192 protein-coding genes, 3 tRNA genes, 4 pseudogenes and 2 riboswitches (2 of these 201 cut by a window edge) are annotated in these 230,686 nt (G+C 39.4%); of the genes and pseudogenes, 94 read left to right on the top strand and 105 right to left on the bottom strand.

Going from position 1 to position 230,686, the window contains the following annotated elements:
- Positions 1-353, top strand: partial view of an NADP-dependent isocitrate dehydrogenase gene (locus H5122_RS02665; protein WP_182672153.1) — the end only. 1,870 nt of this gene lie to the left of the window's left edge; only the last 353 of its 2,223 coding nucleotides appear in the window; the start codon falls outside the window, past its left edge; it ends in the stop codon at positions 351-353.
- A gap of 441 nt (positions 354-794) precedes the next feature.
- Here H5122_RS02665 and H5122_RS02660 read toward each other — a convergent pair whose 3' ends face one another.
- From H5122_RS02660 to H5122_RS02645, 4 genes are all read right to left on the bottom strand, one after another.
- The gene (locus H5122_RS02660; protein ID WP_182681215.1) at positions 795-2,042 is read right to left on the bottom strand and encodes an amidohydrolase family protein; all 1,248 of its coding nucleotides are present in this window, start codon (positions 2,040-2,042) and stop codon (positions 795-797) included.
- A 12-nt stretch (positions 2,043-2,054) separates the two neighbouring features.
- Positions 2,055-3,437, bottom strand: coding sequence for an amidohydrolase (locus H5122_RS02655; protein WP_182672155.1), 1,383 nt, complete (start codon positions 3,435-3,437; stop codon positions 2,055-2,057).
- A gap of 100 nt (positions 3,438-3,537) precedes the next feature.
- A complete protein-coding gene (locus tag H5122_RS02650) occupies positions 3,538-4,323 on the bottom strand; it encodes a hypothetical protein (protein WP_002962505.1) in 786 nt (261 codons plus the stop codon).
- Positions 4,324-4,548: 225 nt separating this feature from the next.
- Positions 4,549-5,241, bottom strand: coding sequence for a hypothetical protein (locus H5122_RS02645; RefSeq protein WP_024603971.1), 693 nt, complete (start codon positions 5,239-5,241; stop codon positions 4,549-4,551).
- Between the two features lie 124 nt (positions 5,242-5,365).
- Here H5122_RS02645 and H5122_RS02640 point away from each other — a divergent pair, with 124 nt between their 5' ends.
- Positions 5,366-6,238, top strand: a complete 873-nt coding sequence (locus tag H5122_RS02640) for a fructosamine kinase family protein (RefSeq protein ID WP_149602540.1) — start codon at positions 5,366-5,368, stop codon at positions 6,236-6,238.
- A 103-nt stretch (positions 6,239-6,341) separates the two neighbouring features.
- A complete protein-coding gene (locus H5122_RS02635) occupies positions 6,342-6,545 on the top strand; it encodes a CPXCG motif-containing cysteine-rich protein (RefSeq protein WP_002962509.1) in 204 nt (67 codons plus the stop codon).
- A gap of 1 nt (position 6,546) precedes the next feature.
- On the opposite strand, the gene H5122_RS02630 is transcribed toward H5122_RS02635, so the two are convergent.
- Complete coding sequence (locus H5122_RS02630; RefSeq protein ID WP_182681214.1) at positions 6,547-7,173, bottom strand: riboflavin synthase subunit alpha; 627 nt, start codon at positions 7,171-7,173, stop codon at positions 6,547-6,549.
- Positions 7,174-7,301: 128 nt separating this feature from the next.
- On the opposite strand from H5122_RS02630, the gene H5122_RS02625 reads away from it, so the two are divergent.
- The 5 genes from H5122_RS02625 to H5122_RS02605 all read left to right on the top strand — a co-directional run bounded on the left by H5122_RS02625 (position 7,302) and on the right by H5122_RS02605 (position 10,282).
- Positions 7,302-8,672, top strand: coding sequence for an MATE family efflux transporter (locus H5122_RS02625; RefSeq protein WP_182681213.1), 1,371 nt, complete (start codon positions 7,302-7,304; stop codon positions 8,670-8,672).
- Positions 8,635-9,699: a DUF3080 family protein gene (locus H5122_RS02620; RefSeq protein WP_182681212.1), complete on the top strand. Its 1,065-nt coding sequence runs from the start codon at positions 8,635-8,637 to the stop codon at positions 9,697-9,699. Before H5122_RS02625 ends, H5122_RS02620 begins: the two co-directional genes overlap by 38 nt.
- Before the next feature lie 113 nt (positions 9,700-9,812).
- Positions 9,813-9,889: transfer RNA gene (locus tag H5122_RS02615), tRNA-Val, on the top strand.
- Positions 9,890-10,009: 120 nt separating this feature from the next.
- Positions 10,010-10,086 (top strand) — tRNA-Val (locus H5122_RS02610).
- Positions 10,087-10,205: 119 nt separating this feature from the next.
- Positions 10,206-10,282: transfer RNA gene (locus H5122_RS02605), tRNA-Val, on the top strand.
- Positions 10,283-10,721: 439 nt separating this feature from the next.
- On the opposite strand, the gene H5122_RS02600 is transcribed toward H5122_RS02605, so the two are convergent.
- Both H5122_RS02600 and H5122_RS02595 read right to left on the bottom strand, forming a co-directional pair.
- Entirely contained in the window at positions 10,722-12,446 is a 1,725-nt protein-coding gene (locus tag H5122_RS02600) for a glycoside hydrolase family 9 protein (RefSeq protein ID WP_182681211.1), read from the bottom strand.
- A gap of 73 nt (positions 12,447-12,519) precedes the next feature.
- Positions 12,520-15,033, bottom strand: coding sequence for a glycoside hydrolase family 3 protein (locus H5122_RS02595; RefSeq protein WP_182681210.1), 2,514 nt, complete (start codon positions 15,031-15,033; stop codon positions 12,520-12,522).
- A gap of 219 nt (positions 15,034-15,252) precedes the next feature.
- On the opposite strand from H5122_RS02595, the gene H5122_RS02590 reads away from it, so the two are divergent.
- Positions 15,253-16,428, top strand: a complete 1,176-nt coding sequence (locus H5122_RS02590; protein ID WP_182681209.1) for an AraC family transcriptional regulator — start codon at positions 15,253-15,255, stop codon at positions 16,426-16,428.
- Positions 16,429-16,460: 32 nt separating this feature from the next.
- On the opposite strand, the gene H5122_RS02585 is transcribed toward H5122_RS02590, so the two are convergent.
- Both H5122_RS02585 and H5122_RS02580 read right to left on the bottom strand, forming a co-directional pair.
- Entirely contained in the window at positions 16,461-17,972 is a 1,512-nt protein-coding gene (locus tag H5122_RS02585; protein ID WP_182681208.1) for a tryptophan halogenase family protein, read from the bottom strand.
- 84 nt (positions 17,973-18,056) lie between these two features.
- A complete protein-coding gene (locus tag H5122_RS02580; protein WP_182681207.1) occupies positions 18,057-21,065 on the bottom strand; it encodes a TonB-dependent receptor in 3,009 nt (1,002 codons plus the stop codon).
- A gap of 414 nt (positions 21,066-21,479) precedes the next feature.
- Here H5122_RS02580 and H5122_RS02575 point away from each other — a divergent pair, with 414 nt between their 5' ends.
- Complete coding sequence (locus tag H5122_RS02575; protein WP_182681206.1) at positions 21,480-24,092, top strand: glycoside hydrolase family 3 C-terminal domain-containing protein; 2,613 nt, start codon at positions 21,480-21,482, stop codon at positions 24,090-24,092.
- Positions 24,093-24,119: 27 nt separating this feature from the next.
- Entirely contained in the window at positions 24,120-25,562 is a 1,443-nt protein-coding gene (locus H5122_RS02570; protein ID WP_182672164.1) for a sugar porter family MFS transporter, read from the top strand.
- A gap of 47 nt (positions 25,563-25,609) precedes the next feature.
- Here the strand turns inward: H5122_RS02570 and H5122_RS02565 are convergent, their stop codons facing one another.
- Together H5122_RS02565 and H5122_RS02560 are read right to left on the bottom strand one after the other, a co-directional pair.
- Entirely contained in the window at positions 25,610-26,278 is a 669-nt protein-coding gene (locus tag H5122_RS02565; RefSeq protein ID WP_182672165.1) for a response regulator, read from the bottom strand.
- Complete coding sequence (locus H5122_RS02560) at positions 26,271-27,575, bottom strand: DUF4118 domain-containing protein (RefSeq protein WP_182672166.1); 1,305 nt, start codon at positions 27,573-27,575, stop codon at positions 26,271-26,273. The genes H5122_RS02565 and H5122_RS02560 overlap by 8 nt, the downstream gene beginning before the upstream one ends.
- 182 nt (positions 27,576-27,757) lie before the next feature.
- Between H5122_RS02560 and H5122_RS02555 the strand changes: the two genes are divergently transcribed.
- Both H5122_RS02555 and H5122_RS02550 read left to right on the top strand, forming a co-directional pair.
- Entirely contained in the window at positions 27,758-28,417 is a 660-nt protein-coding gene (locus tag H5122_RS02555) for a TrkA family potassium uptake protein (protein ID WP_182672167.1), read from the top strand.
- Positions 28,414-29,781: a TrkH family potassium uptake protein gene (locus tag H5122_RS02550; protein ID WP_182672168.1), complete on the top strand. Its 1,368-nt coding sequence runs from the start codon at positions 28,414-28,416 to the stop codon at positions 29,779-29,781. The genes H5122_RS02555 and H5122_RS02550 overlap by 4 nt, the downstream gene beginning before the upstream one ends.
- 220 nt (positions 29,782-30,001) lie before the next feature.
- Here H5122_RS02550 and H5122_RS02545 read toward each other — a convergent pair whose 3' ends face one another.
- Complete coding sequence (locus H5122_RS02545; protein ID WP_404936274.1) at positions 30,002-31,405, bottom strand: sugar porter family MFS transporter; 1,404 nt, start codon at positions 31,403-31,405, stop codon at positions 30,002-30,004.
- 59 nt (positions 31,406-31,464) lie between these two features.
- Positions 31,465-32,505, bottom strand: a complete 1,041-nt coding sequence (locus H5122_RS02540; protein WP_007585144.1) for a LacI family DNA-binding transcriptional regulator — start codon at positions 32,503-32,505, stop codon at positions 31,465-31,467.
- Positions 32,506-32,716: 211 nt separating this feature from the next.
- Between H5122_RS02540 and H5122_RS02535 the strand changes: the two genes are divergently transcribed.
- Positions 32,717-34,327 carry a glycoside hydrolase family 43 protein gene (locus H5122_RS02535; RefSeq protein ID WP_182681204.1) on the top strand — a complete coding sequence of 537 codons (1,611 nt, stop codon included), beginning with the start codon at positions 32,717-32,719 and terminating at the stop codon, positions 34,325-34,327.
- A gap of 73 nt (positions 34,328-34,400) precedes the next feature.
- On the opposite strand, the gene H5122_RS02530 is transcribed toward H5122_RS02535, so the two are convergent.
- A complete protein-coding gene (locus tag H5122_RS02530; RefSeq protein ID WP_182681203.1) occupies positions 34,401-35,357 on the bottom strand; it encodes a Gfo/Idh/MocA family protein in 957 nt (318 codons plus the stop codon).
- A 162-nt stretch (positions 35,358-35,519) separates the two neighbouring features.
- Here H5122_RS02530 and xylB point away from each other — a divergent pair, with 162 nt between their 5' ends.
- From xylB to H5122_RS02500, 6 genes are all read left to right on the top strand, one after another.
- Positions 35,520-36,977 (top strand): xylulokinase, encoded by a 1,458-nt coding sequence (gene xylB / locus H5122_RS02525; RefSeq protein WP_182681202.1) that lies wholly within the window; start codon positions 35,520-35,522, stop codon positions 36,975-36,977.
- A gap of 30 nt (positions 36,978-37,007) precedes the next feature.
- Positions 37,008-38,327 (top strand): xylose isomerase, encoded by a 1,320-nt coding sequence (gene xylA, locus H5122_RS02520; protein ID WP_182681201.1) that lies wholly within the window; start codon positions 37,008-37,010, stop codon positions 38,325-38,327.
- 36 nt (positions 38,328-38,363) lie between these two features.
- Positions 38,364-39,305: a transaldolase gene (tal, locus tag H5122_RS02515; protein WP_404936273.1), complete on the top strand. Its 942-nt coding sequence runs from the start codon at positions 38,364-38,366 to the stop codon at positions 39,303-39,305.
- Between the two features lie 58 nt (positions 39,306-39,363).
- Complete coding sequence (gene tkt / locus H5122_RS02510; RefSeq protein WP_182681199.1) at positions 39,364-41,382, top strand: transketolase; 2,019 nt, start codon at positions 39,364-39,366, stop codon at positions 41,380-41,382.
- Positions 41,383-41,487: 105 nt separating this feature from the next.
- The gene (locus H5122_RS02505) at positions 41,488-41,871 is read left to right on the top strand and encodes a hypothetical protein (RefSeq protein ID WP_182681198.1); all 384 of its coding nucleotides are present in this window, start codon (positions 41,488-41,490) and stop codon (positions 41,869-41,871) included.
- A 13-nt stretch (positions 41,872-41,884) separates the two neighbouring features.
- Positions 41,885-42,862 (top strand): aldose epimerase family protein, encoded by a 978-nt coding sequence (locus tag H5122_RS02500; protein ID WP_182681197.1) that lies wholly within the window; start codon positions 41,885-41,887, stop codon positions 42,860-42,862.
- A 68-nt stretch (positions 42,863-42,930) separates the two neighbouring features.
- Here H5122_RS02500 and H5122_RS02495 read toward each other — a convergent pair whose 3' ends face one another.
- Complete coding sequence (locus tag H5122_RS02495; RefSeq protein ID WP_182681196.1) at positions 42,931-44,070, bottom strand: endo-1,4-beta-xylanase; 1,140 nt, start codon at positions 44,068-44,070, stop codon at positions 42,931-42,933.
- Positions 44,071-44,227: 157 nt separating this feature from the next.
- On the opposite strand from H5122_RS02495, the gene H5122_RS02490 reads away from it, so the two are divergent.
- Entirely contained in the window at positions 44,228-46,075 is a 1,848-nt protein-coding gene (locus tag H5122_RS02490; RefSeq protein ID WP_182681195.1) for a DUF5060 domain-containing protein, read from the top strand.
- A gap of 14 nt (positions 46,076-46,089) precedes the next feature.
- On the top strand, positions 46,090-46,455 hold the full coding sequence (locus tag H5122_RS02485; protein WP_182681194.1) for a cupin domain-containing protein: 366 nt from the start codon (positions 46,090-46,092) through the stop codon (positions 46,453-46,455).
- A 129-nt stretch (positions 46,456-46,584) separates the two neighbouring features.
- On the opposite strand, the gene H5122_RS02480 is transcribed toward H5122_RS02485, so the two are convergent.
- Together H5122_RS02480 and H5122_RS02475 are read right to left on the bottom strand one after the other, a co-directional pair.
- Entirely contained in the window at positions 46,585-47,841 is a 1,257-nt protein-coding gene (locus H5122_RS02480; protein WP_182681193.1) for a hypothetical protein, read from the bottom strand.
- Positions 47,842-48,105: 264 nt separating this feature from the next.
- Complete coding sequence (locus H5122_RS02475; protein ID WP_182681192.1) at positions 48,106-49,239, bottom strand: endo-1,4-beta-xylanase; 1,134 nt, start codon at positions 49,237-49,239, stop codon at positions 48,106-48,108.
- Positions 49,240-49,354: 115 nt separating this feature from the next.
- Here H5122_RS02475 and H5122_RS02470 point away from each other — a divergent pair, with 115 nt between their 5' ends.
- The gene (locus H5122_RS02470) at positions 49,355-50,329 is read left to right on the top strand and encodes an SMP-30/gluconolactonase/LRE family protein (protein ID WP_182681191.1); all 975 of its coding nucleotides are present in this window, start codon (positions 49,355-49,357) and stop codon (positions 50,327-50,329) included.
- 123 nt (positions 50,330-50,452) lie between these two features.
- On the opposite strand, the gene H5122_RS02465 is transcribed toward H5122_RS02470, so the two are convergent.
- The 9 genes from H5122_RS02465 to H5122_RS02425 form a co-directional block, all read right to left on the bottom strand.
- Positions 50,453-51,733 (bottom strand): glycosyl hydrolase family 8, encoded by a 1,281-nt coding sequence (locus H5122_RS02465; protein WP_182681190.1) that lies wholly within the window; start codon positions 51,731-51,733, stop codon positions 50,453-50,455.
- 219 nt (positions 51,734-51,952) lie between these two features.
- On the bottom strand, positions 51,953-52,774 hold the full coding sequence (locus tag H5122_RS02460; protein WP_182672185.1) for a ThuA domain-containing protein: 822 nt from the start codon (positions 52,772-52,774) through the stop codon (positions 51,953-51,955).
- A gap of 7 nt (positions 52,775-52,781) precedes the next feature.
- Positions 52,782-53,492 carry a DUF6445 family protein gene (locus tag H5122_RS02455; protein ID WP_182681189.1) on the bottom strand — a complete coding sequence of 237 codons (711 nt, stop codon included), beginning with the start codon at positions 53,490-53,492 and terminating at the stop codon, positions 52,782-52,784.
- A 5-nt stretch (positions 53,493-53,497) separates the two neighbouring features.
- Positions 53,498-54,982 carry a tryptophan halogenase family protein gene (locus H5122_RS02450; protein ID WP_182681188.1) on the bottom strand — a complete coding sequence of 495 codons (1,485 nt, stop codon included), beginning with the start codon at positions 54,980-54,982 and terminating at the stop codon, positions 53,498-53,500.
- Positions 54,983-55,004: 22 nt separating this feature from the next.
- Positions 55,005-56,015: a cupin-like domain-containing protein gene (locus H5122_RS02445; protein WP_182681187.1), complete on the bottom strand. Its 1,011-nt coding sequence runs from the start codon at positions 56,013-56,015 to the stop codon at positions 55,005-55,007.
- Positions 56,016-56,025: 10 nt separating this feature from the next.
- Positions 56,026-56,769: a SapC family protein gene (locus H5122_RS02440; RefSeq protein ID WP_182681186.1), complete on the bottom strand. Its 744-nt coding sequence runs from the start codon at positions 56,767-56,769 to the stop codon at positions 56,026-56,028.
- Positions 56,770-56,946: 177 nt separating this feature from the next.
- Positions 56,947-59,976 (bottom strand): TonB-dependent receptor, encoded by a 3,030-nt coding sequence (locus H5122_RS02435; RefSeq protein ID WP_182681185.1) that lies wholly within the window; start codon positions 59,974-59,976, stop codon positions 56,947-56,949.
- Between the two features lie 387 nt (positions 59,977-60,363).
- Complete coding sequence (locus H5122_RS02430; RefSeq protein WP_182681184.1) at positions 60,364-61,431, bottom strand: glycoside hydrolase family 43 protein; 1,068 nt, start codon at positions 61,429-61,431, stop codon at positions 60,364-60,366.
- Between the two features lie 63 nt (positions 61,432-61,494).
- Entirely contained in the window at positions 61,495-62,850 is a 1,356-nt protein-coding gene (locus tag H5122_RS02425) for an MFS transporter (RefSeq protein ID WP_182672191.1), read from the bottom strand.
- A gap of 364 nt (positions 62,851-63,214) precedes the next feature.
- Between H5122_RS02425 and H5122_RS02420 the strand changes: the two genes are divergently transcribed.
- Positions 63,215-63,943, top strand: coding sequence for an NrtR DNA-binding winged helix domain-containing protein (locus H5122_RS02420; RefSeq protein WP_182672192.1), 729 nt, complete (start codon positions 63,215-63,217; stop codon positions 63,941-63,943).
- 82 nt (positions 63,944-64,025) lie between these two features.
- Positions 64,026-65,000 (top strand): annotated as a pseudogene (locus H5122_RS02415) (IS3 family transposase).
- A 422-nt stretch (positions 65,001-65,422) separates the two neighbouring features.
- Here the strand turns inward: H5122_RS02415 and H5122_RS02410 are convergent.
- Positions 65,423-65,914 carry a MarR family winged helix-turn-helix transcriptional regulator gene (locus tag H5122_RS02410; RefSeq protein ID WP_182681183.1) on the bottom strand — a complete coding sequence of 164 codons (492 nt, stop codon included), beginning with the start codon at positions 65,912-65,914 and terminating at the stop codon, positions 65,423-65,425.
- A 202-nt stretch (positions 65,915-66,116) separates the two neighbouring features.
- Here H5122_RS02410 and H5122_RS02405 point away from each other — a divergent pair, with 202 nt between their 5' ends.
- From H5122_RS02405 to H5122_RS02395, 3 genes are all read left to right on the top strand, one after another.
- Complete coding sequence (locus tag H5122_RS02405) at positions 66,117-67,064, top strand: PDR/VanB family oxidoreductase (protein WP_182681182.1); 948 nt, start codon at positions 66,117-66,119, stop codon at positions 67,062-67,064.
- Between the two features lie 36 nt (positions 67,065-67,100).
- Positions 67,101-68,153, top strand: a complete 1,053-nt coding sequence (locus H5122_RS02400) for an aromatic ring-hydroxylating dioxygenase subunit alpha (RefSeq protein ID WP_182681181.1) — start codon at positions 67,101-67,103, stop codon at positions 68,151-68,153.
- Positions 68,154-68,396: 243 nt separating this feature from the next.
- Positions 68,397-69,749 carry an MFS transporter gene (locus H5122_RS02395; protein ID WP_404936272.1) on the top strand — a complete coding sequence of 451 codons (1,353 nt, stop codon included), beginning with the start codon at positions 68,397-68,399 and terminating at the stop codon, positions 69,747-69,749.
- A gap of 69 nt (positions 69,750-69,818) precedes the next feature.
- Here the strand turns inward: H5122_RS02395 and H5122_RS02390 are convergent, their stop codons facing one another.
- Both H5122_RS02390 and H5122_RS02385 read right to left on the bottom strand, forming a co-directional pair.
- Entirely contained in the window at positions 69,819-70,775 is a 957-nt protein-coding gene (locus H5122_RS02390; RefSeq protein ID WP_182681179.1) for a PDR/VanB family oxidoreductase, read from the bottom strand.
- A 14-nt stretch (positions 70,776-70,789) separates the two neighbouring features.
- Positions 70,790-71,974: an aromatic ring-hydroxylating dioxygenase subunit alpha gene (locus H5122_RS02385; RefSeq protein ID WP_259395734.1), complete on the bottom strand. Its 1,185-nt coding sequence runs from the start codon at positions 71,972-71,974 to the stop codon at positions 70,790-70,792.
- Between the two features lie 121 nt (positions 71,975-72,095).
- Between H5122_RS02385 and H5122_RS02380 the strand changes: the two genes are divergently transcribed.
- A complete protein-coding gene (locus H5122_RS02380) occupies positions 72,096-72,812 on the top strand; it encodes a GntR family transcriptional regulator (protein ID WP_182681178.1) in 717 nt (238 codons plus the stop codon).
- A 99-nt stretch (positions 72,813-72,911) separates the two neighbouring features.
- On the opposite strand, the gene H5122_RS02375 is transcribed toward H5122_RS02380, so the two are convergent.
- From H5122_RS02375 to H5122_RS02365, 3 genes are read right to left on the bottom strand one after another with little or no spacing between them, the layout of a single operon-like run.
- Entirely contained in the window at positions 72,912-74,102 is a 1,191-nt protein-coding gene (locus H5122_RS02375; protein ID WP_182681177.1) for an acetyl-CoA C-acetyltransferase, read from the bottom strand.
- Complete coding sequence (locus H5122_RS02370) at positions 74,099-74,770, bottom strand: 3-oxoacid CoA-transferase subunit B (protein WP_182681176.1); 672 nt, start codon at positions 74,768-74,770, stop codon at positions 74,099-74,101. Before H5122_RS02370 ends, H5122_RS02375 begins: the two co-directional genes overlap by 4 nt.
- A gap of 2 nt (positions 74,771-74,772) precedes the next feature.
- Positions 74,773-75,489, bottom strand: a complete 717-nt coding sequence (locus H5122_RS02365; RefSeq protein WP_182681175.1) for a CoA transferase subunit A — start codon at positions 75,487-75,489, stop codon at positions 74,773-74,775.
- Between the two features lie 98 nt (positions 75,490-75,587).
- On the opposite strand from H5122_RS02365, the gene H5122_RS02360 reads away from it, so the two are divergent.
- Positions 75,588-76,481 (top strand): LysR family transcriptional regulator, encoded by an 894-nt coding sequence (locus H5122_RS02360; protein WP_182681174.1) that lies wholly within the window; start codon positions 75,588-75,590, stop codon positions 76,479-76,481.
- Positions 76,482-76,500: 19 nt separating this feature from the next.
- On the opposite strand, the gene H5122_RS02355 is transcribed toward H5122_RS02360, so the two are convergent.
- On the bottom strand, positions 76,501-77,703 hold the full coding sequence (locus tag H5122_RS02355; protein WP_154902995.1) for an MFS transporter: 1,203 nt from the start codon (positions 77,701-77,703) through the stop codon (positions 76,501-76,503).
- Between the two features lie 361 nt (positions 77,704-78,064).
- On the opposite strand from H5122_RS02355, the gene H5122_RS02350 reads away from it, so the two are divergent.
- The gene (locus H5122_RS02350) at positions 78,065-80,581 is read left to right on the top strand and encodes a TonB-dependent receptor (protein WP_182681173.1); all 2,517 of its coding nucleotides are present in this window, start codon (positions 78,065-78,067) and stop codon (positions 80,579-80,581) included.
- 13 nt (positions 80,582-80,594) lie between these two features.
- Entirely contained in the window at positions 80,595-81,584 is a 990-nt protein-coding gene (locus H5122_RS02345) for an MBL fold metallo-hydrolase (RefSeq protein ID WP_182681172.1), read from the top strand.
- A 43-nt stretch (positions 81,585-81,627) separates the two neighbouring features.
- Here H5122_RS02345 and H5122_RS02340 read toward each other — a convergent pair whose 3' ends face one another.
- The gene (locus tag H5122_RS02340; RefSeq protein WP_182681171.1) at positions 81,628-82,536 is read right to left on the bottom strand and encodes a LysR family transcriptional regulator; all 909 of its coding nucleotides are present in this window, start codon (positions 82,534-82,536) and stop codon (positions 81,628-81,630) included.
- A 149-nt stretch (positions 82,537-82,685) separates the two neighbouring features.
- Between H5122_RS02340 and H5122_RS02335 the strand changes: the two genes are divergently transcribed.
- The 6 genes from H5122_RS02335 to H5122_RS02310 are packed head-to-tail and all read left to right on the top strand — an operon-like array spanning position 82,686 to position 88,089.
- Complete coding sequence (locus H5122_RS02335; RefSeq protein WP_182681170.1) at positions 82,686-83,675, top strand: fumarylacetoacetate hydrolase family protein; 990 nt, start codon at positions 82,686-82,688, stop codon at positions 83,673-83,675.
- Complete coding sequence (locus H5122_RS02330; protein ID WP_154902990.1) at positions 83,668-84,456, top strand: cyclase family protein; 789 nt, start codon at positions 83,668-83,670, stop codon at positions 84,454-84,456. The genes H5122_RS02335 and H5122_RS02330 overlap by 8 nt, the downstream gene beginning before the upstream one ends.
- Before the next feature lie 35 nt (positions 84,457-84,491).
- Entirely contained in the window at positions 84,492-85,652 is a 1,161-nt protein-coding gene (locus H5122_RS02325; protein ID WP_154902989.1) for a S9 family peptidase, read from the top strand.
- Between the two features lie 10 nt (positions 85,653-85,662).
- Complete coding sequence (locus H5122_RS02320) at positions 85,663-86,598, top strand: VOC family protein (RefSeq protein ID WP_182681169.1); 936 nt, start codon at positions 85,663-85,665, stop codon at positions 86,596-86,598.
- A gap of 2 nt (positions 86,599-86,600) precedes the next feature.
- Positions 86,601-86,957: a Rieske (2Fe-2S) protein gene (locus H5122_RS02315; protein WP_182681168.1), complete on the top strand. Its 357-nt coding sequence runs from the start codon at positions 86,601-86,603 to the stop codon at positions 86,955-86,957.
- Position 86,958: 1 nt separating this feature from the next.
- A complete protein-coding gene (locus H5122_RS02310) occupies positions 86,959-88,089 on the top strand; it encodes an FAD-dependent oxidoreductase (RefSeq protein ID WP_182681167.1) in 1,131 nt (376 codons plus the stop codon).
- 87 nt (positions 88,090-88,176) lie between these two features.
- Here H5122_RS02310 and H5122_RS02305 read toward each other — a convergent pair whose 3' ends face one another.
- From H5122_RS02305 to H5122_RS02265, 9 genes are read right to left on the bottom strand one after another with little or no spacing between them, the layout of a single operon-like run.
- Positions 88,177-88,935: a sulfite exporter TauE/SafE family protein gene (locus H5122_RS02305; RefSeq protein ID WP_182681166.1), complete on the bottom strand. Its 759-nt coding sequence runs from the start codon at positions 88,933-88,935 to the stop codon at positions 88,177-88,179.
- A gap of 24 nt (positions 88,936-88,959) precedes the next feature.
- A complete protein-coding gene (locus H5122_RS02300; protein ID WP_182681165.1) occupies positions 88,960-89,946 on the bottom strand; it encodes an aldo/keto reductase in 987 nt (328 codons plus the stop codon).
- A gap of 20 nt (positions 89,947-89,966) precedes the next feature.
- The gene (locus H5122_RS02295) at positions 89,967-90,911 is read right to left on the bottom strand and encodes a Gfo/Idh/MocA family oxidoreductase (RefSeq protein WP_182681164.1); all 945 of its coding nucleotides are present in this window, start codon (positions 90,909-90,911) and stop codon (positions 89,967-89,969) included.
- Between the two features lie 14 nt (positions 90,912-90,925).
- Entirely contained in the window at positions 90,926-91,765 is an 840-nt protein-coding gene (locus H5122_RS02290; RefSeq protein ID WP_154903788.1) for a class III extradiol dioxygenase subunit beta, read from the bottom strand.
- Between the two features lie 2 nt (positions 91,766-91,767).
- Positions 91,768-92,157: a protocatechuate 4,5-dioxygenase subunit alpha gene (gene ligA / locus H5122_RS02285; protein ID WP_182681163.1), complete on the bottom strand. Its 390-nt coding sequence runs from the start codon at positions 92,155-92,157 to the stop codon at positions 91,768-91,770.
- Positions 92,158-92,166: 9 nt separating this feature from the next.
- Positions 92,167-93,060 (bottom strand): amidohydrolase family protein, encoded by an 894-nt coding sequence (locus tag H5122_RS02280; RefSeq protein WP_310736064.1) that lies wholly within the window; start codon positions 93,058-93,060, stop codon positions 92,167-92,169.
- Complete coding sequence (locus H5122_RS02275) at positions 93,057-94,076, bottom strand: amidohydrolase family protein (protein ID WP_182681162.1); 1,020 nt, start codon at positions 94,074-94,076, stop codon at positions 93,057-93,059. Before H5122_RS02275 ends, H5122_RS02280 begins: the two co-directional genes overlap by 4 nt.
- Before the next feature lie 49 nt (positions 94,077-94,125).
- Positions 94,126-95,199, bottom strand: a complete 1,074-nt coding sequence (locus tag H5122_RS02270) for a 4-oxalomesaconate tautomerase (RefSeq protein ID WP_182681161.1) — start codon at positions 95,197-95,199, stop codon at positions 94,126-94,128.
- A complete protein-coding gene (locus H5122_RS02265; RefSeq protein ID WP_182681160.1) occupies positions 95,200-95,889 on the bottom strand; it encodes a 4-carboxy-4-hydroxy-2-oxoadipate aldolase/oxaloacetate decarboxylase in 690 nt (229 codons plus the stop codon).
- 197 nt (positions 95,890-96,086) lie between these two features.
- On the opposite strand from H5122_RS02265, the gene H5122_RS02260 reads away from it, so the two are divergent.
- Entirely contained in the window at positions 96,087-97,226 is a 1,140-nt protein-coding gene (locus tag H5122_RS02260; protein WP_259395096.1) for a LysR family transcriptional regulator, read from the top strand.
- A 5-nt stretch (positions 97,227-97,231) separates the two neighbouring features.
- Here the strand turns inward: H5122_RS02260 and H5122_RS20320 are convergent, their stop codons facing one another.
- A complete protein-coding gene (locus H5122_RS20320; RefSeq protein WP_366500200.1) occupies positions 97,232-97,495 on the bottom strand; it encodes a helix-turn-helix domain-containing protein in 264 nt (87 codons plus the stop codon).
- A gap of 346 nt (positions 97,496-97,841) precedes the next feature.
- Between H5122_RS20320 and H5122_RS02250 the strand changes: the two genes are divergently transcribed.
- Positions 97,842-98,795, top strand: a complete 954-nt coding sequence (locus H5122_RS02250) for an MBL fold metallo-hydrolase (protein ID WP_182681158.1) — start codon at positions 97,842-97,844, stop codon at positions 98,793-98,795.
- Between the two features lie 184 nt (positions 98,796-98,979).
- On the opposite strand, the gene H5122_RS02245 is transcribed toward H5122_RS02250, so the two are convergent.
- On the bottom strand, positions 98,980-99,435 hold the full coding sequence (locus H5122_RS02245; RefSeq protein WP_259395746.1) for a carbohydrate binding domain-containing protein: 456 nt from the start codon (positions 99,433-99,435) through the stop codon (positions 98,980-98,982).
- Positions 99,436-99,581: 146 nt separating this feature from the next.
- On the opposite strand from H5122_RS02245, the gene H5122_RS20145 reads away from it, so the two are divergent.
- The 4 genes from H5122_RS20145 to H5122_RS02230 all read left to right on the top strand — a co-directional run bounded on the left by H5122_RS20145 (position 99,582) and on the right by H5122_RS02230 (position 102,573).
- The gene (locus H5122_RS20145) at positions 99,582-99,779 is read left to right on the top strand and encodes an NrtR DNA-binding winged helix domain-containing protein (protein ID WP_259395735.1); all 198 of its coding nucleotides are present in this window, start codon (positions 99,582-99,584) and stop codon (positions 99,777-99,779) included.
- Between the two features lie 44 nt (positions 99,780-99,823).
- Positions 99,824-99,949: a hypothetical protein gene (locus H5122_RS20140; RefSeq protein WP_259395736.1), complete on the top strand. Its 126-nt coding sequence runs from the start codon at positions 99,824-99,826 to the stop codon at positions 99,947-99,949.
- A gap of 271 nt (positions 99,950-100,220) precedes the next feature.
- Complete coding sequence (locus H5122_RS02235; RefSeq protein WP_182672193.1) at positions 100,221-101,711, top strand: SulP family inorganic anion transporter; 1,491 nt, start codon at positions 100,221-100,223, stop codon at positions 101,709-101,711.
- A 10-nt stretch (positions 101,712-101,721) separates the two neighbouring features.
- A complete protein-coding gene (locus H5122_RS02230; RefSeq protein ID WP_182681157.1) occupies positions 101,722-102,573 on the top strand; it encodes a universal stress protein in 852 nt (283 codons plus the stop codon).
- A gap of 44 nt (positions 102,574-102,617) precedes the next feature.
- Here H5122_RS02230 and H5122_RS02225 read toward each other — a convergent pair whose 3' ends face one another.
- The gene (locus tag H5122_RS02225; RefSeq protein ID WP_182681440.1) at positions 102,618-102,851 is read right to left on the bottom strand and encodes a hypothetical protein; all 234 of its coding nucleotides are present in this window, start codon (positions 102,849-102,851) and stop codon (positions 102,618-102,620) included.
- 394 nt (positions 102,852-103,245) lie between these two features.
- Between H5122_RS02225 and nirB the strand changes: the two genes are divergently transcribed.
- From nirB to H5122_RS02200, 5 genes are all read left to right on the top strand, one after another.
- Entirely contained in the window at positions 103,246-105,819 is a 2,574-nt protein-coding gene (nirB, locus tag H5122_RS02220; RefSeq protein ID WP_182681156.1) for a nitrite reductase large subunit NirB, read from the top strand.
- Positions 105,806-106,159, top strand: a complete 354-nt coding sequence (gene nirD, locus H5122_RS02215; protein ID WP_182681155.1) for a nitrite reductase small subunit NirD — start codon at positions 105,806-105,808, stop codon at positions 106,157-106,159. The genes nirB and nirD overlap by 14 nt, the downstream gene beginning before the upstream one ends.
- A gap of 9 nt (positions 106,160-106,168) precedes the next feature.
- Entirely contained in the window at positions 106,169-107,032 is an 864-nt protein-coding gene (cobA, locus tag H5122_RS02210) for a uroporphyrinogen-III C-methyltransferase (protein ID WP_182681154.1), read from the top strand.
- 274 nt (positions 107,033-107,306) lie between these two features.
- Positions 107,307-108,569: a nitrate- and nitrite sensing domain-containing protein gene (locus H5122_RS02205; RefSeq protein ID WP_182681153.1), complete on the top strand. Its 1,263-nt coding sequence runs from the start codon at positions 107,307-107,309 to the stop codon at positions 108,567-108,569.
- A gap of 275 nt (positions 108,570-108,844) precedes the next feature.
- Positions 108,845-109,339, top strand: a complete 495-nt coding sequence (locus tag H5122_RS02200; RefSeq protein WP_259395737.1) for a hypothetical protein — start codon at positions 108,845-108,847, stop codon at positions 109,337-109,339.
- On the opposite strand, the pseudogene H5122_RS20315 reads toward H5122_RS02200, so the two are convergent.
- From H5122_RS20315 to H5122_RS02140, 13 genes and pseudogenes are all read right to left on the bottom strand, one after another.
- Positions 109,276-109,603: pseudogene (locus H5122_RS20315) on the bottom strand (sensor histidine kinase); the annotation flags it as partial. The gene H5122_RS02200 and the pseudogene H5122_RS20315 sit on opposite strands and share 64 nt — an antisense overlap.
- A 129-nt stretch (positions 109,604-109,732) precedes the next feature.
- Positions 109,733-110,392 (bottom strand): MOSC domain-containing protein, encoded by a 660-nt coding sequence (locus tag H5122_RS02195; protein ID WP_182681152.1) that lies wholly within the window; start codon positions 110,390-110,392, stop codon positions 109,733-109,735.
- Complete coding sequence (gene moaE / locus H5122_RS02190) at positions 110,392-110,850, bottom strand: molybdopterin synthase catalytic subunit MoaE (RefSeq protein ID WP_182672198.1); 459 nt, start codon at positions 110,848-110,850, stop codon at positions 110,392-110,394. The genes H5122_RS02195 and moaE overlap by 1 nt, the downstream gene beginning before the upstream one ends.
- The gene (locus H5122_RS02185) at positions 110,850-111,149 is read right to left on the bottom strand and encodes a MoaD/ThiS family protein (RefSeq protein WP_182681151.1); all 300 of its coding nucleotides are present in this window, start codon (positions 111,147-111,149) and stop codon (positions 110,850-110,852) included. The genes moaE and H5122_RS02185 overlap by 1 nt, the downstream gene beginning before the upstream one ends.
- Positions 111,127-111,597 carry a cyclic pyranopterin monophosphate synthase MoaC gene (moaC, locus tag H5122_RS02180; RefSeq protein ID WP_182681432.1) on the bottom strand — a complete coding sequence of 157 codons (471 nt, stop codon included), beginning with the start codon at positions 111,595-111,597 and terminating at the stop codon, positions 111,127-111,129. The genes H5122_RS02185 and moaC overlap by 23 nt, the downstream gene beginning before the upstream one ends.
- 1 nt (position 111,598) lies before the next feature.
- The gene (moaB, locus tag H5122_RS02175) at positions 111,599-112,138 is read right to left on the bottom strand and encodes a molybdenum cofactor biosynthesis protein B (RefSeq protein WP_007585240.1); all 540 of its coding nucleotides are present in this window, start codon (positions 112,136-112,138) and stop codon (positions 111,599-111,601) included.
- Positions 112,135-112,809, bottom strand: coding sequence for a molybdenum cofactor guanylyltransferase (locus H5122_RS02170; RefSeq protein ID WP_404936271.1), 675 nt, complete (start codon positions 112,807-112,809; stop codon positions 112,135-112,137). Before H5122_RS02170 ends, moaB begins: the two co-directional genes overlap by 4 nt.
- A gap of 25 nt (positions 112,810-112,834) precedes the next feature.
- On the bottom strand, positions 112,835-113,806 hold the full coding sequence (gene moaA, locus H5122_RS02165; protein ID WP_182681149.1) for a GTP 3',8-cyclase MoaA: 972 nt from the start codon (positions 113,804-113,806) through the stop codon (positions 112,835-112,837).
- A gap of 16 nt (positions 113,807-113,822) precedes the next feature.
- Complete coding sequence (locus H5122_RS02160) at positions 113,823-116,519, bottom strand: nitrate reductase (RefSeq protein ID WP_182681148.1); 2,697 nt, start codon at positions 116,517-116,519, stop codon at positions 113,823-113,825.
- Positions 116,520-116,545: 26 nt separating this feature from the next.
- Complete coding sequence (locus tag H5122_RS02155) at positions 116,546-118,069, bottom strand: FAD-dependent oxidoreductase (protein ID WP_182681147.1); 1,524 nt, start codon at positions 118,067-118,069, stop codon at positions 116,546-116,548.
- Between the two features lie 227 nt (positions 118,070-118,296).
- On the bottom strand, positions 118,297-119,490 hold the full coding sequence (locus tag H5122_RS02150; RefSeq protein WP_182681146.1) for an alginate export family protein: 1,194 nt from the start codon (positions 119,488-119,490) through the stop codon (positions 118,297-118,299).
- Between the two features lie 9 nt (positions 119,491-119,499).
- Positions 119,500-121,242 (bottom strand): bifunctional protein-serine/threonine kinase/phosphatase, encoded by a 1,743-nt coding sequence (locus H5122_RS02145; protein ID WP_182681145.1) that lies wholly within the window; start codon positions 121,240-121,242, stop codon positions 119,500-119,502.
- Between the two features lie 13 nt (positions 121,243-121,255).
- Positions 121,256-122,725: a NarK family nitrate/nitrite MFS transporter gene (locus H5122_RS02140; protein ID WP_182681144.1), complete on the bottom strand. Its 1,470-nt coding sequence runs from the start codon at positions 122,723-122,725 to the stop codon at positions 121,256-121,258.
- A gap of 288 nt (positions 122,726-123,013) precedes the next feature.
- Between H5122_RS02140 and moeB the strand changes: the two genes are divergently transcribed.
- Entirely contained in the window at positions 123,014-123,772 is a 759-nt protein-coding gene (gene moeB / locus H5122_RS02135; RefSeq protein WP_182681143.1) for a molybdopterin-synthase adenylyltransferase MoeB, read from the top strand.
- On the opposite strand, the gene H5122_RS02130 is transcribed toward moeB, so the two are convergent.
- The 3 genes from H5122_RS02130 to modA are packed head-to-tail and all read right to left on the bottom strand — an operon-like array spanning position 123,773 to position 126,168.
- Positions 123,773-124,801 (bottom strand): ATP-binding cassette domain-containing protein, encoded by a 1,029-nt coding sequence (locus H5122_RS02130; RefSeq protein ID WP_182681142.1) that lies wholly within the window; start codon positions 124,799-124,801, stop codon positions 123,773-123,775.
- 1 nt (position 124,802) lies between these two features.
- The gene (gene modB / locus H5122_RS02125; protein ID WP_007375247.1) at positions 124,803-125,480 is read right to left on the bottom strand and encodes a molybdate ABC transporter permease subunit; all 678 of its coding nucleotides are present in this window, start codon (positions 125,478-125,480) and stop codon (positions 124,803-124,805) included.
- Positions 125,467-126,168 (bottom strand): molybdate ABC transporter substrate-binding protein, encoded by a 702-nt coding sequence (gene modA, locus H5122_RS02120; RefSeq protein WP_259395738.1) that lies wholly within the window; start codon positions 126,166-126,168, stop codon positions 125,467-125,469. Before modA ends, modB begins: the two co-directional genes overlap by 14 nt.
- 96 nt (positions 126,169-126,264) lie before the next feature.
- Here modA and glp point away from each other — a divergent pair, with 96 nt between their 5' ends.
- Positions 126,265-127,482: a gephyrin-like molybdotransferase Glp gene (gene glp, locus H5122_RS02115; protein WP_182681140.1), complete on the top strand. Its 1,218-nt coding sequence runs from the start codon at positions 126,265-126,267 to the stop codon at positions 127,480-127,482.
- A gap of 72 nt (positions 127,483-127,554) precedes the next feature.
- Here the strand turns inward: glp and H5122_RS02110 are convergent, their stop codons facing one another.
- Complete coding sequence (locus H5122_RS02110) at positions 127,555-128,007, bottom strand: hypothetical protein (protein WP_182681139.1); 453 nt, start codon at positions 128,005-128,007, stop codon at positions 127,555-127,557.
- Between the two features lie 112 nt (positions 128,008-128,119).
- Entirely contained in the window at positions 128,120-129,544 is a 1,425-nt protein-coding gene (locus tag H5122_RS02105) for a sodium-dependent transporter (RefSeq protein WP_165744344.1), read from the bottom strand.
- A 189-nt stretch (positions 129,545-129,733) separates the two neighbouring features.
- On the opposite strand from H5122_RS02105, the gene H5122_RS02100 reads away from it, so the two are divergent.
- The 6 genes from H5122_RS02100 (at position 129,734) to H5122_RS02075 (ending at position 134,061) form a co-directional block, all read left to right on the top strand.
- Positions 129,734-130,036, top strand: coding sequence for a YciI family protein (locus tag H5122_RS02100; RefSeq protein ID WP_182673448.1), 303 nt, complete (start codon positions 129,734-129,736; stop codon positions 130,034-130,036).
- A 162-nt stretch (positions 130,037-130,198) separates the two neighbouring features.
- A complete protein-coding gene (locus H5122_RS02095) occupies positions 130,199-130,456 on the top strand; it encodes a PepSY domain-containing protein (RefSeq protein ID WP_002959808.1) in 258 nt (85 codons plus the stop codon).
- 3 nt (positions 130,457-130,459) lie between these two features.
- The gene (locus tag H5122_RS02090) at positions 130,460-131,134 is read left to right on the top strand and encodes a response regulator transcription factor (protein ID WP_002959806.1); all 675 of its coding nucleotides are present in this window, start codon (positions 130,460-130,462) and stop codon (positions 131,132-131,134) included.
- Positions 131,128-132,465 carry an ATP-binding protein gene (locus H5122_RS02085; protein ID WP_182681138.1) on the top strand — a complete coding sequence of 446 codons (1,338 nt, stop codon included), beginning with the start codon at positions 131,128-131,130 and terminating at the stop codon, positions 132,463-132,465. Before H5122_RS02090 ends, H5122_RS02085 begins: the two co-directional genes overlap by 7 nt.
- A complete protein-coding gene (locus H5122_RS02080) occupies positions 132,452-132,862 on the top strand; it encodes a hypothetical protein (protein ID WP_182681137.1) in 411 nt (136 codons plus the stop codon). The genes H5122_RS02085 and H5122_RS02080 overlap by 14 nt, the downstream gene beginning before the upstream one ends.
- Positions 132,863-132,981: 119 nt before the next feature.
- Positions 132,982-134,061: an FAD-dependent oxidoreductase gene (locus H5122_RS02075; RefSeq protein ID WP_182681136.1), complete on the top strand. Its 1,080-nt coding sequence runs from the start codon at positions 132,982-132,984 to the stop codon at positions 134,059-134,061.
- 69 nt (positions 134,062-134,130) lie between these two features.
- On the opposite strand, the gene H5122_RS02070 is transcribed toward H5122_RS02075, so the two are convergent.
- Positions 134,131-135,168 carry an AI-2E family transporter gene (locus tag H5122_RS02070; RefSeq protein WP_182672216.1) on the bottom strand — a complete coding sequence of 346 codons (1,038 nt, stop codon included), beginning with the start codon at positions 135,166-135,168 and terminating at the stop codon, positions 134,131-134,133.
- 170 nt (positions 135,169-135,338) lie between these two features.
- On the opposite strand from H5122_RS02070, the gene H5122_RS02065 reads away from it, so the two are divergent.
- Positions 135,339-136,229, top strand: a complete 891-nt coding sequence (locus H5122_RS02065) for a TIGR01777 family oxidoreductase (RefSeq protein WP_182672217.1) — start codon at positions 135,339-135,341, stop codon at positions 136,227-136,229.
- Between the two features lie 154 nt (positions 136,230-136,383).
- The gene (locus tag H5122_RS02060; RefSeq protein WP_182681135.1) at positions 136,384-137,547 is read left to right on the top strand and encodes a GGDEF domain-containing protein; all 1,164 of its coding nucleotides are present in this window, start codon (positions 136,384-136,386) and stop codon (positions 137,545-137,547) included.
- 134 nt (positions 137,548-137,681) lie between these two features.
- Here H5122_RS02060 and H5122_RS02055 read toward each other — a convergent pair whose 3' ends face one another.
- A complete protein-coding gene (locus H5122_RS02055) occupies positions 137,682-140,234 on the bottom strand; it encodes an exo 1,3/1,4-beta-D-glucan glucohydrolase (protein WP_182681134.1) in 2,553 nt (850 codons plus the stop codon).
- Positions 140,234-141,508 (bottom strand): sugar MFS transporter, encoded by a 1,275-nt coding sequence (locus H5122_RS02050; RefSeq protein ID WP_182681133.1) that lies wholly within the window; start codon positions 141,506-141,508, stop codon positions 140,234-140,236. The genes H5122_RS02055 and H5122_RS02050 overlap by 1 nt, the downstream gene beginning before the upstream one ends.
- A 267-nt stretch (positions 141,509-141,775) precedes the next feature.
- On the opposite strand from H5122_RS02050, the gene H5122_RS02045 reads away from it, so the two are divergent.
- The 3 genes from H5122_RS02045 to H5122_RS02035 all read left to right on the top strand — a co-directional run bounded on the left by H5122_RS02045 (position 141,776) and on the right by H5122_RS02035 (position 145,540).
- Positions 141,776-143,104 carry a GH1 family beta-glucosidase gene (locus H5122_RS02045; protein ID WP_138489230.1) on the top strand — a complete coding sequence of 443 codons (1,329 nt, stop codon included), beginning with the start codon at positions 141,776-141,778 and terminating at the stop codon, positions 143,102-143,104.
- 46 nt (positions 143,105-143,150) lie between these two features.
- On the top strand, positions 143,151-144,473 hold the full coding sequence (locus tag H5122_RS02040; protein ID WP_182681132.1) for a glycoside-pentoside-hexuronide (GPH):cation symporter: 1,323 nt from the start codon (positions 143,151-143,153) through the stop codon (positions 144,471-144,473).
- 62 nt (positions 144,474-144,535) lie between these two features.
- Entirely contained in the window at positions 144,536-145,540 is a 1,005-nt protein-coding gene (locus H5122_RS02035; RefSeq protein ID WP_182673459.1) for a LacI family DNA-binding transcriptional regulator, read from the top strand.
- Positions 145,541-145,604: 64 nt separating this feature from the next.
- On the opposite strand, the gene H5122_RS02030 is transcribed toward H5122_RS02035, so the two are convergent.
- Entirely contained in the window at positions 145,605-146,273 is a 669-nt protein-coding gene (locus H5122_RS02030) for a DUF2987 domain-containing protein (protein ID WP_404936270.1), read from the bottom strand.
- Positions 146,266-147,072, bottom strand: a complete 807-nt coding sequence (locus H5122_RS02025; RefSeq protein WP_182681131.1) for a glucosaminidase domain-containing protein — start codon at positions 147,070-147,072, stop codon at positions 146,266-146,268. Before H5122_RS02025 ends, H5122_RS02030 begins: the two co-directional genes overlap by 8 nt.
- A gap of 248 nt (positions 147,073-147,320) precedes the next feature.
- On the opposite strand from H5122_RS02025, the gene H5122_RS02020 reads away from it, so the two are divergent.
- The gene (locus H5122_RS02020; RefSeq protein WP_182681130.1) at positions 147,321-148,613 is read left to right on the top strand and encodes an anti-phage deoxyguanosine triphosphatase; all 1,293 of its coding nucleotides are present in this window, start codon (positions 147,321-147,323) and stop codon (positions 148,611-148,613) included.
- A gap of 97 nt (positions 148,614-148,710) precedes the next feature.
- On the opposite strand, the gene H5122_RS02015 is transcribed toward H5122_RS02020, so the two are convergent.
- Complete coding sequence (locus H5122_RS02015; protein WP_182681129.1) at positions 148,711-150,867, bottom strand: prolyl oligopeptidase family protein; 2,157 nt, start codon at positions 150,865-150,867, stop codon at positions 148,711-148,713.
- Positions 150,868-151,030: 163 nt separating this feature from the next.
- On the opposite strand from H5122_RS02015, the gene H5122_RS02010 reads away from it, so the two are divergent.
- Both H5122_RS02010 and H5122_RS02005 read left to right on the top strand, forming a co-directional pair.
- Positions 151,031-151,345, top strand: coding sequence for a DUF962 domain-containing protein (locus tag H5122_RS02010; RefSeq protein ID WP_182681128.1), 315 nt, complete (start codon positions 151,031-151,033; stop codon positions 151,343-151,345).
- Between the two features lie 512 nt (positions 151,346-151,857).
- Positions 151,858-154,428, top strand: a complete 2,571-nt coding sequence (locus tag H5122_RS02005; protein ID WP_182681127.1) for a TonB-dependent siderophore receptor — start codon at positions 151,858-151,860, stop codon at positions 154,426-154,428.
- An 81-nt stretch (positions 154,429-154,509) separates the two neighbouring features.
- On the opposite strand, the gene H5122_RS02000 is transcribed toward H5122_RS02005, so the two are convergent.
- The 3 genes from H5122_RS02000 to H5122_RS01990 all read right to left on the bottom strand — a co-directional run bounded on the left by H5122_RS02000 (position 154,510) and on the right by H5122_RS01990 (position 157,795).
- Positions 154,510-155,511 carry a branched-chain amino acid aminotransferase gene (locus tag H5122_RS02000; RefSeq protein WP_262501086.1) on the bottom strand — a complete coding sequence of 334 codons (1,002 nt, stop codon included), beginning with the start codon at positions 155,509-155,511 and terminating at the stop codon, positions 154,510-154,512.
- A gap of 191 nt (positions 155,512-155,702) precedes the next feature.
- Positions 155,703-156,755 (bottom strand): acyl-CoA desaturase, encoded by a 1,053-nt coding sequence (locus H5122_RS01995; RefSeq protein ID WP_182681126.1) that lies wholly within the window; start codon positions 156,753-156,755, stop codon positions 155,703-155,705.
- Complete coding sequence (locus H5122_RS01990; protein WP_182681430.1) at positions 156,752-157,795, bottom strand: flavin reductase family protein; 1,044 nt, start codon at positions 157,793-157,795, stop codon at positions 156,752-156,754. The genes H5122_RS01995 and H5122_RS01990 overlap by 4 nt, the downstream gene beginning before the upstream one ends.
- A 273-nt stretch (positions 157,796-158,068) precedes the next feature.
- Here H5122_RS01990 and H5122_RS01985 point away from each other — a divergent pair, with 273 nt between their 5' ends.
- The 5 genes from H5122_RS01985 (at position 158,069) to H5122_RS01965 (ending at position 162,420) form a co-directional block, all read left to right on the top strand.
- Positions 158,069-159,280: a PQQ-dependent sugar dehydrogenase gene (locus H5122_RS01985; RefSeq protein ID WP_182681125.1), complete on the top strand. Its 1,212-nt coding sequence runs from the start codon at positions 158,069-158,071 to the stop codon at positions 159,278-159,280.
- A gap of 54 nt (positions 159,281-159,334) precedes the next feature.
- Positions 159,335-159,514, top strand: coding sequence for a DUF6435 family protein (locus H5122_RS01980; RefSeq protein WP_182681124.1), 180 nt, complete (start codon positions 159,335-159,337; stop codon positions 159,512-159,514).
- Between the two features lie 463 nt (positions 159,515-159,977).
- Positions 159,978-160,994 carry a hypothetical protein gene (locus H5122_RS01975; RefSeq protein WP_182681123.1) on the top strand — a complete coding sequence of 339 codons (1,017 nt, stop codon included), beginning with the start codon at positions 159,978-159,980 and terminating at the stop codon, positions 160,992-160,994.
- A gap of 113 nt (positions 160,995-161,107) precedes the next feature.
- Positions 161,108-161,545 carry a GNAT family N-acetyltransferase gene (locus tag H5122_RS01970; protein WP_182681122.1) on the top strand — a complete coding sequence of 146 codons (438 nt, stop codon included), beginning with the start codon at positions 161,108-161,110 and terminating at the stop codon, positions 161,543-161,545.
- Positions 161,546-161,946: 401 nt separating this feature from the next.
- Complete coding sequence (locus H5122_RS01965) at positions 161,947-162,420, top strand: N-acetyltransferase (RefSeq protein WP_182681121.1); 474 nt, start codon at positions 161,947-161,949, stop codon at positions 162,418-162,420.
- 37 nt (positions 162,421-162,457) lie between these two features.
- Here H5122_RS01965 and H5122_RS01960 read toward each other — a convergent pair.
- From H5122_RS01960 to H5122_RS01925, 8 genes and pseudogenes are all read right to left on the bottom strand, one after another.
- A pseudogene (locus H5122_RS01960) lies at positions 162,458-162,910 on the bottom strand (GNAT family N-acetyltransferase).
- Positions 162,911-162,974: 64 nt separating this feature from the next.
- On the bottom strand, positions 162,975-163,568 hold the full coding sequence (locus H5122_RS01955; RefSeq protein WP_154903762.1) for a DUF2238 domain-containing protein: 594 nt from the start codon (positions 163,566-163,568) through the stop codon (positions 162,975-162,977).
- A gap of 61 nt (positions 163,569-163,629) precedes the next feature.
- Positions 163,630-164,421 carry an SDR family oxidoreductase gene (locus H5122_RS01950; protein WP_182681120.1) on the bottom strand — a complete coding sequence of 264 codons (792 nt, stop codon included), beginning with the start codon at positions 164,419-164,421 and terminating at the stop codon, positions 163,630-163,632.
- Positions 164,422-164,480: 59 nt separating this feature from the next.
- Positions 164,481-164,984 (bottom strand): DUF962 domain-containing protein, encoded by a 504-nt coding sequence (locus tag H5122_RS01945; protein WP_182681119.1) that lies wholly within the window; start codon positions 164,982-164,984, stop codon positions 164,481-164,483.
- An 84-nt stretch (positions 164,985-165,068) separates the two neighbouring features.
- Positions 165,069-165,476: a hypothetical protein gene (locus H5122_RS01940; protein ID WP_182681118.1), complete on the bottom strand. Its 408-nt coding sequence runs from the start codon at positions 165,474-165,476 to the stop codon at positions 165,069-165,071.
- Positions 165,477-165,547: 71 nt separating this feature from the next.
- The gene (locus H5122_RS01935) at positions 165,548-166,222 is read right to left on the bottom strand and encodes a Crp/Fnr family transcriptional regulator (protein WP_182681117.1); all 675 of its coding nucleotides are present in this window, start codon (positions 166,220-166,222) and stop codon (positions 165,548-165,550) included.
- A gap of 3 nt (positions 166,223-166,225) precedes the next feature.
- The gene (locus H5122_RS01930; RefSeq protein WP_259395739.1) at positions 166,226-166,885 is read right to left on the bottom strand and encodes a hypothetical protein; all 660 of its coding nucleotides are present in this window, start codon (positions 166,883-166,885) and stop codon (positions 166,226-166,228) included.
- Between the two features lie 75 nt (positions 166,886-166,960).
- Complete coding sequence (locus tag H5122_RS01925) at positions 166,961-167,116, bottom strand: hypothetical protein (RefSeq protein ID WP_259395740.1); 156 nt, start codon at positions 167,114-167,116, stop codon at positions 166,961-166,963.
- A gap of 457 nt (positions 167,117-167,573) precedes the next feature.
- On the opposite strand from H5122_RS01925, the gene H5122_RS01920 reads away from it, so the two are divergent.
- From H5122_RS01920 to H5122_RS01910, 3 genes are all read left to right on the top strand, one after another.
- Positions 167,574-170,540, top strand: coding sequence for a TonB-dependent receptor (locus H5122_RS01920; RefSeq protein ID WP_149602463.1), 2,967 nt, complete (start codon positions 167,574-167,576; stop codon positions 170,538-170,540).
- A 102-nt stretch (positions 170,541-170,642) separates the two neighbouring features.
- Entirely contained in the window at positions 170,643-172,193 is a 1,551-nt protein-coding gene (locus H5122_RS01915) for a tryptophan halogenase family protein (protein WP_182681115.1), read from the top strand.
- Complete coding sequence (locus H5122_RS01910) at positions 172,186-173,673, top strand: tryptophan halogenase family protein (protein WP_182681114.1); 1,488 nt, start codon at positions 172,186-172,188, stop codon at positions 173,671-173,673. The genes H5122_RS01915 and H5122_RS01910 overlap by 8 nt, the downstream gene beginning before the upstream one ends.
- Positions 173,674-173,722: 49 nt before the next feature.
- On the opposite strand, the gene H5122_RS01905 is transcribed toward H5122_RS01910, so the two are convergent.
- The gene (locus H5122_RS01905; protein ID WP_182681113.1) at positions 173,723-176,302 is read right to left on the bottom strand and encodes an exo 1,3/1,4-beta-D-glucan glucohydrolase; all 2,580 of its coding nucleotides are present in this window, start codon (positions 176,300-176,302) and stop codon (positions 173,723-173,725) included.
- 239 nt (positions 176,303-176,541) lie between these two features.
- Here H5122_RS01905 and H5122_RS01900 point away from each other — a divergent pair, with 239 nt between their 5' ends.
- The 3 genes from H5122_RS01900 (at position 176,542) to H5122_RS01890 (ending at position 180,506) form a co-directional block, all read left to right on the top strand.
- Positions 176,542-177,870: a GH1 family beta-glucosidase gene (locus tag H5122_RS01900; protein ID WP_182681112.1), complete on the top strand. Its 1,329-nt coding sequence runs from the start codon at positions 176,542-176,544 to the stop codon at positions 177,868-177,870.
- A 32-nt stretch (positions 177,871-177,902) separates the two neighbouring features.
- The gene (locus tag H5122_RS01895; protein ID WP_182681111.1) at positions 177,903-179,429 is read left to right on the top strand and encodes an MFS transporter; all 1,527 of its coding nucleotides are present in this window, start codon (positions 177,903-177,905) and stop codon (positions 179,427-179,429) included.
- Between the two features lie 75 nt (positions 179,430-179,504).
- A complete protein-coding gene (locus H5122_RS01890; protein WP_002961833.1) occupies positions 179,505-180,506 on the top strand; it encodes a LacI family DNA-binding transcriptional regulator in 1,002 nt (333 codons plus the stop codon).
- 19 nt (positions 180,507-180,525) lie between these two features.
- Here H5122_RS01890 and H5122_RS20135 read toward each other — a convergent pair.
- Positions 180,526-180,659: pseudogene (locus H5122_RS20135) on the bottom strand (LysR family transcriptional regulator); the annotation flags it as partial.
- Between the two features lie 243 nt (positions 180,660-180,902).
- Between H5122_RS20135 and H5122_RS01885 the strand changes: the two are divergent.
- A complete protein-coding gene (locus H5122_RS01885; protein ID WP_182681110.1) occupies positions 180,903-182,072 on the top strand; it encodes an MFS transporter in 1,170 nt (389 codons plus the stop codon).
- 74 nt (positions 182,073-182,146) lie between these two features.
- Here H5122_RS01885 and H5122_RS01880 read toward each other — a convergent pair whose 3' ends face one another.
- From H5122_RS01880 to H5122_RS01850, 7 genes are all read right to left on the bottom strand, one after another.
- Positions 182,147-182,662, bottom strand: coding sequence for a M23 family metallopeptidase (locus H5122_RS01880; protein ID WP_182681109.1), 516 nt, complete (start codon positions 182,660-182,662; stop codon positions 182,147-182,149).
- Positions 182,663-182,751: 89 nt separating this feature from the next.
- Positions 182,752-183,018, bottom strand: coding sequence for a YrhK family protein (locus H5122_RS01875; RefSeq protein WP_182673482.1), 267 nt, complete (start codon positions 183,016-183,018; stop codon positions 182,752-182,754).
- Positions 183,019-183,170: 152 nt separating this feature from the next.
- Entirely contained in the window at positions 183,171-184,511 is a 1,341-nt protein-coding gene (locus H5122_RS01870; RefSeq protein WP_182681108.1) for an SPFH domain-containing protein, read from the bottom strand.
- On the bottom strand, positions 184,504-184,842 hold the full coding sequence (locus H5122_RS01865; RefSeq protein WP_182673484.1) for a methanolan biosynthesis protein EpsI: 339 nt from the start codon (positions 184,840-184,842) through the stop codon (positions 184,504-184,506). Before H5122_RS01865 ends, H5122_RS01870 begins: the two co-directional genes overlap by 8 nt.
- Before the next feature lie 250 nt (positions 184,843-185,092).
- Entirely contained in the window at positions 185,093-188,182 is a 3,090-nt protein-coding gene (locus H5122_RS01860) for a PilC/PilY family type IV pilus protein (protein ID WP_182681107.1), read from the bottom strand.
- 556 nt (positions 188,183-188,738) lie between these two features.
- On the bottom strand, positions 188,739-189,149 hold the full coding sequence (locus H5122_RS01855; RefSeq protein ID WP_182681106.1) for a hypothetical protein: 411 nt from the start codon (positions 189,147-189,149) through the stop codon (positions 188,739-188,741).
- Between the two features lie 512 nt (positions 189,150-189,661).
- The gene (locus tag H5122_RS01850) at positions 189,662-190,069 is read right to left on the bottom strand and encodes a hypothetical protein (protein WP_002963253.1); all 408 of its coding nucleotides are present in this window, start codon (positions 190,067-190,069) and stop codon (positions 189,662-189,664) included.
- Between the two features lie 378 nt (positions 190,070-190,447).
- Between H5122_RS01850 and H5122_RS01845 the strand changes: the two genes are divergently transcribed.
- Positions 190,448-190,996, top strand: coding sequence for a hypothetical protein (locus H5122_RS01845; RefSeq protein ID WP_182681105.1), 549 nt, complete (start codon positions 190,448-190,450; stop codon positions 190,994-190,996).
- A gap of 75 nt (positions 190,997-191,071) precedes the next feature.
- On the opposite strand, the gene H5122_RS01840 is transcribed toward H5122_RS01845, so the two are convergent.
- The 4 genes from H5122_RS01840 to H5122_RS01825 all read right to left on the bottom strand — a co-directional run bounded on the left by H5122_RS01840 (position 191,072) and on the right by H5122_RS01825 (position 194,699).
- Positions 191,072-192,322 (bottom strand): sodium:proton antiporter, encoded by a 1,251-nt coding sequence (locus H5122_RS01840; protein ID WP_024600634.1) that lies wholly within the window; start codon positions 192,320-192,322, stop codon positions 191,072-191,074.
- Positions 192,323-192,615: 293 nt separating this feature from the next.
- On the bottom strand, positions 192,616-193,023 hold the full coding sequence (locus H5122_RS01835) for a hypothetical protein (RefSeq protein ID WP_101162764.1): 408 nt from the start codon (positions 193,021-193,023) through the stop codon (positions 192,616-192,618).
- Positions 193,024-193,211: 188 nt separating this feature from the next.
- Positions 193,212-194,024, bottom strand: a complete 813-nt coding sequence (locus H5122_RS01830) for an alpha/beta fold hydrolase (RefSeq protein ID WP_182681104.1) — start codon at positions 194,022-194,024, stop codon at positions 193,212-193,214.
- A 42-nt stretch (positions 194,025-194,066) separates the two neighbouring features.
- Positions 194,067-194,699, bottom strand: coding sequence for a hypothetical protein (locus tag H5122_RS01825; protein ID WP_182681103.1), 633 nt, complete (start codon positions 194,697-194,699; stop codon positions 194,067-194,069).
- A gap of 290 nt (positions 194,700-194,989) precedes the next feature.
- On the opposite strand from H5122_RS01825, the gene sbcB reads away from it, so the two are divergent.
- Together sbcB and H5122_RS01815 are read left to right on the top strand one after the other, a co-directional pair.
- A complete protein-coding gene (sbcB, locus tag H5122_RS01820; RefSeq protein WP_182681102.1) occupies positions 194,990-196,435 on the top strand; it encodes an exodeoxyribonuclease I in 1,446 nt (481 codons plus the stop codon).
- Between the two features lie 653 nt (positions 196,436-197,088).
- Positions 197,089-198,072: an IS110 family transposase gene (locus H5122_RS01815; RefSeq protein ID WP_182681101.1), complete on the top strand. Its 984-nt coding sequence runs from the start codon at positions 197,089-197,091 to the stop codon at positions 198,070-198,072.
- A gap of 175 nt (positions 198,073-198,247) precedes the next feature.
- On the opposite strand, the gene H5122_RS01810 is transcribed toward H5122_RS01815, so the two are convergent.
- Positions 198,248-199,129 carry an NAD(P)-dependent oxidoreductase gene (locus H5122_RS01810; RefSeq protein ID WP_182681100.1) on the bottom strand — a complete coding sequence of 294 codons (882 nt, stop codon included), beginning with the start codon at positions 199,127-199,129 and terminating at the stop codon, positions 198,248-198,250.
- Between the two features lie 121 nt (positions 199,130-199,250).
- Here H5122_RS01810 and H5122_RS01805 point away from each other — a divergent pair, with 121 nt between their 5' ends.
- Together H5122_RS01805 and H5122_RS01800 are read left to right on the top strand one after the other, a co-directional pair.
- The gene (locus tag H5122_RS01805; RefSeq protein WP_182681099.1) at positions 199,251-199,811 is read left to right on the top strand and encodes a glutathione peroxidase; all 561 of its coding nucleotides are present in this window, start codon (positions 199,251-199,253) and stop codon (positions 199,809-199,811) included.
- Between the two features lie 88 nt (positions 199,812-199,899).
- On the top strand, positions 199,900-200,880 hold the full coding sequence (locus H5122_RS01800) for a 2-hydroxyacid dehydrogenase (RefSeq protein ID WP_182681098.1): 981 nt from the start codon (positions 199,900-199,902) through the stop codon (positions 200,878-200,880).
- Between the two features lie 93 nt (positions 200,881-200,973).
- On the opposite strand, the gene H5122_RS01795 is transcribed toward H5122_RS01800, so the two are convergent.
- Entirely contained in the window at positions 200,974-202,296 is a 1,323-nt protein-coding gene (locus H5122_RS01795) for a sodium-dependent transporter (protein WP_007375800.1), read from the bottom strand.
- 141 nt (positions 202,297-202,437) lie between these two features.
- Here H5122_RS01795 and H5122_RS01790 point away from each other — a divergent pair, with 141 nt between their 5' ends.
- Positions 202,438-203,196 (top strand): 4'-phosphopantetheinyl transferase superfamily protein, encoded by a 759-nt coding sequence (locus H5122_RS01790; protein ID WP_182681097.1) that lies wholly within the window; start codon positions 202,438-202,440, stop codon positions 203,194-203,196.
- Positions 203,197-203,229: 33 nt separating this feature from the next.
- On the opposite strand, the gene lysC is transcribed toward H5122_RS01790, so the two are convergent.
- Together lysC and nhaD are read right to left on the bottom strand one after the other, a co-directional pair.
- Positions 203,230-204,633 carry a lysine-sensitive aspartokinase 3 gene (lysC, locus tag H5122_RS01785; protein ID WP_182681096.1) on the bottom strand — a complete coding sequence of 468 codons (1,404 nt, stop codon included), beginning with the start codon at positions 204,631-204,633 and terminating at the stop codon, positions 203,230-203,232.
- Between the two features lie 75 nt (positions 204,634-204,708).
- A riboswitch (Lysine riboswitch) is annotated at positions 204,709-204,881 on the bottom strand.
- Between the two features lie 101 nt (positions 204,882-204,982).
- The gene (gene nhaD / locus H5122_RS01780) at positions 204,983-206,230 is read right to left on the bottom strand and encodes a sodium:proton antiporter NhaD (RefSeq protein ID WP_101217585.1); all 1,248 of its coding nucleotides are present in this window, start codon (positions 206,228-206,230) and stop codon (positions 204,983-204,985) included.
- Between the two features lie 222 nt (positions 206,231-206,452).
- Here nhaD and H5122_RS01775 point away from each other — a divergent pair, with 222 nt between their 5' ends.
- The 4 genes from H5122_RS01775 (at position 206,453) to H5122_RS01760 (ending at position 211,710) form a co-directional block, all read left to right on the top strand.
- Positions 206,453-207,724: a hypothetical protein gene (locus H5122_RS01775; RefSeq protein WP_182681095.1), complete on the top strand. Its 1,272-nt coding sequence runs from the start codon at positions 206,453-206,455 to the stop codon at positions 207,722-207,724.
- 3 nt (positions 207,725-207,727) lie between these two features.
- Positions 207,728-208,276, top strand: a complete 549-nt coding sequence (locus H5122_RS01770; protein WP_024605891.1) for a condensin complex protein MksE — start codon at positions 207,728-207,730, stop codon at positions 208,274-208,276.
- On the top strand, positions 208,273-211,050 hold the full coding sequence (locus H5122_RS01765) for an ATPase (RefSeq protein WP_182673496.1): 2,778 nt from the start codon (positions 208,273-208,275) through the stop codon (positions 211,048-211,050). Before H5122_RS01770 ends, H5122_RS01765 begins: the two co-directional genes overlap by 4 nt.
- Before the next feature lie 108 nt (positions 211,051-211,158).
- Positions 211,159-211,710, top strand: a complete 552-nt coding sequence (locus H5122_RS01760) for a DUF4136 domain-containing protein (RefSeq protein ID WP_182681094.1) — start codon at positions 211,159-211,161, stop codon at positions 211,708-211,710.
- 153 nt (positions 211,711-211,863) lie between these two features.
- On the opposite strand, the gene H5122_RS01755 is transcribed toward H5122_RS01760, so the two are convergent.
- Positions 211,864-212,352: a peptide-methionine (S)-S-oxide reductase gene (locus tag H5122_RS01755; RefSeq protein ID WP_182681093.1), complete on the bottom strand. Its 489-nt coding sequence runs from the start codon at positions 212,350-212,352 to the stop codon at positions 211,864-211,866.
- A gap of 340 nt (positions 212,353-212,692) precedes the next feature.
- Between H5122_RS01755 and H5122_RS01750 the strand changes: the two genes are divergently transcribed.
- Positions 212,693-214,546 carry a TonB-dependent siderophore receptor gene (locus H5122_RS01750; RefSeq protein ID WP_182671692.1) on the top strand — a complete coding sequence of 618 codons (1,854 nt, stop codon included), beginning with the start codon at positions 212,693-212,695 and terminating at the stop codon, positions 214,544-214,546.
- A 374-nt stretch (positions 214,547-214,920) separates the two neighbouring features.
- On the opposite strand, the gene H5122_RS01745 is transcribed toward H5122_RS01750, so the two are convergent.
- A complete protein-coding gene (locus tag H5122_RS01745; RefSeq protein WP_007375812.1) occupies positions 214,921-215,184 on the bottom strand; it encodes a YkgJ family cysteine cluster protein in 264 nt (87 codons plus the stop codon).
- Positions 215,185-215,353: 169 nt separating this feature from the next.
- On the opposite strand from H5122_RS01745, the gene H5122_RS01740 reads away from it, so the two are divergent.
- From H5122_RS01740 to H5122_RS01725, 4 genes are all read left to right on the top strand, one after another.
- Positions 215,354-216,532, top strand: a complete 1,179-nt coding sequence (locus H5122_RS01740; protein ID WP_182671691.1) for an efflux RND transporter periplasmic adaptor subunit — start codon at positions 215,354-215,356, stop codon at positions 216,530-216,532.
- Between the two features lie 2 nt (positions 216,533-216,534).
- Positions 216,535-219,684 (top strand): efflux RND transporter permease subunit, encoded by a 3,150-nt coding sequence (locus tag H5122_RS01735; RefSeq protein ID WP_182681092.1) that lies wholly within the window; start codon positions 216,535-216,537, stop codon positions 219,682-219,684.
- A gap of 114 nt (positions 219,685-219,798) precedes the next feature.
- Positions 219,799-220,215: a hypothetical protein gene (locus tag H5122_RS01730; RefSeq protein WP_007581892.1), complete on the top strand. Its 417-nt coding sequence runs from the start codon at positions 219,799-219,801 to the stop codon at positions 220,213-220,215.
- Positions 220,216-220,330: 115 nt separating this feature from the next.
- Positions 220,331-221,221: a dienelactone hydrolase family protein gene (locus H5122_RS01725; RefSeq protein ID WP_182681091.1), complete on the top strand. Its 891-nt coding sequence runs from the start codon at positions 220,331-220,333 to the stop codon at positions 221,219-221,221.
- Positions 221,222-221,233: 12 nt separating this feature from the next.
- On the opposite strand, the gene H5122_RS01720 is transcribed toward H5122_RS01725, so the two are convergent.
- Positions 221,234-222,172, bottom strand: a complete 939-nt coding sequence (locus tag H5122_RS01720; RefSeq protein WP_121955092.1) for a LysR family transcriptional regulator — start codon at positions 222,170-222,172, stop codon at positions 221,234-221,236.
- A gap of 133 nt (positions 222,173-222,305) precedes the next feature.
- On the opposite strand from H5122_RS01720, the gene H5122_RS01715 reads away from it, so the two are divergent.
- A complete protein-coding gene (locus H5122_RS01715; RefSeq protein ID WP_182681090.1) occupies positions 222,306-223,331 on the top strand; it encodes a zinc-binding alcohol dehydrogenase family protein in 1,026 nt (341 codons plus the stop codon).
- 362 nt (positions 223,332-223,693) lie between these two features.
- Entirely contained in the window at positions 223,694-224,350 is a 657-nt protein-coding gene (locus H5122_RS01710) for a nitroreductase family protein (RefSeq protein ID WP_004335410.1), read from the top strand.
- An 80-nt stretch (positions 224,351-224,430) separates the two neighbouring features.
- On the opposite strand, the gene ribB is transcribed toward H5122_RS01710, so the two are convergent.
- From ribB to carB, 4 genes are all read right to left on the bottom strand, one after another.
- Positions 224,431-225,084, bottom strand: a complete 654-nt coding sequence (ribB, locus tag H5122_RS01705; protein WP_182681429.1) for a 3,4-dihydroxy-2-butanone-4-phosphate synthase — start codon at positions 225,082-225,084, stop codon at positions 224,431-224,433.
- Between the two features lie 245 nt (positions 225,085-225,329).
- A riboswitch (FMN riboswitch) is annotated at positions 225,330-225,501 on the bottom strand.
- 76 nt (positions 225,502-225,577) lie between these two features.
- Complete coding sequence (locus tag H5122_RS01700) at positions 225,578-226,636, bottom strand: S66 peptidase family protein (protein WP_182681089.1); 1,059 nt, start codon at positions 226,634-226,636, stop codon at positions 225,578-225,580.
- 321 nt (positions 226,637-226,957) lie between these two features.
- Positions 226,958-227,434: a transcription elongation factor GreA gene (gene greA / locus H5122_RS01695; protein ID WP_004335404.1), complete on the bottom strand. Its 477-nt coding sequence runs from the start codon at positions 227,432-227,434 to the stop codon at positions 226,958-226,960.
- Positions 227,435-227,482: 48 nt separating this feature from the next.
- Positions 227,483-230,686: the 3' portion of a carbamoyl-phosphate synthase large subunit gene (carB, locus tag H5122_RS01690; RefSeq protein ID WP_182681088.1), read on the bottom strand. It continues 15 nt past the right edge of the window; the window shows 3,204 of its 3,219 coding nt (coding positions 16-3,219); its start codon lies off the right edge, out of view — the gene reads right to left on this strand; it ends in the stop codon at positions 227,483-227,485.

Below are 230,686 nucleotides of genomic sequence, written 5' to 3'. Positions count from 1 at the left end.
AGGCACAAGTACTTGCTGATACCCTAGATAAAGCAACAGGTACGTTCCTTGCTGAAAACAAATCGCCGTCACGTAAAGTGAAAGAAATTGATAACCGTGGTTCTCATTTCTTCCTATCTTTATTCTGGGCACAAGAACTTGCTAAGCAAAATGATGACAGTGAACTTAAAGCGCAGTTTACTCAAATCGCTAGCGACCTTGAGTCTAATAAAGAACAAATCGTAAGTGAGCTTAACGATGCGCAAGGCCCTGCAGTTGATTTAGGCGGTTACTTCCAGCCTAACGATGATGCAGCCTTTAAAGCAATGCGTCCAAGCACTACATTTAACGATATTCTTGCTAAATTAGTATAAATATCGGTTTAAATTTAAAAGCCGCTTACTTGCAAAAGTAAGCGGCTTTTTTATGTCTAATACCAATCTGCTTATATATGGGGTCTATTTAACGCTAAGAAAATTGCGCTAAAACTAGGCAAAAATTTTTGTATCTAGTTGTTCTAAATAAAAAATTTTTAACGACGTTATAGTGCAATTTAATTCGTTAAATTGATCAAAGATTTATGCAGGTTGGTATAAACTTTACAAAAAAAGGCCGCTATTTATAAAATAGCGGCCTTTGAATAATTAAATTTATTTATTTAATTAATATCATACCAATTCGCTTAATTAAGTGATCAACTTTGAGGCAAGAAAATCTTGTCGATAACAAGGCAAAAATTTCGTTATTTAGTTGCTCTATATCAGAAATTTTTAACGCAGTTACCGTCAGATTTAATCCCTCAAATCGATTAAGTATTATTGCGGGTTAGTATAAGCACGTGGCATTTTTGAATCTGTCGTATAGCGGTCACGCAGTTTATCTTGACGAGATTGTGTAGAAACCTCAACGCCATTAATAAACATTTTGCTCACATGGCTGCTTAACTCAAACGGGTCATTACTCCATATTACTACATCAGCAGCTTTGCCTACTTCAAGGCTACCTGCATTAATGCCAAATACATCAGCAACGTTTGATGTAAGCGCTTTTAACGCACCTTCTTGGCTCATACCATACGACACAGCATTACCAGCATCAAAACGCAGCTGATAAATATTGTGACTTGCATCACCACCTACCGTTAATAATACTTTAACGCCTGCTTTTTCAAGCACACTTGCATTATCTAAACTCGCATGAAGCGAATCAAAGCTTCCTGGTAAGCTATCCATTGCACTAATAATCACTGGAATATTTGCTTTAGCAACGCGCTCTTTTACTACAACAGCGTCTTGTGCGCCGTTAAGTACTAAGTTAATACCAAATTGCTCTTTTACTTTAATTAGCTCAATAATATCAGCCGCACGCGAAACGCCAACCACTAATGGCATTTCACCACTGAGTACTTTAGCCATTACTTTATCTTCAGTACTTGGCTTGTCGTCATCTTTTTTCGCTTTTTTACCGGCTTTAGTTTTGTGCTCATCAAGCTTATTAATCAGTGTTTGCAAAGTAAAAGCACGTGAGCCTTTACTACGCTCACCTAAGTAAACAATTAAAGCCGCTTGTTTTTGCATGTCGCTGTCAAAACTACCACTTAAATCAACAACACTCGCAAGGCCTGAAAAAATGCTATCGCCGCCATGAGGAGTAATTACATCGCGTGTTACGCCGCCTTTACGAGCGTAAGGAATTAAGCTTGAATGTGCGTTGTAAGCAAGGCTTACATCAAAATCAATACCAGCTTTTTCTTCACCTGCATCGCGTGAGCCTGCAACTGCACTTACTTCAACTAAACCAAGTTGATTAATACTTGCTATAAAGCCAGGGGTTACAATTTGCCCCTTTGCATCAATAATTTGATCTACTTTAATTTCAGTTGGGTTAATCGCTGTGATTTTACCATCTGTCATTACAATGCTTGACGCTTCTAATACACCTTGATCAGAAGACGTATGCAATGTTGCATTAATAATTGCTAGTGATTGTGCGCTTACAGCACCAGATGCTAATAATCCTGCAGCAACCAGAGAAAGCGAAAACGAACGTGATAAATTTTTCATTCTGGGTGCTCCTTATTGTTGACCTAACATAAAATCACTTGTTGCTTGGTACGCGCTGTCGTTTCTATCGTAAACCTTTGCACCATCAACAAACACTTGTTCAGCTTTAGCATAGACACTAAATGGGCTTTGATTCCAAATAACAACATCGCCCTGCTTACCCGCTTCTAGTGAACCTGTTTTGTCATCAATACCTAGCGATTTAGCAGCGTTAGACGTGATCCATTTAATAGCGTGTTGCTCAGAAATATCAAAACCATTTTCGTTAGCTCGGTACATCACCTTGCCCGCTTCTTGGTTTAAACGCTGAATAGTAGTATCTGAATCTGAGTGAACAACTGCACACGAGTTTTTAACCGCATCAACAATAGCAACGTTTTCTTGAACCATGTCGTAGGCTTCCATTTTAAAGCCCCACCAGTCTGGCCAAAGTGCAGCACACGAACCATTTTGCGCAAGTAAGTCAGCAATTTTATATGCTTCTACACCGTGATGAAAAGTACCTGCGTGGTAACCAAATTCTTTTGACAGGTCAATCATCATTGCCATTTCTTCAGCTTTATAACAATGATTATGAATACGTACTTCGCCTTCAAGCACACCGCGAAGCGTATCGTGTTTAATATCACGTACTGGCGCTTCTGGGTTTAAACCGGCTTCATAATCGGCATCGTATTTATCCCATGCACGTTTGTACTCAGCGGCTTCAGCCCATGCCATACGGTAACCAGCCATATTACCCATACGGGTTGAAGGCAATACACCTTGACGACCATAAACACGTTTAGGGTTTTCACCACACGCCATTTTTAAACCATACGGCGCCTCTGGAAATTTCATCCCTTGCATAGTGTGCGCTGGTACGTTTTTAAGCGTAACGCCGCGTCCACCAAATAAGTTAGCTGAGCCTGGTAAAATTTGTAGAGAAGTAATGCCGCCTTCGCGTGCACGATTAAAGCCTGGGTCTTGTGGCCAAACAGAATGCTCAACCCACACTTCTGCAGTGTTAGGGCTGGTCATTTCGTTACCATCTTGATGCGACTCGACCGAAGGACTTGGGTATGCGCCTAAATGTGAATGTACGTCAATAATACCCGGTGTTACCCATTTTCCTTGTGCATCAATTGTTATATCAGCAGTGGCTGTTAAGTCTTTACCTACTTGTTGTACTTTACCATCAACAAGTAATACATCAGCCTCATCTAAACGCTCACCAGTACCGGTAAGTACTGTTGCATTTGTAATAAGAGTGCTTGATGTAGAAATTGGCTGATAAGTACTTGGGTAAGGATTTTTGTTAATTGTTATTTTATCGTCTTGTGGGCCGTTTTCTTGGCAGCCTACAAGTGCAGCAGCTAAGCCAACCGCTAATAAAGAAGGTGCAAATTTTTGCATGTTGTTTGGATCTCCTGTTTTTTTGCTACTTTAGCGAAACCTAAAGAATAAAGCCAAAAAAACAGGTGAAAACGCAGTTAATTAAGATGAATTTCTGTAATTATTTCTTTATATAATTGTTATATAGCTTTTCAAGCGCACCTTCGGTGGTAAGCGAGGGATCTTTACTAATAAAGTGCTTAACCGTACGCGTTACAAAATCAGAGTTTTGCTTATGTAGCTTAGAAAAATCTTTAATAAGTGTATTACCATCTTTAGCCGCCGTTACTTTGTCATGACGATGACGATACTGGCTCAATGCTTTATTAAAATCGCCTTGATAGTCTTCAACCAAAATTTTATAAAAGTCGCTTTTTTGAACATTTAAATCGTTAATGCAGTAATTTAGCGCCTCTTTAAAGTCGGTAAATATCATGCCTTCTACATCAAACTCTTTTGTTTTTTCGCGCACTGCTACTTTGGCATCTTCTGTGGCATAGCTAAAACCCGTAAAGGCTAAACGCTCAGCGGCTTCTTTTCCTAATTTCATACCCGCTTGAATACTATGGGCAAACTCGTCGCTCATGTCGCCAAGTTCGCTTTCTTCCCACATGTTATAAACGCGCAGTGGTTTAGCATATTTATTTGAGAGCTTTTTTTTAAGCTTGGTAAAGCGCTCATCAATCGTCATCAGTCTTTCGTTATGTAAAAGTGCATGGCACTCATAACACGCTGGAATAGAGATAAAGTCAGCCTCTTCACCTAAATCAACGATACTTTGTAGCATATGCAGTGGCGGACAATGATCGCGCTCTGTCGCTTCACAGCCACAATAAAAACACTGATTAAAATGCTGCTGATCGCACGCGTATGCTTGCTGATAATAACTGGCTAACGTTTTGCTCACCGTTGCTCCTAAAAAAACACGACTAAATTATGGGGGCGATAATAACAGCCTGAAAAAATAAGTTATACCAATTGCATTAAATTAGTGCTCTATTATTTCGCTAAAAAGTAGTGCAATAACAGGCACAAATAACAACGTGTAGTTATTCTATACAAATAATTTTTAACGCAGTAAGTACACTATTTAATGCAATAGAATGATTATGTTTTTTATTAGTCGCTAGATTTAAATAACGGCCGCTATTAAACCAAATAAACCACCAAACACACCGCCCCATACTACAAGCCAACCTAGGTGCTCGCGGATCATGGTCTGAATAATCTCTTTAACCATTTTAGGAGTAAGCTCATCTAAGCGCTCATCAACTAGTTTAAGCACCGTTTTATGTAGGCTTTCTGCGCTATTACCCTGTGAAAGTGTTTGGCTTACTAATGCTTTAAAGTCGTCCGTTTGAGAAATCTCACTAAGAGACAATTGCATTTTTTCAATAAACTTTTCACGCATCGGCTCTATTGCCGCTGTACCGCCAAACATTCCTAGCATACTACCAAACTGAGACTGCTCTATTACCTCTAACAAATTGTCGAATGCAGGGTTTAAATCAACATTGCTAATTATTGGCTCAAAGTCGATATTGGGCTGCGCTTTATTGAGTAAATTATTAATTTTTTGCTCTGAAAAAAACTCCGTTAATATCAGGTTTCGTATAGCTACTTTAAAGCTTTCAAACTTAAGCGCTATAACACCAGAACCATATAAAAACGGGACTTTTTCGAATAACATATGAATAGCTAATAAATTAGTTACCGCGCCAGAAAGTGCAAATAAACCAACAGACAACACAATTGCTTGGTTAAACATAAAACCTACAACAACACATAAACCCGCTAGCAAATTGGTTATTAAACTTTTGTTCATTTTAACTCCACTACAGTAAGTGTAATTTTATTCAATATGGCCGTTAATTTTACAACGTTTAGATTGTTAAATTAATACCTTTTTGCCATAGTTTAAGTATCTGTTTAAAAGGCGAGCAATTGTTATGTGGAAAACAGTAAATGAGCACATCAGCCAAGCCATTAATTTTGACTTTAAGCACACCTACAAACGCCAATTACAAAGTACAAACACCGACAAACTATTTCATATTACCAATGGTACGCATAACTACTTCGTTAAAATAGCACTAAAAAGCGAGCTCGAACGTTTAGAAAGTGAATTTATTGGCTTAAAGCTTTTGGCTCAAAATAGTAATTTTAAAGTACCAGAATGTATTACAACTGGTGCAAATATAGAGTTTTCGTTTATTGTTTTACAATGGCTTGTTTTAGATAAACAACCCCACGACACGTGGACTAATATGGGGCGTAACCTCGCTAAAATGCATCAAAAACATGACCAAGCTATGTTTGGTTTTGATGTAGATAATTATCTAGCCACAACCATACAGCCAAACCGCTGGCACAAAAAGTGGGATGTATTTTACGCCGAAGAGCGTATAGGGTGGCAATTACAACTACTCGCTGAAAAAGGCATTAACTTTATTGAGCCCGAACGCTTAATTAATACCGTAAAAGAGCAACTACATAGCCATCAAGTACAACCTTCATTACTGCATGGCGATTTTTGGCGTGGCAATATGGGATTTTTAAAAGCAGAACCAACAATATTTAACCCGGCTTGTTATTATGGTGATCGGGAAGTGGATATTGCAATGAGCGAACTATTTGCCCCCCTGCCTAAAGACTTTTATAGCGCCTATAACGCGCACTACCCGCTTTCTCAAAATTACGAAAAACGTAAGTTAATATACCAGCTATACCCCATTTTAAATCATGCCAACATCTTTGCCGGTCACTATCTTACTGAAGCTAAACAACATATAGAAAAGCTGGTATTTGAAGGTATAAAATAAATGTCATAAGCTGCATTTGAGCACTATATTTAATGAGTAAGTAGACGTTCATCTGTAAGCGATTAAGTTGAACCTAACTTAATTATTTATAACTGGAGTGATTATGAAAGATTTTTTATCACAACGAATAACGTGCCCACACTGCGGACACCACATACATTTAGACTTAGACGCAAGCAGCGGCGATCAAGACTATATAGAAGATTGCACTGCCTGCTGTAACCCAATTCATTTAAATATGCATATAGACCATGCTAATAATAAATTGGAGCTACACGTAGACAGTGACGACGAACAAATATTTTAACTTAAGCCTGATGGCGTAAGTAGTTCTCTACCGTATTTACAATAGTGTAAGTTTGCTGATCAACTTCAATATTAAACTTGTCACCCACTTGCGCTGCACCAATGTTTGTAATGGCGAGCGTTTCCGGAATTAGGTGTATCCAAAAACCTTGTTCATCAACTTCGCCTACGGTTAAGCTTGCGCCATTTATAGCAACAAAGCCTTTATATAACACATACTTTTTCCACTCTTTTGGCAAGCTTAATAGTATTTTACAGTTATTCTCAAGTTTCACTATTTGAGAGATTTGTGACGTACAATGAATATGCCCAGACACTATATGCCCACCTAGCTCAGTACCAAACGTAACAGAGCGTTCGTAATTTACTAAACTACCTAGCTCAAGCAAGCCTAAATTAGTTAACTTTAGAGTTTCGTCAATCACATCAAAATGCACTTGCGCCACCACATCATGATTACTTAGCTCAACTTGCACAACCGTTAAACAACAGCCATTAATAGCAATACTTGCGCCTAAATCTAAATGTTTAACGTACTCATCGCTCACCGATACAACTAAGCGTAACACACCATCAGCTTGAGTTTTAGAGACCACTGTTGCTTGTGTTTGCACTATTCCTGTAAACATAAAATCACTTAAAATTATTACAAAGTGCTAGTTTAACGTATCAACTCATAAAATCATTCACTACTGTGATTTTTATTTGAAACGCAATAGATTACAATTGCCGCCTGTTTTATTTAATAGCTTTTTTTATGACCTTTTGCAATTGGGAAGCCAAGCGTTTACTTTCCCTAGCCTTACCTGTTTTTTTAGCACAAGTTACACTTATCTTAATGTCGGTAGTCGACACAATTATGGCCGGCCAAGTTAGCCCTACTGACTTAGCTGCACTTTCTATTGCAACAGGAATATGGAACCCATTATTACTTGCTCTGCAAGGTATTTTATTAGCGCTTACTGGTATTATTGCGCAGTTTTCGGGCAGCGATGATCGCAAAGGCATTAGCCACTATTTTCAACAAGCGCTTTATTTAACCGCTATTTTAAGCTTTACAGGTTTTGGTATTGCCCATTTAGCAGATGCCATTATTTTAAAGCTCGATACAACGCCTTCTATTGCAAACCTTGCCATTGACTACATCCATTTTGTGAAATGGGGTGTGTTTGGATTTTTAATTTTTACAGTATACAGAAACGTTACCGAGGGCATGGGGATGACCAAACCCGCCTTTTATATAAGCCTATTAGGTTTAGCCGTTAATATTCCAGTAAATTATATTTTCATAAATGGCTTATTTGGTTTTTCTGCTTATGGCGGCGCAGGCTGTGGCATTGCCACAGCAATTGTTTTAACTGTTATGGCAATAGCACAAGTCACTTACTGCCAAATGAGTAAAAAGGTAGATGCTAAAGGCCTGCTTTCATCATTCGAAAAACCTAATTTTACTACCATTGGTATTATTACTAAGCTAGGTATACCAATTTCACTTGCCACCTTTTTTGAAGTCACTTTATTTGCGTGTATACCGCTATTTATTGCGCATTTAGGTGCAGTGGCTGTATCGGGGCATCAAATAGCAGCGAGTGTAACTACATTGCTGTTTATGATGCCACTGAGCCTATCTATCGCTATAAGTATTCGTATTGGTAATCTATATGGTCAAAATAATTTACAGCAGTTAAAAGTTGCCGTATCGACTAGTTACATATTAGCTATTGTAATTGCACTATTTTTGGCACTTATGACTTTTACAGGTCGTGATTTAATTAGCCAACTGTATACCGACAGCCCTGCGGTTATGGCTCTGGCTTCATCAATTATGATATTAGCGTGTGTCTACCAATTACCCGATGCATTACAGGTTGCTGCAAATGGCATGCTTCGCGGGTTAAAATACACCACGCCTATATCGTATATTACGTTTATATCGTATTGGTTAATCGGCTTTTGTTTAGGTTACGTATTGGCAAGAACAGACATAATTGTGCCAGCTATGGGGCCGCATGGCTTTTGGGTTGGAATAATAGTAGGCCTTAGTGTCGCTGCTATTTTATTAATACTAACAGTAAGAAAGCGTCTAAAATATGAATTTGTTAACAGTGATTCACTCAATCAAAACTAATAAACTCAGCCTTAAATCATTACCAGCTGCTTTGCTGGTAATGTGTTTTTTAATGCTTACAGGCTGCAACAAACCACAAAGTACTGTAAACGCTACTTATATTGAACGCTTAAGTAGCACAGTTAATGCAAGCCCAACACAGCCTAAGCCGCTCAAGCAACTCCCTTTACTGCAGCCTCCCCCAATAGCACAAAGTGACTTAACACTGAGTATTGTTGAGCTTGCAGGCATTAGCCAATGTAAGCTTAACGTACTTATAAGTGAGCACAACAACCAATTAGGAAAAACAGCCAGCGCTGCTGGGCAATTAAAATATCAAATAAACTTTATTAAAAGTGCGCAGGTTTGCTTAAATACGCTTGATAAAAATAGCCCTAGTTACACAAAAATACTCGCAGCCAAAAACTATAAAGAAACACACCTAATGTACTTTTTTAATACCATGTTATTTAAAGAACCTGAGTTAAATCGTACCTGGCAACTCACCTCAAACGAGCTCACTACTGAACCCGCTGGTTTTAGCGATACCGTATTTGCGCTAAAGCAACTTGTACTCATTAAGCAGCAAATTAAGGCTAAAGAGTTTAGTACAATTAATAGCGATTCTATTTTTAGCGCACTCGAGCAGCTTAATAAATTTCAATTTAACCAAGCACTCATTCAATCAGTCCGTATGCAGGTCGTGTTAAATAACAACGCCACACAGTTTGTAAAAACACTAAACTTTAATACGCTGTGCCCAGAGGATAAAAATAATAAAAACGCAAAAATCATAAGCAACGTATTTCAAAAGTTTTACCTAAAAGAAATTCAGCCCTATCAAGCGCAATTAACTGGTTATCTAGAGGTACTGCAACCGCTTTATAACGAGCTTTGGTTTAACGAAAGTATCTCAAGCCCTCAAATTAATAACTTAGTAAAAACGGGCTCGACAAGTAACTTACTGAACTTACTTAAAAGCTCAGCTAAAAAACATGTGGTTTGGTGGCAAGGTTTTTATAAAACGTGTGAAATAAGCCCAATATGAATAAAAAAACGGCAAATAAACTCAAAAACAACAAACTTGCTTGATTCACCAACCGCCACGCTATATATTAGCCGCCGTTGTTAAGCAATTAACACTTACTTAAATAAAGTAATACGACTGTAGCTCAGTTGGTTAGAGCACTACCTTGACATGGTAGGGGTCGGTGGTTCGAATCCACTCAGTCGTACCAACATTTAAAAAAGTATAATTGAAAGAAAAAGCACTACCTACTCTTGATCACCCGGTCCAAAGGTCAGTAGTTCTAATCCACTCAGTCGTACCAACATTTAAGTAAAACCTCAAAAATTGTACGACTGTAGCTCAGTTGGTTAGAGCACTACCTTGACATGGTAGGGGTCGGTGGTTCGAATCCACTCAGTCGTACCAACATTTAAAAAAGTATAATTGAAAGAAAAAGCACTACCTACTCTTGATCACCCGGTCCAAAGGTCAGTAGTTCGAATCCACTCAGTCGTACCAACATTTAAGAACCCTAAAAAAATTGTACGACCGTAGCTCAGCTGGTTAGAGCGCTACCTTGACATGGTAGAGGTCGGTGGTTCGAATCCACTCGGTCGTACCAATTAAACTCTATATTTCAAACAGTTAAAAAACCCTATTCAATATACCCATTAATTTTTTGTTGAAAATTAAATTCTTAGCTTTTTATTATTTTGTATTCAAAATTTAAAAATAACGAGAGTCAAGCCTTAAAAGATCATCCTAAAAATTACAGTTATTATCGATTTGTGCCCAAACTAGTGCCCAAGCGCCCAAAGCACATTTTTAGCTCTTTAATCCACCTCAAAATTAGACCCCCACCCCTGATAATTACAAGTCAAATTATAAGATTGAATGGCAATGTATAAATACAGCACAACAGGGAATGACAGCTCTAGGCTATCTGCTCTACTTCTACTAGCGTAAAGTAAGGAAACACACCGCATACTATTGAACACAACTGGTAAGCTAAAGCTTTATACCAGTGATTTATAGCTATAATAAAAAGATTCAAGTAAGTATCACCGGCTAACAAACGCTCCTAGCACATATACAAGAGGCGCATTCCAATTAATTGCCACTTCGTTCGTTGAATAACTACACCAGCTATCGCTGTATGATTTTGCAGGTTCGTTGGAATCATAGTTACACTCATCCTGCTGCCCAGCTTGGGGACCGCCAACTAACATACCTGGTACTGGAGCTGTAATGCCATCACTTTGTGAAATTCGATGATGCGGGTGTTGTGGTGTTTTATCACCAAAACCAGTAACAAACGAATATCCTGTTGGGTTGCGTCCTAGAATGTAATCAACAAGCCCTTGCGCAGCCTTTAAGTACTGCGAATTATTATTTAACTCAGCGGCTTGTAGCAAAATTATCGCTTTATTTAACGCTGCTGAATTACTTCCCCACACAAAGTCAGACTTTTCCATCGCAACAATATATGGGCTATTTTTATGTTGTTTTAAATACACATCAGCTAAGTGTTTTTGCTTTATTTTAAGATCTTCGTATTCTTGTTCACTCAATAAATCTTTTGCTTTAAACAGTAAACTGCTTAAAGAAAGATACGATACATTTCTCCATGAAGGAGCTGAATAATGAATATTTATCTCTTTGTAAGTATTATAAAAACCTTTATCTCTAGTTGTTATAAATAACTCTGCAGCGGCCCAAGCAAACTCATCTTTTAGCTGATTATCACCATACTCTCCACTTTTAATATCATCAGGTTGCTCATAATATTGGGTTTGATTTTCAAGCGAGTACTTCCATGCGTTAATTGCAGCCGCTAAATATTGCTTACTTTTATTGGGATAATAGGGAGCAATTACTCTACTGGCCACCGATAACGTCGCGGCAAAATCAAGGCTAGCCGCTGTGCTTTTTCCTATCATGTAGCGCGCTCTTTTATCTTCATGCGGCATTTCATAGCCTGGCCATTCACGCGTTGTGAGTTTATGATAAACACCCCCATCATCGCTTTGCATAGTGATCAGCCATTCAAGGTTCCATAGTGCTTCGTTTATAATATCGGGGACGTCATCTGACGATTCAGGGATGTTTAATATTTGCTTTTGATACACTTCAGGGTAGTGCTCAAACGCCGCAAGTAATGTGTACGTGGTAATACCAGAATTAACAACATACTTGCCATAATCGCCCGCATCGTACCAGCCTTTTTGAGATTGCACCTCTTTCGCTTTAAAGTCATCGCCTTGCTCTGCTGATGAGTGATAAAGCACGTCGTCGTCTTTATGCCCTAAAGGCCGCGCATAAATACCTGCATACTTTTTCTCTATTACAATACTTGAACGATTTAAGTAATAGTATTTTAACGCCGCTGTATGAATCGAGTCATATACATGATTATTAATTGAGAATACGGCAGAATCTCTCACTCCTTTTACACGTAAAAGGTAATCTCCTGGCGTTACAATATCTGTAAATACAGCGCGTTTAAAGGTGTCATTTCCTGAGTTGTCCCACATTTTAGCGTGTGATAACTGGCCGCTACGTATTATTTTATTAGTATTTACATCCACTAAATCATAAGTAGTCGCGGTTACATTTGGCACTATTGCTATTTTTTCGCTATTAACTAAATAACCAAGCTGATTAACTGCTATTTTTTGATTAGATGACTCTGTGCTCAGTTTACTAAAATCATCTTTTACTACCGCCGTGCATGCACTCAAGAAAAGCACAGCGATTAACGTTAATTTTAAAACAACATTTTTCATAATGCCCTTTCCGTATGTGCATAAATTCAAGCGAAAATACAACAAGGGTGCACTAATATGCACCCTTTGCCATTTATTCACCGCATTTTATATTAGCTGTTTCCTTTGCTTTAGGTTCAAATTGAACATTAGCAACGCGTACTTTAGCTGCGCCTTCACTTGATAAAACAAATGGCGCACTAGAGCGTTCAAATTCAACTCCCTTATTAGCAAAACACAATAGGTCTATCGATACTTTATGCCATGTACTTAATTTAAATTCTTTAATAATAGGCGCTATGTCAAACGAACCACACTTGCTTTTACCACAGCCCATTTGAACATTTAACGTTTTTTCTGGGTAGGCTTCTACACGCACATCGAATGTCAAGGCACTTTTATTGATTAAGTACTGCGATAAATCCTCTCTGTACCATGTTGAGCTAATTAATGCAGATGCATGATTACTGCCAGTCCAAGTGAATTCTTTTGCGTCTCCTTGAATTTCCTTGTCAGCTTCAATCATACTTAAGCCTTGAATTTTACCGACCGGAGTTTGAATATCCTTTGTTTCTTGCTCTGTTTGCAATTGATAGTTCCAATCACCTTTTGCCCTCCCCTGCATAATTACATAGGGTGTATTAGTGGGTACTTCAAATACAAAATCATTGTGAGTATTTAACTTACCAAGATTTACATTATCCTTGTAAGTTAAACCAAATCCATAAGCAAATAATGGGTCGTAAGGTTTATCGAATCTATTTAATACAACTTGCGACGCGTATTTAGGCCATGAAAAAGAAAGCTTACCTTTGAAGTCATACTCGATATTTCCTTTTTTATTGGTAAATAACACGTCAGCTACACCTACGCCTTCACTACCTGGAAGCCAAGCAGCAACAAACGAATCAGATGCGTTGATTTCTCTATTAACCCAAAGTGGCCGGCCAGATAAAAATACAGATACCACTTTTATGCCCTTTGATTTTAATGACTCGATTAATTTAGCGTCACGATGAGAGTGAGCCTGATAAGCTATTGATTTCAAGTCACCAATCCACTCTGCGTATGGGTTTTCACCAAATACAACAATAGCTACATCGGGTTTTTCATCAAAGCTTCCATCAGGGCTTAATACAGCCTTACCACCGGCTTTGTTTACCACCTGCTCAATACCATCAAAAATTGACGTTCCCCCAGGAAAATCAGACTTTACATTACCCTCACCAGTCCAATTAATCGTCCAACCGCCAGTTTGCTTACTCATATTATCAGCGCCGTCACCAGCAACTAAAACTTTACTATTTGGGCTAAGCGGTAACAAATTATTATTGTTTTTCAGCAGCACTAAAGATTCTCGTACAGCTTGCCTTGCAATCGCCTTGTGTTCAGGAGCACCTAATAATTGTTTTTGGTTTGCGTATTTACGCTTTGATGGAAGTCCTTTATTGAATAGCCCCGAACGCATTTTTACGCGCAAAATACGCCTAACAGCATCGTCAATACGTTCAATGGGAATAATGCCATTTTCAACTTGCTCTATAGTATTACCTATAAAAGCTTTCCAGTCTTCGACTACCATAAACATATCAAGCCCAGCATTTACAGCCTGTGGACAGCTATCATTAGTACAGCCAGGTATTTTACTATGCGAATTCCAATCGCCTACAATAAAGCCATCAAAACCGAGTCGAGTTTTTAACACATCCGTAAGCAGATATTTACTGCCATGTAAACGCAGTCCATTCCACATATTATGCGAGGCCATAATACTTTGTACACCCGCTTTTATAGCCGGAAAATAAGCCGCAGCATGATTTTTAATTAAATCTTTTTCAGTTTCTCTATTATCGCCTTGATCAATCCCTTGATAAGTACCACCATCGCCTACCCAATGCTTAGCGGTAGAATAGATATGGTCGTCATCTAAAAAGTTAGATGTGTTTACTTTACCTTGCAGTCCTTCAATCATTTCTTTTGAATACAAAGCAACTATCTCTGAATCTTCAGAGTAGCTTTCATAGGTTCGCCCCCACCGATCATCTCTGGCAACTGCCAATGTAGGTGCAAAGGTCCAATCGATTCCTGCAAGGAGGACTTCTTTTGCTGTTGCTTCACCAATTTTATAAATTAACGCGGGGTTATGGGCTGCACCCAAACCAATATTATGAGGATATAAAGTAGCGCCAATAAATTTATTATTTCCATGTACGGCATCAATACCATACGTAACAGGAATAGCTAAACCACCAGCGGATGTATCCATTGAGGCTAAGTACAACTCATCCATAAACGACACCCAATCAGACACACTTGCATTGCGGTCATTATGCAAAAATGTACCTCCTCCATTTAAAACCGATCCTAAATGGTATTTTTTAACATCTTGTGGGGTGACCCATGTTATTTCTGCTTGAACCATTTGACCGACTTTTTGTTCAAGCGACATTTTATTTATTAAGCGTGTAATGTCAGCTTCTAGCGCTGCATTTTTTTCTATTGCGGGTTTTTGTTTTGGCCATAGCGTTATATCATTTTTAGCAAATGCAGCTGAGCATGAAATGCTCAAAAATGAGCCTAAAACAAATGAAGAATAAATATTTTTCATTAAATTGATAACCTGATACTTTGTTAGTGTGGCGAATAGTTTTATTACAAATACACTATAATGTCGTTCAAATAGAGGTTTTAGGCGTTCTAATACGTGTAATACACTTTATTTGAACGCTAAAACTGTTTTAAATATTTAAACTTGTTCGATAATACATACCCACACGAATGACATAGATGTGCCAAATAACAATTTTAATAAAAGGTGTATTAAATTGTGAAAGAAGTACTTTTTAACACTCACGATCTCGCTTTAATTTTTACCATGTTTATATGCTTATCGTTTAGCGTATTTTTAATCACATTGAAAAAAGGGAATAAATTAAGTAACTGCCTACTTGCCTGCTTTTTATTAGCTCAAGCCGCTATCCCTATGGATAATCTTATAAACTTTGGTGAAGCATTTAGACCTTTTGCATTAAATTTATCGCCAAATTTGTTTTATACATTCGGCTTAGCATTTTGGTTAGAAGTCCCGCTACTTTTGCTCTATATAAAATCGTTAGTTAATAAAAATTATGAAGTTAAAAAAATTGACGCACTGTATTTTATTCCTTTTATACTTTATGCCATCTATTTCACACTAGATTGGCTTATGCTCGACAACAGCGTTAAATTAGATGCACTCCAGAACGGTACCATTGAAACTACACCTATCGTTGATCGTATAATTTATTTTTCTCGGGAATGTTTTCGTTTTTCTATCAGTGTTTTATGCTTTTTAGAACTACAAAAATATCAAAAAAATATCAAAAATGAATTTGCAGAACTAGAAAGTGTCGATCTGACTTGGTTAAAAGTCTTAGTTATTGGCTTTTTAGTAGTTCATTTAAACGCAATATTTGTCTCGCTTGGTATTATTATGTCTTATGACATTGGAATAATTGTCGATCACGAACTATTGGGGCTTACCTCTAACTACGCGGTACTTTTATTAATAACAAGCCTAATATTTTTTAGTGCAGGTCATTCAAGAATATTCCAAGGTATTGACGACACACTCACTACCGAACAAAGTAAATTGCCAGAGGTCTTTGAACCCGAAAAAATACAAAAAATTGAAAGCTACTTGCTACAAAACAAGCCTTATTTAAACCATTTACTCACACTAGATAACCTAGCAAGCCAATTAGGAATGGGGTCAAGAAGCCTTTCATCAATAATTAATAGGCACTTTGGTAAAAACTTTTTTGAGTTTATAAATCACTACAGAATTGCAGAAAGTAAACGGCTGCTACTTTTAGAAGAAAATAAAACAGTGACCATGTTGGACATTATGGATAAAGCAGGGTTTAACAGCAAAGCGACTTTTAATACATTTTTTAAAAAACTAGTGGGTATAACACCCACTCAATTTAGAAAAGAGCATTGGGAACGCCAAGCAAAAGCTTAGATTGTCCACTTACAACTCTCTACAACAATGTATTATGGCGTATAATTTTTTAAAATATACGCCTGATGATCGGGCATTACATTTGCTGAGCGACTAATTACTGATTCAATATTTTTTAGTCTGCGTTTTATCTCATCACGGCTTAGCCTGTCAACTAATGGGTGGTAGCTTTTAGGTTTAATGCCTTGTCCGTGCATAACAGCAAGCCAAGATGTTTCGTTAAATAACTCGTTGTCATGTCTAAATATACGACCGTTTTCACTAAACATATCTATTTTTTGTTTTAATGAATCTGGCATTTCTATGTTTTTACAATAACGCCAAAACTCACTATCATCGCGATTTGTTAACTTATAATGCAAAATAATAAAATCTCGAATACGATGATACTCTGTTTCAGTTTGCTGATTAAACAAATCAATATCGCACTGCGTAAAAGCTTTACTTGGGAACAACGTCATCAGTTTTGCAATAGCCGACTGAATTAAATGTAACCCTGTAGATTCAAGTGGTTCAACAAAGCCTGCCGATAAACCAATAGCAATACAGTTTTTATTCCAACTTTTTTTACGCATACCTGTAACCCACTGTAAGCTATTTATATCATTTAAAGGGCTTGATTCCAGTGTGTTTAATAATAAACTCTGCGCTTTATCGTCATCCATAAACTCGCTTGAATACACAAACCCATTACCTACTCTGTTTTGTAGCGGTATTCGCCAAGTCCAGCCAACTCTCTGCGCCGTAGACTGTGTATAAGGGTTTAGTGATTTTGTAGATAAACAAGGCGCTGCAACCGCTTTATTACAAGGAAGTAGATGTGTCCAATCTTCGTAGCCCGTTTTAAGTGCTTGCTCAATTAGCAGTCCTTTAAAACCTGAACAATCAATAAATAAATCACCGCTGAGTACCGTGTTATCGTTTAACACTAACGACTCTATCATTCCTGTTACAGAGTTGGTTTTTACTTCATCAACCTTACCTTCAATACGCTTAACACCTTTATTTATAGCGTATTTACTTAAAAATTTAGCATAAAGGGTTGCATCAAAGTGGTAGGCATAATTAATACCTGCTAGCGGTGTATTTTGCTGGGTAGACGGGTGCATAAATTTGTTGGCGTAAGCACCTACCGATGCCAGTGAGTAGTTAGATAAGTTGGAAGTTTTTTCAAATTTTGGGTCATCTTGCATTTTCAACCAAAAATGATGAAAAGGCAGCGCCTCCATATTAGTACCGTAATTTCCAAAAGGATGAAAATAGCGATGCCCCTTTTCCTTCCAATCTATAAATTCGATACCTAGTTTAAACGTTGCATTTGTAAAACGAATAAACTCAGATTCATCGATGTCGAGTATTGTATTAAATAGCTGAATTTGCGGAATAGTTGCCTCACCTACCGACACAGTCCCTATCTCGCTCGATTCAACAAGTGTAATGCTACAATTATCGCAACCAATAACTTTTGCAAGTGCCGAGGCGCTCATCCAACCTGCCGAACCGCCACCCACAATTACAATCGACTTAATGTGTGTATCGCTCATTTTGTATAACCTTTTTAACTAAAAAATACGCTACTACTGCAACTTAGCCAGTAATAGCGTATATTTATGTGCCAGTGGTATTTATTAAAAGTTACCTTTTAAAATAATGCTAAATCGACGTTCGCTGGCAAACCAAGAGCGTGATATACGATTATTATCGTTGTCTATTTGCATAGAAGTACGCGCCACTTCGTTAGTTAAATTGGTACCTTGTAAGCCAATTTGAAATGAATCCGTTAGATTATAAAATACAGAACCATCAAGCTGCCCACCAGCTTCGTTATAAATAGGTAATTGGGTTATAACATCTTTACTGGTTAGCAAATATTCAGAGCGCCAGTTGTAAGCTAAGCGTGCATTTATGCCGTACTTTTCGTACATCGCTACAATATTTACGTTGTCTTTAGAAAGCCCTTCAAGAGGCAATCCATCAAATGCAACATCGGCGCCTTCTGTTGAATCAGGCTTATCTGGTGATAATCCTGCATTTGGTGATCCTTCTTCTTCAATATAGGTGTAGTTAAACTGCATCCCGATACCACTAAAGGCACCAGGTAAAAAGTCATAAAACTGCTGGTAAGCCAGCTCAAAACCCTGCACAGAGCCTTCATCACCATTTGTGGCACCGTTTACTTGTACTACCTGAGTAGCACCATTATTAGTAAACTCTCTATCTACTGAGCCATTAATAAAATAATTACTCATATCTTTATAAAAGAATGATGATGTAAGTGAACCCACTCCTTCAGAAAAATACCACTCAAGTGCTAAATCGTAGTTGTATGACTCCATTGGTTTTAAAAATGGATTCCCCGAGTTAGCTGTATAGCGTGAATAGCGTGCGTCTTGAATTTGTCTTTCATCTGAGCTTTCATCGTAGGTGATCACTAAGTCTTCAGGCGTGATTTTTACAAAGTTTCTTAGGTTTCCTAGAGCCGGTAGTGCTATAGCTTCTGAAAAGCCAAAGCGTAAAATTAAATCATCCTTTAAATTTAATTTTATATTTAAGCTAGGCAGTATATTTGTGTATTCGCTGTTTGCAGTTTGCTCTGTAAATCCTGCATTGCCAAAGGCCGCTTGATCCGAGGGTAAAAAATTATCGGGATCGGATGCATCGTTAATATCGCCAACGGTATCTGGGAATGTTAAAAAGCCATCTGTTTCATTTTTTATTTTTACATAGCGAAGACCCACATTGCCGCTATAAAACATGTCACCTAATTCACCTTCAAAATTACCTTTAATATAAAACGCATTATTTACTTCAGACGTTTCATTAATTTCATTATTTAAAAAATCTCCAACCGCGCCGTCTCTGCTCGACAAACGTTGCCAATTTGGTGATAAAGACGCAAAGGCAGATTCTGCATTATTGTAGTCTTTTACAAACGACTCTTTAGGAAACAAAAATGCTCCCTCTGAGGCAACATTTAATACCCCGCCTCTGGCGAAGTTATCAAAAGTTACTTCCTCATAGCTATCGCCTAAACTAGCACCTAGCTCGTCGCCTTGCGCATCAAACCATGCACTGCCATTACCTGCCCACGCCTCAGACAGCCATCCCCAATTAAAAGTAGACTGACGTGTAGTTTGCTCTCGCTTAGCATAACGAGCACCAACTTTTACGCTAGTAAAAAAGCCACTATCAAATGTGTATTGTGTATCACCTGCAAAGGCAACTTCTTTACCATCATTATCAGATATGTGATCCATTGCACTGCGCCAAAAATAGTTATGAGGATCGGTAAAAAATCCTGCATCGCCGCTATTTGCAGGGTCAAGTAAAGTAATATCAGGTAACTCTGAGCCGTTTTGTTCAATACCAATTACAGCGCGAGTTGCGCCCATCACAGAAAAATCAAAAATCTCTGATGTAGACTCTACATATTGAGCGTCAAAATTAAATGACCATGTATCGTTAGGGCGATACTTAAGATTAAAGCCGTAATCGTCCACTACGTTATCTTGATCTCTAAAACGTGTGATCATCGCATGTTGTGCACCAAATTCACCTGATGGTTGACGCTGCGCATCATTACCACGCCAACCTGCATTTGATGTAATAAAACCCGATTCAAAAAGCCCTTGGTCAGTAATGTCAAATTCAGTACCTTCAAGAGCTACTAAATCATTAATAACAGCATCATCGGCCATTTCAATAGCGTGTTCGGTCCACGCTAGTGACGAATCAGAGCGAATAAATTGGGCTGTAGCTAAAAGCGTTTTACTTTCATTTTCAAACTGTAGTGCTCCTGCAAAACCTTCTCTGTCTCTGTCATCTTCTTTTCGGGTTAAACGCGTAGTACGAGGCACAAATACAGCTTGCCCATTAACAAGTTCATTTTGCTCTTCGTAACGTCCTATTTGTGTACCGTCTGACTGCGCTTTTAGTTTAGAGTTTGAATAATTTACTAATACGCCAAGCCTGCCATTATCTAAATCAAATATATCGCTATATAGGCCAGAAAATGACGGTGTTGTTTCATCTGCAAATTCGCTATATGTTCCATCTAAAGTAAAAGCGATTACTCGGCCGTCGGCATCAAAAGGTTTACGTGTAACCAAATTGACAGTACCAGCTATACCGCCTTCAATCATATCTGCCGATTGGTTTTTAAATAATTCAACAGACCCCATTAATTCTGGCGGTACGTCTTGAAAGCTTAACCCTCGCCCTGAATCTGCAGTAAAAGTGTCACGGCCGTTAAATTCACTGCGAGTATGTGTTAATCCACGAACAACAACACCGCTGCCTTCAACACCATAATGATCTGGATCGTTTGCAGCTGCAAAGCGTTCAATAGACACTCCCGGTAAACGGGTAATTGCCTCAAGTACACTTCGATCAGGTAAAGACCCAATATCTTTTGCTGAGATAGCATCGAGTACTGTTTCGCCTTCTCTCTTCATATTTTGGGCATTAATGAGATTTGAGCGTGTCCCTTCTACAATCACAATTTCTATATTATCTTCATCAGCTTTTGCTACGGCTTCTTCTTGTGCTGCAAATACATTACAAGAAAATGGTGATGCCATAATTGCAGAGGCAATTATCGACAACTTAAATTTACGGCTCTGTTTTATTTTCTTCATTCTTATTTCCCCAATCAGAATTTAAAGACTACTCACGTAGCACTTAAAATTCTTATCCTGTCTTTTTTGTGTATGTGGTTATCGTGCAGGTATAGGTTTAATAAAATTAAAGGCAAAAATCGCCTAACTAACCACACATACCGCTATTTGAACGCTTTATTAAGCCACTTTGGTTATATATACATACCTCGTTTTTATAAGTGGATTAATACATAGGGACTGAAAATCATACTGTTAAATAGTAATTAACACGTATTTGCAGCGTAATGCCCATTATTTAGGGGACTAAAGTATGAACTTACGTAAATACGTCCATTTAAACGTTCAAATTTATATTAATCTTACCCTTAGACGACTCTAATAATAACCTCTGTTAATTTATTTTTATCACACACCCATAAAGAGTTGGTAATAATGGTTAACAAAAATATAAAAGATTTTATTGCACTTACAGCAATCGCTACTTTAGTTAGTTGTGCGCCCCATAAACAATCAAATACAGATATTCCACTTTATCTAAATGAATCGGCAACAACTGACGAGCGTGTAAATGACTTAGTAAATCGCTTAACATTAGAAGAAAAAGTAGCTCAGCTATTTGATAAATCCCCCGCAATTGAGCGCTTAAATATACCAAAATATAATTGGTGGAACGAAGCGCTTCACGGTGTAGCAAGAGCCGGTAAAGCAACTGTTTTTCCTCAGGCGATTGGTCTTGCTGCTACATTTGATGAAGACTTAATGTTAAAAGTTGGTACGGCTATTTCTGACGAAGGCAGAGCAAAGCATCATGCCTTTTTAAATGAAAATAACCACTCAATGTATACAGGGCTGACGTATTGGTCGCCAAACATAAATATTTTTAGAGATCCACGCTGGGGCCGTGGCCAAGAAACCTACGGTGAAGACCCTTATTTAACAACCCGTATTGCGGTTAATTTTATTAACGGCTTACAAGGTGATAACTCTAAGTATTTAAAATCTGTAGCGACACTTAAGCATTATGCAGTACATAGCGGCCCGGAGGTTTCAAGGCACAGTGACGACTACACTGCTTCTAAAAAAGATTTAGCAGAAACCTATTTACCTGCATTTAAAGATGTAATAGCACAAACGGATGTAGCATCAGTGATGTGTGCATATAACAGCGTAAATGGCACGCCGGCTTGTGGTAACAACGAGTTAATTCAAAATAAATTACGCGATGAATTTAATTTTAAAGGTTACATCGTATCTGACTGTGGTGCTATAGCCGATTTTTACGACATAAAATCCCACAATATAGTCAGTACAGAAGCACAAGCTGCAGCTATGGCGCTTAGAACAGGAACCGATTTAAACTGCGGTGATCATCATGGTAATACCTATAGTTATTTAACTCAGGCAGTACAAGAAGGATTAGTTGAAGAAAATGATATAGATATAGCATTAAAACGCCTTATGTATGCGCGCTTTAAATTAGGAATGTTTGATGATGCTAACAATGTGCCTTTTTCTAAAAAACCGATGACGTTAGTTGGATCTACAGAGCATTTAAAACTCACCGAAGAAGCAGCTCAAAAATCATTAGTATTACTTAAAAATAAACAATTGCTGCCTTTAAAAGGTAACGAAAAAATAGCATTAATCGGCCCGAATGCAAATAACACCGCTATTTTATTAGGAAATTACAACGGCACACCTATCAAACCTATTACTCCTAAATACGCATTAGAAAAACGCCTAGGTAAAAATAAACTTACATATTCTGCAGGCTCAAGCATTACCGGTGAGGTTTATACACATTACCAACCTATTGAGGCAAAGCATTTTTTTCATCTAGATCATAATAATCAAATGCAGCCAGGGTTAATTGCCCAGTATTACCCAGCGAGTAATTTTGACCGTCAACCAGCTAAACGACAAATAGATAAAAATATCGATTTTAGCTGGGAACGCTCCCCTATCGACAACTCTATTGAGCAAGAATTTGCTGTTAAATGGGACGGAATAATTAAACCTGAGCAAACAGCACAATACTATTTTAAAGCCACCAATATAAGTTTTACACTTAATGGTAAAACTGTTAATGGCGCTATAACGCTTAATAAAAATGAAGAATATATATTAACTGCACAAGCTAAATTCAATCATTTTTGGCATAGCAACGTTATTAACCCAACAGCGAGTTTAGGCTGGTTAAAAAACCCTCAAAACCTTACTCAACAAGCGCTAGATAATGCCAATGAAGCGGATGTTATTGTATTTGTAGGCGGTATTAGTGCCAATCTTGAAGGTGAAGAAATGCCACTGCAAATTGAAGGATTTTCTCACGGAGATCGAACCAATATTAATTTACCTAAAAGCCAACTTAATTTACTTAAAAAGCTAAAGCAGACCGGTAAACCTATCGTACTTGTAAATATGAGCGGTAGTGCAATGGCATTAAATTGGGAGAACGAAAATATAGATGCCATTGTTCAGGGCTTCTATCCAGGTGAGGCAGCAGGAAGCGCGCTAGCTGGTTTACTTTACGGCGACTTTAGCCCATCAGGTAAATTGCCTATCACCTTTTATAAATCAGTTTCAGATTTACCTGACTTTAAGAACTACTCAATGCAAAACCGTACATACAAATATTATGAAGGTGAAGTACTTTACCCATTTGGTTACGGCTTAAGTTACGCAGACTTTAAATACAAAAACACACGTCATTCAATAAACGCAGACACTGGCGATTTAAACCTAACAACAATAATCGCTAACCAAAGCAGTTTTACAGCTGACGATGTTGTTCAAGTTTATATTTCTATGCCCGACGCGCCAATTAAAACACCTAATAAACAATTAGTGAGTTTTAAACACGTTACCCTTAAAAACAAAACGCAAAACGAGGTTGAATTCACAGTTCCTAAAAACCAACTCACTTATATCAATGAGCAAGGTAATGCCGTGGCTTACAAAGGACGCTTAATTGTTACGGTGGGCTCTGGGCAAGGTATTAAAATACCAAAAGATAAATTTACGGTGTCTAACATTGTTTTATAAAAATAATAAAAATCTAGGAATTAAAAAATGGAAAATACAGCAACAGATCCCACGCTCAGTGGTACATCTATTCAATTAAAGAGTATCGAAAATGAGAACTTGCTACGTATATTTTTTATCGCTTGCGTAGCTGCGATTGGTGGATTCTTATTTGGTTTTGATAGCGGTGTAATTAATGGCACAGTTGATGGACTCAAAGGTGCCTTTAACTCAGACAGCGTAGTAACCGGCTTTAATGTAGCAAGTATGCTGCTAGGCTGCGCTATTGGTGCATTAATAGCAGGTAAAAGCGCCGATCACTTTGGTCGAAAAAAGGTATTACTTGCAACTGCTGTTCTTTTTATTATCAGTGCCTGGGGTTCAGGCATTGCAGGGTCGTCGGGGGAATTTATAATTTATCGCTTAATTGGCGGCTTAGCGGTAGGTGCAGCTTCAATACTAACGCCCGCTTATATAAGTGAAATAGCCCCGGCACGTTTACGTGGTACGCTTACTTCTATTCAGCAAATTGCTATTATTTTAGGATTATTTTGCTCTTTTTTAAGTAACTATTCATTAGTACAAATATCAGGGAACTCAACCGAAGTACTTTGGTCAGGCTTTGATACGTGGCGATGGATGTTTTGGATAGAATTAGTCCCTGCAACTATTTTTTTGGTCACTTTATTTTTTATTCCAGAAAGCCCGCGTTATTTAGCAATGAAAAATAAACAACAAGCAGGAATGAAAATTCTATCGCAGTTATTCGGTGCTAAAAACGCCAAACCAATGTGGGAAGAAATAAGGCAGTCATTAGGTAATAGCGAAAAAACAAAGATAAGTAACTTATTTCAAGCACACTCATTCAAGCTAAAACCAGTCGTTTATATTGCAATTGGGCTTGCAACATTACAGCAACTAGTCGGTATTAACGTGGTATTTTATTATGGCGCTATATTATGGCAGGCTGTTGGTTTTTCAGAATCAGATGCGCTTTTAATCAATATTATTAGTGGCGTAATTAGCTTAGTTGCCTGCTTTATTACTTTATCGCTTATTGATAAATTAGGCCGAAAGCCATTTTTATTAATCGGTTCAATAGGCATGACCTTCTCACTCATTGGTTTGGTTGTCGCATTTTCTAACGGCACTATAGACCCTCAAGGACAATTACAACTTGGCGACTGGGGCTTTACTGCACTCGTACAGGCCAACTTATATGTATTCTTTTTTAACCTTTCATGGGGTCCTGTAATGTGGGTAATGCTCGGCGAGATATTTCCAAATAACATGAGAGGATTAGGCTTAGGGCTTGCAGGGCTTGCTCAATGGCTGGCTAACTTTTTAGTTACTATGACCTTTCCAATATTGCTAGCCGGTGGAGGGCTTGCACTCGCGTATTCGCTCTATGCTTTTTTTGCTTTTATATCGGTACTTTTTGTTATTTACTTAGTAACTGAAACCAAAGGAACGAAACTAGAAAACGTATAACTTTATCGTCCTAAATAGCTAAATTTAGGACGATAATTTTTTAGTGCCTACCCAACTAATCTATAACCTACCGCTGGCTCAGTTAAGATATGAATAGGGCTTGCAGGGTTTACCTCAAGCTTTTGTCTTAGTTGCGCTACATGTACACGAATATACTCAGGTCTATTAATGTATTGCTCCCCCCATACCTGACTTAAAATAGCATTATGAGTAAGCACTTTATCTTTATTTTGAAATAACATAAGCAAAATTTTATATTCTTTATTAGTGAGCTTTACATCGCTGCTGTTAAGCGTAACTGTGTGCTTATGCGGATCTATAATGATGTTACCGCATTGCAGTGCCAAACTGGGCTGTGTATTTACTCTTAGTAGCACACGCATTCTTGCCAGAAGTTCGTTTGCACTAAAAGGTTTGGTTATATAATCGTTTGCCCCATTATCAAGGGCTGTAACCTTTTCCACCTCGCCATCGCGAGCCGAAAGCACTAATATTGGTATTTGGCTCCATTGTCGTACTTCAAGTAACCAAGTCTGTCCATCCATATCAAGCAATCCCAAATCAAGTAACACTAAGTCAAAGCTTTGCTCACTCATTAATGAAAAACCATCAAGCCCTTTCGCACTAATTGATACGTTATAGCCACTGGCACCTAGTAATGTTTTTAAAAAACTTTGCAGTGCAGGTGAGTCTTCTAGCACCAATACATTAATCATTCTTTGCACTCCAGCTAAGTATTGCTGTGGCTACTTGGGTCAGCTCATCAATAGCTAATACAAATTCGCCTTGATGAAATTGAGCAACTACATCGCAAATTACGCTACCAAGCCCAACTCCTTCATCCGAACTGCTTGGATGAGTAACTATGAGATTGCTTACGGCTATTTTATAGTGTGTTATATTAGCAATTCGTTCAGTATTAAAGTCCACTGTCGCCACTCCATCACCGTAACGTGCCGCGTTTTCGAATATATTCGCAAGCGCGATTTCTAAAAGTGTTATATCACCTATACAACAAGTAGCTTTATCAAAGACTAACGCTAAGTTAAAACCGCTTAATTGCTGCTGCCTGCGTGCTTTAGCCTCAGTAACCAGTGTATGTACGTTGATAGCTTGCCATGCTAGCTGCTCTCCTATTTTATTTACCCGGCTAAGCTCCATCACTTTATTAAAATGCTGATTTAAGATTTCACTTTGCTCATAAATATTTTTTGCTTGTTCTGTAATTGATGCCTTACTTAGCTCAATATTTTCGTCAGCTAACATGCTTGATGAGCCCATAATAGTAGCCAAAGGCGTGCGTAGATCATGAGATAAACTACGCAGCAATGCGTTTTTAGCACGTTCTAACTCTGCTTGTACTTTCATCGATGCCGACTGGTTTCTAAGATTTGAGTTTTCGTGAACCTGAAACAACAAAGACAGTGCCGTGTCTATAAATGCACGGTTATCAGGACTAAGTTCGGCATCTGAAATAAAGCCGCCCCATTGTGTGTTTTGTTCGATATTGAAGTACTCTCCATTATCCATTGTATTATTGTTCCAACGAAGCGTAATACCTAGATGGTTTTTAATCGATGTTGTAAATACTTGGCGCTGAGCGTTTATATCATCAAGCCCATTAAGCGCCTTAGCTAACTCATATAAACATCGTGTATTACTGGCATGTAACTGGGTATCACGAACGTTTTTACTTAGCTCGCCCGCCAATTTGCTTATCATCAAGCCAACTATAAGCATGACAGTAAAAGTGACTAAGTATTCAATTTTTTCGATATGAAATGTAAAGTACGGCAGTACAAAAAACCAGTCGGTACATGCCACACTAACTAACGTTGTAATCCCCGCTAAGGCGGCATTTTGACGCACCGCAACCCATGCCACCCAAAGTAATTGCAACATCACAATGTCGGTGGTCGTTAGCCACTCTCGAACTGGAAAAATAGCCAGCACAATAAAAATAGGCGCAATTGTTGTTAATAAAAGCGGCTTAAGCCATTTATTAATACCCATTTGTGCACTCCCATAAAATTCTCTTTTTATAGGTTACTGCTTTTTAATACGTTGTGTATAAAGTTTTTATAAAGATTTTTGGCTGTAGTGTTAAATGTTTATAAAGCTTAATTGATATGGGGTGACTCTTTTTTAAAATTCCATAGTCTTTGCTATGTAGTATTTTTTAAATAGGAACGCACATGGCACAGTTTGCAGTAATTGGATTAGGTAGTTTTGGTGTTACCGCCTCGCTTGAGCTTGCTAATCAGGGGCATCACGTTTGCGCAGCCGATATAAGCGAAAGCACCATTAACACGTTTGCTAATCAGTTAAATTACACTGTCATTTTAGATGCTAGTGATGAAACACAGCTTGCTCGACTCGACTTAACCAGCTGCCAAGCTGTATTAGTTGCAATTGGTGAAAATATAGAAGCGAGTATTTTATGCGTGCTGCATTTAAAAAACCTTGGTGTTAAACAAATATGGGTTAAGGCGTGCTCTAAAAGTCACCATCAAATTTTAAGTAAACTTGGCGTATCCCGTATTATTCACCCCGAAGAAGAAATGGGTATCAGAGTAGCACATGCACTTAACTACCCTATGGTTAACCAGTACTTTGCGCTTACACAATCTACATTTATTGTTGAGCTTGCCATAGATTTACATTTATCAGGGCGCAATATTGGCTGGCTTTTAAAAGACCGTAACTCAGATATAAAACCGCTCACCTTACGCCGAGATGATAATTTTAATACAGACCTAACACTCGACACCGAGTTACGCCATGGTGATAGCCTTGTATTACTGGGCTCTAAACATTACCTAACAAAACTCACCAAACGGTTTAAAGCTTTATGATCAACTGGCAAGCACACGTACTTCCAAAGCAATTTAATCGCCGTTTAAAAAATTTGAAAAGGCCTGTTAACCCCCCTTTAATTTTAACTGCTGGTTTTTTTGTTCTCATTATTTTAGGCACTTGCTTATTACTATTACCTTTTGCAAGTGTTGAATCGCTTAGCTTTATTCAAGCTTTTTTTACTGCATCCTCTGCGGTTACAGTTACAGGCTTAGTTGTTATTGATACAGGCACTGCGCTAACCACATTTGGGCAATGTGTTGTTATGGTACTTATTCAAATTGGAGGAATCGGCTTTATGACCGTGGCCGTTATTTCATTTTTAAGTATTGGTAAAAACTTAGGATTAAAACAACGTTTACTTGCAAGCCAAGCATTCGATACAAGCGATTTAAATGGAGTGATCCATGTAGCTAGATGTGTAATAACTTACTCGCTAATAATTCAGACTATAGCATTTTGCTTACTTTTTATTAGCTGGGTAGATGACTATGGTATTGCGGGTAGCGCCTATCAAAGTCTATTTTATACTATTTCGGCTTTTAACAATGCCGGGTTTGCACTCGATAGTAATAGCTTAATGGCTTTTAAAAGTGATGTATCTGTTAATCTTATTATCAGTGCATTATTTATAATCGGTGGCTTAGGGTTTACCGTTTTAATAGATATATATCAACAACGTCGCTGGCATAAATTAGCAACTAATACACGTATTGTATTAATTGCAAGTGCTGTAATTAATTGCTGTGCATTTTTGCTTATTTTTTTATTTGAATATTCAAATCCAGCCACACTTGCCAACCTACCTATTAACGAGCAAGTAATTGCTGCTTGGTTTCAAGCAGTTACACCACGTACTGCAGGCTTTAATACTTTACCTATTAGCCAGCTCAGTTCCGACTCGACATTGCTTACATTGTTATTAATGGTAATAGGTGGCGGTTCGGTAAGTACAGCAAGCGGCATTAAAATAGGAACTTTTGTTATTTTACTACTTGCTATGTATAGCTATTTACGCCAAAAACCACAGGTAACCATATTTAACAGAGAGCTAAGCGACAAACTTGTGATAAAAGCATTGAGTGTTGTAATTTTATACTTATTTACGGCTTTTTTAAGCATCATGATTATGAGTAAAATCGAGCAAGCGTCTCTTTTAGATATTACTTTTGAAGTAATTTCGGCATTGAGCACTGTAGGGCTATCTCGTGATTTTACTAGTAATTTAAGTATGCCAAGCCAGCTAATAATAATTTTACTTATGCTGATTGGCAGAGTAGGTCCACTGACATTTGCTTATTGTTTTGCAAAACCTAAATTACAACCTCTTAAATTTGCTAAAACAACCATACAAATAGGGTAACTATTATTAAGGCCACTTAGCCAGCATAATTTATGTAAGGTTTTTGGCAGTGTAAGCAAGGAAATTAGCGACTCCTAAATATGGCTTTATCAATTGAGAGACTTTTATAGAAAAAAACAAAGGTAACTATAACCTCACTTTATTATTGCAGATATGAAAATTAATAAAATAAGCGCCAAAACCATTACAATAGTTTTGGCGCTTATTAAAGGGGTAATATTTATCCTTTCATTTGTTCAAGCTCTTTGCCTTTGGTTTCGCGTAAAAACTTAAATACAAATATGACTGAAACAAACGCACAAAATGCGTAAAAACCATAAGCCCCAGCTAAACCAATGCCTGTGAGCATAACAGGGAACGACCAGGTAATTAAAAAGTTAGCTATCCACTGGGCAAAGCCGGTAACTGCAAGGCCAGAGCCGCGAATTTGGTTAGGGAACATTTCGCCTAACATAACCCACATTACAGGGCCCCACGATAAGTTAAAAAAGAAAACATACGCATTAGCGGCTATTAAAGCAACTATGCCCTGCTCTCCTAGTTCTAAGTTACCTGTTGAGCCAATATCTGCGTTTAAAAAGGCATAAACAATAACAGAAAGCGTAACCGTCATACCAATTGAGCCGGTTAACAAAAAAGGTTTTCTGCCAATTTTGTCTATAAAATACATGGTAATAAACACTGCTAAAATACTTACAAAGCCGCTTATTATATTAATAAGTAACGCGTCAGATTCAGTAAAACCGGCTGCTTGCCAAAGTACCGCGCCGTAGTAAAAAACAACGTTAATGCCGACTAATTGCTGAAATGTAGCTAAGCCAATTCCTATCCAAACAATGGGGCGTAAACGTTTTTTAGGTTTATCAATAAGATCAGATAATTTAGGTTGGTGTTTATCGCCAGCAAGAGACTCTGCTATTTCATTTAATTTCAGAGAGGCAGTTTCAGCACCATATAATGACGATAAAACACGTGCAGCAGCGTCTTTTTTACCAGCCATAATTAAGTATCGAGGGCTTTCAGGGATAAAAAATAAAGCGATTAAAAACAAGCATGCAGGTAATAACTCAACCCAAAACATCCAACGCCATGTTTCAAAGTCGAGCCAAAATATAGCCGTAGAGCCGCCAGCCGTATTTGCTAAAAAATAGTTACTCACAAATGCGCTAAACAAACCAAATATAATAGCCACTTGTTGAAGTGTAGAGAGCGTGCCTCTGTATCGTGCGGGGGCAATTTCGCTAATATAAGCTGGGGTCATAACCGATGCAGCCCCTACAGCTAAGCCGCCTAAAATACGATAAATCACAAATTCAAACGATGTGACTGACACACCCGAGCCCCAAGCACTTATAATAAATAAAGCAGCGGCAAAAAGTAAAATTGGACGCCGACCAAATTTATCAGCCAATCGACCTGCGCAAAACGCACCAATGGCACAACCAATTAGCATGCTCGATACGTTAAATCCCGTACCCGCACTACTGGAGCCAAACGCCGTTTGTAATCCATCAACAGTGCCGTTAATTACGCCGCTGTCAAAACCAAATAAAAAACCGCCAATGGTCGCAACAAAGCAAACCAGTACGATTAAAAGTACATTTTCTTTCTCGTTCATAAGTATCCATATTGTGTGTTGTTGTTATTTTATATAGATTTTGAAGCTCAAAAGGGTGTGCTTATTTAGTTGTTTTTATTGGTTGAGCTTGATTCTCTTTCTATTAATTCAAAATCTAAAATATGTCTTAAGTCTAAGCTTTTTACATTGCTTAAATCGTTATACTGACCCGATGCAAGTAAAGTAATCGCAAGCTCAGCCATTTCATTAATGGGCTGTTTTACCGTAGAAATATTTGGCCAAACTATGGTTGCAAGTTGCGTGTCATCAAAGCCAACAACCGACAGTTCGCTTGGAATATTAATACCTTGTTTTTGAGCTATTGAGATTACAGCGGCTGCCATATCATCGTTAGCTGCAAAAATAGCCGTTGGTTTATCATCAAGCGAAAGCAATTTTATTGCCGCTTCCATACCCGATTGATAGGTAAAACTGCCCTGCTCTATATACTCAGGTGGCGTTATTATTTTATTAGAGCGCAGCGCATCTAAATAACCTTGGTAACGCAAACGGCTTACACCTTGTTTAGTGTCGCCAATAATATGTGCAATTTTGCTATGCCCTTGATTTATTAAATGCTCTGTAACATCAAACGCTGCTTGGTAATCGTCCATGCATATATAAGGGGAGCGATTTAATTTTGTATCTGGCGTTATTCTTACAAATGGCACTTGTGCTTTAGTAAGCACATCTAAAACCTGTTCGTTGTCGCACATAGGTGGCAGTAAAATCATGCCATCAACCTGTGTAACATCTATAAGTTGCTTTACCGATTCAATTGTTTTGTCAATATCGGTATGCGCTTCGTCAACAACAAGGTGGTAGCCCAGTGCGCGGCATTTTTTAAGCGCTGCCAATAAAAACTGGCTTATGTAAGAGTCACTTGGGTTATCGTATAAAAGCCCTAAAAAGAATGACTTAGTACTAGCAAGGCGCCTAGCAGACACATTTGGCCGGTAGTTTAATTGCTCAACAACAGCCATTACTTTTTCGCGGGTTTTGTCGCTTACTTTTTTGTCTTGGTTGAGAACACGCGAAACCGTCATCATTGATACACCAGCCTGCTCGGCTACATCTTGTATTCTTGCTCTTTTAGGATCGGCCATTACTGTTATTACCTACTCACAATCAGTGGATTGTTATAATTAACTTTCTTAATTTTCATTATACATAATTGTAAAGCTTGATATTGTTTACAGCGCGTTTTAAATGATTACTTATTGACAAAGTCTTATACTACACTGAAAATGTTAGCGCTAACAACAAATTTATAATATTCACACCCAATAATATAAAAAACTTAAAAAGGCCTATATTATGAGCATGCTGCAAAACCCAATTCTAAGAGGCTTTAACCCAGACCCAAACATTGTCAGAGTTAATAACGACTACTACATAGCCACTTCAACATTTGAATGGTTTGGCGGTGTGCAAATTCACCACTCTACCGATTTAGTAAATTGGCGAGTTATAGGCCAAGCACTTAACACCGTAGAGCAACTCGATATGCGAGGAGTGCCCGACTCTTGCGGCGTATGGGCACCGCAACTTAGTTACAATAATGGCCGTTTTTATTTGGTATATACCAATGTAAAAAGCTTTGATGGCCCTTACAAAGACACACCAAACTATTTTGTATCAACCACTGATATCACCGGTAACTGGTCACAAGCGACTTACTTAAATTCTAGCGGTTTTGATCCGTCTATTTTTCACGATGATGACGGTAAAAGCTATTTGTTAAACATGCTGGTTGATCACCGTAATAACGCACTATTTGGTGGTATAGTAATGCAAGAGCTTTGCCTAAAAACCAATAAATTAATAGGCGATGTTAAACCTATATTTTCAGGCACAGAACTTGGTTGCACTGAAGGCCCGCATATTTTAAAACGCGGCGATTACTACTATTTAATTACCGCTGAAGGTGGCACTGGGTATGAACACTGCATTAGAGTAGCGCGTGCTAAAAACGTATTTGGCCCTTACCAAGTACACCCGCACAACCCCGTTATTACAGCAGCCCACGAGCCGAGTAATACGCTACAAAAATGTGGCCATGGAGATTTTTTTCAAACACAAACCGGTGATTGGTACACGGTATTTTTAACATCAAGACCGCTGTCTGAGCGTGGCCGCTGCATTACAGGGCGTGAAACAGGGATTGAGCAAATAATCTGGAAAGAAGATGGCTGGCCTTATGCAAAACACACAAATAAAGCCCCCAGAGTACACGTACCCGTTGAAGGTTTAACACTAAACCCACAGCCGCAACCCACAACACATATTGATTTTAGTAAAGATGATCTGACTGTTGATTTTCAGTCATTGCGTATGCCCATGTGCAAAAGCTGGGTGTATAAAAATACTCAAAAAGCATCGCTCACCCTAGTAGGTAAAGAGTCTTTAAGCTCATTGCATCAGCAAAGTTTTATTGCCAGGCGTGTACAGGCTCATCATACTGTTAGCAGCACATGCGTTGATTTTGCGCCGAGCAGTTTTCAGCAAATGGCGGGGCTAGTATGTTATTACAACACCGCTCATTACTACTATTTGCATATAAGCGGCGGCGATGTAGGCGATGAAACCACACCACGTTATTTAAATATAATAAGCTGCGATAAATACCAAACAAGCACGCCTGTTGCACCGCTTTTGCTTAAAACAAACAAACCTGTTTACTTAAAAGCTGATTTTAATGGCGCTCAGCTGCAGTTTTACTACGCAACCGAGGAAAACTGCTGGATAAAGTTTGGTCCAGTGCTCGATGGCAGTATTTTATCTGATGATTACGTGCAGCAATCACCGCAAGGGTATCGCCCGTGTTTTACCGGTGCTTTTGTGGGGATGGCGTGCCAAGACTTATCGGGGAGAAATAAAGAAGCTCACTATTCATTTTTTAATTATGACGAACCTAGCGGCGAATAAATCGCCGCCAGTTAAGTTTATTAGTTGATTTAGAGATGATATAAAACCATTTAAAAGCTCATTCAAAGCTCTATTAAAACAGGGCTTTAATACGCTCCATTTGCGATTGTAAAAGTAAACTTTGAGAGTGGCTCATAATGTCACTCTCACGTTTGTTTTCGCTCAGTAAGCGCCCTACTTCTTGCGCTTCAAAGCTATAACCTTGTGACTGCCTGCCATCTTCAAAATGCTCAATTAAATCATCAAGCTCATACAAAGAGCACTCATAAGCCCTAAATGCATCGGGTATTTTTATATAGCCTTTGTCGCCAATAATATACGCGCCATTCCCTAACCGGCATTGAAATGACGTTGCTAAGCTCACCATTACATCACCACAATTAGCAGTAATAAGTACATCGTCTTCCACGCCCTTGTAGCGAATATTTGCTCTTACGTATAAGTTTTCAAGGTCGTTATTTAAAAAGTAATTGGCAATGGCAAGCGGATAAATTCCCATATCAAGTAAACAACCGCCCGCTAAATCGGGGTTGTATTCACGCCCATCGGGATTAAAAGGCACAGGATAGCCAAAGTCAGCTTTAACATGTTTAATAGTGCCAATTCGCCCTTGCTCTACCCATTGTTTTGCTTTTTGTATTGCAGGTAAAAAGTACGTCCACATGGCTTCCATTAAAAATACGTCGTGCTTTTTAGCCAGTAAAGACAACTGCTTGCACTCTTCAGCCGAAACCGTAATGGGCTTTTCGCACAATACATGCTTACCTGCTTTAATAGCATCGCTGGCATTTTTAAAGTGAAAGTTATGCGGGGTCGCAATGTAAACTACATCAACGTTTTTATCGTCAAATAATGCTTGGTACCCTTCGTAGGCATTGGCCGCACCATACTTGCTCGCAAAAGCGGTTGCATCATCCCCATTTCTTGCTGCAACTGCGTACGCAACACCATTGTTTGTATGTGCTAAGTCTTCACAAAATTGTGCGGCAATTCGGCCACAACCAACAATACCCCAGTTTATTTTTTTCATAGTGTTTCCTTATGATCTTAAAAAGAAATTTAAGTGAACTCCAACAACCAAGCAATAAACTTGCAAATTAATTGTTAAACATAGTTTAAAACTAGCTTGACTTAACAATATCAAATCATTAATGTTAGCGCTAACACTAAAACAACATTAAGTATCACATTTATGTTCCTTGGTATCGATTTAGGCACTTCAGGTGTAAAAGTAATTATTTTAGACGAGCAAGACCAATTGCTTGCTCAAGCAAGTGGCTCTTTAAGCGTTTCACGCCCAGCACCACTTTTTTCTGAGCAAAACCCTTCAGATTGGTGGCTTGCTACCTGTAGTGCAATCGAGGATCTTAAAAAGACTCACCCTGCATTACTAAAATCGGTAAAAGCTGTGGGCCTTTCTGGGCAAATGCATGGCGCAACGCTGCTTGATAAAAACAATAATATTATTCGTCCAGCCATTTTATGGAACGACGGGCGCAGTGCAGCGCAATGTGTAGAGCTTGAAAAACGCGAACCAAATTCTCGTAATATTACCGGCAACATAGCAATGCCTGGTTTTACTGCACCTAAATTGGTGTGGTTAAAAGAGTTTGAACCAGAAAACTTTGCAAAAGTAGCCAAAGTATTATTACCAAAAGACTACCTACGCTTTTTAATGACCGGTGATTTTGCATCAGACATGTCTGACTCAGCAGGCACACTGTGGCTAGACGTAGAAAAAAGAGCATGGTCGCAAAAAATGCTTAGCGCCTGCGACTTAACAGAGCAGCACATGCCTACCCTTTTTGAGGGCACACAAATTACTGGCAAATTAACAGCCCAAGTTGCTGCTAAATGGGGTATGGAACAAGTGCCTGTTGTTGCAGGTGGTGGCGATAATGCTGCAGGCGCTGCAGGTGTTGGTGTAGTAAAGCCAAAACAAGCATTTTTATCGTTAGGTACTTCGGGTGTTTACTTTGTTGCCAACGAAAAATACCTGCCTAACCCAGAAGGTGCAGTACATACTTTTTGTCATTGTATTGAAAACACCTGGCACCAAATGTCAGTGGTGTTAAGCGCAGCAAGCTGTTTAACCTGGGTCACTCAATTAACCGGTTTTGAAAACGAAGGCGCACTCCTTGAACAAGTAAGTAAATCCGACTTTAGCAAACCAAGCTCAGTGATATTTTTGCCTTATTTAACCGGTGAGCGCACGCCGCATAATAACCCCGATGCCAAAGGCGTATTTTTTGGTTTAGATAGCGATACCGATGCAGCAGCCCTTGGCCGCGCAGTACTCGAGGGCGTTGCTTTTGCCTTTGCCGATGGCCAACAAGTACTGCTTGATGCTGGCGCACAAATTGACGATGTAACCGTTATTGGTGGTGGCGCTAAAAGCTCACTGTGGGGAGAAATCCTCGCAAGTGTACTTAATCGCCCTCTAATTTACCGAGAAGGATCAGAAGTTGGCCCTGCATTTGGCGCAGCACGATTGGCCAGAGTAGCCACAGAGCAATGCCCAGCACAACAGGTATGTGTTAAGGGTAAAGTTACGCAAACCATTGAACCAAATCAAGTTATGCAAGATTTTTACGCACAGCAATACACAACATACAAAGCACTTTATCAAAGTGTAAAAACATACTTTTAAAACACTATTATAAAATTAATGGAGCACAATATGAGCGAGCAATTTTTCACAAACGTTGAAAAAATTAAATTTGAGGGTGAAAACTCTAAAAACCCATTTGCATTTCGTTATTACGACGAAAACCAAGTAGTGCTTGGCAAAACAATGAAAGAACATTTACGTTTTGCAGCCTGTTACTGGCATAACTTTTGTTCTACAGGGTTTGATATTTTTGGTGAAGGTACGTTTGACCGCCCTTGGATCCAACCTGTAGGCAACCAATTAGAACTTGCTGAACAAAAAGTAAAAGTGGCTTTTGAGTTTTTCGAAAAACTAGGCGTACCTTACTTTTGTTTTCATGATGTTGATATTGCTCCAGAAGGCAAAACACTACAAGAAAGCCACGATAACGTAACGCACATAGCTAACATTATCGAAAAAGAAATGCAGCGCACAGGCGTAAAACTACTGTGGGGTACTGCTAACTTGTTCTCAAACAAACGTTTTTGTGCCGGTGGTGCAACAAACCCTAATCCTAATACGTATGCATATGCAGCAGCGCAAGTTAAACATGCAATGGAAATTACGCATCGTTTAGGCGGCGAAAACTACGTACTTTGGGGTGGTCGTGAAGGTTATGACACACTACTAAATACAGACCTTGCGCAAGAAAGCGAGCAGTACGCACGCTTTTTGAAAATGGTTGTAGAGCACAAGAAAAAAATTGGTTTTAAAGGCACATTATTAATTGAGCCAAAACCACAAGAGCCAACTAAGCACCAGTACGATTACGATACAGCAACGGTTGCAGGCTTTTTACACAAGCACGGCTTACAAGACGAAATTAAAGTAAACATTGAAGCAAACCACGCAACACTTGCAGGTCATAGCTTCCACCACGAAATTGCCGTTGCTTGCGCAGAAGGCATTATGGGTAGTATTGATGCTAACCGTGGTGATATGCAAAACGGATGGGATACAGATCAATTCCCTAACGATGTAGCTGAGTGCACACTTGTCGTTTACGAAATTTTAAAGAATGGCGGTTTTACAACCGGTGGCTTCAACTTTGATACTAAACTTCGTCGTCAATCGTGTGAACGCGATGATTTATTCATCGGTCACATTGGCGGTATGGATACGATGGCTAAAGCATTACTCAATGCAGCAGCAATGATTGAAGGTGGCGAGCTGACTGATTTTGTTAAAAAACGTTACGCTGGTTGGAAAGAAGACCTAGGCCAAAGCATTTTAAAAGGTGAACAATCACTTGAGAGCCTTGCTGCGTTAGTACACGAAAACAACATCGATCCTAAGCAAGTTTCGGGCCGACAAGAGCTGCTTGAGAATATTGTTAACCGCTACGTATAAGGACATCGCCTCGGTTTTAAAGCCGAGGCGTACATCATTATGAACTTGTTAGAACAACTCAAAAAAGTAACCACGGTCGTTGCCGACAGTGGCGATGTAGAGTCAATCAAGGCCCTACAACCGGTTGATGCAACAACCAACCCCTCATTAATTTTACAAGCTGCAAAATTACCTCAATATAAACATTTAATTGAAGACGCTATAAGTAAAGCAGGAAGCGACGTTGATGCTGTTTGCGACCAACTTATTGTTAACTTTGGCTGTGAAATACTAAAAGTAATACCTGGGCGTATATCGAGCGAAGTAGATGCGCGTTTATCGTTTGATACCCAATCAAGTATTGCCAAAGGGCGTAAGCTTATTTCACTTTACGAGCAAGCGGGTATTTCAAAAGACCGCGTACTTATTAAACTTGCTTCAACATGGGAAGGCATTAAAGCCGCCGAACAATTAGAAAAAGAAGGCATTAAGTGTAATCTAACACTGCTTTTTTCGATGGCTCAAGCCGTTGCGTGCGCACAAGCTAACGTAACGCTTATATCTCCGTTTGTTGGTCGTATTCTTGATTGGTACAAAGCCCGCGATAATAAAGAATACACCCCAAGCGAAGATCCTGGTGTGCAGTCGGTTACAGGTATTTATCAGTACTATAAAAAGTACGATTATAAAACCGTGGTAATGGGCGCAAGCTTTAGAAACATTCAGGAAATAATCGAACTTGCTGGCTGCGATTTACTGACTATCTCGCCATCATTACTCAATGATTTACAAAGCCAAGAAGGTGAACTGGTTACAAAGCTTAACGCTGCAAACATTGCCAAAGCACCGCAAAGCGACATAACCCCACTCACCCACGAGCAATTTTTATGGCAGCACAACGAAGATCCAATGGCCAGCGAAAAGCTCGGTGAAGGTATTCGTAACTTTGCCAAAGATCAGCGTATTTTGGCTAAATTGGTTGAAGACTTACTAAACTAATTTCCCTCAAGCCTGCCACATAACGTGCGGGCTTTTTTAATTTTATTTGAGGTAATACATGACGCAACTTTCTTCTCGTGCGCCTTTTGCTAATGCCATTCGTGCACTCAGTATGGATGCGGTACAGCAAGCAAACTCAGGGCATCCGGGCGCACCTATGGGTATGGCCGATATAGCCGAAGTACTGTGGAACGATTTTTTAAACCACAATCCAACCGATCCAAATTGGCCAAACCGAGACCGCTTTGTACTTAGTAACGGTCACGGCTCTATGCTTATTTATTCTTTATTGCATTTAAGCGGGTACGAGTTACCACTTAGTGAGCTTAAACAATTTAGGCAAATGCATTCAAAAACCCCAGGTCACCCTGAATACGGTTATACCCCAGGTGTTGAAACAACCACAGGTCCGCTTGGCGCAGGTTTATCAAATGCCGTAGGTATGGCTATTGCCGAAAAAGCCCTAGCATCGCAATTTAACAAAGAGAGTTTTGATCTTGTAGATCATTACACTTACTGTTTTATGGGTGATGGCTGTTTAATGGAAGGCATATCGCACGAAGCATGTTCGCTTGCAGGCACATTAGGCCTGGGTAAACTTATTGCTTTTTGGGACGATAACGGCATATCTATCGACGGACACGTTGAGGGCTGGTTTACCGACGACACAGCTAAACGCTTTGACGCTTACGGCTGGCATGTAATAAAAGATATAGACGGCCACGACCCAGAGCAAATTGCAAGCGCCATTGCACAAGCCAAACAAGTGAGCGATAAACCTACCCTACTTTGTTGTAAAACCGTGATTGGTTTTGGCTCGCCAAATAAATCAGGCTCGCACGACTGCCATGGCTCACCATTAGGTAATGATGAAATAACTGCGGCGCGCAAATTTTTAAACATACCAAATGAAGCATTTAGTATCAGTGATGATATTTACGCCCATTGGGACGCTAAACAAAGCGGTGATAAAAAACAAAAACAATGGCAGCAACTGTTTAGCGACTACACCAAAAGCCACCCAGAGCTTGGCAAAGAATTTGAGCGACGCGTAATTAAACGCACCCTTCCTGACAACTTCGAAGCTATTGCAAACAACTATATTGCACAGTGCAACAAAGACGCCGCTAATATTGCCAGCCGAAAAGCCTCGCAAAACACCATTGAAGCCTTTGCCCCGCATTTACCAGAGTTACTGGGTGGCTCTGCCGATTTAGCCGGTTCTAACTTAACGCTGTGGTCTGGCTCTAAAGGCATAAGCGCAGATGACGCCAGCGGTAATTACCTGTTTTATGGCGTGCGCGAGTTTGGTATGAGCGGCATTATGAATGGCATATCACTGCACAGTGGTTTTATTAATTACGGTGCTACATTTTTAATGTTTATGGAATACGCCCGTAACGCAGTAAGAATGTCGGCACTTATGGGTATTCAAAATATATTTGTGTATACCCACGACTCTATTGGTCAAGGTGAAGACGGTCCAACTCACCAACCTATTGAGCAACTAGCCAACCTACGTATGACGCCAAACCTAGTCACATGGCGCCCATGTGACGCAGTAGAAACTGCCGTTTCGTGGAAAAACGCGATACAAAATCAGCAGCAACCTACAGCGCTTATTTTTAGTCGCCAAGGGCTAAACCACCAGCCACGCAGCGCTCAGCAAATTAGCGACATAGAAAAAGGCGGCTATATTCTTAGCGAAAGCAATAAAGCGCCTGAGCTTATTTTAATTGCAACAGGCTCTGAGGTTGATTTAGCAATGCAAGCCGCAAAAGAGCTGATAGCACAAGGCGTTGCAGTGCGTGTGGTATCAATGCCAAGCACCACATTGTTTGATCTACAATCAGACGATTACAAGCAAAGTGTATTGCCAAACTCGGTAGCAAACCGTATTGCAATTGAAACATCACACCAAGATTACTGGCTTAAATATGTTGGCTTACAAGGCAAAGTAATTGGTATGAGCACTTTTGGTGAGTCGGCGCCAGGTAATGTGTTATTAGAGCATTTTGGCTTTACCACCAAAAATGTAGTGAGCACCGCGCAAGCGTTAATTAAAGCGAACGCTTAATATTTAGTACGCGTAATGCGCTAAATAATCCAAACTTTATCCAATTAATGCGCTAAGCCTTTCAAAGCTCGGCGCATTTTTATAATTAACTAACAAAGGTGAACTATGAAATATTTACTATTAATTATACTTTTTAGTGCAAGTACTAGTTTTAACGCATGGGCAAGTGACGAGCAAAATGATGAACTAATGCTAACGATTTTTTTAAAGCACGACCAATCAAAAAACCTCTCTGAAATAAAAGAAATACTCAACAACGCTAACTTTTACAAACACTTCCCGCCAGAAGGCGCAACAGTAGAATCTTGGAAAGTAATGATGGGCATAGGGCAAGTTGTTACCTTGCGCTTTCCAGCAGCGTTATTACCAAAAGTAAATTTATCGATTGAACGTTATGGCTGGAGAGCCTACAGCACTGAGTTTTATCCAACATACGATCTGTACCCAATCGTAAAAGAAGAAATTAAAAAAGCCAGAACGAACAATTAAAAGAGTAACCAACATGACAACTTCAATTGTTCAATACACACTAAGTAATGAAGCAAACGACACTATTTCTATTATTAACTACGGTGCCCGGCTTACCAGCTGGATTACCCATGTTGATAATAAAAAACGAAATATTATACTTGGCTATTCTAATATTAATGACTATTTAAACGACACGTTTTACTTAGGCGCTGTAGCCGGCCCTTATGCAAACAGGCTAAGTAACGCCCAAATAAACATTGATGATAAAACCTATGTACTTAATAAAAACGAAGGCGTAAACCAACTTCACGGCGGCCAAAAAGCATTAAGCGACTTATTTTGGCAGCTCGATTATCATCAAAAAAATGCATTAAGTTTAAGTATTACCCTGCCTGATGGTTACAACGGCTACCCCGGTAAAACTATATTTAACGTGCTGTATACCTTTACCACTAACAGTAAAAACCAAAGTAATCTTGATATTAAATTTACGATTACCAGTAATAAAAAAACCATTGCAGGGCCAACAGCGCACCCATATTTTAATTTAAATGGCATTACTAACAGCGCACAAGGGCATACATTAAAACTGGCCGCCGCGCATTATACCCCCGTAGATACAAACGCCATTCCCACAGGTTTAATAGCCCCTGTAGCAAATACAACTTTTGACTACACAAATGCGCGGGTGCTTAATAAAACCGATAAACTCGATCATAACTTTGTAACCGAGCAAGTACTTAATCTGCAAACCAATAAGCAACACGCAACGCTTACAAGCGCTGATAAAAAAGTAATGCTGAGTGTGCTTTCTAACTACCCTGCTATTCAGGTTTATACAGGGCAGCATTTAAAAAGCCCGTTTAACCAATTTGACGGTATTTGCCTAGAGCCGCAATTTTGCCCTGACAGCCCCAATAACCCACATTTTCCTTTTAGCTATTTAACACCTCAAGTGCCTTTGCAAACGCATATTAGTTACTGCTTAACTAAAACCAATAAAAAATAGCTATTTTATAAACCAAAAAAGGATCGCTATTAAGCGATCCTTTGCGGGAGGTTAAATGTTTAGTGCGATTATAAATCGCTTACAAAGCTTTTAAGTTTTAGCTCACGGTCAATTAATAATGGGTAATCGGTGCGCCCTTGCATTGGCCAATCGTTGCGCCAAGTGCGTGCATCGCTTATGCCCCAAAAAGTAACGCGGCTTACTTTGTCGTCATGTTTTTTAAGTATGTCGAACACGGCTTTATAGCGCTCGCCTAACTGGGTGTTTACTTCACTAGGCAAACCATTCGGGTATGGGTTAAATCGCTCTTGCAGCGCAATATCTAACGAAATATCAGCCCCTTGTTCTTCACCTTCTGGGAATGGCAATACCGAAATATCAAGCTCGGTTATCATCACATCAATACCTGTGGCAGCGTATGCCACAATAGAGTCTTCCATTAACGAAAGCTCTGGGTTATCAAGGGAATAATGCGCTTGCATACCAATTCCATCAATTTGAATACCTTTATTTTGCAAGTTTTTAATAAGCGCAATTGCACCAGCTCTTTTTTCTGACTTAAACAAGTTATAGTCGTTGTAATATAACTTGGCATTAGGCGCTGCCTGCTTAGCGTATTTAAACGCATATTCTATAAAGTCGTCACCAATAATGGTGCTCCATTTAGATTCACGCAGTGTGCCGTCTTCGTTAAGTGCTTCGTTTACCACGTCCCATGCAAAAATACGGTTTTTATAGCGCCCTGCAACTGCATTAATATGGTTTTGCATACGCTTAAGTAATGCATCGCGGGTTAGCGGCTCGCCTTGTTCGTCTTCAAAAACCCAGTCAGGCGTTTGCGAATGCCACACTAATGTGTGCCCAACTAATTCTTGGTTGTTCTCTTGTGCGTACTGAACTAACGCATCAGCGGCTTCAAAATCGTAGGTTTCAAGCTCTGGGTGTATACGCTCCCACTTCATTGAGTTCTCTGGCGTAAAGGTATTAAATTGCGTTTTAGCCACATTTAAATCTTCAGGCAAAGCCCCTAATACTTGGTCGCGGCTAATCGCTGTGCCAATTTTAAAGTGCTCTTTAAATTGCGCTTTAAGCGTTAATTGCTCCGGCGCTTTTAATGTTGGTTTGCTTTGCTCTGCTGAGCTATTACAGCCAAGTGCAAGGCTAGACATTCCTAATAAGATAGCAATTGTAAGTTTATTTTTATGCATGGTTTACCTGTTGTTTATTTTTTAGTGTGCAACGTAAACCTAACACCATATAGTCCTTTTGACAACAACGTTTTATTGAAATAGACTGAACAAAAATGACACAGTACATATTCCTTAATCACACACTTTACTAGCAATAAAATTAGCAAGGATACACATGAAAAAAATAACAATAAAACGGCTTCTGTTAATTAGCGCATTTTTCGCCTCATTTATATTCAGCGCCCTAATTCGCGCGGAGCAAACCAGCACTCACGTGCCTATCTGGTATAAATTAAGCTTAACCCTTGAAGGCCCGCACACCAGCGAGCTTGCCACGCCTAACCCTTTTACCGATTACCGCTTAGACGCCACATTTACCAGCCCCACTAATAAGCAATATACAGTACCTGGATATTATGCAGCCGATGCAAACACTGCTCAAACACATGCAACAGCAGGCAACAAATGGCAGGTTTTGTTTTCGCCCAACGAGCTTGGCAAATGGCGCTATACACTCTCATTTGTTAAAGGCCGTAATATCGCAAGCGTGCCATTAAATACTGTTACAAATGAGCAATCAGCCGGATTTTTTGATAAACAAACAGGCGAGTTTAATGTTACCGCCGCCACTAAGTCATCCAGCAGTAAAGACTTTAAAAGCAAAGGTAAGCTTGAATACGTTAATAAACCTTATTTGCAGTTTAATGGCTCAAAAAAGTACTTTTTAAAAGCAGGGGCTAACAGCCCTGAAGTGCTGCTTGGCTTTTCAGGGTTTGATGCCACTCCCACAAAGCGTAACTACCAAGCGCATATAAAGCATTGGCAAAATAGCGACCCTACATGGCAAACAATCAATACAGAGACTGATAACAGTAGTCATCAATCTTCAAAAGGCATTATTGGGCTAATAAATTATTTAGCGTCGCTTAACATTAACGCGTATTACTTTTTAACCATGAACGCCTACGGCGATGGCGACCAAGTTTGGCCATGGCTTAGCAAAACCCAAACCACACGCTACGATGTATCTAAATTAGCTCAGTGGGATATTGTATTTAGCCACATGCAGCAAAAAGGCATAATGACTCACTTTGTAATGAGCGAAACCGAAAACGAATCACTGTTTGAATGGAACGAAAGCCAGCTTAAAAACGACTTTGCTGTTAGTCGTAAAATTTACTATCGCGAGTTATTTGCCCGCTTTGGCTATCATTTAGCAACCACGTGGAATATAGGCGAAGAAAACGGCTGGCAAGATCCAAGCGGCGACGATAAACAACAAAAAGCCAATACCACCAAACAAAGAAAGCAATTTGCCGATTACTTTCAATCACTCACCTACTATCCTGAGCATATTGTTGTACATAACGGTCCGTCGCTCGACTACCACATTTACGATAAACCAAACGACAACATTTTGGGCTACCCCGCCTACACAGGGGCAAGCTTACAAGGTGAACTTAAAACTAACACCACTTACAGCGATGTTTTAAAGTACCGCCAGCTTACTCAAAGCAACCCTCACCCGTGGGTGATCACCATGGACGAAGCCTATATTTACGAGTATGCAAACAATGTAGATACGTGGCGTAAAAGTAGCGTGTGGGCCACATTTATGGCAGGTGGCGCAGGTATTGAGTTTTATTTAGGCGGAGGCGGCGACCTTGTTGAACAAGATTTAACGCCTTACAAAGATTACTATTTAGCGATGACCAACGCCGTTGCGTTTTTTCAAAAATACGTGCCTTTTACAAAGCTTACACCCACCCCAGATCTTACAAAAACAGGCTGGGCGTTAAGTGATAACTCAACGTTTTACTTATTTTATTTTAGTAATGCAAGCCAAGCTCAGGTCACATTACCAAACGCGTGTTACACCCTCGACTGGTTTAATCCACGAACTAACAACTACGTAAACGGCAAACGCTTTTGTGTAAATACCGCAACGAGTACACAACTGGCAACACCACCCAACACACCTAACAACGACTGGGTTTATTTAATTAACCTAAGCGCTAAATAATAAGGATAACAACCATGAATCATTTAACAGTTAAACATTGTGTAACCGGCGTATTACTTACAACCGCAGCCACCATTGCATTGCCTGTAAACGCAGCAGATAAACCCACACAACTTACATCAGCTATTGTGAGTCAAAAAGACGCTATTACGGGCGTTGCGGTTATTAAACCTAATAACGAAATACACCCAGCCCACCAGCATCCTGATGAAGAATACTTAATGATTCTCGAGGGCTCTGGCACGTGGACGCTTAATGGCAAAAGCCAGCCAGCACGCACTGGAGATATTTTATTTGCAGCCCCTAATGACGTACACGGCATTTATAACAACGGCGATGTGCCGCTTAAATTTGTGGTAGTGAGGTATCAGGCTAAGTAGTTTTGAATGGCTTTTTGAGTTTTTTAGTGAAATAGACTAAGTGAATTATGCACAAAGAGGTTAAGAGGCGCTTCGCTTTTAGAGGAGAGGAAAACAAAACAGCCTGATATGAGAACAGGCTGTTTTGGGTTATTCATTATGAAATTTAATAAAAGAATTTTTCCCTTCATTAATATCATTTAGCCAAGCATGTGCGGTATCAGGATTTAAATGTGACTTCTTTTTATTTATGTTTTGAAGTAATTTCGTCAATTGATCTGCAGCATCCGAGTATTTGATAAAATGCTGTTCCATATTAAACTTTATTGGGTTCTTAGATTTAATAAAAGTGCCAGTGACTAACCCAACTTCTGGAAGTGCCGCTGTTATATGATTAAACTTATTCCAAGAATAACCTTTATTTAATATTGCCAACTTATTAACTAGTTCAAATCCTTTTTCATCAAGTAATTTACATCCTAAATCATATTCTACCTCCCATAATGACAGAAGTGACTTCTTACACTGTTGCAACGTTTGCTCTCCTCGTCGAAAGATATCAAAAACTCTATCTTCAACCTGATTTCCAAACGTATCTTCTTCATTTATTTGTATTTCATCAAATGAGTATTTGAGAACAATTAAAATAAGACATAACAGTGAAGAGCGATTCATCCCCCTACTTAATTCCATCTTTAAACAACTGACCCAGTTTGCATTAGAGCTTCTAAATAGCCCATCAATATAATCACTGGGAAAAGGGAATCCAATGCTTGGCATATTGAGACAAAAGCGACATGTAAAGTCCAAAATAATCAGCTTTTCTTTAAAAGTTTTACTTGGATAAATCTGCTCAGAGAAAGCTAATAGGCATGTATATTCAGTTCTAAGAGGATTATGTAATGTATTTAAATATGCTCTTTCTAATAATTTTAACGAGACAATATCATTTTTATTTTCATATATTTCAATTTCTTTTAATTGTTCAACAGCAAAAGCATGACCCTCTAATACTGACAACATGCTCACAGGCGTTTTATGAGAAACAATATTTTTATTATTGTAATAATAAAACTGTAAGTGAACACCATGACTAGTATCATAAGAAAGAACCGAACGCATTTCTCTATATTCGAAATACTCTCTTTCGTTAGACAATAGCAAATCGGTATGTAATTCTATCTCTGAGTGGTTAGTTGCAAATACCTCTATAGATTTTGTATTGCTCATATCATCAAGGCAGTTAATGAGCCTGATACTATACTCAAGTCCCCATATTGAGGCAGATGAATCAAGTAGATGTGTCGCCTCATGCAGGTATGTCTTCAAGAATAATATTTCTGTTTCGCTTAAGTTATTTGTTTGTTGTAATACAACCTGGCTAGCTCGTTGAGCTGGAATCATCATCACTTCATCATTTAACTCGATATAATGCAAAAAAAGTAATAATCACCTAAATTTTTGCTATTAAATACATTTTTACTCACTTAAATATCCATATTTATTTTTATAAAATCGAAACGATAGTACCAAATAAAAGCAAACCCGTTTCTAATTAAAAACAGCCCTATGACATAATTATAATACTTATGAATACAAGTTTTAGCTTTTATGGCTGTTCATTAATAAATTTCCCAAAAAAAATACTCGGCTTTGACTACACAATTCAGTTTACTGAACTACTTCAGCAATGGTTTTAATAACTGGCTTAGGGTTTAAATTGCGATCCCATAATAATGGGTAGTTTGTTCTATTTGGGATTGGGTAGTCGTTTTTCCACGACATACCATCGTGTAATCCCCAAAAGGTTACGCGGTCTATTTTATCCCGTTTTGCGTAAAACAGTTCAAACAAGGCTTTATAACGAGCGTTTAGTTGCGCTTCTACGTCGCTTGGCAAGCCATTTTTGTATGGGTCGAGGTAGGTTTCAAACTCTTCTAGCTGAAACTGCGGTTTCATCATATCGGTGCCGGTAATCTGCCCCTCTTTTGTTAACGGCAGCACGTCTATATCAAGCTCGGTGATCATCACTTTTATACCCAGCGCGGCGTAGGCGTCAATGGCTTGTTCAATATATTGCATTTTAGGAAAGTTAAGCCCCCAGTGCGCTTGTATGCCAATGCCATCGATTCGAATACCTTCTTTTTGCAGCATTTTGATCATACGTATAATGCCGTCTCTTTTTTCTGGTCGCCATGCATTAAAGTCATTGTAGTAAAGCTCGGTATTAGGTGAATACTGCTGGGCGTATTTAAACGCAGCTTTTACCATGGTATCGCCATCACCTACGCGGTTAACCCACACAGTTGGGCGATAAGAGCCGTCATCAGCAATTACTTCGTTAACTACATCCCACGCATCTACTTTGTTTTTATAGCGCCCTGCTACCAGCTCTATGTGTTTGCGCATTTGCTCAAGCTGCTCTGCTGGGGTATTTGGCTCATTTTTGCTATTTGTAAAAAACCAGTCGGGCGTTTGGTTATGCCACACTAAGGTGTGGGCTACGGTAAACATATTATTTTGCTTGGCAAAATCTATAAACGCATCTGCACCACTAAAATCGACCTTACCTTGCTGTGGGTAAATTACTTCTGCTTTCATGGCGTTTTCTAGTGTGACTGTATTAAATTGCTTAGCAATAATTGACTGCGCGGCGGCGTTTTTGCCTGTCACTATATCTTGATTTACAGCAACCCCCATTTTAAATGAGTCTACAAAGGTGTTTTTAAGGCCTTGGTCTTGTGCAGCGTTTACGCTTAATGATCCTGCAAGTAAAAGCAGGCTGAGTGTGTGTTTTTTATGCATGTGTGTGCTCCGTTGAATCGTTATTATTTTCGATAAATATCATACAACGAAAAAAATAAATGATATAGTCAAAATGACCATTAATTATAAATTAAACAAACCTGAGTAAACGTCTATGCTAAAAACACACAAAAAAACGCTAAGCTTAGTTGTATTAATGCTCTGTTTTAATAAAGCAGCGCTGGCACAACAACCCGAAAATACACCTTTGTTAAACACTGTAAACAGCCAAAGCAATGAGCAGTCGCCATTAATAAAGGGCGTAACACCCACACTTGTTAGTGACAATTTATTATTTTTAGAAGGCCCAACGTGGTCAAGCCAAGACAATGCGTTTTATTTTTCAGAAATGAACTTTGCTAGCTCGCAAGCACTTGGCCCTGATTCGACCATTTATAAATTAGTGCTGCCCAATACCCTCACCACTTATTTAAAACACAGTGGTACAAACGGCTTGTATGCCAAAGGAGAGAGCCTCTATACGCTTAACCATAGTACGCAATCGCTTTCTAAAATTAATATAAAAAGTAAGACCAATACCGTAATAGTCAATAAATTTGATGGGCTAAGCTTTAGCTCGCCAAACGATATGACTATGCATAAAAATGGCGATATATTTTTTACCGATCCTAATTGGCAACTAGGCGAACGCACTCAGCAAATGTCTTATACCGGTGTATATAAGTTAAGCAATACAGGCATACTTAGTTTAATTGACGCTACTCTTGAAAAGCCCAACGGTGTTGCGCTCTCGCCTGATCAACATACCCTTTATGTTGGCGACTTTAGTAACCGCGTAAGCAAATACACTATCGATGAAAACGGTGATATTTTACCGCGCGAAGACTTTATTAAAGTAACCTCACCCGATGGTATAAAAGTAGACTCTGCTGGCAATATTTACGTAAGCAGTCACAAAAAAGGCGTTATTAATATTTACACGCCACGCGGCTCACTTATCGATAAAATTGAACTTGGCCCTAATGTAACTAACCTTGCGTTTGGTGGTAAAAATCGCAAAACGTTATTAATAACCACCGCTAAGGGGTTATTTACGCTTGATGTAAAAGTAGCGGGTTTGGCTAATTAGCTAAATTAGTTAAGCAACGTATTAAAGAGAAAGTTAAGCTCACTCGTTAAGCACAAAAACCGGTGTAACTTAGTTACACCGGTTTTTTATTATCTAAGTTTTTTCTACTTAGGTAGCGTTATTTTAATTAAACGTGTTGTTATAAAACTTAAAATTGCCCGATACATGCAGCATAGCTAACATATATAACGAACCATTATAGTAACGGTAGTCACCCGTTGGTTGCGATAAAGACCAAAATTCGTTAAAAAATTCATTTGCTTGCCCAGCGTTTGTTGAAGCAAGTAACGCTACTGCATTCGCGGCTTTTTGACCTTCGCCTGCACAGCCTTTGTTTTGCGCTCCACCGTACGAATACACTTGCTCGTAACAGTTATTACTGTTGTTAGTTTTTGCATAACTTAAAAAGCCCAGTGCTTTATTTACTGCGCTTTTATGCCACGCTTGAGCACCCATTAAATGCGCGTCTAAACCCACATTCATAATTACGCGCCATGCATCAAATTCATACCATTGACCTGGGTTTGCTTGGTCGTTAAAAATGTAGCCAATAACAGGGCTGCCATCTAAGCGCGATAAAAATGTAGGTAAGTTCCAATGCGGGCTACCACTTGCTTTTGTAAAATGGTTTTTAAGTAAGGTTCTACTTTTTGTGGCTACTTGTCGCCAGTAATTTTTATCGGCTTGATTAGTTACGTTATTTGCAAAGTAGTCATAAAACGCAGGTATGTGATAAGAAGGGTCTGTTAGGTTATCAATGTAAGGTGAAAAGCGGATTATTTGGTTTTGCATCAGCTTGTTTTTAATTGTGTTTAACATGGTAATGGCATCGTTGTAGTAGTTAAACTCACCCGAATTTCCCCAACGAGCGGAGGCATTAAGTAGTGCAAACGCAAAGTACTCTTCACCATCGGGGGCGGGGCCCTCATCCACTTTATAAACAAAGCCGTTTTGATTAAGCTTTAGTTTCCACGCGTAAACGCCTTGTTTTTTTACATCAGGGTGATTGTCTGGATTTTTTTGATACGCTTTTGCAAAGCGCCATAGGTTATCAAATTCTTCTTGTTTATAAAGCATGACAGCGGCGGTCATTCCCCACGATTGCCCTTCTGTTCTTATATCGTCGCCTTCGTCTGGGTTAATTGCTTTTATGTAGTGTGCTTTATAAACACCGTTTTCGGTGTACGGGTAGTAAAGTTGTTGTGTGTTGTTATAGCCAAACATATTGTCAAAAGTACTATTCACTTTTTGCTGTATATTTGTTTTACCCATTTCTTGTGCGAGGTTACGGTATGCTCCTGAACTGTCGGCGCCTACACTCGATGGGTTATTATTAAATGCAGCAAGTGATTGATAGCTTATTAGCGTTAACAATAAAGTTGTTATTTTAAAAAGTACTTTCATGTTTATCCTCTTTATTTGAATTATATCAGCGTGCAAATTTAATATAGTCTTTTTGACCATTTGATCAAGAAATTCTCAAAATTATTTGTTTATTTTATAAACTAAGTGAGATATGTGAGGTGTTTAAGAAGTGTTTAAAATATAAAAAGCCGCTTAAAAAAGCAGCCTAAATCGACATAAATAGTGTTAAAAGCGTATTTATTGGTTATTTATTAATTGCTACTTTTTTAACCCTTTACCCGTTGCAGCCCAATAAATTCCGCCATAAATATGCTCTGTTAAAAACTCACTTTTATACACAGCATTAGTATGTCCAAGGGCTGTATAAAACGAGCGTCCGCCATCGTAATTGTGATACCACGAAATAGGATGAAACGCCCCCATACCTGAGCCTGTTTTGTTATTACCCCAATCGGCAGTTGGATTGTAACTTTGCTCATCAACTGTGAGTAAGTAGTTTAACTTAGTTAGCTCAGGCCCAAATTCGTACCACTCGTCTGTCCAAAGCATTTCCTGCGGCATATGGTTTAAGCCAATAAAGCGAGTATTAGGTACTTTACTTAGTACGCCAGTTTGAATAACAGGATGAATGTTAAAGGTGCGCCCCACCAGCTTTTGATACCACGCCCAGTCGTATTCGGTATCTGATGCGCTATGAATACCAACAAAGCCTTTACCTGCTTTTACAAATCGCTCAAGCGCGGCTTGCTCTTTTGGGTTTAAAATATCGCCTGTGGTTGATAAAAATACCACTACATCAACATTTTTTAAGTAATCGTCGTTAAAATAATGGCTTTCTTCGTGCCAAATTAAGTTAAAAAAGTGCTTATCGGCTAAGCCTTCTAGTGCTTTAACGCCTTCGGTTTGCGACTTATGGTGCCACCCTGCGGTTTTTGTAAATAGCAGCACATTAAATTGCTTTTTAGGGAGGGTATCAAACCCTGTAGCATTACTTTTTTGCACTGTTGCCATACTCAGTGCCAATACAACAAAGCTTAATAGCCAACCCTTATATGCGAATCTAGATAAAGAAAAAGACATAGTATTCCTATTTAAAATGAACAAACATATTAGCCGTTAGCCGCCCTGTTTGTGGACACGACGAAATATCGGTAGAGGTGTTAAGTAAACTGGTGTGCAGCAAATACCCAGGAAACACAATAAGCCTATTTGGCTTATATTCTATGTGCTTGTAGCACTCAAACTCACTGTGCTGCGTGGTGCAGTAACTAGGCTTTGTATTATCTAATTCAAGGTATTGCTGAGCATGTGTTAAATACGTGTTTTTGCGCTTTGTGCTGATTGTTTCAAACCCTGTTTTTTTATGCCTAAAAAACCCAGTGCCGCCATGCTCGCCTTCGCCAAGGTAATGAATAATGGCAATTAAGTTAGGATCGTTGGTATCAAAGTGTGGCAAGGTTTGTATTGGTGATAGCTGCTGCTCGGTTTTGGTAATTAACGATAAGGTATTATCTTTTGGGTATGGGGTAAGTGTTTGCCCAATATTAAATACGTTATAAAACCCCTGTATAAGCGGCTTTAAGTAATCAACCACACATTGCTTTGGCAGCGGCATGCGTAAACCAGGGTATTGAGTGAGTTCGTCAGGCTTAAACTCGCCACTGTTGTTCTCAGCACTTTTAGCTAAGTTTATAAGTTTTTGCGGCACACTCAGGTAGTCGTCAATTATAATAATTGGCGTTTGCTCTTGCCCTATCAACTCATACTGCGGCTGTAAATTATTGCAAAGTGTTAGCATAGTGCTTAGTTAGCCTTGCAATAATGATTAATAAAATCGATGTGGCTCGGTAAACTATTTGCTTTTTTAGCCACATGGTTTTTTATTGATTCTAAAAAGCGCTTTAACTCATCATCGCTCATACAATCAACAATTGGGTGATAATTTTGCGGCACTAGCCCTTGCCCTAACATCACTTGTAACCACGAGGCTTCGCCAAATAACTCTTGCTCTGCTTTATAAACATGCCCACTTTGCTTAAATAGCTCAATGCGTTTGGCAAGCGACTCTGGAATTGGCATGTTTTTACAGTAACGCCAAAAGTCGCTGTCGGTGCGCTGCGTCACATGGTAATGCAGCACAATAAAGTCGCGAATGTTTTCGGCCTCAAAGCGCATTTTGTTATTAAAGTCATCTTGATAGCACGACTCGATTGCTTTGGTTGGCATGTTTTGCATTAATCTTATAATGCTTTGCTGAATTAAATGAATACTGGTTGATTCCAGCGGCTCAATAAAACCACTTGCTAAGCCAATAGCAACACAGTTTTTGTTCCAATGTTTACGCCGTGTACCGGTGCGGTATTTAATAACGCGCGGCTCATTAATAGGTTTGCCTTCTACGTTATTGAGTAGCGCTGTTTTGGCCTCATCATCGCTCATGTATTTACTACAAAACACTAAACCATTACCACGGCGGCTTTGCAGCGGTATTTGCCACTGCCAACCACATTTATGTGCCATTGCACGCGTATATGGCACTATTGGGCTTACTAATTCGGTTTGTACTGCTACTGCGCTGTCGCACGGGAGCCAATGGCTCCAATCTTCGTATCCGGTGTGTAGCGCTTGCTCTATTAATAAACCTTTAAAGCCGGTGCAATCTATAAATAAATCACCCTCAATAATTTGCCCGTCACCTAAAGTAAGCGATTTTATAAAGCCATTGGTGGGCTCTAAATTAACTTTGCTTATCATGCCTTCTATACGTTTAGCGCCGTTTTGCTGTGCAAAATTTCGTAAAAACTTAGCGTACAAACCGGCATCTAACTGATAAGCATGGTTACGGTCTTGATTCGGCACTACGGCAAATTTACCCAAGCGACTTGCTACGTGCTCTGTGCAATAATCACCAATATCGGCTGCTACACCATGTTGCATCCCTTTTAGCCAAAAGTGCTGAAAACCTGCAGCCCAACAACCTTGCCCCACATAACCAAATGAGTGAAAGTAGCTTTGCTGGTTTTGTTTCCAGCCCTCAAACGATATGCCTAATTTAAACGTGGCATTAGTGGCTGCCATAAATTCTGATTCGCTAATTTTTAGTAAATCGTGAAATATATGCAGCGTAGGAATAGTTGACTCCCCGACCCCTACGGTAGGTATTAAATCAGATTCAACCAAGCATATTTCAATATTTTTACCTAGCAGCTTTGCCATTGCAGCGCTGCACATCCAACCAGCGGTGCCGCCACCTGCTATTACTATTTTTTTAATTGCATTTTGATTCATAATTCAAACCTTACAAGTACGCTTAGCGTCTTAATTTATTTTGTAATTCGGCTCTTAATTTACGCGCTGTTAGCTTATCCATTGGCTTTGTTAAAATAGCCTGTGCGGGCTCTGGTATGTGGGTAAATTCGTTATCAGCAAATACATAGTAATTAAACAAGCGTTGCCATGCTGCGCGCTCATGCTTTGGTAAATTACGTATGTTTAAAATAGCAAGGTGCAACGCATTAGTAGGCTGCCCATACACCGCAGGCGTATTTTTAAACCAATAATTAAACAGTATATTTAAACTGCCAAGCCCCTCTACTTGGTGCCACCACATGCTGGGTAATATAAGGGCATCGCCGGCTTCAAGATCAACGGTAATTGCCGCTTTTATTGCCTGCTCAAACTTAGGGTATTGCGTGAAGTTGGGCGCAGTTGTGGTGGTTAAGCTTATTGGCTGACCACCGGGTGCTTTATCAAGCGGGCCTATGTATAAATTATCTATTTGATCGGGGGTAAATAAAGTAAAACGCCTTTTACCTGCAACACAACATGCTAAATTTTGCGCTACGTCGTAATGTGCTGGTACGGTAACTTTTCCGCCTGCCCATACATTAAATAAACAGCCTTCGCTTAATGCGTTAACGTGGCAGTATTTAACCAAAGCAGGTAAGCACTGTGCAATGCTAGTAGAGCCAATGTATAAAGTGTCGGCTTGCGGGTTATTTGCACTTTGCGCTATTTGCTCAAGCGCATTAATAAATGCCGCTTGCTGATTAGTAAAATTAAAACCGCTCATATCGCTGTTATACCCTACAACCCCGCTTTGACTGGCAGGTATTGTACAAGTATTAACTAAAAAACCTTCGTAAAACGGCGTTAAATAATCAATCGCTGCACTGTCTGACTTTTTAGCAGCAATAACTAAGGGCCAATCGGTCACAAACCCTTTTAGTACAATAGGCACAGACGAGTTTAAAAGCTCATTGGGCAACGTACTGGGAGTTAAGCCACTCAGCGTTTGAATATTATTTGCTAAATTTTCCATAGCTAAGTACTTACACAGCGTGCTTTTGTAGCATAAGTTGCTCGTTTTTAAGCGCCACTAAATCACGCACATGTACTTGCGATGCAATGATCATGTATATACACGCTAAATACCCTTGTGAATACAGCTCTGCAATTGCCTCGCTACTTAGCTGGTTAAGCGAGTCTTCGTTTATGGTGTAAAAACCGAGTAAGTTATGTTTAAGCCCGTTTACTAAATCAAGCTCTAGCGATACCGATTCAAGCAAACCATGTTTAATCAAAGTTTTAATAAATGGCTGATTTTCTTGCAAACCATGATGCAGGTTGTCGAGCACGTTTATGATGTTTTCGAGGTAATCGCTATTCCCGCCGTGTTCTAAAAATAAGTTAATACCCTGCTTTGTTGACACTTTTGGCGAGTCTAAATCAATGCTAAGCATGCGCTCTTGCGTTGCCACACCGTTTTGCATTGTATTTTGAGTCGCTATAGCAAAAGGCAGTCGCTGCATACTCAGTGGAATATAGTGTGCTTGCCATTGCTGGTTTACTAAAAATAAGTTTTCGTCTTTATTTATGCCGTACAAACACACCGGCGAAAATGTATTTGTTGTATCGTCTTTGGTAAAAAATATTGGGTAATGTGCTTGAGCGACTCTAAATTCGCTCACAAATGTTTCGCTATACCAAACCCCGTCACCTAGGTGTGTGCTGCGTGCAGGGTTTATTTTTAAATGCTGATGTTCAACATTATTTAATAATGCATGATTGGCCATGGATTGTGTGCTCCAATTGTTGTTGTGTGCCTTTACCTATTGCTACACATTAAATGTAACTAATAAGTTAAATTCACATTGACTATAACAGCTGGGTATTACTATTGCTAGGCTAATTTAGGCAAATAAAAAAGCCGCAAAATGCGGCTTTTATAAGGTTGCTACAAGAGTAATTTATTAAAAATTATAACGAACACCTAAACCGTAACGAGAGCCAGTTTGAGTGATGTTATAAATCAACTGTTGCTTACGCCCGTACGATGTTACGTACTCGTCAGTAATGTTTATACCTTCAATAAATACAGTAAGTCCCTCTACTGCGGGTACTTCATAACTTACGTTAAAGTCTATTTGGTAATACTCATCGGTGTAAATTGGTGCGGTTAAATCGCCATTTACACGACGTTCATTTAAAAACGAGTCGCGCCAGTTATACGCAATACGTGCTTGTAAGCCTTCTTTATCGTAAAAGAACACCACGTTTGCTGTATCACTTAACCCTACGAGTGCTTCTGTATCCTCTAGCGAATCGTTGTCGTATTCAAGACCCGAGTCAACCATGGTGTAGTTAAAAATACCACCAAAGCCTGACTCACCAAATAAATGCTGAATATTAAATTCAAAGCCATCAATGGTGTATTCTTGGTCGCCATTTACAGGCACGTTTATTCTAAAGTTAATTGGATCGTCTGAGTCTGGGTCACCAACAATTGTGCCGCCGTCTAATTCGCCATCTTCATCAAATTTAGGTTGTACATTTGGATCATCAGCAAAGTTTTCAAATATATAGGTTCTGATATCTTCGTTAGATGCATTAGCGCCAAGTGCCGCTGTAGCAGCCCTAAATTTTTCACCATTTAATGGATCCGCTAAGTTAAATATATTTGAGTCGATAGTACCTGTAGTGATCCAATTTGTTACGTCTTTTTTAAAGTAACCAAACGAAATATAGCTACCTTCGCCGTAATACCATTCACTTGATAAGTCATAGTTAATTGATTCAAGCGGTTTAAGTCCTGGGTTACCAGAGCCACCCGAATAACCACTTAAGCTACCGCCGGTATTAATAGTTGTACCGCCTTGCAGTTGACCATAACCCGCTCTTGAAATAGTTTTGCTCGCTGCTGCGCGAATCATTACATCTTCAACAACTTCAATATTAAAGTTAATATTTGGCAGGAACTGGCTGTAATCTGCCGACTGGCTTAGCGTTTCAATACCGGTAACACCGGTTACTGATGTAGCTGTATCTTCGTTCCACTCTACGCGACTGTAACCGGGTGCGGTTGCTTTAGAAAATACGTCTGTTTTTTCGTAGCGTAAGCCAATTTGCAGGTCGAAAAACATGCCACTCAATTCGCCTTTGTAATTTACTTGTGCAAAAGCAGACTGCGTTTTTTCTTCAGTAAAGCGGTTTGTTGCTGCATCCCAGTTGGTTGAGGCACAAAATTGTCCTTCGCCGTTTGGTCCTGCCGCTGCGCCGTCGGCTGCTTTACAATCACCGTAAAGGTTATCTACGTTGGCAATCGGATCTGCGTACTCTGCTGCATTTACAATCGTGTCAAAGTCGGCAAAAAAGATTGTATTAAATAAATCATATTCGCCTTGTGTTGCAGTGCCTTCAAAATTACCCGCCTTAGCTTGAAACTTATCTAAAATAGTATCTTGGCGCCAATCGATATCAGCGAAGTCGCCCTCAACACCAACACCACCCCAATCTGGGCGCTGTACTTGCGTATGACGATAATGGTTATTTACTTTATTAACCGCAACACCAAAATCAATGCTTAGGTTGTCGTCAATGTAGTAGTCGCCCGAAATTTGCGTTTGATCGATTTCTGAATCGTATTTATCGTTTGCAAACCAGCTACCCGATAAACGCATGGTTTCTGGCGTGAAATTTTCAATATTACCAATAGCAATACCTGGTAAATCACCGGTTAAATCAAGCCCTGAGCGCGAACGTGTGTACGACGGTAACTGAATATTATTACGTGTACCGTGGCGTGGATCAGTTGCTTTCATTGACGCTTTTGAACTGTGGTGATCAAATTCTAGGTTAAGCTGATCCGATACTGCCCATTCTAGGTTAAAGCCTAATGAATCTGTTTTTTCTTCGCGACCCCAAGAACCCACCGTAAGCGACGTATCGCGGTAATCGGCATCACTTTGAATGTCATAAATTTCTGAGTAAATAAGTGGATACGCGTTAGGCTCGCCCGCCCAAACAGATTCACTTCTATCGCCAGCGTAGTTAAACCAAACTGACGCATCAGTGTGCTGCTCTTCAACGGTTGTTCTAAACGTAGTGTAGTCAAGGGTTGCTGTAATGTTTTCAACAGGTTGATATTGAAAAACTAGCTGGCCATTTACACGTTCACGTTGGCGTTCTTCAAACACATAACGTGGTTGTTGCGGGTTTGAATAAATACCTGATGTAGGTCTGTTTGCTCCGCCCTCTGCGCCTGCAGGTACACCGCCCCACCCTGTATTTGTGTAATCAGATGCTCTGTAGCCTTGATCTTGAATAAACTGTTGCATACCGCTTTCACGGTCTTGGTAGCTACCTGAAATAGATATACCAAATTTATCGTCACCAAATGTTTGCGAATATAAACCACTTACCTCCGGTGTAATACTGCCCTCATCGGTTGATTGATCGTCTACAGCTTTTACGCCAAACGATGCTTTTATACCTGGGCTATTTAAAGGCCTGTTTGTTGTTAAGTTTATAGTTGCGCCAATGCCACCTGAGGTAACACTTGCGTCTGATGTTTTATAAACTTGCACGCCCGATACGCTTTCAGATGCCACATTTGCAAAATCAAATGTACGGTCACCTGTTGTATTTGGAAGTTGGCGGCCATTAATAGTAATTAAGTTATTAGCAGGTCCAAATCCACGAACTGTTACGCGGCTACCTTCACCGCCCGCTCTATCAATTGATACGCCGGTAATACGTTGTAGCGATTCAGCAAGATTAGTATCAGGAAATTTCCCCATATCCTCAGCCGAAATAGCATCGACAATACCAGAAGAGTCGCGTTTAACATCCATAGAGCGCTGCAATGAACCTCTAATGCCTGTTACTTGTATTATTTCTACATCTTCGTCAACAATGGTTTCTGCAGCGTAGCTTTGGTGAGGAAGCGTAACGGTACCCATTGCAGCGAGTATGGCTGTTGAAATTATCTTTTTCTTAAACATCATGATGCCTTTTTCTTATTTAATTATTATTGACGTACTGCAAGACTTTAAGAATTACTCGAAACATAATTGTAAACTATTTGTTTCATTTTACGGTCAATAAATAATTATTGTGTGTGTATGTTTTAAACGTTTTACAAAGACCACAACCAGTTTTAAACATGTGCTACTCAACTAAAAACCATTAAGTAACAGGATGTTTATGCTAATTCTTTGTGCTAATTTTTTGCTTTAAAATATTTTCATTTTGTCATATGTCCTCAGCTTCCTCTTATTTAGACCATTAACAAAATAAATTAATGGTCATATTGACTATATCTTTTTTGTGCAAATAAAAGCTTAAGCTTTGCTTACGCAGATAAATTGCGTTGTTTGTAACTATTTATATTAAGCGTGTTCATATGGGCTTATTGTTTGGATTTTTCCGTTTGAGTCGTGCTCAAGCTTAGCCATTTTCATACTGCGTAAATGGGTTTGTCCGCCCGACAACGTACTGTCGTGATAAAATAAAAACCAACCATCATTGTGCTTAACAATTGAGTGATGTGTGGTCCAACCAAGTACTGGGTTTAAAATAACGCCCTGATAGGTAAATGGTCCGTATGGGTTATCGCCCGTTGCGTATACAATTTTGTGCGTATCGCCCGTTGAGTACGAAAAGTAATAAATACCGTTATGTTTGTGTACCCAAGGACCTTCAAAAAACCGGCGGTTGTTATCGCACACTGTAATTGGCGAGCCGCTCTCATCTAGTACAACAACCTCTTTTACGTCTTCGCTTAGGCTGATCATATCTTCCGATAATTTTGCAACGCGCGCAGGAATTGCAGGTTCACCATTTTTTGGATACGTGCTTTGTTCATTAAATTCGCTGGTTTGCCAATTTTGTAATTGGCCGCCCCACAAGCCACCAAAATATAAATAATGGCTTGAGTCGTCATCTTCAAATACAGCAGGGTCAATACTAAACGTCCCTTGAATGTAATCATCTTCGGCTTTAAATGGACCTGTTGGACTGTCACTTTTTGCAACGCCAATTCTAAAAATACCTTGCTGATCGCGCGCCGGAAAATAAAGGTAATACTGACCAAGTTTATGCGCAGCATCGGGTGCCCACATTTGCTTACTTGCCCATTTTACGTCGTCTACACAAAGTGCTACGCCATGGTCTATGGCTTTGCCTGATCTTTCGTCAAGCGAAAAAACATGGTAGTCGCGCATTGCAAAGTGGTCGCCGTTATCATTAATTTCATTTTTTGATTCAATGTCGTGCGATGGATAAATATACACTTTGCCGTTAAACACATGCGCAGACGGATCGGCGGTATACATGTGATCAACTAATACATTATGATTTTGTATTAACGAGTTGGCTCGTTGTAAGTCTTTTAACTGTTTAAGTTCAGCGTCACTTAACCCATTAGATGGGGGTGCTGCTTGCGCTGTATTTTGCATTTTTACTCCTAGTATTGCCTGCCCACTTTGCGCTTTTAAAAAGGCGCAAAGTGGGCTGCTAAATTAGTTTATGGTTTTGTTATCAGCCAGCTGCGTTTGAATGCGCTTTACTTCAGGCTCGGTAAGTTTGTAACGTGTTATAAAAATTAAGCATGCCACGGTACAAATTACTGGAATGCCGGCAAAGGCGAGTAAAATGCCTGATAACGTGTGTTCTGATTGTTCTTGATTAGGCACGTATGCATAGCCTGATAATATCCACCCTGCAATAGCACCGCCGATTGCAAAGCCTAGTTTTATTGCTAATAAATGGCCCGAAAACGTAACAGCGGTTAATCTGCGACCAATTTTTAAGGCGCCGTAGTCAACCGTATCTGCCACCATTGAAAACATAATTGGGGTAATTATCATGTGGGCAAAGTTAGCAATAAAGTAGACGATAAAAATGGTAACTATGGCGTCGCTCTCAAGTACGTAGAACATGCTATGAGAAACAATCACCACCACTAACGCGGCGATAAAAAGTGTTTTCTTTTCAATAAATTTGGTTAAAAAGTTAGTAGACACAGCGCCTAGTACTGAGCCAATTGCTGAGAGTGTTAAAAAATTAGAAGTAAGTGAGGCTTCTCCTACGTAGTACTTAATATAATGCGGTGCTACAGAGGCTCTAACGCCAATTAAGATTAATGTTGCTAGGCTTATAACGGCTATAACAACCCATTGATCGTTTTTAAATAAGCTTAAAAACTCAAGAAAGGCATTCTTTTTAGTTTGCGCGGGTTTAACTTGTTTGGTTTCTTTAGTCATTTTAAAACATAGTAAAAAACAAGCCGCAGCAAGTCCGCCTAAAAACACCATTGCTAGCGGGTAACCTACTACATCGTCGCCGTCGCCAAAAAAAGCAACCAGCTTTGGCAGTGCCCATACAATTACAAGCAGAGCTGACATTGCCATTGCAAATCGGTATGACTGAAGCGATGCACGCTCTTTAGGGTCGTTTGTCATTACTGCGCCAAGTGCGCCATAAGGTATATTAATAGCGGTATAACACGTCATTAATAGCCCGTAAGTAAAGTAGGCATATATAAGCTTGCCCGTAGAATCAAAATCTGGGGTTATAAATGCTAAGCAAGCAAACACACCGTAAGGCACGGCTAAAAATAATATATATGGGCGGTAAGAGCCCCAACGGCTGCGCGTTCTATCGGCAATGCTGCCCATTATAGGGTCGGTAATACCATCAAATAAACGAACCGCTAATAATAAGGTACCCGCAGCGGCTGCAGATAAACCGTAAACATCGGTATAAAATATCAACATAAAGTTAGCGACCATTTGAAATACAATATTACTGGCTGTATCACCAAGGCCGTACCCTATTTTTTCTTTAATTGTGAGTGTGTGTTTTGTGTTGTTCATGTGTGCTCAATTTTCAATGCAAATCGATATAGTCAAAAATACTATATGCATTTTTGGCGCATGTAAACATTTATGTTACATTTTTAATCAGCCAGTAATTTATTTAATACATGGCGCTAATTAAGCGCTAAATTTACTAACATACAAAGGTATTATTCGTTCAATAAAAAACCAATACCAAACCAAAGCCGAATATCGGCGTTAACGCGTAAAAACAGGTACAGTGTATAAAGTGATTAATTAAATAGATGTGATTGTTTTAAATAGGAATTATAAAAGCTTTTTATTTGCGCTTTACCCACCTTTTATATACCCTTAATAGTCTTTATAACAATATCTTCGTATAGCTTTGGCTGAGTAATTTATGCACTATAAAACATCAAACATTTCTAACAACATCGACGAAGAATCGATTCCTGATGACTGCATTAGTAATCTAACCGTAGATAATATTGTATTTGCTATTCATGAAGGTAAGTTAAAGGTGTTGCTGGTTAAATATAATCGAGGCCTTGCAACAAGCCAATGGGGTTTAATTGGTCATTGGGTTCGTAAAGATGAAAACTTAGACCTTGCAGCTTTACGTGTTGTTAAAAGTACGACCGGTGTTGAAAACCTTTATTTAGATCAGTTAGGCGCGTTTGGTAACGTTGACCGCTACCCTGCTAGACGTATTATAACCATTGTTTACTATTCGCTCGTACGCTTTGAAGAAACCAATCTTGTGAGCGGCGACAATGCTTTAGAATGTGAATGGTTTGATGTAAATAACGTTCCCCCTTTAATATTTGACCACGCCGACATTTTAAAAAGTGGCTTAGATTACTTACGCTATAAAGTAAGGCACGAGCCGATTGGTTTTAGCCTGCTCCCTGAAAAGTTTACATTGCTTGAGCTACAAGGAATTTACGAGTCAATTTTAAATAAATCACTCGATAAACCTAACTTTAGACGTAAGTTCCAAAAAATGAACTTGCTAATAAACTGCAAAGAAAAACAAACCAACGTAGCTCACCGAGCTGCTACTTTGTACCGTTTTGATATAAACGTATACGAAAAATTAAGAGAGTTTGGTTTTACATTTGAGTTTTGAATACTGTAGTGGCATAGTTAATTTGGCCACCCATTAAGAAAGAAATGTTATGCTAATAAGCATACAAATTTGGGTGAAAAAAATGACGAAATTAAAACGCGCAACGTATTCTGCTGCAATCAAATTAGAAACAGCTCAGCTTGTAGTTGATCAGGGCTACACGCAAGAAGATGCAGCTAAAGCTATGGGGGTTGGTAAATCAACTGTAAGTAAGTGGGTAACTCAATTAAAGCAAGAACGGAATGGCCAGTCCCCATTGGCTTCACCAATGACGCCTGAACAAATTGAAATCCGCGAACTTAAAAAGCAAATCCAACGCATCGAATTAGAAAAGGATATATTAAAAAAGGCTACCGCTCTCTTGATGTCCGACTCCCTGAGCAATTCTCGTTAATTGAGAAATTAAATCAACGAGAGCGTTACCCAATCAGCGTGTTGTGTAGCGTATTCAGAGAGCTGCCAAGTACCACAACATCAATATAAACGCGGTGGTAATGAGCACCTTGAAATCCCGAATTTTCTAGATAGGCAGTTTGATGTTGTTGAGCCGGATACGGTGTGGTGCGGTGATGTGACGTATATTTGGACAGGTAATCGCTGGGCTTATTTAGCGGTCGTTGTTGATTTATTTGCACGCAAAGTCGTTGGTTGGGCAATGTCATTGTCGCCAGATACTAACTTAACGCTAAAAGCGCTTGAACTCGCGTATGAAAGCAGAGGAAAACCCACAGGACTGATGTTTCACTCAGACCAAGGAAGCCACTATACAAGCTTGAAGTATCGCCAACGTTTATGGCGCTATAAAATCACACATAGCATGAGTCGGCGCGGAAATTATTGGGATAATGCGCCAATGGAACGATTTTTTAGAAGCTTTAAAACGGAGTGGATGACAAAAGTTGGATATGAAAACTTTGAAGAAGCTAAATATAGTGTGAGTGATTATATCAACGGATATTACAACAATGTTAGACCACATTATTATAATGCAGGTTTAGCACCAAATGAATCTGAGGTTAGATACCAAGATTCTAAAACTGTGGCCAAAATTAGTTGACCACTACATACCAACATTTAAGTAAAATAAATAAAAGTACATCTGAAGGAAAAAGCACTACCTACTCTTGACCACCCGGTCCAAGGGGCAGTAACTCGAATCCTCTCAGCCGTACCAATTAAACTATACATTTCAAACGGTTAAAACCCTAAATAATCTATCTATATAATTTTTACGCTGAATTTAAATTCTAAGTTTTTATTATTTTGTATTCAAAATTTAGAACTGACTAAAGCCAAATCCAAAAAACCGTCCTAAATATTATGCTTTTCATCGAGTTGTTCCTAAAACAATATCTGAACGCCTAAAGCTATTTTCAGTTAAAATAGACCACTTCTTAGCAAGTGTATAACTTTACAGTAGTTTAGATTGAGCAACAAAAAATTTAAACAATTACCTTTCAACAGTTTGAGGAAGAATCCCTATGTGGTATTACTTACCTTAAACTCATTTACTTGCTTAATGTTTTTATTTAGTTTTAACAATACCTCAATAAGTGTATCAAGCTCTTTTTGTGAAACCCCTTGTAATAACAATCTTTCTCGCTCTAAAGCTACATAGAGAATTTTATCATGTAACTTTTCACCTTTTTCCGTCAGCTTTGCTAATGATGAACGACCATCTTTAGCATTTTTTATAAAGCTAATATGGCCTAACGTTTGTAATTGTTTTAAAGCTCGACTAACAGCTGCTTTATCTAGGCCAATCACCTGACAAATACGATTTGCAGAAATGTTAGTTTCTACTTTCAGCATCGCTAATACACGCCACTCAATAACGCCTACATTAAAGTTTTTTCGATAGCATACAGATGCACCACTTGAGAGTTTATTAGAAAGAAAATTTACAAGCGCAGGTATATAACGTTCAAGATCTAGCTGCTTAGCACTAGGTTCTTTGGGTTTAGAAGGCATTAGTTTTTCCAATTTTTAGGTATAAATAAATTTTACTAGGTAAATCTTGAGATTAAAACTATTTATGATCATTGCTTATTACGATCTAAGAGTTTTACATTCATAACGTTAACACTAAGTTAATCTCTACACCCAAATTATAGTTGACACCTCAACTATAATTCAACATTATAAACATAAAGTAACAAACATTAGGAACTTTATGTTTTCAGTAAACGTACGCAGTAAAAAGGTTGAAACACCTAATATTGTCAGTTTTGAGCTAGTACCTATAAATGGGCAAGCTTTACCTAAATTTGATGCGGGTAGCCACATTGATGTGGTGCTTAATGATAAAATAACTCGTCAGTACTCACTTATCAGCCATCCTCAATCCGAAGAGTTTTATAAAATAGCGGTATTAAAAGATGCCAATTCACGAGGAGGCTCAATTGCACTTCACTCTGATGTGCAAGTCGGTGATACATTATCAATTTCTGATCCTCGCAACCTCTTTGCACTCAATTCAACTCATAATAAAGCACTATTATTCGCAGGCGGTATAGGCATTACTCCGATAATCTCAATGGCAAGACAACTTGATCTTGAGTGCATTGACTTTGAGCTTCATTATCATGCTAAATCCCCCGTAGAGGCTGCTTTTTATCAAGAATTGCTAGAGTGTTCATTTTCTGAAAAGGTATTTTTTCACTTTTCAACCCAACCAAAAAAAGATGCCAAAGCACTTATTGGTGAATTTAAAACGAATACGCATTTATACACTTGTGGCCCAGCAGCTTATATGGAATATATTTTTGACAGTGCAAAGTCAAACCACTGGAAAGACGAGTACTTACACAAAGAAAATTTTAAAGCTGAACCTAAAGCAGAAGGTTCTGAAGATATTCCGTTTAAGCTCATTTTGAGCCGTTCAGGCTTAGAAATTGATGTTTCTGCAGAGCAAACCGCATTAGAAGCAATGGAAGATGCGGGTATTGAGTTAGACGTATCATGCGAAATGGGAATTTGCGGTACATGCGTTACCTCTGTGACATGCGGTATACCCGACCACAGAGATGAATTTTTTACTGTTGATGAAAAGGCAAAAAACGATAGGTTCACCCCCTGTTGTTCAAGAGCGTTAAGCGACTCTCTAACGCTAGATTTATAGAGAAAATTTTAACACTAGACTTTACACGAGACACTTATGACCACACATACACAAACTAATTCGGACGCTAAAACACCCTTTCCTCTTAATATGTGGTATTTAGCAGCACTAAGCAAAGAGTTAACAGATAAGCCACTAGCGCGCACTTTATTAAACACCCCTATCGTTTTGTTTAGAGATGCACAAGGCCATGCTAGCGCACTTGAAGATCGTTGTTGCCATCGCCAACTGCCTTTATCGATGGGAACACTTGAAAAAGAAGGATTAAGATGCGGTTATCATGGTCTATTATTTAATGGCCAAGGCCAATGTCTTGAAGTACCAGGGCAAAAAAAAGTTCCAAGAAAAGCAAAAGTAATGCCTTTTACACTTAAAGAGCAAGATGATTTAATTTGGATTTGGTTTGGTTCAGAGCAAGGCTCAACCCCTGTTCAAGACCCACCTCGCTATCTTTATCATTCTGACGAAAAATATGTTTACGATGGTGATGTATATCACTACAAAGCACCATTTCAACTCATACATGACAACTTACTCGATCTTAGCCACCTAGGTTACGTGCACCTTAAAACTATTGGTGGTGACGCTAAAACGCATATGCATGCACAAATGGATGTAGAAGCTATAGGTGATAAAGTGACCGTAAAACGTTACATGCCAAATTCAACCCCGCCACCAACATATACAGCTGCTTATCCATTTAAAGATAAAATAGATCGCTGGCAAGAAATTGAATTCTATCCATCACATTTAAGGATATGGACTGGCGGTATTGACGCAAACAGTGAATCGGTAACTAACCCTAACCGTGGCGGATTTCATATGCGTGGCTTACATTGCATAACTCCAGAGACAGAAGAAACATGTCATTATTTTTGGACTATATCAACAAACCCAACAACTGATATTGAAAACGTAAAACAAAAAGTAGTAGAGCAAACTCGTTACACGTTTAATGAAGACAAAGTGGTTATTGAAGCGCAACACAAATCAATGAAGCACTTTAAAGGGCAACCTATGATTGATATCCATGTTGATACCGGTGCAAATCACGCTAGGCGAATAATTAAGCGCTTATGTGAAGCTTAAAGGCTTGTTTTATTTATATTAAAAAATACGGTATTACTTTTTCAATGGCCTACAAAGTAATACCTCATCATATTGGACCAAAAATACGCTAATTAAAAATTACGTAGATACTTAGTAGACCAGCTTGCTACCTCTGTTGCTATTGGCAATAATAAACACATTAAAAAACCCATGTTCTCAAACACCACCTTTTATTATTTTTATAGTCTATGCGTTTAAGGATCATATTTGTTTAAACTCCCTATTACTACCATCGCGCTTATAATTGTATGCAGCGGATCTATTATCGGACCTCTCGGCATGGCCGGCGTCAACATAGCTATTCCAAATCTTGCAGAGGATTTACAAGCAAGCGCTAAAATGATTGGTTGGATGCCGACCCTTTACTTACTTAGTAGCGTGATATTTATGCTGCCTTGCGGGAAAATAGCCGATAACTATGGTCGAAAACGAGTATATGCATTTGGTTTAGGCCTAAATGCACTAGCATCACTGATGTGTGCTATTGCGCCATCAATTGAATGGGTACTTTTTTGGCGTTTTGTACAAGGCGCTGCAGGTGCCATGATTTTTGGTATTGGTGTTGCAATTATTACTTCTATTACGCCAAATAATAAAAGGGGTATGGCACTGGGCACCTCTGCAGCGTGTGTGTATATAGGCTTAAGTGCAGCCCCTGCAATAGGCGGTTGGCTCACCGAAATATGGGGATGGCGGTCTGTATTTTACTCTCAGATTCCGCTTGTACTTCTGCTACTACTTGCTATTAAACTTTTTTTACATGGTGAGTGGAAAAACGATAAAAAATCCTCGTTTGACTGGTGGGGTACTGCGCTTTTCTCACTCTTTGCAATATGTTTAGTATTAGGACTCAGTGATTTACCCACTATGACTGGATGGGGTTTAACATTACTTTCGGTAATAAGCTTAGGATTATTTATTATTCACCAAAGTAAAAGCAGGCGACCACTAATCAGAGTACAAATGTTCTTAGAAAGCAAAGTATTTAGCTTATCGCTGTCTACATCGTTTTTAATGTACGCCAGTAATTTTTCATTGGCTTTTTTGTTAAGCTTATATCTGCAATATATTAAAGGGTTAAGTCCTTCTCATGCTGGCCAAATCGTGTTACTGCAAGCGGTTTCTATGGCCATTATGGCACCATTGTCTGGTAAACTTTCAGATAAATTACAGCCACGCATAATAGCTACATTTGGCTGTATAATTGTTATGGTCAGCTTTTTTTTACTATCACTGTTATCTATGGACTCAAGTATCACATACATAAGTGGCTCACTGTTATTGTTAGGTATTGGCTTTGGCTTATTCTCAACGCCTAACAATAATGCAATTATGGGTGCTGTAGATAAGAATGAGTTAGGCGTAGCCTCCTCTTCCATGAATTTATCAAGAACAATTGGTAATTTATTTGGAATGAGCTTGGTAAATTTAATTGTGCATTATTACTTAGGGGACAGCACTTTTTCAGCGCAACATAGTCATGCTTTAATGAGTACAATTTCACTCGCGTTTAACGTGTCTTTAGGCTTTGTAATTCTAGCAAGCTGTATCTCGGCATTTCGTGGGAAAGCCTAAATTATGCGTTGCTGATACGGGTTACACGTATAAAAGTAATTATAAATCGTTTTATACGTGTAAGTGTATTTATAAATCGAGTGTTATGGACCCTGTTTTTGCTCTTGAACAACACGGCATAATCAACTTGCCTTGTGCTTTTTCTTTGTCTGTTAAAAAAACATCGCGATGTTCCGGATTGCCTTCCACTACACCAGTTTGGCAAGTGCCACAAACTCCTGATTCACATGCAACTGGTATAAATATCCCATTAACTTCTAGCACTTGAGAGATAGACTGCCCTTCGCCTACAGTAAACTGTTTACCTGAGCTAGCAATTTTTATAGTGAATGACGTGTCTTCTGAAATATTTTCAGCAACCACTGGTGCGGCGAAGTACTCTCGATGCAATCTCTCCTCAGACCAACCTAGCAAACGAGCTTGATTTAATACATATGTTATAAACTCAGCAGGGCCACATATATACAAGTCAGTATCATGAATATGCTCACCTAGCACCTGTTCTACATCCATACGACCCGATTGCAATTCTTGGCTAAAATGAAATGCTACTTTATCGCTAAACGACCCTAATTTTAATGCTTCAACAAATGCTGCAGTTTCAGAAGATTTAGCGCAATAGTGAAATGCGAAAGGTGTGCCTAAACTATGTAATGTTTGAGCCATCGTTAATAATGGCGTAACCCCTATTCCACCCGCAATCAATAGTGTATTTTTCTTTGGCTTCAGCAATGGAAAGTGATTTTTAGGTTTACTTACTTCGACTCTATCGCCTATTTGTAGGTTATGTACCTCTACTGATCCACCACGAGATTGAGGATCTTTTAATACTGCAATTTCGTAGTAACGTGGGTCGCACTGTAACCGACATAGAGAATATTGACGAAGCAAACCATTTGGTAGCTTTATATCAATATGTGCACCTGCCTCAAATGGTGGCAAATCCTCATTGTCAGCGCGTCCAAGTACGAGCCTAACAACCGCCTTTGCTTCAACGACCACATTTTTAACAATAACTGAAATCATCCTAATTCCCTTTGTTAAAATGTTACTGATTGGAGCGGTAGCTCATCTGTAGATATATTTTTCGCATTTATTTCTTTATCAATTAAACGCTCAATAATACGTCGCGACTGAACACCACCGGCATCTATATCAAGCTTTAAAAGATCAAATTGCGGGAAATTCTTCAGATTTTGCTGCTGGCGCTCTAATACCTCTAAATCTTCTTGGAAAATACTGCCTTGCCCTTCTCTAATTTTATTAGTTAATGTAGCGTCTCGGGCATTAAAGTTACGTGCCATCCCCCAAAAGTACCACATCGTATTTTCAGTCTCAGGAGTAATAAAATCAACCACTGTACTGCTCGCTTTTTTATTTTTTGGTGCATCAAAACCACCATAACCAGCATGTGCTACACCCACATCAATCATTACATGTGATGGCGGCATAAAGCGACAAATTTGCCAACGGTCTACTAGTGTATCCGATGCAAGCCCATTTCCCTCCAGAGCAGTTCGCCAAAATGGCGGTGCCATAATATTCTCCATATAACGGCGACAAAAAACTTTATCGCCTTCTACTTTAGTTTGCACCGGAGACTCATCAATTTCTTTTTGACCTATACTACTAGCATGAACGTAGGTTTCGTGAGTTAAGTCCATTAGATTATCGATCATTAAACGATAGTCGCATTTTATATGATACACCCCGCCCCCATAGGCCCAAGCATCATCTTCAGCCCAAGGTAAATATGGGATAAGATCTGTATTTGCAGCTTCTTTATCACCAGGCCAAACCCAGATAAAACCAAAGCGCTCCTCAACTGCAAATGACTTCATACACGGAAATTTCTGCACTCGTTGCAGCGGCATTTCTTTTGTTTTACCGTCCTCACCCATTTTTAGACCATGATAGCCGCATACAAGCAAGCCGTCCTCAACATATCCTAAAGATAAAGCTGCTCCACGGTGTGGACAAAAATCTAGCACCGCAGCTACTTTTCCATCCGCCTGACGATAAAAAGCAATACTTTGATCACACACTTTTCGGCCGAGTGGTTTATTGTGATTGATTTCATCACTCATTGCCGCCACATACCATGTATTTTTAATAAAGGTCTGCTTAGCCATACCTTGATCTCCTGTTGTGTTTTTGTTGTCATTGGATCCAATATAAACTAATAACCCAGATAAATGAAACAAATACGCACGCATTGGATCCATATAATTTTCTTTTTTGTACTTTTAGTCACGCTTTAGTTGTAAATTCACACTATTTCAATGACTATATGCAGTGTAGATTCCTAATTGGATCCAGTTTAAAAAGTAATTAAGGTAATTTTTTATGACTAAGTCAGGCCAAAATGCAGTAACCACATTGCGACAAATGATTTTAACTGGAGCACTAAAAACCGGAGAAAGGCTAGTTGAAATTGCTACTTCTGAACGTCTAGGTGTTTCAAGAACGCCTGTAAGAATTGCATTTAGAACACTTGAACAAGAAGGTTTGTTAACCAAACTTCCTAGGCGTGGCTACGAAGTCCGCTCAGTGTCACCAATTGAAATTGAAGGCGCTATTGAAGTAAGAGGAGTATTAGAGGGCCTAGCTGCTCGACAAGCTGCTGAAAACGGCCTTAACGAAGAACAAAAACATGAAATGCAATGCCTGCTTGCTTGTGGTGATTTATTATTTGAAGGGGCCGAACTAACTGAAGATGACTTAGCAACCTACCATGATATGAACCGTCGTTTTCATCTACTAATTATTGAAGCGTCGGGTAACTTGGCTATCCAGGCTGCATTATCTAAGAATGAGCACCTACCATTTGCTTCGGTAAGCGCGCTTGCCATCGACAAAAATAATATGCAAAAAGAGTTTAAACGCTTTGCATTTGCACATCAGCAACATCACCACGTATTTCATGCAATGCTTTCTCGCCAAGGTGCTCGTGCTGAAGGAATTATGCGTGAGCATGCACAAGCAACACTCGGTTACGATCGAAACTATCACCGAACAGAGCTTAAAAACATACTCACTGTTATTTCGCACGCAAATAAATAACCTGCGCAGGAGTGTTACTCACTCTTACACATTGAATGAGCCATATTCTGTAAGGTATGAAGCTTGCTAATGAAGGAGGCCTTTAAATATTAAAACTTATTAAGCATTTGTGCGCTCACGCGAGACCAACATAGCAATGCCCATACCACCACCAATACAAAGTGTTGCTAACCCTTTTGTTTTATTAGCTCGCTGCATTTGATATATCAGCGAGACTAAAATACGACAACCTGAAGCACCTATGGGGTGGCCTAAAGCTACCGCCCCCCCATTTACATTTAATTTTTTAGGATCAAGCCCTAATTCATTAGTTACATGCAGCGCTTGGGCTGAAAATGCCTCATTAGCCTCAATTAAATCAATATCATGCACTTGCCAATCCGCTTTTTTACACACGGCTTGCGTAGCGGCTATAGGCCCCACCCCCATATAAAGCGGATCAACGCCTTCACAAGCGGTAGCTTCAATCACAGCTAAAATAGGTAAACCTAGCTCTTTGGCATGGTCATCTGTGGTTACCACAACCATCGCTGCACCATCATTTATAGTAGAACTATTTCCGGCAGTAACTGAGCCACCTTTTTTGAACGCAGGCCTAAGCTTACTAAGGTTTATAATTTGTGTATCAGCTTTTACTGATTCATCAACATCAAAACTCTGGATATCGCCTCCACGTTTTACAATATGAATAGGGGCAATTTCATCTTTGAATAAACCACTACTAATAGCATGTGCTGCTTTTTGCTGTGAATGAACTGCAAATTTATCTTGTGCTTCTCGTGAAACCGAAAATTTTTCGGCAATATTTTCGGCGGTTACTCCCATATGAATATTTTCACGACTATCCCACAGCCCATCTTTTATTAAGCTATCAACCAGTGATAAATCACCTAATTTTTTAGGTACTCTATTATTGGGTAATACGTGCGCCGCCTGAGACATACTTTCTTGCCCACCTGCAACCACCATCTTAGTATCGCCGCAAAGAACTGATTGCGCAGCCAATTGCACCGCTTTTAGTCCTGAGCCACATACGTGATTAATAGTAAAAGCAGACACACTAATAGGTAGTCCAGCATTAAGTGCTGTTTGCCTTGCTGGATTTTGACCACAACCTGCTGTTAGCACCTGCCCTAAAATTACCTCCTCAATGTGTGGCTTTACTTGAGGTGTTTCATCAAGAACGGTTTTAAGTAACTGACTGCCTATTTCAATGGCTGACAGACTTGCCAAACTTTGTCCAAAACCGCCAATTGCAGTTCTTTTGGCTGCCACAATAACAGCCTTCATGCTACCACCTCGGGCAAGTCCATTTCTGGTACATACTCAGGAATAACAAGCTCACCTGCTGTTAACCGTTGAATATCTTCTACCGAGACATTCGGCGCCCTTTCTAACAAATGAAATTTACCGTCTTTAATTTCTATAAAAGCTAAATCAGTTAATACTTTTTTAATACAACCTTTACCTGTTAATGGCAATGTACAATTTGCTAATAACTTTGATTCACCATGCTTTGATGCATGAGTCATTGTGACAATAATATTATCAGCACCCGCCACTAAATCCATAGCGCCTCCCATCCCTTTAATTAACTTACCAGGGATCATGTAAGAAGCAATATTACCATTCACATCTACTTCAAAGGCACCTAATACGGTTAAATCAACATGCCCGCCACGGATCATGGCAAACGACTCTGCACTATCAAAAACAGAGGCGCCGGTTGCCATAGTCACCGTTTGTTTGCCGGCATTAATTAAATCAGCATCAATTTCTTGCTCTGTTGGAAATTGACCCATGCCTAATAAGCCATTTTCAGATTGAAGCATTACTTCAATACCTTCAGGGACATAGTTAGCAACAAGCGTCGGAATACCAATGCCTAAGTTAACGTAATATCCATCTTGTAATTCTTGCGCAACACGCATTGCTAATTGTTCACGAGATAAAGCCATTGTTACACTCCTTCAGCTTGCGAAGCACGAATAGTGCGTTGTTCTATACGTTTTTCAAATGAACCTTTAATAATACGATCCACGTAAATGCCAGGAGTATGAATTTCATCTGAATTTAATTGTCCTGCCTCTACAATCTCTTCAACCTCTGCCACCGTAATTTTTCCCGCTGTAGCCGCCAAAGGGTTAAAGTTACGTGCTGTCTTTCGATAAACTAAATTACCATACGTATCGGCTTTCCACGCTTTTACAATGGCAAAGTCACCTTTTATCGATTCTTCTAAAATGTAGGTTTTACCTTTAAAGTTACGTTCTTCTTTTCCTTGTGCAACCTGAGTTCCATAACCCGTTGCGGTGAAAAAGGCAGGAATACCGGCACCACCGGCACGCATTTTTTCGGCTAATGTACCTTGAGGTGTCAATTCAACATCCAGTTCACCAGACATCATTTGTCGCTCAAACTCTGCATTTTCACCAACATAAGACGCAATGATCTTTTTGATTTGTCGTTTTGCTAGCAGCAATCCTAAACCAAAGTCATCAACACCACAGTTATTCGACACAAGCGTTAACCCCTTAGTACCTTTTTTTTGTATTTCCTTAATTAAATTCTCTGGTATACCGCATAAGCCAAAGCCACCAGCTAAAACGGTCATACCGTCTTCAAGTCCTTCAAGCGCTTGAGAATACGTAATTACTACTTTATTAAATCCAGCCATTGTTTAAGTCCAAATTAAGAATGTGTTTATTAGTTTGACAACAAAGCAAGATATAGTTAATTTTATAATTATGTTTTATTAATTAGTTTTTCTTATAAATGAATATAAGACAATTGAAGGCATTTACCCAGGTGGCTTCCAGCCTAAGCTTTGTGGAAGCCGCAGCTAAATTACACTTATCGCAACCCGCGCTTAGTTTAAGTATCAAAAATTTAGAAGAGAGCTTGGGCGGTAAATTATTAACTCGCACAACACGTACATTAGTACTCACCCAAGAAGGTAAAGCATTTTTACCTGTCGCTAAAAACTTATTAAACCAAATAGACGCAGCAGAACGAGAGATGAATAAGCGATTTGCACTGGATCTTGGGCATACATCTATCGCAGCCATGCCCTCTTTTGCCAGTTCAATTTTGCCAAAAATAATTAAGCGTTTTCATACAAAGTACCCAAACATAAAACTCTCAGTGGACGATGTGTTATCTGATACGGTTATTGACTTGGTAAATGCTGACTTGGTGGAACTCGGTATTTCATTTGAGCCTAAACATAATGGTGACTTAGTATTTCATCCGCTGTATAACGATCAATTTATTGTGGTTTTACCTCAATTTCATCCGCTTGCTAAGTGCCATAGTATTAGTTGGTCGGAGCTACTAAAGTTTGAGTTAATTACTCTGCAAAGTCCCTCTTCTGTCAGAGGGCTAATTGAAGACACTCTCTCGCAGCATAACATTGCACTCAACCCTGCATTTGATGCGCACCAGTTAGCGACAGTTATAAGGATGGTGAGTAATGATTTAGGAGTGGCTGTTGTACCTGCACTTTGCAAAGAGCAAGCATTAGAAGCAGGCGTAATATGCAGAGAAATAAATTCCCCTATTATTGCAAGACGTGTAGGCGTTATTTCTAAACCTATCACGTCTTTATCTATCGCGGCTAAATCAATGCTTGAAACAATTAAGCTCTATTCATTGGAGTTAAGAGATTGAATTTAGGCCCATTGAATGTTCAAACAGGTGCCTTATTTGTATCATCACACTTTAAATCTCTTGCACCTTTACTTTTTAGTGCAGCGACCAGCGATGCAATTGCACAACAAATAGCAATTAGCACAAGCACAGCACTCAAAGAGTCCAATGTTTTTTGAAGTAAAGTTACAACAATAGGTGCTGTAAACTGACCTAAAAAGAACATACCCGTCCACATCCCAGTTCCTTTACCACGTACATTTTCAGGGAGTAGCTTTAATACCCATGTTAAAGTCGTTGGTAATAAAGAGCCAAAACCCAAGCAACCAATAAAAATAGCTATTGATGAAATTACAATTGAAGAAGACACTGCTGTTGCAAAGTAACCAAAGGCACTTAAACCAAAACCAACACATAATAAAAGTGGCCCTGAGATATGCTTAATTTTTCCGTAACAAAATGCACCTAATGCAACACCTATATTTGCTAAAGCTCCTATTCCGCCAATAATAGCGGGCGTCACTGCCTGACTAATCGACAGTACTTCACCTAGTTTTACAATCATAGAATAAAAAATAATACCAACAAATAGTGTTATAAATAATAGAGGCAGTACTTTTTTTACAGGGAATCCCGTGAGTTGTTTGTCTTCATTTGCTCTTACTTTAGGTTCAAATAAGTTTAAAGCAACCAGCAAAGCAACAGGCAAGGCAAGTAAGTATAAAACAAATGGGCCTCTTGAACCCAATACTTCACCCAACATACCGCCAAGTGCAATGAGAAAAATAGCACTTAAGCTCACTGACGCTATTTGTATAGAAATCCATTTTTGTCTTTCTTTTCCTATGAAGTAGTCAGCAATTAATGCGGTAGCAATTGTCATAATAACCGCTTCTGTAATACCTAAAAAAATACGAGATACTATTATATGAGATAAACTTTCCAAGAAATAAGGTAATACCCCAACAGCGCTGTATATTAACAGAGCAAAAATAAGGAGCGACTTCCTGCCAAACTTATCAGAAAGAGACCCCGCAATTGGAGAGAAGACAGCAACACAGAGTGCAGGAATAGTCATAGCAATAGGCACTAAAACCTCATAACCACTAATATGCTTAAACTCTTCAAGTAACATAGGCAGCACAGGAACAAGGGAGATGACTGCCATAACAGGCATAATAGCCGCTAAAATTAAAATAATACCGTGTTTAGTAGAAGCCACAGTGGGCGAGATAGTATTCATAAAAACTTCCTTTAATTATTGTGTGTTTTGCTTAGTGTGTTGTCGGGTCATTAAATACAAACCCGTAGGCTCCACTATGTGTTGAAAGTTTCCAATTGTAGAATTTAATATTTAGATAGAATGTATCACGTAAATAAATAGTTAATTGCAATTACCTTTTTTATCACCTTTCCTCGCTAGAGTGCCTAGCTCTCTCATGTATCTATGAAATAGGTAACTTCAATCATAAAAATCAATTAACTTGATATGCAGTTTTTACTTTATCTTTACTTTTGCGTTGCACACACATCGCAATCTCGTCACTTGTATTAACAAGTTATTAGTAAAACGCTTTTACACACACAATTATAAGGATAGAACTATGAACAAATCGTATTTACGTTCATGTATTCTGACTGCATGTTTAGCACCTTTAGCTATTTCGGCTCAAACTGCCGAAAAAACTACAGAACCTAAAGCAGATAGTGGTATTGAGTTAATAACGGTTACAGCACTTAGAAAAACAGAAAGTTTACAAGATGTGGCTGTACCTATTGATGCCGCAACAGGTAAAGAACTATCACGCATCGGTGTTACCGATGCAACAGGGCTTAATAAAATATCACCTGCACTCAATGTTGTCTCTGGTGGCGGCTCTAATACTGTATTTTTTGTCAGAGGCGTTGGTAACTTTGCTGTAAATGCATACACAGATGCTGCTTTAGCATTTAACGTAGACGGTGTATTTTTAGGGCGCCCAACAGCCACAACGGCATCATTTTTAGATGTAGAACGTATAGAGGTTTTAAAGGGACCTCAGGGCACTCTTTATGGCCGAAATGCAACAGCGGGTGCGATCAATGTTATTTCAACAAAACCTGAACTTGGTGAGACATTTGGCAATATTTCTATTGGTGCTGCTAACTATGGAACAATAACAGCTTCTGGTGCTGTCAATTTACCAATAAGCGATGACTGGGCAGCTCGTTTTGCGATTGGCAAAACTAAAAATGACGGCTACAACGATGATGGTACAGCGGCAACAGATGATACTGCATTCCGCGCACGTTTATTTGGTGAGTTTTCAGAAGATGTAAACCTTACCGTCACTGCAGATTACTCAACAACAAAAGGCAATGGTAATTCACCTTCATTTGAAGGTAGTTACGGATTCCCACTCCAAGGAAGTAATAACCACCCAAAAAATATTCCAGGTTACAACTTTAATCCTGCTCCAGATAACGTATCAGCTCCTCATACAGGTCCAGGTACACCAGCTGCAGTTGAATACTACACAGGCCAAATAACCTCGCCAGCATTTACTTCTATCACTCCCCTATATGACCCTTATATAGACAACGAGTATATGGGGGTATCGGCAGAGTTAAACGTTGCAACATCATTGGGTGATCTAACAATTATTCCGGCTTATAGAGAGAATACGGTTGACGTTTTATTTAATAATCCCGCTTTCCAAGCAGCTATTAATCAAGAAAATCACCAGCAATCTAGTTTAGAAGCTCGTTTCTCTACAACCGTAGGGGCGCTTGATTTAATTATGGGTGGCTTTTACTTTGATGAAAAAGTTGATGGTCTAGCCTCATTTAACCAATACAGCCTGCAATCAACGCAAGATATTGAAAACTCCAGTACAAAGTCAACCGCGTTTTTTGTTCATGGTAAATATCACATCTCTGAAGATCTTAGACTCGTTGGTGCTGTGCGTTGGACCAAAGATAAAAAAGAATTCCAGGGACAAGCGGATGTATTTCTAAATTTATGTATTAGAGATTTACCAGCCTACCCTGGCGGACCAGAAATCCCTAATTGTGACGGTGCGCCAGTTATTCCTGTTGGTGCAACTGTTGCAGAAACAATTGCATCTATTGATCCAGCTGATTTGCCAGAAGGAGCTCCTATAGCTAACCGAGGTCCTGTTCCGTATGGCCAAATTCCGTTGTTTCCTGGTGCGCCAGATAACCTGCGTGCAAACTTGCTTTTCATTAACCAAACACAAATTGACCGTGTTCAAGAAAATGACGAAATAACGTATCGAGCAGCAATAGAATACGATATTGCTGATAGTAATTTACTCTACACTAGTTACGAAACAGGCTATCGTTCAGGAGGGTTTAGTCCAACAGCAGGTCGTGAAGAGTTTTTACCTGAGTATATAAATGCATGGACATTTGGTTCTAAAAATAGATTTTTAGATAATTATTTACAAATCAATGCTGAGGCATTTATTTGGGATTATGAAGATCAACAGGCAAGTCACTTTGGTATTGATGGTAATGGTAATTCCGCGTTCTTTACTGAAAATATAGGTCAATCAAGTATTAAAGGCGTTGAAGTTGATATTCTTTATCAACTGACTGAAGCAACACGAATCAAAGGTAATATTCAATACCTAAAAAATGAGATTGAAGAGTTTAGTTACCTTCAAAAAACGCCAGACGAAGCTGTAAATGTTGTGACTGGTTGTGACACAACGGTAATAAGCATGACTGATGGGGAGCCCACATATAATGTCAACTGTTCAGGTAAGGAAGGCAGAAACTCGCCATCACTTTCTTTAACTGCAAGTATTAACCATTACTTAGAGTTTAATAATGGTTATTCGGCATCGGTGTCTTTTGATGCTCGTTACCGCGACGAACGTTGGGTTGGCTTTGACTTCTTACCATCACAGCGTGCTGAAGATGTTATTACCTTAGACACTTCTATGCAATTATTTTCAGCAAATGATAAGTGGTCAATTCTCGCATATGTGAGAAACATAACTGACGAAGAGATAAAAGCAACATCACAGTTATTTGCAAATGGTGGCAATACCATGGTATCAACCTATGAAAAACCAAGAACATACGGCATTACATTTAAATATGACTTCTATTAAGAGAGCACACACAATGAAAAAAAGTAGTATTTTATTTAATTTATTTCTATCTCTAGGCTGTTTAGCATTTACGTTTAACGGTAACGCAAGCGAAACAAAAAATGAGTGGATAACTCTAGGTACGATGGCAGGCCCTATTCCTAATGCAAAACACTCTCAACCAGCTAATGCGATGCTTGTTAATGGTAATACCTATTTAGTAGATGCGGGTGATGGAACTGCAGGGCAATTAGCAAAAGCAGGCCTTAATATAAAGGATGTGGATGCTATATTTTTAAGTCACCTTCACTTTGATCACACAGGTGGTTTGCCTGCAATTATTAGCTTAAGGTGGCAAACAAGTGCTAATAATGAGCTTGTTATATATGGCCCGCCAGGTACTCAGCAAACCGTTGATGGTATTTTTAAATACATGACTTACGGTGCATTAGGTCATTATGGTGTTCCTGGTCAAGTTCCAGCTCCTGCAAATAACAATATTAAAGTAATTGAGGTTCAAGATGGCTCAGATATTAAATTTGATGACTTTACTCTAAATGTAATTAGAAACACTCATTATAGCTGGCCAAAAGGCAGTGACGAATGGAACAAGTTTCAAGCTTTATCGTTTAAGTTTACACTGGATGATGGTTATACTGCTGTTTACACTGGTGACACGGGCCCTAGTAAGGCCGTAGAAAAACTCGCAAACGGCGTTGATTTATTAGTTAGTGAGATGATGGATATTGATCATACCGTTAATCAAATTAAGAAAACGAATCCTCGTATGCCAGAGAAAAAATTTAAAGGTATTCATAGGCACCTTTCAAAGCATCACTTATCTCCTCAGCAGGTCGGTGAGCTGGCTAAAGCAGCAGACGTAAAAAAACTCGTCATTACTCATATGGCGCCAGGGTTAGATACTTCAGAGGAAATCGACTTTTATACCAAGCAAGTGCAAGGTGAATACAAAGGGACGATATCAATAGCTCAAGATTTGAATCGGTATGAATTAAAGCACTGACCTAATTATATAAAACTATAAGTCGCCTATTAAGGCGACTTTTTTATAAGTTTTGTGCAGTAGAAATTACTTTTTCTCTTAACCACCGGTGTATAGGGTCGTTATCAAGTGTAGGGTGCCACATCATTGATTCAACTAAAAGGGGTGTATCAAAGGGAAATGAAACTACCTTTAAACCATGCTTTTGTGCGTGTATATTGGCAAACTTTTTGGGTAAAATAGCTACGCGTTGAGTCCCCTTCAAAGTATAAATCATAGTAGAAAAGTCATTTGTAATAATATCAACTTTTCGACTTCCTCCCATCGTCTCCGTTAACCATGTTTCAATACTTAAATGACTTGTTCGTGCAAAACCTACCGACACATGCCCCATACTGCCAACTTGTTCAGCTGAAATTACATCACCAGCAACTAACTTGTTATCCATATCGACTACACATGCAAGTTCATCAACCATAAGTAATGAACTAGGGTAACCATCAAGCATTACCGCTTCCGGTGCTATAAATAAATCGGCTCCTCCTTTGGTAAGTATATTAACTTCATGCGAAAACGGCGATAAAAACTCAAACGTCAATAATGGAGCTAACGTAGCAAGCTCGGTTAAAATACTAGAAAACAGAACTTGAATAACATAATCCGATGCAACAATTTTGAAATGACGTTCACTTTTTAATGGATCATTAAATCGCTTACCAATAATCCCGCCTCTAATGGTTGTCAGTACTTCAGTAATTGGTACTTGAACTTCAAGCGCAAAAGGGGTCGGTTGCATAGTTTTACCAACTTGCACCAACAAGTCATCCTCGAAAAAGGCACGTGCTCTACCCAAAATACTGCTCATAGCAGACTGGGATAAATGCAGTCTCTTAGCGCTTTTGGTTATGTTTTTTTCTTCTAGTAAAACATCTAATGCAACCAGTAAATTTAAATCTAAATGCTCAAATCTCATAACATTGGTCCACTGCTGATTTTTAAATTTTGGTTATTTTTAAGTATTAAAATTATTGATACAACCTATCTAAACATTCAATTTCATCAATTGCAAATGAAGTATTAATATAACTTAAACCAAAGTTTAACAACATCTGCGGACACACAATGAAATTTGCAACAATTAATAATTCAAAACCAGATGGTCAGCTTGTATTAGTCTCTAAGGATCTAACTGACTACGTAGACATTAGCGACCTAGCCGGCACGCTCCAAGAGGCACTAGATTTATGGCCTGCTATACAAGATAAGCTTTTACTTCGCTACGAGGCACTTAACGCACTTGAGCTAACAGGCATTAATAAAGTGTGTAACACTCAATTAATGGCCCCTTTACCACGTAGTTGGCAATGGTTAGACGGTTCACTTTTTTTAAATCATGGCGTGTTGATGCAGCAAGCATTTCATCTGGACCCAATCGAAGATGCTGATATTTATCCACTTGTTTATCAAGGTGCTGGCGATAGCTTTCTTAGCGCTAATGATAAAATTGCAGCTCCAAGTAACGAAGTTGGTCTTGATTTTGAGGGCGAATTTGGCGTGATGGTCGGTGACATCCCAATGGGGAGTAGTCCAGAGTTTGCACTTGGGAAAATACGTCTAATAGTCATGCTTAACGACATCAGCTATCGCGCACTCGGGCCAAGAGAAATGAAAACAGGTTTTGGCTTTGTACAAGCTAAAGGCCCTACCAGCTTCGCACCATTTGCTATTACCCCTGATGAGCTTGGTGAAAACTGGCGCAATGGTCGTATTTCACTGCCACTAGAAGTTTACCGTAACGACAAATGGTTTGGTGCGCCTGATGGCACAGAGATGTTTTTTGGTTTTCATGAATTAATTGCCCATGTCGCTAAAACTCGCCCTATTAAAGCGGGCACCGTGTTTGGCTCAGGTACTGTTTCTAACGCAGATATTAGTAAAGGACAAGCCTGTATCTCAGAGCTACGTGCTAAGGAAATGATTGCCACAGGCAAACCACAAACAGACTTTTTACAATCTGGCGAAACAGTTCATATGCGAGTACTAGATTCGCAGGGCAAGTCAATATTTGGAGATATAAAACAAGAAGCCATAATGGAGAATACACATGTTTAATCCATCACAATACACATTAATCGATTTATCGGTAACGCTTGAGAATAACCCCTATACCGATCCACCGCCATTATTACCAAAAATCGAGTATACCGACCACCAACAAGGTTGGCCAGAAATGTCATCAATGTTCCCTGGTTTAAAAAAAGATCAACTCCCAGGAAATGAATCGTGGGCGGCTGAACGTTTAGAGATCACCACTCATAGTGGCACTCACATGGACGCACCATGGCACTATGCCTCTACCACAGATGGTGGAAAACCAGCCTTTGGTATTGATGAGTTGCCCTTGGAGTGGTGTTTTCAACGCGGTGTTAAATTAGATTTTAGAGATTTTCCTGATGGTTATGTAATTACTGCCCTAGACGTTGAAAAAGAGCTAGCCCGAATTAATCACACCTTATCGCCGTTAGACATCGTTTTAGTCAATACCCGTGCAGGCTCTGTTTACGGTAAGCCTGGTTACCTTGATGCTGGTGTTGGTATGGGCCGCGAAGCCACCTTGTATCTTTTAGAGCGCGGTATAAAAGTTGTGGGTACCGACGCTTGGAGCTGGGATGCTCCTTTTAAATTCACTAAACAACGTTTCGAAGAAAGCGGCGACCCATCAATCATTTGGGAAGGCCATAAAGCGGGTCGCGACATTGGTTATGGGCAAATGGAAAAGCTAGCAAACTTAGCATCACTACCAAGTAGTGGTTTTTTAGTTTCATGTTTTCCTTACAAAATTAAACATGCCTCAGCAGGTTTTGTCAGAGCTGTCGCATTTCTAGAAAAGTAGTTGAGCACAACACATTAATTTATTAAGAGGTTATTATGTTTAAGTATTTCCCGACGAATTATGTATGGAATTTATCAGTAAATTTAGCTATCGAAATGGGCGCTCGCATTGGCGAAATCGAAGAAATGTGTGGCCCTTTACAAGAGGCTGCAAAATCACCAGATAAAGAAGGCGTTCAAGCATTTAGAGACACGTGGGCTAAAATGGCCGATAAACTATGTGGTCTTGCTGAAGAAGATCTAGAACGTGGCAGACTACTTTCTGCAGGGTACAAATATAATCGCGCTGCAACCTACCTTATAACCTGTGAACGCATTCAAGCACATGGCGCCTCGGGAAGAACAGAGCTGTATAAACGTTCACTTTCGCTTTTTCAAAAATCAATCGAACTGGGTCACGAAAACTGTGAACGCGTGGAAATTCCTTATGAAGGCAAACACCTTAGTGCTCTTTATGTCAAAGCCAAAGGCGTTAAAGGCCCTGCCCCTATTCTTATACAAATAAACGGCCTAGATTCATCAAAGGAAATGAAATATCGCGTTGGTTTACCACAATGGTTAGCAGAACGTGGCGTTTCATCACTTGTTTTAGATCAACCAGGTACAGGTGAAGCGTTAAAGCTACAAGACTTCCATGCTCGTTTTGACACTGAGCATTGGGCAAGTGTTGTTGTTGATTGGTTAGAACAACATGATGAAGTAGATAGCAAGCTAATTGGCATGGAAGGTGTCTCTTTAGGTGGCTATTACTGCCCTCGTGCGGTAGCGAATGAACCGAGACTTGCCCTAGGCTGTGTATGGGGTGCAAACCACGATTGGCGTGACGTTCAAAAACGTCGCTTAGAAAAAGAAGGTGACTTCCCCGTACCTCATTACTGGGCACATGTGCAATGGGTTTGGGGTGCTAAAAATATGGATGATTTCATGGAAATTGCTGAAAACGTCCACCTTGATGGTCAAATTGAAAAAATTAAAGTGCCATTTTTAGTCACTCACGGCGCTAAAGATTCGCAAATTCCACTTAAATGGGCCGAGCGCACCTTTGAGCAACTAGTCAATAGCCCTAAGCGTGAGCTAAAAATCTTTACAGAACGAGAAGGTGGTGTACAGCACTCTAGCTTCGACAACAGTTCAAACGCGGGTCAGTACATAGCTGATTGGGTAGCTGAAACATTTAACGAATTAAAAAAACAATAAGGATCACACCATGAATATTATTGGCCCCGATACGCTTGTTTTTGGTGTTGAAGACACCGAGAGTTGTAAGCAGTTCGCACTAGATTATGGCTTAACACAAAAAACTGAAACACGATTTGTTGCTCTTGATGGCACAGGTATTGAGATTAAAAAAGCAGATGACAGCTCATTACCGAATCCTCTTGCTACTGGTTCAATGCTGCGTAAAACAATTTACGGTGTAAAAGATCAGCATACAATAGATGCTTTAAAAACAGAGCTTGAAAAAGACCGAACAGTAATAACTTTAGACGATGGCAGTATCGAATCTGTTGACGATTTAGGGTTTGTTATTGGTTTTCAAATGACCATACGGCAATCGCTCGAGAATCTACCAGCAGAAAAAGTCAACGCGCCAGGGTGTGAAAACAACCGTGCTGTAAACAATATTGGTATTAATACAGACTTCAAGGCAAAGCCTCGTAGCCTTTCTCATGTTGTGTATTTTGTACCGGATGCCGTTAAAGCTGAAGCTTTTTACGCACAGCGTTTAGGCTTTATTACTACGGATCGTTTTACCCATATAGGTCCTTTTATGCGCCCTGCCGGTACCAACGATCACCACACATTATTTTTTATAAATACCCCGCCACACATGCAAGGTATTGAGCATTTCACTTTTCATATGAGCGGACCAACAGAAGTTTCTCAGGCAGGTACTGCCTTAGTTAATAAAGGCTATCAAAGCTTTTGGGGGCCAGGTCGTCATATATTCGGATCAAACTGGTTTTGGTACTTCAAAAGTCCGTTTGGCTGCAACATTGAATATGATGCTGATATGGATTTACACGATGATGAATGGACTGCACGAGAAGCAATGCCGGGTGCTGATAATTCGCAAGCTTTCTTGCTTCAGTACCGCGAAAAGTGGGCACCAATGGGCCCACCTCCCGGTAAACCAGAGTAATCATGAGTAAAGTATTTATCGCCTATAAAAGCGATATTACAGAGGGTCAAGCTAAAGGCTTTGACCCTTTTAATCAAGGGCGCGACAGCCTCTTTATAGTTCATAAAAATGGGGAGTATTATGGCTATAAAGATATCTGTCCTCACTACGGTGATACCACATTACCTTGGAAAAAAGATAAATACTTAGATTCAAAAAGTGATCAAATAGTCTGTGCTGCTCACGGCGCTTTATTCGAAATTAGCACTGGTATTTGCACACAAGGGCCATGTAAAAATCAGGCCTTAACAAACATTGAATTAGATATTCACCAACACAATGAAATTTGGGTGGATATAACAACAATAAAGGAGTTCTAAAATGAACCCGTGTATTTCTAATGTATTAATAATTGGTGGTGGCTTCTCTGGTATGTCGGCAGCCATCGAACTTGAGAAAAAAAATATTGCTGTCGATTTGGTAGAAATTGATCCTAACTGGCGAGCAGAAGGGGCTGGGATCAGTTTAGGTGGAGCTACAATTCGAGCTTTTCAACAACTTGGAATTTTAGAAGAGTTTTTAGCAAAAGGCAGTGCCCATGAAGGGTTAGATATATATGCCCCACATGGTTTGCACCTGGCCCATATACCAACGCCATTAATGGCTAATGCTAATATTCCAAAAGCGGGCGCTATAATGCGACCAGCACTTGCACAAATTTTGGCAAATAAAACGAAACAAACCAATGCCAATGTTAGGCTTGGCTGTACATTTTCATCTATTGAACAAGACGAAAATGGGGCAACAGTAACCTTTACCGATGGCACAACAAAAACATATGACCTAATTATTGGTGCTGATGGCTTGTACTCAAAAGTACGACAAGTCACATTCCCTGAAGCTGAAAAGCCTAAATTTGTAGGCCAAGGTGTATGGCGAGCCGTACTGCCTCGCCTTGAAGGCATTGATAACACGGTAATGTGGGTAGGCGAACATATTAAAGTAGGGGTTAACCCTATGTCGAAAAACGAAATGTATATGTTTGTTACAGAGGATAAAATTGAAAATAATTATATTGAACCAAAAGACTTTTTACCTTTATTAAAAGCACTTGTAGCCAAATTTCCAGCACCGGTAGTACAAGAAATACATGCTCACCTAAATGAAAACTCTAAAATTGATTACCGACCACTTGAAGGGCTATTAGTTAAAGAAGCATGGCATAAAAACCGAATCGTACTTATTGGCGATGCAGTACATGCAACGACACCTCATTTAGCGTCGGGTGCATGTATAGGTATTGAAGACGCTATTGTACTGGCTGATGAACTAACTAAGCATGCTCAGTTAGAACACGCACTAACCGCTTTTAAAGAGCGCCGTTGGGAGCGTTGTAAGCTTGTTGTTGAAAACTCAGGTCGACTTGCTCAAATTGAAATAGAAGGAGGCGACAAAGCTGAGCACTCTGCAATTATGCGCGACTCCCATATTGCTTTAGCTAAAGCAATATAACTGACCCGATTTTAGGTTAACTAGGTTGTTAATACCCCTTCGCTGAAAATGAGTGACAGCGAGGGGGTATTATTTATATTATCCCAACTAATTATAAAAATAACGGACGCCTTGCCATATCAAATGCAGGGATAAAAAGCTCAAGATAAGTCGTAATACCTTTCTAAAGTTAGCTCCATGAGTTTTATTTAATACATGTAAACCTATAAACGTTCCGAACACACCACTAATAACCATACAAAAAATTAAAGGCAGCCAATTAAAAAATGCAAATCCAACAACGCTAAAAACCGCCGCTTTTAATACATGCTGAAGTGCCATACAGCTTGAAAATGTTGCCGTAAATTTTAATTTTTCATACTCTTTTGTATACAAATAACTGCTTACAATTGGGCCGCTAGCGCCAACAAATACAGAGAGAAAGGCAGTACTCAACCCTGCAATAAGGCGCACGCTTGGTGATGTGCCACTAAATTTGGGCTTTGGACCCCACAACAAATAAAAAATAAATATTGCCAACACAATTTTCATCGGCTCAAGTGCTATTTGTGTTAATACAGTAGTCGATAGCACAGCACCAAACAGCCCTCCTACTGAAAAATAAGCCAACATATTCAGGTCAATGTATCTATACGTTGCTATTGCACGAGTCGCATTAGAGCCTAACTGAACCAGGCCATGAACAGGAATAACAATTGACATAGGCAGTATAGAGGCCATTGAAAGCAGTAGTAATAAGCCGCCTCCTGCGCCAAATGCGGCGGTAATAAATGATCCAAAAAAAGCGAATGCAATTAAAATCCCCGCATATAGCGGGGTGAGTAAATCATTTAGTAATAAGCTCAAAACGAAAAACCTTAATTGCTACATTTAAAACTCTTCGGTGTCTATTTCCGCTTGAGTTGCCTCAGGATAACGCGGACCACTAACTGAGAACGGTGAGAATAAAGCTGATAGTTGCGTTAACTGCTCTGCTGACAGTACAATTTTTTCAGCACTTACATTATCGGCTAAATGTGCATTATTCTGTGTGCCAGGGATAACATGAACATGCTCACCTTGATGAAGCACCCAGGCTAAACACAATTGAGCCAGTGTTAAATTTGTGCTTTGTGCGATAGATTTTAATGCACTTAACAATTGCTTGTTTTTGCTAAAATGAGGTTCATTAAAGCGTGGCATACCACGTCTAATATCACCTTCAACTAGTACCTCTAGACTGGTAACCTGCTCAGTTAAGAAGCCTCTCGCTAATGGTGAAAATGCAATAAAAGCAGCCCCTATATGCTTACATGTTTCGAGGACTGCAATTTCAGGATTACGTGTCCATAACGAATACTCTGATTGCACCGCTGCAATCGAATGAACATTATTTGCTCGCTTTATTGAGTCGGCTGATACCTCAGATAAGCCAATTGCTTTAATTTTTCCTTCACCAACTAAGCGCGAGAGCTCGCCAACACTCTCCTCAATCGGCACAGATTTATCCATACGATGTAAGTAATATAAATCTAGAACTTCTGTATTTAGACTAGTTAAAGACGCCTCTATTGTTGATCGAAGCGTTTGTGGACGCCCATCAATAACACGCTTGCCATTAACGCCCGCCATACCACATTTGCTCGCCAAAAAAATTTTATCTCGGTGTGGTGCTAAAGCTTTACCTAGTAGGGCTTCATTTTTACCAAATCCATACAAAGCGGCAGTATCAAAATGCTCAACACCTAAATCAATCGCTGCGTGTAATAAATTAATTGCAGCTTCATCTGAGGGAGGACTCCCATAGGCATGGCTCAAGTTCATACAGCCCAATCCAATTGGATTAACGCTATGACCATTAATTTTACGCTTATTCATACGCCCTCCTTTGCGATTAATTATTGATTATTTAATTGCTGCTCTAAGTCGTGAAGCACCCGATAACAATCAAGTACCTGCTCCACACTTGAGTTAGGCTCGCGACCTTCTTTTATAGCAGTAAAAAACTCTCTATCTTGCAGCTCAATACCATTCATTGATACATCAACAGCGGAGACATCAATCGCATTTTCTTTGCCATCCACTAAATCATCATAGCGTGCTATGTATGTTCCTGTGTCACCAATATAGCGGAAAAATGTTCCTAAAGGCCCATCATTGTTAAACGATAATGATAAGGTACAAATTGCACCATTTTCAGCTAGTAATTGAATAGACATATCTAAAGCAATACCAAGCTCTGGATGAATTGGTCCCTGAATAGCATTCGCTTTAACCACTTTAGCGCCTGCTTGATAAGCAAATAAATCAACAGTGTGCGCAGCGTGGTGCCATAAAAGGTGATCAGTCCACGACCGGGCCTCGCCTTTAGCATTGATATTTTTACGACGGAAAAAGTACGTTTGTACATCCATTTGCTGAATACTAAACTCATCAGCCGTTATTTTATTATTAACCCATTGATGTGATGGATTAAAGCGCCGAGTATGCCCAACCATACAAGTCAGCCCCGTGCGCTTTTGTACCTCAACTACCTTTAATGAATTCTCCCAGCTATCTGCTAATGGGATTTCAACTTGCACATGCTTACCCGCTTCCATACATTGGATAGATTGCGCAGCGTGTTGCTGAGTAGGTGTACATAAAATAACTGCATCTGCGTCAATTTTAAGCGCATCATTTAAGCTTGTAAAAACCTGTGGAATGCCATACTCATCAGCCACTTTTTGAGTTTTTTCTAGCGTACGACCAACAAGTGCTACCACTTCAACACCGTCGATATTTTTAATACCGTCAAGGTGCTTAATTCCAAATGCGCCTGGTCCAACAACAATTACTTTCATAAAATTTCTCCAGGTTATTTATTTTCTAAAACAAGATGACCAACAGCAGTATTAGATGCGGGTACATGATAATGACGCTTCTTTAATTCAACCTCATCATTGAGCGCACCACGCATTACGAGCCACATAATAAGCTCAATGCCTTCAGAGCCAGCTAGGTTAATGTATTCAAGATGTGGTTTTAGGGCTAAGTTTTCAGCATCATCAACAATGTCATCTAAAAAAGCATTATCAAATTCTTTATTAATTAAACCTGCACGCGGTCCCTGTAATTGATGGCTCATGCCGCCCGTCCCCCAAATTTGTACATTCAGGTCTTCATCAAAACTTTCTACAGCTTTACGTAACGATTTACCTAAATTGTAACAACGCTGCCCAGATGGGGTTGGATAAAGCACTACATTTACTGCAATAGGAATAACTTTACACGGCCAATTTTCAGGCTGACCAAACATCAGTGATAACGGGACCGTTAAGCCATGATCAACATCTAAAGTATTGACGACAGTTAAGTCAAAATCGTCTTGAATAACAGATTGAGCAATATGTGAAGCAAATTCAGGATAGCCTTTTACATTTGGCACAGGACGTGGCCCCCATCCTTCATCGGCTGGCTTAAACTCTTCACCCGTTGCAATCGCAAAGGTAGGAACTAAATTAGAGTCAAACGCGGTTGCATGATCGTTATATACTAATAATACAACGTCTGGTTTTTGCTTTTTTATCCACTCTTTAGCGTAATCATAGCCCTCAAATAATGGTTTCCAATACTCATTATCTGTTATGCCATTATCAATAGCAGCCCCAATAGCCGGAACATGTGATGTAGCAACACCTGCATTTATTTTGGCCATGATTAACTTCCTTTCTTTAATGTATTACTGCTGTCGGGTGCACGACCCCCTGATAGCATCATTTGCGCGTATTCATCTTGTGTCATCCCCGTCATCGTTGATGCTGCGGCTTGAAAACTAATACCGTCGCTAGAAAATATTTTTGCAAGAAAATAAATATTGCCGCCTAGGCTCATCATTCTGTTGTAATCACGTGCTATAACCGCTTCTTTTTGTGCTTCGCTCATTGGCCACTTATCAAGGTAGACTTTCTCACCTGCTTTAAATTTTTTCCGATTTGGCGCTTTCATCAACGACATGCAAAATTGATTTAAGTGAAAACCTAAACGCGCCATATCGGCGTCAAATATAATGGTACCTGGCACCTCTTTGTAAGGTTTATTAATAGCCATATGTATTCCTTATTTCGACCAATACAAACGCATTGGATTATCAATTAATAACTTTTTCTGTAATTCAGCAGTAGGTGCAAAAAGTGGAATCATGTCCACTAATTCACCATCGTCGGGCATGTGGCTTTTCATATTTGGGTGCGGCCAATCAGTGCCCCATAAAACACGATCAGGAAAACTTTCCACGACTTTACGCGCAAAAGGAACAACGTCTTGGTAGCCTTTATCAGGACCATCAGCAGAGATCCGTTCAGGGCAACTTACTTTAGACCACACATTTTCATTCTCACGCATAAACTGTAAAAACAACGCAAAGTCTTCGCCTTCAACAGGTTTAGTAACATCTGGGCGCCCCATATGGTCAACGACTAATGTCGTTGGCAAACTAGTGAAAAAATCATAAAGCTCGGGCAAATCTTGGCTTTCAAAATAGATAACAATGTGCCAATTACGTTTAACAATACGATCAGCTATACGTTTTAACGAGTCAAATGGCAAGGCATCAACTAGGCGCTTTACAAAATTAAAACGTACACCGCGTACACCTGCAGCATGTAATTTATCAAGCTCGGCTTCGCTAATATCTTCTTTAATAGTTGCAATACCACGTGCTAAACCATTTGATGCTAAAAGCGCATCTACCATCGCATTGTTGTCAGCTCCATGACAGGTTGCTTGCACAATAACATTTCGACTAAATCCTAAGTAATCGCGTAAATCCCAGAGCTGCTGTTTTGATGCATCGCACGGTGTGTATTTACGCTCGGGCGCAAAACCAAACTCATTGCCGGGGCCGAATACATGACAATGCGCATCAACCGCACCTTCGGGTAACTCAAAACCAGGTTTTGATGGCGATTGATGCCAATGAAGCCAATCGGCATCCATTATAAATTTTCTCACAAACCCATCCCTTTTAATTTGACGTCCAAGCGTGGGTATACGCGACGCGCATTCTCTTCAAAAATCGCTTTTTTGTCTGCTGCCGATATTTCTAATGTGTCAATGTAACGTTTAGTATCATCAAAATAGTGTCCGGTTTGCGGATCAATACCACGCACAGCCCCAATCATTTCAGAGCCAAATAAAATATTTTTGGTATCAATAACGTCTACTAATAAATCTATGCCTGGTTGATGATAAACGCAGGTATCAAAATATACATTTTTCATAACATGCTCGTTAAGTGGTGGCTGCTTCATCATATCAGCCAATCCACGATAACGCCCCCAATGATAAGGCACCGCTCCACCACCATGGGGTATAATAAACCGTAAATCAGGAAACTCTTCAAACAAGTCACCTTGTAAAAATTGCATGAATGCGGTGGTATCAGCATTCATATAATGCGCGCCCGTTGCATGAAAATTTGGATTACATGAGCCCGATACATGGATCATTGCAGGAACATCGAGCTCAACCATTTTTTCATAAAGTGGAAACCAACTCGGATCGGTTAACGGAGCTGAAGTCCAATGACCACCAGAAGGGTCAGGGTTTAAATTACAACCAACAAATCCTAATTCATTAACACAGCGCTCTAGCTCAGCAACTGAATTCTCAATTGGTACTCCCGGCGATTGTGGTAATTGGCACACTCCTATAAAACGCGTAGGGTATAAGTCAACAACTCGCGCTATTAAATCGTTACAGGCTGAGGTCCATTGTTTTGATACATCCTCATTACCTACGTGATGAGCCATAGCCGATGCACGAGGTGAAAAAATAGTCATATCTAAGCCGCGTTCATCAAGTAATTTTAACTGATTTTTTTCAATACTTTCGCGAATTTCATCGTCCGAAATATAGGGAACGCCTGGAAGGGCTCTTCCCTCTTCAAATGCTTTAATTTGCGCTGCTCTAAAAAGCTGTAATGACTCTGGCGCTGTTGTGTAATGTCCGTGGCAGTCTATTATCATTGTGTGTCTCCTGCTGAGAGTATTATTGAAACTATCTTTTAGTAGTCGATCAAGCCATTGCTGAGCCGACCATTAATAAGCGCGCGGTTCTTAACAGCGCAGAACGATGTATTTTATAAGTGCTCAGTTGAGCGATACCTGATACCTGCATTTCAACAGTAAACTGACCCGTTGGATGCTCAACAACGATATCAAACTCCCCATCAATAAAGTTTTGGTTAGCATGCCTATAGGCTACTGTACCTTTTAAAACACATGCACTTGCTACGCTCACACTGCCTAACACCCCAATAGCCTCATGAACACGGTGGGGTATAAATGTTCGAGTGTTAATTACCCCACCATTTTTTGCAGGGCTTACTAAAGACATTTTTGGAATCGTTTTATTAGTTACATCCCCTAAATTCATCATCTTAGCCGCGATTAAACGAATAGCTTCAATCTTTTGCTTTAAATCGGTATTATCTTCGAGTGTATTAGGCGACTCATCACCCACTAAACCAAACTCGCTAGCATCTAAAATAACCACCGGCATGCCGTTATCAATACAGGTTATTGAATACCCATTAATTTCATCTATGGCATTACCCGTAGGAAAAAGTGCACCACAATTGGCACCCGCTATATCTAGAAAGTCGAGCGTGATAGGCGCTGCTGAACCTGGTACACCGTCGATTACGGCATCCCCTTTATAGCTTACTTTGCCATTAGGAGTTTGAACCCGTGCAACAGCTGAGGCTGCAGTATTTAGCATATGAATTCGTACATCGGTTGTTTTTTCTTTTGCATTCACTAAGCCCTGCTCAATTGCAAATGGCGCAACACCGGCGAGTAAATTGCCACAATTTTGTGTATCACTCACCACCGCTTTATCAACTACAACTTGTAAAAAAAGGTAATCCACATCAGTATTTGCTCGCATTGATTTTTCAACAATAGCCACTTTACTGGTGAGAGGATGCGCACCACCTAAACCATCAATTTGCCTTGTGTCAGGCGACCCCATTATGTGTAACAGTAATTCATCGCGCTTTGAGGAATCACTCGGAAGATCACTGGCTAAAAAATAAAGCCCTTTAGAGGTACCACCGCGCATAATTGAGCAAGGAATAGCCGCGTGCATTTACTTATCCTCACTTTGCTTTATATAAGTTAAGCCTTTAGCTGCTAAACGCTCGCGCATAGCATATATATCCAAACCTAACTCACCCGAAGCTAAACGCTTTCGCTTGTCTTCTTCGTTAGCAACACGTTTCAGGACTTTTTCATGAACCTCTTCACCACGACTTTGTTCAACAACAACAACGCCGTCATCATCAGCAACAATGATGTCTCCAGGTTTTATATAAGCCCCTGCGCACACAACTGGCACATTGACATTTGCAATGGTTTCTTTAACTGTACCTTGCGCATAAACATCTTTAGACCAAACCGGGAAGCCCATTTCAGTCAGTGTTGCGATATCGCGTACGCCACCATCAATAACTAAACCTTTAACGCCTCGCGCTTGTAATGAAGTTGCCAACAAGTCACCAAAAAAACCGTCAATACACCCGCTCGTAGGTGTAACGACAAGTACATCACCTGGCTGACATTGCTCTACAGCTACATGAATCATCCAGTTGTCGCCAGGAGCCACTTCACATGTTACTGCACTGCCAGCAATACGAGCAGAGCGATAAATAGGCTTCATATAGCTGGCTAATAAGCCAACGCGACCTTGTGCCTCATGTACCGTTGCAACTTCAGCATTTTGGTATTTTTCTAATATCTCTTTATTAGGGCGCGCTATATCTGTAATACACACAGCCATACTATTTACCTTATTTATAATTAAACGCTATTGATGCAATGAGTATATTGAAGTCAGCTATATAAAGAACTTTAAAAAGCTGTCAAAGGACATTAGTTTTTTCTATAGTGGTAGTAATCAAATATTAATGTGTGAGTTAAATAAAAATGAATTTTAACAATAGACATTTGTTAAGCGCCTTGTATATAAGGAACTTAATGTCGTTAAGCAAGGCAGCTAATACTGTTCACTTAACCCAGTCGGCACTCACCCAAGGCATTAAAAAACTTGAAAACGAACTTAATCAAGTCCTATTTATTCGGACCCACTCGGGGATGACACCGACGCCAAGCGGTATATTTTTTCTAAATCGGGTTGAACGTGCATTTGAGTATTTGGATGAATTTTCGAGGGTTATTTTTAATAATAAACATAAGCAAGATGCCTTTAATCGCTCTGTCACTTCAAAGCAATTAGTAGCACTCATACACTTAGTACAAATGAAAAACTACACCGCTGCAGCCAATAAACTTAATTTGTCGCAACCCACCTTACACCGCAGCATCAAAGATTTAGAGCAACTATGTAAAAAGGACCTCGCGGTACGTTCACCCGTGGGTATTGAACCTACTTGGACGGCAAACTTGCTAAATCGTTTTGCAAAGCTGTTTTTCTCTGAATTACGCCAAGGTATTTATGAAATGAGGGAGTTTAATGGACAAATGGATGGTGCTCTAAAAGTAGGTAGCTTACCATTGGCACGCTCAGCTATTGTGCCATTGAGTATTATTGCTTTAAATAATGAATTTCCTGATGCCCAGCTAAGTATTATAGATGGTCCATACCAAGAGCAGCTAGCTAACTTGCTTCATGGTGAAATTGACATCATTGTCGGTGCATTACGCATCCCTGCTCAACATAATGATATTGAACAAATTCCATTATTTAAAGATCAACTTTGTGTTGTAGTAAATGCTCAACACCCTTTGGCAAGCCGCCAAACAATATCAACAAAAGAGCTCCAGCAACTTGATTGGGTAGCACCTAACAAAAGCACACCCGCGTGGCAGGTTTTTAGTAACATATTTGTTAGCCGAGGTTTACCACCACCAAGCCATGTAATAGAGTGCAGCTCGCAAGTTGCTGCGCGCGGTATTTTATTAAACAGTTCTCGAGCGGCCTTGTTACCAGCTAAGCAAGTTGAAATAGAAGTACAAACAGGAATATTAGCTATCTGCCCGATGACACTGCCCGATACTGACCGTAGTATAGGACTGACGATACGAAAAGACTGGCAGCCTACCCAAATGCAATCGCGTTTTTTAACAATAATTAAAAACAATACGCGCATGCTTTAATCGAGCTAGTTAATATTCGACTGTTGCTTGAATAATGTTGGGGTTGTATTAGTGGCTAACTTAAAAAAACGGCAAAAATACGCGCTATCTTTAAATCCTAAATGAAGCGCTATTTCGACGATTGTTTGTGTAGTATAGATTAAACGTCGCTTTGTCTCAGTGATCAGACGTTGATGAGCAATTGCTTTGGGAGAATCATTTAATAAACTTTTACAAATACGGTTTAACTTTGAAGTAGATATATGTAGCTTCTCAGCGTAGTCAGGAATACCTGCCGTTATTTATGTGCTTTTTTAATTAATATCATAATTAACCGAGTCAATGATATAAACGCCTTAGATAGTAAGTAACCTAGAGCTATTTTCAATACAATGAATAACGATATATTCGCTTCTATCGTTATTCAAACCCTCTTTTACAAAATGACTAATGCTTTCGCATCTCTAATTTAGCCTAAAGATAACAAACTCGATCTCTAAACAAACAAAGGCTAAGGTTGTTTTATCCATTAAATTTTAATTTTGAGTTCATACCCTGTATTTAATAATTAAATATACGACGTACTAAAGTTTATTACTTGGGCTTTTAATATGCCTAATTAACTAAGGTGTAAATATGAAAAAAACATTTTTAGGCATTTTCTCGATTACAGTAATAACTTACTTACTGAGCGGCTGCACAACATCAAATAACGGTAATATTACAAAATTGAGTGAAGATAAAATAAGTACTAGATTAAATAAATTACCTTCCTCGCTAACCTCTAGTGATTTGTTCAATACCACTGTTGTTGAACCCACTCAGCTATTTGATAACCTTTATTTTGTAGGATATGTCAGCGTAGGCACTTTTGTTATCACTACTACTGAGGGCATTATTTTAATCGATACCATGTGGACCCCGCACGATGCCAAACATGTGATTGTTCCTGGACTAAAAGAGTTAGGCTTAAATCCTGAAGATATTAAATACGTGATAGTTACTCACGGCCACAGCGACCATTATGGTGGCGCTCACTACTTTGAATCACATTATGGCGCTAAAATTTTAATGAGAAAAAATGAGTGGGACTACATCCATAATCCAAATGCACCTGTATTAACTGATCCTTTCGGTAATTTTTCTACCGAAATACCATTACCTAGCACTTACACCCAAGTTATCGATGGTGAAAAAATAAGTTTAGGTAAAACTAATTTAACGGTACTTGCTACACCAGGGCATACGCCTGGTGGATTGTCTTTGATAATACCTGTTACAGATAATGACATACCTCATACAGTTGCACTTTGGGGAGGTACCGGTTTACCGGATACTAAAGAAGCAAATCAAACTTATTTGCACTCTTTAAATTATTTTCAAAAAATTGCAAACAAAAACGATGTTGATGGAAGTATCTCAAACCACCCGTTTTCACATGATCTAATTAATCAAATTAATACATTAAAAAATCGTAAATCTGATCAACAAAACCCCGTGGTAACCGGTAATAAGGCATTTAATGAGTACATAGACGATGTATTACGAAATAACGTTCAAAAGAAACTTTCGTCATTTGAGTCAAACTAATATAGCTTTTCACGCACCGGCGTTATCGTGCTAATGTATTTATCATGACGGTATGTGTCGCTTTAAAGCGATACTCATTACTAATATAAAAGCATAGTGCACTTCTTTTTATGAAAGCCCACATTTGATAGTCTGTATAAAAATACAGACTATCAAATGTGGGGTTAATTACTTTTAGTTTGGTTTATTGTTCTACCAAAGTGACCGATACGTCGTCTAAATAAAAATCAGCAGTCAGTTCGTTTGACTCCACATAAAGTAAAGCCGCACTTTCCTCGGTTGTTATTGAATGGGTATAAGTGCCCGAAAGCTGTACCCAATCGCCTGCAACTTCGTTTTTAACAGTGGTTAGCTCGAGGTATTCAGTGCTCGCATGCTCAATTTGCAGTGTGAGCTTAACTCCTGGCGATACCGCTGCGTTATCGTCAAATAACTTAACCCACGCAGATACATTATAGGTTTTACCTGCTGTAAATAAGCCTTTTACATCTTTTTGTAACCCATTCCACGTTTCAGTTCGCCCTTGTACTAAAGCGCTATTATTTCCGCTGTGAGCTTGGGTTGTTTCAAGTGAAATAGTAGCACTGCCTCGTGATTGCCATGAATCAAGACCGGCTTCAAAGTCACCATTAGTTAGCAGCTCTGCGTGTTGTTAAAAGTACGACCGGTGTTGAAAACCTTTATTTAGATCAGTTAGGTGCGTTTGGTAACGTTGACCGCTACCCTGCTAGACGTATTATAACCATTGTTTACTATTCGCTCGTACGCTTTGAAGAAACCAATCTTGTGAGCGGCGACAATGCTTTAGAATGTAAATGGTTTGATGTAAATAACGTTCCCCCTTTAATGTTTGACCACGCCGACATTTTAAAAAGTGGTTTAGATTACTTACGCTATAAAGTAAGGCACGAGCCGATTGGTTTTAGCCTGCTCCCTGAAAAGTTTACCTTGCTTGAGCTACAAGGAATTTACGAGTCGATTTAAATAAATCACTCGATAAGCCTAACTTTAGACGTAAGTTCCAAAAAATGAACTTACTAATAAACTGCAAAGAAAAACAAACCAACGTAGCTCACCGAGCTGCTACTTTGTACCATTTTTATATAAACGTATACGAAAAACTAAGAGAGTTTGGTTTTACATTTGAGTTTTAAATAAGCAAATGCATAATTAAATTAATGTTTGGTCTTTAAGGCCAAATAACATATTGCTAATATATATGTGATGCTTATAATTCGTCCGCATTATTAATATAAACTAATCAAAAGGAGCTTTTTTCTTGAAACTTACGCCGCCCTAGGCAACCACTCCCCTTTTTCATCAGCACGTTACGTGCAACCTTAATCGCCGCCTGCGCGAGAATCACTGTTATTTAAATAAAATATTCCCCTATACTTTGGGAAACTAACTAATTAGGTTTATTACATGTTTGATCACGTAAAAAGAGATTGGCTCTCTAATGTTCGTGGTGATGTGCTTGCTGGTATTGTTGTGGCGCTTGCCCTAATACCTGAAGCTATTGCCTTTTCTATTATTGCCGGTGTTGATCCAAAAGTAGGTTTATACGCCTCATTTTGTATTGCGGTTATTATTGCCTTTGTAGGCGGACGTCCAGGTATGATATCGGCGGCCACCGGTGCAATGGCACTGTTAATGGTAACGCTGGTTAAAGATCATGGTCTGGAGTACTTACTGGTTGCTACCTTACTCACTGGTGTACTACAAATATTTGCAGGCTTTTTAAAGCTCGGTGAATTAATGCGCTTTGTATCGCGCTCTGTTGTAACAGGGTTTGTAAACGCGCTGGCGATTTTAATATTTATGGCGCAGTTACCTGAGCTGACTAATGTTACTTGGCATGTTTATGCGATGACCGCAGCGGGCTTAGGTATTATTTACTTATTCCCATATATTCCAACTATTGGCAAAATACTTCCCTCTCCTTTAGTATGTATTGTTGTTATTACACTGATTTCAATATTTTTGGGTCTTGATATAAGAACCGTTGGCGACATGGGCGAACTGCCAGACACTCTACCTATATTTTTATGGCCCGATGTACCGCTAACACTCGAAACACTGCAAATTGTATTACCGTATTCAATTGGTCTTGCTGTTGTGGGCTTACTTGAGTCAATGATGACCGCTACTATTGTTGATGACTTAACTGATACAACGAGCGATCGTAATAAAGAATGTAAGGGCCAAGGTATTGCTAATATTGGCGCAGGCTTATTTGGTGGTATGGCGGGTTGCGCTATGATTGGGCAATCAATTATTAATGTTAAATCGGGCGGTCGCGGCAGGCTTTCTACCTTTATTGCAGGTTTATTTTTAATCATCATGGTGGTGTTTTTAGATGAATGGCTGCGTTTAATTCCTATGGCAGCATTAGTTGCGGTAATGATTATGGTATCGATTGGTACGTTTTCGTGGACATCTGTTAAGGATTTAAAAAAGAACCCGCTTTCATCAAATGTTGTGATGATTTCCACCGTTATTGTGGTTGTTGCCACGCATAATCTAGCCATTGGCGTTTTAGTAGGCGTGTTGTTAGCTACGCTGTTTTTTGCTAATAAAATTGGTCGCTTCATGGTGGTTAAAGCTAACCATGATGAAAGCAACGATAAAATAACCTATGAAGTCGTTGGCCAAGTGTTTTTTGCCTCAGCTGAGCAATTTATTGCATCGTTCAATTTTAAAAATGCGGTTTCTAACGTCGTAATTGATTTAACCCATGCACATTTTTGGGATATAACCGGTGTATCGTCACTCGACAAGGTGGTTATTAAATTTAGACGCGAAGGCGCAACAGTTAATATTATTGGTATGAATAGCGCAACCGAAACTGTAATTGATAAATTTGGTGTGCATAACAACCCTGAAGAAGTCGAAAAACTACTTGGCGGACATTAAGGAGAATGCAATGACTAAAATAATTACCTATGTAGATGGCTCAGCCATTACAAAAAATGTAACCGACGCTGCTATTTGGGCTTCAAAAAAGCTAAATAAACCAATTAGCTTTGTGCATACAATTGAAAAAACGCAGCAAACTAATATCGGCGACTACTCTGGTAGTATTGGGCTTGGTGCACAGTCAACACTTCTTGATGAAATGACTAAGCTTGACGAACAACGCTGCAAAGTAAGTTTAAAAATGGCTGACGAATTATTAAATTCAGTAAGTGAGCATGCTAAATCGGCAGGTGTTACTAATTTTGAACTAATTAAGCGCCACGGTGATTTGCTCGATACCGTTATAGACTTAAAAGACGATACACGCCTTATTGTTATTGGCCAAAATGGTGCTGGACATAGTAATAGCTTTGCGGTGCTGGGCTCACATATAGAAACCTTAGTGCGCAATGCAACACAACCTATTTTGCTTATTCCTGAAACATTTAAACAACCTAAATCATTTATGATTGCGTACGACGGCCGCGAAACAGCCGACAAAGCGCTACAACAAGTGATTGATGGCGGCTTATTACATGGTTTGCATTGTCATTTAGTGAGTATTAAAAACAACGAAAAAGACCTTCAAGAAAAATTTGTTAACGCACAGCACAAGCTTATCAGTATGGACTTTGAAGTGTCGGCAAGCTTTTTAGAGGGCAATATTTTCGACTCGTTAATGCAATATAAAGAGCAAAATAATGTAGAACTGATTGTAATGGGTGCATTTGGGCATTCTAAACTAAGGCAGTTTTTTGTGGGCAGTAACACCATTCAAATGCTCGAGAACAGCGATGTGCCTGTGGTTATTTTAAAGTAAGTAGCTATTTTAAATAAGTTTAAACCAGTATCAAAAGCCTAAAATCACTTAACTGATTTTAGGCTTTTTGTTTTTGGCCTAGCTTCAAACTTTTCAAATAAAAACTGAATAAACGACGTAACCTTTTGAGCCACAAACTTTCTATGCTGCTCTGGCATAAATGAGCGCACGCCACGTTTGCTAAATGTTGCCATTATTTCTCGTTTACCGAGTTTGTCTTGTATTGCCAGCTCGCCTTCGTGAAAAGGGGAATCATCTATTGAATTTGTGTTTATCATTTTGCTTGTAATTCGTGTGCGTATTTTATGGGCTAAATTTAACTCAATACACAATGAATGATAATGGGTGTTTTATTGACTGATAATGCACAATACAATGACAATACTTGCACCCTCTTAGTGCCAGGCGCGCACCAAAATATAACAAAACGGGTTTTATCTTCACTCTAAAAATACATTAAATACTATTTAAACAATAACTTAAAAAACTGGCTGTATTTTTGCAAACATTCTATTAACAAGCCCGTTTTACTTACGGCAAAAATTTAGGTTGTTAGCACAATAGCTATTAGCAACCATCGGCAAAGAAGCCCGCACACAGTTATGCATATTGCGTATTTGTGGCGGGCTTTTTTGTTATTTGTATTTAAACCGTCACTTTAAGGAATGCCCTATGCAAACCTCGCAAAAAATACTCATTATTGGTAATGGTATGGTCGGACACCACTTTGTTGAGCAAATGCGCCAAAGCGATGCCAACGCAGACATTACTGTACTTTGCGGAGAAGCAAATCTTGCATACGATCGCGTGTACTTATCAAGTGTATTTGATGGTAAAACAGCCGCCGATTTAGCACTTACCACTCACGACAACTACAAACAGCTTAATATTAATGTGCATACCAGCCAGTGGGTTGAAGGCATTGATAGAACAGCAAAAATAGTGACCACATTAACAGGTGAGCAATACCCGTACGACAAACTTATACTTGCAACAGGTTCATTTCCGTTTGTGCCGCCTATAAAAGGTAACGACCAACCCCATTGTTTGGTGTATCGCACATTAGAAGATTTAGAACAAATAAAAGCCAGTGCCGCTGTAAGTAAAAGCGGTGTTGTTATTGGTGGTGGTTTGTTGGGGCTTGAAGCCGCAAACGCCATTAAGCAACTAGGGCTTGATACCCACGTAGTTGAATTTGCGCCACAACTTATGGCTGTTCAACTTGATGGACAAGGCGGTACGCTACTAAAAAATAAAATAGAAAAACTTGGCGTAACGGTACACACATCAAAAGCAACCAGCGAAATAGTAAAAGGCGAAACCAGTCGCTTTAGATTAAATTTTTCGGATGAGTCATTTTTAGAAACAGACCTAATTTTGTTCTCTGCCGGTATTCGCCCGTATGATCAGCTAGGTAAAATTGCTGATTTAGAACTCGGTGAGCGCGGCGGTATTATTATTAATAACCAATGCCAAACGTCAGATCCTGATATTTTAGCCATTGGTGAATGTGCCCTGTGGGACAAAAAACTATTTGGTTTAGTAGCACCGGGTTACAACATGGCGCGCGTTGCAGCGAGTCAATTAAGTGGTGGCGAGCTTGAGTTTTTAGGTGCCGATATGAGCACCAAACTTAAGCTATTAGGCGTGGAAGTAGGCTCAATTGGCGACGCTCATGCAAAAACGCCAGACTGTAAAGAGCTTATATATCAAGACGCTATTCGCGGCTGTTATAAAAAAATAATACTAAGTGAAAAAGGCGATAAATTACTGGGCGCTGTACTTGTTGGCGATACCAGCGATTACGATACTTTATTACAGTACATGCTTAACGACATGGACTTACCAGAAAACCCTGAGTGTTTAATTTTACCAGATAGCGGCGGCGCGCCGTCGTTATCTGGCAGTGCCCTACCCGACACAGCCACTATTTGTTCGTGTCACAATGTGAGTAAAGGCGACATTGTAGGTGCAATTGATGGCGGCTCATGCGATTTAGCCTCGGTAAAATCATGCACTAAAGCAGCAAGCGGCTGTGGTGGTTGTGCCGCATTATTAAAATCAGTTGTTGATAACGAATTAGCAAGCCGCGGTGTTGAAGTTAACAACCATGTATGTGAGCACTTTGCGTATTCACGCCAAGAACTACTGCACATGGTAAAAGTAGAAAGCATTAAAAGCTTTGATGGCTTACTAGCTAAACACGGCAGCGGTCATGGCTGTGAAATATGTAAACCTGCCATTGGCTCTATTTTAGCCTCAACATGGAACGACTTCATTTTAGAGCCCGCTCATGTTGGCTTGCAAGACACTAACGATACGTACCTAGCAAATATGCAAAAAGATGGTTCGTACTCTGTAGTACCGCGTATTGCTGGTGGCGAAATAACCCCCGACAAACTCATTGTAATTGGACAAGTAGCCAAAGATTTTAACCTGTACTGCAAAGTCACTGGCGGTCAACGTATCGATTTATTTGGTGCGCGCTTAGAAGAGCTTCCTATTATATGGGAGCGACTTATCGAAGCTGGATTTGAGACCGGTCATGCCTATGGTAAGTCTCTTAGAACGGTTAAATCGTGTGTGGGTAGTACATGGTGTCGTTATGGTGTGCAAGACAGCGTCGGACACGCAATAAAAATAGAAAACCGCTACAAAGGATTACGTGCGCCGCATAAATTTAAAATGGCAGTATCGGGTTGTACTCGCGAATGCGCCGAAGCACAAAGTAAAGATATTGGCATTATAGCCACCGAAAACGGCTGGAACTTATACGTGTGTGGTAATGGCGGTATGCGCCCTCGCCATGCTGATTTATTTGCGACCGATTTAGACACACCTACTCTTATTAAATACATTGACCGCGTAATTATGTTTTACATTAAAACGGCTGACAAATTGCAGCGTACGTCGGTATGGATGGAAAACCTTGAAGGCGGTTTAGACTACCTTAAAAGCGTAGTCATTGACGACTGCTTAGGCATTTGCGACGAGCTAGAAGCGCAAATGGAGTTAATTACACAAACCTATGCGTGTGAGTGGAAAAAAGCCATTGAAAGCCCAGATGCTGCCAAACGATTCCGCCAGTTTGTTAATAGCCCCGAAACCGACGACAACATTTTGTTTGTGCAAGAGCGTAACCAAATTCGCCCTGCTACAGAAGCCGAAAAGCGTGAGCAACGTAATACACAAAACCGTATTCCAGTAATGGAAGTTGAAGAGGAGCAAGCTGATGTCTTGGCATAATATTGGAACAATCGACAACCTAGTGGCTAATAGCGGCGTATGCGCATTAGTTAATAATCAGCAAGTGGCTATTTTTTACATTCCGCAAAACCCAACGGCTGTGTTTGCCATTAGCAACTACGACCCTATTGGCAAAGCCAATGTATTGTCGCGTGGCATTATTGGCTCAATCGACAATAAATTAGTTGTCGCATCGCCTTTATATAAGCAACACTTTTGCCTAGAAACAGGCGAATGTTTAGAAGCAGAAGCAATACACTTACCGGTTTTTAATGCAAAAATTGATGACGGCAGTGTATTTATAAGCTCTGAACCAAAAGTTACAACAGCAGTGGCTTAGGGGAATAGTATGAGTGTACTGTCTTATTTTTCGGGTATTGAAAACGTGTGGCTAAATAAGCTTGTTACTAAGCTAACAAGCTCAAATAGTCGCAGCGTCAAAAGCGGCAACGTTTATATAATTGGTGCGGGCCCAGGAGACGCAGAGCTAATTACGGTAAAAGCGCAGCGTTTAATTAATACCGCCGATGTTGTTTTATACGATTGGTTAGTAAGCGATGATTTACTAAAAACACTGCCTAAAAAAGCACAGCGAGTATTTGTAGGTAAACGTGCGGGTAAACATTCGATGACCCAAGCTAACATTTGCGAACTACTGGTTAAATACGCACAACAAGGCTTAAACGTAGTGCGTTTAAAAGGCGGCGATCCGAGTATATTTGCACGTATTAACGAAGAAGCCGATGCGCTTAGTGAGCATAATATTAATTTTGCTATTGTTCCGGGTGTGACAACGGCTTGTGCTACGTCCGCTTATACGGGTATTCCGCTCACTGCAAGGGACGTATCAAGCAGTGTTACATTTTTAACTGCGCAGTTTGCCGATCCTAATAAGCAACCTCATTGGCAAAATTACGCGTTTATGCCTGCAAACAACGACCCCACTTTAGTGGTTTATATGGGGCTTTCGCGCTTACAAACGCTAAGCTGCGGTTTGCAATCAGTGGGCTGGCCAAGTAATACACCCATTGCACTAATAGAGAATGCCACTACCACTAAGCAAAAGGTAATTACTAGTACGCTTGAACTGATTGTAAATGAGCATGCTAAACACAACCTTCAAGGCCCTACCCTAATTATGATTGGCGAAGTAATAAATCATAAAATGGCTATTAGTCCTGAGTTACTAAACAGTGTAAATGTTAACGCATGACGTAAAATGAATAATGCACTTTTCGCGCTTACTACCTCCCCAGGAGTAGGCGCTTTTTTTGTTTTTAATTTGGGTTCAAGTTGTGTGCAATAACATACTTAAATGCACCAAATAAGTTAAAAGTAATGGCAAGTTAAATTATAGAAACACAGTGACAAATAAAAATAATACTTTAAGTAATTGTATTAGCTTGATTTTAAATTCAATGATGAAATTTATTAATGATTGGAACAGTGGTTGCACTTTAAAAACAAAAAAGTGTGGAATAATACCAATGGCGACAAGCAATCCTCTCACAAAACAGTTTTTATTAGCGGCTAAGTATCAAGAAATACACGCGCTAAAGCAATTACAAAACAGTTGTGCCTCGCTTACTAAATTAGGCGATTTTGTACATCAGTTACAAAAAGAACGTGCAATGAGTAATATATTTTTGGCCTCAAATCGCGAGCGATTTAATACCCAATTACGAGAGCAAATTCCTTTAAGCAGCAGCGCACAAACTGCATTTTATGATTCTCTTAAACAAACATTTATAAACGACAACGCCGATACTGGTCATACTCGGTTATTTAATTTAATTACCTATAGCCTGCAAACACTTGACGCATTGCCCGAATTACGCAATCAAATAGCACAACAAAACATTAGTGCAGTGCATGCTACGCAGTCGTTCACGCAGTTAATTGCTAGTTTACTCAATATTATTTTAGAGGCAGCAGATGGCGCAAGCGATCCTAAAATAACGCGTTTATTAGTTGCCTTTTTTAACTTTATGCAAGGTAAAGAATACGCAGGACAAGAACGTGCCTGTGGTGCACAAGCATTTGCAGCGAGTAAATTTACCACTGAGCAAAAACAACAACTCGCGCATTTCGTACAAGAGCAAAACCACAGTTTTGACTTTTTTAATGAGTACGCCGATGCGCACCTTTTAAAATGCTTTGCCACGTTAACAACACATCAGGTGAATAATCAGGTAGACCAACTTAGAAGTTTACTGCAAAAACTCGATGACGAGAATGCTCAACCGCTCTCGCAACTAAGCGAAGTATGGTACGAAGTAACCACTACGCGCATAGATATAATGCACAAGATTGAGCAAAATATAGCAGATCAATTAATTGATACTGCAGCAATGCAAATAGCCTGTGCTCAACGTAGTTTAAATACAAATAAGCAAGTACTTAACAATATGGCAGAGCAACACATAGCCCCTACTTTTGGCCAATTAGCCATTAAGCAACCAGAGCCAGAAGTAAACCAAAATATAGCGGCCGATAAGCTCAACAGTAATAAAACTATGTATGATTTAATTATCGAGCAAAGCCAGCATATAAAACAAATAAACCAAGCGTTACTTGACGCTAAAAAAGTTATTAGTGAGCAAAAGGTCATTCACCAAGCCAAGTACATACTTATTGAGCAGTTAAAGCTCACCGAAGAGCAAGCCCATAAACAGCTACAAAAACAAGCAATGGATACGCATAAAACCTTATTTAGCGTAGCGCAAACAATTGTACAAATGAGCGATTAAATATGCTGTTTTTACTTGGGCATGTTGCTCTTTAGTAATACCACTACCCTAAATAATAGTTATTTATTAAGTTACAAATTTCACACCCAGATTGAGTTTTGCCTTATTTTAAAATTGATTCATAACCTGCTGACTATAATAAGATAAAACCCTAATTTGAAGTCTATTTATAATGCAAATTATTCAAAGCATTCAAAATAATCAACTACAATAAGTTAATCATTTGTTGCATCTCATTTTAATGAGGCATATTTAATACTGTTGTAGGAGTTTGTATGCCCAATGTAGAGAGTTATATAGAAGGTGTATCATTTATAGATGAGCAGCAATTAACAACTTCTCTTGATAATGACATTCAAACAAACATAGAAAACATTGCTGAGCTAATTTTAAACATTTTTGATGCGAGCTCATTTTCTATTGTTGCTAATCTGCCTCAACGTGCTGTCGAGCTATATAAATCAGGTTCAGAAATAGCAGTAGCTAAAGAGCAACTATCTGATGATATTTTTAATGAATCGATTATTGAGCATGATCCTAAAATATTTAGAGTTATATCGCTTATTATTTTGCCCTCAGGTCTTAAGTTTGGATGGTTGATATTCGAGCGAGCAAGTGATTCACTACTTACAGAAAAAGAAAAATCAATTTTAAATAGTTTACAAAAAAACTTTGTAAATCAGTTAGTCCAACGTAAAAATTCATTTTCTATATCTTTTTCACAAATTGTTAAAGTTTTCTCTGTGTTAATAAATTTCATAACAGCATAATTTAATGGATTTATTTCTTCAATACAGTCAATTGGTTGCTGCCTAATTAACAATATATCTGACTCAATGGTATTTATATCTATGGGGAGATCATTTTCTATTTTTTTAACTGACTTAGTAAGTTGATGAGTATATTTTAAGTGAAGAAAATTAAGTTGGTGAAACTTGGCCCCTTTAGCTATTTCAAAAGCTGAGTAAACAGTAATACTTACCTCTGCAGCTGTTAAAATCACAATAAGCATCAGTTTTTCTGGAGATATTCATATACGACACCTATTTTAGCTACTAACCCAACAGTTTTTTAATAACACTATAATAATTATAGTATTTATCACATTAGGTATAGCAGGTTTTATCTTTTTTACTAGCTCCTCTATAAATAACAATTTACGCTTAACTTAGTTCATTTTTAATACAAAGCTTCTTTTTAATTTTAGTTTGCCACTCAAGAGCAAGCTCCGGCAATTCGAGTGCTGCTAATAATACACTTTCATAATCTGGATATTTTTTATCAAAAAATGCCTGGAACAGTTTTTTAACTGATATGTCGTGCGAGGCTTTCTTCTCGATAACAACACTATCACCAGTTTTTGCAACGCCTTGCTTTAGTACCCTAAAATACACGCCAGTGCAGTAATGCTGCGTAAACAGTTTAAGGCTGTTTTTATTATTAAGGGCGATAGCGAGTTTAAAACAAGGCACACGAGGCTGGCTTACTTCAAGTAATGCAGTACCAATTAGAATATGGTCACCTATGTGTATATTCGCTTCATCAAGGTCAGAAATCGTGAAGTTTTCGCCAAAGGCACCTACTGCCAAATCATCATTCTCGAGGGTTTGCTTCCAGTAATCATAATGATTGTGCGAAAACGCGTAAACCGCTTTATCAACCCCGCCGTGATTAACTAAATCAGCTTGCTCATCCCCTATAATATTTAGCTTTTCAATAACAACAGGTTCGTTAGTTGCCGTTTTAAAAATACCGGTTTTAACCTCTTTGCCGTTATACACTACCGTTTTTATTTTAGAGATATTAGTAGAGATTATTTTCATTAAGACTCCCACCTACCCATCGCTTGTTTGTCACTTTGTTTAAACTCAACCCAGTTTGATGAGTCTTTAAAGTGCTCTTTTTTCCAAAACGTGGCGTGGTTTTTTAAATAATCCATTATAAATTGTGCGCCTTCGAACGCGGCTTGGCGATGGCGGCAAGTTACGCCTACAAATACAATTTGCTCGCCAAGTGCTAAGTAACCAACGCGGTGAATAATGCATATTCTCGCCAGTTGCCAGCGAGTTTGTGCTTGCTCTGCAATAGATTGAAGCAGTTGCTCGGTCATACCAGGGTAGTGTTCAAGCTCAAGTGCAATAACGTTATCGCCACTGCTGAACTCTCTTACCAAACCTGTAAAGGTGACAACAGCGCCATCGCTTTTGTTATTACTACAAAGCGTATTGTGCTCGTCACCTACATTAAAATCATCGGTTTGTACTTGAATATGTATGCTCATTAACCACCTGTAACCGGCGGAAAAAAGGCAAGCTCATCCCCTGCTTTCACTATTTCGTCGCTTGATGACATAGTTTGGTTAAGCGCGGCAAGTAGCTCTCGTTCCTCAAGCCACGGTTGCCAGTGCGGGTATTGGCTCACTAATCTTAATTTAAGCTCTGAAATAGTAAGCGGCTGCGTAATTTCAAGGCTTAATTTACTGCACTTTAACCGCTCTTTTAATTGCCCAAAAAACAATAACTCTACTTTTTGGGCGCTAGATATAGCATCGTTTGGATTAATCGCGTTGCCAACTACCATTTTTGCCCCCAGCTTTTTGAGTAACGCGCATGCCGCTAATTTCCATAAGTGGGTCGGCTGCTTTACACATATCAAACAAAGTAAGCGCAGCAACAGATACCGCCGTTAGCGCTTCCATTTCGACGCCAGTTTTACCAGCAAGTTTGCAGTAGCTAGTTATTTTAATTTGGCTGTTTTCTTCATCAAGTTCAAAATCAACTGCTACTTTACTAAGTGCAAGGGGATGACAAAGCGGAATTAAATCGGCGCACTTTTTAGCACCTTGAATACCTGCAATACGTGCCACGCCTAGCACATCGCCTTTTTTGTTTTGATTAAGCATTACTTGCTCAAAGGCAAGCTTGCTCATGCTAATAAATGCTTCAGCTGAGGCATCGCGTAGGGTTACGTCTTTGAGCGATACATCAACCATATTTGCTTGGCCGTTTTCGTCAACGTGGCTCAACATACTATTGCTCACGCGATTCACACTTTTTACCAATGGTAATGTGCGGTACAAAGTTACACGGTTTATGCATTGAGTTAAGTTGATCTTTTATAATGCCTGTCCACGCTGTTTTACATGCGCCTGTTGAGCCTGGCATACAAAAAATAACCGTGTTGTTAGCAAGCCCTGCCAATGCACGAGACTGAATAGTTGAATTACCAATTTCGCCGTACGATATATGTCTAAATAGCTCACCAAAACCGTCTACGCTTTTATCAAACAGCGGCGCAAATGCCTCAGGTGTTGAATCGCGTTCAGTAAAACCTGTACCGCCAGTCACTAAAATAGCGTGAATGGTGTCGTCGGCAATCCACTGCGATGCAATAGCGCGCATTTGGTAAACATCATCTTTAACAATTTCTTTATCCGCTAAGTGATGACCCGCCTCAGTTAGCGCTTTAATTAAGTAATGACCAGAAGTATCGGTAATCGCATCGCGCGTGTCGCTTACTGTAAGTACGGCAATGTTTAAAGGTATTTGTGTATCGCTTGTGTGGCTCATAATGTTTTTCTCAATTGGTTAATGCTTTGGTCAAAATGCTCATTTACAGCTTTAAATTGCGCCGGTGTATTGGTGTTTATTAATGCATGCGCTTTATTACATAAAAGCGTTTGCACACCAATACTTTGGGTAAACTGTTTTATTGATTTATGACTGTTTGCGTTTGTGAGTATGTGTTTTAAATGATTTTTTACACTGCTTGTATTACGAATATACAGCGGTAGTGGTTCATTTTCAAAGTGCCAAGCATGTATTTGTGACTGATTTAATTGATTGCTCACACTTTGTACTTTATTTGACTGAGAAGCCAGCACAATTGTGCTTAACAAACTACTCGTAAGTAGAGGCATATCTACCGCAGTAATAAGTAAGTCGTGCTCGGTGGCTATTAATGTTGAGTAAATACCGCCAAGGGGTCCACTATTTGGGTATATATCTTTAACGTACTTCTCTGAGGGATAATCGCTCGAAGAATATTGGCTCGATGATTTAACTGGATTTGTAACGTTGCGACTTATTAGTATATTTTTAGCGCCTGCGTCTTTTAATAAATCACACGCATTGTGCAATAGCGTTTTATTTTTTAAAACTAAATCGGCTTTGTCTGAGCCCATTCTTGATGACTTACCACCAGCAAGTACAACGCCTGTAAAATCTCGCTTAACTTTCATATTAGATTTTATATTAGCTTTCATATTAGCCGCCTAACATGGCTAAGTGAGTTGTAGCACCTGTTAAGCGTTTATCCAGCTCATGGCTTATTTCTTTATTGCCCATAGCGGCTTGAATTGCCTTTACGGTCGCTGCAGTATCGTCCTCGTTTAGTAGTTCGCGTAAATCTATACCTTGCTCTGCAAACAAGCATAAGTGTAATTTACCCAGCGCAGACACCCTCAAGCGATTACAGCTTTTACAAAAGTCTTTACTGTACGGCATTATTAAACCAATACGACCATCGTAATCAGGATGACAAAACTCTTCTGCGGGTCCGTTTAATTTCCCCCTAACGACTTTTAGCCAACCTTGAGATAAAAGCTGTGCTTTAACCGTTTGCCCACTTAAGTGGTTTTCTTCAAAAAAGGTTGCGCCGTCACCGGTTTCCATTAATTCTATAAAGCGAACTGTAACTTTGTGGTGCTTTACCCACGCTAAAAAATCTTTCAATTGATTTTTATTAAACTGCTTGGCAAGTACCGCATTTATTTTTATATCTTTTATGCCCAGCTCTACCGCACGTTCAATCCCTTTTAAAATAAGGGTAAGTTTGTCGTGCCCTGTTATGAGTTTAAACATACTCGGGTTTAAACTATCAATACTGACATTAAGCGCATCAAGGCCTGCTTCTGCAAATTCATCAATTTTCTTTAATAAATTAAAACCGTTGGTAGTAATGGCTACTTTTTCTATGCCGCGCGTGTTTTTACAGAGTTTTATAATATCGGTTACGTCGTTTCGCAAGCATGGTTCGCCACCTGTAATACGCACTTTTTTAGTACCTAGCTCTGCAAACGCATTTACCAGCGTGCTAATTTCATTTTTATTTAAAAAATTACGCGGCGTATCGCACTGATACCCGTTTGGTAAACAATAACTACAACTAAAATTACATACATCGGTTATTGAGAGGCGCAAATAGTTAAACTGCCGACCAAATTGATCATTAAGCATATGCTTCCTTTTTTCTTTACATTACAACCGCAACATCAATACTGTTCGCTTTTTGCGTAGCATGTTGCTTAATTAATTGGCTTAATTGCGTTTTACACGAACCACAGTTAGTCCCACATTTAAGTTCAGAACCCAATTGCTCGACTGTGTTTGCACCGTTTTTAATGGCGTTTATAATTGGCTGCTCTCTTACTTTAAAGCAGCTACACACTTGCATGCCTTGGGTAAATTCTTCATCTGGGGTTGCATAAAGCAAAGACTGTAACTGTGTAAAGGTCAGTAATGGCTCTGCAAATAAATGGTTTATCCACTCAAGTGATATTTCTTTTTGCTCATTAGAAATAACACCAACAAACGCTAATTGATCGTTTTGAATACACTGCACATGCATGGCTTTTGCCGTATTCATAGCCGACCACTGCCCTTGTAAACCGGTTAAGGTTTGGCAGAAATACAGTAAATCACTTTGTGCCTCATTAAGCGCCAATTGGTAATTGAAGCAATTACTTGCATTAACTTTGAGCCAAAAATCACTGTTTATAACAAGTTCGTTTTTAGTAAACAGCTGCATATATTGCTCAAAGGGTGCTTTAACTATATTAACAGCGCCGTGTTTACACTCAGCCTGACCAGATAGAGGGTCAACTACCGACTGATACAACCCACTTACGGTAGCGGATGATGCAAATTGCTTATTCCAATGAATAGGCATAAAGCATTCACCTTTTCGCACAGCATCGGTTACTTTTGCATGCGCGGTAACCTGCCCTGTTTGGGCAATCGCGCTTATTAAATCGTTTTGTTTAATTGCTAATTTACTGGCATCAAGCGGATTAATTTCAATATACGGGCGTGTAATATGCGATGAAAGCGCAGTGCTTTTACCCGTGCGGCTCATGGTATGCCATTGGTCGCGTATACGTCCTGAGTTCATTACAAACGGATAATCACTTGATGTTTGTTGAACAGGTAGTTGCGGCGTTATAGGTATAAAACGCGCCTTTTTATCAGCGGTGCTAAATTGGTTATTTGTAAAAACCTGACCGTTTTTATAAGGCTGATTTTTAACAACAGGCCACATAATGGGTTTTAAGTTATCGTACTGGCTTTTTGTGAGCCCAACTAAACCAGAGAGGTTTAATAATCGACTACCGTTATTTTCAAAGTCGGTTAATTGTGCCCATTCTTCAAAAATGCCACTTGGATCTGTAAAGTCAAAACCTTCAAAGCCCATTTTTTTAGCGACTTCGCACATAATTTGCCAATCATTTTTAGCTCCCGAATAAGGCGCTACTAACGGGCGCTGCCTTGATATCCTTCGCTCTGAGTTAGTTACTGTGCCGTTTTTTTCGCCCCATCCGGTTGATGGAAAAGCAACATTGGCAAACTTTAACGTATCACTTTTTGCAATACAGTCAGATACAACCACCAGCTCGCAGGTCTCTAATGCTTTTTTAATTGCGGCGTTGTTGGGCAAGCTCACCATTGGGTTTGTTGCCATTATCCACACTGCTTTTATTTTGCCTGCGGCTATTTCATCAAACATATCAATAGCATTACTGCCTGCTTTTTTAGCAATAGTTGGCGAGAGCCAAAAGCGTTGTACAAGTGATTGATGTGCTTCGTTTTCAATATCTAAATGCGCCGCCAACTGATTAGCCAAACCACCTACTTCGCGCCCGCCCATCGCATTGGGCTGCCCAGTAATCGAAAACGGACCGCTGCCTGGTTTAAGTAATTTACCTGAGGCTAAATGTGCATTAATAATGGCGTTGCATTTATCTACACCCGAGCTTGATTGATTTATACCCATTGAATAAAAGCTAATCGCGCTTGGGCTGTTAGCAAATAGCGCGTAAAACTCAATTACTTGCTCAATTGCTATATCGCAAAAGTCGCTAACTGCCTCACAGCTCCATTTTGTTGCCTCTTGCAGTGCGCTTTCAAAGCCGTTTGTGTGCTGAGCAATAAATTGCGTGTCGAGGTGGTTATGCTCATTTAAATAATTAAGCAAGCCGTTATAAAGCGCGGCGTCACTGCCTGGTTTTATATTTAAAAATGTGTCGGCAAGCTCAGCTGTGTCGGTTTTACGCGGATCAATAACCACCACTTTCATATTTGGGTTAAGCTGCTTAGCACGCTCCATTCGCTGATACAAAACCGGATGAGTCCATGCTGCATTAGAGCCAATTAATATAAGTAACTCAGTTTGCTCTAAATCTTCGTAGGTACACGGCACTACGTCTTCACCAAAAGCGCGTTTATAACCTGCCACAGCAGACGACATACACAGGCGTGAATTAGTATCAATATTGCCTGAGCCTATGTAGCCTTTCATTAATTTATTCGCGATGTAGTAATCTTCAGTAAGTAACTGCCCTGACACATAAAAAGCCACCGCATCGGATCCGTGCTTTTGTATTATGTCGTTAAATTCATTGGCAACGTGGTCAGTTGCTTCATCCCACGTGGCTGCTTTATTATTAATGAGGGGCGACGTTAAGCGATTATCACTGCCTGTTGTGTCGAGCAAATGGGTGCCTTTTACACATAAACGACCAAAGTTTGCGGGGTGCTCTCGCATGCCTTCAAGCTTGGTTGGCACATTATTAAAAAGTGAAATATCAACACCGCACCCTACACCACAGTAAGCACATGTTGTTTGTTTTAAACTCGTTTTATTTATAGTTGGTGACGTGTTTGCGGTTGTCATACTGCTCTCTTTTAGTGTGCTTTAATTTATGCAGGCTGTTTTACAGGCTCATTAAGGGTAACTACGTTAATAGTGTTACTTGCTTTAGCGAGTGCGCTGTTTATTACGTTTTGAACGAGCTTTTCACACCCTCCACAACCTGTACTGGCTTTGGTGCTTTGCTGCACACTTGCCAAATCTATGCAGCCGTTAGAAACTGATTGTTCAATGGTGTGTTTAGTTACTTTATGACACGCGCAAATAATGGCGTCATCAGGCAAGTCATCGGCGCTTAGCTCTGCTATGTCGCCGGCGAGGGGCATAATGAGCGCTTCGGGAGCGGTGGTAAGTTCAATGTCGTTTAAATGATATTGCAGTAAATTATCGTAATCGCTGGTATCGCCAACAAGTACCGCACCAATCAGCTTATTACTTTGTGAATTAGTAACTACTTTTTTATAAATGCCATTGGGTTGATCCTCAAAATAATAGCTTATTGCGCCTTCGCTGCGTGCATGAGCATCGCCAATAGAGCCCACTTCAACACCCATTAATTTAAGCTTAGTGCTCATATCGGCACCGCTAAATTCATCGGCTTTATTGTCTAAGCCAGTACTTTGTAAACTACCTTGCTGCGTATCTTGTAAAATATGCCCAACTGCAATTTTAGCCATAGCGTAACCGGGTGCCACTAAGCCAAAAATAAAATTATTCCACAGTGCACATTCACCAATTGCGTATATGTTTTTGTCGCTCGTTTGGCAGTGGTTATTAATTACAATACCGCCGCGCTCACCTAACTCTAAATTAAACTCGCGGGCTAAATTATCATAAGGGCGAATACCCGCCGAAAATACAATCATGTCGGTTTCAAGGGTTTTGCCGCCTTTAAAACACATTTTATAACGGCAGCTTTCACTTTCTACTATTTCCTCAGTCGCCACTGATGTATGTACAGTAACGCCCAAATCTGTAATTTTGTTTTTTAGTAGCCGACCGCCACCCGCATCAACTTGTACGCCCATAAGTTGCGGTGCAAATTCTATTACGTGAGTATGTAAACCCAGTTGCTTTAATGCGTTTGCAGCCTCAAGACCCAGTAAACCGCCACCAATTACCACGCCTACTTTGCTGCCGTGGGCTGAGTTTTTTATTGCGTGTAAATCGTTAATGGTGCGATAAACAAGGCAATGCTCGCGATCTTTACCCGGTATAGGAGGGACAAATGGAAATGAACCTGTAGCAAGCACAAGCTTGTCGTATTCAAACGACTCCCCTTTAGCGGTCGTTACAGTTTGCGTATCACGATTTATATCAACCACTTTAGAATGAGTATGAAAGCGTACTTGCCAATCGTCATAGGTTTTATTGCATGTAAGTGCGAGGTCGTCTGCGGTTTTGCCTTTAAAAAAAGAGGATAGTTGTACGCGGTCATACGCTAAACGGTCTTCACCGCTAAGTACCGTAATTTCAAATTGCTCATCAGCCTGATTTTGAGAAACTAGCTGCTGCACAAAATGGTGCCCCACCATTCCGTTTCCTACCACTACAACACGCTGCTTACTTAACATTTACCCACCTTAAAGTGATACCTATTTTAGTAATTGACTAAAACTGAAATCGAATAATTTGTTATAGGTTTGTTATAGCAATATGTAAGCCAAATATATAAGCACATAAAATCAGTAGGTTGCCTACATTGGTGCAGAGGTGGAAAGCATAAAGCCCCACAAGATGGTGCAATTGCACCATCTTGTGTCGCTATAAATTACAAGTGAATATTAGAAGATAAAGAGGATTAAAATTTAGCGCTCATCCATACCCACAATTTTTGAGTATCGACTTTATTAGCAGCAGTATCGCCCGCTGAGTAATCAGCGTATTTAACACCCACTGCGTATTGTTTATTAATAGGTTTAACGTATTGTACGTTTAGTTCAGTACCCAAATCGTCAACCCCATTTGATTGCTCATTAGCATCAAAACTGTGATAAGCCACCAGCCATTTTCCGTCAAACGCTTTACCGTTTAAGCTTATGTAAGTGTCGTCCAAGCCTTGTGCGGGTGTATTTAAAAACGTATCTGTCCAACCATTAAATTTATGTAACGTGGCAAGCGGTGTTGCAAACCCGTAATCGCCATTGTCAGAGCCAAGTGACTCTATGCCGACTTTTAAAGTTACTGTTTTTATGCCCAACCCATTTAAATCCACAGCGCCTTCAAGTGCATAGTAATCAGCATCAAAATCACTCACGCTTGTTGAGGCAGACTGCGTTGCATACTCCGCTTTGTAATAAAAATTTATATCGTTTAGGGTTTTATTACCGTTAAAATAAACGCCATAAGTATCTAAACTGTCGTCTTGTAGTGCATCGTCACTTAATAAGTAACTGTATAAAACCACTTTACCGTAGTCTGTTTTAAAGCTTGCATTAATTAGATGATCGGACGATTTAATGTCTTTATCGTCAGCAAATATGCGGTTACGCTTATTTAAATAACTGTACTGTAAATCGATGTTGTTAAATGCGTAATTAATGGTTGCTGCATCAAAGGTTTGCCTGTCTTGGCGCCAACCTACGTGCCCAACAAAACGCTGCCCATCAAGGGCTATTACTTGGCGCCCTACTTTTAGCGATAGACCATCGCGGGCATATTTAACAAAACCTTGGTCTATCTCAGTGTTTTCTGGGTCGGCAATAACAGAGTAATTAGTATTTTTCCCCACCGTATTGTTGTAATCATCTACGCCCAATAGGCTGCGGGTGTCTTCTACTTCAATAAGGGCTGAAAAACCATTCACCTCATCTGTTTGGTGCGTTAAGCGGGTTCTAAGTGTTAAGCCGCTTGCATCTTTTAAGGCATTGTTTTGATCAACGCTTTCAAAACGCAGTCTAAAATCAAGATCAGTTTGCGAAGCTTGGCTTATTGAAGGCGCAGTGAAGCAACCCAGTATAAAAATAATAGGTAAGTTGTTCTTATAGTTAAGCATTTTAGTTCTCTAAGTTTTAATTATTAATACACATACCAAAGCAATAAATAAACACAGCGAAATACATTTCCACACCATAACTGGATCGCGTTTCATTATTGAACTTTTATTAGCGGTACTTTCTAAATAAGGATTAGGTTTGTTGATATCGTTTATAAACTCAGAAAAAGCTTGGTATCTGAGCTCAGGTTTAGGGGCAAGCGCTTTCATAAGGGCTTGATCTAACCAAAACGGAATATCGGCTCTGTATTTACGAATACTTGTGTAGTGCCAATGGCTGTAATCTTTTGGCGCTACGTGGTTAAGTGGCAGTGGTTTATAAGGCAATTTTGAGCACAATAACTCATATGCAATCACGCCAAGTGAAAACAAATCACTTTTAAAATCGGCGTGCATAGTAATAAGTGTTTCGGGTGCGGTGTAGTCGGCAGTGCCTTGCGGGCAATCATCCGCAATTTGTTTAACCGACTCGTCCATAGCCGCAACACTTACTGTGCCGTAATCAATGAGCGTTACTTTACCGTGCGCATCTATCATTACATTATCGAGTTTTAAATCGCGATGCACCATATCGAGTCGCTGAAACGCCCTTAGTGCATGTACTATTTGTTCAATAATACTGCGTACTTGGGTTATTTCTGGGTGCGGCACGTCGTGCTTCCAATCACTGAGTGTTTGCCCGTCCATGTACTCACAAATATGATACAAAAAACGACTCTGCGATTGCGTACTTAGCACTTTCATCACGTTTAAATGGTTTATGCGTTGCCCTACCCAGCCTTCTCTTATAAAGCCTTGAAGGTAGTGCACATCGTCTTCAAAATTAACCGAAGGTGCTTTTAAAACCACTGGCGGTATATCGGGCGCTTGTTGCACTAAATAAATGTGCGAGCGACTACTGGCATGTAATTTACGAATAACCGTGTAGTCATCAATTTTTTGCCCAACATTAAGCGCTGGTGGAATTTTTCGTCGTGTTAGCGAATGATAAAGTTCATCTAACTTTTGCTCGGCAATATTTTCTACTTTTACCAGTAAGCAACTTACGTTGTCGTCACTGCCTCGCGCTAATGCAAGTTCGGTAATTGCTTTAGCTGCATTTTCTAAATTAGTGTGCTCGTTAATTAATTTAGCTATATCACTACGTGAAAGCACATCGTGTACGCCATCGCAGGTTAATATATAAATATCGTCTGCTTTTAGGTCAACTTCGTATACATCTATTTCTTGATGAAGTTGCGCGCCAAGTGCACGCGTTAGCGTATCGTTTACTTTGTGATCCCGTGTTATTGCCTCTATTTTATTTCCTCGCAAGCGAGTAATACGCGTATCACCTAAGTGAAATATATAACCCGTTGCCGACTTTAAAATAAGTGCTGTAAAAGTCGTCATCCAATCGGCTTTGCGCTGACCTAAGTGATTGTAATTAACTGATTGCGAATAAAGCCACTGATTTAAACTTGCTAACACCTTCGACACTGACTTTTTAACCGCCCAACTTTCAGGGGTATTTAAATACTCATTTATAAAATGAGTAACCGAAAGTTGGGACGCTTGTTTAGCATTTTTTGCTGATGAACACCCATCGGCTAAGCAGGCAATAACGCCTTTAGACTCTTTTTCTTGCGCTTTAGTATTGAGAGCTGCAAACGCATCTTGGTTTTCTGCTTTTAACCCTTTAGCACTGTGCCCGCCAAATGAAACGTTGATTTCATTTTTTAGCGATTTAGCGTGGAGTGTCTCATCAAACATAGTCAATAATGCCTTAAGTCACTGAAATAAGTTCAACGGTGCCGTCTTCATTTACTTCGGTAATATGGCCATCTGGTTCTCTCATAAAAAACAGTGCAGCTAGGCCAAGTAATGCACTACCCGCAATAATGAAAAAGAAGGTTTGATAATCAACAAGTGACAATGCCGTTAAGTACACTACTGCACCTACATTACCGTAAGCCCCTGTCATACCTGCAATTTGCCCAGTTAAACGACGCTTAATTAGCGGTACTGCAGCAAATACTGCGCCTTCACCTGCTTGCACAAAGAACGAACATGCCATAGCCGCAACAACTGCAAGCCATAAAGGCCAAGATGCATCAACCAAGCCCATTACAAAATAACCAACAGCAAGACCTGTCGTAAGTACAATAAGGGTAATACGACGACCTAATTTATCTGAAATCCAACCGCCACCTGGGCGAGATGCTAAGTTCATAAATGCATAAGCTGAGGCTAAAATACCCGCATACACCATATCAAGCGCAAACACATCCATAAAAAATAGCGGTAACATAGATACAACCGCAAGCTCAGAACCAAAAGTTGTAAAATATAAAATATTTAAAACAGCCACTTGCTTAAACTCATAACGATGCGACTCAGGTACAGGCTCTTTAAAAATATGACCATTTACGTCAAAGGTTTTATACACTTCGTAAATATAAAGCAGAACTAAAAAAGCATACACGGCAAGTACAAAGTTAGCCGAAATTAGGTTAGCACCGGTTGGTGAAAGCTTCCAAGTAAGTAATGCTAGTGCACCATACATAGGGATTTTCATAATAAGAAGTAATACAAAGTCGCCTTTACTGGTTACTTCCATTGCGCCTACTTTTTTAGGCTTAAAGTATGTACCGCCTTTTGGTGTATCGGTTACATTTAAGTACCAAATAATACCAAATATAACGCTTAATACACCCGTTAAACCTACTGCGTAACGCCAACCATCTTCGCCACCAAACATAAGTGCAATAATTGGCAATAACATAGCCGCTGCTGCTGAACCAAAGTTACCCCAGCCGCCATAAATACCTTCTGCTATGCCCAGCTCGTTAGCAGGAAACCATTCACTCACCATACGAATGCCCACAACAAAGCCAGCACCAATAAAGCCTAGCGCAAAACGCGCTATAGCGGCTTGTTCAAATGTGGTTGCCATAGCAAACATAAAACACGGAATACTACAGGTAATAAGTAGCGCGGCATAAACAATCCGGGGACCAAATTTATCGGTCAGCATACCCACCACAACACGGGCAGGAATAGTTAACGCTACATTTAAAATTAGTAATGTTTTAACTTGTGCCATGGTAATACCAAGCGAGCCCGCAATTGTACCTAATAAAGGAGCGTGGTTAAACCATACAAAAAATGACACAAAAAAGACCATCCAACTCAGATGTAATACTTTGATTTTTCCTTTAAAGGATATTAAGTTAAATCCAGAACTCGGTTGCATGTTTATTTCCTCGTAAACGTATTATTGTTTTATAAATGCCCCACTCTTTTATATGAGTAGCAGCCCAAACTTTGTTAAATTTTAGTTAACACAATACAGCAATTACTGAGCCACTAATTAAAAATCATATATTTCAGTTGGTTATATGCATTTATTATTTTAATACGTTATAGTTGCACTATATGAGTGAGGGGGTATGGGCTGTTACAGTGCAAATAAAAAGCGTTACTACTTGCTCTAGGATTTAACAAATTGGTATTGTTCAAAAAAAGTATGAGATGTTTAAAAATGCAAAAACCACCGCTAACATACCAGCAGCAACTGCGCTATTCTCGGCACATTATGCTCCCGCAGCTTGATATAGACGGACAAGAGCGACTATGGCAATCGCATGCTTTAATTATTGGTGTGGGTGGGCTTGGGTGTGCGGTAGGTCAATACTTAGCGGCATCTGGCGTTGGCACGCTTACCTTAGTTGATAACGATGAAATAGACGTGACCAACCTGCAAAGGCAAATACTGTATAAAGAAAGTGATATTGGTAGCTCAAAATGCAGTGCTGCAAAAAAACAGCTCAGCGCACTTAATAGTGAAATAGATATAAAAACCATTGAGGCATTTTTTGATGTAAATACCTCTACAGAACAGCTATTTAATAACATTGATATAGTGATTGATTGCTCAGATAACCTAGCAACGCGCAATGCACTTAATAGCGCCTGTTTTAAAGCTAAAGTTCCACTGGTGTCAGGCTCTGCAATACGTATGGAAGGACAAGTCGCGTGTTTTACTATGGATGAAAACAGCCACTGTTATGGCTGTTTATCACAATTTTTTAGTGAACAAACACAAAGCTGCTCTGAATCCGGCGTACTTTCCCCAATTGTTGGGCTAATAGGCAGTATTCAGGCTACTGAAGCGCTAAAAATGCTTGCTGGTTTGCCAAGTGGCTTAAGCGAGCACTTATTGCTGGTGGATGGTTTAAGCATGGAGTTTAATCGTTTTAAAATAGCTAAAAACAGTCAATGTGCGGTGTGCAGCATTTAGTTATTCTAGATTACTGATTGTTGTATAAAGCACATCGCCCACTTTAAAGTCGTTTTTGTCCCACACTCGTCTTGATGCCAAGCAATACAATGTTTGCCCATCTACATTAAGCGTTAGCTGCCACTTATTATTAATAAGCTCAGCTTGAGTTAATACCGACTTTAAAACATTACTGTGCGTTGTTTGCTCAGGCTTTAACGCACTAAACGACATTTGCTCACTTTCTATAATTAGCTTATTACTGCTATCTACAAGTGCAGGAAGCACAAAAAGCGGCTGCTCACTTTGCTGTAATTGCAGTTGATATAGCCCGTAGTCTTCATCAAATTTAACCACATTGTAATTAATTAAGCTCAGCGGTGTTTGCCTATCGTTTGCATAAATAGCTTTTGCAACGTGTGCACTTGCACCTTGGTTTATCACCTTACCTTTATCAAGCTGAATAAGGATATCGCAGCAAAATAGCAGCTCTTTTAATGAGTGACTTACTATTATAAATTTAATATTAAACTTAACGGCTAACTCATTGAGTTTAGTGAGCGTTTTAAAACGCAATGACCAATCAAGCGCACTAAAAGGCTCATCAAGCATTATAAATTTCTGACCGGCAAGCAAAGTGCGCGCAAATACTACACGTTGGCGCTCGCCACCCGATAAGCTTTGTACATCACGATTTAGTAAGTCTTGTAATTCAAGTGTTTTAACAACGTATTGAAGCGTTAAGCTGGTTTGTTTATTCCCGCAGTGTTTTTGTGTAAACGCTAAATTACCTGCCACATCTAAATGAGGAAACAACGGGCACGATTGCAACTGAAGCGTTATACCGCGTTTATCGCTTGGCAACTCATGCACTGGCTGATTATTAATATGAACACTTTTTGCAGGCTCTAAACCACTAATACAACGCAGTAATGTTGACTTACCCGAACCGGAAGGCCCGTAAACACCGAGTACATTAAACGACTCAAGTTCAAGGTTTATATCTAAATCAAAATTATTGAGTGCTTTAAAAAGGCTTAACTTAATCATGTTATTGCTTAACCCCTACAATGCTTTTATTAAACTTAAATAACAGCACTAAACAGGCAAACGAAATAGCCAGTAAAATAAGTGAAAGCTGATGCGCCGCCGTATAATTTAACGATTCAACATGGTCATAAAGCGCAATAGACACCACCTGTGTTTGCCCTTGAATATTACCGCCAATCATTAATACCAAACCAAATTCACCCAATGTATGCGCAAAACCTAAAGCAAACGCGCTACCAATACTGGGTTTTAAAAGCGGGATAATTAAATGCACAAAGCGTTTAAACGGACTCAACCCAAGCGCAATGGCAGCTTCGTTATAGGTTTGATTAATATGTTTAAACCCAGCCACAAGCGGCTGCATTACAAAAGGCAGTGAATAAAAAAGCGAGCCGATAACCACGCCCTGAAAACTAAACGCAAGCTGCGTACCCGTTAGCCAAAACCAAAACTGCCCAAAAGCGTGATCAGGCGAAAACAAAACAAGTAAATAAAACCCTAACAACGTAGGCGGTAGCACTAAAGGCATTGCAATTAATGCCTCTAAAAATGGTTTAAATTTACCGTTATAGCCAGCGAGCTTGTAAGCCAGTGGAATACAAAAAATAAGAAGAAGTACTGCGGTTATAAAGGCAAGTTTTATAGTTAACCACAGCGCGGTTAAATCACTTTGAAGCATTGTTGTCCTTTATTCTGTAACCTAATTCAATTAACTGCTGCTGCGTAGCCTGCGTCATTAAAAATTGCATGAGTTGCTTAGCGCTAGCACGCTTTTTAGTCGAGCTAATAATAACGCCTTGTTGAATTATATCGGGATATTGATTGGTAGGCAGCACGGTATACTCTAAATATTTTTGATCTTGCGTGTTACTATAAGCTGCCTTTAGTGATGAAACAGCCACCAGCCCTACTCCTACATTACCACTTTGCACAAACTGAAACGCATGCGTAATATTATTACCGTATACATAGTTTACTGGCTTTTTAAAATGGTTATTCGCGTAGTGTTCTGAGGCACGCCCGTATGGTGAAAAGCGCGGATTAGCAATGGCTACTTTATCGTTTACTTTTTCAGCTTTGGGTTGCCACAAAGCAAGTTCGCCTAACGCGTAAGTGATTAAGCTACTTTGCTCAGCATAGCCTTCTTTAATAAGTGATTGCGGTCGAAAATCGTCGGCCGATAAAAACACATCAAATGGTGCGCCATGCACTATTTGCGAATATAAAACACCGCTAGAAGCGGCTGATATTTTCACGTCAACATTAGGTAATGGGGATTTTTTTAGTAGGGTTTGCAATACAGTTTTAAAATTACTTGCTACGGCTACTTGCAGCGTTTCTTTTGCGTTTACGCTGCACGAAAACATGCATATCACACACAAAAAATAACCCAACCATGTATTGTAAAGCTTTGACATTATAAGTATTGTTTCAAAATAAAATGATTTAAGTAAGCAATATATATGAACGATGTTTGCAATGCACCCGGTTTATTACCAATTGAAACTGCAATACAAAATATACTTGGCACAATAGCGCCTATTAAAGACGTTGAAACCATTTCTATAATGCAAAGTGTTGATCGCGTTTTAGCAAGCGATGTTAAATCAACTATAAACGTACCCGCTCATAACAACTCTGCAATGGATGGCTATGCGCTGTGTATTTCAGATAAAAGCTTAACCTACACACAAGTAGGTAGCGTGTTTGCAGGGCAAGTTTTTGAAGGAACGCTTACCCCAGGGCAATGCGTAAGAATAATGACCGGTGCCGCCATTGCACCAGGCGCTAACGGCGTTGTAATGCAAGAAAATGCCTCGGTTGATGGTGATAAAATTACGTTTACCGCGCAACCAAAACTAAACGAAAACGTGCGTTTTGCTGGCGAAGATATTGCGATAGACGACGTTATTTTAAAAGCAGGGGATAAATTAAAAGCCGTTGATGTGGGATTACTGGCATCTTTAGGAATTGCCAATATAGATGTGGTAAGAACCCTAAAAATAGCCGTGCTTTCTACAGGCGATGAGCTAATAGAACCTGGTCAGCCGCTTAAACAAGGCGCTATTTTTGAGAGCAACCGCGCTGTTATTATTAGTGCGCTGCAACAAAAAAATATAGACGTGCTTGATTTAGGAATTATCCCTGATGATAAAGAACTCATCACCAATGCATTTTTAAAAGCGAACGAACTTGCCGATGCCGTAATAAGCTCAGGCGGTGTATCGGTTGGTGAAGCCGACTTTACCAAAGAAGTGCTCAACGAAATTGGCAATATTCACTTTTGGAAAATAGCCATGAAACCAGGCAAACCTTTTGCCTTTGGTAAACTAGCTAACAGTTACTTTTTTGGCTTGCCAGGTAATCCTGTGTCGGCTGCTGTGACGTTTAATCAGTTAGTAGAGCCTGCACTTCAAAAACTCTCTGGTCTTGGTGAAGTAAACCCTAAAATGCGTTTTAACGCTGTTACTACATCCGTTATTAAAAAGCGCCCTGGCAGAGCCGACTTTCAGCGCGGGACAGCAACAACAAACGAGCAAGGTGACTTAGTAGTTGCCCCGTTTAATAAACAAGGCTCGGGTGTACTTTCGTCGCTTAGTAAAGCGAATTGTTTAATTGTAGTGCCAGCACAAAGTGGCAATATCGAAAAAGGCGCAACAGTAAGTATTGAGTTTTTATAAAGTATTGAGTTTTTATAAAGCTTAAAACGCTACAGCTAACTTTATAATTTAGCTGTAGCACTGCTGCAAACCTTAAAATAATTTTATATTTAGTGTTTGAATTAAACAGTTTAACTTTTCGCTACGCCCTACAAACTCTTCTTCGCTCAGTTTATTAACACACTTCAGCGCATTTTTAGTTGCAAAGTATCTATCATAACTTAGGCTTCGTTCGCATTTAACACTATACGTTGAAGGCCATGAACCACCTGCACCCGTTGCTATGCCAACAACGTTACATGTAGCGTCTATATACTGCTCCCATGTTTTTATTTGTGCTTTAACTGCATCAACTTGGTAACCATCAGTTAGTTGCGGGTAAATTTCATCCATCATTTTACTGATTTTAATTTTGTATCTATTGCCCTCTAAATTATAAATTTTGCCAGTGTGCATTGCACCGCCTTCTGGCCAAGCATCAGCGCTTTGTGCAAATGCGCCAAATGATGAAATAGCAAAAGCAAACCCAATAATAATTTTATTCATTTTAAATCCTTTTAATAGTTACCAGATACCTGTAAAAAAACGCTCATAAAAAATGCCGCAGAGCTTAGCTGAGCGGCATTATATTATTCAATAAGCTTTTAAAGAGGTCTATTTAAAAGCCAAATATTTTTAAGTGGAAAAACTTAGTCGCCACTGTATTAATAAATATCACAGCTAAAATAACAGGAATAAACGTTGAAAGTGAAAAGTTAACGTACTTTTCCATAAAGCTTCCCGCATAATTAGGCGAACCTAAGCTTAGCTCTTGTGTTAAGCGTGCTTTTTTCCAGCGGTACATTACAAACAAACACACCATTAACCCATTAAGCGGTAAAATTGTGTCGTAAAATACATCAACAATAATATCAAAAAAGCTCTTATTAACGCCGCCATAACTGGTGAACGAAGTAAGGCTGTCAATCATACCAAACGACATTGTACATAAAATAGTAAGTACGCCGGTTGAAAGTGTAAGGATGCCCAATGCTTTTTTACGGCTAATACCTTTGCGGTCACTTAGGGTTGCAGTCGGGACTTCTACTATTGAAACAAGTGAGGTAATTGCTGCAAAAAAGACTAATAAGAAGAACGAGAATGCAACAATAGATGCACCTACATAGCCAATATCATTTTGCAGTGCTAATAAGATTTTAGGTAGGTATACAAAAATCATCGATACAGACGAGTCAGAAAGTGCAGCAGGGTCTGTATTTGGATCAAAACTAAATATAGCCGGTAGCACCATTAAACCAGCTACAAACGCAACAAGTGAGTCCGTAATAGCAACCATTTTAGCGCTACTTACAATGTCATCCTTTTTAGAAATATACGACGCGTAAGTCATTAAGATACCCATGCCCAAAGATAGCGAGAAAAACGCTTGGCTTAATGCGCCATTTAAGACACTTGCATTCATTTTAGAAAAATCAGGAATAATATAGTATTTAACACCGGCCATTGCGTTATCAAGCGTTAATACATAAATAACGAGGGCAAGCAGCATAACCAATAAGGCGGGCATTAAAAACTTAGCGGCTTTTTCTATGCCCTGCTTAACACCGCCTAATAAAATTAAGTTCACCATAATAACCACAACGGCCATATAACCAAACACAGTGTAACTATTGATAAAAACACCAAAGTGGCCGGGATCTGCTAATAAATCTAAATTACCTAGGCCTGTTTGCGTTAAATAGCCAAAAATCCAAACAGTAATTACCATATAAAATACAGCAATCATAAATGGCGTAAGCACGGCTAAAAAGCCTGCAAACTTCCATTTTTTATCATTATTTGATAATAGCTTATACGAACCAAGTGGATCTTTTTGAGCGTTACGACCCATTGCCATTTCAGCCATCATGACTGGTAAACAAATGAATACGACAAATAAAGCGTAAATTAATAAAAATGCGCCGCCGCCATTTTTAGTAGCAGAAACCGGAAAGCCAACTAAATTACCAATACCAACAGCCGAACCTGCCGCCGCTAATATGAATCCGAGACGGGAACTAAATCGTTCTCTATTTTCGCTCATGCTTGAAACCTTTTTATTATTTTGTATATTTCAGCGACTCTACCAGTGTTACACAGAGATTTTCAAGCAATTACAGTGTAAAAATAAAATCGATGTGTAAACCTGTGTAAATACGCTTTTAATTCACCAATTTTCAACGCTGTGGTAGTATTGCGTTAATCAAATTTAACAATTTTTATGAGATTACTTATGTTGTACATGATTCATTCAACAGACGTTGAAAATAGCTTAGAGCTCAGAAAAGCAGCACGCCCTGCACATTTAGCGCGCCTTAGTGAGCTTGATTCTCAAAACCGTTTACTTACCGCAGGTCCGTTTCCGGCAGTCGATAGTGAAGATCCTCAAGAAGCAGGTTTTACCGGTTCATTAGTTGTAGCTGAGTTCGAATCAATTGAAGCCGCTCGAGAATGGGCAACAGCTGACCCTTACGTTGCCGCTGGCATCTATGAAAATACAGTTGTTAAACCTTTCAAAAAAGTGTTCCCTGCTTAAAAGTGTATTAAACCCTGAGAGCGAGCGTTGCACTGTAATTCAGGGTTTGTTCACAAGATTTTAATTAAAATTACCGAGATAAAAGCGAATTTAGCGTTTTTACTTGAATTTTAGTAACTTAGTTAATTAAACTAAGTGGGTCTGGTCTAGGAGTTTTCCATTATGCGCGTATTATTAAGCCTCGGTTTTATTGCTTGTGTTAGCTTAGCTAACTTTGCTCAAGCAGCGACGGCCACCCAAGCATCTCATGCTGAGGTGGACAAAAAGAAAGCCGTAATACTTGCAAAGAAAACAATAGGCGGTAAGACCTTAAAAATTACCGAAAAAACAGATTTTTATACCGTACGAATACTCAAATCTGACGGCCACGTCGTTGATTTACATATAAATAAAAAAACCGGCGAAGTGAAAAAGGATTAACAAATGCGAATTTTAGTTATTGAAGACGATTTACATTTAGCAGATAACCTACGTAATGCTTTAGAAAAAGAACGTTACAGCGTGGATTTATGTCACGATGGTGAAGCAGGTCTTTTCCACATTACAGAATACCCGCTTGATATGGCCGTAGTTGATTTAGGTTTACCTAAAATAGACGGTATTGAGCTAATCAATAAAGCACGAGCACAAGGCATTACTATTCCTATTTTAATCTTAACAGCGCGCGATCGCTGGCAGGATAAAGTAGAAGGTTTAGATGCAGGTGCTGATGACTACCTTACCAAACCATTTCATGTTGAAGAACTTATTGCACGTTGTAATGCATTAATTCGTCGCAGTGCTGGTAAAGCAAATCCAGAAATGACTGCGGGCCCAATTAAAATTCATACACGTTCTCAACAAGTATGGGTTGATGATAAAGAGCTTAGCCTTACAGCTTACGAGTATAAAGTACTTGAATACTTAATGGTAAATCCGCAAAAAGTAATTTCTAAATCAGAACTTACTGAGCATATTTACGACCAAGATTTCGATCTTGATTCAAACGTAATTGAAGTATTTGTACTACGTTTGCGTAAAAAGCTTGACCCTGATGGTGTGCTAAACCCAGTAGAGACACTACGTGGGCGTGGTTACAGGCTTAAAAGCCAGTGGTAATACCGCAAATATCGTTAAAAATAAGGCAAGGATTTATCCTTGTCTTTGTTTTATTAGTCGCACTCCCTATCTTATTTTATTCGATTGGCAAAGCGTATTACGCTTCACTTGTTGATGCGACTGAAAAAACTCTCGAAGCACAGCTTTACTCGCTAATATCTGAAGTCGACTTTACTGAGCATGGTATTATTATGCCCAGCACTATTTTAGCGCCTGAGTTAAACAGATTAAATTCAGATACCTACGCAATGATTTACCGAGATGATGATCCTGTTTGGAACTCAGAATCGGCTGTAAATTTAAACTATGTACCAGAGCAAATAGAAACCAAAGCCGGTGCTGCCGATTTCAGGCGCGTGGAGTATAATAACACCGCGTACTGGCAACTTAGCCTGACTGTAATTTTAAATAACATAGATCAATCAGAACAAGCTCGCTTTATATTAGTTAAACGTAATGACGCTCTACTTCGTTTAATGGATGGCTTTAAGCAAACCCTTGTAGATTGGATGTTTATCATGGGCATTGCAATTGCAGGCCTTATGGCGATTGGTTTTATTTGGAGCGCTCGCCCACTCCAACGACTCGATAAAGAAATAAAAGCAATTGAATCGGGTGATATTCAAGAGATTAAAGGCCTCTACCCTGTAGAACTGCAAACAATAAAAGCAGACCTGAACTTGCTACTTGAGTCTCAACAACGCCAAAAAGAGCGTTACAGAGCCTCATTAAGCGACCTTGCTCATGCACTTAAAACACCGCTTGCGGTACTTAAATCAAGTCCATTGGCAAACGATGCTGATGCACAAGAACAACTCGACCGAATTAATGTGATGATCGAGCACCAATTAAAGCGTGCTGCAACCGGTGCATCAGACACCTGGAAAAAACAAACACCTATTAAGCCAGTACTCGATTCAATACTCAGTGCTATGGCAAAAGTGTACCGTGATAAAGATATTATTTTTACCTGCACCGTAACCGAAAAAGATTACTTTTTAGGTGACCAAACAGATTTAATGGAATTACTTGGCAACCTGATTGATAACGCCTGTAAAGCGTGTCGCTCACAAGTAGCAATACAAGTTATTCAAAGTAAAACTTTGTGTATTGGAATTAGCGATGATGGCCCTGGCGTACCAGAGGACAAACGTGAATCTTTACTTACACGGGGTACTCGTCTGGATACATACGAAAGCGGACATGGCGTAGGCATGGCAATTGTATCTGACTTAGTTAAGTCCTATCGCGGTACACTCACCATTACAGAAGCTGATAACTTAAGTGGCGCTCAATTTATTTTAGAGTTTAATTACAATGACAAAAAGTAACCATTTATTACAACTAACTGCCATTGTGTTATTAGCTACGAGCCAGTACAGCTTTGCAGATGAAGCATGTACTTTAGCTGCTAAAGCAACAACCGATGAAGCTAAGCGGTATATTCAATGCTTAGACACCCAGATTGATAAAGCAAAGCAAGCACAAGGCAGTTGGATACAAAAGCGTAAATATGAGCTAACTAAATCACAAGAAAGCACAGGCAATACGCAAGTGTTACCGTTATTTATGCGCAGCATTAAAAATAATGAAAAGTACCTTGAGAGCGCCTGCCAATGGCGTTACTTAATAAAACTACCTAATGCGACAACAGCAGCCATTAGCTATAAACTCTGTGAAATTGAGCTTATAAATCAATTTACGGAATCACTAAAACACCCATTTTAACGTAACTTAAGCAAACCCAATTAGTTGCGTTTGCAGCTCTCTCCAGCCTACTTGACAATTTATTTGTATCAAAACAAACTATCTACTAGTAGATTGCTAAAAAACTAATGAGTTAACAAATGACTAAACCAGTAATTATTATAGGTGGCGGACTTGCTGGCTTATACAGTGCATACAAGTTGCAAATACTTAATATTCCTTACTTATTGCTAGAAGCTAAATCGCAATTGGGTGGTAGAATTTTTGCCGCGCAATCACAAATAAATAACGATATTAGTTTTGATTTAGGCCCTACGTGGATATTTCCCCATCAGCCAAAAATTCAAGCGCTAGTAAAGTCACTCCACTTAAGTATATTTGAGCAATACAACAAAGGTGATGTGTTATATCAAGCACCTAACTCCAGGCAACCTCAACAAATTGCAGGTGCTGGAGATATGCAATTATTTAGACTCAAACACGGCATGAATACCTTAATAACTGCCTTGTATGAGCAACTTAATCCCGATTCAGTGTTGGTAGATCACAATGTCACTGAGCTTAAAAAGAGCGATAATAGCTGGCAAATTACGGTTAATCACTTAGGTAATATAAAGCACTTTACTACTGGCAAATTAATTTCAGCAATTCCTCCTCGTATGGTTACAACGCATTTAACACCTGAACTATGGGCGAATCCAACACTCATAAACCGCCTCAGTAGTGTACCTACATGGATGGCAGGACAAGCCAAATTTATAGCTACTTTTGAACATGCATTTTGGCGTGATAAAAACTTATCTGGGCAATGCTTTAGTCGCGTAGGCCCTATGGTCGAGATTCACGATGCCAGTGCTGAGGATAGTAATTACGCCGCATTATTTGGCTTTATAGGTGTGCCCTACTTATCACGAAACCAAGTAACTCAAGAGCAATTAATTCAAGCCTGTGCCCAACAGCTCAGCTACTTTTATGGTAAGGATGCTGGAAAGGCAACCGGATACTTTATTAAAGACTGGGCAGAGGATAAATTTGTAGCTAATAGGGACGATCAAACTCAGCCTTCACAGCACCCAGAATTTGATTTTTCAAACTTGGAAGAGCAATTAAGTAACCTCAACATTCATTTTGTAGCGAGTGAGTTTGCAAAACAAGAAGCAGGGTATTTAGAAGGCGCAATAAACGCAGTGGATGACGCTATTAAATCGTTTATTAATTAATAGCCCTGTATTTATTGATAACTTAACCATCAAGGGTTTTAATTTTACAGCCCTTGATGGTTATAAATGTTAGTTATTTTTAGTAACGTCTTCACCACTGCCCAGTAAAGTGGCAACCCACTTGCCCTCTGCACTGGCTTCTAGGGCTATTTTTACAATCATTGTTAATGGTACAGATAAAAGCATACCCACAGTACCTAATAACCAGCCCCAAAATATTAATGATAAAAACACCACTAACGTTGAAAGACCCAGCCCTTTACCCAAAAATTTAGGCTCTACAATATTACCCATTATCGTATTTATTGTTAAATACCCTGCAGCAACAAGTCCTGCCACTAATGGGCCTTGAGTAATAAGGGCAAGTAATACAGCTGGTACAGCCGCAATAATTGAACCTATATTTGGAATGTAATTGAACATAAATGCCAACACGCCCCAAAGCACAAAGTAGTCAACGTCTAAAATCCATAAGTAAAACGCAGCAATAATACCCGTCCCTAAACTTACTAGCGTTTTAATTGCCAAGTATGAATTAATAGATTCTAAAAAGCGGTCAATTTGCTTCATTTTACTATCAGGGTCTTCAAGTGCCATATGTATTTTCTTGCTCAACATTGGCCCTTCAAACAGCATAAAAACAACCGTTAAAATAATTAAAAACATGTTTGCCATTACGCCACCTAATCCTGTGAGCATATTAGTGGCCACATCAACCATTTTGCCAGGGTCGAACATATTAATTAACTGATCTTTATTGATCAGTATGTTGTATTGAGATGCTAAATCGACCAGCCACACAAATTCTTCTTTAAGTTGTGTTTTATACTCAGGAAGCTGCTGAGAAAAATCGTTGATAGATTGCCCTACAAGCCCGCCAAGGCTTACCCCTAAGCCAACTATAATCAGCACGACCAACATAACAGCAATGCCTTTAGGAATTTTGTAGCGCGCAAAAAACTTGATAAGCGGGTTACAAATAATGGCAATAAATGCCGCCAAAATAAACGGAATAATAATTACACTCGCGGCTTTTATTCCAGCGAGGACCACTACTAAGGAAGCAAAAACTATTAAGCTTTTATTTACTCCAGTTAAACTTGCCAATTTATTAATCCTTTTATTAACTATATCGTCCCAGTGTAAGGCAAAAGGTAATTAAATGAAATAATTACGAAGTGATCATAAAAGCCTGTTTTACGTATAAATTTGCAAAGCTGTTTGCTAGCGAGTATGTTTTTTAATCACTTGCTTCTATTTTATTGTAAGGATGAATAATGCATATATTTATAACTGGCGCGACCGGATTAATTGGTAAGCACTTATGCCCTTTTTTACTTCATCATAATACTGTTACTGTACTTAGCCGCAATCCAACTAAAGCAAACGTATTATTAGGCCACAAAGTTAAAGCCGTAAGTGACATTAGTGATGTTGACTTTAACACTGTTGATATCGTTATTAATCTCGCTGGCGAGCCGATTGTAAATAAACGCTGGAGCGACAAACAAAAGCAAATAATACGAAACAGTCGTATTGATATTACACAGCAAATTAGTGAAGCTATTAAAGCCTGTAGTATACCCCCGCATACTTTTATATCTGGCAGTGCAATTGGTTTTTATGGTCGACAAAATAGTAATCCTATTGATGAAACTTTTGAACGCCCACACGATGAATTTAGCCACCAGCTTTGTAAAGACTGGGAAAATGCAGCACTACTCGCCCAATCAGAACAAACCAGAGTATGTCTTTTGCGAACGGGTATTGTTTTAGCTAAAAAAGGAGGTGCACTTGGAAAAATGTTGCCTGCTTTTAAATTATGCTTGGGTGGCCCGATTGGTAATGGCGAGCAAGGCATGTCTTGGATACACATCGACGATATGATTCAGCTAATACTCTTTATTATTAAACACCCAGAAATATCAGGCCCTGTTAACGCAACAGCACCCAACCCTGTAAGCAATGCTCAATTTAGTAAAAGCTTAGGCGAGGCGCTCTCTCGACCTGCATTTATCACTATGCCAACCCCAGTACTTAAACTATTAATGGGTGAAATGTCAGACTTACTAACAACGGGGCAATTTGTAGTCCCTAAAAAGGCACTCGTTCATAATTATCGTTTTCATCACCCTGATATAAAATCGGCTTTAGAGAGCTTGGTTTAGCGGGCGTTAATATTCGTTCAGTTAAAATCCCCTCAAATTAGATGCATGGGTAAATTACTACTTTTTACCCATATTGACCTTTAAACATTAATACATAATAATCAGCACGTTTTCCACGCCAACCACGCCTATCTTTAATAAAAGAGAATTTTAAATGCTACACCTGCCTACTGTGATCAGTCTCTCTTTTATTCTTAACGTATTAATAGGCTTGTTTTTTTTATCCGTACATAACTTTAAAAAACAAACATCATTTTTATTATTTGGCCTAGCGTGCATTACCTTTGCATTTGCCGAGTTACTTGCCTGTTTAAAGTTAGTAATAGACGCGCCTTTTATTACCCACTATTTAGCTGATATTTTTATATTACTAAGTCCATTGTTAATTATTTTTGGCTTACATAAATATAAGCACAGTAAGGCACTAAACTTAAAACCTCTGTATTGTCTCCTTGGATTAACGGGGGTTGCTTTATTACCCATATATTCAGACCCTGCAGGGCAAATGCTGACAAGCTTAATTATTTCGGTTTTATACCTATATTCCGCATATATTATTAAGCAGATGAACTTTGTAGCCACTTTGCAAAAAAAAGCGCTTATAGTTTGTTTTTCAATTCACAGCATTTTAATGCTTATACAAACAACACTGTTGGCAATATCTATTTTTAGTACTAATTCGCCAAACTACATAGAGCCACTGAAACTTATCTTAAGTAGCCATTTAATTTTGGCCACTTGTAGCGCACTAATATTGCCATACCTGCTGGCCTCTAATACAGAGCATACACTTTCAAGCCTTGCTAACACCGATACTTTAAGCCAATTACTTAATCGCCGTGGCTTTTTTACAAAAAGTAAAGAAGCACTAAGTGATCCTAAAAATATAGACAAAAATGTGTCTGTTATTTTGCTCGATATAGATTTTTTTAAACGTGTAAACGATCAGTTTGGTCACGAAGCGGGCGACCACGCAATTAAGTGGATATCTCACTTTATTAAAGAGCAATTTTTAAATGTAGGTATTAGTGCCAGAATTGGCGGAGAAGAATTTGCCATTTTACTACCTGATTACACCCTTAGTGCAGCAAAAAGTGATGCTGAGCTATTAAGAAAGAATATAAGCACTCAAGCTTTTTATCATGAAAATCAGCATATAAAACTTTCCGTAAGCGCTGGGGTAAGTAATGCAATTAATGGGAATGCAACTATAAAAGAGCTGCTCGCTTATGCTGATAAACGCCTTTACTTAGCTAAAGAAACAGGCCGAGACAAAGTAGTAACCTTTGATGAAAAAAACTTACTCACTAAAAGTTAATTGCTTTTAAGTGACTTATAAGCGCATTAAAAACAACTATATTCAAAATACCATATTTTATCTAGCTAACATCTATCCATAAAAAAAGCCCTTCATTCGAAGGGCTTTGGTATACACACAATAGAGTTTGTAAACTACCTACAAGAAAGTGTAGCCTCGTCCGCCTTATTTGGTACAAACTGAATATTAGCTACAGAAATTGATGCTTTACCATTGCTGCGTAAGCTAAATGGGCTTGTTAGGTTTGCAAAATTAACACCCTTATCAGCAAAACAACCTAAATCGATTGATACTGACTGCCATTTATTTTCAATAGTTTTATCCACGACGTTTGCTAAATCAATGCTTGCACCACACTCACCAGAACAAGTCATGGCAAGGGCTACATCGCTCGTGAGTGCTTCGTTTAATTTAATATCAAAGCTAATCACACTGTTTGCTTCAACGTAGGCAATGGTATCTTCTGCAAAGCTTGTTACTATTTCAGCACTGGCTTTTTCTGCACCGCTGAAGTTAAATTGGCGCGCGTCTTCTTGTACTGTTTTGTCCTCAGTACGGTATTTAATTGCACCAAATTCATGGGTACTACTCGATACATCTAAAAGCTCATCGCCCGATTTTAACAATAAGCGCCATGGTGCTACAGGTGCACCAACAAGTATATCCATACTTGTAAGCCCTGAGTTATCAAGTTTAGAGTCTTCATCAAGGTCGTCAGCTAGCACGTTTTTATCGCCATACGTTAAACCAAAACCATAAGGAAGTAATGGATCGTAATTTTCATCGCCTTTATTAACCGCAGTTTGTACCGCCGATTTAGGCCAAGAAAACGATAGCTTACCTTTAAAGTTATTTTGGATGGTGCCGTCTGCCGCTTTTAATAACACATCAGCAATACCCGCACCTTCTGTACCTGGTAACCAAGCAGCCACAAACGCATCAGATGCGTTAAGTTCGCTGTTCACCCACATAGGTCGACCTGAAATAAACACAGATACAACAGGAATGCCTTGCTCTTTTAACGAGCTTAAAAGTGCTAATGACTTTTTATTTCCGCGCTCAAATTCAAGGTTATCTTTATCGCCGTGCCCTTCTGCGTAAGGTTCCTCACCAAATACGACAATGGCAACATCAGGACGCTGTTCAAAAGTACCATCAGCACTTAAAGTAACACTTCCACCTGCTGCAGATATTTGCTCTTCAAGCCCTTTGTAAATTGACGTTGCTCCTGGGAAATCTGCATTTTTGTTATTGGTTCCCTGCCACGTAATACTCCAACCACCCGACTGTTTGCCTATGTTATCGGCACCATCACCTGCAACAAGCACGCGTTGATTAACTGCGATAGGTAATAGGTTATTTTTATTTTTAAGTAATACAAGCGATTCGCGCACAGCTTGGCGTGCTACTTCGCGATGCGCTTGCGCGCCAATAAGCTCTGTTTTACCCGAGTAAAGACGCTTAGCCGGACTTGGTTTATCAAATAACCCAGCGCGTAACTTAACGCGTAATATACGTGCAACCGCATCATCAATGCGGCTCATACTTATTTTACCTGCTTTTACTTGTGCAATTGTATTTTCATATAGCGGCTTCCACGCGCCTGTTGGCACCATAAAAATATCAAGGCCAGCATTTACCGCTTCTGGGCAGCTTTCGTTAGTACAGCCTTTAATTTGCCCATGGCCGTTCCAATCTCCCACTACAAAACCATCAAAACCCATACGTGTTTTTAATACATCTGTAAGTAAGTATTTATTGCCGTGATTTTTAACGCCATTCCAGCTATTAAAAGACGCCATAACAGATTGACTACCCGCCGACAAACCACCTACGTAACCTTGAGCATGAATATCAAATAGCGATTGCTCGCTGTCTATATTATTTCCCTGATCATCCCCATCAACGGTGCCGCCATCGCCAATAAAATGCTTAACCGTGCTAATAACGCGCTTATCACTTAAAAAATCGCCATCGGCTTTACCTTGCAATCCATTTACAATCGCTGCTGAGTAATCGTGAACAATTTTTGGATCCTCAGAATAGCCTTCGTACGTTCTGCCCCATCGGTCGTCTCGTACTACTGCTACAGTAGGTGCAAATACCCAATCTATCCCCGTAGCCATTACTTCTACTGCGGTAATAGACGCTATTTGCTCTATTAAATCGGGGTTATTAGCTGCGCCTAAACCAATATTATGTGGAAAAAGTGTCGCGCCAATTACGTTATTATGACCATGTACTGCATCGGTGCCCCACATAGTCGGAATTTTGCTGCCATCCACTGAGTCATCAATAGATGCTTGATACATTTTTTCTGCAAGTGCAACCCAATCCTCTGGTGTTGCATGCTTATCGCCATTAGGAAAAGCACCACCGCCATTAAGGTAAGAGCCAAAACCATATTTACGCATGTCTTCAACGGTAATATCACGAATTTCTGGTTGAATCATTTGCGCTACTTTTTGCTCAAGCGTCATATTTTCTAAAAACGTGACAATTTGAGCTTCAATAGCAGGGTCTTTTTTCACTGCAATTGAAAGCTTTGGCCAAATTTTCTCAAGCTTTGATTGCGCTTCAACATTTACTTTTTCAACATTGCTTTCGTTAGTACATCCGCTTAGTGCAGTAACACTTCCTACTAACGTTGCAATTGCTAATGCATTAAGTTTAAAAGTCGTTTTCATTATAATGGCTCCTTCACTAATACTGGTTTGCTGCCTCGTAGGCCGTAAAAAACAATAAATATGTAACATAAAATAGGTAAAACATACGAAAGTTGAACACCCACACTATCAGCAAGCGCACCTTGCAAAAGTGGCACTATTGCACCACCTACAATCGCCAAACACAAAATACCAGAGCCTTGAGCGGTATGCTTACCAAGTCCATTTAACGCTAAACTAAAAATAGTTGGGAACATAATAGAATTGAATAAACCAACCAATAGTATTGACCACATTGCTAATTGCCCCGACGTGCTCATGGCAATAATGACTAAAATAATAGCCATGGTTGCGTTAAAGCCGAGTACTTTACCCGCGGGTAGTTTTTGCATTACAGCAGCACCAATAAAACGCCCAACCATAGCACCACCAAAATAATAAGTGATGTAATGAGCTGCAACATTCTCTTTTAGCCCTGCTATATTTTCTTGTGCTAAAAAGCTTACTAAAAAGCTACCAATTGCCACTTCGGCGCCTACATACATAAATATACCCACAGCACCTAATACAAGATGGCGATACTGCCAAGCACTGCCTTCAATTGCTTCTGATTTTTCGGCTTCTGCTTTTTGCTCGCTCATAATGTCTGGTAATTTAAGCCAAGCAAAAATACCGGCTAGTAAAATCAGCATTGCAGCTAAAAGGAGGTAAGGAAGTTGAACTGACTCTGCATTTTGAGCCGGTGTTAAAAAGGCTTCTGACGCTGAGTCTAGAATTAACAGAGCACCAAATGATGGCGCAACAGTAGTACCTAATGCATTAAAAGCTTGGGTAAGCGTAAGTCGAGACGATGCAGTTTTTGGTGAGCCCAACAAACTTACGTAAGGATTAGCAGATACTTGCAATAACGTTATGCCGCTGGCAAGTACAAATAAAGCGAATAAAAATACAGGGTAACTATGTAAAGACGCTGCTGGGTAAAATAATATACACCCGGCTGCTGCAATTAATAATCCAATCACGATGCCTTTTTTATAGCCCACCTTTTTAACTATATAACCACTTGGAAGTGACATTAAAAAGTAAGCGCCAAAAAAGCAAAACTGAACCAACATGGCTTGTACATACGTTAAGTTAAATACGGCTTTTAAGTGTGGGATTAAAATATCATTTAAGCAGGTTATAAATCCCCACATAAAAAATAATGTTGTTAGAGAAGTTAATGCAAAACTGTAATTTTTATCCTGATAGTTTTGCGACTGTGTGTGTGTTGTCACTGGTGCTGAACTTGCCATGTGTTCTCCGTATTTTATTATTATAAATCTATTCTTAAGCTGCCCTGTTTTAGTTTTCAGCTGTCTTTAAACCATCCAGAAGCATTAAAGAGTTGACCTAAGAATTAATAAACACTAACCTTAAATGTAAGCGCTTTCATATGCAATTAAATACGAACAAGCTGTATATTTCAACACTTTTTATTTTTTGTACCCTCATACAGCATTAATTAAGCAAAAACACAGAGCTGATTTCTCTGTAAATGACTAACAAAAGGTTTGTTATTAATGACAAAATTATCACTACCACCCCATTCACCGCTTTTATCTAAAAACTTTGTATACGGTGTGGCCACAGCTTCTTTTCAAATAGAAGGCGGATCACAAGATCGTCTCCCATGTATTTGGGACACTTTTTGCGATACGCCCAATAAAATAGTCGATAGCTCAGACGGTCATACCGCGTGCGATCATTATAACCTTTGGCGTGATGATATAGACCTTATTGAGTCACTTGGCGTAGATGCTTACAGGCTTTCTATTTCATGGCCGCGCGTGATGACCCAAGACGCAAAGTTAAATCCTGTAGGCGTGAAGTTTTATACTGATATTTTAGATGAGCTAAAACGTCGCAATATTAAAGCCTTTGTTACTTTGTACCACTGGGATTTACCGCAACATCTTGAAGATGAAGGCGGTTGGCTTAACAGACAAACAGCTTACGCTTTTGAACATTACGTAAATTTAATTACCAAAGCCTTTGGCGATCGCGTTCACTCTTACGCCACATTGAATGAACCATTTTGTAGTGCGTTTTTAGGTTACGAAATTGGTATTCATGCCCCAGGTAAAGTGGGTAAAGAATATGGCCGTAAAGCAGCGCACCATTTATTATTAGCCCACGGACTCGCTATGAGCGTATTAAAGCAAAACTCGCCTAATACATTAAATGGCATAGTGCTTAACTTTACGCCGTGTTATAGCCTTACTCAAAGTGATGAAGACTTAAAAGCCACTGCATTTGCAGACGACTATCTTAATCAGTGGTATATAAAACCAATAATTGATGCCCAATATCCTGATATAATTAATCAATTACCATTAAACCATCAGCCTGAGATTCTTGAGGGCGATATGGAACTAATTTCTCAATCTATTGATTACTTAGGTATTAACTTTTATACCCGCCAAGTTTATAAAGCGCACCCTACTGACATTTATGAGCCTATTGCACCTACAGGCCCGCTAACTGATATGGGGTGGGAAATTTACCCGCAATCGTTCACTGACTTGCTCGTATCGCTTAATAAAACATACACCTTACCGCCTATTTATATAACCGAAAATGGTGCAGCAATGCCCGATACGTATAATAATGGTGAAGTTAACGACTTAGACCGTTTAAGTTATTATAATACTCATTTAAACGCGGTTCATAATGCAATTGAACAAGGTGTTGTTATACATGGCTACTTTGCTTGGAGCCTAATGGATAACTTTGAATGGGCAGAAGGCTATTTAAAACGTTTTGGTATTGTGTATGTAGATTATAAAACCCAGCAACGCACTATTAAAAACAGTGGCTTAGCTTATAAAGAACTCATCTCTAAAAGATAAGAGCATACCCATAACTAAAAACAAGTATAAAGCGGGATAAATAATCATGGTCAGTGTAAAAGAAAAAATAGCGTATGGCTTAGGCGACACCGCCAGTAATATTATTTTTCAAACAGTTATGATGTTTTTAATGCTGTACTACACAGACGTAGTGGGTTTATCACCCGCTGTTGTCGGTACTATGTTTTTAGCAGTACGTATTTTTGATGCCGTAACCGACCCATTAATGGGCAACCTTGCTGACAAAACACATACGCGCTGGGGGCACTTTCGCCCCTACCTACTTTGGCTTTCACTTCCTTTTGCCATTATTAGTATTTTAGCGTTTACTACGCCTGATTTAGAAGGCACCGATAAAATAATTTACGCCTTTACTACTTACACACTGCTTATGGTGGCTTACACCGCTATCAATATTCCTTATTGTGCACTGGGCGGTGTACTTACAAGCGACGTAAAAGAGCGCGTGACTATTCAGTCTTACCGCTTTGTATTTGGTATGTTAGGCGGTGTAATAGTAGCGGGTTGTACTATGCCAATGGTTGAGTACTTTGGCCAAGGCGATGCAGCTAAGGGCTATCAATACACCATGACTGCAATGAGCATTTTAGGCTTTGTACTGTTTATACTTTGTTTTTTAGGCACAAAAGAGCGTATACAACAGCCAAAAGAGCAAAACATTCCTTTTGCCCAAAGTCTTAAAGCATTAATTAAAAACGATCAATGGCGAACGCTTTGCTTAGCTGCGTTCTTTTTACTTACCGGTCAAGTATTAAGGCTTACGCTTGCTGTTTACTACGTAAAATACTATTTAGGTCGAGACGATTTAATCACCTTATTTATGACACTAGGTGTTGCAGCCAGCATGGTAGGGTGTGCTTTAGCTCAACCACTTGCAAAGCGCTTTTGTAAAATAAAGGCCTATATAAGCTTACAAGTTATTGCCGCCGCTATTTGTGGTTTTAGTTACTTTATTAGTAAAGATCAATTAGTACTCGCATTTACTGCCTTTATTTTATGGAAATTCTTTTTAGATATGGCAACCCCGTTGTTGTGGGCAAAAATGGCTGACACCATAGATTACGGGCATGAAAAAACAGGGGTACGCATTACGGGTTTGGTTTATTCAGGCGTTATATTTTTTATTAAAATGGGCGTGGCTGTAGGCGGCGCAATTGCAGGCTGGTTGTTATCTTTTTACAGTTATCAGGCCGATGCAGTACAAACTCTTGATACCCAGCACGGTATTTTACTGTCATTCACTGTACTACCTGCTTTAGGCTCATTGTTTGTTGCCTACATAATGAAAAAATATACACTGACTAATCAGGTTGTTGAAAATATTCAATCTAAACTAACAACTAGTTAAGATATATACTCTAAGGTATTATTTAGCCGAAGTAGTTAAGGATAAGCGAGTGAACAATTAGCATGGCAACAATTTATCAAGTTTCAGAGCTTGCGGGCGTATCGTTAGCCACCGTTTCTCGCGTGATGAACAAAAATACCCGTGTAAGCGATAAAACCAAACAAAAAGTGCTTGATGCCATGGAGCAGCTTGGCTACAAGCCTAACTCAATAGCGCAATCTTTAGCCTCTAACTGTACTAACAGTGTCGGTATTTTAGTGTCTGAGTTACATGGTCCTTTCTTTGCCCAAATGATGGCAGGTATTGAGTCGGAGCTTCGAGCTGCGGGTAAACACGTTATTATTACCACCGGGCACAGTGAAGAAGACAAAGAACAAGAAGGCATTGAGTTTTTAATTAGCAGACGCTGCGATGCCATTATTTTGCACGTAGAAGCCGTTTCAGACGACTACCTAATAAAACTAAGTAAAGGCTCTACGCCCGTTTATTTAATGAGCCGTTACGTAGAGCAATTAAAAGATAACTGTATCAGTTTAGATAATCAATTAGGTGGCTACCTAGCCACTAAATCGATATTAAATCAAGGCCATACACAAATAGCGTACATTGCAGGTCCGCAGTTTAAAGCCGATGCTTTTAACCGCTTAGAGGGTCATAAACAAGCACTCACAGAGGCTGGTATTAAATTTGATCCTGCGCTTTATTACATTGGGGACTTTAACGAAACCGGTGGTAGTACAGGCTTAAAACATTTTATTGATGAAAAGCTTAGCTTTACTGCACTAGTGTGCGCCAATGACGAAATGGCTTCCGGTGCTATGAAATATGCTCGAGAGCACGGTTATAATTTACCAAACGATTTATCGATTGTTGGATTTGATAACGTTATTTTTGCAAATTATCTGTACCCTACACTCACGACGATTGATAATCCGATCGGAAAAATGGGCGAAATGGCTGCTAAATTAGTGCTTAAAGATGTTTATCAAAATAAAAACCTTGTTATAAATCGCTTTTTTGAACCTACTTTAATGCAGCGTGATTCATCTGCACCACTTATCAAATAAAGACTAAAAGCGAATACTAATTTTGGTACAAAAAAGCGGCTAAATGCCGCTTTTTATATGTGAGCTACTTAACAATCCAAGGCGTTACTTTAATAACCTGCGATATATCGCCAAGTGACGCGGTATCATCTTCCCAGTTATCTTTAACTGCAAAATAACACACAGACTTTTCGCACGTTATGCCCTTATCATCAAATTGCATTGGGCTTTTAAATGTAACCGCCACGCCCTTTTGCTCTGGTAATAAAAACCACATTAATTTACTTACAAAAAAGCCCGATAAATCAGTTAACAGCTCATCAAGTTCTTCGTTAATGGTATATAACGACTGCTTTGAAAATGTTAAATCTTCAAGTTCGTTTGCTTCTATTTGTAACTTTAATTGGCAATCATGTTCAGGGTTTTGTGGCTGAACAACAATCACCGCTTTATCGCTATCAAGTTGTTTATCGAACGGTAATAGTAGCTGTGCTTTATCGGTAAAGTTGAGCGGATACTCGTTTTTTTCGGTTAAAATAGTACCGCTTTTTATTGCACACGCTTCATTAGTTGCTATATCACTTATATAAAAATTAACTCGCGCATATTGGAAGTCGCCTTTGTTAACAACTTTTAATCGGTCATAAAAACCGTCATACGACATAACAAATTCTCTTGCATTAACATTAAATGCACTCATGCCCAGCAGCACTAACGCAATGGCGTTGGTGCAATTAAAAATGTATTTATTCATCAAAGTAGGCTCTATTTTGGCTAATCATCGTGTTTAGCTCTTCTATATACGCTTCACCGCGCTCAGAGTAAGACATTAAACCATGTGTAAGTTCAGTCGCTAAAATTGGTTTTTGCTCAAGACGTAAGTTTTCACGTATTGCGCGCAAATCTTTATAAGCAGGATGCGTATTTATGTTTTTAAAGTAGGAGTTTATAGCAGCTCTTACCGATTTAAACGCAGCAACTTCGTGTGCAGCTCCAGTATTACGGCGTTTTGGGACCATGCCACAACCTTTTGTGTAACACCACTGACCAAAAAAGTTAAGACCAATACGCGCAAAACGCGATGTGCCCCACGCAGATTCATTTGCAGCTTGCATAAGCGCTAATTCTTTAGGAATTATATCAACACGGCGTAGTGCTTGCGTAAGTATTAGCGTATCAATGGTGGTTGGTAAGCCGTACGACTTTAATATTGCTGCAATATCTTTGCTTTGCTTTTTTTCTAAAGGTAATTCGTTTTGTAGCATCATGCGTGCTATCTCAAGCTTAGCGCGTTGCTGTAATATTTTTTTGTTTTCGGCTTCAACGTGCGGACGAATAAAGCTAAAAAATGCATGTTTTTTTTCTTTAACATCACTAAATTCTGAAAATTTTGGCAGTTTTACATTATGTAATGGTTTTTCTTTTTTCTTCACTTTTTTTGGTTGTTCTGACGTTTGTTCATCTAGCTCAACATCATCATTTTGTATAAACGGATATGCAAGCGCCCACACAAAAAACACGGTTAGTAAAAGATTAAAAATCGTTTTTAGCATGTATTCTCTCTTTGAAACAACAACTATGCATGGTTAATACACAAGCATACGAAGGCGCATTATACCTAAGCCACTTTATAAACGCGAATAACTGGGGTTTGATGACCTTTTACGGTTGAATTTTCAGCAATGTGTTTGGGTTTTAGATAAAACAGAGCCTATGTAATGCATTTGTTCATTCGCAATTTATAAGTCCATGGGTATACTGAGCAAAGTTTAATAATATTAACTATGTGTGAGTAAGCAGTATGGATAAACAATGGCAAAGCCGAATAATAGAGCAATATAAACATCGTCCTAACGATAACCGCTCGCCGTGGCAGGTCGATCGTTCGCGTATTATTCATGCAGCTGCATTTAGGCGTTTGCAAGCTAAAACCCAAATTATGGGTATTGGCCTAAACGACTTTTACCGCACTCGCCTTACTCACTCTTTAGAAGTGTCGCAAATTGGTACCGGCATATTGCGCCATTTAAAAGCGCAACATAGCGACTTTACGCACTTTCCATCAACTGGACTGCTCGAAACATTGTGCTTGGCGCACGATATTGGCCATCCGCCTTTTGGCCATGGTGGTGAAATAGCGCTAAATTACATGATGCGCGATCACGGTGGTTTTGAAGGTAACGCACAAACACTACGCATAGTTGCAAAACTTGAGCCTTACAGTAATGGCCACGGTATGAACCTAACTCGTCGTACTTTATTAGGTTTTATAAAATACCCCGCGTTTATTAATACGCTTTGGCATACCATTCCCGATGCAACAACAGGCCGTGCATTTATTAAAGCTGATGATTGGCGACCTGCCAAAGGGTTATACAACGACGATGCAACCATATTCAATTGGATAGTAGAACCACTGAGTCAAAACGATAAAACGTTGCTTGGCAACCACGCTGCAATTGATAAGTACCGCGCTAAAACAACCTATAAATCGCTCGACAGCGCCATAATGGAGCATGCCGACGATATAGCATACGCCGTACACGACTTAGAAGATGCCATTGCAACTCACGTACTCACATTAGACGATTGGCAAACTCATGCTTTACCTCATTTAAAAGCACTTAACTTTGACTGGTTAAACACCATGCTTGAATCGCTGACCCAGCGCTTGTTTTCAAAAAATGATTATGAGCGAAAAGATGCCATAGGTGAGCTGGTTAATACCTTTATTATTCATATACATTTGGATATTCAAAACGATAACTTTGAATGCCCTATTTTAAAGTACACCGCTAAATTAGATGCCCAATACGACAGTGTATTGCAAATACTTAAGCATTTTGTGTTTCAACGTTTAATACGCGACCCCGAAATGCAGCAAATAGAGTTCAAAGGTCAAAACTTACTAATAGAGTTATTTACCGCGTTTGCTAGCGATCCGCTGCGTTTATTGCCCGAAACAACACAAGCACAATACATAGAAGCGCAAAAACAAAACCAAGGGATGCGTATAATTTGCGATTATTTGAGCGGAATGACCGACGAGTACGCTTATAAAACGTATCAACGATTGTTTTCACCTATGCAGTAGCTAACTGCTAACTGCTAACATTAAAAAGGCCGAGTAAATTAAATTTACTCGGCCTTTTTGCTCAGCTATTAAAGTTAGCTATTTTGTTAAAGCGCTTTTATAACGACTCTACGCCCATGTTATATAGCGTAAAACCAAATATATCAGCATACTGCTCAATTGTTTTACTCGTTGGAGTACCTGCGCCATGCCCCGCATTGGTTTCTATGCGAATAAGCGTTGGGTTATTACCTGTTTGCTTTGCTTGAAGCTCAGCTGCAAACTTAAACGAATGCGAAGGAACAACGCGGTCATCATGATCGCCAGTTGTGATCATAGTAGCTGGATACTCAACACCTGCTTTTACATTATGAAGTGGTGAATAACCTTTAATGTATTCAAACATTTCTTTGCTTTGCTCGCTCGTACCGTAGTCGTATGCCCAACCAGCGCCCGCAGTAAATGTATGGTAGCGCAGCATATCAAGTACGCCTACAGCAGGTAGAGCCACTTGAAATAAGCCTGGGCGCTGCGTCATCACTGCGCCAACTAACAAACCACCATTAGATCCACCGCGAAGTGCTAAGCGCTTTTTAGACGTGTACTTTTTATCTTTTAAATACTCAGCTGCGGCAATAAAGTCGTCAAACACATTTTGCTTTTGCAATTTAGTGCCTGCATTATGCCAGTCTTTACCGTACTCACCACCACCGCGAATATTAGCAACGGCGTACACACCACCTTGCTCAAGCCATACTGCATTAACGGGGCTAAAGCTTGGCGTTAAACTAATATTAAAACCACCGTAACCGTATAAAATTGTAGGGTTAGAACCATCAAGCTTAATGCCTGTTTTATAGGTAATTACCATCGGTATTTTAGTACCGTCTTTTGAGGTGTAAAACACCTGCTCAGACGTGTAATCATCACTATTAAAATCAATAGCCGACTTACGATAAACACCCGATTCACCCGTAGCTACATCAAACGTATAAGTAGTACCTGGTGTTTTATAGTTAGTGAACGAATAATAAAGCGTTGTTTGATCTTTTTTACCGCCAAAACCACGTGCTGTACCTACGCCTGGCAATGTAATTTCACGAATTAGCTCGCCTTTTTTGTTGTACTGTTTTACCTGCGAAATCGCATCAACCATGTAGTTTGCAAAAAAGGTATCGCCGCCTTTTGTAAGGTTTAGTACGTTTTTGGTTTCAGGAATTAAATCAACCCAATTTTCTGGGCTCGGGTTGCTTCCATCAACCGTCACTACTTTTTTGTTCGGTGCATTAAGATTAGTAACTAAAAACAGCTTGCTGCCTTCGTTATCAATCACTGATGTATCTGAATCAGTATTTCCAACAACCGTTACAAACTCACTGTTTTTCTTTGTTAAGTCCTTTATAAACAGCTTATTGCCTGAAGTAGACGTACTAGCTGAAATAAGTAGGTAGCGGCCGTCATGAGTTACATCCGCGCCTACATAGCGATGTTTTTGGTCATCAGTCTCACCAAATACAACACTATCTTCAGATTGTGCAGTACCTAACTTATGGTAATACGCTTTATGCTGATCTGTTTTAGCCGAAAGTTCACTGCCTTTAGGTTTTTCGTAACTTGAATAATAAAAACCTTCGTTGCCAAGCCACTCTATGCCACTAAATTTAACGTCAACAAGCGCTTCTTCAACTTGCTCTTTAGTATGTGCATCAATAACTATAATTTTACGCCAATCGCTGCCACCTTCAGATATTTGATATGCGAGCAATGAACCATCTTTTGAAAACGATAAACCCGACATAGACGTCGTACCATCTTCACTAAACTTGTTTGGATCTAAAAATACTTCAACGTCGCCGCCATCTTTACTGCGGTACAAAACATATTGATTTTGCAGACCATCGTTTTTATAAAAATAGGTGTAATCGCCTTCAGTAAAAGGAGGGCCTATTTTTTCGTAATTCATTAGTTTTTCAAGGCGCTGCTTTAACTTATCGCGATAAGGGATTTGTTCTAAATAAGAAAACGTTAAATTGTTTTGCGTTTTAACCCAATCGGCAGTTTCTCTGCTCATATCATCTTCAAGCCAACGATATGGGTCGCTAACCGCTTCTTCAAAGTAGGTATCTACTACATCGCCTTTTTTTGTTTCTGGGTATATAACTGCGTTAACTTGCTTCATAGGTGCTTTTACTTCTTCTTGAGTTACCGTATTAGTTGGCTCTGAACAGCCGCTAAGCGCTACAATTACAGCACACGCTAGAGTATGTTTAAACATCCTGAGTTCCATTCTTATTTATTAATAGTGCACCTAAGTTATTAACTTTTAGCCCTTTTGTCTATTTAGATGCGTTAAGCGCCATTTATCGCTGTAAACAAATGTAAACTTACGCTTTAATAGCACTACCCTCATAAAATAAAAAACAATAAAAGAGCACACTATGCAAAGTACAAACCCCACGTTTAAAAGCTTTAAAGCCTTCTACCCTTATTATTTAAAAGAGCACCGCAACGTGACTTGCCGCCGCTTACATTTTATAGGTAGTACACTTGTTCTTGCTGTAAGCGCAATAGCATTAATAAAACAACAATACAGTTTATTATGGCTATTACCTGTTATTGGATATGGGTTTGCGTGGATCGGGCATTTCTTTTTTGAAAAAAACCGCCCTGCTACCTTTAAACACCCTTTTTACAGTTTGTGGGGAGATTGGGTAATGTTTAAAGATATGCTTGTTGGAAAAATTAAATTTTAACACTATTTTTAGCACTATTTTTTATACCAATTACTTATAAAAACAAAATTGCTTCGTGCTTTAAAGTATAGGTTCGAATAAGTAGTACATAATTTATAGTACACCCATTAAATGTTAATTTGGTTAACATTTGATGGGTTATTTTGTAATTTAAATTTTAAAAAATATTTATAACTTAACAGCTATTTATTGCCAGCCCAATAAGAATGGCTTCCTACTTGTGACTGATTAGCCCCATCAACCTCATCTTACCAGTTAACCAAACGTTAAATTTAATTTTTAAATATAATTCACTATCCATCAATTACTTAGCAATTACCTTCGCTATATAACTAAAACAATGGTCATTATAAAAAACAATCAAATGTAATTATAAAAACACCTAAATTAATTGAATGTTATTCAATTGACTGACTTTGTTAATTAAGTATATGTTCAAGGTAACAAAGAGGTTTAATCTTTATCTTTTTGTTCAAAACTAAAATAATTCAATGGGTATGGGGAAATACAGCATGAATAGAAAACCGTTATTTAAATTACAGCAGTCGGTACCACGAATATTACTCGCCATGAGTGCATCAGCTGCGCTACTTGGTTCGCTCTCAGTAAATGCTGCAGAGCAAGACACCAAAGCAGAAGAAAACATCGAACAAATAAGCGTAATTGGCTCTCGCCGATTAGGCCGTACAGTAGAAGACAGTGCAGTACCCATCGATATAATTGGTGCAGATGCACTTAAAAACTCAGGCTTTACTGAAACGAATGCCCTACTTAGCAATTTATTACCTAGCTTTAACTTCCCGCAAGCATCACTTACTGATGGTAGTGACCATGTACGCCCTGCTCAACTTCGTGGTTTAGCACCTGATCACACTTTAGTGCTTGTTAATGGTAAGCGTCGCCATAGCAATGCATTACTTAACTTAAATGGCTCAACGGGTCGTGGTTCATCATCAGTTGATTTAAATGCTATTCCAGCAAATGCTATCGACCGCATTGAAGTATTACGTGATGGTGCAGCAGCCCAATATGGCTCTGATGCTATAGCCGGTGTTATTAATATTGTGCTTAAAAGTGCCAGCAGCGGTGGCTCAGTGGCGGCTATATATGGTGCTAACATAACAGAAATGGACGGTGTACCACAGCTTGAGTCTGTATCTGAAGGCAGTGATGGTAATTTAGCCTTTACCGAAGGGGGCGATCGCTCTTTAACAGACGGCCAAACACTAACGCTGCAAGGTAATATGGGTTTTGAACTTGGCGATAATGGCTTTTTAAACATTTCAACAGAATACCGCGACCGCCATTCAACTAACCGCTCTGACTACGATAATCGTGAAAACTACGCACGATTAGATGATGGCTCTCTCGACCCACGTGAACTTAACGTAAATCGATATAACCATAACTTTGGTAATGGCGATGTAGAAGACTTTTCAGTGTTTTATAACGCGGGGTATCAATTAACAAACGAAGTAGATTTATATTCGTTTGGCTCTTACAGCAAACGTGAAGGCGAAGGCGGCGGTTTTTATCGCCGTGCAAGCGATAGCCGTAATATAGAAGAAGTTTATCCTGATGGCTTTTTGCCTGTTATCACCTCAAACATAGATGACTTTTCACTGGCACTTGGCGCTAAAGGTTTTGTAAGTGAATGGAATTACGATGTATCGGCCGTATATGGTCAAGATGCATTTGAGTTTGGTGTAATAAATAGCTTGAATACCTCATACGGCCCGACTAGCCAAACAAGCTTTGATGCCGGCACCCTTACTTACGATCAGCTCACTTTAAACGTTGATTTTAGTCGCGAAGTAGACGTCAGCTTTTTAGAAAGCTCGGTAAGTGTCGCTGTAGGTGCTGAGTATCGCCGCGAAGGATATCAAATCGATGCAGGCGAAGAAGCATCATATGCACAAGGGTCATTTGGCCCAGGCGGCGCAGTAACCGACCCTGTTGATGGCCCATTTGGCGCAGCGGGCGCACAAGTATTTCCGGGATTTACACCCGAATCAGAGGGCGACAATAGCCGCCACAACGTGAGCTTGTATATAGACCTTGAAACCTACCTAACCGACGATTGGAATTTAGCGGTTGCCGCCCGTTATGAAGATTACTCAGACTTTGGCGATACACTTAACGGTAAAGTTGCGACTCGTTATTCATTAACTGAAGACCTAGCGCTGCGCGCTTCTGTATCTACTGGTTTTAGAGCCCCTTCTTTGCAGCAACAATACTTTACCTCAGTGGCCACTGTATTTGTTGATGGCGAACCAACCGAAACCGGCACTTTTGCACCAAGCAGCGATGTAGCAAAAGCACTGGGCTCACCGGGTCTTGATGCTGAAGAAGCAACAAACTACGGTGTTGGTTTTACATGGTCTACCGACTTTAATTTCAGCTTATCGGTTGATTACTACCAAATATTAATTGATGACCGCATTGTGCTATCAAACAACTTATCGGGCGCTGCTATTGAGCAACTTCTTGAAGGTACAGGCGCTAACCAAGGTCGTTTCTTCTTAAACGCAATTGACAGTAAAACGCGCGGTGTTGATGTTGTCGCTTCTTATAATGTAGCAACCGATGGTTACGGCGATGTTGCCTTTAACTTAGGTTATAACTACGGTAAAAATGAAGTTACCGATATAATTGACCCACCAGCAGAGCTACAAGGTGCAGGGTTTGATCAAGACAACTTATTCTCTGGTAACGAACTACGTCGTTTTGAAGTAAGTACACCGCGTAATAAATACAATTTAAGTGCAACATGGACTAACGATGATATTCGTACCACGCTTAGAACAACACGTTACGGAGAAACTCAAGACCCTTCAGATAACCCAGAACGTAACGAAGTGTTAAAGCCTAAATGGATAACCGACTTAGATGTAGCCTATTCGCTTACTAGCAACGTATCGCTGAGCGTAGGTGCTAATAACATTTTTGATGTTTACCCAGACGCAACCCGTGAAAATGTTGACGATTTAACAACCTTCTCGCGTTTATTTGCTTACTCTAGCTTCTCGCCGTATGGATTTAACGGACGCTACGTGTACGGCAAAATAGAAATGAAGTTTTAATAAGCACAGCTTAAAGTAACCAAACACACAAAAGCCACCGATTAGGTGGCTTTTTAATGCGAGTTGCTATTAAATCTATAATTAGATTTTAGTTAACCAACCGTGCTTGTCTTCACTTTTACCCCATTGAATATCGTTCAATGCTTGGCGAAGGCGCGCAGTCGTTGGGCCTGGCTCGCCAGTACCTACTTTGTATTCTTTATCGTTATGAATAAACGTACCTACCGCAGTTAGTACAGCAGCAGTGCCCGAAAGCGCCGCTTCAGTACCTGGTTTAGCAGCACGCTCTAATAGCTCAGTAACGCTAAAGTTACGCTCGCTTACCGTCATACCTAAATCTTTGGCTATGGTTAAAATACTATTACGCGTTACACCATGTAAAAACGTGCTATCAAGCGCTTTAGTAATAATTTCGTTGCCATCAATAAGTATAAAGTTAGCAGCACCGGTTTCTTGTACGTCGCCACCTGGGCAAAATAAAATTTGATCTGCTTGATACTTAGTTCGTGCAGCACTAATAGGTGCTAAAGCACTGGCGTAGTTACCACCACTTTTTACCATACCCATGTGTGGCGCGCAGCGCATGCCATCTTCTTCAAGCAGTACGCGCAGTGCAGTTGCACCACCTGCAAAGTAATCACCTACTGGCGATAGTAACGTATATAAAAGCGAGCTCATTGATGGCGCAGCTGCTTTACCAATTGCCGCCTCAGTACCAATATGAGTTGGGCGAATATACATAGAGCCCGGTGGTAATGGCGTTTCATCTGCGTATTCACGCATAATATCGATAATCATCGTTTTTAGCATATCGCCATCAAAACTCGGTAAGCTTAATAGCGCTGAGCTTTGTTGCATGCGTGCAATGTTTGCATCCATTCTAAAAAGATAAACAGAACCATCTTCATGGCGAAAGGCTTTCAAGCCTTCAAAACATGTACTTGAATAATGAAGAACGTGCGCACCAGCATGAAGTTCAAGTTTATCGGAAGGGACAATTGAGCTTTCGCTCCATTTATTATCAGAAAAACGAGCTTGAATCATCTGCGGCATAAACACGGTACCAAATGCGGCCATTTTAATCTCTCTTGTGTGGTCTATTTTCTTCCATTGTATGACAATCACACGCTATTTAACCATAGCTAAAGTAAGGCTTTTTTAATTAACTATGAGAAATTTTTGCAAGTGCTGTTTACTAATCAACCGCATTGGGTGCTATAAACAAAAAAATCGGCTAATGCAGTTGCACTAGCCGATTCTTAAAGGTAAATAATTTACTTGAACGAATACCTAATAATACGTTTTAACACCGAGGTATACTGTTTAAAAAAGCTACCTGTATGGTAATCAATACCGTGTTTTTTCAAAACGGCTTGTACTTGAGGTGCAACTTCTTGATAGCGCGAAGACGGCATATCTGGAAATAAGTGATGCTCTATTTGGCAGCTCAAATGCCCCGTTAAAACATGAAACCAATGCGACCCTTTAATATTAGATGAGCCCAGTACTTGGCGATAATACCACTGCCCTTGCGTTTCGTTTACGCAGTCTTCTTGTTTAAAAGTTTGCGTTTCTTCAGTAAAGTGACCACAAAATATTATGGTCGACGTCCATAAATTACGGATTAAGTTTGCCACTAAATTACCCGCTAATACCCATAAAAATAATGGGCCTGCAAGTAACGGGAATATCGCATAATCTTTAATTAACTGGCGAGCACCTTTACTAAAAAAGCGATGTTTTAGTGTTGAATGCGATACGAGCCCTTCGCGGTTTTCTTTCTTTTTACCAATAAAAACACGCTCTGCAGCTAACTCGTGATACGACACGCCCCACTGAAATAACACACTTAAATTAATATACGTAAAAAACTGCCATACATTTTTAAAGCGCCATTTAAAATCATCGCTTAAACGTAACAAGCCATAACCAAAGTCTCTGTCTTTACCAATAATGTTAGTATACGTATGGTGTTCAAAGTTATGAACGCGGTGCCAACTTTGCCCATCGCACGCTATGTCCCACTCATAATGTTGTGAGTTAAGTTGCTTGTCGTTCATCCAATCGTATTGACCATGCATTACATTGTGGCCAATTTCCATATTGTCTAAAATTTTAGCAAGCGCTAATAGCAACACACCTGCAACCCACAATAATGGTTGAATAAAACCAAGCATTAGCAAAATTCGCCCGCTCCATTCACACACTCGCTGTTTGCGCACAACAGAGCGAATATAGTCGGCATCTTGTTGGCCAACTTTGCCAAGGGTGTCCATTTTAATGGCATCTAGCTCGCTTGCGAGCATGTCATAGTCAATGTTTTTCATAATTGTAACTCCAAATCACTAACAGGTTGGCTTACGCAAAGTTGTATTAACTGCTCGCCGTTGTCACTCAATTCACCTGTTTTTAAATTACGTACCACGCCTGACTTTTTAATACATTGGCATTGATGACAAATACCAATACCGCAACCGCGTTTAACCGGTAATTGTTTTGCTTCAAACTGGGGTAGTAAAACATCGTTGCCCGATACAACATGGGCACTGGCGTTAATTTTTACATTAAATTGGCTATTGTCGTTTAAGCTAGGCAGCGCCAAACCAAAGGCTTCTTGGTAGTAATTTAGCTTATGCGTTTTAGCAAAATCGCTCACCGTTTGCATAAATGCGGCAGGGCCACAGCAGTAAATGTCTGGATTTTCCCACGGCTTAATATTGCTGGTTATATCGCTTGATTGCTCACGCGTTAATAATAAAAACGAAAAATGCTCAAACTGAGCCGCTAACTCACTCAGCTCATCAACACATTGATGCTCAGTAGCTTTAGCGTAATACACTAACGACACTTTTTGTGTAGTTTGGCTTAAGTAATCATCAAGCATAGCCAGCATAGGTGTTATACCCGACCCACCGGCAATAAAAGTGGCTGGCGTGTGTGTGTTTTTAAATACAAAGTCGCCGCTTGGCGCAGAAATATTGCACCACAACCCCGCTTTTAATGCGCTACTAAGTAAGCCAGTAAAGCGCCCTTGCGTATTTGTTTTGATTAGTAAACGCACTAACCCAGTATTTTTAAATTGTTGAGCGCTTGAGGCCACGGTAAAAACGCGTGTTAATAATCGCCCATTAATTTCAACAGTTAAACTTATATGCTGCCCTGATGTATGCGCCTGCCATTGTTTACTTGGTTTGAGTTGCACACTTAAAAAACCGCCATCAAGCACAGCGGTACTAACTACTTGCGCTCTAAACTGCCCTGCACGCCATGCAGGTTTAAATACCTGCATTATTGGCTCTATGTAGCCTGCAAAACTTTGATGGTGTAAAAACCATTTTGAAAATTGGTTTAATACTTTAATTATCATCACTATTAATCTCTTGGATCGTAAAATACTTAACGTTTGAACTTACACGTGTACGCTCAAACTTCAGCGCACAAGTGTACGCTGAAATTTTTAGTTTTCAACCCCTATAGAGTAATTATTCAATTTTTATTAGCGCAATTTGCTTAAACAATTTCCTGTGAAGAGATAATTTTAAAATATGTATGTGTGCATTTTTCATTCAACTCAACGCTTAACAAATTTATTTATGCCATGTTAAGGTTATGTAAGATTGGATTAATTTTGGAAGCCATAATGATAAATTTAATGTCACATAACACACTCCCTAAAATAATAAGTGCAGGCTTAACCGTTGCTATGTTTGCTATTAATGCACCCGCAAATGCAAAAAGCGATTACGTAAAAAACTATAAGCAGCTCGATACTTTATCGCTTAACGTTAACGCAGTAACAGCGGCAGAAGGCATAGTTATACCTTGGGCTATTGAGCCTTTAGCTAATGGTGATTTATTAATATCTGAGCGCAGCGGAACGTTATTTTTATTACCAAAAAATACAACTACGTTAACTAAGGTCTCTGGATTGCCCGACATTGACGCTAATGGCCAAGGTGGGTTGCTTGATTTATCACTACACACCGATAGTAAGCAAAACCAATGGCTGTACTTTAGTTACTCAAGTAGTGAGGGCAAAGGAAGCGGAAGTAACACCGCCTTAATGCGCGCCAAGCTAAGTAGCGATCATACGCAGTTTTCTGATCAGCAATTGCTATACAAAGGCGAGCATAATAGTACCAAAGGCCAGCACTACGGCAGCCGTATTGTGTTTGATGATAAAGGTTATGTTTATTTTTCAATTGGCGATCGCGGCTCGCGCGACATAAACCCGCAAGATCTCACGCGTGATGGCGGTAAAATTTATCGCTTACACGATGATGGCCGTATCCCAAGCGACAATCCGTTTGTTAAACGAAAAAATGCAAAACATGCAAAACATGCGGCATGGTCTTATGGGCACCGTAATCCACAAGGCATGTGGTTTGATAATAAAAATAATATTTTATGGTCTCACGAACACGGACCACGCGGCGGCGATGAGCTTAATATAATAGAAAAAGGCGCTAACTACGGATGGCCTTTAGTAAGCTATGGTGTTAACTACAGCGGTACCACATTTACAGACCTTAAAGAAAAAGACGGCATGCAATCGCCCGCATTACACTGGACCCCTTCTATTGCGCCATCCGATATGTTGTATGTAACGAGTGATAAATACCCAAAGCTTAAAGGTAAGCTATTACTTGCCTCAATGAAATTTGCATTTATTAGCGCACTGGAGCTCTCAAAAGGTAAGGTTGTTAAGCAATATAAAATACTCGATGGAATTGGCAGAGTACGCAGCCTAGCCCAAGGCAGTGATGGTTTTATTTATTTAGGTATTGATGGCCAAGGTATTAAACGCCTAGAGCCAGAACCTAAACATTTTCACCAAACAAAGAACTATTAAGCCCATTAATGCGTACACTAACTACATATAATTTAATATATTAAGAGAATACTAATGTTTTCATTTTTAAAGCCTGACCCAATAAAAAAACTGCGTAAAGAATACGACGTTAAACTAGAGCAAGGCATGCAGGCACAAAGAAAAGGCGACATTAAAAGCTTTGCAATGTTAAGTGCAGAAGCCGAAAAAATCTGGAGTGAAATAGAAGTACTTGAGGCAAAAAAAGCCAAGTAAGTTCATATTAAACGTGTCAGCCCTGTTTCAAAAGCAGGAAGACGCGTTTAGTAATTCATGACCTCGCTTTACAGCTCCCACCATCCGTAAACCACCTTTTATAATATGCTTACATAAACAAGTGTGCTTAAAGCGGTTACTTACATTATCGCCACCGTTTTTTAGTGAATATTAAATGATTTGAAATCGGATTTGGTTTTCATTTTAAATATTTAATTGCTGCATTTATGTACCGCGTTGGCGTTTTTCCTCCTAAGTCAAAAAATGAGGACGTTTTCCTCTTTTCTGCATATTATTAAAAGAACAGCCCGACTTAAAGTTTAATACTCGCAATGTGTTACAGGATTTGTTATTAATATTAAAAATAATTAAGAGGACATGCGTTGCTCATAAAAAGAGGAAAGTGTCCTCTGATAAAGCTGTTAGGCACTACCAACTTTCCAATTGTGGAGTATTAAACTTTATGGATAAAACAAGTCTCAAAAACCTCATCGCTTTTGCTCTGTTTATTGGAGTAATAATTATTTCTTTCATACAAATAAATAATGCTGAAACAGTTACAAAAACCGAAACGGCGTTGTTCAATATATTACAGTTACTATTTTCAATTGGTTTTTCTTGGATTATTTCAAGTTACTTTAGTGAGTTAAGCTTTATAGCTGCTCAAAAGAAATTTGCAATTGGAGCTTTTCGAAGGATTAAGGAAATTGAAAGATCCTTATCTAGAGCCCAAAATTTATTGGCTCCAGATAAAGTAGGAACTAAAGACTCTCAAAATCAACAATCAGTAATGTTTTGCCTTTTGAATGCACAAGATGCTGTTAATTCTTCAATTGCAGATTGGGGCGATATTATAGGTGATGAAATTCACTTAACTAAAGAAATATCTCGACTTAAGGGGCTCAGAGGGGCAGCGGACAAATTTGAGAAAGAATACTTAGATAATATTGCAACGGCTTCGTCTAAAGAAAGTGATCTTGAAAATGAAATTAAAGAATTGAAGTCAGAGTTACCAGCTAGTTTAAGAATTGAAGAAGAAAACGAAAGTAAGATGTATGATATGGCAGAGTTTTTCTTAAGTCATGAAATAAATGAAACAGGAGAAATAATTCTAAATGGATTCTGGGAACCTAAGGATTCTTTTACAGGTGATATTAAAGATGTGGCTCCAGGTGATACCCTATACATTTCTAGAGGTTATACAGAAAATAGAGGAGACGCACTTCTGGTTTTTGATGACAACGACAATTGGGTAGCAGTAATTACAAATAAATTTATGAGTTACCATGATGAAATTGTAATGGACTATGATAGTTTTCTTGAGCTTTTCGAAGAGTGTATTGGATACCGTTTCATTCCTAAGGCGTTTGGTGGGAAGGTAATTCCAATACTTGTTACTGAAAAAGATGAAGTAAATGAAAATGGATATCACCATTTTGAAGCAATTTTAAAAGTAGAAGATATTCCCAAAAGTGCCTAACAAGCTGTTAAACAAGGACAAAATACAGTTGGCTTTTTGTTCACTCCGTTCACTTATTTTAGCCAACTATATTATTGCCTGTTAACAGGGCGTTAGGTTTTAAGGAGAAAACTTTGGAAGTATCACTTCGCCAAGTCACAAAAGAAAATTATGAAGATGTATGTGAGCTTAATGTGTCAAAGGAACAAGAGGAGTACGTTGCTTGTAATATGTGGTCACTTGTTGAATCTATATTCAACGATGGGCATGAAACTAGAGCAATTTATTTGGAAAAAGAACCTGTCGGTTTCTTTATGTGGGTTAAAGAGTCACTAACTAAAGTTTCAATCTGGCGGTTCATGATTGACCGAAAACATCAAAAAAAAGGTATTGGTCGTAAAGCATTAGACCTTGCTCTAGCTGAAATAAAACAGCTTACAAACCTCAAGGAGATAGAGATTTGCTATAACCCTGAAAATCCAGTAGCTAAGGAATTTTATTCTAGCTTTGGTTTTGTTGAGATCGGTATGGATGAAGACGATGAAGATATGCTCGCAGTTATAAAAAATTAGGATGACACCCATCCTAATTACCTTGAACCGACTTTCCTTTAAATAAAAAGCGGTACATTACAGTGAACAAAGGCATGAATAAATTGACCTTACGGGGTCAAATGAAAGTGAATACCTTACTTCACGCTGCGGCAACTGTATTGCCTTGTTCATAATATAGAAAAGCTGAAAAACACGATGCATTAATGAGGGTAAGCCCTTTTAACCTAAAATAAAGCTACTAAAGCACCCATAATCCTGTCCAAAACGCCAATTAAAACAACACCAAACACTTCTATATTCTGCGTAAAAATACAGTAATCAATTGAACCAAAATAGGAACTCAGCTATGGTTTGTTTATCAATAAAAATAAATAAAAAACGAGTTAATCTACAGGCTCGTTATGTTTCTTCGGGTACTTATGAAAACTATAATTAAATCTCCAAGTGAATGCTCTCTATTTGAATTAGATACATTTGAAAAAATGGCAGTCGAAGGTGGGCAAGTTAGTCCTGTTGGTCTTCGCTCTCGAGTTAAGCAAGCAGAAAAATTAATTTTTATTTGGCAAGGTGATGCTTGTGTAGCTATTGCAGGGTTAAAAAATCCACTACAAATATATAAATCTAAAGTTTTTAAAGCTGCTGGTGTATCTAATGCTATTGAAAAGTATAAATGTGAAATTGGTTATATATACGCAAAAGTAAATGGTGTGGGTAATCAATTAATGGAAGGTGTTCTTGATGCAAGCGAAGGTTATTCAACTTTCGCGACCACACAAGATACTAATGAAGTAATGCAACATCTACTTCCTAAATTTGGCTTCGTCAAATTGGGGAATTCATACCTAAACGATAAAAAAGAATATTATCTAGGTTTATTTGGTAATGAAACATAACAAGACCTTGAAACGGACAATGCTCTTCCCCCGTTTATTAGCTCTTACGATTGTTTTGATCATACACATTCTCAGGACTTATTTGCATTAGCAGTGCGGGGTTATCTATAGGTTTAAACCCGTATTGCGCATAAAGGCCATGCGCATCAGAAGTTGCTAATTAAAAGCGCCTGAGCCCTTGCAGCTCAGGGTGCTCTACTATCGTTTTAATAAGTAACTTACTCAGCCCATTACCTTGCAAGTGCGGGGCAATAAATACATCGGCTAAATAGGCAAAGGTTGCTTTATCGGTCACTACCCTGGCAAAGCCAACTTGCTCGTTATGAGCGCTGTAAACACCAAAGCACATTGAGTTATCAATAGCCGATTGCATCACGCTTTTAGGAATGCCTTTGGCCCAATAGCTATTAGCAATAAAGTTATAAATAACGTTAAAGTTAAGTTTACTTTTGTCTGTGCTGATTGAGTAATCACTAGTGTTTACAGTCATAAGTTAATAGTCTTTTATTAATATTTTATAAGCGTTTCTATATAGTCTTTAACGTTCCTATAGCCTATAAATAATCTTTAACGTTTTTAAGCTGTTTGTCGTGTACTTTTGAAAGCATTAACAACGAGCAAATAGCCCCAAATAACGCCAATCCCATATCTGATTGGGTATCCCACACGTAACCTTGCGTGCCTAAAAATGCTTCTGCGTTTTCGCCGCTTAACACTGCAACCCACCACTCTATTAATTCGTAAAAGGCGCTAAATGCCAAACATACCGAAATAACAAAGGTGATTAACCAGCCTCGACCATTTACTACTTTTTTGCGCAGTAAAATTTCGCGTGCTAGTAGTGCAGGTACAAAGCCTTGAAAAAAGTGTCCTACTTTATCGTAGTTATTACGCTCACTACCAAATAGGTTATCGAACAAAGGGACTTCGGCGTAGGTGTAATGCCCGCCAATCATCAGCACAATGCAATGCGCTAAAATAAATGTATATAAAATAGGAGTTAGTTTAAAGTGGCTATAGGTACTTGCTAGCAGCACTAAACCAATAATTGCGGGGATAACTTCAAGCAGCCATGTAAATTGATCTTTTGGGTTAATACCAGACCAAATTAATACAATAAAAAACAGGCTCAGCCATAAATACTTCATTTAGAATCCTTTTCTAAATTGATCAAATTTACGGCATTTTACGCCTTTGAAATAAACGACGCTACCTATAGTTTGTTTTTGCAGTAATGCGATTAAACAAAGTAGGAAAAAAGCGCTTAATTGTAGGCGCCCAACCACTTAAACCTTTGCCAATAATCACTTCGTCTTTTTTATTGCTAATGGCACGAATCATTTTTGTAGCTGCTACGCTTACATCCATGCCATTTTCTATCGACTCTTCTGGTTTATTTTGCGCTATGCCTTGCTCGTTTAGTGAGTTATGCGCAATTGCTGTTTTAATAGAGCCTGGGCAAATTGTTAAACAATGAATATTATGTTGTGCTACTTCTGCACGTAGGCAATCCATAAAACCAACAACCGCATATTTAGAACCCGAGTAACCTGTTCTAAATTTTGAACCTACTTTACCCGCCACACTACTAATAGACACAATTGAGCCACTGCGCCTTGCCACCATAGTAGGCAATATAGCTTTAGTAAGTGCAATTAAGCCAAAGTAATTAACCTCCATTAATTGGCGATACACGTTAAAGTCGTTTTCTAAAAATAAGCTACGCTGCGATACGCCGCCGTTATTAATCAAAATATCTATTGCAGGAAGCTCGCTCATTTTTGCTGTTACTGTACTTAGTACATGCTCTGGCTCGGCTAAGTCCAGCGGCACAACTAAGTGCCCTTCACCTTTAAGCGTTGCTTTTAAATCGTTTAATTTATCTACATTGCGCGCCGATAAAATAACGCGCGCTCCAAGCTCAGCAAATTGTATAGCAAGCTCTTTACCAATACCTGACGATGCCCCGGTGATCCACACGGTTTTAATATTATATTGCATACGTTATCTGCCTTTTATTGTTATTTATTAGGTTTTATTAAAGTACTTAGTAATGTATTTTACGCTTTTGTAGGGCCTGCTATTGCGTTTACTTCATCTTCTAATGTTTTGTAAAAGCCCATTAAAAATAGTAGTTCAACGGTTACGTACAAAGGGCCAATAATTAAACCAATTAGGTCATCTACAAACGCCGGTTTTTTACCTTCGTAATAGTGCCCAATAAACTGTAATACCCAGCCAAATACAAACACACCTACGCCAATACTCAACCACGGCCAAAGCGCCATTGCCGCAATAAGCTGAGCACTAACAAGGAGTAAGGTGAATATTACGGCCATAATAAAGCCAAGCGAAAAGCTCAGCATAAAATAATAAACAACCGACGCTAATACAAAAAGTTGTGCGCCATCAATTACTACGCTACCAAGGGGTATTTGAATACGCGCAAGTAAACACAACGCTGCAAATACAATGAGCGGAATACCAAAAAAGTGCGTTAGTACATTGCGCTTAGAACGATGATACAAACCATATTTACCAAGTTGCTGTTGAAGTGTTTTCATTGTTTTGCCTTTATTTTTATATATAAAACTTACTTTAGCAAAAGTAGACACAACAACAATGTCAGGTATCCGACATTTTGTAAATTAAACAAATGCAGAAATTATTTTACCCGGCTCATGCTCACCTTGCATATCCGTTCGCTCGCGCCCTTTTTGATACTCTTGCTCAAGCATTTTTTGAAGCTCATCAATTTTATCAGCAATTGCGTCAGGGTCTGCGCCCTCTCCTTGTAGCTCTTTAGTGAGTTCTTCTATTGTCGCTTTTAGTTCGTCTATTTTGTTTTTGTTTACACCTAAGCGCTGATAAACCAGCGCTTCTTGAGCACTTTCTAAAAACGTTGGTTCTTTAGGAGCTGAGGTAATGCCTTTAACATCATTTGTTTTTTCGTTAGGGAGGGTATTAGTTGCCGCAACTTCGCTTAGTCCTGCCGCTTTATTTAATGCAGGAGAGTTATAGTTACTATATTGATTTTTAAAGGTTATTGTAGTCATTAGCTCAAATCCATTGTTGCGTTACATTATCTGTAGCAATTTTGGTTCCAACTAAATAAAAAAGTCTCTATTTAAGCTTGTGTAGCACGCGCCTGTAACTTTTGTTTATCTAAAACAGTTATGCGTTGATACCCCAAACTAATGGCTTGTAGGCTAACAAGCTGTTGCAGTATTTGATTAATAGTTTGGCGCGTTAGGTAGGTCATATCAGCAAGTTGCTGCTGAGATAAAACAAGCGGTGTTAAGTGCTCTGTATGTTCGCTAAGCATTAAAAGTCGATTGCATACTTTTTGCTCAGCGCTTAGTAATGCGTGATCTTCCATTGAGGTAAACATTAGGCGTAATTTTTGTGCCAACAATAAACCAAACTCTTGCCAATATTGTGGCTGCTTGTTTAATAGCTGTTCAAGCTCGCGTTGGGGCACGTAAAAAAGCACAACATCAGTTTGTGCATATACATCGTGAGTACGCAGGCCACCATCAAACAAGGTAACTTCGCCAAACCACAGTGATGAATCAATAAAGCTCAATACGGCTTCTTTGCCTTCGTTACTTACGCCACTAATACACACCACGCCGCTAAGTACGGCATAAATTCCATCGTGCTTATCACCTCGCAAAAATAATGATTGCTGAGCCTTTAGTGAAAGCGTTTTGCCCTGCGTTAATAAAAAGCTTTTTAAATAAGCGCTACGGTTTTTAAACCAATGCCCTTGCTCTATAACGTTTTGCTGCTGTGGAGTCATTATTTACTGCATTTGCTTATTAAATGGCTGTTTTTCTATAACCAATTTTTTAGGGAAATTTAAATCGGTTGCTATAACAAAATCATCGTAAGGATCATTACCCGAAAACAGCTCAGTTATTAATGTATCGTTTTTATAAACATTAACGGTTACACCGCTGCCCATACCGCCTGAGTTAATAATATAGTAGTGGTATTCGCCGTTACTAAAAAATAAAATACTCTCGCCAATACGCCCTACTTGCCTGTAGTAACTGCCAAATGGTGCATTTGGTGTAGCTTCTTTTTCAAGCCCTATGTCATTAACTCTACCAAATCGATAACTAAGTGATGAGTCATCTTTTGCAACGCAAATAGAAAGCACTTTATCGGTAGGCTCTAACTTGTAGGCTGTATTTTCATCTGGGTTACGCACAACTTTATGCATTTTTGCGTTAATGTAGGCTGCTTCATTACTTTTACAATGTGTTGCTAGCATACCGACCACTAAAGCGGGTTCGTGTGTTTGAGCTGCTGGAGGCGTGTTTACTTTGAGATTAGAGGGTGAGTTACTTACATTATTATTTAGCTGAGGACTACCTTGAATTGCCATACTTTGATCTTCACAACCAAACAGAGCAAACAAGAAGAAAGAATAAAAGCTCGCTAAAAATTTAATGCGCATAATAAAATCCATCTATGAGAGAGCCTTTAAAATAGCGATAAAACTAGCGACTCGCAACACCTTATGCGCAATACTTTATAAGTTTATTTTTAAACCATCTTCTGCAAAAACTACGTTACTTTTTAGTGATTTAATTAACGATTTTTTAAACAACCACTGGTTTTTAATGACCGATTCATAAACTGAGATAGAACCGCCGCTTGATGCGTTTTCATCAATTGCGTTGTACATAATCACTACATCGGCATTTTCGCTAAGTTAGCAAATGTACCTATTTTTTGTTGAGTGACCAACGGCCGATTTATTAATTTTAGCTAGTATTAAAAGCTGATTTAAACACCTTATAAAAATATGTAAATAACTAAATTAATCAATAATTGGTTTTCTTATAATAAAATGTTGTTACCGCACTATTTCAAACGGTTTTTTATAACCAATTGTAATTTATACTTTAAATAAAATTAAATTCAAAAAACATACATTTTAAAAACAATTTAGTCTCATTTTATTAAAACAACAGTTGACCCTATTCAAAATATAAACTAGCATTTATGGAAGCGCTTCCACAAAATCTAGTTAAATAGATCTTTCTGGAAGCGCTTCCACACATTTGACAATGTTTATAACTACACAATAACAGCCCCATACAAGCTGTTAATAATAATGATAAAAGCGCGAGGGAAACCGAATGTCCAACCATATTGTAAGAAAAACAAAGATAGCGACCAGCCTATCTCTGATTTTAGGTGCATCAATCTCTTTGCCTGTATATGCACAAGAAGCAAATACAGATGTTGAAGTAATCCAAGTTACTGGTTTTAAAAGCAGTATTAAAGAGTCGACTCGTTTAAAACGCGACGCCGCCGGTGTTGTAGATGCAATATCAGCTGAAGATATTGGTAAATTCCCAGATACCAACTTAGCCGAGTCGCTACAGCGTATTACGGGTGTGTCGATTGATCGCTCAAATGGTGAAGGCTCTAAAGTAACGGTTCGTGGTTTTGGCCCCGACTACAATATGGTAACCCTAAACGGGCGTACAATGCCGGCGGCATCTTTGCCTGCAGGCGGTGGTACACCCAGCTCTCGTGCATTTGACTTTGCAAACTTAGCGTCTGATAGCGTTAAATCGGTTGAAGTATATAAAACGGGTAAAGCTAGCATTGCATCAGGTGGTATTGGCGCAACAATTAATATTAATACGGCTCGCCCGCTCGACAATCCAGGCTTTGTTTCAAGCATTGGCGTAAAAGCATTACACGACTCAACAAACCGCGTTGGTGATGACATAACACCTGAGCTTTCGGGCTTAATTAGCTGGACCGACAGTGAAGCTAAATTTGGTGCCTCGTTAACTGCAAGCATGCAACAGCGCGATAGCTCATCAACAGGTGCGTTTGTAAATCAATGGAATACATCAGCTTTTGACGGCACAATCCCACAAGCTGCAGACGATATTGTTTTAACTAATGCACCCGCTGTTGGTCAGCTTTATTCAATGCCATCAGATTTGCGCTACACCATTGCCGACAGAGAACGTACTCGTACAAACGCGCAATTAACGCTGCAATACAGCCCAATTGACGATTTAACAGCCACGCTTGATTACACATATTCTAAGCAAGATTTATTCGAAGCCCGTGCTGAGCAATCAATTTGGATGGATAACTACAAAAGCGCGCTAACGTTTGACGATAACACGGTAAAAACCCCAATTTATTACCGAGAAGAACGTCGCGATCAGCAAACACGCGATTTAGGTTTAGCGTTTCAAGAGCTGAACCAAGTTAACCAAAACGACTCTATTGGTTTAAACGTTGAATACTATTTCAATTCAGAATTGAGCTTTATGTTTGATGCGCACAATTCAAAAGCCACTAGCAAACCAGATGCACCTTACGGCAGCTGGGTAAACGCAGGCTTGGGCGCAAACGTAGTTAACGCACAAGAAGTTGATTTTAGCCGCGAACTTCCATCAATGAGTATCGATTTTGATGATTGCCGCCGAGACAACCTAAATTGTAATAACACGTTAGATGCCTCTGATGTGGGTACGTCTATTTTAGATTCTAACTTTGCTCGCCAAGAATCTGAAATTACAGAATTTAGAATCCATGGTAAATACGAAATTGAAAACGGTGCAATTGACTTTGGTATAGAGTCTCGCTCTATGGAAAGCCATTCACTGCAATCACTTACACGTAATACAATGGGTAACTGGGGTATAGAAAACCCAGGCGAACTACCTGATGGCTACCTAAACCCAACAAACTTTTTAGCTGAGTTTGACGACTACGATACATCGGGCTCGTTCAACCAAGGTTATACTGGCAGCGCATCGCAAATTGGTTACTGGGCAGGTGAAGAATACGGCTTTAACTTTGCAGCCGATGGCGCATTTGCAACTAACCGCACCATTGAAGAAGATATAACCGCAGCGTTTGTGCAATTTACTTACAACGGCTACATTGGCGATATGCCATACAACATTGTAATTGGCGCGCGCCAAGAGTCTACCGACATTACCTCAACGGCTAATATCGACTTACCTAACGCAGTAGCGTGGGAAGGTAATAACGACTTTAATGTTCGTTTTGGCTCGGCTAAAGAAGATTTCACGCTTAAATCTAGCTACGATCACTTTTTACCAAGCTTTGACTTTGACATAGAAGTAATTGAAAACGTAAAAGCGCGTTTTTCTTATAGCACGACAATTGCTCGCCCAACTTACGACAACTTAAGTTCAGCAGCGACGGTTGGTGTACCAGGTGCCCCTACTCTTTTAGCGGGTTCATCACCAGCTACAGCGTCAACAGGTAATCCTGGTTTAGTGCCGCTTGAATCAGATAATATTGATGTATCGGCTGAGTGGTACTTTGCAGAAACAAGTTATGTGTCGGTAGGTTATTACACTAAAGACATCGAAAACTTTATTGGTTTAACACCCATGACGCAAAACTACTACGGATTACGCGATGCAACAGCAGGCCCTCGCGCTCAAGCTGCCATTGCTGAGCTAGAATCTCGCGGACTTGCTCTAACCGATTCAAACTTATTTCAAATGGTTGCCGCAACAGAAAATGGCGTTGATTTTGACTCTATGACCTACGAAGAGTTTGAAGCCGCTTACGATGTAATTGCCAACAGCGATGACCCATTACTAGAATTTACAGCGCAAGTACCTACCAACAATAAAAATGCCACTATTGATGGTTTTGAAATTGCCTTTCAACACTTTTTTGGTGAAAGCGGTTTTGGTGTGCAAGCAAACTACACCACAGTTAATGGCGACATAGACTTTGATGTAAACGCTGACCCTACTACTACACAATTTGCACTAGTGGGTTTAAGCGATACAGCCAACTTTATTGCAATGTACGAAAACGATGATTTTCAAGCACGTATTGCTTACAACTGGCGTGATAAGTTTTTAAATAGCGCAGCTCGATACGTAAACGAGCCTGGCTTTACTGAAGAATATTATCAAATCGACTTTAATGTTGCGTACAACTACAGCGAACAACTATCGTTTTTTGTTGAAGGCCTTAACATTACTGAACAAAACAGCCGCGAACATGGCCGTACGTCAGTACAATTGTGGAACCTACAACAGCTAGGCGCACGTTACAATATTGGTATGCGTTACAACTTCTAAAGGTAATACAAAGTAAAGCCGTTAGTTTTTACTAGCGGCTTTTTTGTATTTAAAACAGTATTAATGCTAGTTTAATTGTTATCAACTTTAGGGTGTTAACTCATGACCAAACCAATAACAAAAATAGTCGTTTTAGGTGGTGGCACTGCTGGTTGGCTAAGCGCAGGCTTATTAGCCGCCGAACACCCGCACCTTAATGTAACGTTAGTGGAGTCGGCAAACGTGCCTATATTGGGTGTGGGCGAAGGCACATGGCCATCAATGCGCAACACACTACAGCGCATTGGCATTAAAGAAAGTGATTTTATAACCCAGTGCGACGCGTCATTTAAGCAAGGTTCTAAATTTATAAATTGGCGCAACCTCAGCGAGGGAGAAAACTACTACCACCCTTTTATGAATCCACAAGGCTACGAGCACACTAATTTACACGCCAGTTGGCAACGTATTGCACCTGATCAAAAATTTGCCGACGTTGTTAATATGCAAAGCTTTGTATGCCAAGCAGCACTTGCACCAAAACAATTACAAACTCCCGAATACGCAGCAGTCACCAACTATGGCTATCATTTAGATGCGGGTAAATTTGCTGAGTTTTTAAAAAATCACTGTGTTAAAAATCTAAACGTTACACATATTATTGACGATGTAACCGAGGTTATTGACGACGATCATGGCTATATTGCCGCATTAAAAATAAATAATAATGGCGATATAACAGGTGATTTATTTATAGATTGCTCAGGCTCTCGTGCTCGTTTAATTGGTGATCATTTTAATAGTGAGTTTATAACGCAAGATCATATTTTATTTAATAACAGCGCTGTAGCGGCGCAAATACCTAATGCACACATCGATCAGCCAATTGCCTCTGCTACGCTATCTACAGCGCAAAGTAACGGCTGGATTTGGGATATAGCCCTGCCAACACGCCGTGGTACAGGTTATGTATTTAGTAGTAAATATCAAAGCGATGAAAGCGCAACAAATACACTAAAAAGCTACATAGCCAAAAGCAGCAGTGAGCAACAAGCTGAGCAACTTACCTACCGTGTATTAAAATTCAGCCCTGGTTACAGGCAACAATTTTGGATTAAAAACTGTGTTGCCGTGGGTATGTCAGCTGGCTTTTTAGAGCCGCTTGAAGCGTCAGCTCTTGCTATGGTTGAACTTTCAATTAGCATGATAAGCGAGCAACTACCGCAAAACCGCACCCACATGAGCCAGCTTGCAATTCGTTTTAACAGCCGCTTTAGCACTCGTTGGCAGCGCGTTATTGAATTCTTAAAACTTCATTATGTACTAAGCGAGCGCGACGACACTCCTTATTGGCAAGATATTAGTAATTTAAATACCGCGCCCGAGCGCCTGCAAAACTTACTTAAACTTTGGCAATTTCAGCCCCCTAGCCGCTTTGATTTTATTGAAAACGAAGAAGTGTTTTCATCAAGCAGTTACCAATACGTTTTATATGGCATGGGCTTTAATACACAAACAATCTCTGCACAAAATACATTTAACGACCCACGCGCTGGGGATTACTATTATCAGCAAAATCGCGAAAAAATAGCGCAGTGCTTAAATGGACTGCCAAGTAATCGCGCGCTTTTAAATCATCTTTTATTAAATAATGGGCAGCCACATAATGACTAAAACAAACGCTGTTAAAAACGTAGTAATTGCTGGAGGCGGCACTGCAGGTTGGATGGCCGCAGCAGCACTTGCTAAACTAGTTGGTAACAATATAAACATAACCCTTGTTGAATCTGACGATATTGGCACTGTAGGTGTTGGTGAAGCAACAATTCCGCCTATTCGTACATTTCATAAATTGCTGGGTATAAACGAGCAAGCATTTATGAAAGCCACTCAAGCAAGCTTTAAATTAGGTATTAGCTTTGAAAACTGGGGCGATGAAAACACGCATTATATTCACTCATTTGGCGCAACGGGCAAAGAATGTTGGGCGGGTGAATTTCATCACTTTTGGCTGCAAGGTAAAGCACTTGGAATAAACAACCCATTTGGCGATTACTGCTACGAGCTGCAAGCGGCTAAAGCCGGTAAATTTGCGTTTAATCAGCAAAACCCCATTAACTATGCTTACCATATGGATGCCACGCGTTACGCGCAGTTTTTACGTGAATTTTCAGAGCCACTGGGTGTAAAACGCATTGAAGGTAAAATACAAAAAGTAGTAAAAAACACTAAAACGGGCCATATAGAATCACTTACTTTAAATAATGGCGAGCTTATTAACGGCGACTTTTTTATTGATTGCACCGGCTTTAGAGGTTTATTAATAGAGCAAGCATTGCATACTGGCTACGAAGACTGGTCGCATTTACTACCGTGTAACAGCGCCATTGCGGTGCAAACAAAATCAACCAGCGATACCGTATTGCCACTTACCCGCTCTATTGCCCATAAAAGCGGCTGGCAATGGCGTATACCGCTGCAAAACCGTGTAGGCAACGGATTAGTTTATTGCAGCCAATATATGGATGACGAGCAAGCCAAAGCGCTCTTATTAAGTAACATTGAGGGCGAGGCGCTTACAGAGCCCCTTATTATTAAATTTAAAACAGGGCGCCGCTTAAAAGGCTGGAATAAAAACTGCTTAGCGCTTGGCCTTGCTAGCGGTTTTGTTGAGCCACTTGAGTCCACCAGCATTCACTTAATAATGTCGGGTATTATTCGCTTTATGCGTTTATTTCCGTTTAATGGCATTACCAATCACGCCATTGACGAATACAACAAACAACTTAAAAGCGAAATCGAAAATATTCGCGACTTTATTGTGCTGCACTACAAAGTAACTAATCGCGATGACAGTGAGTTTTGGCAACATTGTAGCGCCATGGAAGTGCCAAAAACACTTCAACATAAAATTGATTTGTTTAAACAAACCGGCCGTGTATTTTTAGACGATGGCGACATTTTTAGAGTCGACTCGTGGGTGCAAGTTATGCTTGGTCAAGGTATTGAGCCTAATCAACATCACTTAATAGCCAGCATGATGAGTGATGAAGAACTCACCCGTTTTTTACACGGTATTAAGCAACAAATAGAGCAACGCGTAAGCCAATTACCATCTCATCATGAGTTTTTAAAGCAGTATTGCCCAGCATAAAAAACCCTTATTACTAAGGGTTTTTGGTACACACAACAACTTTTACGTTTTATTCTTCACACTTAACCACGGCGCTTTTAGCGCTTTGTGGTTTAAAGCTAATATCTGCAACTGAAACGTTAATCTCTCCTGCCGTTTTAATAATAAAAGGGCTGGTTACTCTGGCAAAATCAACGCCCTTTTTAGCAAAACACGTTAAATCTATACTCATGGTTTGCCATGTATTTAAATCAGCATTTTCAAGATCACGGGTAATATCAAGCTCGCCGCCACAGCCTTGTTCGCACTTCATTGCAAGGTATGTCTGTGAGCTAGGTATTTGGTTTACTTTATAGCTAAAGCTAAGGGCTGAATTTGCTTCAATATAGGCCACTTTGTCTTCGGTAAAGTTACTATTAATTTCGATATAGCTGGGTGCAGTGCCATCAAAATTAAATTGCATTGCATCTTCTTGAATCGCTTTGTCTTCAGTGCGATAAGTAATGCCGCCGAGCTTTACACTGTTACTTGCTACTTGGTGCTGCTCGCTGTTTGAATTTAAAAACAAACGCCACGGTGTTTTAAAGCTGCCATTAAATATAGATAGCGGCGCAAGGTTACTAATATCAACACCTGAGTCTTCATTTAGATTATTGCTAAGCGTACTTTCATCTTTATACGTTAAGCCAAAGCCATAGGGTAATAATGGTGAGTAATCAGCATCGCCATTATTTACTGCGGTTTGTAGTGGCGATTTAGGCCACGAGAACGACAATTTACCTTTAAAGTCATACTGTACCTTCCCACTTGCATCCGCTAGTAAAACATCAGCAATGCCTTGCCCTTCAGTGCCAGGAAGCCATGCTGCTACAAATGCATCTGACGCGTTTAGCTCGCTGTTAACCCACATTGGTCTGCCCGATATAAACACAGAAACAACTGGTATGTTTTGCTTCTTTAATGTTTTTAATATTTTAAGAGAGCGTTTATTGTTACGTTCAAACTCAAGGTTGTCTTTATCACCATGCCCTTCTGCGTATGGTTCTTCACCAAATACAACAATGGCTACATCGGGTTTGGTATTAAATTCACCCGTTGGGCTTAAAATAGCGTTACCGCCAGCAGCCTCTATTTGCGCTTTTAACCCCGCATAAATAGACGTTGCCCCAGGGAAATCTGCATTTTGATTATTAGTTCCCTGCCACGTAATACTCCAACCACCCGATTGCTTGCCTATGTTATCGGCCGCATCGCCCGCTATAAGTATGTTGCTTGATGGGTTAAGCGGTAATAAATGATTGTTATTTTTAAGCAGTACTAACGACTCTTGTACCGCTTGGCGGGCAATATCGCGATGTGCTGGCGCACCTATTAGCTCTAATTTACCTGAATATTTTCGATTTGCGGGGCTTGGTTTATCAAATAAACCCGCGCGTAATTTAACGCGTAAAATACGTTCTACGGCGTCATCTATTCGCGCCATTGTTATTGTGCCCGCTTTTACTTGTTTAATTGTATTTTCATAAAGTGGTTTCCAAGCACCCGTTGGCACCATAAAAATATCAAGCCCCGCATTAACAGCCTGTGGGCAACTTTCATTTGTACAGCCTGCAACTTGTCCGTGCCCGTTCCAATCGCCTACAACAAAGCCATCAAAACCCATTTTTGTTTTTAATACATCGGTAAGTAAGTATTTATTGCCGTGATTTTTTTTACCATTCCAGCTATTAAACGATGCCATAACCGACTGACTACCTGCGGTTAAGCCACCTATATAACCTTGCGCATGAATATTATATAACACCTCTTCGCTATCAATGTTATCGCCTTGATCGTCACCATCTACAGTGCCGCCATCGCCTAAAAAGTGCTTAACGGTACTAATTACGCGTTTGTCACTTAAAAAGTCTTCATCGGCTCTGCCTTGCAATCCGTTTACAATTGCGGCTGAATACTCACGTACAATTGCAGGGTCTTCTGAGTAGCCTTCGTACGTTCTGCCCCATCGGTCGTCGCGCACCACCGCAACAGTCGGTGCAAACACCCAATCTATGCCTGTTGCCATTACCTCTATTGCAGTAGCTGCTGCAATGCGCTCAATTAATGCGGGGTTATTAGCAGCACCTAAACCAATATTGTGCGGAAATAACGTCGCCCCAATCACATTATTATGGCCATGTACTGCATCAGTGCCCCACATGGTCGGAATTTTACTGCCATCAATTGAGTCATCAACTGATGCCTGATACATGCTCTCAGCAAGTGTTATCCAATCTGCAGGCGTTGCATGCTTATTTGCATTAGGGAAAGAGCCACCGCCATTTAAATACGAACCAAAACCGTATTTGCGCATGTCTTCAACACTAATATCGCGAATTTCAGGTTGGATCATTTGCGCTACTTTTTGCTCAAGCGTCATTGTTTTTAAATACTGTGCAATTGTATTTTCAATTTCGGGCGTTTTAACTACCTTACTTTTAAGGGTTGGCCAAAGTGATAAATCCCCTTGCTCATGCTCAGCCTTTTTGGCTACGGCGCTTTGGCTATTATTTGCGTTAATCTCTTGTTTATTACACCCACTTAAAACGCACAACCCTCCTATTAAAATTGGGAGCATGTGTAACCTGTTAGTGTTTAAGCTTTTTTTCATTTTTATAGCCCTGTGTTGTGTCAGTGTGATTTAGTGAGCGCCTATTTGTTATTTAAATTTAACTATTGACCTGTTAAACAATAGCCACTAACCTAAATATGGAAGCGCTTCCTTAAAGTTATTAAATACCATACTTAGTGATTAATCAAATTAAATATGGAAGCGCTTCCAATAATGAATTTAATATACGCTCTATACAAAGCAAACTTTACCAAAAAAGAAGCAGAGGTTTTCTCTTAATGAAACAATTATCTTTACCTAGTGGCTCACCACTTTTAGCCAAAAATTTTACTTATGGTGTAGCTACGGCCTCATTTCAAATTGAAGGCGGCGCAGCTGATCGCTTGCCATGTATTTGGGATACCTTTTGCAGTAAAGAAGGCAAAATAGTCGACAATTCAAATGGCGATGTAGCTTGCGAGCACTACACTCGCTGGAAAGACGATATAAACTTAATTGAATCATTAGGTGTAGACGCTTACAGACTTTCGATTTCGTGGCCGCGCGTAATGACTAAAAGCGGTCACCTAAACCCGACAGGCGTTAAGTTTTATACCGACATTTTAGATGAATTAAAACGTCGTAACATTAAAGCTTTTGTAACGCTGTACCACTGGGATTTACCACAACATATTGAAGACGAAGGTGGCTGGCTAAACCGTAACACCGCTTACGAATTTGCACATTACACAGATTTAATTACCAAAGCATTTGGGGAGCGTGTGCACTCTTACGCCACCTTAAACGAGCCTTTTTGCAGCTCTTACTTAGGTTACGAAATAGGCGTACATGCGCCTGGCATAGTAGGTCGCGAATTTGGTCGTAAAGCCGCGCACCACTTATTACTGGGTCACGGTTTGGCTATGCAAGTACTTGCTAAAAATAGCCCAAATACGCTAAACGGTATTGTACTTAACTTTACGCCTTGTTACTCAGTTACCCAAAGTGAAGACGATTTAAAAGCCACTGCATTTGCTGATGACTATATAAACCAATGGTACATGCAGCCTGTAATGCAAGGTAAATACCCTGATATTATTAAGCAATTACCTAAAGCCCACCACCCTGATATTTTAGATGGCGATATGGAAATAATTGCTCAACCGCTAGATTACCTAGGGGTTAACTTTTATACCCGCATGCATTATCAAGCAAGCGAAACCGACTTTTACCATGAGCTGCCACATAAAGCGCCAATGACCGATATTGGCTGGGAAATTTACCCTAAAGCGCTGACAGAATTACTTGTATCGTTAAACGAAAAATACACCCTACCACCTATTTATATTACCGAAAACGGTGCAGCCATGGCTGACGAATTTAAAGACGGTGAAATCAAAGATAACGACCGTATTGAATATTACCACGAGCATTTAAATGCCCTGCATAACGCAACCGAGCAAGGCGTAAAAGTAGATGGTTACTTTGCGTGGAGCCTAATGGATAACTTTGAATGGGCAGAAGGATATTTAAAGCGCTTTGGAATAGTACACGTAGACTACAACACACAAAAACGAACTGTTAAAGCCAGCGGTAAAGCGTACAGTACCCTAATAACTAGCCGATAATTTATCGGCTTATAACAATAAGAACACACACAGTGAACAAACTCCCTTTATACGAAAAAGTAGGTTACGCCATGGGCGATGCCGGTGCTAACTTAGTATGGCGCGGCGCGCTTGCTTATTTAGCGGTGTTTTACACCGATACATTTGGCATATCGGCAGCCGCCGCTGCCATGTTGTTTTTGGTGGTAAGGCTATCAGATGGCGTAACCGATATTATTATGGGTATGATTGCCGATAGAACGCAGTCGCGCTTTGGTAAATTTCGCCCGTGGATACTCTATTCGGCACCGTTTTTGGGCTTGTTTATGGTGTTGTGTTTTACTACACCCGACTTTAGCACCACCAATAAACTTATTTATGCTTACGTAACCTACATAGGTTTAACGCTTGCTTACACCGTAAGTAATGTGCCCTACTCGGCACTTATGGGCGTAATGACACCAGACGATACAGAGCGCACAAAGCTCTCTGGTTTTAGGTTTGCAGGTGCGTTTACTGGTGGCTTATTGGTTATGGGTTTTTTACCTGAGCTAGTGGCATTTTTTGGTGGCGGCGACAACACCAAAGGCTATCAGCTTACTATGTACTTATTTGCCAGCTTACTTATTATTTTAATGATTATAACGTTTGCGACCACCAAAGAGCGTGTAACACCGCATGCCTCAAATGAAGGGAATTTAAAATCAGAGTTATTTGATTTAACCAAAAGCCTGCCATTTATAATCCTACCTTTGCTTGCTACCACCCTGTTTTTTTATTACCGCGATTTATACAGCGGCGGATTTTTTGCCCTTGTTATGGCTGCAATGACATTCGTTATTAAAAAATTGCTCAATAAAGATAAACAAAGCTTAACGGGCTCACAGCGCGATATGGTTGATCTTCTGACCAACAAACCTTGGCTGATATTACTCGGCATTGGTTTTTTAACCATGATGTTTAATGGCATAAAATACGGTGTAATTGCGTACTACTTTAAGTACCACGTAGCCAATGAACTCATGGCTGGGCAATACTTTATCGCTTTGTTGGTTGTATCTATATTTGGCGCACTTGCCACAGGTAAACTGGCCGAAATTATGGGTAAACGAAACCTATTTATTGCATCATTAATGCTAAGCGGCATACTCACTACTGCATTTTACTGGGTGCCTAGCGATAACCTGGTTGCTGTATTTACCTTTGGTTGCGCTGCTGAATTTTTTGCCGCGATGATGCCAACATTATTTTTTAGTATGCTTGGTGATTCAGCCGATTATTCAGAGTGGAAAAACAAACGCCGCGCTACAGGCCTTATTTATTCTGCGGGTACATTTGTGCAAAAAACAGGTGGTGGTTTTGCCGGTGCATTAGTATTGGTGGTACTTGCAGGCTACGGCTATAACGGTATGGATGAGCTAACAATTACACAAGCCTTACCTGGTATGCAGTTACTTATGAGCTGGATACCTGCCGCATTTGCTTTTTTAGGCGCCGCATTGATGCTTATTTATCCACTAACCTCAGCGATGACGCAAAAAATAACAGAAGACTTAGCAATTAGACGCAGTAATGTGTAAATTAACTTTTAATGACCCTTCGCGCTTTATATTTTTATAAAGCGCGAGTAAAAACACATATAAGCTAGGACATCAATGGCGACAATTTATCAAGTATCAGAAATGGCAGGTGTGTCTTTATCAACTGTTTCAAGGGTACTTAACGACAACGATTACGTAAGCAAAAAAACTAAAAAAAAGGTATTAGAAGCAATGAAAGAGCTAGGCTATCAGCCAAGTTCTATTGCACGCTCTTTGGCATCTAGCACTACAAACAGCGTCGGTATTTTAGTTTCTGAGTTGGATGGTCCGTTTTTTGGTCAAATGATGTCAGCCATTGAAGAGCACCTTCGTATAGCGGGTAAACACGTTATTATTACGCCTGGGCACAGTGACGAGAAAAAAGAAAAAAGCGGCTTTGAGTTTTTAATAGGCCGTAACTGCGACGCTATTATTGCCCACGTAGAAGCGGTATCAAACGAGTATCTAATTGAGTTAAGTAAAGGCAAAACCCCTATTTACTTAATGAGCCGCTACGTTAAAGAAATTGAAGAAAACTGCATTAGCCTCGACAACGTAATGGGCGGCTACTTAGCCACTAAAGCCATGATAAACAAAGGTCATAAAAACATTGCATACATAGCAGGCCCGCAGTTTAAAGAAGATGCGTCAAACCGTTTAAAAGGCCACAAAAAAGCCCTAGCAGAATACAACCTAACCTTTGACGAAAACTTATTTTACATAGGCGACTTTAAAGAAACCGGCGGCAGCGATGGTTTAAGGCATTTTATTCAAAATAAAGCGCAAATAACCGCGCTTGTATGCGCCAATGACGAAATGGCATCGGGTGCTATGAAATACGCCCGCGAACACGGTTTTAACCTGCCAAAAGATTTAGCCATTATTGGGTTCGATAACGTAATTTTTACCAATTATCTCTACCCAACACTGACTACAATAGATAACCCAGTTCCCGAAATGGGCCGAGCTGCGGCTAACTTAGTGCTTAAAGACATTTACAAAAAAAGCGGCATAACAGTAAAGCACGTGTTTCAGCCAAAGCTTATTTTAAGAGACTCAACACCCGATATTAATTAACTTTAAACCGAATTTAAATCTAGTTTAAATCTAAGTTATGGAATTCATTACGCACCCACTGCGTATTTAAATATTGCTCTACGTGCTGCTGCGTAAACTTTACAAGTGACGTGCAGCATGCGATATGTGCCTGTCTGCTTGCATTACAAAAAAACCTATTCAGACATAAATGCTCACAAATATAAAACAATATCCACATGAAAAAACTACAATAAAAAGCATAATAGATCCGATAATTTACCAAATAGATCGTTTTAAAGTTTATTTATATTGTTTAATAAAATATCACTTTACTTATTTTTAATTTGGCTCTAAATTCGCGCAAATTTTATTATTAAAGTAACCTCTCAAACTTTAAAACAGTGGTTATTTACCTTCAAGAGTCGATAAACACAAATGGCCGAATCAGCCGCCACAAGCACCTCTAATAACCCTTTAGCACCCGTTATCGGGCTGTCATTTTTTGCTATCGCATCCGGCTTTTTAATGAGCCTTATTCCGCTGTCGTTACCCGCATTTAAACTCGATGAAAACCTAGCGCCTTGGCTTGCGAGCATTTTTTACTTTGGCTTACTTATTGGCGCAACCACAATAGAGCGCATTGTGGTAAAAATTGGTCATCGCTTCGCCTTTATATTATTTTTAAGCTTATTAATAGCAAGCGTGCTTGCACAACTTGCACTGCCAAATACCGTTAACTGGTTAATTGCACGATTTGTAGCAGGTGTTGCTGTTGCCGGTGTGTTTGTCGTTGTTGAGTCTTGGTTGTTAATGACCAACACAGCAAAGTCGCGGGCTAAACGTTTGGGTTTATACATGACCTCACTTTATGGGGGCAGCGCGGTTGGTCAACTTGCTATAGGGCCACTTGGCACCGAAGGTTCAACGCCTTATTTATTTGTAGCCTCGTTATTATTTTTAGCTATTTTAGCGCCTTTATTAATAACCAAAGGTCAGCCCGAAAAACAGCACCTTGAAAAACTACCACTAAAAGAAATAAAAACATTAAGCCACCCAGCTATGCTCGGATGCTTAGCATCGGGCTTATTACTGGGCCCTATTTACGGCTTAATGCCGGTGTATATTGCAGCACAAGCTGATCAAGCTCAGTACACAGGGACACTTATGGCGGTTATTATTTTAGGCGGCATGGTCGTGCAGCCGCTTGTGAGTTACTTATCTACTCGGCTTGAAAAAAGCTTATTGATGGGTATGTTCTGTTTAGTAGGCGCAGCCGGTGCTGTGGGTATACTACAAGCAAACACTTTAGCAGGATTAATAGTAAGCTACTTAATACTAGGCGCATGCAGCTTTGCACTTTACCCGATTGCTATAACACTTGCGTGCGACTCATTGCCAATGGCAAAAATAGTCTCAGCAACTGAGGTAATGCTTTTGAGTTACAGTATTGGTTCGGTATTTGGCCCTATGCTTGCTGCAAATTTATCTGATGCACCCAATGGTATTGTGTTTTATTTAGCAGGCTGTTTAATCACTACCTGTATTTATATGTTTATTAAAAGCATTAAAAATATTCGCGCGGGTAAAACACCTGTTGCAGGCTAATTTTTAGCTTAAATACACGCTTGCTTATTAACTAATTCTAGCTGTTAAACATCTTGATTTAACAGCTAAAACTATTATTTAGCAGTGAGTTTTTTATGTGGGCTCAAAAAAAACATCTTCTTCCACCCTTGGTTTTGCGTTGTAAAAAGCCACGGCATAGGCACTAACGATAAAATAGAATAATGCACATGAGGCTGTTTTCCTGCGGCATTTCCGGTATCGCCCAGTAAGCCAATTTGACTGTTTATGCTTACTACATCACCTGTACTTACCGAGTAGTCATTTAAATGTGCAAAATAATGCACGCGCCATTTAGGCCCAAGCACCGCAACCACTTTACCACCTCGGCTTAACTCACCTGCAAATATAACAATACCGCTTGTTGAGGCAACTACGGGGGTATTTTTTGTGCCAAAAATATCAATTCCTTTGTGCACACCCGACCTACCCCAAGGCTCGTACCAAAACGTGTTATGGTTCCAATCTTTACTTGTGGCACCTTGTACCGGAATCATTATTTTTTCGGGAATTAGTAAGCCTACTATTAATAAAATAGCTATTCCAATTGCAATCCACTTAAGTACTTTCAATGCTCTATCCTTGATATTTAAATAACTTATACTGGTAAATTATTAGCCGTAATAACTGAACTCATCATGAGTCGTATTTATGGTTTTACTTATGAAGTTTTATTTGAATGAAATACCCGACTAACATGTACTAAGCTGATCAACTTCAAAACAGGTTTTATAAGCAATTGAGCACTGCCCGCTATAAACAGCCATGTGCCACTTTCTATTAGTGAGTCATTTAAAAAGAAAAAACTGCCAATTAAAAACCAAACAGCAATCAAAAAATCGTTAAACGCTCCCAGCGCTTCATATCGTCGCTGGATGGTAATATGCTCTTGTCCTAAATCTAAAATAAACTGATTACTGGAATCCATAAGTACTGCTCACTCTTTTATTTCATAATTTAAAAAGCTTGTTTTCACAAGCTAAGCCGCACCATACAATAACAAAATTTACGCAATAAAAAACGCTGGCTAATGCGAATCAGCCAACGTTTTTATTGTTTGTGCAATACTTAACTAATCGTTTATTTTTTCTCTTTTTCTAAACGCTTTTTAAGACTTAATGCAGCATCGGCGGCTAATAAACGCATAAATTCAGAGCCATTACTTTGCTCGCCTTGGCCTGCGCCTATTACAATTTCAGGCACTAAACGGCTATTACCTAAGCTTGTAAATAAAGCAGTTTGAATTTTAACTTCTGCTTTTAGCGTTTCATCAAATACATACTTTGGATCAAGTGCAGCAGACTTAGCTCTTAAACGAGCCTCAGCTAAAACGTCCATACCTAATGCTTCTAAACGTTGTTGCTTTAAAATCTCTTCTTGCTCTTTTGCAAGCTCCGCTTTTACAGCCACTCGTTGCTGCGCAGAAATAATGGCATTTGCCTTAATTCGCTCAGCATCAATTTGCTCTTTAATTTTTAGCTTTTCAGATTCAGCACGTTGCTTAGCAATTGCTTGCTCACCTAAAGCCACTTCGGTACGTGCTTGTTGCTCTGCTTTTTTAAGGTTTTGACGCGCTAGCGCTTCATCAGCAGCAGCTTGCTTTTGAGCTTCAAGGCGAGCATTTACTTTGCTCTCATAATCAATATCAATAATGCTGGCATCTACTACTGTAATACCGTAAGCGCCTAAAATGGGTGCGTTACGCAGTGTATTACCTTCATCGTCCATTTTAATATTAATAGTGACACGCTGCTGTTTACTTAAATTGCCTAAATCGTCAGATTTATCACGATCTCCGGTACTAATAATTTGTTCAGTAACAAAAATACCGTTTGTTAATTGATCCGCAAAATCTTGGCTTAATTGACCATTACCACCAGAGTAATGTTGCTCTACCGACATCATTCGCGCCGACGCTTTTACATTTTCAGTGGTCGCACGCATTAATAAATTAGATATTAATGTTTCTTGTGAACCAAACTCTTCGTGTATTTTAAGTAAACCACGTAGAGCACCCGACTCAGCTGCTGGTACATTGCCTGGTAATCTAAAACGAGAGACACCTCGTGCGCCACCCGTTGTAGTATCTAAAAATCGAATTGGTATTAGCGGTACAATTGCGCTTGCTGTTGCGCCGGCATCGCCCGTAAAGTTAATAGAAATTACTTTTTTATAAGCGGATGTACTACCAAATGCTTTTAAGTAAGGGCCGGCTTGATTTATTACGGTTAAGTTACCTGTAAAAGCTGATTGATGTACTAAACGCTCATCTGCTTCATTCCACGAAACAACTTGCGATGTAAGGGTTGCTATTACTGCCAATACAACAACAATTGATGACACTATAATTACATTACGACGACCAAATCGACTCATAAATGAGTCACTTTTTACTGCTGGGACTGCTTTTTCGCTATCCATTTATATTACTCTCCATGTTTAATTTCTTTTTAACAAAGTAAATAATTTCCTGTTCACTCAAATGTGCGCAAAAGCTACCAGAGCGATGTAACTCAACAAATGTTGCAAGGATCTCTTCTTTACCTTTAGCTGTTTTATCTTGGTTTTCTTGTGTTTGATTTTTTTCTGTTAGTTGAGTGATTAGTTCATCCACTATCGTGTCTTTATCAAACAGTACGTTGTATTCCTTGGATTTTCTTACCCGACTTTTATGTACGTTGCTGTAAATTACATAAAGTGCAACGCATAAAATAATAACAAGTAAACTTAGCCCAATAATATAAATAATCATAAGATCTACTTAAATTGGTTAGAATATTTATCAGTAATAACACTTGTAAAAATTGATACAAATTTGTTAAGCCGATGATTTTACATTAAACCCAAGCAAAAAACAGATTAAATAATCACGAATAAATTTAAAGCTGAAATTATACTGAGCATCGAAAAGTAGGTTTATATTAATAAAAAAGCCACCTGATTAGGGCAGCCGTTTTATAACTACTTATTTTTAAGCTTATTTTTGAGCTTAGTTTTAAATATTAATTACTATCGTTTTCTTCGCGTTTATAAATATACGTTTGTTGAGTTTTGAAGCCAAAACCAATTGGTTCAGCGCCATTTACTAGCTTAACTTTTCCATCTTCAATATTTAAATTTGGTCCAAGTATTTCAATCGCTTTTATTGGCTTATCAGAACCCTCAATGCCAGGGCCTATTAAATAAAACTGACTAACTTGCGTTACATCCGTTTCGTCATCCCAATCGCACTTACCATCTGCATCATTATCTGCACACGACGGGCCTTCCCCAAAAAATAGCTGCGGTGTATCTGGTACATCATTACTTGTTGCAAATTTCACATCGTCATAAACCTTTGTTCCATAATGCAAATGAAAAGCATAAAGCGAACCACCGCCCCCCGTTAACGAACATTGGTTTTGTGTTGATGATGAAGATGCAGGCGTAAAGGAAGTAAAGTAAGCAACCCCACCAACGACGGTTGCTGCAGCAAGGGATTTTTCGCCTGTCCCTAATTCATATCGCCACCCTTTAAATTCCGCTAAATCAACTTCAAGATCAACAAATTTATCAACGTCATCAAGTGCGTTACCGAATGGGTCTTCATTCATTTTCATTAAATCATCTGGCACTATTGGGGCTGGAAATTCAGTAAATATTTTTGTTACGGTGTTTTCATCACGGATCATATACAGCTGATCTTGCTCATTAGTAGCTAGTGGGTTTGAACGATTTCCGCTACCTATTACTATTGCGTCGTACGGGGTATCTAAACGGGTCGTGATCATTTCACCACCATAATTGGTTTTAGTGACTTTACTAAACAGCGTTCTCGCAACTAACGGTTTGTAAAAAAAACGTCTGTCTTGCGACGCTAATGTACTGCCAAGCTCCGCAAGTTTAAAATGAGTAATATCATCTTCATCGTCACTAGGAATATCTACTCGCCAAATATTACCGCCAGTATCGGTTGCATAAATTCGGTCAATATACCCGTCGTAATCTGAGTCAAGCGTAGTTACATCCGCTGCAATACTGTGCTCTCCGGTAAAACCATGTTCATCTGGAGTCAGCGCCCATACCTTTTCGCCAGTTTTAGCATTAACAATGTAGATACCTAGTCCGGTTTCATCTGTTGTTCTAATCGCATTATCTTTGTTTGTATCGTAGCCTGCGCCAAATATTAGCAATGGATCCTCACCAAAGGCTTTAATGTATGCAATTTGAGGTTTAGACCATGTTTGCGCTAAATATTTAAATTCTTCTGAGCCACCAACAATAGGCTTATTCCATAATTTTTTAGGTTTTTTTGGGTCACTTATATCAAGCGCGTAGTAATTATTACCGCCTCTGCGCATGCCTGCAAATGCCCACACTTCATCATTATCACTTGCTCTAATAACACCATCATTTAACCCTTCGCTATTTGAGCCTTTATTATTAAAGAACACACTTATAGGCCCATCCATGCCATACACTTTTGTATTTGCAAGATTACTACGCAAAGCAGGAATATTTTTTAATAAGGCAGCAGGTGTAAAAGCCCACTTTTCTTCAACCGTATCGCCTTTGTCTTCGAACATATGTAAAAAGCCGGCATTAGTACCAACAAGTATGTGAATACTTCCATCGCCGTAATCTATAGATACCGGCTTTGAATGCAAAGGGTCGCCAAAAATATTGATTCGTTGATCTACTGATGAGTTATCACCGTCTTCATTATCAACATCAATTCCTCGTGCCCAGCTAATATCACTTTCCTGTAAAGTTAACCCAATATTAGGAATCAAATCAGGAGCAAGATCGGTAACTGTACTTGTCGCTAAATTTAAAATGGTTTGTACTTTATCAAAAGTAAAATCAATAATACTGCCCGTTTTATCTATATAAATTTTACGGCTATCGGGGTCTAAAGTTGATAAAAGTAAATTTACGCCACCCTGAGCTACTAAATTCCCATCTGCAGGCTTATTAGTTGGCAACCAAAATGTTCGCGCTTTCTCATCAATTAACCCATTTTCATCAAGGGCTATTTTATCAGTTGAATCGACTATATTTGCACCAGACACTTTAAGCTTTTTTAAATTACCGCTCCAACGTGCGCCTGTTTCTGGGTAAAACATCGCAAAGTAAATTGACTCTCTGCTACGTGTTTGGTCAACATTATTACTAGCTACCGTAGGGGATGAAAAACTATCGTTAACTTCGCGTATTTTCGATATTGTATTATTAAGCGCTTCAGAAAGTTCAGTCGATGTTTCTGCATGTAAGTACTCGCCGCCGCCCAATAAAGCGGTTTTTTCTAATAACTTTTTACCATTTGTACTCATGCCACTACCAAAACCGATAGTAAAAACGCGTCCGGTATCGGCAACCTCCGGCGTAGTGTCGTACAAATCCACCTCTACATCTCTTGTACCATGTATTATCTGAGCTAAAGCGGCTAAATAACTGCCACTTGTTTTAGCTGGGTTTGAGCCAAAAGTAGATTTGTATAATGATTTGATATCATTGTTTCGGTTAGTATCATTTTGAGGATCACCGTCAGTCATCAAAATTAAATTGATTGAGTTATCACAACGTACGTCGGCACCAACTGCTTGGGTAAATGGTGATATGTATCGAGAGTTATTGTCGTAGTATAAAGAACCAGTTTCAGCAGAAAAATCGCGCTCATTTGAGTTTTGCCCGTAGTACACTTTCTGACCTGTTAGATACAAGTAGGCTTCCCATAGGGTTTCTGTAACTGGGGTACTACCAGCTGCTGGTAAATTGTAAATTTGGCTTAGAATTGTAGAATGGGGAGATCCAAGGCCAGCCATAATATAGCCGCCATTATCATTTTTAAAACGCATCAAACCAAAATCGATAGAGCTATTATCGGTAACTAACTGACTCATTGCGCTTATACCAGCATCGATTTTTCTAGGGCCCCCATTAGGCAGCTTAGTCTTCATACTTCCTGAAGTATCAAAAATAATAAGTACACGAGGGTTTTCGTCGGTTTCAACATTATGGTTTACGTAAAGCTCTATATCTTCGGCAAATACAGAAAGGCTAATACCTACCCCGAATAACAAGGCAGCTATTTTTTTTAGTTTAAATTGCATTTTTAAATCCCTTTATTTGCGCTTTTTATTTTTATTGCGCAAGTTAATAACTACTCTATTCCCTGTTTAATTTTTAGTAATATTGAGGTGGGACTAAAAATTAAAACAAAAGTCATATCTAGCTATTCATCACAAAACAGTGATTAGCACCCACGTGGCGTCAATGCTATAAAATATATATTACTTCGATTTTCAAATAAAAACAGACTAAAGTCAAAGACATTAGGTTTTATTATCAATTAAAAACAACAGCTTAAATAAAACAATCCCGTTTTGCTGCACAGTTAAATCATGCTAAAAAACTATATTTTTACCTATGTTTCTATATTTATAGATCTATGTTTTAGGTAACAAGTACTTACCAATATAAATTAGTAACGTAAAGCTCTAAAAATCACTCTTTAAAGCGCTATTATTCAGTAAAACTGTTTTATTAAAAGAAGTGTGTTTATAGGTAACTACGGTTATTCAAACATACAAAAAAGCCCATATTAGGTGCTACCTAATATGGGCTTTTACACTCTCGCTAAATTATAGGCGCTTTATACAAGCATTCTTATAAAGATAACTCTTTTTTTGCGCGAGTTAAGTTATGTGTTACAAGTGAGTTTTTAGAAATTTGAACTGCTTCATATAAATCAGAAATACCAGCAGTGTCTTTTTGAGCCTTAATACGTGCTACACCACAGTTACTTAATGCAAACGATGTAAGTTCACGTACTTTTAAACGTGGACCATGACTTTGCTTAAGTAAAGCAATTGCTTGTGTACAAATAGCTTCTGCTTCTTCGTAGTTTCTTGATTCAACATTTAAAGCACAGCTATTAAATGATTTTTCAAATGCAGGTGCTGCAGTTACAGAGTCTTCAATAACCATTAATTTATAATCACCTTGATTAGCCATTGCAGCAGCTGAGCAAGTTAATAATGAGCCAAGAGCGATGGTTTTTAAAAGTGTAAATTTCATGATTATATTCCTAATTAATTAAGTCGTACTTGTTGCCGACAACTAAACTTTAGAGTGTTAGCTCAATTACCACAAACGATAAAAACAAACCTAATAAGTGAATAAATCTAACCTATAGACTTTAGTCTAACAACCGTAAAAATACTTATTAATTACAATTAGTTAAAAACCATAAAAACAACTAAACAATAAATAGAAAAATACATTTTTTTATTTTTAATAATACCAATTCGCTTAATTAAGTGGTCTATTTTGAGGATGGAAAAACGTGTTGATAGCTAGGCAAAAAATTCGCTATTTGGTTGTTCTAAATGAGAATTTTTTAACGCAGGTAGCGACACGTTTAGCCCCGCAAAATGATTATGTATTATTGCGGATTGGTATAACACAATACAAAGTTAATAAACACAAAAAAGCCGATGTTGGGGTTTAATCCAACATCGGCTTTTTTACTCTCGCAATTTTATATCATGCTTTAGTAAGCACTTTATAAAACACGATATAAAGGTTTTTTATAACGATAATTCTTCTTTAGCGCGAGTTAAGTTGTGCGATACCATTGAGCTGTTAGACAATTTTGATGCTTCGTATAAATCAGCAAGTGCAGCTGTATCGTTATGCGCTTTTAAACGTGCAACACCACGGTTGCTTAATGCGAATGACGTAAGTTGGCGTACTTTAAATTTAGGGCCATCTGCGTCTTTTAAAAGTGCGATTGCTTTAGTACAAATTGCTTCCGCCTCAGCGTAGTTTTTTGACTTAACATTTAGTGCGCAGCTATTAAATGATTGCTCAAGTGGCTGTGGCGCTGTTGCAGTTTCAATAACCATTAATTTGTAATCACTTTGATCAGCCATTGCAGCAGCTGAACATGTTAATAGTGAGCTAAGAGCGATAGTTTTGATAAGTGTAAATTTCATGATTAATTTCCTGTAAGTTAAGTCGTACTTGTTGCCGACAACTGAACTTTAGAGAATTAACACAACCCCGACAAACGATTAAAACAAACCTAATAAGTGAAGAAAATTAACCTATAGACCTTAGTCTAATACGTTTAAACTTTTTCTATATATTTAAATAACTTACGAACCAACAATCGTGCCTAAAATCGCTACTTTACGTTTTAAAATGTATATAATTATTTATGCTTTTTTTTAGTTGGTTTTATTTTAAACACCTTACTTTGGCGTAGCTGAATAACAATCAAACAAATTTATACATTTAATTACATGCAATACTAAGTCATGTATTTATAATTGTAGCTCTGGTAACTTTTCATCATTAATGGATTAACTTTTTTGACACACACACTTCCTCTTTTTGTTTTATTAAGCACGCTTTTATCATTTAGCCAAAATGCTAACGCAAGGCTTTTACTCGGTAACAACATGCCTAACACCGGTATGTTTATAAAATCAGAATTTAATGGCGATAGCAGCATTACATCTGCGGGTGTAGAAATGATGGTCAAACAAAATTACAGTAACTTTGGTGTTGTTTTTACAAGCGCAATTGGCGCGGCAGTAATCGATAATAAACAAGGCGAGCAAGAAGAATTTATAACGTGGGACAATGGCATGAAGCTTGGTTATTTTAATGACTTTTTTATATACGCCGAGCTTGGCTTAGATCTGTTCGAACTCGCCTTTAAAAACGATAGAGGCGATAACACCTACCAAATAGAAAAATCGAACAACGATATAGACGGCTACGCAGGTATAGGTGCGGGTTATCACTTTAAGCCATTTAAAATAGAAATATTTACCCGAGCACGCCAAATAGATGGCGACTACTGGGAAGCACAAGAACATATTTACAGCGGTGTGCAGCTCAGCTTTACGTTTTAATTGCCCTTTTGTTTTATAAGAAAAATAAAAGCGTGTGAAATACAGCTATTTCACACGCTTTTTAAAAAATTATATTTAACGGATAGTTTTGGCTACTTTACCAATACTCAAACCCTGAATTAAAATAGAAAACACCACAACCGCATAAGTAAGAGCCAACAAAATATCGCGCTCGTTCCCATCAGGTAGTTGCAATACCAGTGCAACCGAAATACCACCGCGCAAGCCACCCCAGGTTAAAACTTTCCATGCACCAGATGGCAACTCTAATTGCTTATTAAATGTAGTGGTTGTTATACCCACAACGATTAAACGTGCGAGTAACGCTATTAAAATTGTTAAGCCACCAGCAATAAATAAATTACTCGAAAATGCAATCATGACGACCTCAAGCCCTATGAGTACAAATAAAATGGCATTTAAAATTTCGTCAATCAGCTCCCAAAATAAATCAACGTAATGGCGTGTTTTGTCGCTCATAGCCATACTACGACCATGATTGCCCACCATTAGCCCCATCATTACCATTGCAAGTGGGCCCGACAAATGCCAATGGCTTGCCAATGCATAACCACCAATAACGCCCGCTAAAGTAAGGAGTACTTCTTCTTGGTAACTATCAATACTTTTAAGTAAGTAATATAAAATACCACCTAATACCAAACCAAAAACAATACCGCCACCGGCTTCAACCGCCAGTGTGTGCGCTACATAATAAGTTGTAGGAATATCACCACTTGATAAAACACCCAATAAAAGCACAAAAATAACCACGCCTATACCATCGTTAAACAACGATTCACCCGCAATCACGGTTTCAATACTTTTAGGCGCCCCCGCAGATTGTAAAATTCCCATTACCGCAATAGGATCGGTTGGCGAAATTAATGCGCCAAACAGTAAGCACCAAATAAACGCTAAATCAAAACCAAGCAAAGGAAGCACTAAATAAAGCGCACCAGCAACAATAACCGTTGATAACAAGGTACCAACACAGGCCAAAATACCTATTGGCAATTTATAGCGCCTTAAATCGCTAACATTTACATGTAGCGCCCCAGCAAACAGCAGCATAGAGAGCATGCCATCAAGCAAAACTTCAGTAAAATCTAACTGATCGAGCAAACTCACTTCGTAATCTATAAGATCATCAAATCCTAAAAAGCCCAAAAATATAGCGCCGATAGATAAAAGCATCGAAATAACCATAACGCCAATGGTTGTTGGCAAACCAATAAAGCGATGGTTTACATAGGTGAGTAACGCGGTAATTGATAAAAATATCGCACTTATTTCAAGTACGCTTAGGCTGGTTCCTGGTGCCATGGTTTAAATCTCAATATTTATTTAATGGTGCCTTACTCAAAATAAGCAAAGCAGAAAGGATATTATTTTTTATACGGTTATCTCGCATTATATTCGCGTAGCCTAAACAAGCATACCCAAAATATTAATTATAAATACACACCCTACTCTATTAACGTATTTAAAGTATTAACTCACGCGTTAAATAAAACAAAAAAACCCATGTTAGGAATTAACCTAACATGGGTTTTTTTACTCTCGCTATTTTATAACATGCTTTTGGTAAGCACTTTATAAAAGTGTTTATAAAGTGCTTATAAAGAAAGCTCTTCTTTAGCGCGAGTTAAGTTGTGCGATACCATTGTACTTGTCGACATTTGGTTTGCTTCGTATAAATCAGCAAGACCAGCCGTATCGTTATTCGCTTTTAAACGTGCAACACCACGGTTGCTTAATGCGAATGACGTAAGTTGGCGTACTTTAAATTTAGGGCCATCTGCGTCTTTTAAAAGTGCGATTGCTTTAGTACAAATTGCTTCAGCCTCAGCGTAATTTTTTGACTTAACATTCAGTGCGCAGCTATTAAATGATTGCTCAAGTGGCTGTGGCGCTGTTGCAGTTTCAATAACCATTAATTTGTAATCACTTTGCTCAGCCATTGCAGCAGCTGAACATGTAAGTAGTGAGCTAAGAGCGATAGTTTTGATAAGAGTAAGTTTCATGGTCGTAGTCCTGTTGGTTAAGCCGTGCTTGTTGCCGACAACTGAACTTTAGAGAATTACCACAAAAACGACAAACGATTAAAACAAACCTAATAAGTGAATAAAACTAACCTATAGACTTTAGTCTAATACCAAATTACTAATTTACGGCAATTGGTATTTATACAATCAGCAACCAAACCAACACTTTATTTAGTACGTTCAAGCAACTTAACTACTTGGGCTACAACCATTTCTGGCTCATCATTTTGCGGGTAGTGATAGCTCTTATTTGTTATTACTATTTCACCTTGAGGAAATGCATTAGCCCACTTGGAATGTAAGTCGCCCCACATTTCCCGCGCTTTGTCAGTAAAAAATAATACAGATGGCTTTTTATACTTTTTAACTGAGGCGATAACAGTCACGGGTATATCAGCAATTTGTGGATAATCTGGTAGCGGGCGTTTTGCCCAAAAATCTAAATACTGATTCGACATTCCATTTTTCATATCGTCGAGCTTTATTGCTGCAATTTCTTTTTCAGCGCGTGGCAAATCAATCGCGCGCATAATATCTACATCGTGCTCTGATGCAGGCTCAATTAACATCAACGCTTTAATATGATTAGGGTATGTTGCAGCAAATACACGCGCTAGATAAGCACCATAAGAATGCGCAACATACACAACAGGCTCTTCTATTTTCAGTGTTTTGAGTAATAACACAGCCTCAGCTGCATATTCTTCTGAGCTATAGTTTTTCTTTACTTGTGCAGAGCCGCCATTACCGATACGAGAATACCGTATAACTTTAGCGTGCTTGGTAAGTGATTCAAAAACCGGATCCCAATCACTTAAACCAGCAGAGCCGCCCGCTTCAAGTAAAATAGTATGTTTACCTTTACCAGCTAGCTCGTATTCAACGTCAAAGCCATTTACTTGAACTTTAGCCAGTCCAGCTAAAGCACTAGTAGATATAAGGAATGAGCAAAGGAATATTACTTTTAATTTTAATCTCATTGCTTTCTGAACCAAAAAATCTCTTATTAAGATTTATTTATATTATTTAGTACCTGAAAAAGAACCGCTGACGATCCGTTCCCAAACTTGCTTATCAAAATATATACCAGAAACTTTACATGCTACTTCTGCAAATTCGATGTGCGAAGGGGAACTAAATTGAAAGTGATTGCGGTCACGAAGTACTTTGCTTGTGTGGTAAATAACATCAATAGCTACCAGTAATAACCCACCGGTATGAAATTGGATTGATGATTTAAATGCAAATCTATCTTTAGGCTCTATATTAAGTGATGCATTAAACCATTCTTCAATTTTACTCTCTCGACTATATATTTTCTCAGATAGGTTTGCTGAGACTTGATTTAGGTTTTTTATCAATAATCGAACCTCTTTTGAAGGTATGTCTTTTGATGCTGCCAGTTCAAGTAATAGACTATTAACAAAACTCATATCTAGCTTACGTAGCCCTGAGTACTTCGATTTTAAATTTGAGTCGAAGTCATCTAATAAACCTTTGATATGGCTAGTAAAAATATCTTTAATTATTTCAAATTCATCATATAAAGCTTTATTTTGTGCTTTGACTCTGTCATTGAACATTTTTACAGTAAAATAGTGCCCCATATAACCACCAGCTAAAGCACATAGAAGTCCAATTATCATATTTACCATTAATCACTTTCTCCATTAGTCAAAGCCGCTATTAATTTAATGTTCAAAATGCTTATATTCCCTATTTATAAAATATTACCCTTATAACTACATTAATAAAGACATTTTCACCACACTAACCAACAATATTAGCGACTGGTATTGTTACATTATTAAACATCACTAACACATCATTTATCACCCAAACCTATAAACTCCCTCGCCCATATGCCATAATCTAAATAATTCATTATTTTAGTAACTTGGCACGTATTTAGGCGTTTTTAAGTTAACTACTCAGGGTTTTCAGCATGGCATATCAAGAGCAAAATCAAGCAACAATCTATTGGCACGACTACGAGACTTGGGGGGCAAGCCCGCAAAAGGATAAGCCGAGCCAATTTGCGGGTATTCGTACCGATCTTGATTTAAATATTATTGGCGAGCCGCTTATTGAATATTGTAAGCCGCAAGCAGATTACTTACCTCACCCTGAGGCGTGCTTAATTACAGGTATTACGCCACAAGTGGCAATGAAAAAAGGCTTGGTTGAAGCTGAGTTTATAGCAAAAATTCATGCCGAATTTAGCGTGCCAAACACCTGTGTTGCCGGTTATAACAGTATTCGGTTTGATGACGAAGTAAGCCGTTATAGCTTTTACCGTAACTTTTACGACCCATACGAGCGTGAATACAAAAATAATAATAGTCGCTGGGATATTATTGATTTAGTACGTGCTTGTTATGCGCTGCGCCCTGAAGGCATTGAATGGCCGTTAAAAGAAGATGGCAGCCCAAGCTTTAAGCTAGAGCATTTAACGGTAGCTAATGGTATTGAACACGCTGCAGCGCATGACGCGCTAAGCGATGTAACCGCCACTATTGCACTAGCTAAACTAATAAAAGAAAAACAACCAAAGCTGTATAACTTCTTTTTTGGTTTGCGTAATAAAAAAGCCCTTGCTGAATTGGTTGATGTATTTAACATGACGCCGCTGGTGCATACCACGTCGCGCATACCTGCAACACAAGGCTGTACAAGCTGGATTGCACCAATGAGCTTTCATCCGGTAAATAAAAACGCGGTTATTTGTTTTGATTTAACCCAAAATCCACAAGTACTCATTGATTTAAACGTAGAAGAGTTACGCAAACGTTTATACACCAAACGTGTAGATTTAGCCGAGGGTGAATTACCTGTTGGCTTAAAACTGGTGCATTTAAACAAGTGCCCTATTTTAGCCCCAGCTAAAACATTATTGCCTGAAAACGCCGCCCGCCTAGGGATTAACCGCGAGCAGTGCTTAGCTAACTTAGCTATTTTAAAAGCCAATACCGACCTTCGCGATAAAGTAACCGAAGTGTTTAACGAGCAAGGCGATTACAGCGCAACTACTAACGTTGACTACTTACTTTACGATGGGTTTACAAGCCATGCCGATAAAGCTAAGTTTGCGATTATTCGAGATGCAAAACCAGATGAGTTAGCTGGGTTGAAGTTAGACTTTGAAGATAAAAAGTTTAATACGTTATTGTTTAGATACCGCGCCCGTAACTGGCCTGAAACGCTAAACCAGCAAGAGCTTGACCAATGGCGCCAGTATTGCCAAAACAAGTTAATGCACGGGGAAGATCAACCGTCGATTAACGCGCAAGATTTTATGATCACCCTTGAAAACCTAGCGCATGAACATGACGACAGCGAAAAAAATCTTACAATTTTAAAGGCGCTATATAATTACGCTCAAAGCATGTAATTTGCTTTAATTTTGTTTATATAACACATTAAAAACGCGACGCTTTAGCAATAAAGCGTCGCGTTTTTGTTTATAAATACCTGTACCACTTCAAACAAAGCAAAATCTATTTCACAAAGAGAAGCGAATGAGGAGTAAATGAGAAGACATAAAACAACAATCTTTTTTATCTATCACTGCCTCTAAAGCGCAGCGCCTCACAACCTCTTTGTGAATAAATTATTTTACGGGCTTTGCCCGTCACGCAAGCAAGCTTCGCGTCTACAAGTAAAACTCATATCAACACTTTGGGGATTACTTAAATAAAACACTATTCACAAAGAGAAGAGCAAGAGGAGTAAATGAGAAGACATAAAAACAATAAATTTTAGATCTATTACTTCCTCTAAAAGCGCAGCGCCTCATAACCTCTTTGTGAATAAATTACTTTACGGGCTTTGCCCGTCACGCAAGCAAGCTTCGCGTCTTGTATCTCTCGTTGATAAATGATTAGCTATCATTTATCACATCGAAGTCAGTGAGCTTGCCTTCGCGCCTAGTATTTAATACTGCTCCGTAGATAAAGCCCTGACTTTCTATTCTCACAAACTGAATGGTATCCAAGCACACTTTTATTTAAGTAGATGCTGTATGTACAAGGGGAGTAAGTAGAGATGATGTTTATCGGCATTGATATTAGTAAAGAGAAGATTGATTTATCGTGGTTGAGAGACCAGCTTACAAACAAGATTAAAACAAAAGTCTTTAAAAACAAGCATCAAGACTTTTTAGAAATAGAAAAATGGCTTTTAAATACAACTAAAAGCGCTGCTAGTGAACTCGTTATCACACTCGAACCAACGGGTGTTTATCATGAAGCGCTGATGTATTTTTTACACGAGCAAGGCTTTAATATTATTTTAGCGAATCCTGGTAAAGCTAAAAAGTATGCAGACGCGTTAAACATAATTCATAAAACAGACAAATCTGATGCAACGATGCTTGCCCATTACGGCTGTGCAAAGCACGCAGTCGTTGATTATTGGCAACCTGAAGCGTTAGAAGTTAGAGAGCTTAAAGCCCTTATTCGTCGTTTAGATGCGCTTGAGAGTAACCGACAACGAGAAGCTAACCGATTAGATGCAAATGAATTTAGCAACGTTTCAGCACGTGTTTGCCAATCGATAAAAGTGACTATCGCGTTTTTAGATGACGAAATTAAACAGCTTAAATCTGACATTGATAACCACATAGATAGTGAGCCTGATTTAAAAAGAAACAGGAAACTACTTGAGTCTATACCTGGCATTGGGCCCGTATTATCGAGAGAGCTGACATATTTGTTTGCGGCTAAAAAATTTAATAAAGCCAAAGAAGCAGCAGCTTATTGTGGATTAATTCCACGGCATAATGAATCGGGTAAATTAAAAGGGCGAACATCAATCAGTAAACTTGGGCCAGCCAGAATTCGCTGCAAACTCTATATGGCAGCTATTGTCGCTGGGCAATGGAATAAAACAATAAAACGACACAAGTTAACATTAATAAATAATGGTAAAACACCGATGCAAGCTGTGTGTGCAAATATGCGAAAGCTAATTCATATATGTTTTGGTGTAATAAAAAACCAAGAAGCGTTTAAGCTCCAAGAAAGTTAAATACGACCTTGAAGCTTAAAATGAGAGATGGTATCTACAAAGTAAAACTCACCGCTACACTTTGGGGTAAACGTAGAGCTTGCTAACGTGAAAAGCGCAGCGCCTCTAACCTCTTTGTGAATAAATTACTTTACGGGCTTTGCCCGTCACGCAAGCAAGCTTCGCGTTTACAGCGTTACTTTTTATGCAGTGCTTCAATGCGTGCTAGTAAGCTTGAGGTGTCGTATCTGCCGCCGCCAAGTGCTTGTACGTCGGCGTAATATTGATCGACCGTTGCGGTCATTGGTAAAGTAGCGCCATTGTTTTTAGCTTCATCGAGTGCAATGCCTAAATCTTTACGCATCCAATCTACGGCAAAACCAAACTCATATTCACCCGCCCACATTGTTTTGTAGCGGTTTTCCATTTGCCACGAACCGGCTGCACCTTTAGAAATGGTCTCTATTACTTTTTCACCATCAAGCCCAGCTTGCTTGGCAAAATGTAAGCCTTCGGCTAACCCTTGTACTGCGCCAGCAATACAAATTTGATTAACCATTTTACAAAGTTGTCCCGAGCCAACGCCGCCTAGTAATTGGCTAAAACGACTAAACGCCGCCATAACTGGCTGCACTTTAGCAAATACGGCTTCGCTGCCACCCGCCATAACCGTTAATACGCCGTTTTCGGCGCCAGCTTGTCCGCCCGATACAGGCGCATCTATAAAGTCGATATTTTGCAGAGCCGCTTTTGCAGCCACTTCACGTGCTACTTCGGCAGAGGTTGTGGTGTGATCAACCAAAACAGTGTGCGGTAACATGCCCGCTAACACGCCGTCGTCGCCATACACTACTGAGCGTAAATCGTCATCATTACCAACACACATAAATACAATGTCGGCATTGCTTGCAGCTTCGCGCGGCGTTAGTGCAAAGCTTCCTGAATGTTCTGCAGTCCACGCTTTTGCTTTAGCTTGAGTGCGGTTATAAACGCATACGCTGTGCCCTGCTTTTGCTAAATGCCCCGCCATTGGGTAACCCATTACGCCTAAACCTATAAATGCGACTTTCATTGACATAAAAATGACCTATTTAACTGATAACTTAGAAACTAGACCTCGATTATGTCAACCGGTCGATAAAAAAGCGAATGAAAGTCTTTATAAAATTTCCTTAACGGGAAAGGTAAGTAGGTAACCTATGGACAGTATTTATCAATTTAATGCACCACTTTATAACAGCGAAAATTTTCCTCTTAACCAGTTACAGGGCAAAACCGTCCTTATTGTTAATACAGCGAGTAAGTGTAATTTTTCGGTGCAATTAAACGCACTCGAAAAGCTCTATCAGCAATACAAAAGCAATGGTTTTACTGTGCTTGCGTTTCCGTGTAACCAGTTTGGCCAAAATGAGCCGCTTGATAATTTAGCCATTAAAGACTTTTACCAAGATCAATTTAATATCTCGTTTGAGGTATTTGGTAAGGTAATGGTAAACGGGCCAGAAACACATCCGTTGTTTAATTATTTAAAGTCGCATACGCGGGGTATTTCACAAAACCGCGCAATTAAATGGAATTTCACTAAGTTTTTAATTAATTCACAAGGGCAACTTGTTGCACGCTATGCACCGCGTACTAAGCCCGAAACACTTAAACAAGTAATAGAAAATAACTTACTGCAAGCTGCAAAGTTAAGCGCTGCAAGAGGTGGTAAAAAGGTAGCATCAAAAATACCTTTGTTTACGCCAGCTAAGGCTTAATTTAAATCAATAAAATGCGTGTTACTAAAGCATAGGTTTATAAAGTAGTTTATTGTATTGATACTTATTAAGCGTCGAGGCTATTACCATGAACATTGCTTTTTTTAGTACTCAAAAGTACGAACTGCCTTTTTTTGAACAAAGTACACGCGATCACCGTGATATAAAAATAACGTATTTTGAACAAGCCCTGAGCGAACAAACGGCTATTTTAGCAAGCGGGTTTGATGCCATATGTGTATTTGTTAACGACACTGTAAACGCCACGGTTATTGAACAACTGGCAAGCCAAGGCATAAATACTATTTTGCTACGTTGTGCAGGATTTAATAACGTTGATTTACCTGCAGCAAAAGCACATAAAATTAAAGTATTACGCGTACCAGCATACAGCCCAGAAGCAGTAGCCGAGCATTGTATTGCACTTATGCTAACGCTTAGCCGTAAAACCCATAAAGCGTATAACCGCGTACGCGAAGACAACTTTGATTTAAACGGGCTACTAGGTTTTAACTTGCACAGTAAAACCGTGGGTATTGTAGGTTGTGGTAAAATTGGCCTTGCGCTGTGCAACATTTTAAATGGCTTTGGCGCTAAAGTATTAGTGTGCGACCCCTACGCACAACCTGGCAATTATACAATTACCGATATAGACACCTTACTTAGCCAAAGCGATGTGATTTCTTTGCATTGCCCCCTAACGGAGCAAACTCATCATTTAATAGATGATGAGGCATTTAGTAAAATGAAAACCGGCGTTATGCTTATTAACACCTCTCGCGGGGCACTCCTTAACAGCAAAGCGTGCATTAATGCACTTAAAACTAAAAAATTAGGCTACTTGGGGCTCGACGTTTACGAGCAAGAGTCGGAGCTGTTTTTTAAAAACCACAGCGACGAAATAAACCAAGACGATATATTCTCGCGTTTAGTGAGCTTTAAAAATGTATTAGTAACGGGGCATCAGGGCTTTTTTACCCAAGAGGCACTCACAGAAATTGCTAATACAACAATACAAAATGCACTTGAAGTAAGTGAAGGTAGGCCTCTGACTAACGAGGTTTTATAAACACCTAGGCTTTACCTAAATAACCGGTACAAAAAAAGCGAATAAGGTGAGCCCTATTCGCTTTTTTGTTTAAAAATTTACTTTAAGCAGAGCTTAGCCAAATGCGACGTTTGCAAATACTAAGGTCATTAATATTGGGCAAACAAAACGAATATACTGAGCAAACCAGTAATGTACGCCGGTTGTTGCTTGGTGTAATTTATTACCACGCTGCCACATCCACCCTACTGTAATAAAGTAAAATAAGCCCATAAGCGGTAGTTGGTATTGGGTAAATAGCATAATTACTAAGCCAAATAACCAATCAAAATTTAATATAATTGCGCTTGCACATACAAGTACAACGGCGCTCACTGCCCATGTTGCTTTGGTGCGACTAACGTTATGGTTTTCGACTAAAAACGCTACCGGAATTTCAGTGGTCGATATAGTTGACGTAACCGATGCGATAGACATTAATACAAAAAACAATAAACCAACTAATAGGCCAATTTCACCCATGGTGCTAAATAGCTCAGGTAAAATAGCAAAAATAAGTTGCCCTTCGCCAATCAGTTTACCGCCACTAAATACTTCAACACCGTTGTGTTGCGCCACATAAATAGCAGGAATAATGAGTAACCCAGCTAAAAAAGCAACGCCAGTATCAAGTAGTGCAACACCTGCTGTGAGCTTTGGTAAATTAGCATCTGGTTGTAAATACGAGCCGTAAATCATCATACAGCCCACACCTAGTGAGAGCGAAAAAAACGCTTGCCCCATTGCCGCAATAATTAAATTAGGGTCCAGTATTTGGCTAAAATCAGGAATTAAATACGCGGCAAAACCTTCGCTTGCGCCATCGAGTGTTGCAATGTAGGCAATTAAACCAACTAGCAGCACAAGTAACAGTGGCATTAAACGGCGCGACCAGGTTTCGATTCCCGATTTAACCCCTTTTAAAATGATACTGGCTGTTAAAATAAGCATAAGCGGCGTAAATACAAAATTACGCAGCACTGAGTCGCTATGTAAAAATTCGCTTGCGCCTGTGAAACCTAAAAAGGTTGTTATGGGTTCAATAGCGTACGAAAGCATCCATCCTGCCACTATTGAATAAAAACTTAGCATAACAACTGCGCCCGCAAGGCCTATGTAACCTGCTGCTGCGCCTACTTTACGGCTAGTGTTTTGCCATGCATCGCCCAATGCTTTTACAGGATTAGCTTGTGCTTTGTGGCCTAAATAAAGTTCGGTATACAACGCAGGAAGCGCAAGTAAAAATATAACAATAAAATAAACCAGTAAAAAAGCACCGCCGCCATGGTTGGCCGCTTGCGTAGGAAAACCCCAAATATTACCCAAACCCACTGCTGCGCCAGCAGCGGCTAAAACAAAACCAAGTCGGCTTTGAAACCCATCACGCACTTGTGCCATACATCTACAAATCTGTTATTATTTTGATTATTGTGAATTAAACCATATTTCATGCCAGCTGAGTAATAAAATTGTACCCAGCCTTTATTAGTGGCGTTAACCGCTCACAATATCAGCGACTTCTTTTGCTTTAGGGCTTTTATGACTGAACACTATTTTAAAAATGCCTTGAGTATTACTTCAACTCAATTGGCAAACTTGTCTTTAGCGAGTAACAGCATTTTATTATTTAATGCTAAAACACTTGAGCTTAGTGACTTTAATTTGCCTGATTGCTTAAGCCCATTTGAGTTAACCATTATAAACCGCCGCAAAAGCCCACAAGCTAAGCAAGAGTATTTAGCTACGCGGTTATTGTTAAAACACCTTATTAAAATAATGCAGCCGCAACATACGCACGTAGCCCTTAATAAAATGAGTACAGAATTTGACGAAGCAAGCTCAAAGCTGCAAATACATATGAGTGGTGATGTTATTAATACCTGTATTTCGCATTCGCATGGTTTAGTTGGGGTCGCGCTAAATTTTGATAAAAGTGAGTTTGGTTTTGATATTGAAAAAGTAAGCCTAAAGCGCCCGTTTGAAAAGCTCGCTAAGCATTTTTATCATAATGATGAAATTACACTTATTACCGAGCCTACTAATACCCAAGCCCAAGCAGATACGTTTTTTAGAATTTGGACATTAAAAGAGTCACTTGCTAAAGCCACCAGCCGCCCTATTGCAAAGTTACTTAGCCCTAATGTGTTTGACGAATTAAATAGTGCAAAGCTGAGTGCTTGCAGTAATCGCGTTACTGTAGCTGATAGCAGTGACAGTAATGCTTGTTTTGATGTGAGTGTGGTGCATAAAAAAAGCACCGACTGGCGATGCTTTTTATTAAATGACTTTATTAACTGATTTTACTAGTTAATTTCCCTGAATAACCGTTATTTACGCAGCAAAATCGTTTTCTAATAAACGGCTATGAATAGACTGTACTACGTTATCTGACTCAGTTTGCTCTACTAAAAAGCACAGGTTGTGCTTACTAGCACCGTGACAAATTAATCGAATGTTAAAATCTTTTAGCACACTCATTAAGTTCATTTCGTGTTGGCGTAATTGAATCTCAGAGCCAATAAGTGCCACCAATGTTAGGTTGTTTTCTACCGAAACATGGCAAAACTCTGCAAGCTTATCTAGGCATTCTTGATCGAGCTCTGGGCGCGAGGCGTTTTGCGCGTTATCAAGGGTTATAGCTACGCTGATTTCTGATGTGGTTACCAAATCAACCGATATATTGTATTCACTTAATAGTGTAAATACGCGTGCTAAAAAGCCGCTTGCTAGTAGCATTTCAGGGCTTTTAAGCGTAAGCAATATTTGGTTTTTACGTTGCGTTACTGCGCGTATACCTGGTTGCTGCGATTTTTCACGCTCAATCCACGTACCGCCACGCTCTGGCTCGCGGCTAGAACCTACAAACACGTTAATGTGGCTACGACTTGCTGGTAAAATAGTCGCTGGGTGTAATACTTTTGCGCCAAAGGTTGCCATTTCAGCGGCTTCGTCAAAACTTAAACGTGCAATAGGCGTCGCTTTTGCGCACAAACGCGGGTCGGTGCTAAAAATGCCCACTACATCGGTCCAAATATGCACGCTTTTAGCGTTAATTGCTTCCGCTAATAATGCAGCGCTGTAGTCTGAACCACCACGTCCAAGCGTTGTGGTTTGACCGTATTCGTCACTACCAATAAATCCCTGAGTCACAATTACTTGAGCGTCTAATAACGGAATTAAATGCTCTTTAGCAGCTTGCGCTGTTGCTGCAACATTAGGCGTTGCTTTGCCAAATTGGCTGTCGGTTTTAAGCACCTTGCGCACATCAAAGCGATCGGCATTTAAACCTTGTAAACGCAGCACCTGAGCAAATAAATACGACGATAAACGCTCACCAAAGCTAAGTAGCTCGTCGTGTTGCTGATCGGTTGTTAGTGGCTCTTGAGCCAATGTTTGAAATACTTTTAAGGTTTCGTTAAAGCCAACCGCTAAATCAGCATCTAGCGATAATTCATCTAATATAGTTTGTTGAATAGCAAGCACGCCATTTATGTGTTCTTGGCGCTCACTAGGAGTAATGCTTGATTTACACAGTGCAACTAAGTGATTAGTTACGCCGGCACTGGCGCTCACGGCAACAATACGTACGCTTTTATCTGCAACAATAATTTCGCTGCAGCGACTCATCGCTTCAAAATTTGCAACACTTGTTCCGCCAAATTTGGCAACGATGTAATCTGATTTTGCGCTTAACTCTGTTTGAGGCACTGTTTGTGGCGCTGATACGGTAGTCATTTAGTCTCCTTTCGCGGTATCCAAACCGCAATAAAACAAGAAGAACTTGGCAAAGGAATGCTTGAAGATAAGTCCACTGCCAGAAGCTCTCCACCTATATTGGTGACAGTTTTGAGGATTCAGCCCCATAAACCGAAAAACAATGACGACGTACCATTATTTTCCTCGGCGAGTACTTCCCTCCTTAATGATCATCGGCTTTCGTCGCCTAACATTAAGTACCTAAGTATCGCACCTCTTCTGAATGCTTTATTAACCAGTGGCTAATAAAACAAAACCCCACTAAGTAGTGGGGTTTTGAAAGTTATCGTTTAGACGTCTAGCTGTCAAGCATTTAATAATTTATGAGTTAAATAAAACTGCCCATGTAATACGAGCCCGCATATCCAACCGTGTAACAAATTAATAAATGCAGCGATAAACGCAAGTAGCTCATAAAGGTAAGCGCTTTAACTTTGCTCATGGCAATAATGCCCGCAGCCGAACCAATAATAAGCATTGAACCGCCCACGCCCGTTGCATACGTAAACGACAACCAGTGTTGTTGGCTCATTACTATATTGGCTTTTAATAATGCAGCGGTAAGCGGTACGTTATCGACCCCTGCTGATAATATGCCCATTAAGTAGTTTGCGTATTCTGGTGCCATTACCGTGTATAGGTCGGTAAATTTACTCAACATACCAATTTCTTTAAGTGCGCCTACAAGTAAAAGTACACCTACAAAAAACAATAATGTGTCGTATTCTATATCGCGAACAAAATCGATTATGTCTTTGTTTATGTCTTTTTTGCGCATTAAAAATTGCGCCACTAAAAACATCACTGATAAGCCAAACAAAAAGGTTAATAAAGGCGGTACGCTGTAAATTACACTCAACGTAAGTGTGCTCACTACGGTAGATAAAAATATAACAGCAATGGTTATGTCGGTTTTTTCAATGCGGGTTTTACCTGCACTAGCAAACTCAACACGCCCTTTCATACCTATAGACAGTAACGCAGCAAGCAGCATAACGCTTGCAAGTGCTGGCGCTATAAGTAGTAATAAATGAGCAATGGTTACTTTGCCATCTAAAAATATCATTAGTGTGGTTACGTCACCTGTTATTAGCGATACCCCACCTGAGTTCACTCCAAACACAATAAGCGTGGCGTATTTAACGAGCTTTTTAGGTTCAAGCTTTAACGACATAACAACCGCAAGCGATATAAGCGTCGCTGTTACGTTATCTGAAATCGACGAAAACAAAAACGCAAAACCACCCACCAAAAACATGAGCTTTTTTTCGCTAATACTTTTTGGCATAACACGGTGCACAATATTTTCTATAAACCCCTTTGAATTTAAATAGGCGACAAAGGTCATTGCAGCCATTAAAAATAGCCATAATGAGGCAATTTCTAAAATATTTTCATTTAAAAGATGTTGAATCGTATCGGGGCTTTGCCCGTGTAGGGGGTATATAAAAAGAAGAATCCAGCAAAGCGTACCAAAAAACAGCGTGGTTTTAGCTTTATTGACATGGATTATATCTTCTATAACGATCAGTAAAAATGCAATCGCTATCAGGGTTAGAATAATCGAGGAAACCATGGTAGTTAAACAACCTTTGATATAGTTTTAAAGAACACACAAATAACATTCCATTTCATGTGCCTATTTTCGGCGCGAATTTTAGCACTGCCTCTATGCAAAAACTATTATTAAATGGTCTTAAAAACGAATACTATATACAAACAAGATTAATTAAAAATACGTAATAATGAGTCTTCTAAAAGAACTCAATAATAAAATACTAGGATGTTGTAACCCCATATGATCCCAGCTAAAAAGCTGCTAAACACCATAACCGAACATTGGGGTGTATTAGAGCTATTATTTAAACGTTTTAAAATGGCTGACTTTAGCCTAAAAGACGTACAAAACGCGATTAAGCAAAAGCAGCCTACGTGGTCAAACGAACGCATTTATAAAGAAACAAATCGTTTGTTAAACCAAGATATTTTAATTCCACTGGCTAAATCCTCACAGCTTGAAATAAATCGCGCCATTGCCGACTTTGCTACGTTTTTACTTCAAGAAGAGCATTTAGGCTTAGCGCAAGAAATTAGCGTATTAGTCGACGACCTCGCTCGTTTAGGTAATCGCCTAGATAACGCTGGCGAAATAGAAGACTTTGACGATTTACGCCGCTACAGCCGTATTATGGATGATCGGGTGCGTAAAATAATGAAGCTCTATACGCACAACGAAAACGCTATTTTAAATATTGTTGAACAAGCCAAATCAAATAATGCGGTGCAATCGCTGCAAAAGCGTTATAAAGCGGTAATAGAAGCCTTTGACGAATACATAGAGCCAATGCTTGAAATGGTAGATATTAGGGGTGAATTTCATGCGTGTTTTACCCTCATTGAAGAGCAAATAAGTAAGCAAATACTGCACATTGAGCGCTCAGGTAAAGCGTATACCGACAAACGCATGCTTGAGCAATTACGTACCCGTATACTCGAAATGCATTTAGTGGGTCGAGAAAGCTTACGTAAAAGTGCCGACATGCTTATGCCGCTACGCGAAGAGTTACGCCGTAATAACTTAATTACTCGCCAAGCAGCCAAAGTACTTGGGCTTGTGCGCAAAAATGGCGTAGACAATATGCTAAGTGCTGTACAGCCACATTTTGTGAGCGACGCGCAGCGATATTCGCTTGGTCAGCAACGCCATATTGTGGCTTACATGGCAAGCTTGGTTGAATTTGAACACGAAGAATACCAATTGCCTGACCAGCAAGACGTGCCTGCATTTGTTACGCCAAATATTCCTGACTACAACGATGTTAAAACCAGCTTTGCTAAGCGCTTTAATAAAAAACGCAAAAAGCCGCAGCCCTTGCTGCAATTTTTAGACGAAAGCTATCCAAGTCTCGACGCCGACGAAATGCTATTTTTGTATCAAAAATTAGTCAGCGACAGCGATATTAAAATAATTCAAAGCGATGAAAAAGCCCGCGTAAAAATTGCCGGTCAGCACTTTTCTTTATATCCATTTAATTCAGAGCCTCAGCCAGATTCAAAGGCAGGTAAATAAACCATGACACACATAAACTTAGACGAGCTAACCCATCTACAAGCCATTAATAAAAAATTAGTAGCGGGTTACCACATTTGCGAGCAAGACAACGTAATGTGGCAAGAGCTTGACCAACACATAGAAGACTACACCGCCCTATTTACCGCTTTAGGTAACGATTTAAAACACGACAGCCGTGGCTTTTATTATTTTGGTAGCGACGAAAGCACACCCAATATGGGCAAAATATCTCGTGCTATCGCGCTCACCATTTACATTTTAATTGAGCACTACGCCAATACGGGTAAAGACCCAATGCGCGCATTGTTTGACGACGTAAACGATTTAGAGCTTATGCAAACGCTGGTGCAAATTAACAAACATTTGTTTGATCAGCTTGAGATATTTTCGGGATCGGATTTGCGCAAAGACGTTTACCTGCGCATGGTGCGCTTAGGTTTAGCCCGTGAAGTAGAAGGCGGCTTTATGCTACAAGCGCCAATTCACCGCTACATAGATGCACTCATGGAAGTAAACGAAGAAACCTACATTACAGAGGACGAGGAATGAAAAATCTATACGGACTAAGTAAACTCGCCCTACTTAACACCGCAGGCTATGCAAAATGTGTGATCCCGCTTGATAAAAGCAGCTCTATTTGCGCGCCCAATAACACAGGTAAAAGCTCGGTTATTAACGCTCTGCAGTTTCCGCTTATTAACGATTTGCGCTTAACCGAATGGGACGGACACGATTTAGATGAAACCCGTAAGTTTTATTTTTCATCCGATCAGTCGTACATTTTACTAGAAGCTAACTTGCCTCATGGCTCAGTAGTAATAGGCGTTGCGGGACTTGGTAAAATTGCCGGTTACGCGCATCAGTACTTTTGTTATCAAGGAAAGCTTGATTTAGAGCAGTACACGCAAGGTAAAACTATTATTAAATTTACCAAGCTGTTCAACCATTTAAAATCGCTTAACTACAACCCTATTGAGCTTAAAGCACAAGAGTTAAACGCGCTACTGACTGGCGGCGCAACCCCATTTGACGGCGACATTAACTTAAAAATGATCCCGCTTAATAATGTGCAAGACTCCTCTATTTATAAAGAAATATTTAGACGTATTCTTAACTTACACAAATTAGGCGCAAGCGACGTAAAACGCTTTATGCTACGCGTTTTTGAACGTCATATGTCAAACTCTAAAGTCGACTTTTATGAAGTATGGCGTCGCTCGTTTGATAAAGTAAATCGCTCAAAACGCGAACTAAAAGCCCTTGAGTCAATGCAAGAGCCAATAGCCGCGCTTGAATCAATGCTTGAAAACCAAACCGTGCTTAAAGGTAAATTAGCCGCATACGCACCTAAAATTGACCAAGCACTGATTGATTTTGACACTTATCAAGAATCGCAACTTAATGAGTTGGGCATTGCGCTTGAAGATATAGAGCACGAAAAACACGAGTTTGAGCAAAAGCAAAGCCTATACGTACAGCAATCGCGTGATATTGAGCGCAGACAAACTCAAATTGAGCAGTGGTTTTTAGATTACGATGCGCTTAAAAGCGAATTTGAACTGGTAAATAAAGCCACGCTTAAAACCAGCCTGACTCAGTTAAAGCAAGATTACGAGTCGCTTTCGCACTCTATAACTAGCGCACAAGGGCAAAGCCTACATACGCTTGACTACCGCATTAGCGAAACACAAAAACAAATTAAGAGCTTAAAGCTGCAACTTAAAAACCTTGAGTTTAATTTGTTTACCCGCATGCGCGAAGACCTCTCGTTAAAAGAAGTAGAGGAAATATCGCGGATTTTAAATCCAGATATTCTCTCGTTTGCAACCACCACTAATGGCGATATAACCATTGATGATGAAGATGCATTTGGTGAGTTTTTATCGCTATTAAGTGAAAACGTTAAAGGCGGCGTCTTAACGCTACCAGGTGCGAGCATTAAGCTTAAAAAGCTCTCGCCTGTGCAAATGCAAAGCGGCGAAAACAAAGAGCAATTAACCGCTCAGTTAAATGCACTTGAGCATTCACTTAAAGAGTTTAAGCAACAGCGCGATGTTGCTGCAAACGTTGCCGACAAGCAAAAAGAAAAAGACGCGTTATACGATGAGCTTATGAGCGCAGAAAGCGCGCTAAAACGCTTAGAGCAGTTTGAGGTAATGCAGCAGTCGGTTGAAGCGCAAGCCATGCTAAAAGAGCAGTTATTAGCTGAGCGCGAACAAGTTGACGACTACTTGCAAGATATTCAAAAAAATAGTGGCTCAATTGCCGATCGTCGCTCGTTAATTAAATCGAAACAAGAGCAAATTAATCGCCAAACTGAGCGCTTACGCCAAGTTAAGAGCGAGCGAATTGATCACACGCTTGATTTATACAGCGGTAAAGTAACTCCATACATGATTGATATTACGGTCGACTTTGATAACTTAAGCGACCTTGTTCATCATTTTAATAAAGACTGCCAAGAACTGCGTAATTTTGACATAAACGTGCGTAATACCTATTTGCATGTATATAACGCGGGTATTACTAAATTCGACAACGAAAATGACGAATACACTAAATACCAAAAGCTAATAAGCGCCTTTCATAATATTGATAACGAACGCGATGCTGTTGAGCGCCAAGCACGCGTTGCGCTTACCGAAGTGGCCGCAACTATAAAAGGCTTGCGAGAAGATTTAGACCGCCTTCGCCGCGAAATGAACAGCTTTAATAAAGGCATAAGCCAGCACCGAATTTCAAACCTGCAAGCGTTTAAAATTAACGTCATACCGCGCAAAATGCTGGTTGATAGTATCGATACCATTATCAGTACGTCGCATCAGTTTGAGCAAGGTGACACGCTTGATTTACTGAGCCAAGAACCGTACAGCGAAAGTGCAGTAAACGAAGCAAAAGATCACTTAATTAAACTTGCCTCAGATAAAGCGGGTTTAACACTTACCGATTTATTTGATATTCGATTTGAAGTGGTTAACCGTGCAGGTGAAACAGAGCACTTTGAAAAAATAGACTCAGCGGGTTCAAACGGCACACGTATTACGATTAAATTATTGTGTGGCATGTTGTTTATTCGTTACTTATTAAGCGATCAGGAACAAAACCTATACCGTATACCTATTTACATAGATGAAGCGGCCGACATTGACCCGCAAAATCAAAAAGCGATTATAGAAACCGCACTAAGCTTTGGTTTTGTGCCTATATTTGCCTCAGTTAAGCCACAAATAAGTTGTGACTACATTGTGCCGATTCGTTCAGTAAAAGACGGTGCACAAAACTGGGTAGATGAAAAAGATTGGATTGAAGTTGAACACAATTAATTGGCCGTTAAGGCAAACCAACTAAACTAAAATATAGGACGTTTAAATAATACACATTTAAACGATGTGTGTTATTTTAAGTTAATGCATTTTATTGGAGCAAACGTAATGAAAAATATACTTATTGTTGCAGCGCTAGCACTACTTACAGCCTGTACACAAACCCCTGATTGGGATTACGATAAATCAGCCAACTTTAGTAATTTTAAAACATTTGCTTGGGTAGAAAACGCCAGCCTAACTAAAGACACAAATAACTACCAAATTAATGGCCTAATGGAAAAACGTGTTCGCACTGCCGTTAACGCAGAGCTGAGCCAAACACTTGGTATGAGCTTAGTTGATGTAGCAAATGCTGATGTACTTGTTAACTATCATGCATCGGTAGATAAAGAGCTTGAAGTAGATACATTTAATGTAAACTACCGCCCGCATTGGGGTTATTGGGGTACTGGTTTTCAACGTGATACAACCGCGCGTGAATACGAAGTGGGCACACTGATTATTGATATTGTGGATCGTGAATCTAACCAGCTAGTATGGCGCGGCGCAAAAGAAGGCCGATTAAAGAAAAACCAATCGCCAGAACAACGTGAAGCATCAATTAATAAAACAGTGAGCGAAATATTAAGTAACTTCCCGCCGCAAAAGCAGCATTAAGTTAAATTTTGCTACAAGTAAGTTTTAAAAAAAGCTCACAGTACGTGAGCTTTTTTGTGGGTGTGTATTTTTGGGACTTCAGGTTTAAATAATTATGAGCTGCGCTCATCACGTCAGCAAGCTGCACGTCTACAAAAAAACACCGTGTTAAATTTACGATTTATACTTATGCAGTAACTCAAGCGGTATATGGCAGTAATCATCAGGGTGATTAGTTAGTCGGTCTTGATGCTCAGGATCGCTTGGCACGTAGTTAGTTAGCAGCTCTACCCCTACCACAATTTTATCGGCATCACTGCGCTTATTCATATAATTGCTTGCTGCATCTAAATGGCTTTGGTTTTTGCTATAAATGGCAGTGCGGTATTTAGGGCCTACGTCATCCCCTTGTTTATTAATACTGTATGGGTCAATAATTTCAAAAAAGTAATCATACAGCTTATTTAGGCTAACGACTTTTAAATCAAAAATGACTTTTACGCATTCGGCATAACCATCGTATTCGCCGTCAGTGGTTTTGCTTGTACCATTAGCGCGTCCTGCTTCAGTACTTATTACGCCTGGTAAGTGCTTTAAAAACTCTTGTACGCCCCACAGGCAGCCACCAGCAAAGTAAATAGTATTATATTCTTTAGTATCCATTATAAACGTTACCTAATAAGTAATTATACCGATTGCATTAAAATAGTGTTCTATTATAGCGCCAAGAAAATAGCGCAATAACAAGGCGAAAATTATGACATATAGTTGTTCTATATAAATAATTTTTAACGCAGTGAGTGCGCTATTTAATACGATAGAATAACCATGTTTTTAATAAAGTCGGTATTACGTAAATGGTTATCAAATGCAGTTATTAACAAATTAATGTACAATCGCGCACAAAATGACTGCTGTTACATTTAGTTATTTTATCATGCTCAAATATAAGCTTTGAAATTAATTGTAACCGCAGCTACAAATAAAAAATGATGAGAAACACATGAATCGCACACCACACATTATAATACCTGCAATATTATGCAGCGTTACTGCATTTGCCAATGCTAATACGCTATCTGATGAGTCGGCAATCGAGAAAATAACGGTTGAGGCCTCACCCACTGCAAATAAGTTGCCAGTAGGTACATTCGACTCGCCTATTTCTAATTTAGAATATGACCCCCGTGTTGACCTTCAATCGCGTAATATGGCTGAGGCGCAAGCTGATGTAACTATTCGTGGTGGGATTTTTGAAAACACCGGTTTTAGAGTAGGAAGCGCTACCCTGCTTGACCCGCAATCTGGGCATTATTTTGCTGAAATACCCATTGCACCGCAAATGCTAAGCGGCCCAGATGTTTTAACCGGTGCCGATAACGCACTTTACGGTATGAATAGCTCTGTAGGTACGGTTTCATTTGGTTGGAAACCGATTATTACTGGCGGTAGTGTATCCCTTGGTACTGGTACAAACGACTTTAATCTGCAAAGTATTCACGCTGCTAAAAACACACAACTTGATAGCTTAGCTAACTATACTCTGGGCTTTGAAGGTGAGTATTCTCATTCGCAAAGTGATGGAACAATAGATTCTGGCGATCATGACTTTTCGCGCGCCTCAGCTCGCGTGCAATTAGCAAGCGAGCATAGCCAAACAGATTTGTTTTTTGGCTCACAAGATAAGTTTTTTGGCTGGCCTAACTTGTACACCCCTTTTGGCGTTAACGAAACTGAAGATTTAGAAACCCGTCTTTGGATGCTTAATCACAAGCAAAACTACGCTGATAACAGCAACTTTGAAGTATCTGCTTATTATCGTACCCATGACGATCACTATATTTACTCGCGCGAAAATCCTAGTGCATTTGAAGCTTTTCATAAAAGTGAAGTTAAATCGCTTGGACTTTCGGGTCGCCATGCACAAAGCGATGCACTGGCAATAAATTACTCTACACAGTTTATTGACGACTCAATTGAATCTACCACGCTTGAAAACAACTTTACCTCTCGTAAGTATTATAAATTAAGCGTATTGCCTGAATACAAAATGGCGCTTGAGGATAATAAACAACTTACATTTCGTTTAGGTGCTGCGTTTGACGATACAAATAGAGACGACTCTGAACTGTCACTTATTGGTGATATAACGCTTAATACACAAAACAGCAAAGGTTTTGAGCGCACGTTTTATTTATCGTACGCAGAGGCGAGTCAAGTTGCAGGCTACACAGCCATTGGCGGCAGCGACTCTGGCGGGTTATTTAGAAGTAACTACAACCTTGAGCGCGAAACCACATCAAACTTGGAGCTAGGTTTATTACTTGAAGAACAAAGCTGGCAGTTAAACTCGGCTATTTTTTATCGAAAAGATAATAACTTGACCGATTGGACCTTTAATTTTGATTCAACCTCAGCGCGCTTTGCAAACCCAGTTGATATTGATACTGCAGGGGTTGAATTTTTAGCGACTAAGCACTTTGATACAGCAAAGCTTATAGCAAGCTACACCTATTTACATAAATCAGAAAACTACGGCGCAGCCGATATTGATGCCAGCTTTTACGCGTTAAACTTTCCTGATCACCGTTTAACACTTGGCGCTGTGTACAACCCAACTGATATTTTAGAATTTAGAATAGATAACGAATGGCGTACACAACACAAAAATGCACTTAGAAACGGCAATGATAACGCGTTATTTACCCAGCTAACACTTAAAATAACTCCGCCACAGTTGAGTAATTTATTTATCACCTTAGCGGCAGATAACTTATGGGATGAGTCGTTTGAAGAAATACCAGGTACACCTGGGCGCGGTGAGCAATATACGTTAAGCGTAACGTATAGCTGGTAGAAAATAAAGCCAGCGTTTACGAACTCAATTTATACTTTGGTTTGTAAACGCTGTGTTTATTTATATAAAAGTGCAGTTTTTAGGAAAAAAATATTACACAAAGAGAAAAGAATTAGGAGTAAATGAGAAAAACAAAAGCCAACTATTACTTTAAATTAATCTCCTCCTCTAAAAGCGCAGCGCCTCCTCCCCTCTTTGTGAATAAATCACTTTTACATGCTTTGCCTGTCACGTAAGCAAGCTTCACGCCTACACAAACCTACACTTTGGCGGTAAACGTAGAGCTTGCTCGCGTGAAAAGCACAGCTTTTAATTACTTAAAATAAATACTCACTAATAGATAAGTGTAAATATATGTGTATTTTAATAGCTCACTAAGTGAGCTCTTCGAGCTCTGTAATAAGCGCTAAAGCTTGTGCATTTGTTGACCCGCACACATCAAGCGTGGCACTAAAATCGCTACATACTTTTGGTCGACTTTCATCACCAAATAACTTACATAAATTACGTTCGTCCAGCTGAATACAACGTTCTCCGGCTTTTTTACCATTTGGCATACCTGGAATAGGCGAACTAATACTTGGCGCAATACAACATGCGCCGCAGCCTAGCCTGCAATTCATCGATTCGGTTTTCATAATTTCCTCGGTATAAAAAACACTTACTTTAATTTCTTTTTAGAAACTTAATTAGTCGCATAGTAAGTTGTAACACACACATGTAATGCTTTGTTACATCTTAAAACAGCTTGTAAACACTTTATTGCGTATTATTGCTCTGTCACCACCAATTATGAAGGAATGCCTTGTGGCTACTACAAAACAAATAATACTCCCAATCGCTGTTTTAGCAGGCGGTATTGCTTTAGCTTTCGCCTTTATGGCAATGAAAAAACCACCCGAAGAAAAGCCAGAGCAAGATTTACGTCCTTTAGTAGCAACACAAAGCGTACTTTTAAATTCTATAACGCTCGATGTTAAATCGTACGGCATTGTTAAACCAAAGTATCGTACCGAGCTAATAGCACAAGTTAGCGGGCAAGTTATTTCGGTATCAGATCAATTTGTTGAAGGCGCGTTTGTAAAGCAAGGCGATATTTTAGCACGAATTGATGCAAATGATTACGAAGCAGACTTTATTGAAGCGCAAGCGGGTTTAGCACAAGCAAGCTCAGCACTTGAAATAGAACGCGCGCAAGCACATGTCGCTCAAGCTGAGTGGGAGCGCATTAAGTCAGACTCAAGCGACGCTATTGCATCAGAACTTTATTTACGAAAACCACAGCTGGCCGAAAAATTAGCGCGTTACCGCTCTGCTCAAGCAAGTGTTAAACGTGCTAGCCGCAATCTTGAGCGTACTTATATTAAAGCCCCTTATGATGCCATTATTAATGAGCGCACAATTAGCTTGGGTTCAGTAGTAAACCCAGGTAATAGTTTTGGCGCACTAAGCGCAACCTCAGTTGCAGAGGTACGTTTACCGGTTGCCGATCAAGAACTGCAATATTTAAAAAATGGCGGCGTAGGCTCAAATGTTACATTTAACGCAGAATACGCGGGTAAGCAAACAATGTGGCAAGCCAAAGTAATTCGCACCGAAGGTGTGGTTGATCAAACAAGCCGTATGAGCTACTTGGTTGCACAACTTGCAACACCTTATGGCGACAAAACACGCCCTCTTCGTTTTGGCTCATACATTAACGCTACCATTGAAGGTCGCCCGCTTGATAACGCAATTATTGTTGCGCACCACTTAGTTAAAGATAATAAAATTGTAATTTTAAATGACGATTTAACATTGTCGTTTAAAACCCTCAATATTATACGCGAACAAAACGGCATGATTATAGCCAGCCAAGGGTTAAAGAATGGCGAGCAAATTGTTACCTCAGCGCTTGAATACCCAACTGAAGGTATGGCAGTAAAAATTGAAGATATTGCGCCTGATAAAACTGATGTAACTCAACTTGCGCTGAAAGAGGAATAATCATGAACACTCGTGAAACAGGGTTAATAGCATGGTTTGCCCGAAATCCCGTTGCTGCCAACCTACTAATGATATTTATATTAGTAGGCGGTATTTTAATGGCGATGACCATTCGCAAACAAATGTTCCCACAGTTTGAAAGCAACTGGATAAGCGTACAAGCAGTTTACCCAGGTGCAGCCCCGCAAGAGGTAGAAGAAGGCATAACCATAAAAGTTGAAGAAAACCTCGAAGGTATTGAAGGCATTAAACGCCTAATTACGTACTCTAACCGTGGTTTTTCACAAGCGTGGATTGAAATAGAAGAGCAATACAATCCACAAGAAGTACTTGATGAAATTAAAGTACAAGTTGATTCAATAAACACCTTTCCTGCGGGAATGGAGCGCCCTGTTGTGCGCCGCGATAAGTTTGAGCAAGAGGTAATGATACTCGCGCTTTACGGCGACATGAGTAACTACCAGTTAAAAGAGCTTGGCAACGATATAAAAGACGAGTTACAAGCACTGCCTCACGTTAACCTTGTAAATTTTAACGGCGGCTTAGAGTACGAAATTGGTATAGAAGTCAGCCCTGATAAACTACGCGAGTACGGATTAACATTTAGAGATATTGCAGGTGCGGTGCAAAACTTTTCGGCAAATATGTCGGCGGGGCAAATACGCTCTGAAAATGGTTATATTTCGATGCGTGTTGAAAAACAAGCCTATCGTGGCTTTGAGTTTGAAAAACTGCCACTTATTACCCTTGCTGATGGCGCACAAATTTATTTAGGCGATGTAGCAACCATTAATGATGGCTTTGAAGAAGGCCTACAGTATTCAAAATATAATGGTAAAAATTCACTCTCGTTTGAAGTAAACGCATCAAAAGATCAAGACATTACCGATGTAGCAAAAGTACTTAAAAGCTACATGGCAACTAAAGAGCCACTTTTACCTGCAGGCGTTAAGCTATCTCCTATTGTTGATTTAACTTACTACCTTGAAGGTCGACTCGATATGATGGTCGATAACATGATTTGGGGTGGCTTGTTAGTAATGATAGTGCTGGCACTATTTTTACCGTTACGCTTGGCATTTTGGGTAATGATGGGCTTACCGGTGTCTTTTCTAGGTGCCTTTTTGTTTATGCCCATTGGCTTTTTAGACGTAACAATTAACCTAGCCTCTCTTTTTGCCTTTATACTTGTGCTCGGAATTGTTGTTGATGACGCCATTGTTGTGGGCGAGTCAGCCAGTGCCGAAATAGAAAAATACGGCCATACACTTGATAACGTAGTACGCGGCGTAAAACGTGTTGCGATGCCAGCAACCTTTGGTGTACTAACAACTATTGCGGCATTTTTACCACAAACACTCGCAACCGGCCCTGGTGCTGCTTTTTCTAAGGCCATTGGTGGCGTTATTATTTTATGTTTGATTTTTTCACTCATTGAATCAAAACTTATTTTACCTGCGCACATTGCAGCAATGAACCCGCGTAAACCAAATCCTAAAAACCTATTACATCGCTTACGTATGGTGATTGATAGTGGTTTAAAAGGCTTTGTGAATAACTACTACCTTCCTTTTGTTAGCCGCTGTATTCACTACCGCTATACCGTAATTGTTGGCTTTATGTGTTTGCTTATTGTAAGCGCAGGTATGTTTGCAGGTGGTTTAGTTAAGTTTGTACCAAACCCTAAAATACCGCACGACTTTCCGCGTATTGATATAGAGATGAACCTTGCTTCATCTGAGCAAGCAACGCTTGAAACCGCACGTAAAATAGAAAGCGTGTTGTTAAAGGTCGATCAGCAACTACAAGAGCAATACGGTAAACCGATGATCCGCGATTTATCGGTAAGCCTGCGCGGACGAACGCAAGCAAATATTATGGCCATTTTGGTAGAGCCTGACTTACGCCCTATCGACACCTTTGCCCTAAGTGCATTATGGCGTGAGCAAATGCCCGCCCTACCAGGCATTAAAACCATGACCATTCAAGACAGTATAATGAATGGCGGTCGAGATGATGGCGACGTTAGCTTTAAACTTGAAGGCAAAAATGCTGACGAGCTAAAAGAAGTGGCTGGTAAATTAAAAGCCAAATTACAAACAATGGAAGGCGTTGGCGACGTAAACGATTCAATGCAAAGCGCTACCGACGAAGTGCAACTTGATTTAAAACCACTCGCTTACAGCATGGGTTTAACGCTTGCTGATGTAGCATCGCAAGTTAGCTTTAGTTACTACGGCTTAGAAGCGCAGCGAATATTGCGTGAAGGCGAAGAAATTAAAGTTATGATCCGCTATCCAGAAGACGAACGTAACTCAATTAGTGACATCGCAAGCGTGCGTATTATTACACCTACTGGCGCTGAAGTACCACTAAGTGAAGTAGCCGAAGTTAAGCTTGTTGACGGCGTTAACCGTATTCGCCGCGAAAACTCTAAACGTACTGTAAACGTATGGGCTGCGGTAAATACCGACCAAGCCGAACCATTTGCGATTGCAGAAGAAATTCGTGATGAATACTTACCAACATTACTTAAAAGCTACCCTGGTGTTACAAGTGATGTAGCTGGGCGCATTCAAGAAGAGATGGATAGCGCTTCAGAGCAGCTTCGTGATTTTGGTATATCAATGATGATCATATTTGCCTTATTAGCCATTCCGCTTCGATCTTACTCGCAGCCACTTATTATAATGTCGGTTATTCCGTTTGGTGTAGTGGGCGCCATGTTTGGGCATATGATTTTAGGTATGACCATGAGTAGCTTATCTATGTTTGGCATAATTGCTGTAGCGGGTGTGGTCGTAAATGATTCCCTCGTTATGGTTGATTTTGTAAACAAAGCACGCACTGAAGGTGTTGCGATTAAGGATGCTGTAATGCAAGCAGGTGCTCGTCGCTTTAGAGCAATATTACTCACCTCAATCACTACCTTTATTGGTGTAATGCCAATTATTTTTGAAACGAGTTTACAAGCTAAAATTGTTATTCCAATGGCTGTATCACTTGCTTTTGGTGTGTTATTTGCCACAGTAATTACACTGATACTTATACCGTGTCAGTATGTTGCACTAGAAGATGCTAAGCGATTAGTACGTAAAATGCGTGGCAAGCCACCACTAGTAGATGCCCAACCAGCGCCTACTAACAGCTAAATTAAGTAACATCCCAACCAAAAAAGCTCGGCATATTATGTCGAGCTTTTTATTTGAAATAACTATGAACCAAGTGTAAGTTATTATTTCGCATTCAAAAAAGACTTTATTAAGATGGCACAATGGCACGATGAGAAAACAAAAATCAAAGATATCTTTGATGCAATTAGAAATTTTGGATTAGTCGGTCTAATTTTTTATACATCTACAATTAGCTTTTTAAGAGCTAATTCATCTGAATCACTTAGCTACATCTACTTATCAATTAGCATTATTTTATTGTTGTTATCATTCTACTTATATTACTTGAATATTAGCTCTTTTTATAAAACAGTTAAAAGAGAATATAAAGCTAACAATGTAGGGCATCTATTCTATATTTTAATGCCAGCATTTATGCTTGTTTTAAGTATTCAAGTTTATATCCTAACTACTGTAGAAATTAAATTAAAAGATGGTAGAAACTTGAGTGAACTAACGATAAAGGACATATTAAATTTTGATAATAAAGAAATATCTTCAAGAGAATAAGTATTTAGGCTTTATTAATAATTCGATAAAAAGAGAGAAATATTGCTCGTTTTTTATCCCTAATACGTTATGGTATTTAAATAATAAATAGACATAATAAAGTTAAGGAACAGCCATGAATACATCTCCCTCTGATCACATTCCTCAAGAAGCCTTTGATTGGTATGACGAATACGCCCACGGTTTAATGGACCGACGTACTTTTATGAAAAAACTCGGTGGCCTTGCTGCTCTTGGCTTTTCGATGGCTGTACTTACATCAGCATTATTACCTAACTATGCACTTGCTGAACAAGTGTCGTTTAATGACGATGATATTAAAGCAACATACGAAGAATTCGATTCGCCAGACGGGCACGGTAAAGGCAAAGGTTACTTAGCAACCCCTAAAAACATAGAAGGTAAGCTTCCTGTTGTACTTGTGGTACACGAAAACCGTGGTTTAAATCCTTACGTAAAAGACGTAGCAAGGCGCTTAGCTAAGGTCGGTTTTATTGCGTTTGCACCCGACGCGCTCTTTCCACTGGGTGGCTACCCTGGTAATGATGATGAAGGACGCGCTATGCAAAAAAACATGGATCGCGCTAAAATTCAAAACGATTTTGTTGCCGCAGCGCACTTTTTAAAATCGCATGCTAACAGTAACGGTAAGTTAGGCGCTGTCGGTTTTTGTTTTGGCGGCTACATTGTTAATTATTTAGCGGCAGTAGATAGCAACTTAATCAGCGCCGGAGTGCCTTTTTACGGTACTCCAGCCAGCGAAAGTTTACGTAAAAATATTAAAGCACCTTTAATGATTCAATTGGGCGAGCTAGATAAACGTGTAAACGCGTCTTGGCCACAGTACGAACAAGACTTAAAAGCCAATAATGTTGAATACACTATGCATATGTATAAAGGGGCAAATCATGGATTTCATAACGACTCTACAGGTCGTTATGATAAAGACAATGCCGAGCTTGCATGGCAACGTACCGTTGAGTTTTTTAATAATAAGCTAAGTTGATCTGATTGCGTATTAATCCTTTAATACGCTTTTATCAATAATTCCTTTATTTACCAACTGCTGCAAAATAGCTTGGGATTTTGCTCTGCATGCATCACGTAGTAAACGCACCGCTGGGGTTATTGACTGCCTACTTGGGCAAATAAGCCAAAGTTCACCATTAACATGTTGATAATTTGGCATTACAGTAACCACTCTGTCATTGAGTAAATCGTCGGCCATATCAAGAGCCGACTTTACAGCTAAGCCCTTACCCGCAACGCACCAACGCCTGACTAAATCGCCATCGTTTGAGGCGCGCCTGCCATCCATTTTAACTTTATATTTTGACTCACCATCACTAAATTCCCACGTATTATTTATAATATCCTGCAACTGATAAAACAAACCTTGATGCGACGCTAAATCATCGGGATGCACAGGGCTTCCATTTTGTAGCAGGTATTCTTCGCTAGCACACAACAAGCGCGGTACGTTACAAATTTTAAAACCATAAACGCTTGCATCATTAGGCGAGCCATAACGAAGTGCTATATCAACTGAATCGCGATAAAAGTCGATATTACTATCACTTATATGCACTCTTAAACTTAATTTAGGGTAACTATCCATGAGTTCATCAATCCATGGGATCACCAAGTTACGTCCTAAATCAGATGAAAGTGCAACACGCAGCCTTCCTTCTACCTCGCCGTGTTCGCCTTTTAGATTTTGCTTTGCGAGTTCAAGCACTGCTAGAGCCTGTTCACATTGTGGTATGTAGCGCTCCCCAGCAGCCGACAACCTCAAATGACGTGTTGTACGAACAAAAAGCTCGCTACCTAGCGCTGACTCCACGCGTTTAATAGCGGCGCTTGCTGTGGCTGTACGCATATCTAACTTAGCAGCTGCGAGCGTAATACTTCTAAACTCAGCTACTTTTAAAATAAGTTTTAAATCTTCTATGTTCATATTATCTATTTATATTTGATAATGATTCAACGATTATGCGGTTTATTTACATTAAAGCAAGGTCTACTATATATCCATCAGCTAGCCAAAGCATGGCTTGCATCTTATACGTAAACAAATTAGGACATTTATTATGAAAGCCATTGGTTATACACAATCACTTCCTGTTTCAAACCCTGAGTCGCTAATTGATGTTGAGCTACCACAGCCAATTGCAACAGGTCGCGATTTACTTATAAAAGTTAAGGCTATTGCTGTTAACCCTGCCGATTATAAAGTGCGCCTATATATGCCACCAACAAACGGTGAAGTAAAAGTAATTGGTTGGGATGCAGTTGGCGAAGTGGTTGCAACAGGTGAAGCTGTTACAGACTTTAAACCAGGTGATGCGGTTTACTACGCAGGTGATATTACCCGCCCAGGTAGTAATGCAGAATTTCAATTAGTGGATGAGCGCATTGTAGGGTTCAAACCACAAAGCTTAAACGATGCTGAAGCTGCTGCATTACCCCTTACTGCAATAACAGCGTACGAGTTATTATTTGAGCATTTAAACATTGTAAAACAAGCAGCTGATGCAAAAACAAAATCAGACGAAGTTATTTTAGTAACAGGTGCCGCAGGCGGCGTTGGTTCTATTTTTATCCAGCTTGCTAAAGCGATTACTGGTGCAACAGTGATTGCCACTGCATCGCGTGAAAGCTCACAAGCATGGGTTAAAAAACTAGGCGCAGATTATGTTGTTGATCATACAAAACCATTACCGGCTCAAATTGACGCATTAAACATTGGCTCGGTAACACATGTAGCAAGTCTGCACAGTACTGATACTTATTTTGAAGCGTATACAGAGGTACTTGCACCATTTGGTAAAATTGCAATGATTGACGATCCTGAGTCATTAGATGTTAGTAAATTAAAAATGAAGAGCTTATCGCTACATTGGGAATTTATGTTTGCCCGCTCAATGTTTAATGCCAAAGATTTAATTGAGCAAAGCAAGTTATTAAATCATGTTGCTGAGTTAATTGATCAGGGCCATATTCAAACAACGATTGGTAAAAATTTAGGCGTTATAAATGCGGCTAACCTGCGTATTGCACACGCAGAACTTGAAGAAGGTCGCTCTATTGGCAAAATAGTATTGGAAGGTTTTTAATTCTATAAATACCAAATACGCGCTGCCTGAATTAATTGGAGGCACCAATGTAATTGGTGTCTTCAACCAATATTTCGGGGTGGCTATGGCTGTATTTATATTTATTAAAGAAACTATTACCTAATAATATTTGATAATGATTCAACCATATACCTGTTTATCATATTGTAATAACCCACTACTATCCGTACCTAGCTATATTGATAGGCTTTACTTTACGTAGATATCAATTGAATTAAATAATTAGAGTGATTTAAAAACACGATATTATTTTTGTAATAAATTTTTAAAAGGGTTTGTTTTTACTAAAACTGACTCAACATAGTAAATACTGGTAAAACACCTACTCAATGGAGAAACTAATGACTCACCCTATTATTAATGACTTAGAAAAGCGTTACACAGCAAAACGTTACGATGCAACGAAACGTGTATCTCAAGACGATTTAGCCGTTATTTACGAAGCTATGCGCCTATCTCCATCATCTATTAACTCGCAGCCTTGGAAATTCATCGTAATTGAATCAGATGAGGCTAAAGAGCGTATGCATAGTACATTTGCTAATAAATTTGCGTTTAACCAGCCACATATTAAAACAGCTTCGCATATAATATTGTTCGCTCACAATCCTAAATATACCCGCGATGACTACGCACAAGTTATTGATGCAGATATTAAAAATGGCCGTACTAAAGCAGAAAATCGCGAACAAGCTTTTGGTGCTTATGCGTTTGTTGATATGAATACTGATGAGCAAGGCGTTAATGAAGAGTGGACTAAAGCACAAACTTACATTGCACTGGGTAACACTATGCATGCCGCTGCACGTTTAGGCATTGATTCAACCCCAATGGAAGGCGTAGATGCCGAGCTGATTGGCGAAGTCTTTGAAAAAGAACTTGATGGTTACGTATGCGACGTGGCATTAGTACTTGGCTATCATGATAGCGCTGAAGATTATAATGCTAAATTACCTAAATCTCGCTTAGCAAAAGAGCAAGTTATTCAGGTTTTATAAGTAATACGTTATAAACTTAAATGATAACAATATTAAAAAACCACTTATTTAAATAAGTGGTTTTTTTGCTTTAAAGCAGTTTAACTTACTTTGCGCTGTGCAGCCTGAATGTATTGCACTAAATCTTCAATAGAAACAACGGTCATATTATGTTTATTAGCATAATCACTCACCTCAGGTAAGCGCGCCATTGAGCCATCAGGATTTGTTAGCTCGCAAATTACGCCAAATGGTTTTAAGCCGGCAAGTTGCATTAAATCAACGGTTGCTTCGGTATGACCGCGACGCACTAATACGCCACCCGTTTGTGCCTTTAAACCAAATACATGCCCTGGGCGCGATAAATCACTTGGTTTTGCATTATCCGCTGTCGCTGCTTTTATAGTAGTTACTCTATCAGCAGCAGACACACCTGTTGTAACACCATGCTTAGCTTCAATAGTGACTGTATAAGCGGTGTTATTTTGACTCGTATTGTTAGCTACCATTTGCGGTAAGTCGAGCTGTTTAATGCGCTCCTCCCCCATGCATAAACAAACAATACCGCTGCCTTCGCGGATCATTTCGGCCATTTGAGAAGTCGTTAAATGCTCAGCTGAAAAAACAAAGTCGCCTTCATTTTCACGGTTTTCATCATCAACAACAAGTACGCCTTGGCCTTGCTGTAGTGCAGTGATTGCGCTTTGAACGCGGGTATGGCTTTCGCCGAATTGAGTAAGTAGAGACTGAATCATCATTATATTCCAAATAAAAATAATAGATTCAGGACTGTGAAAGGATCAGTAATACATCACTTAAATTTAAAGCGATCACTACCAAAATAGCTTAAATAAAATAACAAAAAGCACGCAGCAAAATGCAGCGCACACTGTTATACCAATAACATTAAATTAGTGACTAATTATAGCGCTAAGAAAATAGCTCACTTAATGCGATACAAGGATCATGTCTTTAACAAAATTGGTTTTAGTATAATAAGCCATATTCTCTTTCATCCGGACTGTAACCGTCGGCTCTGGCATCTCACCAGATCTGCTTGACCTTTACTTAACCTAAAATAAGTTAAATAAAGCGCTCGCGGGCTCGTTTAAGTCATAAAAAACATTAAATATACCGCCGGTGGGGAATTTCACCCCGCCCTGAGAATTTACAGTAAGCATTTGCACTTACTGTAGGCATATTATACGCTTGTATTTATTTGTTTTTCAAAACTAAATGCGATAAAAACTATGAAAGTTGAATATTTAACGATGCACTGTTTACTATACCTTCATTTATATCAGCAATAAGCGTACACGTAGCGCCGTTAACTAAATTTAAGTTAGGTTGAACATGCCCTATGTCAGCATCAAAAATGACTGGGAATAAACACCCACCCAGTGCTACATCAAGCGCATGTCGATAGTCAAAGGCATCATAATGACTTTGAGTAATTTCACTTCGCCCTAAAACCAAACCATTAATGTCGTCAAATATGCCAGCTAATTTTAATGACAGTAAAAATCGTGCAACGGTTGTAGGTGTAAGTTCCGAGTTTTCAAGGTATAAAATAAGCCCTTCGGGCGCACTGTTCTTTTTAAACTCATGCAGCGCTAAAAATGGCGAGTCGAGCAATAAACCTACGGTATCTAAACACCCACCAAATAACCGACCAGACATTTCTATGGTACGTTTATCTGTGTAGTTTAAACATTGCCAGTTTGTAGGCTCACTCGGGCTGAGTAATTCGTTCGGGTTTTGAGCGTAATTAGGCTTATTTTTTTGGTATAAAGAAGAAGGACCTTGCTCAAATTTACTACCGGCTTCGTAGGTCAGAGTTTCAAATATTTGTAGGCTATACGGATTTTTTTCATCTGGGTGTAACTGCATAAGATTAGCGCAGTGAAGGGTTGCCCATTGGCACTTAGCAGTGAGTGCACATGCAATAGTACTCACATCAGAAAAACCAACTAACCACTTAGGCTTTGCTTCTTTAATGGCGTTAAAATCAAGTAGTGGCAGTATTTCCATTGCCAGCTCACCACCCATTGGCGGCATAATCGCATCTATTTCATCATCTAATAAAAAACCCATTAGCTGCTTAGCATGCGCTTTAGCATTAAGCTGTTCACGTGGTTTGTTTTGACGTAAAAACTCGCCTTCAACAACATTATACCCTCGTTGTTTTAGTCCATTTATAACAATATCTAATCGTCCGTGATACTTTTCTTTTAGCCCAGATGAAAGCGAGCAAATAGCAATTTTAGAGCCTACTTTTAAAGGCGCTGGGTAAAGTATATTAGCCATTGAGTGTTCCTTTTTAATAATACCAACCTGCATAAATCTTTGATCAATTTAACGAATTAAATTGCACTATAACGTCGTTAAAAGTTTTTTATTTAGAACAACTAGATATTAAAACTTTTGCCTAGTTCTAGCGTAATTTTCTTAACGTTAAATAGACCCCATATATAAGCAGATTGGTATAAAGTGATTATGTACCTATATCATCATGCTTACTCTTTATGCAATATGAATACCCTTATCAGTATAGTGATTTATTTAAGGCATAAAAAAACCGATGTAAATACATCGGTTTTTATTTAAAACGTTAAAGTGAGTTATGCGTTAAAGATACTCAACTTCAATGATTTCGTACTCAACGATACCTTTTGGCGTTTGGATAGACACTGCATCGTCTACTTGTTTACCAATTAAGCCACGTGCAATCGGTGAATTAACAGAAATTAAGTTGTTTTTAATATCTGCTTCATCATCGCCTACAATACGGTATTTTACTTCAGCATCCGTATCTACATTTACTATAGTTACGGTAGTACCAAAAATAACTTTGCCCGTATTTGGCATTTTAGTTACGTCGATTATCTGAACATTTGAAAGTTTAGCTTCAATTTCTTGAATACGACCTTCACAAAAACCCTGTTGCTCACGTGCAGCGTGGTACTCAGCGTTTTCTTTTAAGTCACCGTGTTCACGCGCAACAGCAATGTCGGCGATAATTTTTGGACGGGTAACTGTTTTTAATTCGTTAAGCTCTTTGCGCAGTAAGTCTGCGCCACGAACTGTCATCGGAATTGATTGCATACTTTTCTCACTTAACACCAAGGCCCTAGTTGGCCTTGGCACATTTCCTTAGTTCAATCGCAGGTGTAGCTCTTGAACTGACGTTACTTTACTACGGTCATCTGCTTTGTTAGCAGTACAGTTAGCAAAAGCCGCGTTCAAGGTTGTCGTATAGTTGGTTTTATTTTGCAATGCACCACGACGTAACACCTTCGAATCTTCGATCGCTTGGCGACCTTCGGTGGTATTAACGATATAGCTGTACTCTTTATTCTTGATATAATCAAGAATATGCGGGCGGCCTTCATATACTTTGTTTACACGTCGTACTTCAATGCCAGCTTCTTCAAGAGCTTGTGCCGTGCCACCCGTTGCGTCAAGTTCAAAACCTAAGTCGGTCATAATCTTGGCTAATTCAACAATGCGTGGCTTATCGCTATTACGAACAGATAATAACGCGCGACCACCGCGTGGTAAAGTGTTGCTTGCACCTAATTGTGCTTTTGCGAATGCTTCGGCGAAAGTATCACCAACACCCATCACTTCACCCGTTGAGCGCATCTCAGGGCCACGAATTGGATCCACACCCTGAAACTTAGCAAATGGTAAAACAACTTCTTTAACGCTGTAATAAGGAGGGATCACTTCTTTCGTGATACCTTGGCTTGCCAAAGACTGACCCGCCATACAACGAGCCGCCACTTTTGCAAGCGCTACACCGGTTGCTTTTGATACAAACGGTACAGTACGTGCGGCACGCGGGTTAACTTCAATTAAGTACACTTTGCCATCTTTTACAGCAAACTGTGTATTCATTAAGCCAACAACACCAAGCTCAAGCGCCATATCGGTTACTTGCTTGCGCATTACATCTTGCACTTCTTGCGATAAAGAATGTGCTGGTAATGAACATGCTGAGTCACCAGAGTGAACACCGGCTTGCTCAATGTGCTCCATGATACCGCCAATAATTACTTGCTCGCCGTCGCAAATCGCGTCAACGTCAACTTCAATTGCGTTATCTAAGAAACGGTCCAGTAATACAGGTGCTTCGTTTGATGCAGATACAGCTTCGGTCATGTAGCGACGTAAATCGTCTTCATCGTATACAATTTCCATTGCACGACCACCTAGTACATACGACGGACGTACAACGAGTGGGAAACCAATTTCAACTGATTTAAGTAGTGCTTCTTCAGTTGAAGTTACTGTTGCATTTTCTGGCTGAAGTAAGTTCAGACGCTCAACAAGTTGTTGGAAACGTTCGCGATCTTCTGCACGGTCAATCGCATCAGGTGAAGTACCAATTACTGGAACGCCATTCGCTTCAAGCTCACGTGCTAATTTAAGTGGTGTTTGACCACCGTACTGCACGATAACGCCTTTTGGCTTTTCAACACGTACGATTTCGAGTACGTCTTCAAGTGTAATTGGCTCAAAGTATAGTCTATCAGATGTATCGTAATCGGTAGAAACCGTTTCAGGGTTACAGTTAACCATGATGGTTTCATAGCCGTCTTCGCGAAGCGCAAGCGAAGCATGTACACAACAGTAATCAAATTCAATACCTTGGCCGATACGGTTAGGACCGCCACCAATAACCATTATTTTGTCTTTATCTGTTGGGTTTGCTTCACACTCTTCATCGTAAGATGAGTACATGTAAGCTGTATCTGAGCTAAATTCTGCGGCGCACGTATCAACACGCTTGTATACTGGCACGATGTTTAATAGATGACGTTTTTTACGAATTTCGGCTTCAGATACACCAGCAATTTCAGCTATACGTGGGTCTGCGAAACCTTTGCGTTTAAGTTTACGTAGGAAGTCGGCATTTAAACCAGCCATACCTACTTCACTAATTTTTGCTTCGTCTTTTAAAATATCTTCTATTTGTACTAAGAACCAGCGATTAACTTTAGTCAGCTCATAAACGTCATCAACGCTCATACCATGGCGCATTGCATCGGCAATGTACCAGATACGCTCAGCACCTGGCTCGCGTAATTCGCGAATGATTTTTTCTTTAGCTTTAGGGTCATCAAGTGCAACTATTGGGTTAAAACCTGTTGCGCCCACTTCAAGACCACGTAATGCTTTGTGTAATGATTCTTGTTGGTTACGACCAATCGCCATTACTTCGCCAACTGATTTCATTTGCGTAGTTAAGCGATCGTTAGCACCGGCAAATTTTTCAAAGTTAAAGCGAGGAATTTTTGTTACAACGTAATCGATTGAAGGCTCAAAAGACGCTGGAGTTTTACCGCCAGTAATATCGTTTTGAAGCTCGTCAAGCGTGTAACCTACTGCTAGCTTTGCAGCAATTTTAGCAATTGGGAAACCCGTTGCTTTTGATGCAAGTGCAGATGAACGTGATACGCGTGGGTTCATCTCAATGATAACCATACGGCCATCTTCAGGATTAATACCAAACTGCACGTTAGAACCGCCAGTTTCTACACCAATTTCACGTAATACCGCCATAGAGGCGTTACGCATAATTTGGTATTCTTTGTCGGTTAGCGTTTGCGCTGGTGCAACAGTGATTGAATCGCCAGTGTGAACACCCATAGGGTCAAAGTTTTCAATGGTACAAACAATAATACAGTTATCGTTTTTATCACGTACAACTTCTGTTTCGTACTCTTTCCAACCAATCAGTGATTCATCAATCAATAATTCGTTTGTTGGCGATAAGTCTAAACCGCGCTCACAAATTTCTTCAAACTCTTCCATGTTGTAAGCAACACCGCCACCGGTGCCACCCATGGTGAAAGAAGGACGAATGATACATGGTAAGCCAATTCGGCTCATTGTATCTTTAGCTTCTTCCATTGAGTGAGCAATTTCAGCACGAGGACATTCAAGGCCAATGTTTTTCATTGCTACGTCAAAGCGTTCACGGTTTTCTGCTTTGTCGATTGCATCCGCCGTTGCGCCAATTAGCTCAACGCCATGCTTAGCCAATACACCGTGCTTGTCTAAATCAAGTGCACAGTTTAATGCTGTTTGACCACCCATTGTAGGCAGTACTGCATCAGGCTTTTCTTTTTCAATAATTTTTTCTACCACTTCCCAGTGAATTGGTTCGATATAGGTAGCATCGGCCATTTCAGGATCGGTCATGATAGTTGCAGGGTTTGAGTTAACTAATATAACTCTATAGCCTTCTTCTCTAAGTGCTTTACACGCTTGAGCACCAGAGTAGTCAAATTCACAAGCTTGACCAATTACAATTGGGCCTGCGCCTAAGATAAGAATGCTTTTTATGTC

This window comes from Pseudoalteromonas sp. SG43-8 (assembly GCF_014164245.1).
Lineage (GTDB): Bacteria > Pseudomonadota > Gammaproteobacteria > Enterobacterales > Alteromonadaceae > Pseudoalteromonas > Pseudoalteromonas distincta.
The sequence above is the reverse complement of the archived record's forward strand: the minus strand, read 5'-3'. Positions and strand labels throughout refer to the sequence as shown.

Coding starts and splice junctions, on each gene's coding strand:
- H5122_RS02660 (WP_182681215.1), bottom strand. CDS start 2,042: ATGAAAAATTTATCACGTTCGTTTTCGCTTTCTCTGGTTGCTGCAGGA.
- H5122_RS02655 (WP_182672155.1), bottom strand. CDS start 3,437: ATGCAAAAATTTGCACCTTCTTTATTAGCGGTTGGCTTAGCTGCTGCA.
- H5122_RS02645 (WP_024603971.1), bottom strand. CDS start 5,241: ATGAACAAAAGTTTAATAACCAATTTGCTAGCGGGTTTATGTGTTGTT.
- H5122_RS02640 (WP_149602540.1), top strand. CDS start 5,366: ATGTGGAAAACAGTAAATGAGCACATCAGCCAAGCCATTAATTTTGAC.
- H5122_RS02635 (WP_002962509.1), top strand. CDS start 6,342: ATGAAAGATTTTTTATCACAACGAATAACGTGCCCACACTGCGGACAC.
- H5122_RS02630 (WP_182681214.1), bottom strand. CDS start 7,173: ATGTTTACAGGAATAGTGCAAACACAAGCAACAGTGGTCTCTAAAACT.
- H5122_RS02625 (WP_182681213.1), top strand. CDS start 7,302: ATGACCTTTTGCAATTGGGAAGCCAAGCGTTTACTTTCCCTAGCCTTA.
- H5122_RS02620 (WP_182681212.1), top strand. CDS start 8,635: ATGAATTTGTTAACAGTGATTCACTCAATCAAAACTAATAAACTCAGC.
- H5122_RS02600 (WP_182681211.1), bottom strand. CDS start 12,446: ATGAAAAATGTTGTTTTAAAATTAACGTTAATCGCTGTGCTTTTCTTG.
- H5122_RS02595 (WP_182681210.1), bottom strand. CDS start 15,033: ATGAAAAATATTTATTCTTCATTTGTTTTAGGCTCATTTTTGAGCATT.
- H5122_RS02585 (WP_182681208.1), bottom strand. CDS start 17,972: ATGAGCGATACACACATTAAGTCGATTGTAATTGTGGGTGGCGGTTCG.
- H5122_RS02580 (WP_182681207.1), bottom strand. CDS start 21,065: ATGAAGAAAATAAAACAGAGCCGTAAATTTAAGTTGTCGATAATTGCC.
- H5122_RS02575 (WP_182681206.1), top strand. CDS start 21,480: ATGGTTAACAAAAATATAAAAGATTTTATTGCACTTACAGCAATCGCT.
- H5122_RS02570 (WP_182672164.1), top strand. CDS start 24,120: ATGGAAAATACAGCAACAGATCCCACGCTCAGTGGTACATCTATTCAA.
- H5122_RS02565 (WP_182672165.1), bottom strand. CDS start 26,278: ATGATTAATGTATTGGTGCTAGAAGACTCACCTGCACTGCAAAGTTTT.
- H5122_RS02560 (WP_182672166.1), bottom strand. CDS start 27,575: ATGGGTATTAATAAATGGCTTAAGCCGCTTTTATTAACAACAATTGCG.
- H5122_RS02555 (WP_182672167.1), top strand. CDS start 27,758: ATGGCACAGTTTGCAGTAATTGGATTAGGTAGTTTTGGTGTTACCGCC.
- H5122_RS02550 (WP_182672168.1), top strand. CDS start 28,414: ATGATCAACTGGCAAGCACACGTACTTCCAAAGCAATTTAATCGCCGT.
- H5122_RS02540 (WP_007585144.1), bottom strand. CDS start 32,505: ATGGCCGATCCTAAAAGAGCAAGAATACAAGATGTAGCCGAGCAGGCT.
- H5122_RS02535 (WP_182681204.1), top strand. CDS start 32,717: ATGAGCATGCTGCAAAACCCAATTCTAAGAGGCTTTAACCCAGACCCA.
- H5122_RS02530 (WP_182681203.1), bottom strand. CDS start 35,357: ATGAAAAAAATAAACTGGGGTATTGTTGGTTGTGGCCGAATTGCCGCA.
- xylB (WP_182681202.1), top strand. CDS start 35,520: ATGTTCCTTGGTATCGATTTAGGCACTTCAGGTGTAAAAGTAATTATT.
- xylA (WP_182681201.1), top strand. CDS start 37,008: ATGAGCGAGCAATTTTTCACAAACGTTGAAAAAATTAAATTTGAGGGT.
- tkt (WP_182681199.1), top strand. CDS start 39,364: ATGACGCAACTTTCTTCTCGTGCGCCTTTTGCTAATGCCATTCGTGCA.
- H5122_RS02505 (WP_182681198.1), top strand. CDS start 41,488: ATGAAATATTTACTATTAATTATACTTTTTAGTGCAAGTACTAGTTTT.
- H5122_RS02500 (WP_182681197.1), top strand. CDS start 41,885: ATGACAACTTCAATTGTTCAATACACACTAAGTAATGAAGCAAACGAC.
- H5122_RS02495 (WP_182681196.1), bottom strand. CDS start 44,070: ATGCATAAAAATAAACTTACAATTGCTATCTTATTAGGAATGTCTAGC.
- H5122_RS02490 (WP_182681195.1), top strand. CDS start 44,228: ATGAAAAAAATAACAATAAAACGGCTTCTGTTAATTAGCGCATTTTTC.
- H5122_RS02485 (WP_182681194.1), top strand. CDS start 46,090: ATGAATCATTTAACAGTTAAACATTGTGTAACCGGCGTATTACTTACA.
- H5122_RS02480 (WP_182681193.1), bottom strand. CDS start 47,841: ATGATGATTCCAGCTCAACGAGCTAGCCAGGTTGTATTACAACAAACA.
- H5122_RS02475 (WP_182681192.1), bottom strand. CDS start 49,239: ATGCATAAAAAACACACACTCAGCCTGCTTTTACTTGCAGGATCATTA.
- H5122_RS02470 (WP_182681191.1), top strand. CDS start 49,355: ATGCTAAAAACACACAAAAAAACGCTAAGCTTAGTTGTATTAATGCTC.
- H5122_RS02465 (WP_182681190.1), bottom strand. CDS start 51,733: ATGAAAGTACTTTTTAAAATAACAACTTTATTGTTAACGCTAATAAGC.
- H5122_RS02460 (WP_182672185.1), bottom strand. CDS start 52,774: ATGTCTTTTTCTTTATCTAGATTCGCATATAAGGGTTGGCTATTAAGC.
- H5122_RS02455 (WP_182681189.1), bottom strand. CDS start 53,492: ATGCTAACACTTTGCAATAATTTACAGCCGCAGTATGAGTTGATAGGG.
- H5122_RS02450 (WP_182681188.1), bottom strand. CDS start 54,982: ATGAATCAAAATGCAATTAAAAAAATAGTAATAGCAGGTGGCGGCACC.
- H5122_RS02445 (WP_182681187.1), bottom strand. CDS start 56,015: ATGGAAAATTTAGCAAATAATATTCAAACGCTGAGTGGCTTAACTCCC.
- H5122_RS02440 (WP_182681186.1), bottom strand. CDS start 56,769: ATGGCCAATCATGCATTATTAAATAATGTTGAACATCAGCATTTAAAA.
- H5122_RS02435 (WP_182681185.1), bottom strand. CDS start 59,976: ATGTTTAAGAAAAAGATAATTTCAACAGCCATACTCGCTGCAATGGGT.
- H5122_RS02430 (WP_182681184.1), bottom strand. CDS start 61,431: ATGCAAAATACAGCGCAAGCAGCACCCCCATCTAATGGGTTAAGTGAC.
- H5122_RS02425 (WP_182672191.1), bottom strand. CDS start 62,850: ATGAACAACACAAAACACACACTCACAATTAAAGAAAAAATAGGGTAC.
- H5122_RS02420 (WP_182672192.1), top strand. CDS start 63,215: ATGCACTATAAAACATCAAACATTTCTAACAACATCGACGAAGAATCG.
- H5122_RS02410 (WP_182681183.1), bottom strand. CDS start 65,914: ATGCCTTCTAAACCCAAAGAACCTAGTGCTAAGCAGCTAGATCTTGAA.
- H5122_RS02405 (WP_182681182.1), top strand. CDS start 66,117: ATGTTTTCAGTAAACGTACGCAGTAAAAAGGTTGAAACACCTAATATT.
- H5122_RS02400 (WP_182681181.1), top strand. CDS start 67,101: ATGACCACACATACACAAACTAATTCGGACGCTAAAACACCCTTTCCT.
- H5122_RS02390 (WP_182681179.1), bottom strand. CDS start 70,775: ATGATTTCAGTTATTGTTAAAAATGTGGTCGTTGAAGCAAAGGCGGTT.
- H5122_RS02385 (WP_259395734.1), bottom strand. CDS start 71,974: ATGGATCCAATGCGTGCGTATTTGTTTCATTTATCTGGGTTATTAGTT.
- H5122_RS02380 (WP_182681178.1), top strand. CDS start 72,096: ATGACTAAGTCAGGCCAAAATGCAGTAACCACATTGCGACAAATGATT.
- H5122_RS02375 (WP_182681177.1), bottom strand. CDS start 74,102: ATGAAGGCTGTTATTGTGGCAGCCAAAAGAACTGCAATTGGCGGTTTT.
- H5122_RS02370 (WP_182681176.1), bottom strand. CDS start 74,770: ATGGCTTTATCTCGTGAACAATTAGCAATGCGTGTTGCGCAAGAATTA.
- H5122_RS02365 (WP_182681175.1), bottom strand. CDS start 75,489: ATGGCTGGATTTAATAAAGTAGTAATTACGTATTCTCAAGCGCTTGAA.
- H5122_RS02360 (WP_182681174.1), top strand. CDS start 75,588: ATGAATATAAGACAATTGAAGGCATTTACCCAGGTGGCTTCCAGCCTA.
- H5122_RS02355 (WP_154902995.1), bottom strand. CDS start 77,703: ATGAATACTATCTCGCCCACTGTGGCTTCTACTAAACACGGTATTATT.
- H5122_RS02350 (WP_182681173.1), top strand. CDS start 78,065: ATGAACAAATCGTATTTACGTTCATGTATTCTGACTGCATGTTTAGCA.
- H5122_RS02345 (WP_182681172.1), top strand. CDS start 80,595: ATGAAAAAAAGTAGTATTTTATTTAATTTATTTCTATCTCTAGGCTGT.
- H5122_RS02340 (WP_182681171.1), bottom strand. CDS start 82,536: ATGAGATTTGAGCATTTAGATTTAAATTTACTGGTTGCATTAGATGTT.
- H5122_RS02335 (WP_182681170.1), top strand. CDS start 82,686: ATGAAATTTGCAACAATTAATAATTCAAAACCAGATGGTCAGCTTGTA.
- H5122_RS02330 (WP_154902990.1), top strand. CDS start 83,668: ATGTTTAATCCATCACAATACACATTAATCGATTTATCGGTAACGCTT.
- H5122_RS02325 (WP_154902989.1), top strand. CDS start 84,492: ATGTTTAAGTATTTCCCGACGAATTATGTATGGAATTTATCAGTAAAT.
- H5122_RS02320 (WP_182681169.1), top strand. CDS start 85,663: ATGAATATTATTGGCCCCGATACGCTTGTTTTTGGTGTTGAAGACACC.
- H5122_RS02315 (WP_182681168.1), top strand. CDS start 86,601: ATGAGTAAAGTATTTATCGCCTATAAAAGCGATATTACAGAGGGTCAA.
- H5122_RS02310 (WP_182681167.1), top strand. CDS start 86,959: ATGAACCCGTGTATTTCTAATGTATTAATAATTGGTGGTGGCTTCTCT.
- H5122_RS02300 (WP_182681165.1), bottom strand. CDS start 89,946: ATGAATAAGCGTAAAATTAATGGTCATAGCGTTAATCCAATTGGATTG.
- H5122_RS02295 (WP_182681164.1), bottom strand. CDS start 90,911: ATGAAAGTAATTGTTGTTGGACCAGGCGCATTTGGAATTAAGCACCTT.
- H5122_RS02290 (WP_154903788.1), bottom strand. CDS start 91,765: ATGGCCAAAATAAATGCAGGTGTTGCTACATCACATGTTCCGGCTATT.
- ligA (WP_182681163.1), bottom strand. CDS start 92,157: ATGGCTATTAATAAACCTTACAAAGAGGTGCCAGGTACCATTATATTT.
- H5122_RS02275 (WP_182681162.1), bottom strand. CDS start 94,076: ATGATAATAGACTGCCACGGACATTACACAACAGCGCCAGAGTCATTA.
- H5122_RS02270 (WP_182681161.1), bottom strand. CDS start 95,199: ATGCACGCGGCTATTCCTTGCTCAATTATGCGCGGTGGTACCTCTAAA.
- H5122_RS02265 (WP_182681160.1), bottom strand. CDS start 95,889: ATGGCTGTGTGTATTACAGATATAGCGCGCCCTAATAAAGAGATATTA.
- H5122_RS02260 (WP_259395096.1), top strand. CDS start 96,087: ATGTCGTTAAGCAAGGCAGCTAATACTGTTCACTTAACCCAGTCGGCA.
- H5122_RS02250 (WP_182681158.1), top strand. CDS start 97,842: ATGAAAAAAACATTTTTAGGCATTTTCTCGATTACAGTAATAACTTAC.
- H5122_RS20140 (WP_259395736.1), top strand. CDS start 99,824: ATGAACTTACTAATAAACTGCAAAGAAAAACAAACCAACGTAGCTCAC.
- H5122_RS02235 (WP_182672193.1), top strand. CDS start 100,221: ATGTTTGATCACGTAAAAAGAGATTGGCTCTCTAATGTTCGTGGTGAT.
- H5122_RS02230 (WP_182681157.1), top strand. CDS start 101,722: ATGACTAAAATAATTACCTATGTAGATGGCTCAGCCATTACAAAAAAT.
- H5122_RS02225 (WP_182681440.1), bottom strand. CDS start 102,851: ATGATAAACACAAATTCAATAGATGATTCCCCTTTTCACGAAGGCGAG.
- nirB (WP_182681156.1), top strand. CDS start 103,246: ATGCAAACCTCGCAAAAAATACTCATTATTGGTAATGGTATGGTCGGA.
- nirD (WP_182681155.1), top strand. CDS start 105,806: ATGTCTTGGCATAATATTGGAACAATCGACAACCTAGTGGCTAATAGC.
- cobA (WP_182681154.1), top strand. CDS start 106,169: ATGAGTGTACTGTCTTATTTTTCGGGTATTGAAAACGTGTGGCTAAAT.
- H5122_RS02205 (WP_182681153.1), top strand. CDS start 107,307: ATGGCGACAAGCAATCCTCTCACAAAACAGTTTTTATTAGCGGCTAAG.
- H5122_RS02200 (WP_259395737.1), top strand. CDS start 108,845: ATGCCCAATGTAGAGAGTTATATAGAAGGTGTATCATTTATAGATGAG.
- H5122_RS02195 (WP_182681152.1), bottom strand. CDS start 110,392: ATGAAAATAATCTCTACTAATATCTCTAAAATAAAAACGGTAGTGTAT.
- moaE (WP_182672198.1), bottom strand. CDS start 110,850: ATGAGCATACATATTCAAGTACAAACCGATGATTTTAATGTAGGTGAC.
- H5122_RS02185 (WP_182681151.1), bottom strand. CDS start 111,149: ATGGTAGTTGGCAACGCGATTAATCCAAACGATGCTATATCTAGCGCC.
- moaC (WP_182681432.1), bottom strand. CDS start 111,597: ATGTTGAGCCACGTTGACGAAAACGGCCAAGCAAATATGGTTGATGTA.
- moaB (WP_007585240.1), bottom strand. CDS start 112,138: ATGAGCCACACAAGCGATACACAAATACCTTTAAACATTGCCGTACTT.
- H5122_RS02170 (WP_404936271.1), bottom strand. CDS start 112,809: ATGAAAGTTAAGCGAGATTTTACAGGCGTTGTACTTGCTGGTGGTAAG.
- moaA (WP_182681149.1), bottom strand. CDS start 113,806: ATGCTTAATGATCAATTTGGTCGGCAGTTTAACTATTTGCGCCTCTCA.
- H5122_RS02160 (WP_182681148.1), bottom strand. CDS start 116,519: ATGACAACCGCAAACACGTCACCAACTATAAATAAAACGAGTTTAAAA.
- H5122_RS02155 (WP_182681147.1), bottom strand. CDS start 118,069: ATGTTAAGTAAGCAGCGTGTTGTAGTGGTAGGAAACGGAATGGTGGGG.
- H5122_RS02150 (WP_182681146.1), bottom strand. CDS start 119,490: ATGCTTAACTATAAGAACAACTTACCTATTATTTTTATACTGGGTTGC.
- H5122_RS02145 (WP_182681145.1), bottom strand. CDS start 121,242: ATGTTTGATGAGACACTCCACGCTAAATCGCTAAAAAATGAAATCAAC.
- H5122_RS02140 (WP_182681144.1), bottom strand. CDS start 122,725: ATGCAACCGAGTTCTGGATTTAACTTAATATCCTTTAAAGGAAAAATC.
- moeB (WP_182681143.1), top strand. CDS start 123,014: ATGCAAAAACCACCGCTAACATACCAGCAGCAACTGCGCTATTCTCGG.
- H5122_RS02130 (WP_182681142.1), bottom strand. CDS start 124,801: ATGATTAAGTTAAGCCTTTTTAAAGCACTCAATAATTTTGATTTAGAT.
- modB (WP_007375247.1), bottom strand. CDS start 125,480: ATGCTTCAAAGTGATTTAACCGCGCTGTGGTTAACTATAAAACTTGCC.
- modA (WP_259395738.1), bottom strand. CDS start 126,168: ATGTTTTCGTGCAGCGTAAACGCAAAAGAAACGCTGCAAGTAGCCGTA.
- glp (WP_182681140.1), top strand. CDS start 126,265: ATGAACGATGTTTGCAATGCACCCGGTTTATTACCAATTGAAACTGCA.
- H5122_RS02110 (WP_182681139.1), bottom strand. CDS start 128,007: ATGAATAAAATTATTATTGGGTTTGCTTTTGCTATTTCATCATTTGGC.
- H5122_RS02105 (WP_165744344.1), bottom strand. CDS start 129,544: ATGAGCGAAAATAGAGAACGATTTAGTTCCCGTCTCGGATTCATATTA.
- H5122_RS02100 (WP_182673448.1), top strand. CDS start 129,734: ATGTTGTACATGATTCATTCAACAGACGTTGAAAATAGCTTAGAGCTC.
- H5122_RS02095 (WP_002959808.1), top strand. CDS start 130,199: ATGCGCGTATTATTAAGCCTCGGTTTTATTGCTTGTGTTAGCTTAGCT.
- H5122_RS02090 (WP_002959806.1), top strand. CDS start 130,460: ATGCGAATTTTAGTTATTGAAGACGATTTACATTTAGCAGATAACCTA.
- H5122_RS02080 (WP_182681137.1), top strand. CDS start 132,452: ATGACAAAAAGTAACCATTTATTACAACTAACTGCCATTGTGTTATTA.
- H5122_RS02075 (WP_182681136.1), top strand. CDS start 132,982: ATGACTAAACCAGTAATTATTATAGGTGGCGGACTTGCTGGCTTATAC.
- H5122_RS02065 (WP_182672217.1), top strand. CDS start 135,339: ATGCATATATTTATAACTGGCGCGACCGGATTAATTGGTAAGCACTTA.
- H5122_RS02060 (WP_182681135.1), top strand. CDS start 136,384: ATGCTACACCTGCCTACTGTGATCAGTCTCTCTTTTATTCTTAACGTA.
- H5122_RS02055 (WP_182681134.1), bottom strand. CDS start 140,234: ATGAAAACGACTTTTAAACTTAATGCATTAGCAATTGCAACGTTAGTA.
- H5122_RS02050 (WP_182681133.1), bottom strand. CDS start 141,508: ATGGCAAGTTCAGCACCAGTGACAACACACACACAGTCGCAAAACTAT.
- H5122_RS02045 (WP_138489230.1), top strand. CDS start 141,776: ATGACAAAATTATCACTACCACCCCATTCACCGCTTTTATCTAAAAAC.
- H5122_RS02040 (WP_182681132.1), top strand. CDS start 143,151: ATGGTCAGTGTAAAAGAAAAAATAGCGTATGGCTTAGGCGACACCGCC.
- H5122_RS02035 (WP_182673459.1), top strand. CDS start 144,536: ATGGCAACAATTTATCAAGTTTCAGAGCTTGCGGGCGTATCGTTAGCC.
- H5122_RS02030 (WP_404936270.1), bottom strand. CDS start 146,273: ATGAATAAATACATTTTTAATTGCACCAACGCCATTGCGTTAGTGCTG.
- H5122_RS02025 (WP_182681131.1), bottom strand. CDS start 147,072: ATGCTAAAAACGATTTTTAATCTTTTACTAACCGTGTTTTTTGTGTGG.
- H5122_RS02020 (WP_182681130.1), top strand. CDS start 147,321: ATGGATAAACAATGGCAAAGCCGAATAATAGAGCAATATAAACATCGT.
- H5122_RS02015 (WP_182681129.1), bottom strand. CDS start 150,867: ATGTTTAAACATACTCTAGCGTGTGCTGTAATTGTAGCGCTTAGCGGC.
- H5122_RS02010 (WP_182681128.1), top strand. CDS start 151,031: ATGCAAAGTACAAACCCCACGTTTAAAAGCTTTAAAGCCTTCTACCCT.
- H5122_RS02005 (WP_182681127.1), top strand. CDS start 151,858: ATGAATAGAAAACCGTTATTTAAATTACAGCAGTCGGTACCACGAATA.
- H5122_RS01995 (WP_182681126.1), bottom strand. CDS start 156,755: ATGAAAAACATTGACTATGACATGCTCGCAAGCGAGCTAGATGCCATT.
- H5122_RS01990 (WP_182681430.1), bottom strand. CDS start 157,795: ATGATAATTAAAGTATTAAACCAATTTTCAAAATGGTTTTTACACCAT.
- H5122_RS01985 (WP_182681125.1), top strand. CDS start 158,069: ATGATAAATTTAATGTCACATAACACACTCCCTAAAATAATAAGTGCA.
- H5122_RS01980 (WP_182681124.1), top strand. CDS start 159,335: ATGTTTTCATTTTTAAAGCCTGACCCAATAAAAAAACTGCGTAAAGAA.
- H5122_RS01975 (WP_182681123.1), top strand. CDS start 159,978: ATGGATAAAACAAGTCTCAAAAACCTCATCGCTTTTGCTCTGTTTATT.
- H5122_RS01965 (WP_182681121.1), top strand. CDS start 161,947: ATGAAAACTATAATTAAATCTCCAAGTGAATGCTCTCTATTTGAATTA.
- H5122_RS01955 (WP_154903762.1), bottom strand. CDS start 163,568: ATGAAGTATTTATGGCTGAGCCTGTTTTTTATTGTATTAATTTGGTCT.
- H5122_RS01950 (WP_182681120.1), bottom strand. CDS start 164,421: ATGCAATATAATATTAAAACCGTGTGGATCACCGGGGCATCGTCAGGT.
- H5122_RS01945 (WP_182681119.1), bottom strand. CDS start 164,984: ATGAAAACACTTCAACAGCAACTTGGTAAATATGGTTTGTATCATCGT.
- H5122_RS01940 (WP_182681118.1), bottom strand. CDS start 165,476: ATGACTACAATAACCTTTAAAAATCAATATAGTAACTATAACTCTCCT.
- H5122_RS01935 (WP_182681117.1), bottom strand. CDS start 166,222: ATGACTCCACAGCAGCAAAACGTTATAGAGCAAGGGCATTGGTTTAAA.
- H5122_RS01930 (WP_259395739.1), bottom strand. CDS start 166,885: ATGCGCATTAAATTTTTAGCGAGCTTTTATTCTTTCTTCTTGTTTGCT.
- H5122_RS01925 (WP_259395740.1), bottom strand. CDS start 167,116: ATGTACAACGCAATTGATGAAAACGCATCAAGCGGCGGTTCTATCTCA.
- H5122_RS01920 (WP_149602463.1), top strand. CDS start 167,574: ATGTCCAACCATATTGTAAGAAAAACAAAGATAGCGACCAGCCTATCT.
- H5122_RS01915 (WP_182681115.1), top strand. CDS start 170,643: ATGACCAAACCAATAACAAAAATAGTCGTTTTAGGTGGTGGCACTGCT.
- H5122_RS01910 (WP_182681114.1), top strand. CDS start 172,186: ATGACTAAAACAAACGCTGTTAAAAACGTAGTAATTGCTGGAGGCGGC.
- H5122_RS01905 (WP_182681113.1), bottom strand. CDS start 176,302: ATGAAAAAAAGCTTAAACACTAACAGGTTACACATGCTCCCAATTTTA.
- H5122_RS01900 (WP_182681112.1), top strand. CDS start 176,542: ATGAAACAATTATCTTTACCTAGTGGCTCACCACTTTTAGCCAAAAAT.
- H5122_RS01890 (WP_002961833.1), top strand. CDS start 179,505: ATGGCGACAATTTATCAAGTATCAGAAATGGCAGGTGTGTCTTTATCA.
- H5122_RS01885 (WP_182681110.1), top strand. CDS start 180,903: ATGGCCGAATCAGCCGCCACAAGCACCTCTAATAACCCTTTAGCACCC.
- H5122_RS01875 (WP_182673482.1), bottom strand. CDS start 183,018: ATGGATTCCAGTAATCAGTTTATTTTAGATTTAGGACAAGAGCATATT.
- H5122_RS01870 (WP_182681108.1), bottom strand. CDS start 184,511: ATGGATAGCGAAAAAGCAGTCCCAGCAGTAAAAAGTGACTCATTTATG.
- H5122_RS01865 (WP_182673484.1), bottom strand. CDS start 184,842: ATGATTATTTATATTATTGGGCTAAGTTTACTTGTTATTATTTTATGC.
- H5122_RS01860 (WP_182681107.1), bottom strand. CDS start 188,182: ATGCAATTTAAACTAAAAAAAATAGCTGCCTTGTTATTCGGGGTAGGT.
- H5122_RS01855 (WP_182681106.1), bottom strand. CDS start 189,149: ATGAAATTTACACTTTTAAAAACCATCGCTCTTGGCTCATTATTAACT.
- H5122_RS01850 (WP_002963253.1), bottom strand. CDS start 190,069: ATGAAATTTACACTTATCAAAACTATCGCTCTTAGCTCACTATTAACA.
- H5122_RS01840 (WP_024600634.1), bottom strand. CDS start 192,322: ATGGCACCAGGAACCAGCCTAAGCGTACTTGAAATAAGTGCGATATTT.
- H5122_RS01835 (WP_101162764.1), bottom strand. CDS start 193,023: ATGAAACTTACTCTTATCAAAACTATCGCTCTTAGCTCACTACTTACA.
- H5122_RS01830 (WP_182681104.1), bottom strand. CDS start 194,024: ATGAGATTAAAATTAAAAGTAATATTCCTTTGCTCATTCCTTATATCT.
- H5122_RS01825 (WP_182681103.1), bottom strand. CDS start 194,699: ATGGTAAATATGATAATTGGACTTCTATGTGCTTTAGCTGGTGGTTAT.
- sbcB (WP_182681102.1), top strand. CDS start 194,990: ATGGCATATCAAGAGCAAAATCAAGCAACAATCTATTGGCACGACTAC.
- H5122_RS01815 (WP_182681101.1), top strand. CDS start 197,089: ATGATGTTTATCGGCATTGATATTAGTAAAGAGAAGATTGATTTATCG.
- H5122_RS01810 (WP_182681100.1), bottom strand. CDS start 199,129: ATGTCAATGAAAGTCGCATTTATAGGTTTAGGCGTAATGGGTTACCCA.
- H5122_RS01805 (WP_182681099.1), top strand. CDS start 199,251: ATGGACAGTATTTATCAATTTAATGCACCACTTTATAACAGCGAAAAT.
- H5122_RS01800 (WP_182681098.1), top strand. CDS start 199,900: ATGAACATTGCTTTTTTTAGTACTCAAAAGTACGAACTGCCTTTTTTT.
- H5122_RS01795 (WP_007375800.1), bottom strand. CDS start 202,296: ATGGCACAAGTGCGTGATGGGTTTCAAAGCCGACTTGGTTTTGTTTTA.
- H5122_RS01790 (WP_182681097.1), top strand. CDS start 202,438: ATGACTGAACACTATTTTAAAAATGCCTTGAGTATTACTTCAACTCAA.
- lysC (WP_182681096.1), bottom strand. CDS start 204,633: ATGACTACCGTATCAGCGCCACAAACAGTGCCTCAAACAGAGTTAAGC.
- nhaD (WP_101217585.1), bottom strand. CDS start 206,230: ATGGTTTCCTCGATTATTCTAACCCTGATAGCGATTGCATTTTTACTG.
- H5122_RS01775 (WP_182681095.1), top strand. CDS start 206,453: ATGATCCCAGCTAAAAAGCTGCTAAACACCATAACCGAACATTGGGGT.
- H5122_RS01770 (WP_024605891.1), top strand. CDS start 207,728: ATGACACACATAAACTTAGACGAGCTAACCCATCTACAAGCCATTAAT.
- H5122_RS01765 (WP_182673496.1), top strand. CDS start 208,273: ATGAAAAATCTATACGGACTAAGTAAACTCGCCCTACTTAACACCGCA.
- H5122_RS01760 (WP_182681094.1), top strand. CDS start 211,159: ATGAAAAATATACTTATTGTTGCAGCGCTAGCACTACTTACAGCCTGT.
- H5122_RS01755 (WP_182681093.1), bottom strand. CDS start 212,352: ATGGATACTAAAGAATATAATACTATTTACTTTGCTGGTGGCTGCCTG.
- H5122_RS01750 (WP_182671692.1), top strand. CDS start 212,693: ATGAATCGCACACCACACATTATAATACCTGCAATATTATGCAGCGTT.
- H5122_RS01745 (WP_007375812.1), bottom strand. CDS start 215,184: ATGAAAACCGAATCGATGAATTGCAGGCTAGGCTGCGGCGCATGTTGT.
- H5122_RS01735 (WP_182681092.1), top strand. CDS start 216,535: ATGAACACTCGTGAAACAGGGTTAATAGCATGGTTTGCCCGAAATCCC.
- H5122_RS01730 (WP_007581892.1), top strand. CDS start 219,799: ATGGCACAATGGCACGATGAGAAAACAAAAATCAAAGATATCTTTGAT.
- H5122_RS01725 (WP_182681091.1), top strand. CDS start 220,331: ATGAATACATCTCCCTCTGATCACATTCCTCAAGAAGCCTTTGATTGG.
- H5122_RS01720 (WP_121955092.1), bottom strand. CDS start 222,172: ATGAACATAGAAGATTTAAAACTTATTTTAAAAGTAGCTGAGTTTAGA.
- H5122_RS01715 (WP_182681090.1), top strand. CDS start 222,306: ATGAAAGCCATTGGTTATACACAATCACTTCCTGTTTCAAACCCTGAG.
- H5122_RS01710 (WP_004335410.1), top strand. CDS start 223,694: ATGACTCACCCTATTATTAATGACTTAGAAAAGCGTTACACAGCAAAA.
- ribB (WP_182681429.1), bottom strand. CDS start 225,084: ATGATTCAGTCTCTACTTACTCAATTCGGCGAAAGCCATACCCGCGTT.
- H5122_RS01700 (WP_182681089.1), bottom strand. CDS start 226,636: ATGGCTAATATACTTTACCCAGCGCCTTTAAAAGTAGGCTCTAAAATT.
- greA (WP_004335404.1), bottom strand. CDS start 227,434: ATGCAATCAATTCCGATGACAGTTCGTGGCGCAGACTTACTGCGCAAA.